Source organism: Pseudomonas sp. LBUM1649 (assembly GCF_059716155.1).
This window is the reverse complement of record NZ_CP166807.1, coordinates 6,247,935-6,472,362: the sequence shown is the minus strand read 5'-3', so window position 1 is coordinate 6,472,362 and position 224,428 is coordinate 6,247,935. Positions and strand designations below refer to the sequence as shown.

Sequence of the window (224,428 nt, the reverse complement as noted above, 5' to 3'; positions counted from 1 at the left end):
GTCAGGCTGAGGGAGTTGGTGATGCGCAGGTCGAGCATGGTCAGCGCCCAGATCAGGCCAGTATCGCGCTTGCTGCGAGCGGCCGAGTCGGCGCCCTGGGTTTTTTCGATCCAGCGGGTCAGCACCGGGCCCACGTCGTTGACGTCGCTCTGCTTGGTCGAGCTTGTGCAGACCACCAGCGCATTCATTTCCTGGTTGTCGGTGTAGCGTTCGAACAGGTAGGCGACCTTGCCGCGCAAGATCAGCTGGGAAACGGAGTTGTCCTTGGCGGTGGATTGCGGGTCGTTGGAATCGGCGATCTCGTGCAGTTTCTGGCGCCCGCGATAACCGGGGAAATCCAGCAGGTCGACCTGATTGACGATGTCATCCACCGGCGCTTCGATCAGGCGGAAGGTCATTTCGGCGGTCAGTGCCGCCAATTGCGCCACCGCAATCGCCTGACTATTTTGCAGGCGATCGCCAACCAGCGGTCGAACATCGATCGGCAAGTCCAGGGGGCTGCCGAAACGTTCGAGGATGTCGACGTTCATGATGCTATCGCGCTGGCTGTAGGTGTCGTTTTCGAAACTCACCAAGGCCTTCAACGGTGCGAACACGGTCTCGGGCAGGCCCAGCTTGTGCAGCGCTCCGGCCAGTTGCTGGTACACGCGGGTCAACTCGCTTTGCTCACCCCAGAGGATCGAAAACAGCTCGGCCCGTTCCTGGAAATTCAGACGTGGCACCGTTTGCAACGCTTTGGGCCAGTACAGGTGCTCAAGCTTCTTCACCGAGTTGCGGAAGTTGTCGCGCAGGTAATCCCACAGCGACACCAGGTCGTCGGCATTGACCCCCGTTTGCAGAGGCCCGGTTTCGCGGCCTTCGAACGGTTTGAGCACGCGCTGGATGCGCTCTTCGTCGATCTCGTAGGAAATCCGCTCAAGGTCGAAATCCTTGAACCAGGCGTTGGCGAGAATCTTCGCCAGCTCGATTTCCTTGAACAGCGTGAGTTCTACCGGGAAGTCATTGTCCTGACTTTCCGTCGCCCGACGGCTGAAGCGCGTCACCAGGCCGGTGGCCTCCTTGCCGCCACCCACCGGGTTGATGTGCTTGATGAAGTCCAGGCGCTGGTCACCGAATTCGGTCTCCAGTTTGCCGTTCTGACCGGCGGCGAGGGCCGAAATCAGGTAGGACTTGCCGGCCTGGGACAAGCCGAAAAAGCCAATGGTCATCGGCGTGCAGGCCACGCGACCGAGGCTTTGAGCCAGGTTGCGGGCGCGGTGCAGGCGGATGTTCAAGTTGTCGGCTTCGCTGTCCAGGCGCGGTGCATTGCCGCGCGTCTGGTCTATCCAGTCCAGCGCCTGACCGGCGCCTTCATAAACAGCGGCCCAACTGGCAGAGAGCTGAGTTTGATCGGGGGTCAGGTCATTCATTTGCGTTTCACACTTCCACTGTCGAGCCAGTACTTGGTCTCGCTCAGGCCGGCGTCGAGCATGGTGTTGAGTTCCAGCTCGAGGTCGCTGCGCGGGTTGAAGTTGACGTTGTTACTGTTGGATTCGATGTCGCGAACCGAGAGGCGGTCGCTGACCAGATCCTGCTTGCGGGTGTATTTGTCCGCCGGTTTGACCTCGAACCGCACCTTGAGCAGCGGCGCGCTGCCGTTTTCACCGATTGCCCGGGAAAACTTCTCCCGACCCGCCTTGGTGAACCGCAAGGTGTAAAGCGGCGAGGCGGCCCAACGATCGGCGGCCAACTGACGGAAACCGAGGCGCAGATCGCCGCGCATTTCCAGCTGCGGCGTGTCGGCGGCGTCGCCAAAGCCAATTTCCGGCAGCTTGATTTTGTAGTCTTCGGACTGGATGTCGCGGTACAGCACGTCGGCATCCTTGATCACGTTGTTCAGGTCGATGACGCCGATGTGCTTGACCGTCGAATACGGCTTGAGTGCCGAAGCACGGAAGTAGAAGTTCGGCACGCTGTGGTTGGCGCACAACAGGCAGAGCATGGCGCCGACTGAGGCGGTACTTTTCGGGTCGTCGATCCGGCCGTTCTTGTGGAACGGATACCAGCCACCGGTGCGGTAGTTCTGCAGCGCCAGAATGCGTCCCGGTGGCAGCGGCAACACCTTGCGAATGAACGCCTGGATGCCGGGCAGGCGCGAAGGGCGGCCGGTCAGCAGCAAGACATCACACGGGTAATGCGCGACCACCTCACACAGCGCACCAAGGATTTTGGTGATGTTGATCTGGTCGTTGAGGAACGCGGCGTGGAGCCTTTGCAGGTCGAAGCTGATCGGCGCGGCATACAGGTCGAAACCACTCTGACTGCCGACATCGCGGCGCACGGCGGCGTTGACGTAGTCGAGTACGGTCTTGCTGATCGCGTTGTCACCGAGCAATTGGCGGTAGCTTTGTGGGGTGACTTCTTGCGGCACTTGCGGATCGTAATGCTCGTACGCCTTGAGCAGCGCCAGACCCAGCGGGGCGAACACCTGTAGGTTCAGCTGCTGGCGCAGGATCATGTCCTGGGCGCTGACCGATTCATCGCCACACAACCGTGACATCAGTGAATCCGGGGCTTTTACGCCGGCGTTCTGCAAGGCCTTTTCGAAACTCGGCAGGATGAAGTCCTGAATCACGTCCAGCAGGATGTCGTCGCCGGCCACTTTGAAACCATCGCGAAAACGCTGCTCCGGCACGATGTGCACGTTGCTGCCGCTGCCGGTATTACCTGCACGGTCGAGGCGATAGTCGGTGATCACCAGGTCGGTGGTGCCGCCGCCGATGTCGATGGTCGCGAGGGTGATGCGTTGGCGGTCGGTCTTGTCTGGTCGGGCGATGGTGTCAAAAAACTCTTCCGGGTGACCGGCAAAGTTCTCATTGACCTCGGTGTACAGGTACACCAATTGACCGCAGGACGCTTCGTCCCATTCCACACGGATACTCGGGATCGGCGTGCGCGGACTGACGGCCTGATCCTGATGTGGATCTTCCTCGCCGGCATGCCAGCCGAGGCTTTTCCACACCAGGCCGATGGCTTGCAGCATGCGTTCGTTGAGGATGCTGCGTTCGGCCTGGGGCATGCCCGGCGGTACGGTCAGGGTGATGCTGTTGAGCTGGCGCGGCACGCGGGTGTGTCCCTGACGCGAGCGTTGGGCCGGACTGTTGATTTGTGACAGCGCTTGGGCCAGCACTTCGGCGAGCATGAAGGTCATCAGCGAACTGCGCGAATAACGCGGCATGAACACCGGCAGACGATCGTCTTCTTCGAGGCTGTACAGCGCCTCGCCGGTTTCGTTGATCAGGTGCGAGAACGGTGCGGCGGTGGCGTATGGCTCGTTGTCGGTCTTGATGTACGAGCAATTGAAGCGCCAGCCGTGGCCATAAGCGTTTTCGTCCCACAGATAGCGTTTCGGGCTGGACAGGCCCGTGGAGCCTTCGGTACCGCGACGACGGCTGGCCAGACGGCTGGCTTCATTGCCGACACGGGCAATCGTCGCCCATTGGAACGCATCGTGGCGCCCGCTCTTGACCGAACAGTGGTCCTTGCCGAAGTACGCTTGAGCGAATTCCACGCGGCTTTCGAATGGCAGGTTGTAGGTGTGTTCGGGGGTGATCAGGTCGCGCAGTTCCAGCACGTAGTTCTGCTTCAACCCGGAGCCGGCCTGCCCGTGGTTTTCGATCAGGATGCCGCAGGTGCGCGAGTTGCCGACGTCCAGCACCAGGTCCACCGGAATCGGTTTGACCAGGCCATTGCTGTCGTTGGCGACCACTTTCAGCTCGGGGATTTCAACCTTCGCCCCGGTCTTCGACTGCTGGGCGGCTGACGGCTTGCTCAACAGGCTGAGCAAGTTGAGGTAGTGCGCCAGGTGATAGTTGGCGCGGATATCGGTGTCCAGCTCAGCGCGCGAACGGTGGGCATTGCCCTCGTTGAACACTTCCAGCAGCCACTCGTTGACCCACGGCTGCGCCAGGAACCAACGAGTTTCGCTGGCCTTGGTCGCCAGTTTGAAAGACACGCCGGAACTGATGTCTTCTTCGTTTGGCGCCAGGTAAGCCGTGCCGTCACGCTTGGGCATCACACGGCTGTCGAACGCCATCGTCAGGCGGTGTGTATTGCCGTCGATGTCGGGAGTCGCCAGTTTCACCAGACGCATGCGCGACCAGTTGGTCGGGCCTTCGTCGAAGCGATGCGGCGGCATGAAGCGGAAAAACGGGGTCGGCAGCCAGATACCGTCGAGCAAATCGAGACTGCTTTTCATATCGACGCTGAACGCAGGTTTGGCTTTTTCGACTTTTTCCGGTTCAGGCTCATAGAAAAAGAAGTCTTTCTCTTCGTTGTACGCCAGGCGGCATATCAGCCCGCTGATCATCGGTGCGAACTCGCCCGCCGGTTCCTTGCGGGGATCCAGGCGCAGGGCGAAATCCATGAACTGGATGCCGGTGTCGCTGACCAGCGTGACGGTGTCTTCGAATTGAGTGACTTCAGGCAACATGTCGGGTTATTCCGTTTTTATTCGGCCACTTGCCGCATGGACATGGGGAATTGTTCTTTTCCGTAACCGCCGGTGCAGTCCGCGACCGTGGTCGCCCCTGGGCGGCAGCTGACCTTGGGCATGTCGTAAGTGCTGCCATCGCCGCAAACGGCCTGGCCCTGGCTGTCGATGGCCAGGCTGCCACCCTTCATGGTAGCGCTTACCGGCCCGCTGCATTTCGAGCCGTCGGCCTGGTGTACGGTGACTTGGCCCTTACCGTCCTTGAGCTGGTACTCCAGACGCAGCGGCTTGCCGGTCCGGCGGTCCTGTATCCCGGCGCCTGCGTTGTACTGACCATCGAGAAACTTGGCGGCACCGTCGGCGGCGTCTGGCGGGATGCTCAGGGGAGGGCCGGGTTTTTCGGCGGCGGATTTTTCTGCCTCGGGCGAAGTGATATCCGGCGGCGCGGTTTTGTTTTCGGGTGGCGCGGTTGGGGATTCGGCTGCCGGGTCTTTGGCTGGGTCTTTGGTCAAGTCGGCGGGTGCTGTGTCAGCCTCATTACCCTCGATGGCCGGCGCTTCCACACCCTGTGTTCCGGTCACGGCGGTGCCGGTTCCAGTGGTGGAGCCTATAACGGTGCCTGTCACCGGAACGCTATTCAACGTCGTGACATTGCCAGGCAGTTGCGGCTCTTCCAGCTGTTTTTCCACCGGCACGATGCCCTTGGGCAGCAGGTCTACCGCCACCAACGGAATCGGGACGCAACCGCGCAGGCCGAGCAATAGCCACAAAAGCAGCAGCAGGAGCGGCAGCAGCAACAGCCACCATCGCCGCCACCACGGACGAGCCACCACCGGCACGACGGGCGCAACAACAGGTGCTTCGACCACGGGTGTCAGCGGCGGAGCCTGATAGAGGCAATGTAGGGGATCGCGATTGAGGTCGGTACCGGCGTGCTCGAAACCCCAAAAGGTCAGCACCGGTTTGCCTTGCACCAGGTACACGAAGTTTTCGTCAGGGATATGAATGACGCGCTTGAGCAACTTGCCGAACACGGCTTTGTCGCCTTGCTGCAGTTCGCCGGATTCAGTGCCCAGGAAACGCTGGCTCAATTCTTCGAGCGCGGTCTTCAGGGCTTCAAGTTGGCGGCGGGCAGGGGCGCGTTCTTCCTCGGTCGCGCTGCTCCACGGGATCACATCGCCGTCGAGGGCGCTGTACCAATCGATCTGGTTGCCGAGTTCATCGCTTTGAGGGATGGCCAGATGATCTACCAAATCGGGATTCTTGCGACGAATGGCTTCGCGCAATTGCAGGGCTGCCCGGTAGACCGGTTGACCTGTTTCGCCGAGGGCAGTGAATGACCCGCTCTTACCGCTGCGTAATAGTGCCCCGCGCATTCAAACTCCATACGATCCGTTGCGCAAAAATGACAGACAAATGTGTCTGTACTTGCTCCTGCATTTGGCGGGCGACCATGATGCCATAATGATGTCGCCGTCAATCTGCCGGAGGTTTAAACCTCATGAGACTAACGTAAGCGTGCGGAGGTTGCATAAGGTCAATTTTAATTGGTTTTGGGAGGCTCGGGCGTGGGCTTTTTAAGCTTGCTGAATCGTTTCATCAGCGCTATAAAAAATGCACAACTCCAAGAAAGGCTTTCCCCATGTCCCCGCTCAAACTCCTCGTTGTCCTTGGCGCGCTGTCCGCCTCCCACGCCATGGCTTGGGATTACGTCCTGCTCGACAGCGACAAAGCCGCGCAAAACTGGCAGATCACCAGCCAGCAACTCGGTGTGAAAACCGACCAACCCTTCTCCGTGACACTCCGTACCTTGCACGGCGGTCGGCAAGAGGGCGTCAGCATCGTCGACATCGATAACGGCACGATGAAACTCTCGGTGGTGCCGACTCGCGGGATGAACGTGCTGCAGGCGTCGGTCGGTAATGTGCGCATGGGCTGGGATTCGCCGGTCAAGGACGTGGTCAATCCGTCCTTCATCGAACTCAATGGCCGCGGTGGTCTGGGCTGGCTGGAAGGTTTCAATGAGCTGGTCACCCGCTGCGGCTACGAATGGGTCGGCCACCCCGGCGTCGACAACGGCGAACTGCTGACCCTGCACGGTCGGGCCGCCAACATTCCTGCGAACAAAGTCACCCTGCACATCGATGAAAAACCACCGTACGCCATCACCTTGCGCGGCGAACTGAAAGAGCAGGCGTTCAAGAAAGTCGACTTCTCCGTGGCGACCGAACTGGTCACCGAACCCGGCAGCGTAACGTTCGCTCTCAACGACACCCTGACCAACAACGGTGACTATCCGAAGGAATACCAGGCGCTGTATCACAGCAACTTCAGCACGCCGTTCCTGGAACAGGGTGCCCGCTTCGCCGCGCCGGTGAAACAGGTCTCCCCGTTCAACGACAAAGCCAAAGGCGATCTGTCGGACTGGCAAACCTACCGCGCACCGACCAAGGACTACGACGAGACGGTTTACAACGTGGTGCCGTATGCCGATGCCAAGGGCGATACGTTAACCGTGTTGCATAACAAGGCCGGCAGCCTGGGGGTTTCGGTCGGCTTCAACACTCAGACACTGCCCGTGTTCTCCCTGTGGAAAAACACCGATACTCAAGGCCAGGGATATGTCACGGGGCTGGAGCCGGGAACAAGTTTTTCCTACAACCGCCGTTATCAGCGGCCACTGAACCTGGTACCGACAATTGGGCCGAAGGAACACAAGCAGTTCCGCATCAGCTACAGCTTGTTAGCGGATAAGGCGGCTGTGGATAAGGCCTTGAAACAGGTGAGCGAGATTCAGGGTGGGCGGGAGACTGAGGTGCGGCAGACGCCGTTGGTTGATCTGACCAAGGGGTGACGCCGGCTAGAGCGTTGTCGGCCGATATTGCAGCGCCTCGGCCAAATGTTCGCGTCTGATTCCGTCGGCTAGTTCAAGGTCCGCCAGCGTGCGCGCGACCTTGAGCAGTCGATGGGCTGAACGCAGGGAGAGATTGAGCCGTTCACAAGCGGTTTCCAGCCAGTTTTCATCGATTGTGGATAACTTGCAGTGCTTACGCAGCCCCGGTAGATCGAGAAAAGCGTTGGCACAGCCCTGACGCTTCTGTTGGCGTTCGCGTGCCTCGGCCACTATCAATGCAGCGCTGGCACTGTCCTCTCCCGGTTTCACAGGTGGATTCAGCGCCGTGGCCTCCCGTGCCACGGTCAGGTGCAAGTCGATCCGATCCAGCAGCGGGCCCGACAACTTGTTGCGGTAACGTTGCACCATGTCAGGTGTGCAGGAGCAGCGCCCAGTGGGTTCGCCAAGATATCCACAGGGGCACGGGTTCATCGCCGCCACCAACTGGAACCGCGCTGGAAACCGCACGCGATCCTTCGCCCGGGAGATCACGATGTGTCCGGACTCCAGTGGCTCCCTCAGGACTTCCAGCACTCTGCGTTCGAATTCCGGAAGTTCATCAAGGAACAAAACGCCGTGGTGGGCGAGGGTGATTTCGCCTGGCTGTGGTTTCGAGCCGCCACCCACTAGTGCAGGGCCTGAGGCAGAATGGTGGGGCTGGCGAAACGGCCGATGTGGCCAATGGCTAAGCGGTACGCAACTGGTGACCGATTGAATCGCCGCTACCTCCAGTGCTTCACTTTCAGACAGCGGCGGCAGCAGCCCCGGCAGGCGACTGGCCAACAGCGTTTTTCCGGTTCCCGGCGGCCCGCTGAACAACAGGTTGTGTAACAATACACCCGAATGAATCCCATATTGATGCCTCCATTGCATCCGGCAGTCATCAAAATCATTGGTGCGGTCACTTTTTATGTCTGTAGAGGCCGAAACGGAGACCAACAGCACCTCCACCTACCACCAGCTGGAAAAAAGACTATATTTCAGTCGACCTGTTCTTGATTCTGAAAAAAGGTAGTTAGATTGATTTTGCCAAGACGATGAATCTGCATATAAGGGGGTGATATGCATCGCGTAAAATTGCAAATAACGATCCTGAAGTTCGGATTCATCGCTATAGCAGGAGGGCTGGCATCAGAAAACGTACTTGCAGATTATGATTGCGTTAAGCTAGATCCGCGCGTAAAGCTGTCCGAACAAACTGAAGTTGAAGTTAGTGGTAATGCTGAAACAGTTTATAAAATTGCAAAAGCGGGTGGTAAAGTAGCCGTAGAAGCAAAAAGCGCTGCTCAAAATATCCAAGAGAGCGTCCCTATGTCTGAAGCGGGGAACGCACAAAATAGGCTGCTCTACCTTCTCTGTGAAATGATGTCAAAAGATGATATACCTACCGATAAAAAAATTGAACTTTACAAATATGTGACTGATAAGATCGCTCCAGGGGCCACCTATCCATCAACCAGTGAAAATTCTAAATCAACAGTTGATACACCTAAGAAACCTGAAAGTTCTTTGACTAATCCTACTCCTCAAAAGCCATCGGTGCCTAAAGCCAATGAATCAACAGTTAAAAAGGTGATATCTGATCCAAATCTTAAAATCGATATTTATAATGGCGCCGAATCAAAAAATTCGACGAGCAAGGTTCCACCTAATTCGTTGGATAGTGGTACAGGTGGTAAGTCGATAATTGGTGGTGGCAAAGAGAGAGCACAAATTCTAACCTTTAATGATGATTGTAAACAAGAATTGGGGTTTCAGTATGCGAAATATAAGCAGACAGAAGTAGGCGCTAAATATCCTTATTATTTTATCTATGTTAGGAACAACAAGGATTTTCAATGCGACGAGTGTGTTGAGAAGTTGGCTAAGTTTATTGAGTCAAAAACTGATATCCCGGTAATAGCAGGTGGTGGCACCTATGGAAATCCCGGTTGTATTGGTTATAGAGAAAGCATGGGTGCCAACTTGAAGGGCGCACAATGCCTGCAAGCGTTGTTGGGCGAGAATTACAAGGTGGATAAAGCTAACTGTTCAATGGATGGGCTCCCGTACCCGGTGAAGCTAAGGAAGTGATGTTGTTTTTTTATAATATAACTGGCTTTTTTCTAGGGGCGACTGTAGTGATTTCTACTCAGTTCATATTTTTTGAATGGGAAGCAGTGCCGGACTAAAAATTTAACTGAACAGCGGCGAGCTCGAGGATTCAGACATTTTGAGTCAATCCGGTGCTTCATGTTCGAACAGGTTGTGGCAGAATACACCCACGCAATCGAGATCGAGCCAGGCATGCAATACGAAACCCGCAAAGCATATAGCTATATAAGATTCTCAACGCCTGATCAGGCCAAGGGTGATAGCTATCGTAGGCAGACAGAGGCGGCGAAACGGTACTGCGAACTAAACGGCTTGCGGTGGGCGAATACAAGCGAGTACCTGTTTTTCGACAAGGGCCGCTCCGCCTTCAAAGGCAAGCATCTTGATGATAATGGTGAGTTAGCGCGGTTTTTGTCCTATATCGAAGACGGGACAATACTTCCTGGCTCGGTGTTGATTGTTGAGAGTTTGGACAGATTAAGTCGTGAGCGAATTACGGAAGCACTGCCGAGATTTCTCGATATTCTAAAAAAAGGTGTTGATATTTACACCTCAATAGATGGAAAACTTTATACGCAAGATGTTCAGGATAATGACTTGCTATTCAGCATAATCCATATGAGTAGGGCGCATAGCGAATCAAGCGTTAAGGGGGAGCGAGTAAGCAAGGCATGGAAACAGAAGCAAACTGAGGCTAGGGAGAGTAAAAAACCACTTGGCAAAGCGTGTCCGTATTGGCTCACCTTTGACGGAAACGCCTATGGCCCTATTGTAGAAAGGGTTGAAGTTGTTCGGCGAATTTTCAAGCTCACTGTAGATGGGTATGGTCATCGTGCTATTGCAAAAATACTGAACGAGGAGAAAGTCCCTGTGTTCGGCTCTGACAAGCGAAATAGGAATGGACTGTGGGCTAGCAGTTCCACAGGGAAGCTTCTCGCAAACCGAGCGCTATTAGGAGAGTATCAGCCTACAGGTTTAGTAAATGGTGTTAGGAAAACTATCGGTGAGCCGGTCATTAATTTTTACCCGGTGATAATTACGGATGACGAGTTCTATCAAGCGCTGGCGGCAAGAAATACACGGAAAGTTTCCAAGGCGACCAAATCAACGCGAAACTTCAATGTATGGCAAGGGATTGCGAAATGCAGTCACTGTGGTGAATCGATGCACTTGGTCAACAAGGGCATCCCTCCCAAGGGTGGTAAGTATCTGAGGTGTTATGGCGCTGCAAAGGGGGCATGTAAGAGTAAGCTTGTTCCACTTGGCCCCTCGGAGCGCATCTACATAGAGATTCTCGCTAAGGTTGATAGCCTTAGCTTGGTGCAAGACTCTCAATCGAAAATATCTAAAGAGATATCTGTTTTAGAAGTCAGGTTGGAAAATGTTAAAGGACGGTTGGCTGAAATTGAGCGTCAGTTGACAACCTTGGACTTTGATATTCCACAAATAGTGGTTCTTTCTATAGCAAAGCTTGAGAAAGAAGCAAAAGAACTGACCGCCAAGCGTGCCGAGCTAAAGCAACACGCCCAGCGCGAAAAAATAATAAATAAGAAGGAGTTTTTTTCTAAGTTGGATATGGTGACGTACGAAGCCAGGGCGAGGGCTAACTATCTGCTCAAAGCGCTCGATGTCACGGTTTCGGTAAGTAGAGAGGATGACTATACATCGTATTGTGTGGCTTCCGGTGACCGTATAAAATTTTTTGTAGCCCAAATTGGAGACGCCGTTGAATTCATTCCGCTTGGAGAGGATTCGCTGAAAATTATTTATGATCAAGGCGATGGCGCGGGACACAGCGCGATCCGTGAAACGATGAAAGCGAGTTTGCCCGCAGTTGGTCAAGCGCTAGCAAGGGATCCTGTGTTGGTTGAACTTCTTAATTCGATTAAGGCTGGTGAAGTTTCGAATCTTGAACAGTGTCAAGATTCTGCTAAAGCTAGCCGCCTACGGCGAAAAAGCGACCCCCAGTAGAGCAGCCTCCGACCTGATCAACGAGCAAGCGAAGCGCGCAGGCACGAAGTGCATTGGCGCGAAGAAGCGAAGACCCCGGAGGTGCTTGTCTGTCGTGCACGGATTCGAGCGGGGTCGCAGCGACTGGAGGGCCGAGTTCATGCCTTCTTAAAGTTGTTTTGTGCCCTCTCAGACCTCCAGAGTGCTCAAACTGTCAGCGATTCTAATGGACTTTGTGAGCTGTTGATTGTGATCCTCTCTCACGCACGTGAGCCCCCACAAACTTGTTTGTGTAGTGGGTTACACAAAGTGTCGCTTAGCTCTTGCTTCGCTCTTTGCTCCGTCAGTAAGCTACAAATAAGAATAACAAGACGGGGAAACCGCTATGCAAAGAACTCTTTTCTTGACCGATGACCAAAAAATGATGTGGGCCGAAGCTGGGACTGCATTTCCGGGCGAACAACTTAATGAGGTAGTGCAGAGGGCTTTGATTGATCTTCCAATAGATAAGGCGCAAAACGATATTTATGAGCTTCGCCGATTTGACGCGCCGCATGCTTTCGATGCTCTTTTGAAATTGCAAAATACCGGCGCGGCACGGCGGCATATCGAAGTAACCAATGATGAACTTCGTGAAGTATTGCGCATCGAAGTAACGCTGTTCGATCTGATCATGCAAGCAGTTGCAATGCTCTTGGACGTTTTTTTGCGTGTCCTCGGCGGTGCTTTGAAGAGTACCTCGACTCGGTCAACTGAGCCGCCGACGGTGGCACCCAGTCCGCAAAAATACGTGCCTAGCTGGAAAAGTCAGTTGCGTATCGAGCACGACGATTACGAGTATACCCCTTGAATTTTGCGATCATCCGCACCAAGAAATTGAAGTCGATGGGTGCTGTGGTGCGGTCTGGAAAGCACACTTTTCGCGAGCAGCTAACGCCCAACGCCGACCCTGCGATGACTCCCAAAAACAAGGTCGTCGGGGCAGCAAGTGCTGAAGATCTAAAAGCACGGTTGCAGCTCCGACTGCCGAAAAAAATGAAGGCCGGGTCAGTGCTATGTATCGAGTACATGATTACCGCCTCCCCTGCGGCTTTTCAGCGTCACGGGGGCAAGTTAGACGACACCGGAAACGGCTATTTCAGTGACGCTCTAAAGTGGCTCCAGCAGCGTCACGGAAGGGAAAACGTGATCTGCGCGGCGGTGCACTTGGACGAAACGACTCCTCACTTAGTGGCGTACGTTGTACCGTTGACCGCCGACCATCGTTTGTCGTGCCGCGATTTCCTGGGTGGCAGGGCAAAGTTAAAGCAGCTGCAGACCGATTTTCATGCCGCATGCGGAAAAAAACAGGGGCTGGAAAGGGGAGTCGAAGGCAGCACGGCGAAGCACCAGGAAATCAAAAAATTCTATGCAGCCCTGAGCGCGGCTGGAGTGGCTCCTAAGCTCGAGGCTAAGGATTACGCTGCTGCTGCTGTTGGCATCAAAACAGCTGCCTGGAGACGAGCTCGAGCGATTGCTGAAGCAAATGCTAAGGGAGTCGCAGCAATGCCGGCCATGAAAAAAGCGTTGGAGCGACGTGGCAAATTTATCGCAACGAAAACGGCAGAGCTGGACGAGCGCATGCAGATCATCAAGCATCGCCAGCTGCTTCTGAGAGAAGCTGAGCAGGAGCTTGTCAAACGCTCCGAAACCCTCTCAGAGCGTGAACGACAAATTAGACTTCATGAGAGCAAAGTCGAGACATTGGAGGCCGAACGCGATGCTTTGGAGCGCCGATTGGAGATGCTCGAAGAGAAAGCCGAGAACAGAAGCCCTCGATCTCGGAAGCTTCATCATGGTATGGATCTGACCCTTTAAACTCCTAACGTCGAAGTTCTGCGAAGCAGAGAATGCTCCCCGGCAGGGGGGTATCTTCACTGCCAGGAATCAACCGTCGTTAATTTCCGCCCCGTATTTTTCATACACCGCAGCGGCTTCTTTAAGCTGACGAATTGATTCCCGCAACGCATGATTCCGTTGCACAGTTGCAACGCTGATGGGTTGAGGCAACTTCAACAGTTTTTCGATCTTAAGCATAAGGTCGTAAAGCGGAATCTCTTTCGTTTCGTGTTTCACAGTAGGGGTTCCTGTTGAACTTCTTTCGTTTTCAAAGATTGTGGGTCTGGTCGAGTCTCATCCTGACCAACCTGCTCTTGGTAACGCTCATAGAAAAACGCCTTGCCACCAATATCATTGGAGATGGGGCTTTTGCGGTTGCCTAAGGGGGGCGCCATCGTAGCTGTGCTGGCGGATATGCTAGACAAGGAGTAGAAAATTCCATTGATTGGATCTGCTCCTGTGGTGAATAGTGGCCGTTTTTATTCAGGCTTAATGAATATAAAGGTCGACCATTACCCTTCTTTTTACTTGATACCTTAATAGTAACTGCCGCCGAACATCTCAAGATGAAAGCGTAGCGACTGAGCTCGTAGCATCGCTCATCTTTATGATGCTTAAGATGTGATAGCCGAGAGGTTGGCTCGCGGAAGCGGTTCAGGCAGGATTCACGGATAAACTTCACATCTCTTGACGAGTGATCAAGTAGATCGACCATACCCTGTAAGCTACGAACCCCTTCATCTGCCTTGGGAACCAATGTGGCGGCTAGCTGCTTGAGGTTGGCAGGAGCACTGGGATCACTGGCAACCTTCCTCAATGCCCTGACTTTCGTAGAGATACCTTCTGCACCAATTAGCTGATACTGACGCACGCCTGCTGCTTTGAGCGCATAAGAAACGCGCTTGGCGGTTTTCGTATCTGTAGTGCTGACGTTTCCAGTCGACCTTGGGAATAGGTACTTCAAGACATAGCCGATAGGGCTGGTTTCGTTTCCAGGCTCTACCTGGGTTTTCAGAATTTTATTTGAATATGTCTTGTAATAGTCTTCGGGTCGACCATCTCCGGAGAGCAATTGCTCTAGCTTGCTTTGAAGATCTATAAGCATCTTGTCAGAGCAATAGAAGAGAATGTGCCAGTGCGGACATCCATCTTGGTGAACCTCTGCTACGCGTAAGCCAAAATAGTCGGAATTGGCATGGTATTTTTTACCAAGGAATTTGAATAATTTCCGATACAGCCGGTTTAGAAAGTCATTTCCTTCTCTAAGGGATGAGCCATCGTATGATTTTGAGCTTGGGTGAAAGCGTGGCGGGCATGTGAGTGTAATCATTATCCAGATATATTCGCGACTCACCGCGAGTCGTTCCATGGCCTTGACGGATAGATAAAGTTGATTGAGTCGTGACCTTTCAGAATTCGCATAAATATCGGATTTAGTCACTCCGGAGGATGGAGTGGCGAGGCTGCTCTGCATTTTTGCGTGGATGTTGGCACGTCGATCTTCGAAAAGTTGAACTGTCTGGTCTGAGCAATATGGCATCAAGCCATGTTTTGCATCACCCAATAGCTTGCCTCGCATCGCATGATGCTCTCTGTGCTCATCCGCTAAATGATTGATTTGCGCGCGCCAATATACCTCGCTACGTAATCTCATCATTATGCCATCAAGACTGTGTCGTGATGACTGTTTGATGGCAATACCGTACTCATGCCGAGAGTGGCAGTATTCTGCTATCAACTCCGGAGATAATGCCTTCTGTTTTACAAAGTGGTACTTCGCAATATTATGAGCAACGTCACAAAGCTGCTCATTTCCAAGCGAAATAAGAGTGTTTAGCGGAGGAGGAAAATATCGAAATCCCTGACGCACGACGCAGCCTTAACAAAAAAGGGCGTCCTACCGGGATTAGTGGTGTGTAGCATTCGCCAACCATGGCGAACTTCATAACTATCTCAATCCGCCGAGATAACTTCAAATCAATAAAAGCTAAGAGTAATTCACACCTTGATAGATATTATCTATCGATTAAATGCCTTTGATATTAAATTGATATGAAAAATCATTTACATATCAATTTGATATGAGGGGCTAATTTTGGTGTCAACAAACGACCGTTAAATGATGCTGAATATTTGAAACTTTAATGGTATCAACAAAATAGCTTTTATTTTTTATGATACCATTGTATAGTGATGCTACGTTTTGTGATCCCTTTATTTGAGGTAAGTTCATGCCCCGCACCTTTCTGTACGCTCGTGTCAGCACTGAGGGCCAGACAACTCAAAATCAGCTAGAGGAGGTCAAAGCCAGCGGTTATGACATTCCCCCGCAGAGGGTGATAGAGGAGATTATCTCTGGCAGCGTCTCTGCAAATGAGCGCCCAGGATTTCGAAAGCTTCTCGAGAAGCTAGAGCAAGGTGATGTGCTTGTGGTCTCCAAGCTCGATAGACTTGGCCGAAACGCTATGGATGTTCGATCTACTGTCGAGTCTCTAGAGCGCTCAGGCATCAAGGTCTGTTGTCTCGCGCTGGGGGGAGCTGACTTAACTTCTCCTGCGGGAAAAATGACAATGCAGGTCATCAATGCTGTTGCGGAATTTGAGCGCGATCTATTGATCGAGCGCACGCACGCGGGGCTTCGACGGGCGCAATTGGAAGGTAAAAAATTAGGTCGTCCAGCTGCAAAGGGGACGACAATTGCCGTCCACCAGTTAAAAGCTAGAGATATGACTCAAGCTCAGGTCGCCAAGGAGTTAAAAATCGGAATTGCGACTGTTAAGCGGCACTGGAATAAGAGCTAGAGGGGTGCCTCTATTGGTAAAAATCAATTAGAGTTTGCAACTGTTACCAGCTTGGTTTTTGCCGCACCGGCTTTGCTTTGAAATTTTGGGTCTAGATAGGAGGCTTCATTCAATACTCCGGCCAGCTTCTCCATGAGCTTAAGCTCGGTGAAACCGTAGTTATCGATCTCTCCATTAATAGCCGCTTCTAGTCTTCTTACGGAAACGAGCCTGGCATGAGGTACATGAATTTTTCTGTTTATGATGACAGTGCCAGTTACATGCTTTGGCTGATTCTCGCTGAAAATACGAGTTTTTTTGGTGTTGATGCGATGCCCATGTCGCCTAACTATGGAGCTGACTTCTCGTTCTAGGGATGGGGGGATGATGTCTCCCGAGAAAGTTAGATCGTCCACGTAGCATGTAAAAGTGAGCCCATACTTTTGGGCCAAAGTGCTTAAGCCGTCAAACATTGGGCGGGAGGTATGCAGCGCCAGTAATGGGCTGAGTGGACTACCTGTTGGGAGGCAATCACGAAAGGTAGTTAAATTTGTGAGTATTCCAGCGACGTCACCGACACATTTCAACTGTTTGGAAAAAAACGAGTTGACGTGGTGAGATTTGACCGATCCGTAGAAGTTGCTCAGATCGAAGGTCGCAATTACGCGAGCCTTTTCATGTGCCAGCGCATTTGAGCGATAAGATCGCTTCTTGACTCCCGCGTGGGCGTAATCTGGATATTCCATTCGCTGTAAAAGTTTCAGAATGCGCTCATGTACCCCTCTCAATTTTTTAGCAGGGGTCTGGACAAGCCTTTTTTTGGTAATTTTTTGGGAGAACGGATTCACATCTTCCAGTAAAGTGAACTCACGGTAGTTTTCTTCACTTTCTAGTAGCTCTGTTAAGCTTGCGATTTTTTCGTTCAGGACTTCACATAGTTTTTTCGGTGAAGTTAGTTTGTACAGTGCGCACTGTGTTATTGGGTAAAGATTAAAAGATTTTCGCTTTTTTACCGAAATTCTTGGACGTCTCATTTCGTGTCTGATTCCATTCAAGTATTGAGACTATTTTTTTTGCGACATGTATCCGTATTTTATCGCTAGGCTTCGGTTCATCGAGGTTTTCAGAAAAGAACATTATCGATGAAAGCGGTATTTCGAATTGCTCACTATATTTAGACAAAATTTCCATAGTGGGCTGTTTCTTTCCAGACTCAATCTCAGATAAATACGAGTTTGAGATACCCAAACGGCTAGCAAGATCCGATTGAGAAACGTCGTAGAAGGTTCGAATGAGTTTTAGGGCTTTGTTGATCATGATGGGTACCTCTAGAAACGTGTGACAACAGCGGGGTAGATCTATTCAGTATCGATTCCGAGGAAGCTAAGGATTTTTGGCCCGTATTTATCAATCAGGGAGAACAGATTCACGAGGAACCGTACAACCCGAAAGCAAGCCCCAAATACCTTTACAACGCTCCACTTCTTCTTCTTTTCTGGACAAACCAGACATTGCTCTGCGGTTTTTTCTTCACTCTTGTGCATTTTTTGATGCTCCTATCTAAGTTATGACACGCTTATGCGTGCCTCTCGAGCATAACTAGATAGCGAAAAGTGAAACGGGTTGAGCAATGCTTTTCCCCCTCCGAGACACCGGCTTCGTCGCTCTCGACGAAGCCGCTTATGTCGTGAAGGTGAGGATACATACACACGTCGCGGGACGTACGCAGCACCCCTTTCCGACCAAGGGTTAGAGACCGAGGCCTCCACGGTGCCGAAGCACCAACAGCAACGAGATATAGTCACCGTCCGCGAAGTAAATATGCGAAATTTCTTCGCCCCTGTCAAATCTTTTTCGCTGTGAGCGAAAAGTATTCGCCTGCTAGCGTTGTCTTTAATCCAAAAATTCAGCCAATACAGCGGCTTACATTTCGGCGTTCCTTTCTGACCAACCTTGCTGGTGGCCTTTATTGGATTCAGAGGTGTATTGATACACAACCTAAATAGGTTGTGTGCGCCTGCAGCAGCAATCAACAGTGCACGTTTTGCCGCGAGTTGTCCCTGCACTTCATTCAAATCGGGATAGGGTTTGCTGGCGTAGAGCAAGCCATTGGAGACATAGGGCTCAATCGGCGTATGCCCATTGAAATGCGCGACAGCCTCCAGCAAATGATCCACCGCAATCACTTTCAAGCCCGACGCCAGGCACGCTTCCTCGGCATTGGCCCGCGGCACCACCAACGAACGCCCGGCCTTGCGCGCCGCCAATGCCGCCGGCAATACGCCGCGTACAGCCCGGACCGCGCCAGACAGCGCCAGCTCCCCCAGGCACTCCACATCATCGAGCGTCAACGTCGGCACCTGCACGCTGGCCGAGAGAATCCCCAGCGCGATCGCCAGATCGAAGCGCCCGCCATCCTTGGGCAAATCCGCCGGCGCCAGATTCAGCGTGATGCGCCGTGGCGGAAACTGCAGCCCCGAATTGATGATCGCACTGCGCACCCGGTCCTTGCTTTCCTTCACCGCCGCCTCGGGCAGGCCGACCATGGTCAGCGATGGCAAACCATTGGCCAGATGGACTTCAACAGTGACAGCGGGCGCATCCACGCCAATCTGGGCGCGGCTGTGGACGATGGAGAGGGACATGGTCGTTCCTTGAGGTGACGGAGGCCGCTTCCTGCGGGTTTTTGAAGGGTAGTCAGGACATGAGGATTTCGCGTGGCGGCAGATAGGATGAATTTTCGCAGGATGTTGCGAGTCATCCTGGGGCGTGCTGGCAGACAAAAAACCGCCATTCAGAGGCGGTTCTTTGGTAGGCAGGTTCAGGCTCTTTTGCCGGCAAGCAGGCCCGGAGGTTCAAGGTCTTTGCCGTGAATGGCGGCGACATCAAGGAATCGTTGTTGATTGGCTGAAATATTGCCGGCCAGCCGAAACGCTTCAGCATGATACTGAACGATGAGTAACAGCCTGGCTTTTCGCTTTTTGTGAATCATGGACACCTCCTGTGCCTGGGAGTGAGATCAATACTATTAATCGTTCAGGTAAATGACAAGTCGATTGGTCTGGTCGAAGCTGAATCCGAGGTGATGGTAGTAGGGGACGACATTTGGGTCAGGATCCTGAATCTCTATTTCATTGCACCCCAGCATTCGCGCATAGGTATCTGTAGCCAGCAGCGCCATCGGGGCGATCAAGCCACGAAGAGGATGAGATCTGTCTGGGTGGCCCTGCAAAAGAACGATTTTTATGCAAATAGTGCTTTTACGCGGAGTGGCATAACACAGACCACACAGTTTCTCTTCGTACCAGATGGCCAAATCCAGTCCCTTGGCATCTTTGCACTTCCAATCTGGCACGTTTTCCCACGGGTAGAGTGCAGCTTCCACCCACGGGTGACAGGCAGTTATCGCAGCGGGGAGTTATTGGGTCGAATCTAACGGCCTCTGTGTTGAGTTTCCTAGCCCGAGATTTACAGTCCTCTACGAAGATTTTATATGCGAGCATTCGTGCATTTGATTTGTAAGTCTGGTTTCGAAGTTCGGTACCTTTTCCTTTTCTTCTCATTGCTAGCGTCTATCGAATAACAAGGCGAAAAAGCGTAAAGAAAAGGGTGCGGACTGTTAAATCAGGCGGGAGAGCTGCTTTTTGTAGGACCGTGCCTAGATAGTTGAAGGACATCGGTGAAAGAGCGTGGCAGGTCTTGCTGGCTGAAGGTTGCTGGTTATGATCTCGTTGAATTCAGACGTAGGTAACGTGAATGAACAGGAATGGAATGCGCCCGATTCATCCTGGTGAAATTCTTAGCGAGGAGTTTTTGAAGCCGCTGGGCATTTCAACCGTAGCGTTGGCCAGCTGGCTGAACGAGCCTGAGGCTGAAGTAAGCGAGGTTGTTAGTCAGCGAAGCGGTGTTGGTGCTGGTCTGGCGAAGAAGCTATCCATCCACCTGAACACCACGCCCGAGCTCTGGCTGAATCTGCAATCGACCTATGATTTGCGTTTAGCCCAGATCGAGCGTGGTTGAACGTTAAGTATTCAAAGCAAATGCAAGACTCGTGAAGCCCGCTTCCACCACGGGGTCACCGGACGTCTTGTCTGCTCCCGCTCCGTCACCATCTGCGGCACATCCTGCAACCGAATCCACGACTGGTTGTTCCAGTGCAGCAAGCTCAACGACATTTCCGGCCAGTTGAGCAGGCTCAGTTGCGGGCGTTCGGTTGCGGCGGGGTGTTGGGCATCTCGTAGGGCGGGGACGACTTCGTGGGTAAGCCATTCACGCAGGGCTCGGTACTCGGGGCAGTAGTGGTAAACGAGGAGGGCGTAGACACCGGATTCGCTGATCAGCAGGGTGTTTTCGATGTTGCCGTGGACAAGCATTTTTGCGGCTTGGTGTTGGTCGGGATCGAGTTTTCTGCGGATTCCACGCCATCCGGCCACCCAGCCCACTAACATCCGGCCACCTGTTCCACGATCATCCGGCCGGGCAGTCGGAGCGCAGCGACGCAGGTTTGCATTGTTAGTCTGAAGTCTCTGTCGCCGTCAATTTCGTTGCGCGTCTGCGCATCGATTCGCCCTTCAGTTCGATCCGATAAGCGTTGTGCACCAGCCGGTCGAGGATCGCATCGCCCAAGGTCGGATCGCCGATCAGCGCGTGCCATTTGTCCACTGGCATCTGGCTGGTCACTAGCGTCGAGCGGTTACCGTAGCGGTCGTCCAGCAGTTCAAGCATGTCGCGCCGTTGCGCAGCGGTAAACGGCGCCAGGCCCCAGTCGTCCAGGATCAGCAAGTCAGTCTTGGCATAACCCGCCATCAGTTTCGCGAAGCGGCCGTCGCCGTGGGCCAGGCCTAGTTCTTCCATCAAGCGCGGCAAGCGCAGATAACGCACGCTGTAACCGTCGCGGCAGGCCTTATGAGCCAGCGCGCAGGCGAGCCAGGTTTTGCCTACGCCAGTTGGGCCGCCGATGATCAGGTTCAGACCATCGCGCAGCCACTGGCCGCTGCCCAGTTGCAGGATCAAGGCCTTGTCCAAGCCACGCGGACTGCGATAGTCAATGTCTTCCAGGCAGGCGTTATGGCGCAGTCGGGCCGCCTTGAGGCGAGTAGTCAGGCGGGCGTCTTCGCGCTCGGTCAGCTCGCGATCGACCATCAGACCGAGGCGTTCGTCGAAGCTGAGATCGTTGATGTCAGGCGTTGCGTGTTGTTCGCCAAGGGCCTTGATCATGCCGTGCAGGCGCAGGGTTTGCAGCTTGTCGAGTGTCGGGTTGGGCAGCATTTTGGTGCTCCTTTTTCAGGTCAGTGGTAGTAGCCAGGGCCGCGCAGGTTGATGTGTTCTTCAGGCAGTAACGGCAGGTTTTGCTGGGCCAGCGGCAGCCGTTCCAGCCCTTGGCGCAGGATCGATTCCAGGCTTTTGTAGCTGCACGCGCCCAGTGCCAGTGCTCGCTGGCAAGCGGCTTCCAGCCGCTCTTCGCCGTGCTGTTTGCTCAGGCGCAGGATCCCCAGGCAGGCGCGGAAGCCGTGCTGCGGATGGATCCGGCGTTCGAGGATGTAGGCGATGACACCAGCGGTGTTCGGCCCGGTCTGCTCAGCCCAGTGGATCAGTCGCTGCGGCGTCCATTCGGCATGTTCGCGGTGACTTTTGGGCATGTGCTCGGTTTGGGTGGTGTGGCGGCCTTTGTGCGGTGAGCGCAGATGGCTGGCTACCCGCTGGTTGGCGTGGAAGCACTCGACAGTCCTAGCGGTTAGCCGCACTTCGAGTTGGTGCTTCACCAGCTGGTATGGCACCGAGTAGTAATGACCATCGACCTCGACGTGGTAGTCGATGTGCACCCGCACCTTTTTCCATTCGGCGTAGACATACGGATGTTCTGGTAGCGGTTGCAGTGCGGGTTGGTCGATGGTCTCGAAGGCTGAGCGCCGTGAGCCGGGCAGCTTCTTGAAGGGCTTCTGATTGAGGCGATCGAGCAGCAGCGCGATGGCTGTGTTGAGTTCGCCCAAGGAGAAGAACTGGCGGTTGCGCAGCACCGCCAGGATCCAGCGCTCGACTACCTGTACGCCGACTTCAACCTTGGCTTTGTCCTTGGGTTTACGCGAGCGCGCGGGCAGCACAGCTACGCCGTAATGCTCGGCGAGATCGCGGTAACTGGGGTTGATATCCGGCTCATAGCGATGCGCCTTGGTGACGCCGCTGCGCAGATTGTCCGGTACCAGGATCTGCGATGTACCGCCGAGAAAGGCGAAGCAGCGCACGTGCGAGCCCAGCCAGTCGGGCAGTTTCTGCGACCAGGTGGCCTCGGCGAAGGTGTAGCTGGACGCGCCGAGGACGGCGACGAAGATCTGCGTTTGGCGGATCTCGCCGGTTCGCCGATCAATGACTGGCACGGTCTGGCCGGCGTAGTCGACAAACAGCTTTTCGCCGGCGCGATGTTCCTGGCGCATGACCACATCGATCTTCGCGGCCCAGAGGCGGTAGTGCTCGCAGAACCAGCTGTACTGGAAGCCTTGCGGGTGGGTGAGCCGATACTCTTGCCAAAGCAGGGCCAGGGTGACGCCGGGGCGACGTAACTCGGCATGGACATGAGCCCAGTCCGGCATCGGGCGTTGGTCGCTGGGAACATCGGGCGGAGGCGGAAAAAGGCGCCGTTGCAACTCAACGTCGCTCAAAGCACACGGCCAAATCAGCCCGCTGGCAGCAAAGCGATTGAGGTACTCACCGATGGTCGCGCGACCCACTTGCAAGCTGACAGCGATCTGGCGAGCAGACAGGCCGACCTCGAATTTGAGACGTAGCACTTCCTTAATTTTACGCATGGATAACCGCTCCACGACGACCTCTCTGCTTCGATAAAAGAGGTCGATGGTAGTGAATTAATCCTGCGTTGCTGCCTGCCTTATGAGTGGCCGGATGGCCGTGGAATGGGTGGCCGGATCATCGTGGAATCAGTGGCCGGATGTTCATGGAATAGATGGCCGGATGCCCGTGGAATCCGCAAGTTTTCGGAGTTGGCGGTCATTGAGGTAGATGCGTAGTAATCGGCCCAGGTCGCGGGCGCTGAACCAAGGTTGGTTTTCTATAAGTAGGGCGTGGAGGTGGAGTTTGTGGCGAGTGAAAACGTGGGGGACTAGATAGTTTTCGTCCATGGTACAGCTCCCGGATTCGAATGGAGGAAACTGCCTCTGATCGTCGCCAAACGAAAAAGGGTGGCAGCTATGCGCGGGTTGGCGAACCGGTGCATCCGGAAAAAACCGGCAGACCCGAAGGTCTCCCACGCAGAGCCGCCATAATTCGAGATGGAGAGAGCTCCTCCGGTTCGAATGTGGTCGCGGTGCGTCGGATGCCATCCAGGTCGCCAAACCCAGTGCTGAACATTCAGCAGAGGGTGAGCTTAGGAACCGGAGCATCGCGGCGCAATCGGACGGCGGATGAGAACTTTGTAGGACGTTGCCGGGATTGTTGCAGGCCTTAAGATCAAAAGATCGCAGCCTGCGGCAGCTCCTACAGGTGAAGCTGAAGGTCGTGCCGACCTTCAATCGCGGGCAAGTCCGCTCCCACAGGGACCGTGGTGTTATTCGGTTGGTGGGTTCAGCTTCGCTTCCATCTCCGCCACTTTCGCTTCAAGGCTTTCGAGGCGGGCGCGAGTGCGCGCCAACACAACCATCTGGCTATCGAACTCTTCCCGGCTAACCAGATCCAGCTTGCTGAACCCGCTCTGCAACAGCGCCTTGAACTGGCTTTCGATTTCGCTTTTCGGCAGTGGAGTGTCGCCGCTGAAGAGGCGGGAGGCGGTGCCTGTCAGGGCGTCGAGGAAGTCTTTGGGCGCGAGCATGGGGGAATGTCCTGGTAGCAATGGCAAGCAGTGTATCACGCAGTGTCTATAGTCAATTCCGCAGGCAAGGGATGCACGCTTTTCGCGCATGCGGACGGACGGCATTGCACCGTTGTTGTGCGTAACGCGTTGGGTGTTGTTGTGAAGTGGTCGCGATCTGTTGGCAAAGGCTTGAAATCAATGTGTTTTGTAGAGATGGCAAGCTTTCTGCTTAGATGCTGATAACCCATGCACTGATGCAGTCGCTGTGACGAATGCAGTGCGCCAGGCGAAACGCGGGGAGTGTTTCGCAAGGAGCGGTTAGCTGGCGTCGGACGGGCACGTAAGGCCGACGATGCGTTACAAAGCCAGGCACTGCGCTTAGACTTGAGACGGGTTTGTTTTCCTGGGGCAAGTCCACCAAATTCGGGAGAGAGTTTTCATGAAGCTAGTCACTGCCATCATCAAGCCGTTCAAGTTGGACGATGTGCGCGAGTCGTTGTCCGAGATCGGCGTGCAGGGCATTACCGTTACTGAAGTCAAAGGCTTTGGTCGGCAGAAGGGTCACACCGAGCTGTATCGCGGCGCGGAGTACGTGGTCGATTTCCTGCCAAAGGTGAAGATTGATGTCGCCATTGACGACAAGGATCTCGACCGGGTTATCGAGGCGATAACCAAGGCGGCCAACACCGGCAAGATTGGTGACGGCAAGATCTTCGTGGTCAATCTTGAACAGGCGATTCGCATCCGTACCGGCGAAACCGATACCGACGCAATCTAAGCCGCCACAAACCCAACGCCCCAGGAGAAAACAAAATGACTCTGCGTAAAATCGCAGGGCTAGGAGCCCTGTTGTCCTTCGTAATGCCTTGCCTGGCCATGGCGGCAGACGAAGTGGCGGCCCCAGTCCTCAACTCCGGCGACACCGCCTGGATGTTGACCTCGACAGCCCTCGTGCTGTTCATGACCATTCCCGGCCTCGCGCTGTTCTACGGCGGCATGGTCCGCTCCAAAAACATTCTTTCCGTGATGATGCAGTGCTTCGCCATTACCGGTCTGATCAGCGTCCTGTGGGTCATTTATGGCTACAGCATCGCGTTCGACACCACCGGCATGGAGCAGGGCGTCGTCAACTTCAACTCGTTCTTCGGTGGCATGGGCAAGGCCTTCCTCGCCGGTGTCACGCCATCCAGCCTGACCGGCCCGGCAGCGTTGTTCCCTGAGGCGGTGTTCATCACCTTCCAGATGACGTTCGCCATCATTACCCCGGCGCTGATCGTCGGTGCCTTCGCCGAGCGGATGAAATTCTCCGCGATGCTGATCTTCATGGGTATCTGGTTCACCCTGGTGTATGCACCAATCGCACACATGGTCTGGTCCGGCAACGGCGGCCTGATGTGGGACTGGGGTGTACTGGACTTCGCCGGCGGCACCGTGGTGCACATCAACGCCGGTGTGGCCGGTCTGATTGCCTGCCTGGTACTGGGCAAACGCAAAGGCTTCCCGACCACCCCGATGGCGCCGCACAACCTGGGTTACACCCTGATGGGCGCCGCGATGCTGTGGGTCGGGTGGTTCGGCTTCAACGCCGGTTCCGCTGCGGCGGCCAACGGCACTGCCGGCATGGCGATGCTGGTAACCCAGATCGCTACCGCCGCTGCTGCTCTGGGCTGGATGTTTGCCGAGTGGGTCACCCACGGCAAGCCAAGCGCACTGGGTATTGCTTCGGGTGTCGTGGCCGGTCTGGTTGCGATCACTCCTGCCGCTGGCACCGTGGGCCCGATGGGCGCCCTGGTGATCGGTCTGGCAGCGGGCGTGGTGTGCTTCTTCTGCGCCACTACCCTGAAACGCAAGCTCGGCTACGATGACTCCCTGGACGCCTTCGGTGTGCACGGTATCGGCGGTATTCTCGGCGCGATCCTTACCGGTGTGTTCGCTGCACCGGCCCTGGGTGGTTTCGGCACTGTCACCGATATCGGTGCACAGGTCTGGATTCAGCTCAAGGGCGTGGGTTTCACGGTGATCTACACCGCGATCGTCACCTACATCATCCTCAAGGTCCTGGACGCCGTCATGGGCCTGCGTATCACCGAGGAAGAAGAAGCGGTCGGTATCGATCTGGCGCTTCACAACGAACGCGGCTACAACTTGTAAGCACGCGCATGAAAAAACTTGCCCGGCTTGCCGGGCATTTTTTTTGTCCGAAATTTGACATGGAAGGTCGAGCTGAAAGGTTTTTTCCTACAGGTTTTACGATGTTTGCGTCGGGTGTATTTGTACGGTCGAAGGCTTACAGGAATGATGGATGATCAGGGCCTTTGTTTTTTCCCAGAGCGCGCTAGAATGCGCCCCGAACGTACGGAGAACTGTATGTGGCAACAGACTCTGATTACCCTGCGGGCAAGGCCCCGGGGCTTTCATCTGGTAACGGACGAGTTACTCGCCGGTTTGCCTGAACTCAAGGCGTGTCGGGTCGGTCTGTTGCATTTGTGGATACAGCATACCTCGGCGTCGTTGACCATCAACGAAAACGCCGATCCGGCGGTACGTCGCGACTTCGAACGATTTTTCAATCGTCTGATCCCACAAGGAACAGACGGCTTTGAGCACAACGACGAAGGCCTGGACGACCTCCCGGCGCACTTCAAGGCCAGCGTGCTTGGCTGTCAGCTCAGTTTGCCGATTTCGGCGGGCCGACTGGCGTTAGGGACCTGGCAAGGCATTTATCTGGGCGAGCACCGTGATCATGGCGGTGCCCGTAAAGTCCTCGCCACCGTGCACGGTGAAGGGGCATAACCGCTGGTCAGCAGCGGCTGTTGATTTTTTTCCGGCAGCCTTCGACAGAGGGCAAAGCTGGGCTATAACTAATCTGCTTTTCGCAAGTCATGAGGTAGAACATGAGCGACGATGATCTGGAAAACGACGACCTCGAAGTAGGCGACGACGACGAAACCGAAGAAGGGCTGGAAGCCGCGGCGGAAGACGTCGCTGAAGACGACGGCGGTGATGCCCCCGTTCCGACCGCCAAAGGCAAGGCCAAGGCAGCGGTATCGGTAGATGAACTGCCGAGTGTCGAAGCCAAGAACAAGGAGCGTGACGCCCTGGCCAAGGCCATGGAAGAGTTCCTGGCTCGTGGCGGCAGGGTGCAGGAAGTGGAGGCCAATGTGGTCGCCGATCCGCCCAAGAAGCCTGACAACAAGTACGGCAGCCGGCCTATCTGAGCCTGCTACGCGCTTGCTGAAAAAGCCCGCCGTCGCTGCGGGCTTTTTCATGGGTGATACAAAAGGATCAGGCTCGGCGCCACACCTGTAGGAGCAAAGCTTGCTCGCGATGGCGGCTGAACATTGAAAATCTATATCGACTGACACACCGCTATCGCGAGCAAGCTTTGCTCCTACAGGGTTTTGTGTCAGGCCGAAGCTGAATTCCACAACGCCAACAACGCCGGCAACTCGGTCAGGCTGCGGATCTCGGCGTCCGGGGCCTTTTCGGCTTCCCACGCTTTGCCCGCCGGGTTGAACCAGATTGCGCGCAGCCCTGCTTGCTGGGCGCCAGCGATGTCATCACCTGGATGATCGCCGATATGCACCGCCATCTCCGGGGTTGCACCACCACGCTGCAGCGCTTCATGAAACAAGCGCGCATCGGGTTTGGCGATGCCAATGTCTTCGGCGCACAACGCAAACTTGAAGTAGTCCGCCAGCCCCAGCCGGCGCACATCGGCGTTGCCGTTGGTGACCACGCCGAGGGTGTAATGGTTGGCCAGTGCCTGGAGGGTTGGTTGCACCTCCGGGAAGATTTCCAGCTGATGCCGGGCATGCAGAAAGACTTCGAAGCTCTGATCGGCCAGGTCCGACGCTTCAGCGTGGGCGTACCCGGCTTCTTCCAACGCTTGAAACAACACGCGCCGACGCAAGGCGCTGATTCGGTGTTTGAGTGCCGGCTCGATGCTCAGGATGCGTTCGCGAATGGCCCACAAATGCTCCACCGGCACCGCGCCCAAATCTGGTGCATGTTCAGTCAGCCATTCACGCAATACGGCTTCGGCGCTGACGATCACCGGGGCGGTGTCCCACAGGGTGTCATCGAGGTCGAAAGTGATCAGTTGGAGAGTCATGAATCGTCGCCTTTAATGCGTTTGGCCCGTGGATGGGCGCTGTCGTAGACGGTTGCCAGGTGCTGGAAATCCAGGTGGGTGTAGATCTGGGTGGTCTTGATGTCGGAGTGGCCGAGCAGTTCCTGGACAGCCCGCAGGTCCTGGGAGGACTCCAGCAGGTGGCTGGCGAAGGAATGTCGCAACATGTGCGGGTGCAAGTTTTGCCCCAGTTCGCGTTCGCCCGCAGCCTTGACCCGCAACTGGATCGCCCGCGGTCCCAGACGCCGGCCTTGCTGGCTGACGAACACCGCATCGTCCGCCGGATTGGCCATGGCCCGCAGTGGCAGCCACTGTTCCAGCGCCTCGCGAGCTTTTTTGCCGACTGGCAGCAGGCGGGTTTTGCTGCCCTTGCCGTGGACCTGGACCATACCGTCCGCCAAATCCAGCTGGTCGAGATTGAGCCCGGTCAGCTCCGAAAGGCGTAGCCCGGAGGAGTAGAACAGTTCAAGGATCGCCTGATCCCGGCGCGCCAGAAAGTCGTCTTCCACGCCACCTTCCAGCAGTTGCAGCGCACGGTCGGTATCGAGGGTTTTCGGCAAACGGCGTTCGCCCTTGGGCGGTGCCAGGCCATTGGCCGGGTCGTGGTCGCAGAGGCCTTCGCGGTTCAGGTAGTGATACAGCCCGCGTACTGCCGACAGCAGCCGCGCCAGGCTGCGGGACGATTGGCCTTGTGAATGCAGGCGCGCGACCAGGCTGCGCAGGCGCTGGATGTCCAGCGCGGCCCAGCTGCCGATGTTGTGTTTGACGCACCAGCCCAGCACTTTGTCGAGGTCGCGGCGATAGGCCGATAGCGTGTGCAGCGACACCTGCCGCTCACTGCGCAGGTGTTCGCAGTAAGCGTCCAGTTGCCGTTCCATTTCAGCGTACCGAGCGCAGGGAGCTGTTGAGCCGTGGCAGCACGCGGCCCATGACTTCTGCGATGTAGCTCAGGAACAGCGTGCCCACCGAGCTCTTGTAGTGCTGCGGGTCGCGGCTGGCGATGGCCAGTATGCCGTGGATGCCTTGATGGCTGATGGCAACGACGGCGGTGGAACCGATCTGCTTGCGCTGTTCTTCGCCGAACAGGAAGTCCAGCTCGTGCTCGCGCAGGCTGCCGCTGACGCTTTTGTCTTCCAGCAGCAAGCCACCGATGGCCACTTGTGCCTCGGCGTGGGTCACCCAGCGGCCCACCGGCATGGCGTTGTCGCCCAGCAGGATGAGGCTGACGAAGGGTACCTGGAAGTCCTGGCGCAGGCTGTCTTCGACGCAGATCACTACGTCTTCCAGGCTGGTGGCGTCGAGCAGGGCGAGAATCAGTCGGCGGGTCTTGTCGAACAGGCGGTCATTGTCGCGGGCCACATCCATCAAGTGCGAGAGGCGATGACGCAGTTCGATATTGCGGTCGCGCAGGATGGTCATCTGCCGCTCCACCAGCGACACGGTATCACCGCGCCGGTGAGGGATGCGCAAGGACGCAAGCAGGTCTTCGTGCTCGACGAAGAAGTCCGGATGAGCCTCCAGGTACGCGGCAACTGCCGCCGCCTCCAGGCTTTCGGACGGTGATTCGTCGGGCTGTAGGGCTGGCACCTGAGGCTTATCGGTCATGGCTGTGGCTCACTCAAAGACGCACTTGTCCTTCATAAACGCGCACTGCCGGGCCGGTCATCATGACCGGTTGGCCAGGGCCTGCCCATTCAATGGACAGACGCCCGCCAGGCAGGTCGATCAGCAGTGGCGAATCCATCCACCCCTGGCTGATCGCGGCGACTGCGGCGGCACAGGCGCCGGTACCGCAGGCCTGGGTTTCACCGGCCCCGCGTTCCCAGACGCGCAACTGCGCGCGGCCCCGGTCGATGACCTGTAGAAAACCGACATTGACCCGCGCCGGAAAGCGCGGGTGATGTTCGATTTTCGGCCCCAGTTCATGCACCGGTGCGTTGTTGATATCGCTGACCCGCACCACGGCATGGGGGTTGCCCATGGACACGGCGGCCAGTTCGACGGGCGTGCCATCGACGTCGACCTGATAGTTCAAGGCCTGCTCTTGCGCCTGGAACGGAATGTCGGCCGGCACCAGGCGTGGAGCACCCATGTTGACACTGATCTGGCCATCGCTGCGAACATCGAGTTCGATGATGCCGCTTTTGGTTTCGACACGGATCTGCCGTTTCGCGGTCAGGCGCTTGTCGAGCACAAAACGGGCGAAACAGCGTGCACCGTTGCCACACTGTTCCACTTCGGAACCATCGGAGTTGAAGATCCGATAGCGGAAGTCCACGTCCGGGTTGCTCGGGGCTTCGACGATCAGCAACTGGTCGAAACCTATGCCGGTGTGTCGATCGCCCCAAAGCTTTGCATGCTTGGGCAGAATATGCGCGTGTTGGCTGACCAGGTCGAGGACCATGAAGTCATTGCCCAGGCCGTGCATCTTGGTAAAACGCAGCAGCATGGTTTTACTCCGGCAGCAGGCTTTCGCCAGCAAACAACTCGGCTACCGTCTCACGGCGACGCACTTCAAATGCCTGATCACCGTCCACCAACACTTCGGCGGCGCGGCCGCGGGTGTTGTAGTTGGAGCTCATGACAAACCCATAGGCGCCGGCCGAATGCACGGCCAGCAGGTCACCTTCCTCCAGCGCAAGCTCACGCTCCTTGGCCAGGAAGTCGCCGGTCTCGCAGATCGGGCCGACGATGTCGTAAGCACGGGCAGCGGTATTGCGCGGGCGCACGGCAGTGACGTCCATCCAGGCCTGGTACAGCGCTGGCCGGATCAGGTCGTTCATGGCCGCGTCGACGATGGCGAAGTCTTTGTGTTCGGTGTGCTTGAGGTACTCGACCTGGGTCAGCAGCACGCCGGCATTGGCGACGATGAAGCGGCCCGGTTCGAACACCAGCGCCAGGTCACGACCGTCGAGGCGCTCACGCACGGCCATGATGTAGTCGGCGGCCAATGGCGGCTCTTCATCGCGATAACGCACGCCCAAGCCACCACCGAGGTCGATGTGGCGCAGGTAGATGCCGCAGTCGCCGAGGCGGTCGACCAGGCCCAGCAGGCGGTCGAGGGCATCGATGAACGGCGGCAGGGTGGTCAGTTGCGAGCCGATATGGCAATCGACGCCGACCACTTCCAGGTTAGGCAATTGCGCGGCCCGCACGTACACGTCTTCGGCGTCGGCGATGGCGATGCCGAACTTGTTCTCTTTGAGACCGGTGGAGATGTATGGGTGAGTGCCGGCGTCGACGTCCGGGTTGACGCGCAGCGAGATCGGCGCCCGAACACCGAGCTCGGCCGCCACCACTTGCAGGCGTTCAAGCTCGTCGGTGGATTCAACGTTGAAGCAGTGCACGCCGACTTCGAGCGCACGACGCATGTCGTCGCGGGTCTTGCCGACGCCGGAGAAAACGATCTTGTCGGCGCTGCCGCCAGCGGCCAGTACACGTTCCAGTTCGCCACGGGAAACGATGTCGAAACCGGCGCCCAGACGCGCCAGGACATTCAGTACGCCCAGGTTGGAGTTGGCCTTGACCGCAAAGCAAACCAGGTGAGGCATGCCGGCCAGTGCATCGGCATAAGCCAGGTACTGGGCTTCGATATGCGCGCGCGAGTAAACGTAGGTCGGTGTACCAAAGCGATCGGCGATAGCAGACAGGGCAACACCTTCCGCGAACAGTTCACCGTCACGGTAGTTAAAAGCGTCCATGATGTTCCCTTATTATTGGAAGACGTCGTGCTTGTGCGATTTGGACGGCTGCTTTTGCGAGGACTGAGCCTGCTCTGCCGGGTCCTGGTCCTCATCGGGCAGGTACAGCGGGCCTTTTTGACCGCAGGCCGACACAAGGCAGGCAACCGCGAGGAGCGCAGCAAGGGAAGAGATCAGGCGCTTCATGGCGAAATCCTTGAAAATGCAGTAATTGCGCCGGAGTATACCGGCCACCCGGCAGCTTGCCTATGCGACGGGGCTCCCGTCCGGCGGGCCTTGCAAGATGCCAGTCGGTATCATGCAATCCCTGTGGGAGCGAGCCTGCTCGCGAAAGCGGTTGGTCAGCCAACTATGATGCTGCATGTGCCGGCCCCTTCGCGAGCAGGCTCGCTCCCACAGGTCGTAATCCTTTGCATTCGGCAGGCAGCGCCCGTATCTTGCGGCGCTTGAGCCTGATCAGACACTTTTTGAGGTTGCCGTAATGAGTTTGTCCGAAGCCCGTTTCCACGATCTGGTCGATGCCACCCAGCAAACGCTGGAGGACATCTTTGACGACAGCGACCTGGATATCGATCTGGAGAGCTCGGCCGGTGTGCTGACCGTCAAGTTTGAAAACGGCAGCCAGTTGATCTTCAGTCGCCAGGAGCCTTTGCGCCAGCTGTGGTTGGCGGCGATATCAGGCGGCTTCCACTTCGACTACGACGAAGAAAGCGAGCGCTGGATGTGCGACAAGAGCGAAGAGCAGTTGGGCGAAATGCTTGAGCGCATCGTCATGCAACAGGCTGGTGTCGAACTCGATTTCGAAGGCCTGTAACGTCGTGACCCAGCCAGCGTCCGTCCGCCCACCCAAGCCGCTTTACAGCAACATCAGCCCGGCAGTCCCTTCGCCGTGCAGCGGCGTGTGTCGGCTGGATGAGCAGAAGGTCTGTCTCGGGTGTTTGCGCCATGTCGAAGACATCCGCGAATGGCGCTCGGCGGATGACGAACGCCGCCGGGTGATCTGCGCCCAGGCTCTGAAACGCCGACCTTTGTAGGAGCTGCCGCAGGCTGCGATCTTTTGATCGTGATTTCCAGTGGGGCGAAATGCCGAAGATCAAAAGATCGCAGCCTGCGGCAGCCCCTACGCCGCCGAGTGGCGGCTTGTATATTTTTTGAGCTGTGATAGTGTCCGGATACGCCTCAACCCATCGAGGCTTGTGAAAACCCCGCCTTTTTCTGGCGGGGTTTTGCTTTTTTCGTGCAGAAGAAAGGAGTCTGCCCTGATCATGACCGCACCTTCCATCACCCTTACCCGTCTGGACGTACAACGTCTGGAGCGTCTGATCGACAGCCTGGATGAAACGCTGCCGGGCGTTATCGCGCTGCAAACCGAACTGGATCGCGCCGATACACTGGTCGGCCACGATGAAGTGCCCGCCGATGTCGTGACCATGAATTCCCGTGTGCACTGCCGTGAAGAGAGCAGTGGCAAGGACTATCACCTGACGCTGGTGTATCCGAAGGATGCCAACGCCGATGAAGGCAAGATTTCCATTCTGGCGCCAGTCGGCAGCGCGTTGCTGGGCCTGAAAGTCGGCCAGCACATCGACTGGCCGGCACCGGGCGGCAAGACGTTGAAGCTGACCCTGCTGGCCGTCGAATCGCAGCCGGCCAATGGTGGCGATTTCAACGTTTGACCCCGCCTCAGACCTGCCCGAGCGCCTCGTTCAATGCGCGCTCCAGGTCGGCCTTGTAGCGCAAATACAGATTGCTTGACCCCTGACCATCACCGAGCAGGCCTGAAAGGTCCAGATCGGTGATGTAGCAGCGGTAGCGTTCGGTCTCGCGGCGTTGCTCGACGATTTCCCGAGCGACCACGCTGAACAGCTGGTCGCCATATTCCAGCTCGGAAAACTCTCGCTGATTGCAATACAACGTGAACTGTACCTTGCCCGGTGCGGCTTTGCCGACGATCGCCTGTACGTCATAGAAGGGTTTGTTGGCCGGGGTTTGCGGTGCCGATCGGGCATCCACCCGACGTGCCCGGCCTGTACCTGAAGGCAGCAGTTGGTAGTACAGGGTATCCAGGCTCGCAGGCTGAGCCGAATCCATCGGCAGCGCGGCGTCGCGCCGGTACTGGATCGATTGCAGGAAACGCTGCAGCGGCACCAGCAGGCTTTGCTCGTCATGCCACGGCAGGCGCTGCTGCCACAAGGCATTGAATTCATCGAGCACGTACAGGTCGGCCTGCGCCTCGTTGACTCGGTAGAACACCTGAATGCAGTCCGGTCGACCCATGGGCAGCAGCAGCGCCAGGTCCTGGTCGTCCAATGCCATCGGGTCCAGGTGCAGCGGGCTGTAGCTCGGCAGTTTTTCACCGAGGTAGTCGAGCAGTGCCGGCAGGGTGGCCAGTGCGATGTGATTGACCTGGCCGGGTATCAGCTCCAGCACGTGGTAATGCTGCTGGATCTGGATCAGGTAGCGGTGATTGAGTTTGCTCAGCAGCAGGTTCTGCGCGGTGTCGAGGATGTCTTCGACGCGCTGGGCGATGAATTGCGCGCGGTTGTGACAGAAACAACGCACTCTCAACCTGGGCTGCTGCGGCCCGCCGGGCAAGGCGTTGAGATAGTCGCGCAGGCAATCGAGCAGGGCATGGGGACCGTCGTAGCGGCTGACCAGTACCTCGTTCCAGCTGTTGAGCGTGACCTGATCCAGGGTCAGCACCAGGTTTTCCCTCACGCCTGCGTAGCTCAAGGAGTCGGTGCGCTCGGTGGTCATCAGGATGTTCAGTTCGCGGTGGTGCTTGAGCGGATCGATGCCAACATTTACCAGGATCAGCACCTCGCTGGGCACGCTGGCGCGCAGCAGGGGTTCTTCGGCGACGGTCGGTAGAGGCAGGGGAATGCTCTGCTGCAGGCTGCCAAGCAGGTTGAACAGCTCGAATTCGCTCAGGTCGCTGCTGCCCGGGTGCAAGGCCAGGCGGGTGCTGCTGTCGATCACGCCGTTGCGGTGGCACCAGGCGAGCAGCTCGAGTAAGTGGCGACTGCGTTTGATCGGGGCGAAATGTTCCCACTCGAGGACGGTCAGGCTGCCGTTGTACAAGCCCCACTGGCTTTGGTCCGGTTCTTTCTTGTTCGGCGCGTACACCAGCGTCAGGGTGTCTTCGGCCAGGTCCGGGGCGATGCCGGGGTTGATGAACTCGACCTTGTCCGCCTTGCGCTCGAAGGCCGCGTACAGGCGTCGGCCCAGCACGCTGAGGTCGCGCTTGTTAATCAGGCTGATAGTTTGTTCATGGCGGGCAAACTGGGTCAGGAAGCGATAGCTGAAATTCAGTTCGTTGACCAGGACCCGGCGTTCCGAGCTGACCTGGCGGACTTTCCACTGGCTGCGGCTGTCGAGCAGGGCCAACTGGCGCTGGTCCCATTGCCATTCGCGGGCCAGGCGCTGAAGCAACGAGCGTTGCCAGCTCTGGGTACGTCCGCTACTGCCGGTGAGTTTGCGATTGACCTTCAGGTAAAGCGCTCGGCGCACCAACTCCAGCCGCTCCAGTTCGTTGCGGGCGATGAGGTACTCGGCGATGCGCCGATAAACCACGACATACGGGTCCAGCTCATCGAGATCGAGCCGGTTGGCGAACACCGCCTGTTTGAAGCGCAGGCTCAGGCATTGGACTCTGGGGTGTTCGCTGGCGTACACCTCGGTCAGCAGGAGTTTGAGCACCGATTTGTACGGCGACTCGAGGCCCTTGAACAATTGCCAGAGCCCGGCACCAATGTATTCCCCGGGCGGAATGCAGGCCAGATGGCCCAGGTCCAGGGTTTCATCGGCGCGGATGAAACGCTTGGACGTCAGTGTGTGAGTGTACCGGTCATAGTTGGCTTCCTCATACACCGGCACCAGCCACCAGATCGGCGTGCGCCCCGCCAGCCAGATTGCTGTGCGATAAAACTCGTCCAGCAGCAGATAATGCTGGGTGGTGCCGCAGTCTTCCGAACTCAACTGGCTGTCGCGCTCGCACCGTACGAAGCGGATCGGGTCGATCAGGAAGAAGTGCGCCTCGGCGCCCTGGCTGGCCGCCCAGGCTTCGAGCAGTTGGCATTTCCTGTGCAACTCGGTGAGTTCGTTTTCGCTCAGATCCGGGCTGTGACAGACCCACACGTCCATATCACTTTGGTCAGCCTGGGCCAGGGTGCCGAGGCTTCCCATCAGGAACAGACCGTGAATCGGCCGTGGTGGATTGCTGCCGTGGCGCGGCTTATAGGAGAAGGAACGGGTCAGGCGCTGGGCTTCGGCGAGAACGCTGGCATCCGGCTCGAAATTCGACAGCCCGGCCGGCGTACTGCCCGAAACGTAACCCGGCAGCAGCGGATGATTGACGTGGAAGAACAGCGGCAGAAGGCTCAATACCCCTTGCTGGCGCGTCGACAGCCCTTCCATGGCACGCGCCATGCGCCCCTCGTTGAGCTTGAGGAAGCGTGCGCGCAGCTGGCTGAGCACCTTGCGGTCAATTCCCTCGTCCAGATCGGGGCGGATTTCATGGGTGCGGGTCATGTCAGCTCAAACCGGCTCGCAGGGCTCGGACGTGGAGGCTCTCGGGATGAGGGGCAGTTTAGCGCCTCGGCCCCGGGACTTTTAAGCTGATTTTGTATTTCTGGCGTCAGATTTCTATCGCAGGGCGACGTCAGGAAGCTGGATGTGCCCGCGGAAATCCCGTGGCGGGGGTTTCCGTGGGCAATGCGATGGAGTTCAGGCTGTTTCCTGGACGCTCAGAATAGTCAGAACGGTTTGAACATTTTGCGCGGCATCACGACCCAGGCTGGTCAGATAACCGCCATCGGGCTGGTCGATCAGTTCTTTTTCATGCAGGCGTTTGGCAGCGGCAATGTGTTTCGGGGCAGCAGTCTGATGAATTTTCAAACCTTCCTGGGAACTGTCCAGGTTGAAGAGTGCGAGGACTTCCAGTTCGGCAACCAACTCAGGGGTAAGCGACATAAGGACTCCAGACTTTCTAGGAATTGGGCGACAGCGCCCCTAAGGTGATCTCACTCGCGCGGCATGTCCAGTGTTCGTGGCAGGGTTATTTCTTTTCCGGCGGCAACTCGGGCAGAGCCCGCAGCGCGGCTTCGTACCATTCGGTATTGAACGCGCGGTCTTCGTCGAGCATCGTGTCGATTTCTATGGCCAGGACGTGGGCCATCAGGTTGAGGATGTCCTCGCGCTCGTAACCCACCAGCGTCAGCTTGTTGAACGTCGCTTTGGCGGCCGGCGGATTGTCGTTCTCGATCTGGTTCTCGATGGCTTGGATCAGCGTGGTTTCGGCGAATTCTTCTTCGTCGTTATCGATATCGATTGGCTCGCTCATGGCAGGCTCCTCAAGGAAAGGTCGCCAGTTTACCCGCATTCAGCAGCGTGATGCTGCTGGCAAGAAAGCCTGGAGCGTTCTATAAACAGGCACTGCCCACCCCCGCACGGCCTGGAGGCTATGTGATGCTCAAGCTTTATGGATTTTCCGTCAGCAACTACTACAACATGGTCAAGTTGGCGCTGCTGGAGAAAGGACTGCCATTCGAAGAAGTGCCGTTTTACGCGGGCACCAGCCCTGAAGCGCTGGCCATCAGCCCGCGCGGAAAAGTCCCGGTGCTGCAGACAGAGCAGGGTTTCATCAATGAAACCAGTGTGATTCTCGAGTACGTCGAACACAGCCAGAAAGGCACGCCCTTGCTGCCGAGCGATCCGTTCGGGCGGGCGCAGGTGCTGGCGCTGGCCAAGGAGATCGAGCTGTACATCGAACTGCCTGGACGAGCCTGCTACCCCGAGGCATTTTTCGGCATGACCGTGCCGGACGCGATCAAGGAAAAAACCAAAACCGAACTATTGCAGGGTATTGCGGCGCTAGGCCGGCACGGAAAATTCAGCCCCTACGTGGCGGGCGAAAACCTGAGCGTGGCGGATCTGTATTTCCTGTACAGCGTGCCGCTGGCGTGCGGTGTGGCGAAGAAGCTGTTTGATATCGATCTGTTGGCTGAGCTGCCGGCAGCCAAGGCGCTGCTGGAACGTCTGGAAGACAATCCGAACGTGCAGCGGATTGCGGCGGACAAGGAGGCGGCGATGCCAGCGTTCATGGCGATGGTCGCGTCCAAGAAGTAGATTCGTAGTGTTCTGAAGTCAGTCATCGCGAGCAGGCTCGCTCCCACAGGAATCATGCAAACCTGTGGGAGCGAGCTGCTCGCGAAGCTTTTAGCTTTTAGCGGCTGGCGAGCAATTCCTGACCGCGAGCCACGGCTGCCTTGACCTGCGCCGGCGCAGTGCCGCCGATATGGTTACGCGCATTCACCGAACCTTCCAGCGTCAGCACTGCAAACACGTCCTGATCGATCTGGTCGCTGAACTTGCGCAGTTCTTCCAGGCTCATTTCCGCCAGGTCCTTGCCGCTTTCCACGCCATATTTCACGGCATGGCCGACGATTTCATGGCAGTCGCGGAAGGGCAGGCCGCGGCGCACCAGGTAGTCGGCCAGGTCGGTGGCGGTGGAGAAGCCGCGCAGGGCTGCTTCGCGCATCATCGCGTGCTTGGGCTTGATCGCCGGGATCATGTCGGCAAAGGCACGTAGCGAGTCGCGCAGGGTGTCGGCGGCGTCGAACAGCGGTTCCTTGTCTTCCTGGTTGTCCTTGTTGTAGGCCAGGGGCTGGCCTTTCATCAAGGTCAATAGGCCCATCAGCGCGCCGAACACACGTCCGGTCTTGCCGCGCACCAGTTCCGGCACATCCGGGTTTTTCTTTTGCGGCATGATCGAGCTACCGGTGCAGAAACGGTCCGGCAGATCGATGAACTGGAACTGCGCGCTGGTCCACAGCACCAGCTCTTCGGAGAAGCGCGACAAGTGCATCATCGCGATGCTGGCGGCCGAGCAGAACTCGATGGCGAAGTCGCGATCGGACACGTTGTCCAGCGAGTTGCCGCCCACGGCATCGAAGCCCAGCAACTGGGCGGTGTATTCGCGGTCGATCGGGTAGGTGGTGCCGGCCAGCGCGGCACTGCCCAGTGGCATGCGGTTGGTGCGCTTGCGGCAGTCGACCAGGCGCTCGTAGTCGCGGCTGAGCATTTCGAACCAGGCCAGCATGTGGTGCCCGAAGGTCACCGGCTGCGCCGTCTGCAGGTGGGTGAAGCCGGGCATGATGCTGCCCGCTTCGCGCTCGGCCTGCTCCAGCAAGCCTTTTTGCAGGCGGGTGATTTCGCCCAGGATAAGGTCGATTTCGTCACGCAACCACAGGCGGATGTCGGTCGCAACCTGGTCGTTACGGCTACGGCCGGTGTGCAGCTTTTTACCGGTCACGCCAATGCGGTCGGTGAGGCGCGCCTCGATGTTCATGTGCACGTCTTCGAGGTCGACGCGCCAATCGAACTGGCCGGCCTCGATTTCACCCTGGATGGTCTTCAGGCCATCGGTGATGCTGTCGCGTTCGGCATCGGTCAGCACGCCGACCTTGGCCAACATGGTGGCGTGGGCGATCGAGCCCATGATGTCGTGGCGATACAGGCGCTGGTCGAAGGTGACGGAGGCGGTGAAGCGGGCGACGAAGGCGTCGACGGGTTCACTGAAGCGGCCGCCCCAGGACTGATTGGTCTTGTCAGTGCTCATGAATTCGCTCGTATCGGCTGAAGAAAGATGGCGTTGAAAGCTGCCGCGGATAATAACAGGGTTGCCAATCCTGTCGCTGACACTGGTCGACTGGTTTTCTCGTGTGGGAGCGAGCCTGCTCGCGATGGACGTTAACGATAACGCGTGCTTTCTGATTAAACCCGTCGCTCTCAAGTTCATCGCGAGCAGGCTCGCTCCTACAGTTTTCACTATTAGTACAACGATATTTTTCATTTGAGCAATATCGTTCCGGCAACCGTCTACAGTTGGACTGTAGGATCAGCGCACTTCTCGGTGCGCAAGAGGACTATAAGAAGAGGGGTGTTCATATTGCGTATCAGCAAACCCTGTGGCGATGTGTCGCCAAAGCGGGCCTGGGCCGCTAATCGCCCGGCAGATGAAAATTTAGCTGCCCGACCAGCGGCACTTTTTGACGCTCGCGCTAGTCTTAGCGTGGATCGCGGTGACGGACGTCACTTCACCTGTCTACGCTATCCTTGTGCGAGACTCACGCAGGAATCCAGCGCAATATGAATGTCCTGATCGTTGATGACGACCCCTTAGCCCGCGAGCGCCTGAGCCGAATGGTTGGCGAGCTCGAGGGATACAGTGTCCTGGAGCCTAGCGCCACGAACGGCGATGAAGCGTTGGCACTGATCGACAGCCACAAGCCGGATATCGTGCTGCTTGATATCCGCATGCCAGGCCTCGATGGCCTGCAAGTGGCCGCGCGATTGTGCGAACGTGAAACCCCGCCTGCCGTAGTGTTTTGCACAGGGCCCGATGAATTTGCCGTGGAAGCCTTACAGGCCAGCGCCGTAGGCTATCTGGTGAAACCTGTGCGAACTGAACAATTACATGACTCGTTGAAAAAAGCCGAACGGCCCAATCGTGGCCAACTCGCCGCCCTGACTCGTCCCGCCGCCGAAAGTGGCAGTGGCCCGCGCAGCCATATCAGTGCCCGTACCCGCAAGGGGATCGAGCTGATCCCCCTGGATCAGGTGGTCTATTTTATCGCCGACCACAAGTACGTGACCTTGCGTCACGAAAGCGGAGAGGTGCTGCTGGATGAGCCGCTCAAAGCCCTTGAAGATGAATTCGGTGACCGTTTCGTGCGCATCCACCGCAACGCACTGGTCGCTCGCGAGCGCATCGAACGTTTGCAACGAACACCGCTGGGTCATTTTCAGCTGTTCCTCAAGGGCCTGAATGGCGATGCATTGATCGTCAGTCGGCGCCACGTGGCCGGCGTGCGGAAAATGATGCAACAGCTTTGATTCGATGGTCACAGGCGGAATTCACACCCGATTGCCGGATAACCGGGGCCAGGGAGGCCGAGTAGTTTCTGATACAAGTCAAAGTGGATTTGGCTGAGCTGTTATTATCCGCCGTATCTATTCAGTACGGATTGATCCATGTCCTCTCGCCAGATCCGCATCGCCACCCGCAAAAGCGCTCTTGCCCTGTGGCAGGCCGAATACGTCAAAGCCCGTCTGGAACAGGCCCATCCGGGTCTGCTCGTGACCTTGGTGCCCATGGTCAGTCGCGGCGACAAGCTGCTCGACTCACCACTGTCGAAAATCGGCGGCAAGGGCCTGTTCGTCAAGGAACTGGAAACCGCGCTGCTGGAAAACGAAGCCGACATCGCCGTGCACTCCATGAAAGACGTACCGATGGACTTCCCTGAAGGCCTCGGTCTGTTCTGTATCTGCGAGCGCGAAGACCCACGCGATGCATTCGTGTCCAACGCCTACGCCAGCCTCGATGCATTGCCTGCGGGCAGCATCGTCGGCACGTCGAGCCTGCGCCGCCAGGCCCAGTTGCTGAGCCGTCGTCCGGACCTGGAAATCCGCTTCCTGCGCGGCAACGTCAACACCCGTCTGGCCAAGCTCGACGCCGGCGAGTACGACGCCATCATCCTTGCGTCCGCAGGCTTGATCCGGCTCGGCTTTGAAGATCGCATCACCTCGGCGATCAGCGTCGACGACAGTCTGCCGGCCGGCGGCCAGGGTGCGGTGGGAATCGAATGTCGCACCGCAGACAGCGAAATTCATGCACTGCTCGCGCCGCTGCATCACCAGGACACCGCGACCCGCGTGAGCGCCGAACGCGCCCTCAATAAACACCTCAATGGCGGCTGCCAGGTGCCGATCGCCTGCTATGCCGTGCTTGAGGGCGAGCAGGTCTGGTTGCGTGGCCTGGTGGGTGATCCGAGTGGCGGTCTGCTGCTCAGTGCCCAGGCGCGTGCGCCACGTGGCGATGCCGAAGCCCTGGGTGTGCGGGTGGCCGAAGACCTCTTGAGCCAGGGCGCCGCGGATATCCTCAAAGCGGTGTATGGCGAGGCAGGTCACGAGTGACAGGCTGGCGCCTGCTGCTGACGCGTCCGGCGGATGAGTCGGCGGCGCTGGGCAGTCTATTGGCCGAGCAGGGGATTTTCAGCAGCAGCTTGCCACTTTTGGACATAGTGCCGATCCCGGTCTCTGAGACAATGTGTGAAGCGTTCCGCGATCTGGATCGCTTCTGCGCGGTGATCGTGGTCAGCAAGCCGGCGGCGCGCGTCGGTGTCGAACTGCTCGACCGGTTTGGCCCGCAAGCACCGAGCGTGAAGTGGTTCAGTGTCGGCGCGGCGACGGCGCAGATCCTTGAGGGTCGCGGGTTGGACGTCAGCTTTCCTGCGCAAGGCGATGACAGCGAGGCCTTGCTTGAACTTGCAACGTTGAGCGAGGCTGTCGCCCGGCCTGATCCGCGGGTGCTGATCCTGCGCGGGGAGGGTGGGCGTGAACTGCTGGCTGAGCGTTTGCGTGAGCGAGGTGCTAGTGTCGAGTATCTGGAGTTGTACCGCCGCGAGCTGCCGCAATACCCGTCGGCAGCCCTGGGGCAGCGGATCGAGGCGGAACGCCTGAACGCGCTGGTGGTCAGCAGTGGACAGGGTTTTGAGCACCTGCATCAATTGGCTGGCGATGCCTGGCCGCAGTTGGCGCGGTTGCCGTTGTTTGTACCAAGCCCCAGGGTCGCCGAGCTGGCACGTGCCGCCGGGGCCCTGACAGTTGTGGATTGTCGTGGCGCCAGTGCCGCGGCTTTGCTGACGGCGTTACGGGAGCATCCCGTGCCCGTTCTCTAAATGCAAAGGATGGATACGTGAGCGAAACAGCCTTGCCTAAAGATGACTCGCGGCCAGTGCTCGATGCACCGGTTGATGCACCTTCTGATGAACTGCGACCACCACCTGCTGAACAGCAGCGCCGAGGCACTGGGCTGGCAATCGTCGCACTGCTGTTGGGCGCCGCCGGTGTCGCAGTGGGTGGTTGGGGAGTCTGGCAGGTGCGTCACTTGCAAGCCAATACCCAGCAGCAACTGAGCCAGATGCAGGCATTGAACGATCAGGCACAGAGCCTGAAGCTGAACGAGCAGCGCCTGAGCGCACGCCTGGAGCAAATGCCGAATGCCGATGTACTGGAAGAGCGCAGCCGCCTGGTGATTCAGTTGCAGGGCGACCAGCAACGCTTGAATCAACGCCTGGAAACCGTCCTCGGCGCCAGCCGCAAGGACTGGCGTCTGGCCGAGGCCGAGCACTTGCTGCGTCTGGCCAGCCTGCGCCTTTCGGCGTTGCAGGACATCAGCAGCGCCCAGGCCCTGGTGCAGGGCGCCGATGAAATTCTCCGTGAACAGAATGACCCCGGCTCCTTCGCCGCTCGCGAGCAAGTGGCCAAGACCCTGGTGGCCTTGCGCAGCACCGAGCAGCCGGATCGCACCGGTTTGTTCCTGCGGCTGGGGGCGTTGCGCGACCAGGTGATCAGCCTCACTGAGCTCGCGCCCGAGTACAAGGACCGCGGCGAATCCCTGCTGGGGCTGACCGCCGATGGCGACGGCGCCAGTCGTTGGGCGCAATGGTGGGATCAGATTTCGCGCTACATCCGAATCGATTTCAACGCCGACAAAAATGTCCGCCCTTTGCTCGCTGGGCAGAGCCTGAGCCAGGTTCGTCTCGCCCTGAGCCTGTCGCTGGAGCAGGCGCAATGGGCTGCGCTCAACGGTCAGGCAGCGGTGTATTCGCAGGCATTGGCAGAGGCGCGGGATGTGCTCAAGGGCAACTTCAACCCGGATAATCCTCAGAGCAAAGTGATGCTCGAACAGGTGGCGGAACTGAGCAAGCAGCCGGTCTCCGTGGTCACCCCGGACCTGACCGGAACCCTGAGTGCGGTCCAGGGTTATTTGGAACGGCGTAACGTCAACGCCGAGGACTCGATCAAGCCGCTGGCCAAACCTGCGGCGAATGCCGCGCAGGAGGCCACCCCATGAAGCGCCTCTATGTGATCGTGTTCCTGGCCATTGCTGCTGCGGCTGCGCTGGGCTTGGCCATCGCCGAGCACGCAGGTTACGTCCTGATCGCCTACAAGAGCTTTCGCTACGAATCGAGCCTGTGGGCAACGCTGGCCTTGATTGCCGTTCTCTGGCTGGTCTTCTGGGGCATCAAGGCGTTGGTCGAACTGGTGACGACCTCCGGTGGCGTGGTCAATCCGTGGTCACGGCGCAATCGCAGTCGCCGGGTCCAGGTGGCGATCGAACACGGGCAACTGGATCTGGCCGAAGGTCGCTGGGCCAGCGCGCAGCGTCATTTGCATCGGGCCGCAGAAGCCGAGCGTCAGCCGCTGCTTTACTACCTCGGTGCTGCCCGCGCCGCGAACGAACAAGGTCGTTATGAAGAAAGTGACAACCTGCTGGAGCGTGCTCTGGAGCGTCAGCCCCAGGCCGAGTTGGCGATTGCCTTGAACCACGCCCAATTACAGACCGATCGCGGTGATACCGAGGGCGCCCTGGCGACTCTGCAGGCGATGCACGAGCGCCACCCTCATAACGCCCAGACCCTGCGTCAGTTGCAGCGCCTGCATCAGCAGCGAGGCGACTGGTCGGCAGTGATTCGCTTGCTGCCTGAGCTGCGCAAGGACAAAGTCCTGCCGGCGGCTGAACTGGCCGAACTGGAGCGCCGGGCCTGGGGTGAGAACCTGTCCCTGGCAGCGCATCAGGAAGAGGAAGGGACCCTCGGTTTGCAAGCGCTCGATCGCGCCTGGCAACAGCTGACGTCGGCCCAGCGCCAGGAGCCGCAATTGGTGCTCGCCTATGCCGAGCAACTGCGGCAACTGGGTGCCCAGGTCCAGGCCGAAGAGGTCTTGCGCACGGCCTTGAAACGAAACTACGACAGCCATCTGGCGCGCCTCTATGGATTGGTACGGGGCAGTGACCCGGCTCGCCAACTGCACCTCGCCGAGGGCTGGCTGAAAGATCATCCGACCGATCCAGGCCTTTTGCTGACGCTGGGTCGCCTGTGTCTGCAAAGCAGCCTGTGGGGCAAGGCCCGGGATTATCTGGAAAGCAGCCTGCGAGTACAGCGCAACCCGGAAGCATGCGCCGAACTGGCACGCCTGCTGGCACAGATGGGAGACACCGAGCGCAGCAATCAGCTGTTCCAGGAAGGTCTGGGCTTGCTCGATGAACGCTTGCTGGCGGCACCGCTGCCGGTGTTGGCTCACGGTTGATCGCTGAGTGAAGGATCGCTCGAATGGGCGATCCGCTGCTCCAGAACCTGTCGGAATTTTCCCTTCGCAATCCTGCTTCAGCAAAGTCCTACAGACCACTACATCTGATCCTCAGATGTCTGTCGGGAATTCCCTACGTATTTGCTGAAATGTCTGCATCTGCCCGCCTTGAAAGGGTTGCGCGCTTTCCACTACCGTAGCTGTCGGACTCTTATTGTTACGGAAACGCCATGTCGTTGGCCTGCCCACGCTCCCTGTTTTTTACTGTGTTCATCGCAGGCGCCCTGGCCCTGGGCGTTTCCTATTACCTGGAATATGCGGTCGGCCTCAAGCCATGTGGCTTGTGTCTGTTGCAACGGGCTTGCCTGGCGCTGTTGACCGGTTTGTGCCTGATGGCTTCAGTGCACGGTCCTGGTCGCCTGGGGTCCTTTGTGTATTGGCTGCTCGGGCTGCTCTGCAGTCTGTTGGGGACCTTCACGGCCTGGCGTCAGGTCTTGCTGCAAACCGATCCGGTGTATCAATTTTCCGCCTGCTCACCTGACCTGGCCGAGGTATTCACCAGCGCCCCGTGGCTAAGCGTCGTGCAGATGATGTTCCAGGGTGCCGTCGACTGTCCGCGGATCGCCTGGACGTTGTTCGATTTAAGTATTCCGGAATGGAGTCTGCTGTTCTTCGTTGCGGTGATGATTCCGGGTATTTATCAGCTGATACGCCTGGTCTTGAGCGCCAGTCGACGACCGCTCGGCGGCAAGTCGTCGCACCGGGTCCTTGCCAAAGATTAAACACTTGTATGAACTTTATCGTCTGCGTACCTTGAAGCCACCGTCGTGCGGGCATAATCTGGCCCGCACGTGTCATTGGATTTATGTTGCTCGATGACGCTCTGCCTGGCCGAATCTTGATTCTCAAGTGTGCGACAGGTGTAGAGCAGCATGACCCACAAGGGAAGAGAGACCGCCATGCTCGAAAGTTGTCAGAATGCTCAGGAACGTTGGGGTGGAGTTCATCTGCTGATTGACCGCTGGTTGCAGGAGCGTAAAGAGCTGATCGATGCCTACGACAAGCTCGGCTCAGAACCTGAGGCACTGTCCGAGAACCGCAAAACCTTGCAAGAGTTCTGCGGCGTGCTGGTCGATTACGTATCCGCTGGCCACTTCGAGATCTACGAACAGTTGACGGGGGAGGCCAAGGCCTTCAACGACAAGCGTGGCCTGGAGCTCGCCGAGACGATCTACCCGCGCATCGACGTCATCACCGAGAAGCTGCTCGCGTTCAATGACCTGTGTGATGCCGGTCAATGTGTCGCCGAAAAATTCAAGGAACTGGGTGGCCTGCTGCATGAGCGCTTCGAACTGGAAGACTGCCTGATCGAAGTGCTGCATACCGCTCACAAGGAAGAGGCTCCGGTTCAGGCCTGAGCCGAGGTCTTGCAAGGCCTGTAAAAACGGTGCGCGATGCGCACCGTTTTCGTTTCTGCTGTTCAGCCGGCAGCGCCGCGTAACTCGACTTCGAATACCAGGGGCGTGTAAGGCGCGATCAAGTCACCGGCACCGTCGGCGCCATAGGCTTGCGCCGATGGAATCACCAGGCGCCATTTCGCACCGACCGGCATGTCTTGCAGGGCGCTGCGCCAGCCGCTGATCACACTGTCGAGACTGAACCATTGCGGCTGGCTGTTCTGGTCGAACACCGTACCGTCAGGAAGGCGACCGACATACAGTACTTGCACCTTGCCGTTCGGCCCGGCCTTGGCTCCTGTCCCTGGTGCCAGCTCTGTCAGCAGGATGCCATCGGTCAATTCACGAACCCCAGGCCTGGCTTTTTCTTCGCTGAGAAAACGCTGCTCTTTTTCCAGGGCCATTTCGCTTTCTGGCGCAGGCGATTGCATGGCAGTCCGGGCTTCGTGTTCGGCCAAAATCTGTTCGATCTGCTCGTCCTTCAACGCCAGTGGTTTGCCTTGATAAGCCTGCTGCAATCCGTCGACCAGTGCCTGAATCTGCAAATCGGGAACTTCCTGGCGCAAGCGTTCGCCGAGACTTGCGCCCAGGCTGTAAGCGAGATCGTGAGCGTCTTTTTCCTGGTTTTTTTCAGCGGCGTTGGCCACGGAAAAAATCACGCATAACGATAAAAAAAGGTAGCGCGACATGGGCACTCTCCGACCTGAGTTGCCGGCGATTATGCCAGTGCGAATGCATTCAACGGTGAACTGCTTTTGCGCCAGCGCAGAACATTTTCAATTCGTTGCAACGCAGCGCTTTGGATACTGTCAAGATGCCCTAGCGGCGGTAGCAGCAGAGGTCTAGTATGAGCCGCACTCACGTCAGCCAGGAGGTAAACCATGTCGGCCACCAAGAAGCCTGTAAGCACTCCGTTGCACCTACTCCAACAACTCTCGGGCAGCTTGCTCGAGCATCTGGAAAACGCTTGTTCCGAAGCTTTGGCTGATGCCGAAAAACTGCTCGCCAAACTGGAAAAGCAGCGCGGAAAAGCGCAAGAGAAATTGCACAAATCCCGTACCAAATTGCAGGACGCAGCGGCGGCCGGAAAGGCCAAGGCGCAAACCAAGGCCAAGGATGCGGTGAAAGAGCTCGAGGACCTGCTTGATGCACTCAAGGATCGTCAATCGGAAACTCGCGGCTACATTCTGCAACTCAAGCGCGATGCCCAGGAAAGCCTGAAACTGGCCCAGGGCGTTGGTCGTGTACAAGAGGCTGTCGGCAAGGCATTGTCCCTGCGTTCGGCCAAGCCTGCTGCGGCTCCTGCTAAGAAAGCCGCTGCCAAACCGGTTGCCGCAAAAGCACCGGCCAAGCCTGCCGCCCAACCTGCCACCAAGGCACCGGTGAAAGCCGCAGCGAAACCTGCTGCAAAACCTGCAGCGAAAAAACCTGTCGCGGCCAGTGCTGCAAAACCGGCTGCCAGAACGGCAGCTGCCAAACCTGCTGCCAAACCTGCTGCCAAGACAACCGCCGCCAAAACAGCTGCCGCGAAACCGGCTGCCAGAACTGCAGCTGCCAAACCTGCCGTAACGAAAACCGCAGCCGCCAAACCAGCGGCTAGAACTGCCGCTGCAAAACCTGCTGCCAAGCCGGCCGCAAAACCTGTCGCGGCGAAAACCGCTGCCAAGCCAGCTGCAAAACCAGCTGCAAAACCAGCGGCAAAAGCAGCAGCCAAACCTGCCGCAAAACCGACGGCTAAAACGGCTGCAGCCAAACCTGCCGCCAAACCAGCCGTGAAAAAACCGGCCGCTGTTGCAAAGCCGACTCCGGCTCCTACTGCCAAGCCAGCGACGCCAGCACCATCTGCTTCGGCTGCGCCTGCGCCGACAGCAACGACCTCGACAGCCTCCACTGCGCCAACGCCAGTGGCACCGTCGAGCACCAGCACCACCCCAACCAGCGCTTCTTAAGTGCCGGTTACCGCGACGCGCAGCTGATGCAGCGCGTCGCGGTGCAGGTGGGCGGCGCCTGCCGTCACACCTTCCAGCCAGATCGCCAGATCGGTCGCGTCACCTTGCGGCCAATCCTGAGCCGATCGCTCCAGCCGCAATAACAGATTTCGCTCGGCCTCCAATTCAAGTGTCTTGACCTGTTCGCGTAGCGAGTGCAGCTCGGCATCTTGTGTGGCGGGAACTTTCCATTGCACGCGCAGTGCCCGCAACGGTTGCACGACATCGGCGTCCCAGGCTTGCGCCACACCGCGAAGTTGCTGCAGGCGTTGTTCATTGCAGGCGATTCCCCGCTGTCCCAGCCATGCCGCGCACAGCAGCAGACAAACACTGACGCCGGTCGACTGCAATTGCAGGCACGCCCGTTCAACGCCCGGACGGGCATAAAGGGTCAGGGAAAAGCTCCACAGGTCAGAGGACATAGTGCTACTCGCGCTAGTTGCGAGCGAAGCTGGTAGACTCCGCCGCCATTATGATTCGACTTCAGAACCTGACTTTACAGCGTGGCCCGCAACGTCTGCTAGAAGACGCCGAGCTGACCCTGCACGCCGGCCACAAAGCCGGCCTCATCGGTGCCAACGGCGCCGGCAAATCGAGCCTGTTCGCTTTGCTCAGGGGCGAACTGCACCCTGACTCGGGCGATTGCTTCTTGCCGGCCGACTGGCGTATCGCCCACATGCGTCAGGAGGTCGACACGCTCGAACGCCTGGCGGTCGACTACGTGCTCGATGGCGACTTGCGCCTGCGGCAGGTGCAACGTGACCTGGCGGCAGCCGAAGCGGCCCATGACGGTGCCGCACAGGCCCGCCTGCACGCGGAACTCGACAGCGCCGACGGTTACACCGCCGATGCCCGCGCGCGCAAGCTGCTGGCAGGCCTGGGCTTCACCAACGAGCAGATGGATCGCCAGGTCGGCGATTTTTCCGGTGGCTGGCGGATGCGTCTGAACCTGGCGCAGGCCTTGATGTGTCCTTCGGACCTGCTGTTGCTCGACGAACCGACCAACCACCTGGACCTCGACGCCATCATCTGGCTTGAAGAGTGGCTCAAAAGCTATCCAGGCACCTTGATGCTGATTTCCCACGACCGGGACTTCCTCGATGCCGTGGTCGATCACGTGGCTCACGTCGATCAGCGCAAGATCACCCTCTATCGCGGTGGCTACAGCGCCTTCGAGCGTGCCCGTGCCGAACGCCTGGCCCAGCAACAGCAGGCCTACGAGAAGCAGCAGGCGCAACGTGCGCACATGGAAAGCTACATCGCTCGCTTCAAGGCCCAGGCGACCAAGGCTCGCCAGGCCCAGAGCCGGATCAAGGCGCTGGAGCGGATGGAAGAGCTGACTGCGGCGCACGTCGATTCGCCGTTCGACTTCGTCTTCCGCGAATCGCAGAAGATTTCCAGCCCGCTGATCGACCTGTCCGATGCCCGCCTGGGCTACGGCGATAAAACCGTGCTGGAGAAGGTCAAGCTGCAACTGACCCCCGGCGCGCGGATCGGCTTGCTCGGCCCGAACGGCGCCGGTAAATCGACCCTGATCAAAAACCTTGCAGGTGAGCTCTCGCCGCTGGCCGGCCGCCTGACCCGAGGCGAGAACACCGTCGTCGGTTACTTCGCCCAGCATCAGCTTGATTCTCTGGATGCCAAGGCCAGCCCGTTGCTGCACTTGCAGCGCCTGGCACCGACCGAGCGCGAACAGGCCCTGCGCGACTTCCTCGGCGGTTTCGACTTCCGCGGTGCGCGGATCGACGAGCCGGTGCTGAATTTCTCCGGTGGCGAAAAGGCGCGCCTGGCGCTGGCGTTGATTGCCTGGGACCGGCCGAACCTGTTGCTGCTCGACGAACCGACCAACCACCTGGACCTGGAAATGCGCCTGGCGCTGACCATGGCCTTGCAGGAATTCAGTGGTGCGGTACTGGTGGTCTCCCATGATCGCCATTTGCTCAAAAGCACCACCGACAATTTCTATCTGGTGGCGGACGGCAAGGTCGAAGAATTCGACGGCGACCTCGAAGACTACACACGCTGGCTGGTGGAGTACCGCCAGCGCAATGCGCCAGTCAGCAACACCCCGGTCAATCCGGACAAGACCGACAAGAAAGCCCAGCGTCAGGCTGCCGCCGCGTTGCGTCAGCAACTGGCGCCGCACAAGCGTGAGGCTGACAAGCTCGAAGCCGAGTTGGGCAAGCTGCACGAGAAACTGGCGAAGATCGATGCCAGCCTTGGCGACAGCGACATCTACGAACCGTTGCGCAAGAATGAATTGCGCGACCTGCTGGCCGAGCAGGCCAGGCTGAAGGTGCGTGAAGCGGAGCTGGAAGAGGCCTGGATGGAAGCCCTGGAACTGCTGGAAAGCATGCAGGCGGAGCTGGAGGCGCTGTCCTGATGGAGGCCTTCAAGCTGCCGCTGCCGGCAATGTGGATCGAGCCGATCTGGCTCGGTGTGCAAATCCTGCTGATCCTGCTGGCGGGTTACATCGCCCAGCGTTTCGTTGCCAAGTGCCTGACCCGTCTCGGTGAGCGTTACCCCTTCCCGCCACAATTGCTAATGCCGCTGCGTGGCGGTCTGCGCTGGCTGATCATGGGCAGTGCGCTGATCTTCGTGCTGGAGCGCCTCGGGGTTTCGGCCACGGTGCTCTGGACAGCGCTGTCGGGTTTCGTCGCGGTGGCGGCGGTGGCGTTTTTCGCCATGTGGAGTGTGCTCTCCAATCTGTTGTGCGCGATCCTGATCTTCACCGTTGGCCCGTTTCGCTTGGGCGATGTGGTCGAACTGGTGGACACCACCGACAAGCCCGGCGTCAAAGGCCGGGTGATAGCGATCAATCTGCTGTACACCACGCTGATAGAGGCTGAAGAACTCGGCACTGGTAGCGCTATGGTGCAAGTGCCCAATAGCTTGTTCTTCCAGCGCTCGGTTCGGCGTTGGCGTGGGCCTGATTTGTTTCCTTTGAGCGGGTTTGAGAAATAAGCCAGCTTGCGACTGCGATCTTTTGCTTTTGGCGTACGCAAAAAATCGATGGTCATCAGCCCAAAGCCGCATTAGCTTAGACGTCTGTCACAAGTCTGAGTCGAGGTGTGCAATGGAGCTTCAAACATGGCTGGCGTTCTTTGCCGCCTGCTGGGTGATCAGTTTGTCTCCCGGTGCCGGCGCCATTGCGTCGATGTCCAGCGGTCTGCAGTACGGTTTCTGGCGCGGTTACTGGAACGCCCTGGGCCTGCAGTTGGGCCTTGCGGTGCAGATTGCGATTGTTGGCGCCGGTGTCGGCGCGATTCTCACTGCGTCGGCCACCGCTTTCTATGCGATTAAATGGTTCGGCGTGGCCTACCTGGTTTATCTCGCCATCAAACAATGGCGTGCACTGCCCAGTGACATGAGCGATGACGCGGCGGTCCGGCAGATTGGCAAGCCGATGGCCCTGGTGTTCCGAGGCTTTCTGGTGAACATCAGCAACCCCAAGGCCTTGGTGTTCATGCTCGCGGTGTTGCCGCAGTTCATTGATCCGCACGCGCCACTGCTGATCCAGTACCTGATCATCGGTGTCACCATGATCTGCGTGGATCTGATCGTCATGGCCGGGTACACCGGGCTGGCTTCCAAGGTGCTGCGTCTGTTGCGCACACCGAAACAGCAAAAACGCATGAACCGAACCTTTGCCGGACTGTTCATTGGCGCGGCGGCGTTCATGGCCACCCTGCGTAAAGCCGCGGTTTAAACCATCAGTTACAAAAAAGGCGACCTCTTCAGGTCGCCTTTTTCGTTTAAGCCCTGTCGCGCAACCTACGACAAAGCTTGAGTGAAAGTGATTGAGAGTGAACAATATGTTACTTCGTGTTTCCAATTGAGATTCATTCATGATTGCCCCGTCCCGATTCCTGGCCTGGCTGATAGCGCCGGTGCTTGCCCTGTGCAGTTTTAATCTGCTGGCCGACACCGTGGAAGGCGCACCGCAAGCGCTGCACTTACTCGACTACATCGGCGCGGATTACCCGCAAGCGGTGCAGGCAGGCAAGGTCGTCAACGAATCCGAATACCGTGAACAACTGGAGTTCGTCCAGGCGTTGCAAGGCTTGATTGCCGGCATGCCGGCCAAAACGGAAAAGGCCGGGCTGGAGCAGGGCATCAGTCAGCTGCGCGAGGCGATCAGCGCGCGTCAGGACGGTGCGGACGTCGCCCGTCAGGCTCGGCAACTCGGCGCGAAACTGGCCGTGGCCTATGAAGTCAGCCAAGCCCCGATCATTACCCCGGACCCGACTCGCGGCGCGCCACTGTACGCCCAGCATTGTTCGGTGTGTCACGGCGATACAGGCGCTGGCGATGGTCCGGCGGGTGTGGGTCTGACCCCGCCGCCGGCCAATTTGCGTGATAACGCGCGCCAGGATCACCTGAGCCTCTACTCGATCTACAACACGGTGGGCTTGGGGGTCGAAGGCACCGATATGCCGGCTTTCGGCGATCAGTTGGATGATCGTCAGCGTTGGGACCTGGCCACTTACATCGCCAGCTTCAGTGCCGATGCGGCGACCGCCAGCGGCGACAAGACCTATGACATTGCCGATCTGGCCCGCCAGACCCCGGCCGAAGTGCAGGCCACCGATGGTCCGCAGGCCGCCGCGACTTTCCGCGCGCAACGGGCTCAGCCGCCGCAGGCCAAGCGTGGCCCGGCGCAGTTGCTCGACTACACCGCCACCACCCTGGACAAGAGCGTCGCGGCCTACCGAGCAGGCGATCACGATCAGGCCTACGATCTGTCGGTAGCGGCGTACCTGGAAGGCTTCGAGCTGGTCGAAAGCTCCCTGGACAACGTCGATGCCAACGTGCGCAAAGACACTGAAAAATCGCTGATGGCTTACCGTCAGTCGTTGCAGGACGGCCTGCCGGTGGAGCAGGTGGAACAGCGTCTGGAGGCGGCCAAGGCCAAGCTGAAGGCGTCTGCCGGATTGTTGGGCGGCGACGGTTTGAGTGGGTCCCTGAGCTACATTTCCGGTTTGCTGATTCTGCTGCGCGAAGGCCTGGAAGCCATCCTGGTGCTGGCGGCGATTCTCGCCTTCCTGCGTAACACCGGCCAACAGTCGGCGGTACGCAGTGTCAACGTCGGTTGGGGCCTGGCGCTGTTGGCCGGTCTGGGGACCTGGGCGCTGGCGGCTTATGTGATTGATGTCAGCGGCTCGCAGCGCGAACTGCTGGAAGGTGCAACGGCGCTGTTCGCCAGCGTCATGGTGTTGTGGCTCGGTGTGTGGATGCACGACCGCCGTCATGCCGCGGCCTGGCAGGATTACATCAAGAGCAGCCTGGTGGGCGGTGGGGGGCGTTTCGGTTTTGCGATCCTGGCGTTCTTCTCGGTGTATCGCGAGCTGTTCGAAGTGATCCTGTTCTACGAAACCCTGTGGTTGCAGGCAGGTCCGGCTGGTCATGACGCAGTGCTGGCCGGTGGTGCGACGGCGTTGGTGTTGTTGGTCGGTCTGGCCTGGGTGATCCTGCGCGGTTCGGCGAAACTGCCGCTGGCGCTGTTCTTCAGCATCAACGCCGGTCTGCTCTGTGCCTTGTCGGTGGTGTTCGCCGGGCATGGCGTGAAGGCGTTGCAGGAAGCCGGGATCTTCGGCACGCGGCCTGTGCCGTTCTTTGAATTCGATTGGTTGGGCATTCATGCGGATGCGTATTCGCTGACGGCCCAGGCTGTGGCGATCGTTGCGATCATTGTGTTGTATGGTCGCAGTTGGGTGGCCGAGAAGCGGCGGGTGCAGGTTTCCTGATGTAGGAGCTGCCGAAGGCTGCGATCTTTTGCTTTTAAGAGGTGAAAAACATGCGCGTATGGATCGATGCCGACGCCTGCCCTCGGGCGGCCAAGGATCTGGTGGTCAAGTTCGCCCTCAAGCGCCGGTTTGAAGTGGTGCTGGTGGCGGGGCAGCCGCAGATCAAGCCGGGCCTGGCCCTGGTGAAGTTGATCGTCGTGCCCAGCGGTCCGGATGCGGCGGATGATTACCTGGTGGAGCACGCGATTCCCGGTGAGCTGGTGATCTGCAGCGATGTGCCGCTGGCCGACCGGTTGGTGAAAAAAGGCGTTGCCGCGCTGGACCCGCGAGGCAAGGAATTCGATGCGCAGAACATGGGCGATCGCCTGGCCGTACGCAACCTGTTCACCGACTTGCGCGAGCAAGGGCAGATGAGTGGCGGGCCGGCACCGTTTGGTGAGCGGGAAAAGCAGGCGTTTGCCAATGCGCTGGATCGGATTCTGACGCGGTTGTCTTGTTCACAATAATCGTTCCCACGCGGAGCGTGGGAACGATCATGTGTCAGGCGTCGTTTTCGTGGGTCAGTTCGAGCACGCGGTCGACCAGTTTATTGATGCCCGAAGCCGCTTCGCTGATTGATTGCGCCAGCATGTAAGCCGGAGTCGTCACCAGTTTGCGCGCCTTGTCTTCGACGATGTCACTGACCGCGCAATCCTTGTGGGTAGCGCCCATCTTGTCCAAGGCCGCTGCCGTGTCGGCATCGTTGCCGATGGTGCACGTCACGCCCGGCCCATAGATTTTCGCTGCCAAGGCGGGCGAGATGCAGATCAGGCCGACCGGTTTGCCGGCCTCGGCAAAGGCTTCGGTCAAGGCCAGGACGTCCGGTTGAACAGTGCAGCCGGTACCTTCGATGGCGAAGTTGGAAAGGTTCTTGGCCGAGCCGAAGCCACCGGGAACGATCAGCGCGTCGAACTCCTCGGCGTTCGCCTCACGGATATCCTTGACCTCGCCACGGGCGATTCGCGCCGATTCCACCAACACATTGCGCGACTCGGGCATTTCTTCGCCGGTCAGGTGATTGATCACGTGCAGCTGCGCGATATTCGGTGCAAAACACTGCACCTGCGCGCCACGCTGGTCCAGGCGCAGCAGGGTAATCACGCTTTCGTAAATTTCGGCGCCGTCGTATACGCCACAACCGGAAAGGATCACTGCAACTTTTTTGCTCATGGGCTTTTCTCCAGATTCATGACGTTAAATGTCCACTAATTTGTCACTCGTTGCCATAGGGATAATTCGAGGCTACACATAGGATCTGTCCTCAAGATTCCGATCAGGGCGCGTCATGGACTTCATTCTGTATGCGGTGCCGTTTTTCTTTGTGCTGATCGCCGTCGAGCTGCTGGCCGACCGTTGGCGCGGGGTCAGCAACTATCGGCTGGCGGACGCGATCAACAGCATCAGTACCGGTGTGCTGTCGACCACCACGGGCCTGCTGACCAAAGGCGTGGGGCTGGTGACGTATGCGTTTGCCCTCAAGTATCTGGCGCTGTTCGAGCTCTCGGCCGACAGCGTCTGGGTGTGGATTTTTGCCTTCGTCCTTTATGACTTCTGCTACTACTGGCTGCACCGCATGGGCCACGAGCGCAACATTCTCTGGGCCGCGCATTCGGTGCATCACCAGAGCGAGGACTACAACCTCTCCACCGCGCTGCGCCAAACCAGTACCGGGTTCCTGCTGAGCTGGATCTTCTACCTGCCCATGGCCGTCGTCGGTGTGCCGTTGCTGGTGTTCGTCAGCGTCGCGGCGCTGAACCTGCTGTACCAGTTCTGGGTGCATACCCGGCACATTCCCAAGCTCGGCTGGTTCGAGTGGTTTTTCGTCACGCCATCCAATCATCGGGCTCACCATGCCCAGAACGCTCTCTACATGGATCGCAACTACGGCGGCGTGTTCATTATTTGGGACCGTCTATTCGGCTCGTTCCAGGAAGAGGACGACAACGAACCAGTGATTTTCGGCGTGACCACGCCGCTGGCGAGCTGGAACCCGGTGTGGGCCAACGTGCAGTTCTACGCGCAGTTGTGGGCGGATGCGCGGCGTGCCGAAAGCACTTGGGACAAGCTGCGGATCTGGTTCATGCGCACCGGCTGGCGGCCGGCGGATGTGGCAGCCAGGTATCCGATGAACAAACCGGACCTGAGCCAGTTCCGCAAATTCGAAGTGCCGCTTGATGGGCGTCAGCAGCTCTACGTCCTGATGCAGTTCTGTGTCTACATCGCACTGGGCAGCTATTTGATGAACCTTGCGCCCAATCTGTCGACGGCCGCGTTGGTGTTGGGCTGGGGGGCTGTGGCGCTTGGCCTGTTCGTCTTGGGCGTGGCCCTGGAGAATCGCCCGTGGGCGCTGAAGCTGGAGTTGCTGCGGCTGGCATCGAATGTGCCGCTGGTATGGCTGGCACCGCTGGTGGGGCTGTGGCCGGCCAGCGCGGTGGGCTGGGTCGGCCTGCTCAGTTACAGTATGATCAGCGGTATCGGGCTTTACTGCTGCAGAAACCGCTTTACTCGACTGGCGTCTTAGGGCCGCCGGACTTGTGCTGTTGGGCCTTCAGGGCTTGTTCGTCGGCATAGATCTGTTTGGCCAGGCGCGCATTCTTGAACCGCCGGCGCAGCCACAGGCCCAGTCCGAGGACGAGCAGGGCGCCGAGCACCCACAGTTCGTACTTCTTGATGCTGCCGAGCATCCCTTCCAGTACCGCGCCAAAGTGATAGGCCGCCGCCGCCAGTGCGGTGGCCCAGATCGCAGCGCCAATCCCGTTGAGCAACAGATAACGGCCGGGTGGATAGCCCGACAAGCCGATCGCCACCGGCATCACGGTGCGCAGGCCGTAGACGAAGCGGAAGCTCAGGACCCAGATATCCGGATGCTTGCGGATGTGCTCCAGCGCCCGGTCACCCATCAACTGCCAGCGCGGTTTGCGTGCCAGCAACTTACGCCCGTGCTTGCGTCCCAGGAAGTACCACAGCTGATCGCCGGCATAGCTGCCGAAGAACGCCACGACCACCACCAGGTTGATGTCCATGTATCCACGGAACGCGAGGAAGCCCGCGAGCACCAGGATGGTTTCGCCTTCGAAGAACGTGCCAAGAAACAGGGCAAAGTAGCCGAAGTCATGCAGAAATTGTTGGAGCATTGTCTGGGTGCTGGCGAAATGAACGCGCAGCCTAACCCTTCGCACACATTCAGGAAAGTGTCCAAATGTGTCTCGACGTGAACATTTCCTACAAGGACAATGGAATGCGGCTACCTGTCACAGGGTGCACACAACTGTAATACGTTCGTCATAATGGCCGCTTATAACTGTCACGCTCGCATGCCTGCGGGCTCAGGAGTCAGCCGTGAGCTTTACCCCCGCCAACCGTTTGTTTCCCGCAACCCGCCTGCGCCGCAACCGTCGTGACGATTTCTCGCGTCGACTGGTCCGTGAAAACGTGCTGACCGTCGATGACCTGATCCTGCCGGTGTTCGTGCTGGACGGTGAAAACCGTCGCGAAGCGGTGGCCTCGATGCCGGGCGTCGAACGCTTGACCATCGACCTGTTGCTGGAAGAAGCCGCCAAGTGGGTCGAGCTGGGGATTCCGGCGCTGGCGCTGTTCCCGGTGACCCCGCCAGAACTCAAATCGCTGGACGCCGCCGAAGCCTGGAACCCGGAAGGCATCGCCCAACGCGCCACCCGTGCACTGCGTGCGCAGTTCCCTGAGCTGGGCGTGATCACCGACGTCGCGCTGGACCCGTTCACCACCCACGGCCAGGACGGCATTCTCGACGAAGAAGGCTATGTGCAGAACGACATCACCGTCGACGCACTGGTCAGGCAAGCCCTGTCCCATGCTGAATCTGGTGCCCAGGTAGTTGCACCGTCGGATATGATGGACGGTCGCATTCAGGCGATTCGCGAGGCCCTCGAAGTGGCCGGTCACGTCAACGTGCGGATCATGGCCTACTCGGCGAAGTACGCCAGTGCCTATTACGGCCCGTTCCGCGATGCGGTCGGTTCGGCACTGAACCTGGGCAAGGCCAACAAGGCCTCCTATCAGATGGACCCGGCAAACAGCAACGAAGCGCTGCACGAAGTGGCGGCTGACTTGTCAGAAGGCGCAGACATGGTCATGGTCAAGCCAGGCATGCCATATCTGGACATCCTCTGCCGGGTCAAAGAAGAATTCAAAGTGCCGACCTTTGTTTATCAGGTCAGTGGCGAATACGCCATGCACATGGCGGCGATCCAGAATGGCTGGTTGAGCGAAGGGGTTATCCTCGAATCCCTGACCGCTTTTAAACGCGCAGGCGCTGATGGCATCCTGACGTATTTTGCCGTTCGTGCTGCTCAATTGTTACGAGAGCAAAAATAGCCCTCCCAGGAACATTCGATGAATACCGAAGTACTCACTGAAGTTGCCGTAAAAGACGCTCAACCTGTGGTGGAGCAAGTCGACGAGATCCCGCCGGAGCTGGAGCCAGCTCCGCCCGCGGCGGTCGTCGAGACGGCTGTGGCAGCGCCAGCGATTGCCGTTCCCGGCCTGGATGACAGCAGCCTGTACATCCACCGTGAGCTGTCGCAACTGCAGTTCAATATCCGCGTGCTGGAACAGGCACTGGACGAGTCCTACCCGCTGCTGGAGCGGCTGAAGTTTCTGCTGATCTTCTCCAGCAACCTGGACGAATTCTTCGAGATCCGCGTCGCCGGCCTCAAGAAGCAGATCACCTTCGCCCGTGAACAGGCGGGTGCCGATGGCCTGCAACCGCACCAGGCCCTGGCTCGCATCAGTGAATTGGTTCACGGTCACGTTGATCGACAGTACGCGATCCTCAACGACATTCTGCTGCCGGAACTGGAAAAGCATCAGGTGCGCTTCATCCGTCGCCGCAACTGGACGACCAAGCTCAAGACCTGGGTCCGCCGCTATTTCCGCGACGAAATCGCCCCGATCATCACCCCGATCGGCCTCGACCCGACGCACCCGTTCCCATTGCTGGTCAACAAGAGCCTGAACTTCATCGTCGAGCTCGAAGGCATCGATGCCTTCGGTCGCGACTCCGGTCTGGCGATCATCCCCGCACCGCGCCTGCTGCCGCGCATCATCAAGGTGCCGGAAGAAGTCGGCGGCGCTGGCGACAACTATGTGTTCCTGTCGTCGATGATCCACGCCCACGCCGATGACTTGTTCCAGGGCATGAAGGTAAAGGGCTGCTACCAATTCCGCCTGACCCGAAACGCCGACCTGGCGCTGGACTCCGAAGACGTCGAAGACCTGGCGCGGGCCCTGCGCGGCGAGTTGTTCTCCCGTCGTTATGGCGACGCGGTGCGACTGGAGGTCGCCGATACCTGCCCGAAACAGCTGTCCGATTACTTGCTCAAGCAGTTCAACCTGAGCGAGACCGAGCTGTATCAGGTCAACGGCCCGGTGAACCTGACGCGTCTGTTCAGCATCACCGGCCTGGACAGCCAGCGCGAGCTGCAGTACCTGCCGTTTACCCCGCAGATCCCGAAACTGCTGCAAAACAGCGAGAACATTTTCAGCGTGATCAGCAAGCAGGACATCCTGTTGCTGCACCCGTTCGAGTCGTTCACCCCGGTGGTCGACCTGCTGCGTCAGGCTGCCAAAGACCCGCACGTGCTGGCGGTGCGTCAGACCCTGTATCGCTCCGGCGCCAACTCGGAAATCGTCGATGCGTTGGTGGACGCGGCGCGTAACGGCAAGGAAGTCACCGCGGTGATCGAATTGCGCGCGCGCTTCGATGAGGAATCCAACCTGCAACTGGCCAGCCGTCTGCAAGCGGCCGGTGCGGTGGTGATCTACGGTGTGGTCGGTTTCAAGACCCACGCCAAGATGATGCTGATCCTGCGCCGCGAAGCGGGCGAGATCGTGCGTTACGCACACTTGGGTACGGGTAACTATCACGCCGGCAACGCTCGCCTGTACACTGACTACAGCCTGCTGACCTCCGACGACGCCCTGTGCGAAGACGTCGGCAAACTGTTCAGCCAATTGATCGGCATGGGCAAGACGCTGCGCATGAAGAAGCTGCTGCATGCGCCGTTCACCCTGAAAAAGGGCATGCTCGACATGATTGCCCGCGAAACCCAGTTCGCCCTCGAGGGCAAGCCGGCGCACATCATCGCCAAGTTCAACTCGCTGACCGATCCGAAGATCATCCGCGCCCTGTACAAAGCCAGTCAGTCGGGCGTGCGCATTGATCTGGTGGTGCGTGGCATGTGCTGCCTGCGGCCGGGCATCGCCGGGGTTTCGCACAATATCCATGTGCGTTCGATCATCGGGCGCTTCCTGGAGCACACCCGGGTCTTCTACTTCCTCAATGGCGGCGATGAACAGATGTTCCTGTCCAGTGCCGACTGGATGGAGCGCAACCTCGACAAGCGCGTCGAGACTTGCTTCCCGGTGGAAGGCAAGAAGCTGATCATGCGGGTCAAGAAAGAGCTGGAGCTGTACCTCAGCGATAACACCCACAGCTGGAGTCTGCAGTCGGACGGCCGTTACATCCGCAATACGCCGACCGGCAACCAGAACCCGCGCAGTGCCCAGGCTACCTTGCTGGAGCGGTTGGGTAGCCCGATTCTGGCGGTCAGGTAACACCGGCATGAGGTAAAAAAATGGCGATCCCTGCGGATCGCCATTTTTTTATTTGGCTATACACCTGTGGCGAGGGGATTTTGTGGTGAGGGGATTTATGTGGTGAGGGGATTTATCCCCGTTGGGTCGCGAAGCGGCCCCCGTTCAGACGCATCGAGTTGACCGGATTCACGACTGCTTCGCAGCCGAGCGGGGATAAATCCCCTCGCCACAAAAGCCCCCCAGCAGCCGGGACGGGGCTAGCGCACGGTCAGTACGGTATCCACGCGGGTCAGCCATTGCGCTTCAATCTCGAAGTCGGCCTGGGTCAGCTGGTTTTCGTCCAGCCAGTGCTCCGGGAACACCACTTCCAGGCTGTTGCCCAAGGCGTTCAGTTCTACCTGGGGCATTTGCTGGGTGCCGCGAATGTGATGGAACAGGATCGCGAAGCGCAACAATACGCACAGACGAATCAGCTTGATGCCGTCATCGCCGAAATCGGCAAATTTGTCCTTGGGGATGTTGCGACGGTGACCGCGGACCAGCAGCGCGAGCATCAGCTGGTCCTCGCGGGAGAAGCCGGCCAGGTCTGAGTGTTCGATCAGGTAGGCGCCGTGCTTGTGGTACTGATAGTGGGCAATGTCCAGGCCCACTTCATGCACCTTGGCCGCCCAGCCGAGCAGTTCGCGCCAGACGCCGTCTTCCAGGTCCCAGTCCTTGGCCACCTGATCGAAGGCATGCAGGGCCTTGCGTTCGACTCGCGCCGCCTGTTCCAGATCGACGTGATAACGCTCCATCAGCGAGGTCAGGGTGCGTTCACGCACGTCTTCGTGATGATGGCGTCCCAGCAGGTCATAGAGCACGCCTTCGCGCAGCGCGCCTTCACAGTGGTCCATGCGTTGCAATTCAAGGGAATCGAAGATGGCTTCGAGGATGGCCAGGCCTGCCGGGAAAATCGCCCGACGGTCCGGCTTGATGCCTTCGAAGTCGATTTTGTCGACGTCGCCCAGCTTGATCAGCTTGCGCTTGAGCCAGGCCAGGCCCTGGGCGTTGACCTCGCCGCTGCCGTGGCCACCCGCCTTCAGCGCCAGGCCGATGGCGCGGATGGTGCCCGAGGAGCCGATGGCTTCATCCCAGGTCAGGCGATGCAGGGCGTGTTCGATGCTCATGATCTCCAGCCGTGCTGCCGTATACGCCTGGGCGTAGCGAGCCGGGGTGATCTTGCCGTCCTTGAAATAACGCTGGGTGTAGCTGACGCAACCCATCTGCAGGCTTTCGCGCAACAATGGCTCGAATCTCTGCCCGATGATGAATTCGGTACTGCCGCCGCCGATGTCGGCCACCAGGCGTTTGCCCGGGGTGTCGGCGAGGGTGTGGGACACGCCGAGATAGATCAGTCGCGCTTCTTCACGGCCGGAGATGACTTCCACCGGGTGACCGAGGATTTCTTCGGCGCGGTGGATGAATTCGTTGCGGTTACGGGCTTCACGCAGGGCGTTGGTGCCGACGATCCGCACGGCGCCTGTGGGCATACCGTTGATCAGTTGGGCGAAACGCTTGAGGCAATCGAGCCCGCGTTGCATGGATTCTTCGCTGAGGTGGCGTTCGTCGTCGATACCGGCGGCCAGCTGAACCTTCTCCCCGAGACGTTCGAGAATACGGATTTCGCCGTTCTGGGCCTTGGCCACGACCATGTGAAAGCTGTTGGAGCCCAGGTCGATTGCGGCGATCAGGGACAGATTCTTGGCTTGGGATTGCGGCATGGTCAGGGGTCTCGGTCGATAACCTCGACATCGTGCCACGATCACAGGCTGGCGCCAACGCGTAGGAGCTGCCGAAGGCTGCGATCTTTTATCACGGGGGCAGATTTGCGGCGCTGGCTCTGGCCCCATCGCGGGCAAGCCTTGCTCCTACGGATTTGTATCGTACGCGCATAGTGCGTACACCCTTGACCTGTAGGAGCAAGGCTTGCCCGCGATGGCGGCCTCAAAAACACTAAAGAAACATCACCCGGCCGCCTCCACGGTGCCAATGAAGTTCGCCAGCTCCGCCGTCTGCGGATTGGCAAACAACACCCTCGGATCGCCCACCTCATGCACCAGGCCCTGATGCATGAACACCAACTTATCCCCAACCTCCCGGGCAAAACGCATTTCATGGGTAACCATGATCAGCGTCATGCCTTCCTTGGCCAGTTGCCGAACCACGCTCAGCACTTCGTTGACCAGCTCCGGGTCGAGCGCCGAGGTGATTTCGTCGCACAGCAGCACCTTGGGCGACATCGCCAGCGCGCGGGCAATGGCGACTCGCTGTTGCTGCCCGCCCGACAGTCGATCGGGGAAGGCATCGAACTTCTCCCCAAGCCCGACCCGCTCCAGCATCTGCCTCGCCAGGTCGGCGGCTTTGGTTTTCGGTACCTTTTGCACCACTTGTGGCGCGAGCATCACGTTCTCGCCAACCGTCAGGTGCGGGAATAGGTTGAACTGCTGGAACACCATCCCGACTTTCTGCCGCAGGCTGCGCAGGTCGGCACGGGCGGCGTCGAGGTATTCGCCGTCGACTTCGATGACGCCATCGTTGATCGATTCCAGGCCGTTGAGGGTGCGCAGCAAGGTCGACTTGCCCGAACCACTGCGACCGATGATCGCCACCACCTGGCCTTGCTCGACACTCAGGTCGATGCCTTTGAGCACATGGTGGTCGCCATAGTATTTATGCAGGGCGGAAATTCTAAGCAGGGGCATGCAGTCTCCTTTCCAGGTAGCGCGCACTGAGGGACAAGGGGTAGCAGAGCAGGAAGTAGCCGAGGGCGACGAGGCCGTAGACCATGAAGGGCTCGAAGGTGGCGTTGGCCAACATGCCGCCGGTCTTGGTCAGTTCGGTGAAACCGATGATCGAGGTCACGGCAGTGCCCTTGACCACTTGCACCGAAAAACCCACGGTCGGCGCCACGGCGATGCGCAACGCTTGTGGGAGGATCACGTAGCGCAGTTGCTCCAGAGGGTTCAGCGCCAGGCTCGACGAGGCTTCCCACTGGCCGTGGGGGATCGACTCGACACAGCCACGCCAGATCTCCGCCAGATAGGCGCTGGTGAACAACGTCAAAGCGATTGCCGCCGCGGCCCATGGCGAAATATCCACCCCGGCCAGCGCCACGCCGAAGAACACCAGGAACAGCTGCATCAACAGCGGCGTGCCTTGGAACAGTTCGATATACGTTCGGGCAAAGCTGCGCGGCAGGGGTTTGTTCGAGAGGCGCATCAGCATGATCAGCAAGCCGATCAGCCCGCCGCCAACGAACGCCACCAGCGACAACGCCAGTGTCCATTGCAGGCCCGTGAGCAGGTTGCGCACGATGTCCCAGAAGGTGAAATCGCTCATCGGCTGCTCCTTGCAATGAACCGGTGGCCGATCCAGTTCAGCAACTGACGGATCAACACGGCCATGCACAGATAGAGCAGCGTGGTCAGGGCATAGGTTTCAAAGGCGCGGAAGTTGCGCGACTGGATGAAGTTGGCGGCGAAGCTCAGCTCTTCGGTGGCGATCTGCGAACAGACCGCCGAGCCGAGCATGACGATGATGATCTGGCTGCTCAGGGCCGGCCATACCTTGCCCAGCGCTGGCAGGAGCACCACGTGGCGGAAGGCTTCGAAGCGCGTCATCGCCAGTGCCGCCGCGGCCTCCAGCTGGCCTCGCGGGATCGCCTGGACGCCGGCACGGATGATCTCGGTCGAGTAGGCTCCCAGATTGATCACCATCGCCAGCACCGCTGCCTGCCATTCGGAAATCTGTACGCCCAGTGACGGCAGGCCGAAGAAGATGAAAAACAACTGCACCAGAAACGGCGTATTGCGGATCAACTCGACGTAGACCGCGAAAATCCCGGCGAAGGGGCGGATGTTCCACGCCCGCACCAGCGCCCCGACGATGCCCAGGCCCACCCCCAGCACCGCCCCGATGGCCGTCAGCTCAAGGGTGAACAGCGCACCGCGCAGCAGCAGATCGGTGTTGTGTACCACCGGCAAGAAATCGAACTGATAAGCCATAGCGAGTCTCCTGCGCGCCGGATCAGAGGTCGGCCGGCAGCGGTTCTTTCAACCAGACCAAGGCGTTTTCCTCCAGCGCGCCGTCGCTCTTGGCGGTGACGAGGATCTGGTTGACCTTGTCCAGCAGCGCTGGCTCGTTCTTGTTAACGCCCACGTAGACCGGCGAATCCTTGAGCTTCACTTTCAGTGCCGGTACACGTTTCGGGCTTTTCTCGCTGATGGCGACCATCACCACGTTGCCGCTGGCGATCAGGTCCACTTGCCCGGCCAGATACGCGGCGATGGTCGAGTTGTTGTCTTCGAAACGCTTGATGGTCACGCCTTCGGGGGCGACCTTGGTCAGTTCGATGTCTTCGATGGCGCCACGGGTGACGCTGATGGTTTTGCCCTTGAGGTCGTCCAGGCCTTTGATGTCGGCGTCTGGAGGACCGAATACCGCGAGGTAGAAGGGTGCGTAGGCGCGGGAGAAATCGATGACTTTTTCGCGCTCCGGGTTTTTACCGAGGCTGGAGATCACCAGGTCCACCTTACCGGTGGTCAGGAACGGGATGCGGTTGGTGCTGTTGACCGGGGTCAGTTCGAGTTTGACCTTGAGCTGGTCCGCCAGCAGTTTGGCGGTGTCGATGTCCAGGCCGCGCGGTTTCATGTCCGGGCCGACCGAGCCGAAGGGCGGGAAGTCCTGCGGTACGGCGACTTTGAGGACACCGCGCTGGACCACATCTTCCAGAGCGTCGGCGTGGGCGTGTGCCTGGCTCAGCACGAGGCTGGCGAACAAGGCTGCGAGGAGGGCGCTGTAACGCTGGGTCATGGCAAGTCTCCGGATCTTCGAGAAGTGATTTCTGCGGATCGACAGAGCACGGGCCATGCCAACATGGCGGTTCGGGGGCGCCAGGTAGCGGTTTTGCTGGTGTCGCACGGTCTTACTGGTCTGAACAGTCGGGTGACGGTGCGCACCTCGATGGCGCAGTCGTGAAAGTTACCGAACCCCCATGGGGCACGACTTGCCGGGCGCGGCGAATAGCTTTACAACTAATCGCACATTGGCCTGGTTCAACTGGAAAACCATGAATTCGATTTCTCGCGCCGTACCTGAAGTGGCACTGCAAGCCATCCGCAAGCTGATCACCGAACAGTGTTTCGGGCCGGGGGAGGCCTTGCCTTCGCAACGGTACCTGGCGCTGCAATTGGGGATCAGTCGGGCGTCGCTGCGAGAGGCGTTGTCGTCGCTCAGTGCCTTGGGTGAAATCAGCATCCAGCCGGGCAAGGGCGTGTTCGTGCTGTCGCAGGTGGATTTGCCGCAAGGCGAGAAGGCGCCGGGGTGGCCGTTCGCGGCGCAGGCCTCGCCGCTGGACATCTTCCAGTTGCGTTATGCGCTGGAGGGATTCGCCGCCGGGTTGGCCGCCGTGACCTTGAGTACCGATGAGCTGGATGTCCTGGAAGACAATGTCGCCGCCATGCGCAACGTATTGAAGGCCGGCGACTTCGATTTGGCCGCGCGACTGGACTTCGAATTCCATCGGCGCATTCTGATGGCCAGTGGCAATCAGGCGATGCTGAGCATCCTGACGGCCAGCGCCGACATTTTCATGGAGAGCCAGAAGCTACCGTTCATCCGGGCTGAGCGGGCCATGGAAACCTGGCAGGAGCACCGCAAAATCCTTCGCGCGCTGGCTCGCCGGGCCTCGGGGGCTGCGCAAAAGGCTATGCACGAACACGTGCGCAACGCGGCGCTGCGCACTGGAATTGCGTTCGTCGCTCCCGCAAAGGCGTGACCTGGGCTATACCCAAACTCATGTAACACCATAGCGAGACTCAATCATCTGCACCTTCCTGAACGAAGGAAGGGCGGCTATGATGGGCCACGTTTTTTTGCTTACAACCCTGGAGAATTCCATGAGCAGCGATCTTATCAAACACGTTAGCGACGCTAGCTTCGAGGCCGACGTACTCAAGGCTGAAGGCGCTGTACTGGTCGACTACTGGGCTGAGTGGTGCGGCCCTTGCAAAATGATCGCTCCTGTCCTGGACGAAATTGCCGAGACCTACAAAGGCAAGCTGACCGTTGCCAAACTGAACATCGACGAAAACCAGGAAACCCCCGCCAAGCACGGCGTGCGTGGTATCCCGACGCTGATGCTGTTCAAGAACGGTAACGTTGAAGCGACCAAGGTCGGCGCACTGTCGAAGTCGCAACTGGCGGCTTTCCTCGACGCCAACATCTAAGCGTCGTTGCAGCGTGTCAGAAAAAGGCCCCGCAAATAGCGGGGCTTTTTTCGTTGTGGAGGGCTAGACGCTCCGAAACTCAGGTGGTACATTCGGCCCCGCACTGGTTTCTCCATTGCCCCCTGCTAGCCGTCGCCGACGCTCTCCTTTCGAATAAGTACGCGATCCTGTCGCCTTCTCTGCGGCGCGGCCTCATTAAGCCAAAAGCTTAATTTCCCCCCTCCATAAATGATTACGTCATTCCTATATGAATCTGACTGAACTCAAGCAAAAGCCGATTACCGAACTGCTCGAATTGGCCGAACAGATGGGCATAGAAAATATGGCCCGTTCGCGCAAGCAGGACGTGATTTTCTCCCTGCTCAAAAAGCACGCTAAAAGCGGCGAGGAAATCTCCGGTGATGGCGTGCTGGAGATTCTCCAGGACGGCTTCGGCTTCCTCCGCTCTGCTGACGCTTCCTATCTCGCCGGCCCAGACGATATCTACGTCTCGCCGAGCCAGATCCGTCGCTTCAACTTGCGCACCGGTGACACCATCGTTGGCAAGATCCGCCCTCCAAAGGAAGGCGAGCGTTATTTCGCGCTGCTCAAGGTCGACACGATCAACTTCGACCGTCCGGAAAACGCGAAAAACAAGATTCTCTTCGAGAACCTGACCCCGCTGTTCCCGACCGTGCGCATGAAGATGGAAGCCGGTAACGGTTCCACCGAAGACTTGACCGGTCGAGTCATCGACCTGTGCGCCCCGATCGGTAAAGGCCAGCGCGGTCTGATCGTTGCACCGCCGAAAGCCGGTAAAACGATCATGCTGCAGAACATCGCGGCGAATATCGCTCGTAACAATCCTGAAGTTCATCTGATCGTGCTGCTGATCGACGAACGTCCGGAAGAAGTAACCGAAATGCAGCGAACCGTGCGCGGCGAAGTGGTTGCCTCGACGTTCGACGAGCCGCCAACCCGCCACGTGCAGGTTGCCGAAATGGTGATCGAGAAGGCCAAGCGCCTGGTCGAGCACAAGAAGGACGTGGTGATCCTGCTCGACTCCATCACCCGTCTGGCCCGTGCCTACAACACCGTGATCCCGAGCTCCGGCAAGGTACTGACCGGTGGTGTCGATGCCCACGCCCTGGAGAAACCGAAACGTTTCTTCGGCGCCGCGCGCAACATCGAAGAAGGCGGCTCGCTGACCATCATCGCCACCGCGCTGGTTGAAACCGGCTCGAAGATGGACGAAGTGATCTACGAGGAATTCAAAGGCACCGGCAACATGGAACTGCCTCTGGATCGTCGCATCGCCGAGAAGCGTGTGTTCCCGGCCATCAACATCAACCGCTCCGGTACTCGCCGCGAAGAGTTGCTGACGGCTGACGACGAGTTGCAGCGCATGTGGATCCTGCGCAAGCTGCTGCACCCGATGGACGAAATCGCTGCCATCGAGTTCCTGGTCGACAAGTTGAAAACGACCAAGACCAACGATGAGTTCTTCCTGTCGATGAAACGCAAGTAAGTCGAACGGGCCAAGAAGCCGGGGAAACCCGGCTTTTTGCTATCTGATTTTTGCTCAAGCGGCAGTTCGTGGTTCTGAATAGAGGGGTTCGGCGCTAAACTGCCCACCCCGAACGCCACGGCCAACACGAGGCTCACGCATGCAGTATCGCGACTTGCGCGACTTTATCAGCGGCCTGGAAAAGCGCGGTGAACTCAAGCGCATCCAGGTTCCGGTGTCCCCAGTGCTCGAAATGACCGAGGTCTGCGACCGCACCTTGCGCGCCAAGGGCCCGGCCCTGCTATTCGAAAAGCCCACCGGTTTTGACATTCCCGTGCTCGGCAACCTGTTCGGCACCCCTGAGCGCGTGGCGTTGGGCATGGGCGCCGAAGCGGTCAGCGAGCTGCGTGAAATCGGCAAGTTGCTGGCGTTCCTCAAGGAGCCCGAGCCGCCAAAGGGGCTGAAAGACGCCTGGTCCAAGCTGCCGATCTTCCGCAAGATCATCTCGATGGCACCCAAGGTCGTCAAAGATGCGATCTGCCAGGAAGTGGTCATCGAAGGCGACGACGTCGATCTGTCGACGTTGCCCGTGCAGACCTGCTGGCCAGGCGACGTCGCGCCGCTGATCACCTGGGGCCTGACCGTCACCAAGGGTCCAAACAAGGACCGGCAGAACCTCGGTATCTATCGTCAGCAAGTGATTGGCCGCAACAAGGTCATCATGCGCTGGCTGAGCCACCGTGGCGGCGCGCTGGACTACCGTGAATGGTGCGAGAAACATCCTGGCCAGCCGTTCCCGGTAGCCGTGGCGCTGGGTGCTGACCCGGCGACCATCCTCGGTGCCGTGACCCCGGTTCCAGACAGCCTTTCCGAGTACGCCTTTGCCGGCCTGCTGCGCGGTAACCGGACCGAATTGGTCAAGTGCCGTGGCAACGACCTGCAAGTGCCGGCGACCGCCGAAATCATCCTCGAAGGCGTGATTCATCCGGGCGAGATGGCCGATGAAGGGCCGTACGGCGACCACACCGGTTACTACAACGAAGTCGACAGCTTCCCGGTGTTCACGGTCGAGCGGATTACCCATCGGATCAAGCCGATCTACCACAGCACCTACACTGGCCGTCCACCGGATGAGCCGGCGATCCTGGGTGTGGCGCTGAACGAAGTGTTCGTGCCAATCCTGCAGAAGCAGTTCCCGGAGATCACCGACTTCTACCTGCCGCCCGAAGGCTGTTCGTACCGCATGGCCGTCGTGACCATGAAGAAGTCGTACCCGGGGCATGCCAAGCGGGTAATGCTCGGTGTCTGGTCGTTTTTACGACAGTTCATGTACACCAAGTTCGTTATCGTCACCGACGACGATATCAACGCACGGGACTGGAACGACGTAATCTGGGCCATTACCACGCGCATGGACCCCAAGCGCGACACGGTGATGATCGAGAACACGCCGATCGACTACCTGGACTTCGCCTCGCCGGTTTCCGGCCTGGGTTCGAAGATGGGGCTCGATGCCACGCATAAATGGCCGGGTGAAACCACGCGCGAGTGGGGCCGTGTAATCGTCAAGGACGACGCCGTGACCCAGCGGATCGATGCCATCTGGAATCAGTTAGGAATAGATTGATGCGTGTAACCTTGCAGCCCTCCGGAGCAGTGCTGGATATCTTGCCCGGCGAGCGGATTCTCGATGGCGCACGCCGTCTGGGCTATGAATGCCCGCAAAGCTGTCGCAACGGTAACTGCCATGTGTGCGCGGCACTGCTGGTGGAAGGGCGCGTCGAGCAGGCAGGTCTCGTGCGCGACCATGGCGAGTTCTACACTTGCATAGCAGAGCCGCTGGAAGACTGCATCGTGCTGTGGGATGGCGTGCTCGCGCTGGGAGAATTGCCGGTGCGCAGTCTGTCGTGTCAGGTCACCAGTTGCACCGAGGTCGGTGGCGATACCTGGCGGGTGCGGCTGCGGGCGCCCGCTGGCAAGCCACTGCGTTATCACGCGGGCCAGTATCTGATGATCCATCGCGACAATGGCGAGAAGTCATCCTTCTCCCTGGCCTCGGCACCCTCTGGCGGGCGTGATCTGGAAATCCACGTGCTGGCGCGCGAAGCCAGTGCGCTCAATCTGATCGAGCAGCTGCAGCGCAACACCCTGGTGCGTGTCGACATGCCGTTCGGTGATGCCCACCTGGCCGAGTTGCCGGACGGTCCGCTGGTGCTGATTGCCGCAGGCACTGGAATGGGCCAGATCCATGGCCTGATCGAACATTGCCGTGCGCAAGGCTTCAAGCATCCCGTGCATCTGTATTGGGGTGTGCGTCGTCCTGAAGATTTTTATGAAGTCGAGCATTGGGATGAGTGGCTGAAACTGGCCAATCTGTTCCTGCATAAAGTCGTCAGCGATCAATGCGGCTGGCAGGGACGTTGCGGCATGTTGCATGAAGCGGTCTGCGAAGATTTTTCCGATCTCAAGGCCCTGCATGTCTATGCCAGTGGATCGCCGGCCATGGTCTACGGCACCCTGGATGCGTTGGTCGAGGCGGGGATGGACGCCCACCAGATGCGCGCCGACGTGTTTGCATACGCGCCCAGATCCTGATGCTGCCCCCCCCACACACACTGTAGGAGCGAGCATGCTCGCGATGGTCGTTAACGATTACGCGGGAAGTCAGGCTGCCCGCGGCGTTCTTGCGTTCATCGCGAGCATGCTCGCTCCTACAATGTGGAGGCATATAACCCCCTATATAGCCTATCGGTATTTATAAAATCATATAAATGTCGGTAGGTTATATCTCATTCAAGTAATTAATTAAGAGTTGCGCCAAGGCGCTTCAATTACTTGAAAACATATGTGCCTTATTGTTGCAACGGTGCGTTCTATTAAGTAATTCATCACCCGCGGGGAGCTGAACGCTATTCGCCATGAGCGCCATTGAATCTTCGTTTTTGAACCTGACTTACCCGCCGCAGCTCGATCTGGGGCCGCAACTCACGCACGAACAATTGCTCAGCTCGATGCAGTCCACCATGGCGCGCCACAAGGGTGGACCAGTGTGGCTGTTCGCGTATGGGTCGTTGATCTGGCGCCCTGAGTGCACAGCGGTCGAGCGCGTTCGCGGGCGAGTGCATGGCTACCATCGCGGTTTGTACCTGTGGTCCCACGAGCACCGTGGCACGCCGGAAATGCCCGGGCTGGTTTTCGGTCTGGATCGCGGCGGCTCATGCAGCGGCTTCGCCTATCGCTTGCCGGAAGAACAACTGGACGCTTCGTTGTACGCGCTATGGAAGCGTGAGATGCCTTTCCCATCCTATCGCCCGCACTGGCTCAACTGCCGACTTGAAGACGGCAGTCAGGTTCAGGCTTTGGGATTTGTCCTGGAGCGGCATTTGCCCAGTTACGCCGGCAACTTGCCGGATCATGTACTGAGCCACGTGTTCGAAAACGCTTGCGGGCGTTACGGCACCACTCGCGATTATGTCGAGCAGACCGCCCACGCCCTGCGTAGCCACGCCATGCCAGACCGGAATCTGGAGGCGCGGCTCAAGCGCTGTAAATCAAAGGACGATCAAGCGAGTGCTTCGCGGCTCTGACTGGCGACTTGCTTGTGCCATAGGGTGGGCGCAAGGAAGGCCATTGCCAGCAGGCAGGCACCGATCAGCAAGACGAAGCCGCCATCCCAGCCGAAATGGTCCACGGTGTAGCCCATCGCTGCACTGGCCGCGACCGATCCCCCCAAATACCCAAACAGACCAGTGAAGCCCGCAGCCGTACCGGCGGCTTTCTTCGGTGCCAACTCCAGTGCCTGCAGGCCGATCAACATGACCGGGCCGTAGATCAGGAAGCCGATGGAGACCAGCGCAATCATGTCGACCGTCGGGTTGCCGGCCGGGTTGAGCCAGTACACCAGCGTCGCCACAGTCACCAATGCCATGAACACCATGCCGGTCAGGCCACGGTTGCCACGGAAGATCTTGTCCGACATCCAGCCGCACAGCAGCGTGCCCGGAATGCCGGCCCACTCATAGAAGAAGTACGCCCAGGAGGTCTTGTCCACGGTGAAACCCTTGGCCTCCTTGAGGTAGGTCGGTGCCCAGTCCAGCACGCCGTAGCGCAGCAGGTAGACAAAGACGTTGGCCAGGGCGATGTACCAGAGCATTTTGTTGCGCAGCACGTACTTGACGAAGATTTCCTTGGCGCTGAATTCTTCTTCGTGGCTGGCGTCGTACCCTTCCGGGTAGTCGTTCTTGTACTTCTCGATCGGCGGCAGGCCAACCGATTGCGGGGTGTCGCGCATGGTGATGAAGGCAAACACCGCCACGGCCATGGCCACCGCCGCCGGTACATAAAACGCGGCATGCCAGTCGTTGAACAGGCCCATGCCCAGCAGGAACAACGGGCCGATCAAGCCGCCGCCCACGTTGTGCGCCACGTTCCACAGCGACACCACACCACCGCGTTCCTTCTGCGACCACCAGTGCACCATCGTCCGCCCGCTCGGCGGCCAGCCCATGCCCTGCGCCCAGCCGTTGATGAACAGCAGGACGAACATGATGGTCACGCTGGACGTTGCCCAATGTGCAAAACCGAAAGTGAACATCACCGCCGCCGAGACCATCAGGCCGAACGGCAGGAAGTAGCGCGGGTTGGAACGGTCGGAAACGATGCCCATCAGAAACTTGGACAAGCCATAAGCAATGGCAATCGCCGACAACGCCACGCCTAGTTCTCCACGGGTGTAGCCCTCTTCGATCAGATAAGGCATGGCCAGGGAGAAGTTCTTGCGCAGTAGGTAATAGCCGGCATAGCCGATAAAAATACCGGCGAAGATCTGCCAGCGCAGGCGTCGGTAGGTGCTGTCTATTTTTTCTTCAGGCAGCGGAGCCTGATGTGTGGCAGGACGAAAGAAAGCAAACATTCAAAAGCTCCAAATTTCTTGTTTTGACTGCGGATGCGAATGTTACAGTTTCGTTACCGAAAATAGCATCGGATCTCATCGGCTAAACAGCGGAAATGTTGGAATTCGAGCGTTCCTTTATGAACATGTCGCCTACACATAAATGAAGGGCGCTGTAGGAAGCGTTACCGCTCGCCTCTTTTATGCGCCTGATCTGTAGGAGTAGGGCAGGTCTTTGGGAAAGGTCCTGCGCTTTTACCGGAAGTCATGACCTTCAGCGCAAAGCCTTCGATCTTTACCCTTTGTCTAGCTGCCAGGTCTGGCAATGCAGGGGGCGAAGGGGAGGTGTTATGCGCTGGGTTATGGGTGTGGTGCTGCTGTTGGTGTTGTCTGTTCAAAGCAGAGCGGGTGACGTGTTTCTGATACCGGAGCACAACCCCAAGCCGATTTATCCGTCGGCACTGCTACGGGCCGGGATAACCGGTGATGTCCGGGTTCGTTTCACGGCCTATGCCGATGGTTCGGTCGGCAAGGTGAGCATTTTGCAAAGCGACCATCCTGATCTGGCCGAAGCAAGCAGGGTTGCAGTCGAACAATGGCGATTCAAACCGTGGGCAGTGGATAGCGATACATTCACCGAACGGGAAGTGGTTGCGCCAATGACATTCCGGTTAGATCTGGATTCGCCAATCCACACCAACCAGTGGCTAAAAACGTTGAGGTGTCGTGACCTCAATGAGGCTCTGGTGGATGTGCCGGAGCCTGCTTGGGTTGATTCAGCAGTGTTTGGTTATACCAGGGCTTATCTTTCGAACGTGTTCCACATCACTCAGTTGCCGAACGAAAAACGTCTTGCGTGGATCGCCAACATGAATAAGCGCGTGCCTATTATTGTCAGGGAGTGCCGTACCAGCCCTGCCCGCAAATACACGAGTTTGCTACCCGTGGAAATTCGCAAGTTACTTTAGTTTTCGGCCAGAAAAAGAGCGATCTGAACCGCGTTCAGACCGCTTTTTCAGCTCAGCGAACCTGCATCACCACCTTCCCGACCGCCTTGCGCTGGCCAAGATCGTTGATGGCCTGCGCAGCATTGCTCAACGGGTAAACCTGCGACACCAGCGGCTTCAACTTGCCTTCGGCAAACCAGCCAAACAACTGCTGGAAGTTTGCAGCGTTGTCCTGCGGCTGACGCTGGGCAAACGAGCCCCAGAACACGCCGAGCACTGCCGCGCCCTTGAGCAGTGCAAGGTTGACCGGCAGTTCGGGGATGCGTCCGCTGGCAAAGCCGACCACCAGCAGGCGGCCGTTCCAGGCGATGGCGCGGATGGCCTGGTCGAACAGGTCGCCACCCACCGGGTCGTAGATCACGTCGGCGCCCTGGCCATCGGTCAGGCGTTTGATTTCGTCCTTGAGGCTGGTTTCGCTGTAGTTGATCAGTTCATCGGCGCCCGCAGCCTTGGCCACGGCGAGTTTTTCCGCGCTGCTGGCCGCGGCGATCACCCGGGCGCCCATGGCCTTGCCGATTTCCACTGCCGCCAGGCCGACACCGCCGGAGGCGCCCAGTACCAGCAGGGTTTCGCCGGGTTGCAGGTTGCCGCGCTGCTTGAGGGCGTGCATCGAGGTGCCATAGGTCATGCTGAAGGCGGCGGCGGTGTTGAAGTCCATGGAGGGCGGGATCGGCAACACGTTGTAACCCGGCACCGCGACCTGTTCGGCAAAACTGCCCCAACCGGTCAGGGCCATCACCCGGTCGCCGACTTTCAGGTGGCCGACCTTTTCGCCCACTGCGCTGACTACGCCGGCGGCTTCACCGCCCGGGGAAAAAGGGAAGGGCGGTTTGAACTGGTACTTGCCCTCGATGATCAGCGTGTCGGGGAAATTCACCCCGGCGGCGTGTACCTCCAACAGGATTTCATTCTTCTTCGCGACAGGACTGGCGACGTCTTCCAGCACCAGCGATTCGGCAGGGCCGAAGGCTTTGCACAGCACGGCTTTCATCAGGGCTATTCCTTTGGGAGTGATGGCCGATAAGTGTAGGTGTGTGAGTCGACGGGTCAACGAGCATGCCCGGCCCTGATAGTCAGCCATAAGCTTGTACTGGCGTGGCGGGTGGTTATGCTAGGCCGCAAACCGGATAAGGAGCGAATTGTGAAAGCGTGGATCATGTTGTTGCTGGCCCTGTCTCTGCCTGTGGCAGCGGTGGCCGAAGAAGCCAAGGAAGAGGTGGCACCGAAGGTCAATTACGTCACTTTGAGCCCGCCGTTCGTGGGTAACTACGGGCTGGATGGCACGCCGAAGCTCAGGGTCTACAAGGCCGATGTGGCATTGCGGGTATCCGGTGACGAGGCCACTAAAGCGGTGAAGGCCAACGAGCCGTTGATTCGCAATCAACTGGTGGCGTTGTTTGCCCAGCAGTCCACCGAGACGATGAACAATGTCGAGGCCAAGGAAAAGTTGCGTCAGGAAGCCCTTAAGCAAACCCGGCAGATCATGAATGATGAAACCGGCAAGCCGGTGGTTGAGGATCTGTTGTTCAATAACCTCATCATCCAGTAATGCTGGATCCTGTAGGAGCAAAGCTTGCTCGCGATAGCGTCCTCAAGATCGCCATCGCGAGCAAGCTTTGCTCCTACAAGAACCTCTTCAAGATCACCATCGCCGGCAAGCCGTGCTCCTACAAGAGCGCCCGCACCGCCGCCCATTGCTCTGCCGTAACCGGCATCACCGACAGTCTCGAACCCTTTTGCACCAGCGGCATCTCCGCCAGCGCCGTCTGCTGCTTCAGATAATCCAGCTTCAACACTCTGGCAAATGTCTCGACGTGCGCAACATCGATAGCGCTCCAAGCGTTCTTCTCGGGAGTGGCTTTCGGATCGTAGTAATGGCTTTCCGGCTCAAGCGCCGTCGGGTCCGGGTATGCCGCTTCGACAATCTTGCCTATCCCGGCAATCCCCGGTTCCGGGCAGCTCGAATGATAGAAAAAGAACTCGTCCCCCACCGCCATGGCGCGCAAAAAATTACGCGCCTGATAGTTGCGAACCCCGTCCCAGCGCGCTTTGCCAAGCTGCTCCAGGCCTTTGATCGAGAGTTCGTCGGGCTCGGATTTCATCAGCCAATAGGCCATGGTTTTGGCTCCTTGCGAAGTGGGTGGAGAGGTTGTCGGGCAATTTTATGACAAACCGACAGTCGGTTGACGCCAGCATTTGCGTGCCGGTTCACGTTGTCGCAAAATGCCGGCCTTTCAAGCTTGACGCTGCTGCACGGCCTACAAAAGGAAACCGCTGCTGTCATCGTGTTGATATGCCTTTGGGGGGCAATCGATGAAACGCAAACCGGATTTACTATGGATTTTGGTTATTTTGTTCGGCCTCGGCGTCGTGACCACTGGCTATGCCCAAAGCCTGTGGGTCAACAAGACCGATGCACCGGTCGAAATCTCGCCATTGCAGCAACAATCGACAGCCTTCAAGCGCTGATCCGGCCTTTTCGACGCCGCTGATCCCGGTGGCGTCTAGCCCGAGTAATACCAGGCCTTGTCCGTCACCGTTCCTTGCAACGGCACATCCCAGCTCGCCTGAGCCAGTCGCTCGACCTTCTGACATTCATGGGCCAGCCCCAGCAACGTCGGCTTGCGCCAGCCATTGCGACGCGCCAGGTAGGCCAGGCTTCGATCATAGAAGCCGCCGCCCATGCCCAGGCGTCCGCCGACATCGTCAAACCCCACCAATGGCAGCAGCACCAGATCCAGCGCCCAGACTTTGCGTTGTCGGGCGAGATTGTGCCTGGGTTCGAGAATACGGAAGCGATTGAGCTTGAGCTTTTCGCCGGGGCGAATCCGCTGGAACACCATTTTGGTTCGCGGCCAGGCACTGAGCACCGGTAGATAGGTGGCCTTGCCCCGACGTTGAGCCGCACGCAGCAACAGGCGCGGATCGATTTCACCGTCGGTAGGCAGATAAAGAGAGATGTGTTTTGCGCGGCGGAACAGCGGTTGCTGGGCCAATTGCTTGTACAGCCCGCGAGCCGCCTGGCGCTGCTGACTGGGTGTCAGTGCGCGGCGGGCCTTGCGCAGCATGCGTCGAAGTTGCGGTCGAGGGAGCAGCGCAGGTTCGGTCATGGATTTTGGCTTCGGCAATACGGTTACGTAAAGCGCCTTTGTAAAAAAGCAGAGCTGTAAAAAAGCAGATCTGTAAAAAAGCCGATGCCGGTATTAAAACCGGCATCGGACTGGAATCAGGCTCCCCGGATGTACCGCTGTCGACTTAGCCCTTGAACCCGAAAGTTCAAGGTGGAAGACGCAGTAGGCTTTAAGGCTTTCCGTCTAGCGGACATGCACACCAGCCCAACGTGCGACCTCCAGGGTATAGCAAATCGGCTCAGGGACATCGCCAACTGGCAAGCACCCCAGGGAGTGATGAGAGTATACCGCAAGCGGTGACGCGATTCAGCCTTTGGTGACATCCGGATCAGTGGCGAGCACCAGATCGACACGATCGAGCAGGTCGCGCACTTGTTCGCGGGTCGAACCGCTGGCCTGGATGTCCGGTCGCTCTTCCTTGTGCAGCAGGTCGTGCGTGATGTTCAGCGCGGCCATCACGGCGATGCGATCGGCGCCGATGACTTTTCCGCTGCTGCGAATTTCGCGCATCTTGCCGTCCAGGTAGCGAGCGGCGCTCACCAGGTTGCTGCGCTCTTCCTGGGGGCAGATGATCGAATATTCTTTGTCGAGGATCTGCACGGTGACGCTATTGCTTGAACTCATGAGTCTTGCTCCAGGGCCTTGAGACGCGAAATCATCGATTCGACCTTACGCCGGGCGATTTCATTTTTTTCAATGAGGTGCGCGCGTTCCTCGCGCCAGGTCTTTTCCTGAGCCAGTAAGAGTCCGTTTTGGCTCTTAAGTTGCTCGACTCGGGTAATCAGCAGTTCGAGTCTGGCCATCAGCTCTTGCAGGTCGGTGTCTTCCATTGTGTCCACTGAAAATGTCTGATGGATGCTAGCGGGCGGACCACTGTAGGAGCGAGCCTGCTCGCGATGTACCAGAGAACGCCGCGGGGCGTCAGAAACCCAACGTTATCGTTGACGACCATCGCGAGCAAGCTCGCTCCTACAGGGGTAGTCGATGTAGGATACAAGGCCTTCATTCTAGACATAGCGCCGTCTGGCGCCTAGCTGCCCATGACCATTCAGAATTCCCCGTACCAAGGCTTCGCCACCCTGCTGACCTCCAGCGGTCATAACGTCTCGCCTGCCGAACTGCACGGCCTGCTGCTCGGCCGCAGCTGCGCCGGCGCCGGCTTTGATGTCGAGGGCTGGCTGATCGACGCCGCCGAACTGCTCGAAAGCGAGCCGAAGGACAACGTACGCGCTGCCTTGATCGGCCTGCAAGAGATGGTCAAGGGCGAGCTCACCGGCGACGACGTAACCGTCGTTCTGTTGCTGCCAACCGACGATGCCCCACTTGCCGATCGTGCCGCGGCGCTGGGCCAGTGGTGCCAGGGTTTCCTCAGTGGTTTCGGCTTGAACTGCCGCGACAGTAGCATGCTGAGCGCCGAGGCCACCGAAGTGTTGCAGGATCTGGCGGCCATTTCCCAGGTGCAAGACGCTCTGGAAGAGTCCGACGACGGCGAAAGCGACTATATGGAAGTCATGGAGTACGTACGCATCGCGCCGTTGCTGCTGTTCTCCGAAACCAAGAAAGACGTGGCGCCTGCCGCCAAACCGTCGCTGCACTGATCAATGCCAGGGAACGCCATCTGCCCATGATTCATATCCCGAAATCGGAATACAGCCGTCGCCGCAAGGCCCTGATGGCGCAGATGGAACCCAACAGCATCGCCATTCTGCCCGCCGCCGCGGTGGCCATCCGCAACCGCGATGTCGAGCACGTCTACCGTCAGGACAGCGACTTCCAGTACCTCAGCGGTTTTCCCGAGCCTCAGGCCGTGTTGGTCCTGATACCGGGGCGCCTGCATGGTGAATACATCCTGTTCTGCCGTGAACGCAACGCCGAGCGCGAGTTGTGGGACGGCCTGCGCGCCGGGCAAGAGGGCGCGATTCGCGACTTCGGTGCCGACGACGCCTTCCCGATCACCGATATCGACGACATCCTGCCCGGCCTTATAGAAGGCCGTGACCGCGTCTACTCGGCCATGGGCAGCAACCCGGAATTCGACCGGCACCTGATGGACTGGATCAACGTGATTCGCTCCAAGGCCAACCTTGGGGCCCAGCCGCCGAACGAATACGTTGCCCTGGATCATCTGCTTCACGACATGCGCCTGTATAAATCGGCGGCAGAAGTGAAGGTGATGCGCGAAGCCGCACGGATTTCCGCCCAGGCGCACGTGCGCGCGATGCAGGCCAGCCGTGTCGGGTTGCATGAGTTCAGCCTGGAAGCCGAGCTCGATTACGAATTTCGCAAGGGCGGGGCGAAGATGCCGGCCTACGGCTCGATCGTCGCTGCGGGGCGCAACAGCTGCATCCTGCACTACCAGCAGAATGACGCGCTACTCAAGGACGGCGACCTGGTGCTGATCGACGCCGGTTGCGAAATCGACTGCTATGCCAGCGACATCACTCGCACCTGGCCGGTCAACGGCAAATTCTCTGCAGAACAGAAGGCAATTTACGAATTGGTGCTGGCTGCCCAGGAAGCCGCGTTTGCCGAGATTGCCCCGAACAAACATTGGAATCAGGCCCACGAGGCTACGGTTCGGGTGATTACCACCGGCTTGGTCGAGCTTGGGCTATTGCAGGGCGACGTCGACGAACTGATCGCCAGCGAAGCCTACAAGGCGTTTTACATGCACCGCGCCGGCCATTGGCTGGGCCTGGATGTGCATGACGTCGGCGAGTACAAGGTCGGCGGCGAATGGCGCGTGCTGGAGGTGGGCATGGCGCTGACCGTGGAGCCAGGGATCTACATTGCTCCGGACAACCAGAGCGTGGCGAAGAAATGGCGCGGCATTGGCGTGCGCATCGAGGACGACGTCGTGGTCACTAAAAACGGTTGTGAAATCCTGACTAAAGGCGTACCGAAAACCGTCGCCGAGATCGAGGCCCTGATGGCGCAAGCACGGACACAAGCGGCATGAGTCGAGTCAATCTGGCGATTATCGGTGGCGGCCTGGTCGGCGCCAGTCTGGCGTTGGCCTTGCAGGCCGGTGCCCGTGCCCGTGGCTGGAAGATCGTACTGATCGAACCCTTTGCCCCCGGTGACACCTGGCAACCCAGTTATGACGCGCGTTCCACGGCGTTGTCCTTCGGTGCGCGGCAGATTTATCAGCGCTTGGGCGTCTGGCAGGAAATTTCCCGCCGCGCTGAGCCGATCAAGCAGATTCACGTCTCTGACCGTGGGCGTTTTTCCACGGCGCGACTGTCGGCGATGGAAGAGGGCGTTCCGGCGCTGGGTTATGTGGTGGAAAACGCCTGGCTCGGCCATTGCCTGTGGCAAGGTCTGGACAAGGACGTGATCAACTGGCGTTGCCCGGCGGAAGTCACGCGCATGGAGCCGCTCACCGACGGCTACCGCCTGACCCTGAATGACGAAATTACGCTCGATTGCGATCTGGCGGTGCTCGCTGACGGCGGGCGTTCCGGCCTGCGCGAGCAACTGGGCATCGGCATCAAAAAGCGCCCGTACAACCAGAGCGCGCTGATCGCCAACATCACGCCGAGCGAAGCCCATGACGGCATGGCTTTCGAACGCTTCACCGACGACGGCCCGATGGCGTTCCTGCCGTTGCCGGACAACCGTTGTGCGCTGGTCTGGACACGTCTGGGCATGGATGCGCAACGACTGGCCGCCCTTGATGAGCGCAGTTTCCTGAGCGAGCTGCAGGGGGTGTTCGGTTATCGCCTCGGCACGTTGAAGCAAGTCGGTGTGCGGCACTTGTACCCGCTGGCGTTGGTGGAGGCCGAAGAGCAGGTGCGCTCGCACCTTGTGGTTCTCGGCAATGCTGCCCACAGCCTGCACCCGATTGCCGGCCAGGGGTTCAACCTGTCCCTGCGCGATGCCCAGGCGCTGGCCGATGCGCTGCTCGCCAGCGAACACCTGCCGGGGCACTTCGGCACCTTGCAGGATTACCGCGAGCACCAGCGACTGGACCAGAAACTCACCGTGGGCTTCTCCGACCAGGTCACGCGCCTGTTCGGCAGTACTCAGCCCCTGGTGTCATTGGGGCGCAATCTGGGCCTGCTCGGTCTTGACCTGCTGCCGCCGGCTAAACGCTGGTTCGCCCGGCAAGCCATGGGCCTGGGTACCCGTCCTGATGTTTAAGTGGCTGACACGCAGGTTTGGCAAGGCCCAATTGATGTGCCGGTTCATGAACTTCTATCCGCCGTACCTTGGCGCCGGGGTTCGGGTGCGGCACATCAGCGATGACTTTCGTGACGTCCAGGTGTCCATGGGCTCGCAATTGCAGGTCGATATTCATGACGGCGCCGGCAACCTGGTGGCGCGTGCCGGAAAAACCCTTTACGTGCGGCTCAAGCCGCAAGCGAGACAGGCTTAAAGCATGGAAATGCGCGCAGATCTGCTGATTGTCGGGGCCGGAATGGTCGGCAGCGCCCTGGCGCTGGCGTTGCAGGGCAGCGGGCTGGAAGTCCTGTTGCTGGACGGCAGCCCAATGAGCGTCAAACCGTTTGACGCGCAGGCGCCGTTCGAGCCGCGGGTGAGTGCCTTGTCCACCGCTAGCCAGCGAATTCTTGAACGGCTGGGCGTGTGGGACGGTATTGCCAACCGGCGCAGCAGTCCCTACAGCGACATGCACGTCTGGGACGGCAGCGGCACCGGGCAAATCCACTTCTCGGCGACCACCGTGCACGCCGATGTGCTGGGCCACATCGTTGAAAATCGCGTGGTTCAGGACGCCTTGCTCGACCGCTTGCACGACTGCGATCTGGGAATGCTGGCCAACGCACGGCTGGAACAGATGCGCCGCTCCGGTGACGACTGGCTGCTGACCCTCGCCGATGGCCGCACCCTGCGCGCACCGCTGGTGATCGCGGCGGATGGCGCCAACTCGGCAGTGCGGCGCCTGACCGGTGTCGCCACGCGGGAGTGGGATTATATGCACCACGCCATCGTCACCAGTGTGCGCAGCTCCAAACCTCATCAAGCGACCGCCTGGCAGCGGTTCACCGACAATGGCCCGCTGGCGTTCTTGCCGCTGGAGCGCGACGGTCAGCAGGATTGGTGTTCGATCGTCTGGTCGACCACTCCGAGCGAAGCCGAGCACTTGATGACACTGGATGACGAGGGTTTCTGTCGGGCGCTGGAGCGGGCCTTCGAAGGTCGACTTGGCACGGTGCTCAGTGCGGACCCGCGTCTGCGCGTGCCGCTGCGTCAGCGCCATGCCAAGCGTTACGTGGCCGAGGGCCTGGCATTGATCGGCGACGCAGCGCACACCATCCACCCGTTGGCCGGGCAGGGCGTGAATCTCGGTTTCCTCGATGCTGCGGTGTTGGCCGAAGTACTATTGCAAGCGGCGACCCGTGGCGAGCGCCTGGCGGATGTGAAGGTGCTGAGTCGTTATGAACGTCGGCGCATGCCGCATAACCTGGCGCTGATGGCGGCGATGGAAGGGTTTGAACGGCTGTTCCAGGCGGACCCATTGCCGGTGCGCTGGTTGCGTAATGCCGGGTTGAACATGGTCGACCGGATGCCCGAGGCTAAGGCGCTGTTTGTGCGTGAGGCGCTGGGGTTGATCGGGGATTTGCCGGCGCTGGCCAAGGCCTGACATTTTCGCTGCGGCTGATGGCCTCTTCGCGAGCAGGCTCGCTCCCACAATGGAATGCATTACAACTGTGGGAGCGAGCCTGCTCGCGAAGGCGTCGGCACATTCACTATCAATTCCCGCCTGTGCAACATCTGGTAACTCCTCCAAGAACTGTTCGATTGAGAAGGCAAATGTGAGTCCTTATCATTTGGCTTCATTTTTTCAATCGAGAGACCGCTCCCATGTTGGCACCGAAGCGTCTACTGACTGCACTGGCCCTGACTCTGCTCGGCAGCACCGCCGCCCAGGCCGATGACGAGGTGGTGGTCTACTCCTCGCGCATCGATGAACTGATCAAGCCAGTGTTCGATGCCTACACCGCGAAAACCGGCGTCAAGGTGAAGTTCATCACCGACAAGGAAGCGCCGCTGATGCAGCGGATCAAGGCCGAGGGCGAGAACACTCCCGCCGACCTGCTGCTGACCGTCGATGCCGGGAACCTCTGGCAAGCCGAGCAGATGGGCCTCCTCCAGCCCTTCACCTCGAAAACCATCGATGCCAACATTCCACTGCAATACCGTGCGGCCTCCCATGCCTGGACCGGCCTGAGCTTGCGAGCGCGGACCATCGCCTATTCCACCGACCGGGTTAAACCGGGCGAACTGACCACCTACGAAGCGCTGGCCGACAAGAATTGGGAAGGTCGCCTGTGCCTGCGCACGGCGAAGAAAGTCTACAACCAGTCCCTGACCGCCACCATGATCGAAGTGCACGGCGCCGAGAAAACCGAGAAGATCCTCAAGGGCTGGGTCAACAACCTGTCCACTGACGTGTTCTCCGACGACGTGGCGGTGCTCGAGGCCATCAATGCGGGCCAGTGCGACGTCGGCATCGTCAACACCTACTACTACGGCCGCCTGCACAAGCAGAAGCCGGATCTGCCGGTGAAACTGTTCTGGCCGAATCAGGCTGATCGCGGCGTGCACGTCAACCTGTCGGGCATCGGCCTGGTCAAGCACGCGCCGCACCCGGAAGCAGCCAAGGCCCTGGTGGAGTGGATGACCACGCCTGAGGCGCAGAAGATCTTCGCCGACGTGAACCAGGAATTCCCGGCCAACCCGACCGTGCAGCCATCGGCCGAAGTCGCCGCATGGGGCAAGTTCATTGCCGACACTTTGCCGGTGGAAGTCGCCGGCAAGCGCCAGGCCGAAGCGATTCGTATGATGGATCGAGCTGGCTGGAACTGAGTCGCCCGATATACTGCGCCCCGCCTGTGCGGGGCGTTTTGTTTTTGCGCAGGCACCTCTGACCCTGTAGGAGCGAGCCTGCTCGCGATGAACGTCACGACACCGCTGACCGTCAGGCACCCCGCGTTATCGTTGACGTTTTTCGCGAGCAGGCTCGCTCCTACAAGGGTTTCTGTTATCTCCTCATCTGCTTGAGAGCTTTACTTTGGCCCACCCCGCCCAACGCCGCTGGTATCCCCTGGTCTTCGCCATCGCTGCGCTGGTCCTGCTACCCCTCAGCGTCCTGCTGCTGTCCTGGCAAGCCATCGACCAGCAGATCTGGTCCCACCTCTGGGACACGCAGATGCCGCGCCTGCTGGGCAACACCCTGACCCTGCTGCTCGGTGTCGGAGTTGGCGTGACGGTCCTGGGGGTGAGCCTGGCCTGGCTCACCAGCCTCTGCGAATTCCCCGGTCGGCGTTGGCTGGACTGGGCACTGATGCTGCCCTTTGCGATTCCGGCCTATGTGCTGGCGTTCGTCTTCGTCGGGCTGCTGGATTTTGCCGGTCCCGTGCAGACCCTGCTGCGGGAATGGTTCGGCAGCGGCCTGCGTTTGCCGCGCGTGCGCTCAACGGGCGGGGTGATCCTGGTACTGGTGCTGGTCTTCTATCCTTACGTTTATCTGCTGGCCCGCACCGCGTTCCTGGCTCAGGGCAAGGGCCTGATGGAAGCGGCGCGGGTGCTCGGTCAATCCCCATTGCAGGCGTTCTGGCGCGTGGCAATGCCCATGGCGCGCCCTGCCATCGGTGCTGGCGTAGCCTTGGCGCTGATGGAAACCCTGGCGGATTTTGGCGCCGTGTCGGTGTTCAACTTCGACACCTTCACCACCGCCATCTACAAGACCTGGTACGGGTTTTTCAGCCTCTCCACCGCCGCGCAACTGGCCAGCCTGTTGCTGCTGGTGGTGATGCTCGTACTGTATGGCGAGCGCCGTGCTCGCGGCGCCAACCGGGCGAGCAATGAACGGCCACGGGTCAAGGCGTTGTATCACCTGCGCGGCCTCAAGGCGCTGTTGGCGACGGGGTGGTGCGCTCTGGTGTTCGCCTGCGCCTTTGTCATTCCAATGCTGCAGCTGGTGGTGTGGTTCTGGCAGCGCGGGCGGCTGGATCTGGATGAGCGTTACACCGGCCTGATCATCCACACGTTGTACCTGGGGACGATGGCGGCGTTGATCACCGTCAGTGTCGCCCTGGTATTGGCGTTTGCCCGGCGGCTGGCGCCGACCCAGGGGATCCGCGCCGGGGTCAGCCTGGCCAATCTTGGCTACGCCTTGCCCGGTTCGGTGTTGGCGGTGTCGATCATGCTGGCGTTCAGTTACCTGGATCGCGTGCTGGTGATCCCGCTCTCCGGCTGGCTCGGTGGGGCTGGCAAGCCGTTGTTGCTGGGTAGCCTGTTGGCGTTGCTGCTGGCCTATCTGGTGCGTTTCATCGCCGTGGCTTACGGTCCGCTGGAAAGCAGTCTGGCGCGAATACGGCCATCTTTGCCTGAAGCGGCACGTAGCCTGGGCGTCAGTGGGCCGCGACTGTTTTTCAAAGTGTATCTGCCATTACTGCTCCCCGGTTCGTTGAGCGCGGCGTTGCTGGTGTTCGTCGATGTGCTCAAGGAAATGCCTGCGACCCTTCTGATGCGCCCGTTTGGCTGGGACACACTGGCGGTGCGGATCTTCGAAATGACCAGTGAAGGCGAGTGGGCGAGGGCATCGCTGCCAGCCTTGACCCTGGTTTTGGTCGGGCTGCTACCGGTCATCGGATTGATACGACGTTCGGCGCATCGAAACAGCTAGGTGCCAGTCCTACACCTTGCGGCTACAATGCGCGGCATTCGGTGCGGTCCGTCTGACAGACAAGGTAGTGAAAACGGCTGGAAGCCTTTTATTTCAAGGTTCCCGCACAACGTATCACTGGCCCGCACCTTCGCCACGCCCGGAAGGAGAAACCCATGGGACAGCGTACGCCTCTGTATGACCTTCATCTCGCCCTCGGCGCGAAGATGGTCGATTTTGGCGGTTGGGATATGCCTCTGCATTATGGATCCCAGGTCGAGGAGCACCATCAGGTGCGCCGCGATTGCGGTGTTTTTGATGTATCCCACATGACCGTGATCGATGTCGACGGCCCCCAGGCCAAGGCATGGCTCCAGCATTTGCTGGCCAACGACGTCGAACGCCTGCACAAACCCGGTACCGCGTTGTACAGCACCATGCTCAATGAGCGCGGCGGTATCGTCGACGACATGATCGTCTATCGCCTCGAAAGCGCTTACCGCCTGGTGGTCAACGCCTCTACCCGCGATCAGGACCTGGCGTGGATGCAGGCGCATCTCGACGGTTTCGACGTGCAGCTCAACGAGCGTTCCGATCTGGCAATGCTGGCAATTCAGGGCCCCCATGCCCGGCACAAGATTGCCGAACTGGTGAGTCAGGCGCGCGGCACATTGATCCAGAAGCTCAAGCCTTTCGAAGGCCGGCCCGACGGTGACTGGTTCATCGCACGCACCGGTTACACCGGCGAAGACGGTCTGGAAATCATTCTGCCGGCCGACCAGGCTCCGGGGTTCTTCAACGATCTGGTGGGGGCGGGCATTTCTCCCATTGGCCTGGGCGCGCGTGACACCCTGCGGGTCGAGGCGGGCATGAACCTGTACGGTCAGGACATTCACCAGGACGTTTCCCCGCTGGTCTCCAATATGGCCTGGAGCATCGCCTGGGAGCCGGCCACTCGCGAGTTCATCGGCCGCAAGGCGCTGGAAGCCGAGCGCAGCGGCGGCGTACAACACAAACTGGTCGGTCTGGTCCTTGAGGAACGCGGGGTTTTGCGCGCTCATCAAGTGGTCCGCATCGCCAATGTTGGCGAAGGGGAGATCACCAGTGGTAGTTTCTCTCCTACGCTAAGCAAGTCGATTGCACTGGCGCGCGTGCCAATGGCCACTGCCGACCGCGCAGAAGTGGAAATCCGTGGCAAATGGTACCCGGTACGAGTGGTCAAGCCGACCTTCGTACGCCATGGCAAAACCTTGATCTAACCTTTTCCGGCGGGCGTTGACCGCCGATAATTTTCCTGAGGACACAGAACATGAGCGATATCCCTGCCGACCTGCGTTTTGCCGAAAGTCACGAATGGGCTCGCCTGGAAGCCGATGGCACCGTCACCGTGGGCATCAGCGATCACGCGCAGGAAGCGCTGGGTGATGTGGTGTTCGTTGAGCTGACCGAAGTCGGAAAAACCTTTGCTGCCGGTGATCAATCCGGGGTGGTGGAATCGGTCAAGGCCGCTTCCGACATCTACGCCCCGATTGGCGGTGAAGTGATTGCGATCAACGAAGACCTGAGTGCTTCTCCAGAGATGCTCAACTCCGACCCGTACGGCGCGTGGATCTTCAAAATCAAGCCAAGTAACACGGCTGACCTGGACAAGCTGCTCGATGCAGCGGCTTACAAGGCCGCCATCGGCGAATAAGCCTTCAGCGTTACCCCAAAGCCCCGACCTGTCGGGGCTTTTTTATACCTGGCGAATTTCCCCTGTAGGAGCGAGCACGCTCGCGATGGTCGTCAACGATAACGCTGGAAGCCTGACACCCCGCGGTGTTCTGGAGTTCATCGCGAGCCTGCTCGCTCCTACAGGGGTTCGCGTCTGGCATCGGCTGCTATGCTGGTTTGACCGAGTTGCATCGACGCTGAGCGCCAGTCAAGAGAGAGCCCGTCATGTCCCAGTTGCCGTCCTTGAGCCAGTTACGCGACCCCAATGCCTTTCTTCGCCGCCACCTTGGGCCTGATGCCGCCGAGCAACAGGCGATGCTCGACAGCCTCGGCCTCGGTAGCCGGGTCGAATTGATCGAGCAGACGGTACCGCCGGGAATCCGCCTGAACCGACCACTCGACCTGCCGCCGGCCCTCGACGAAGAAGCCGCGCTGGCCAAGCTGCGGGGCTACGCCGAGCAAAACCAGGTCTGGACCAGCCTGATCGGCATGGGCTATCACGGCACGCTGACGCCGGCCGTCATACTGCGCAACGTTCTGGAAAATCCTGGCTGGTACACCGCGTATACACCCTATCAACCGGAAATCGCCCAGGGCCGGCTTGAAGCGTTGCTGAATTTCCAGCAATTGACCATCGACCTCACGGGCCTTGAACTGGCCAACGCCTCGCTGCTGGATGAAGCCACTGCGGCGGCGGAAGCCATGGCCCTGGCCAAGCGGGTCGCCAAGTCGAAAAGCAATCTGTTTTTTGTCGACGAAAACTGCCATCCGCAGACCATTTCCGTGGTGCAAACCCGCGCAGAAGGCTTCGGGTTCGAACTGATCGTCGACGCTGTGGATAACTTGAAACAGCACCAGGTATTTGGTGCGTTGCTGCAATATCCCGACACCCACGGCGAGATCCGTGACCTGCGTCCGCTGATTGATCATCTGCATGCCCAGCAGGCGCTGGCGTGTGTTGCCACCGATCTGCTGAGCCTGCTGTTGCTCACCCCGCCGGGAGAGCTGGGCGCCGACGTGGTGTTCGGCTCATCCCAGCGTTTCGGCGTGCCCATGGGCTACGGCGGCCCTCACGCGGCGTTTTTTGCCAGCCGTGACGAGTACAAGCGGGCGATTCCGGGGCGGATCATCGGCGTGTCAAAAGACGCCCGCAGCAACGTTGCCCTGCGCATGGCGCTGCAAACCCGCGAGCAGCATATCCGTCGTGAAAAGGCCAACTCGAACATCTGCACCGCTCAAGTGCTGCTGGCCAATATCGCCAGTTTCTACGCGGTTTATCACGGCCCGGAGGGGCTGAAACGAATTGCCCAGCGCGTCCATCGGCTGACATGCATCCTTGCCGCTGGCCTTGAACGCAAGGGCATTACCCGCCTCAACCAACACTTCTTCGACACCCTGACCCTGGAAGTCGGTGGCACCCAGACCGCGATCATCGAAAGCGCCCAGGCCGCGCAGATCAACTTGCGGATTCTGGGGCGTGGGCAATTGGCTCTGAGCCTCGACGAAACCTGTGACGAAACCACGGTGGCGAAACTGTTCGACCTGTTCCTGGGGGCCGATCATGGGCTCAACGTCGACGAACTGGACGCTGAAACCCTGGTTGGCGGCATTCCCGACACACTGGCACGAACCTCGCCCTATCTGCGCCACCCAGTGTTCAACGCCCACCACAGCGAAACCGAGATGCTGCGCTACCTCAAGCAACTGGAAAACAAGGATCTGGCGCTCAATCAATCGATGATCCCGCTGGGCTCGTGCACCATGAAGCTCAACGCCACCAGCGAAATGATCCCGATTACCTGGCCGCAGTTCGCCAACCTGCATCCGTTTGCGCCCAGAGAACAGGCCGTCGGTTACTCATTGATGATCGAAGAGCTGGAGCGCTGGCTCTGCGCGATTACCGGTTTCGATGCGATCTGCATGCAGCCCAACTCCGGGGCGCAAGGCGAGTACGCCGGGCTGCTGGCGATCCGCAAATACCACGAGAGCCGCCAACAGGGCGGGCGGGATATCTGCCTGATTCCTTCGTCCGCCCATGGCACCAACCCGGCCTCGGCGCAAATGGCCGGGATGCGCGTGGTGATTGTCGAGTGTGACGAGGCCGGCAACGTCGATCTGGATGACCTGAAAGTAAAGGCCGCCCAGGCCGGGGATAAACTGGCCTGCCTGATGGCGACTTATCCGTCGACTCACGGCGTGTACGAGGAAGGCATCAGCGAAATCTGCGAAGTTATCCACAGCCAAGGCGGCCAGGTGTACATGGACGGTGCCAACCTCAATGCCCAGGTGGGATTGGCGCGCCCGGCGGACATCGGCGCTGATGTTTCACACATGAACCTGCACAAAACCTTCTGCATTCCCCATGGCGGCGGTGGGCCGGGCATGGGGCCGATTGGCGTGCGCGCCCACCTGGCACCGTTCGTGGCCAACCATCCGGTAGTGCCTATCGATGGACCGCAGCCACAGAATGGCGCGGTCAGTGCGGCGCCTTGGGGCAGTGCAAGCATTCTGCCGATCAGCTGGATGTACATCGCCATGATGGGGCCGCAACTGGCCGACGCCAGTGAAGTGGCGATCCTCGCCGCGAATTACCTGGCGCGGCACCTGTCCGGTGCGTTTCCAGTCCTCTACACCGGCCGCAACGAGCGGGTGGCTCACGAATGCATTCTCGACCTGCGGCCATTGAAGGCGCTGACCGGCATCAGCGAGGAGGACGTGGCCAAGCGTCTGATGGACTATGGCTTCCATGCACCGACCATGTCGTTCCCGGTACCGGGGACATTGATGGTCGAGCCCACCGAAAGTGAATCGAAGGCGGAGCTGGACCGCTTTATCGGCGCGATGCTGAGCATCCGCGCGGAGATTACCGAGGTGCAGAACGGTAACTGGCCAGCCGAGGACAACCCATTGAAGCGTGCACCGCATACCTTGGCCGATGTTACGGGGATCTGGGAGCGTCCCTACACCATCGAGCAGGCGATTACGCCCGATGCGCACACCAAGGCGCACAAGTATTGGCCGGCGGTGAACCGGGTGGACAATGTCTACGGCGACCGGAATCTGTTTTGTGCGTGTGTGCCGCTGGATGAATACCGCTGAACAACACACGGCCCCTGTAGGAGCAAGGCTTGCCCGCGATGGCGATCTCGATGGCGCCATCGCGGGCAAGCCTTGCTCCTACAGGGGCCGTGTTGGTCATAAAAAATGCCGCTCATATGAGCGGCATTTTCTGTATGGCAATTGAGCTTATTCCGAAGCAACGGCGTTCTTCGCCAGGATCGCATTCGCCAGTTCCATATCCGTGGCCTGCAGCCCCGGGTTGTCGGCGCGCACTTTCTGCATCGCCGCTTCCAGGTACGGGCCGCGAATGCCGCCGTCACTGGCGACAAAGCTGCCGGCATCGTCCTGGGCAGCGACGATCATCTTTTGATCCTTGAAGGTCAGGTAGGTCGACCCGGTGGTTGCACCGGAGGTAAGGACGTTACGCCAAAAGCTATCAGCCATCGCCGAGCCGACAGGCAGGGACAACAAGGCGATGGTAGCGACAGCAACTTTGAAACGCATGATGGGTGACTCCACTGATTAACTGCGACGTTGGATTGTCGGCCCCCAATCGAGTTCCATAACGGCCCACCTACTTCTGCTCGCTCTGCGGCGTTACCCGCAACACCTCCTCGATCGTCGTCAAACCCGCCGCCACTTTTTGTGCACCCGACAGTCGCAGGCTGCGCATGCCTTCCTTGAACGCCTGACGCCGCACCGCCAGCAAGTCGGTGTCGGGATTGATCAGCGCCTTCAGGCCGTCGGTCAACTGCATAATTTCGTACACCCCGGCACGACCGTGGTAGCCGGTATCGCGGCATTCCAGGCAGCCAATGGCGCGCTGGGCGTTGCCAGGCAGCGGTGCCTGCCAGGGCCGGGTCAGGGTTTGCCAGTCTTCTTCGCTCAGGGTTTGCGGGGCCTTGCAGTGTGGGCACAAGGTACGCACCAGACGTTGGGCCATCACGCCGAGTACGGTGGCCTTGATCAGGTAATGCGGCACGCCGAGCTCCAGCAGGCGACTGATGGCGCTGGGCGCATCGTTGGTGTGCAGCGTCGACAACACCAGGTGCCCGGTGAGGGCAGCCTGGATTGCCATCTCGGCGGTTTCCAGATCGCGGATCTCGCCGATCATGATGATATCCGGATCTTGCCGCATCAGCGCCCGGACACCGGCGGCGAAGGTCAGGTCGATGTTGTGCTGGACCTGCATCTGGTTGAACGCCGGCTCGACCATTTCGATCGGGTCTTCGATGGTGCAGAGGTTGACCTGCGGCGTCGCCAGTTTTTTCAACGTGGTGTAGAGCGTAGTGGTCTTGCCCGACCCGGTGGGTCCGGTGACCAGGATGATGCCATTGGGCTGGCGGGTCATGTCCTGCCAGCGCCGCAGGTCGTCGGCGGAAAAACCCAGCTGATCGAAATCCTTGAGCAGCACCTCCGGGTCAAAGATCCGCATGACCATTTTTTCGCCGAAGGCCGTGGGCAAGGTCGAGAGCCGCAACTCGACTTCGCCGCCCTCCGGGGTCTTGGTTTTCACCCGGCCGTCCTGGGGTTTGCGTTTCTCTGCGACGTTCATTCGCCCGAGGCTTTTCAGGCGACTGACGATGGCCATGGTCACCTGTGGCGGGAATTGGTAGACGTTGTGCAGCACGCCGTCGATGCGAAAGCGCACCGTGCCCTGTTCGCGCCGGGGCTCGATGTGGATATCGCTGGCGCGCTGCTGGAAGGCGTACTGGAACAGCCAGTCGACGATATTGACGATGTGCGCGTCGTTGGCGTCGGGCTCCTGATCGCTGGCGCCGAGGTTGAGCAACTGTTCGAAGTTGCCCTGGGTACTGACCTGCTGATCGGCGTTGTTCGCGCCGGTGACCGATTTGGCCAGGCGAAAGAACTCCACGCTGAAACGCTGGATGTCCACCGGGTTGGCCACCACGCGCTTGATCGGCAGCTTCAGCACGTGGGTCAGGTCTGCTTCCCAGCAGGTGACATAAGGCTGGGCGCTGGCGACTGTCACTGCGTCGCGATCGACCGACACCGCGAGGATCTTGTGGCGCTGGGCGAAGGCGTAGGACATCAGCGGAGTCACGGCCGCGACGTTGATTTTCAGCGGATCGATGCGCAGGTAAGGCTGGCCGGCCTGCTGGGACAGCCACAGGGTCAGGCTTTCAAGGTCGAGGTGCTTGCCGGGACGGCTGAGGTCGTCCAGGTGTTGGCTGGCGATGAACTCCAGCGGGTGCATCTGGCCATTGGCGGCGTGACGGCGTCGGGCGTTGAGCGCCTGTTCGGCCGAGTCCTGGCTGACAAAGCCCTGGGCGACCAGTTCACGCAGCACATCATTGAGATCCAGCCAGCGGTCCTGAAAGGCGATTTGAACGGACATGCGGGCTCCTTTTGAACAACAGTGCGCAAAGGATAGTCGTGACCCTGCAGGCCGTTGGGCCACTACCCGACGAAGCCGTATCGGGGTTTTTCAGCAGGCCGCACCAGTTTGCCGGTCTGAAATTCTGCGGTAATTGTGCGAGCCCCATCGCCAGCAGGCTGGCTCCCACAGGGAATTTGTGGCGTACACAAAACCAATGTGGGAGCCAGCCTGCTGGCGATGGCGGTTTTACAGGCGCAGAAGCATCTTCCAGGCACGATTCTGATAAACCGCGATCGCCTGTTGCTTACGCGCATCCAGGGTTTCGTCGGTGATCGGCTCGTTGGCCAGTTGCGCCAGCTTGTTCAGCTCGCCGTAGAGGCGATCCATTTCCGGGATCTCCAGCACGTTGCGTGCGTGGTGCAGCCAGACCTGGATGCGTTCGATGCGCGGCAGTTGCTCGGCCAGGTCTTCCGGCTGTTGCTGGTAACGCTGCAATTGCAGCGAGGTGGCTTCCTCGCCCAGCAGGCGTGGCAGCCAGCTGCCCAATTGCGCGGCGCCCTGGCGATTGCCGCGGGTGTTGCGCTCGGCGGTCCAGGTGCGGGCCAGCAACCAACGCGAGGTGTTCAGGGAGAACAGGCCCCAACGCGGGTCTTCGAGTTCTTCGAGGAACTGCTCCGGCGCGGCTTTGCGAACGTCTTCATCGTCCAGGCCGGCCTGTACCAGAGGGCGCCAGTCTTCCAGCAAGGCGTCGAGCGCGACACGCAAATCGTGGGTCGACTGACGCGGCGCGGCTTGGCCGAGGCTGCTGATCAGCGCGCGCATTTCAGCCAGGTTCTCGACCCAGTCCTGCAACAGGCGCCAGTGACCATTGAAGCGATACTGTTCGGCCAGGCGCTGGCTGCTGCCCAGCAAGTGCCAGCTAAGCGCGGCGAATGCGTCGTCCAAAGGCGTTTCGGCGCTGATCTGCGGTGCCGGCAGGCTCAACGAGTAACTGTGGGCGTCGTACAGGCGATAGCCACGTTCGGCCTTGCTGATATCGCAGGGCATCAGCGCCAGCTTCTCGGCCAGTTCGGCGGCCAGTTCCAGCAACGCGGCGGGTTCGCCTTCGCGCAATTCCAGTTCCAGTTCGCAGATTTCTTCTTTCTGCTTGCCGACCACCACGTGGCCCAGGTCCAGTGCCGCTTCGATGACCACTTTGGTCTTGCCACGGCCCCAGGCGATTTCCGCGCGCTCGCGGACGAAATCGGTGGTGAAGATGGCTTTCAGGGTTTTTTTGTCCAGTTCAGCCAGTTCTTCGGGCCAGCATTCGCCGTCCAGTTTTTTCAGATCGAGCTTGGCTTTGGGCAGGTTCCAGTCGTACTCATTACGTACAGACAGGCCAGCGACGCTTTGGCCGCGGGTCTTGAGGGTCTGAATAACTTCTTCGCCGTCCTTGCGCAGGCGCAGGGCGACTTTGGCCCGGGCCAGGTCACGCTCCGGGGTGTCGAAGTATTGATTCATCAACTCACGGCGTTCCCAGCCACTTTTGTTGCGTTTTTTCAGTAACGGGTGCTCGCGCAGGGCGGCGAGGGTTTCGCGGCTGACGCGGAGCTTGATTTCGGTTTCTTTCTGCATGGCCGGAAAATCCAGGATCGGGAGCGCAGCCGGGGGAATAGGTGGCTGCCAAGGTCGTGCAGTGTACAGGACTCAACCTGCCTGCGCCGTGCGACGGTTTATTCCTGTCACCGGATAGCTCTATGATGGACTTCAATCCGGGAGTTGGAGTCAGCGATGCCTTTGCCGTCCATGAAAGATCAGTTCGCTGCGCTGATCGCTGCGCCATCCGTCAGTTGCACCCAGCCAAGCCTCGATCAATCCAATCGTCCGGTGATCGACCTGCTGGCCGCCTGGCTCGGTGACCTGGGCTTTGCCTGCGACATCCAGCAGGTCAGCCCCGGCAAATTCAACTTGCTGGCCAGTTTTGGCAGTGGCCCCGGCGGGCTCGTGCTGGCCGGTCACAGTGATACGGTGCCGTTCGATGGAGCGTTGTGGCAGACCGACCCCCTGAAGCTGACTGAGGTCGACGGCCGCTGGATCGGCCTGGGCAGTTGCGACATGAAGGGCTTTTTCGCCCTGGCCATCGAAGCCGTCAGGCCGCTGCTCGACCAACCGTTCAAGCAGCCGCTGCTGATCCTTGCCACCTGCGATGAAGAAAGTTCGATGTCCGGCGCCCGGGCGCTCGCCCAGGCAGGAAGGCCGCTGGGGCGTGCGGCAGTGATCGGCGAGCCGACCGGGCTCAAGCCGATCCGCATGCACAAAGGCATCATGATGGAGCGCATCGATATCCTCGGGCAGAGCGGCCACTCCTCGGACCCGCGCCTGGGTCACAGTGCGCTCGAAGCCATGCACGATGCCATCGGTGAACTGCGCGGCCTGCGCTTGTTGTGGCAGCGCGAATTCCGTAATCCGCAGTTCAGCGTGCCGATGCCGACAATGAACTTCGGCTGCATCCATGGTGGCGACAATCCCAATCGCATCTGCGGCCAGTGTTCGCTGGAATTCGATCTGCGGCCGTTGCCGGGTATGGATCCCAAGATCCTGCGTGCCGAGATTTTGCAGAAGCTCAAGCCGATTGCCGAGCGGCATCAGGTCAAGATCGATTACGCACCCCTGTTCCCCGAAGTGCCACCTTTCGAGCAGGCTGAGGATGCAGAATTGGTGCGCATTGCCGAAAAGCTCACCGGCCATGGCGCCGAAGCAGTGGCATTCGGCACCGAAGCGCCTTATCTTCAGCGACTTGGCTGCGAAACACTGGTGCTCGGCCCAGGCGATATCGCCTGCGCCCACCAACCGGGGGAATTCCTCGAAATGTCACGTTTGCAGCCTACGGTGCATCTATTACGTCAGTTGATTGAACATTACTGCCTGACACCGGCCCAAACATCGGTACCAACCGGTTGAACGCAAAGTTTAAATTGCCAGTGTCCCAACCCGTAATCATGAGGAGAGCGCGCGTGTCGCCAAGCCTGTTCCGACGATAACCATCAGCCCGCTGTGCGTTTTCTGTTCCGCCCTTTTTTCGGCTGCTATTTATTACAGGCCCAGGTTCATGCCCGAATACGTCAATTGGCTTCGTCACGCTTCGCCCTACATCAACGCCCACCGCGATTGCACCTTTGTCGTCATGCTGCCCGGCGATGGCGTTGAACATCCGAACTTCGGCAACATCGTCCACGACCTGGTGTTGTTGCACAGCCTGGGCGTGCGGTTGGTTTTGGTCCATGGTTCCCGCCCGCAAATTGAAGCGCGCCTCGCTGCTCGCGGCCTGACCCCGCACTACCATCACGGGATGCGCATCACCGATGCCGCGACCCTGGAGTGCGTGATCGATGCGGTCGGCCAACTGCGCATCGCCATCGAAGCGCGGCTGTCCATGGACATGGCGTCGTCGCCGATGCAGGGCTCGCGCCTGCGGGTGGCCAGCGGCAACCTGGTGACCGCGCGGCCGATCGGTGTGCTTGAAGGTGTCGACTATCACCACACCGGCGAAGTGCGTCGGGTTGACCGCAAAGGCATCAATCGCTTGCTGGACGAGCGCTCCATCGTGCTCTTGTCGCCACTGGGCTACTCGCCGACCGGTGAAATTTTCAACCTCGCTTGTGAAGATGTCGCCACGCGCGCGGCCATCGACCTGGGCGCAGACAAACTGCTGCTGTTTGGCGCCGACCTTGGCTTGATCGATGAACACGGCCGGTTGGTACGCGAACTGCGTCCGCAACAGGTGCCGGCGCATCTGCAACGACTGGGCAGCAACTACCAGGCCGAGCTGCTGGATGCCGCCGCTGAAGCCTGCCGTGGCGGCGTGGCCCGCAGCCATATCGTCAGCTACGCCGAAGACGGTGCGCTGTTGACCGAGCTCTTCACCCGTGACGGTGGCGGCACGCTGGTGGCCCAGGAACAATTTGAGGTGGTGCGCGAAGCGGCCATCGAAGACGTCGGCGGCTTGCTGGACTTGATCAGCCCGCTGGAAGAGCAGGGGATTCTGGTACGCCGCTCCCGCGAAGTGCTTGAGCGTGAGATCGAGCAGTTCAGCGTGGTTGAGCGTGAGGGCATGATCATCGCCTGTGCGGCGCTGTATCAGATCGCCGATTCCGATGCTGGCGAGCTGGCGTGCCTGGCGGTGAACCCGGAGTACCGCCATGGCGGTCGTGGTGATGAGCTGCTCGAACGCATTGAAACCCGCGCACGGGCCCAGGGGCTGAAAACCTTGTTCGTCCTCACCACGCGCACGGCTCACTGGTTCCGCGAGCGCGGCTTCGTGCCGAGCAGCGTCGATCGCCTGCCATCGGCACGGGCGTCGCTGTACAACTATCAGCGTAATTCGAAAATCTTCGAAAAAGCCCTGTAAAGCGAGGGCTCTTGTGGATCGTTCCCACGCTCCGCGTGGGAATGCCTCAACGGACGCTCCGCGTTCGGCTCTTGATGGGACGCAGAGCGTCCCGGGCTGCATTCCCACGCGGAGCGTGGGAACGATCATCAAGGGCGGGGTGCGTTATTCCTGCACGAACTTCGCGCTGACATACGGCGAATAATCCGGCAGCACCGTTTCAACCTTTCCTTGTTCCTTCAAGAACTTCGCCGTCTCGCCAATCGCCAGCGCCGTACCGCCGGCCAGCAGTGCGCTGGTCTGTTGTGCCTTGGCATCTGGGAACGCGGACCCGGCCAGCAGTTCCGGCACGTCGGCGGCGTTGGCACCGGTCAGTTTGGCGATTTTTTGCACCGGTACCGAGTCTGCGGTCCAGCTGTCCTTATGCGCCGCATAGTCGGCAAATGAGTCGAGGGTGACCTTGGCGAACCGGGCGATGACCTGTGGGTTTTTCTCGGCGTAATCCTTGCGCGCTACCCAGACTTCGAAGGTCGGTGCACCCCATTGGCCGACTTGCGCGGCATCGGTCAAGGTCTTGCCGGTCTTGCGAATTTCCCCCAGGGCTGGTGACCAGACGAACGCGCCGTCGATGTCTCCACGCTTCCATGCGGCGGCAATTTCCGGCGGTTGCAGGTTCACCACTTTGACTTTCGACGGGTCCAGGCCCCAGTGCTTCAGCGCGCCCAACAGGCTGTAGTGGGATGTGGAAACGAACGGCGTGGCGATGGTCTTGCCGATCAGATCTTGCGGTTTATCGATACCACTGCCGTTGCGCACCACCAAGGCTTCGGCGGCATTGATCTGCGCGGAAACGAGGAACGCGACAATCGGCAGATTGCGCGAGGCCGCGGCGGCCAGTGGGCTGGAACCGAGGTTACCGATCTGCACATCACCGGAGGCGATTGCGGTGACCACTTCCGGGCCACTGTTGAAGCGCCGCCAGTCGATTTTCTCGCCAATGGTTTTTTCGTAAAGGCCGTCGGCCTGGGGGACTTTGCTCGGATCGATACCGGTCTGGTAGCCAACCGTGAGGTTCGCTGCATGGGCGGAAAAAGAAACCATCAACGATACACAAACTGTAACAAATGGTCGGGATAGTGCGCGCTTGGTCGTCATGGCATCGGCCTTTTCGATAGGTTTTGTGTCGGAATTGCTACCAAACCTAATCGATCTAAAAACAGCCTAATAAATACCATTTAGGAATTAGCTTATTAGTCGGCCGCTCTATCCCGAGGGAGGTGAGGCGGTGAGCTAAATTCCTAAACGGTATGAGAAAAGAATCCACTCATTCTTTTCAGGTTTATGACGAACTCATGACCCTGCATGGACCAAAAAAATCGGGGATTAGACTATGGTCGTAGACACACAAAGTTACGATTGACTTGTGGGTCACGCTCTGGCGCTAATCGCGCATCTTAGGATCCGGGGCATCGATTCCGGGCCAGGAATACAAGAATTAGAGACGAGAGGAGTTTAACAATGAACAAGTCCACCTTGGCCCTGGCCGTGGCCGTAGGGGTTTTGGCGCAGCAGGCAGGCGCCGCGGGTTTCATCGAAGACAGCAAGGCTTCCGTAAGTTCGCGCACCTATTATTTCGACTCGGATAAGCGTGAAGGCGCCGCAACGCCTGCCAACAGGCAGCGCGAAGCTGCTGAGGGTCTGAAGTTCGATTACCAGTCGGGCTTCACCCAAGGCGTTGTCGGCTTCGGTATCGACGCCCAGGCGCTGGTCGGGATCCATCTGGACGGTGGCAAGGGCCATCACCCGGACAACAACTCCTTCTCCCCTAGCGATTCCGATGGTTCTGCAGAGAGTTCATGGAGCCGTGTGGCGGGCAACGTCAAGGCACGCTTCTCGAAGACAGAGGCTCACTACGGTGGTGCTTTGCAGCCCAACATGCCGATCCTGATCGCGAACGACAGTCGCGTACTGCCACAAACCTTTGAAGGTGGCACTATCACCTCGAAGGAAATCGCCAACGTGACCTTCAACGTAGGTCAGCTGGAGCACGCGACGGGTCGCGCGTCCAGCAACAGCACTGGCCTGTCTGTGGCTGGCGCTACTCAGGACAGCAATCAGTTCCGTTATGCCGGTGCTGACTGGAAAGTCACCAAGGACCTGTTGCTGCAGTACTACTACGCGAACCTGGAAGACTTCTACAAGCAGAACTTCCTCGGCCTGGTGCACGTTTACCCGATCGCTCCCAACCAGTCGTTCAAGACCGACATTCGCTATTTCGACAGCAGCTCTGACGGCAAGAACGGACAGGCCGGCTACCGGTTCAACAACAACAACGGCTTCGCCAAGACCCCGGGCGAGGTCGATAACAAGACCTGGAGCGCCACATTCACCTATACCCTGGGTGGCAGTGCATTCCTGCTCGGGCATCAGCGTGTCAACGATGACGGCGGCTTCGTCTTCCTGAACCAGGGCAACGTTGTCGATGGCAACGGTCGCAACGAAGGTGCTGGCGGCGCCAGCTTCTACTCGTTCACCGATGCCACTGTGGGCAGCTTCATCCGTGCCGGTGAAAACACCACGTACGGTCAGTACTCTTATGACTTCGCTTCGCTGGGCGTGCCAGGTTTGAAAGCTTCGGCTGCTTACCTGTATGGCCGGGACATCAAGGCCACCAATGGCGTGGGTGATGACCTGAACGAGCGCGAGACCGACCTGCGTGTGGATTACGTGATTCAAACCGGTCCGCTCAAAGGGTTCGGTACGACGGTGCGTCACGGTATGTATCGTGGTAATACCAGTACGCTTGATGAAGACCAGACCCGTCTGATCTTCAACTACACCTACGCCTTCAAGTAAGCCGTAGCAAAAAGCCTCGTCAACGGACGAGGCTTTTTTTCGTGTCCATTTTTATATTCCATAAACAATGTTTGTGATGATTTTTTATTCTTTTTAGCTTTTTTCTTAAGCGCTTAAAGTAAGGCCATCCGACACGCACCGTAAGCCTCGGATAGAGCTTTAAATCCCTCGAACACCCAAAAATTCCAGGAATCGGTTTGTCGCCGATACCTCGGGTCTGCGCTGTCGGGGCATATTCCTAAATGCGATTAAAATGGATTTTGCAATTCTTTTTAGGATTATGAAGGAGTATTCTGCGCGACCCAAAAAAACGACCGGTCCAGACGGTCTGGCGCGAATGGCGCTTGCGGATCCAGGGCATTCGACCCAGGACCAGGAATTAGAAAACGATAGGAGCGAAACAATGAACAAGTCCACCTTGGCCCTGGCTGTGGCCGTAGGGGTTTTGGCGCAGCAGGCAAGCGCCGCCGGTTTCATCGAAGACAGCAAGGCAACGTTGGGGCTGCGCAACTTCTACATCAACACCGACTACCGTGACGGTACCGGTCCGAACAAAAACGAAGAATGGGGCCAGGGTTTCGATCTGCGCTTCACCTCCGGTTATACCCAAGGCACTGTTGGCTTCGGTGTAGATGCGATCGGCCTGTTGGGCGTTAAGCTGGATTCGGGCGGCGGCACCAACGGTGCTACCAATAACTCTTATGGCGGTACGGTTTTCCCAAGCAAGTCCAACGGCGAAGCGGTTGATAACTTCTCTAGCCTGGGTGTGACTGCCAAAGCCAAGATCTCTCAGACCGAGCTGAAATTGGGCACCCTGCAGCCAAAACTGCCAGTGATCGTGACCAACGATGGGCGTCTGCTTCCACAAACCTGGCAGGGTGGTCAACTCAGCTCGGGCGACATCAAGGACCTGACCCTGATCGGTGGCCAGATCGAGCAGGTAAAAGGTCGTAACTCGAGCAACAACGAACAGTTGTCGATCGCGGGCGCCAACAGCCGTGCCGCAACAGGTCGAGACAGCAACAAGTTCATCTACGCCGGTGGTGACTACAAACTCTCCAAGGACCTGACTGCCCAGTACTACTACGGCAACCTCGAAGAGTTCTACAAGCAACATTTTCTGGGCCTGGTGCACAACTGGGCAATCGGTCCGGGTGTGTTGAAGTCGGACTTGCGCTACTTCAACAGCTCCGATGACGGTGCCAACGGTCACGACCCACTGTACTACTCCACTGGCAACTACAACGCTCCGAGCGGTAAAGGCAAGGTCGACAACAACCTGTACAGCGGCCTGTTCCTCTATACCGTTGCCGGTCACACCTTCGGTGGCGGTTACCAGGTCAGCAACGGCAGCAGCGATTTCCCGTGGCTGAACCAGGGCGACGGTTCGTCGGCCTACATCATCACCGACTCGCAAATCCAGAAGTTCGCCCGCGCTGGCGAACGCACCTGGCAGGCACGCTACTCGTATGACTTCGCCAAGGTCGGCGTGCCTGGCCTGACGGCGGGTGTGGTGTACCTGCATGGCGACGACATCGATACCGTCAACGCTGCCGGTCGTGAAGCGGCTAACGGCGCTTCCGAGTGGGAACGCGACCTGACCGTGGGTTACGTTGTTCAGTCCGGTGCGTTGAAAAACCTCGGGGTGATGTGGAAAAACGCCACCTGGCGCACCGATCTGCCGAACACTCGCTCCCAGGACGAGAACCGCCTGATCGTCAGCTACTCGATCCCGCTGTTGTAATAGCGTGTGGGAGCGAGCCTGCTCGCGAAAGCGGTGTGTCATTCAGCAGGTTTGCGGCTGACACGACGCCTTCGCGAGCAGGCTCGCTCCCACAGGGTAACCGAGGCAAAAAAAGCCCCGCCCGGCATCACGCCGGGCGGGGCTTTTGTGTTTTCAAGGCGGGCTCACCCCCGTAAACCCGCCTTGAAAGTCCCCTCTTTTGCAGCAACTCAAGGCCTTCTCGAACCTTGCCGCCGATGTTCGGCGCGATGGGTTCGCGCGTCCAGTGAAGAGATGTTTAATATTTCTTTTTGATCTAAATAAATCGATATTTATTCTTTTTAATGAATAAGAAATACAGGCACAGTTGATCTCAACCAGCACTCATCAGGAGCAGCACCATGAGCATCAGACTGGGCGATATCGCCCCGGATTTCGAACAGGATTCCAGCGCCGGTACCATCCGGTTCCACCAGTGGCTGGGCGATAGCTGGGGTGTGCTGTTTTCCCACCCGGCCGACTTCACGCCGGTGTGCACCACCGAGCTCGGCTTCACGGCCCGGTTGAAAGATGAATTCGCCAAGCGTGGGGTCAAGGCCATCGCGCTGTCCGTCGACCCGGTGGATTCGCACCATAAGTGGATTGAAGACATCAACGAAACCCAGAACACTGTGGTCAATTTCCCGATTCTCGACGACGCCGACCGCAAGGTCTCGGACCTGTACGACCTGATCCATCCCAACGCCAACGACACCCTGACGGTGCGCTCGCTGTTCGTGATCGACCCGAACAAAAAGGTACGGTTGACCATCACCTACCCGGCGAGCACCGGCCGCAATTTCCATGAAATCCTGCGGGTGATCGACTCGTTGCAACTCACCGACAACTACAAGGTAGCCACCCCGGCCAACTGGCAGGACGGTGATGAGGTGGTGATTGTGCCGTCGCTCAAGGATGAAGATGAAATCAAACAGCGCTTTCCCAAGGGCTATCGCGCCGTTAAGCCTTACTTGCGCCTGACGCCGCAACCGAACCGGTAATCTCTACATTTGTGGTGTGGCGGACGCCGCCTTCGCGAGCAGGCTCGCTCCCACAGTGGTACGCAGCTACCTGTGGGAGCGAGCCTGCTCGCGAAAGCGGTGGATCGGGCACCGCAGAATCCAGATTGAACGAATCCATAAAGCAGGGGATTTCAGGCCGTTTCGACGGCCTTTTTTTCGCTTGGGAGAAATTGAATTGTATATCTCCAAAACGAATAACCAAATGAGTAAATATGATTTATGGATATATAAATCACCTGTTAAGGTCACTCCATCAAAGCGAGATCGCAAGCCGCGAATCGCCAATACCGTTCAAGGAATCGTCTGAATGCTGGTCGTCTCACTCGGTGGCAGTCCCAGCCAGCGCTCCCGGTCCGGGGTTTTGCTGGAGCGCTCCCAGCGTTGGTTGCAAGGGCAGGGCGTGGAGGTTGTGAGTTATCAGGTACGGGACTTCCCGGCCGAAGACTTGCTGCACGCCCGCTTCGACAGCCCGAGGGTCGTCGATCTGCTGCAACAGATTGAAAACGCCGATGGCCTGCTGATCGCCACGCCGGTCTACAAGGCTTCTTTCTCCGGTGCGTTGAAAACCGTGCTGGATCTGCTGCCCGAGCGTGCTCTGGCGCACAAAGTGGTTTTGCCAATGGCAACCGGGGGCAGCATCGCTCACATGCTGGCGGTGGACTACGCGCTCAAGCCGGTGTTGTCGGCGTTGAAAGCCCAGGAAATGCTTCACGGGATTTTCGCCGTGGACAGTCAGATCGCTTACGGCGAAGGCACTGCGCAGGCGCAGTTGGCGCCGGAGCTGGAGCAAAGATTGAACGAGTCGCTGGAGTTGTTTTTCAGCGCCATGGCACGACGGCCCAAGCCGCTCGATCCGCAGCTGTTGAATGATCGTTTGTTGAGTGCTCGCTGGAGCATTTAAGCCCTACCTCAAAATTGAAGTACTGGCCTTACTCGCCCGCCAACGGGCAAGCAGGTGCAGCCAAAAACCCTACTGCAAAAAGGAGAGCGCCATGCGCCCTGTCATTTTGCGTCGTGGTCTGGTCGCTCTGTTTGCTGCGGCTGTCACCTTCGGCGCCATTACTCAAGCTCAGGCCGAGACACTTCGAATCGGCTATCAGAAATACGGCACCCTGGTGCTGCTCAAAGCCAAAGGCACCCTGGAAAAACGCCTCGCCGCCCAAGGTGTGGACGTGCAATGGACTGAATTCCCCGGTGGCCCGCAACTGCTTGAAGGCCTGAACGTCGGCTCCATCGACTTCGGCGTCACCGGCGAAACCCCGCCAGTGTTCGCCCAGGCAGCCGGCGCTGATCTGCTCTACGTCGCCTACGAACCGCCAGCGCCGCACAGCGAGGCGATCCTGGTACCGAAGGACTCGCCGATCAAATCGGTGAAGGACCTCAAGGGCAAGAAAGTCGTCCTGAACAAAGGCTCCAACGTGCATTACCTGCTGGTCCGTGCCCTGGAAGACGCCGGCCTCAAGTACACCGATATCCAGACCGTATTCCTGCCGCCGGCCGATGCCCGCGCCGCGTTCGAGCGTGGCAGCGTCGATGCCTGGGTCATTTGGGACCCGTACCAGGCCGCCGCCGAACAGCAGCTGCAAGCGCACACCCTGCGCGATGGCCAGGGCATCGTCGATAACCACCAGTTCTACCTCGCTACCAAGCCCTATGCGCAGAAAAATCCTGAGGTGATCAAGACCTTAGTGGAAGAAGTGCGTGCGGTCGGTGAATGGTCCAAAGCCAATCCGGAAGACGTAACCAAACAGGTTTCGCCACTGCTTGGTCTGCCAGCGGAAATCACCCTGACGTCGGTGAAACGCCAGGGCTACGGCGCGCTGTTCCTGACCCCGGAAGTGGTCGCGGCCCAGCAGAAAATCGCCGACAGCTTCTACCAGCTCAAGCTGATTCCCAAGCCGCTCCGCATCAAGGACGTGATCTGGACGCCACCGGCGGCCGTTGCCAAAGCACCGTAATTCGATCCCATAAGGAGACCACTCCATGAGCCTCAATATCTTCTGGTTCCTGCCTACCCACGGCGACGGCCATTACCTTGGCACCGCCGAAGGCGCTCGCGCCGTCGACCACGGTTACCTGCAACAAGTCGCGCAAGCGGCGGATCGACTGGGCTTCGGCGGGGTGCTGATCCCTACCGGTCGTTCCTGCGAAGATTCCTGGCTGGTAGCCGCGTCGCTGATTCCAGTGACCCAGCGTTTGAAATTCCTTGTCGCTCTGCGCCCCGGGATCATTTCCCCGACGGTGGCGGCGCGTCAGGCGGCCACTCTGGATCGCTTGTCCGGCGGGCGTGCGCTGTTCAATCTGGTAACAGGCGGTGATCCGGAAGAATTGGCCGGCGATGGACTGTTCCTGACCCACGAAGAGCGCTATCAGGCCTCGGTGGAATTCACCCGCATCTGGCGTCGGGTGCTGGAAGGCGAAACTGTCGATTACGACGGTCAGCACATCAGTGTGAAAGGCGCCAAGCTGCTTTATCCACCGATCCAGCAACCACGTCCGCCGCTGTACTTCGGCGGTTCGTCGGAAGCGGCGCAGGACCTGGCGGCAGAACAGGTGGAAATGGTCCTGACCTGGGGCGAGCCACCAGCCGCCGTGGCGGAAAAAATCGAGCAGGTTCGGGCCAAAGCCGCGAAGCTCGGTCGCACCGTGCGCTTCGGTATTCGTCTGCATGTGATCGTTCGTGAAACCAACGACGAAGCCTGGCAAGCGGCGGATCGGCTGATCTCGCATCTGGACGACGAAACTATCGCTCGCGCCCAGGCATCTTTGGCGCGCTTCGACTCGGTTGGCCAGCAACGCATGGCAGCGCTACACGGCGGCAATCGCGACAATCTGGAAGTCAGCCCTAACCTGTGGGCCGGTGTCGGTCTGGTGCGTGGAGGTGCCGGTACGGCGCTGGTGGGTGACGGTCCAACAGTGGCTGCCCGCGTGAAGGAATACGCGGACCTGGGCATCGACACCTTCATCTTCTCCGGTTATCCACACCTGGAAGAGTCGTACCGCGTCGCTGAACTGTTGTTCCCGCACCTTGATATCGAACGTCCCGAGTTGCCGAAAGGCGCCGGTTACGTCAGTCCGTTTGGCGAGATGGTGGCCAACGATATTCTTCCCAAAGCCGCGTCCCAGAGCTGAGGCGCGCCATGAAGAAAATCATCCACAGCCTCGCGCCATGGGCGTTGCCGCTTTTGCTGCTGGCGGTGTGGCAGGTGTCGGTGTCGGCGGGCTGGTTGTCGACACGGATTCTGCCGGCGCCAATCGCCGTGATCGAAGCCGGTGTCAGCCTGGTGCGCAGCGGCGAGATCTGGACTCACCTGGCAATCAGCGGCTGGCGTGCCGCGCTGGGCTTCGCCATCGGCGGCAGCATCGGCCTGACCCTGGGCTTTATCACCGGCCTGTCGAAATGGGGCGAGCGCCTGCTCGACAGCTCGGTGCAGATGATCCGCAACGTGCCGCACCTGGCGCTGATTCCACTGGTGATCCTGTGGTTCGGCATCGACGAGTCGGCGAAGATTTTCCTGGTGGCGCTGGGCACCTTGTTCCCGATCTACCTCAACACTTATCACGGTATCCGCAACGTCGATCCGGCGTTGGTGGAGATGTCGCGCAGTTACGGTCTGTCCGGTTTCAGCCTGTTCCGCCAAGTGATCCTGCCGGGGGCATTGCCTTCGATTCTGGTCGGTGTGCGGTTCGCATTGGGCTTCATGTGGCTGACGCTGATTGTCGCCGAAACCATTTCCGCCAGCTCTGGCATTGGCTATCTGGCGATGAATGCCCGGGAGTTTTTGCAGACTGACGTCGTGGTGTTGGCGATTCTGCTGTACGCGGTGCTCGGCAAACTGGCCGACCTCGCGGCCCGTGGACTTGAACGCGTTTGGCTGCGCTGGCATCCGGCCTATCAGGTCGTCAAGGGAGGTGCCGCATGACTGCTCAACAACCTCCACGCCTGTTGCGCGGGATTCCGCTGGCGGTGCGCAAGTTGCAAAAAACCTTTGGTTCGCGGCAAGTGCTGCGTGAGATCGACCTGCACATTCCGGCGGGCCAGTTCGTTGCGGTCGTCGGTCGTAGCGGCTGCGGCAAAAGCACCTTGCTGCGTTTGCTCGCTGGCCTCGACCAGCCCACCGGCGGTGAACTGCTGGCGGGTTCCGCACCGCTGAGCGAGGCGCGGGAAGACACTCGCCTGATGTTCCAGGAAGCGCGTTTGCTGCCGTGGAAAAAGATCATCGACAACGTTGGCCTCGGCCTCAAGGGCAACTGGCGTCCACAGGCGCTGGAAGCTTTGGAAGCGGTCGGTCTGGCGGATCGCGCCAACGAATGGCCGGCGGCACTGTCCGGTGGGCAGAAGCAACGCGTAGCGCTGGCCCGGGCGCTGATCCATCAGCCGCGCTTGCTTTTGCTCGACGAACCGCTTGGCGCGTTGGATGCCCTGACCCGAATTGAAATGCAGCAACTGATCGAACGGCTCTGGCAACAGCACGGCTTCACCGTGTTGCTGGTGACCCACGACGTCAGTGAAGCGGTGGCGATCGCCGATCGGGTGATCCTGATCGAAGACGGCGAAGTCGGCCTCGACCTGCACGTGGAGCTGCCGCGCCCTCGGGTCCGTGGTTCCCATCGGCTGGCGGCGCTGGAAACCGAAGTCCTCAACCGTGTGCTGTCACTGCCCGGCCAGCCGCCGGAGCCGGAACCTGTTTCACCATTGCCTACGCAGTTGCGTTGGGCTCAATAACTCAAGCCTCAATCAACGACAGGAATCAACATCATGACTATCAAGGCCATCAACGTACGCAACCAGTTCAAAGGCTCCATCAAGGAAATCGTCCTCGGTGACGTGCTGTCGGAAATCGATGTGCAGACGGCTTCCGGGATCGTCACGTCGGTGATCACCACGCGTTCGGTAAAGGAGCTGGAACTGGCCGTGGGCAGTGAAGTGATCGCGTTTGTGAAATCGACCGAGGTGTCGATCGCCAAGTTGTGAGTCGTACGCGTGATCGTTCCCACGCGCAGCAAAGGAATGCCTCAACGGACGCTCCGCGTTCGGCCTTTGGGGACGCAGAGCGTCCCGGGCTGCATTCCCACGCAGAGCGTGGGAACGATCAGAGTGCGGAGCGCTTCGGGAGGTACGGCGGTAAATACAGCCCCAGATAAGCATCAAACACCCGCATCCCTTCCTCAGCCATGCGTGGCGTGATCTGCCCGTGCTGCTGCACCGAGCGCGCATAAACCCGGTCACCTAGTTCCATGGCCAGCGCAAACACATCGACATCGTTCGGCAGCTTCGGCAGCTCGAAGTGATGGTCGAACAGTTTGTGCATCAGATCGCCCAGTTCGATGTCGTGCTGGCGGTCGGCCTGGGTGACTTCGGTCAGACCGTGCTGGGCCAGGATGAGTTGGCGGGCTGCGGCGTCTTCGCTGTAGATCTCAAGCATGCGTTGCTCGACCAGCCGCGACAGGTCACGCCAGCCACTCAATGCGTCATGGTCGATGGGCGCCTGCAGGCAGGCGCGGAAGGCCGCGTGGACGTCGGCCGTCAGCGCTTCGAGCAGGGACGGGACGCTGGCGAAGAAATGGTAGACGGAGGAGGGCGGGATCTGCGCGCGTTCGGCGACGCTGTAGATCGACAGACTGGCCACGCCCTCGGCGGCCAGCAGCGTACGGGCGGCATCGAGTATCGAATCGATCCGGGCCTGGCTGCGTGCACGGGGTTTGCGGGGGGTGGCGGTGCGCGTCATTGGAGTCTCCTGCGGGGCAGGGGGCATTGTACGCAAATCCATGTAGCGACGATTACCCCTGTGGCGAGGGGATTTAGCGAAACGTCGCACCGCCCCGTTCGGCTGCGAAGCCGTCGCAAAACCGCTGTGCTCGATATTCCTGACGCACCGCGGTTGCACATTTTGGGGCCGCTTCGCGACCCAGCGGGGATAAATCCCCTCGCCACAACGTCAGTGTTCGGCCATAAAAAAACGCCGTCGGCCTTATCAGCCGACGGCGTTTTTTTTACTGCAACCACTTACACGGTATGCAGGTACCAGTTGTACTCAAGGTCGGAGATGGAGTGTTCGAACTCTTCCAGCTCACTCTCTTTACAGGCCACGAAGATATCGATGTATTTCGGATCGATGTACTTGGCCATGACTTCGCTGTCGTCCAGCTCGCGCAACGCATCGCGCAGGTTGTTCGGCAGGCTTTGCTCGTTCTGCTCGTAGCTGTTGCCTTCAACCGGAGCATTCGGTTCGATCTTGTTGACCAGGCCGTGGTGCACACCTGCCAGGACCGAAGCCATCAGCAGGTACGGGTTGGCATCGGCGCCGGCCACGCGGTGTTCGATACGCACGGCATCGGCGGCGCCGGTCGGTACGCGAATCGCTACGGTGCGGTTGTCCAGGCCCCAGCACGGAGAGTTCGGCACATAGAACTGCGCGCCGAAACGACGGTAGGAGTTGACGTTCGGGCAGAGGAAAGCCATCTGCGCCGGTAGGGTCTCGAGCACACCGCCGATCGCGTGACGCAGTGCGGCGTTCTGCTCGGGATCCTCGCTGGCAAAAATATTTTTGCCGTCTTTGTCGAGAATCGAAATGTGCACGTGCAGACCGTTGCCCGCCTGGCCTGGGTAAGGCTTGGCCATGAAGGTGGTGTCCATTTCATGGTCGTAGGCGATGTTCTTGATCAGGCGCTTGAGCAGGACTGCATAGTCGCAGGCCTTGATCGGGTCGGCCACGTGGTGCAGGTTCACTTCGAACTGCGCCGGGGCACTTTCCTTGACGATGGCGTCGGCCGGGATGCCTTGCTCTTTCGCACCTTCCAGAATGTCCTGGAGGCAGTCGACGTATTCGTCGAGGTCGTCGATCAGGTAGACCTGTGTCGAGTGTGGGCGTTTGCCGGACACCGGTGAGCGTGGCGGTTGCGGTCGACCGTTCACGTTTTCCTGGTCGATCAGGTAGAACTCCAGTTCGAACGCGGCGCAGATGGTCAGGCCCATTTCGTCGAACTTGCGCACTACATTGGCTAGCACTTCTCGCGGGTCGGCAAAGAACGGCTGGCCTTCCAGTTCGTGCATGGTCATCAACAGTTGCGCGGTCGGGCGCTTCTGCCATGGCTCGTTGCACAGGGTATCGGGGATTGGATAGCAGATTCGGTCAGCATCACCGATGTCCAGGCCCAGGCCGGTGCTTTCCACCGTAGAGCCATTGATATCCAGAGCAAATAGGGAGGCCGGCAGATTGATGCCTTTCTCGTAAACCTTGTGGAGACTGGTGCGTTCGATGCGCTTGCCGCGCACCACACCATTCATATCCGCAATCAGAAGGTCAACGTACAGAACCTCAGGATGTTCCTTAAGGAACGCGTTCGCTTCGTTAAGCTGAACGGCACGCGGGGGTACCGACATGATGCAACACCTTTGTTGTTAAAAATATCAATCATTGATCTTTTCGGATTCCAGTCAACCCGAACGGCATGCCGAAGTCAAGTGAGGCCTTTTTTGCCCTAAAAAAGCGCTCGTGTGGCTTTTTTGAGGCTCTTTGGGGCGTTTTTATACCCCTTGGCCGTTTGACCCCCGCAGGCTTGAGCCGGCCGTGTTGTATTTTTTACGGGGGTGTTGTGTAAAAAAATGAACAAGGCTAAGCTCGAATCAAACCCATAACAGCAATAATACCGGGGTGTTTCATGTCTCGCCTGCCGATAATCGGCGTCACCGCCTGCTCTTCGCAGATCGGTCTGAATGCTCATCACATCAGTGGCGACATCTGCGTCAGCGCCGTGGCCGCAGCGGCTCCGGGCCTGTCGGTGATCTTTCCGTCCCTGGCGGATCAACCGTTCCTGTCCGATATTCTGGACGGCCTCGACGGCACACCCATTACGGTTACTCCATTCAATATAGAACCGATTCACAATAGCGGCTCGGCCATCGTGCAGGGCACCGCTCGCGATTCTGCACGCCTGGTAACTGCAGAAGTACACACAAGCACGATAGCCTGGCGCAAACTTGCATTTCAACGCGACGCCGATGCGTCAACTATCGCCTGACTCCCGAGAGTCAGGAAACTCAAAGCCTAGAGGCATTTATGAGTAACAACCTCGACCAGCTCACCGATTGGTTGAAAGACCACAAGATCACAGAAGTCGAATGCATGATCGCAGACTTGACCGGGATCACCCGGGGCAAGATCTCGCCGACCAACAAATTCATCGCCGAAAAGGGCATGCGCCTGCCCGAGAGCGTTCTGCTGCAAACCGTGACCGGCGACTATGTTGAAGACGGCATCTATTACGAACTGCTCGACCCGGCCGACATCGACATGATCTGCCGCCCCGACCAGAACGCGGTGTTCCTGGTGCCATGGGCCGTCGAGCCGACCGCCCAGGTGATCCACGACACCTACGACAAGAAGGGCAATCCGATTGAGCTGTCACCGCGCAACGTGCTCAAGAAGGTCTTGAAACTCTATTCCGACAGGGGCTGGCAGCCAATCGTGGCGCCGGAAATGGAGTTCTACCTGACCAAGCGCAGTGACGACCCGGATTATCCGTTGCAGCCGCCGATCGGCCGTTCCGGACGCCCGGAAATCGGTCGCCAGTCGTTCTCCATCGAGGCGGCGAACGAGTTCGATCCGTTGTTCGAGGACGTTTATGACTGGTGCGAATTGCAGGAACTGGACCTCGACACGCTGATCCACGAGGACGGCACGGCGCAGATGGAGATCAACTTCCGCCACGGCGACGCCCTGTCCCTGGCCGACCAGATCCTGGTGTTCAAACGCACCATGCGCGAAGCCGCCCTCAAACACAACGTGGCCGCGACCTTCATGGCCAAGCCGATGACCGGTGAGCCTGGCAGCGCCATGCACCTGCACCAGAGCATCATCGACATCGAGACCGGCAAGAACATCTTCTCCAATGAAGACGGGACCATGAGCCAGCTGTTCCTCAACCACATCGGTGGGCTGCAGAAACTCATCCCGGAATTGCTGCCGCTGTTCGCCCCCAACGTCAACTCGTTCCGCCGCTTCCTGCCGGACACCTCGGCACCGGTGAACGTGGAATGGGGCGAAGAGAACCGCACCGTGGGCCTGCGGGTGCCGGATGCCGGGCCACAGAACCGGCGCGTGGAAAACCGCCTGCCGGGTGCCGATGCCAACCCGTACCTGGCCATTGCCGCGAGCCTGCTGTGCGGCTACATCGGCATGGTCGAAGGCCTGAACCCGAGCGCACCGGTGGTGGGCCGTGGTTATGAGCGCCGCAACCTGCGCCTGCCACTGACCATCGAAGACGCACTCGAGCGCATGGAACACAGCGCGACCATCGAGCGCTACCTGGGCAAGACTTTCATCACTGGCTACGTCGCGGTCAAGCGGGCCGAGCATGAAAACTTCAAGCGCGTGATCAGTTCGTGGGAACGGGAATTCCTGCTTTTTGCCGTCTGATGCGCCGGGCGCCGCCGTTGTCGGGTGGCGCTCTCACCTGGATTTTTTAGGAGATTCGTATGACCAGCAACAACCCGCAAACCCGTGAATGGCAAACCCTGAGCAACGATCATCACCTGGCCCCGTTCAGCGACTTCAAGCAGCTGAAAGAGAAAGGCCCGCGGATCATCACCAACGCCAAGGGCGTTTACCTGTGGGACAGCGAAGGCAACAAGATCCTCGACGGCATGGCCGGTCTGTGGTGCGTAGCCATCGGCTACGGTCGCGATGAACTGGCCGATGCCGCCAGCAAGCAAATGCGCGAGCTGCCGTACTACAACCTGTTCTTCCAGACCGCCCACCCGCCGGTGCTGGAGCTGGCCAAGGCCATCGCCGATGTCGCGCCAGAAGGCATGAACCACGTGTTCTTCACCGGTTCCGGCTCTGAAGGCAACGACACCATGCTGCGAATGGTTCGTCACTATTGGGCGATCAAGGGCCAGCCGAAGAAAAAAGTCATCATCAGCCGCAAGAACGGTTATCACGGTTCCACCGTAGCAGGCGCGAGCCTGGGCGGCATGACCTACATGCACGAACAAGGCGACTTGCCGATTCCGGGCATCGTCCACATCGCCCAGCCGTACTGGTTCGCCGAAGGTGGCGACATGACCCCGGAAGAGTTCGGGATCTGGGCCGCCAATCAGCTGGAAGAGAAAATCCTGGAAGTGGGCGTCGACAACGTCGGTGCGTTTATTGCCGAGCCGATCCAGGGTGCCGGTGGCGTGATCATTCCGCCAGACACCTACTGGCCGCGCATCAAGGAAATCCTCGCCAAGTACGACATCCTGTTCGTGGCTGATGAAGTGATCTGTGGTTTCGGCCGTACCGGAGAATGGTTCGGCAGCGATTTCTACGACCTCAAGCCGGACATGATGACCATCGCCAAAGGCCTGACCTCCGGCTACATCCCCATGGGTGGCCTGATCGTGCGCGATGAAGTGGTCGAAGTACTCAACGAAGGCGGCGATTTCAACCACGGCTTTACCTACTCCGGGCACCCGGTGGCGGCGGCTGTAGGCCTGGAAAACATCCGTATCCTGCGCGACGAAAAAATTGTCGAGCGCGTGAACACAGAAACGGCACCATATTTGCAAAAACGTCTGCGGGAACTGAACGATCACCCATTGGTGGGCGAAGTTCGTGGGGTCGGTCTGCTGGGGGCGATCGAACTGGTTCAGGACAAAGCCACTCGCAAGCGCTACGAAGGCAAGGGCGTCGGCATGATCTGTCGGCAGTTCTGCTTCGATAACGGGCTGATCATGCGTGCCGTGGGGGACACCATGATCATCGCGCCACCGCTGGTGATTACGCCTGCGGAAATCGATGAGTTGGTGACCAAGGCACGCAAGTGCCTGGACCTGACCCTGAGTACGTTGCAGGCCTAAGTGCTAGGCTCTGAGCGGGAGTCATGAAACTTTCGCTCAGAGCCGTCAGAAAGGTTGGCCTTTTCTTGAAAGACCGCCTCGGATCTTGCCAGACTAGCCGCGGTTCCAGTTGTCCGGGTTCGGCCGCTGAACAAAGTGGTTCAAAAAAGAAAAATTTGGAGCATTACGCATGAAGGCATTAGGAAAAAAGCTTGCTGGCAAGACACTCCTCGCCATGTCCCTGATGGGCATTATGGCGGGTGCGGTTCAGGCGGACGACAAGGTGTTGCACGTCTATAACTGGTCCGATTACATCGCTCCGGACACCATCAAAAAATTCGAAACCGAGTCGGGCATCAAAGTCGTTTACGACGTCTTCGACAGTAACGAAACCCTGGAAGCCAAGTTGCTGGCAGGCAAGTCCGGTTACGACATCGTCGTACCGTCGAACAACTTCCTGGCCAAGCAGATCAAGGCCGGCGTTTACCAGAAGCTGGACAAATCCAAGCTGCCTAACTGGAAAAACCTCAACACTGACTTGCTCAAGGCAGTGTCGGTCAGCGACCCGGGCAACGAACACGCCTTTCCGTACATGTGGGGTTCGATCGGTATCGGCTTCAACGCCGAGAAGGTCAAGGCAGCACTGGGTGCCGACGCACCGACCAATTCCTGGGACCTGCTGTTCAAACCTGAAAACGCCGCCAAGTTGAAGTCGTGCGGTATCAGTTTCCTCGATTCGCCTACCGAGATGATTCCGGTGGCGTTGCACTACCTGGGCTATCCAACCGACAGCCAGGACAAGAAACAACTGGCCGAAGCCGAAGCGCTGTTCCTGAAAATCCGTCCTTCGGTAGGCTACTTCCACTCGTCCAAGTACATCTCCGACCTGGCCAACGGCAACATCTGCGTGGCCGTGGGTTACTCGGGCGACATCTACCAGGCCAAGTCCCGCGCGGCTGAAGCCGGTGACAAAGTGAAGGTCAGCTACAACATTCCCAAAGAAGGTGCCGGCAGCTTCTATGACATGGTCGCCATCCCTAAAGATGCCGAAAACGTCGAGGGCGCCTACAAGTTCATGACCTTCCTGCAGAAGCCGGAAATCATGGCTGAAATCACCAACGCCGTACGCTTCCCGAACGGTAACGCGGCCGCCACGCCATTGGTGGAAAAAGAAATCACTGCCGACCCAGGCATTTACCCGCCAGCGGACGTGCTGGCCAAGCTGTACGCGATTGCCGATTTGCCGGCCGCGACCCAGCGGATCATGACTCGCAGCTGGACCAAGATCAAATCCGGTAAATAAGCCGGTTTGATGCAACAACCTGTTGTTGCCACCTGCGCGGTGGCGACAACAGGATTAATTAAATGACAGAAAGTTTTGCTGGAACGGTTTTTCGAGGGTAAGTTGCGCGCCGGTTTGTTGCCAGGCAGCCATGGCTGTCATGTAACGCGGGGCAACTTGAGCCCAACTCATTTTAGAGGACCTCCACTTGCCTATTTTTTCTTTGTTGCGCAATGCCATGCTGGTCGCTGCCGGGTTGACGCTTGCCGTCAATGTTCAGGCTGCCGGCACAGTGCATATTTATAATTGGTCGGATTATATCGGCGAGACCACCCTGGCCGATTTCCAGAAAGAGACCGGCATCAAGCCGGTGTATGACGTATTCGATTCCAACGAAACCCTGGAAGGCAAGTTGCTGGCCGGGCGTACCGGTTATGACGTAGTCGTGCCGTCCAACCACTTCCTCGGCAAACAGATCAAGGCTGGTGCTTTCCAGAAACTCGACAAGTCGTTGTTGCCCAACTACAAGAATCTCGACCCTGTCCTGCTCAAGCGCCTGGAGCAAAACGATCCGGGTAACCTGTACGCTGTGCCGTACCTGTGGGGCACCAACGGCATCGGTTACAACGTCGACAAGATCAAGGCAGTGCTGGGCGTCGACAAGATCGACTCCTGGGCTGCGGTATTCGAACCGGAAAACATCAAGAAGCTGCACAGCTGTGGCGTGGCGTTCCTCGACTCCGCTGATGAAATGATGCCGACGGTCCTCAACTACATGGGCCTGGATGCCAACAGCACCAACCCCGAGGACTACAAAAAGGCCGAAGCCAAGTTGCTGGCGGTACGGCCTTATGTAACTTACTTCCACTCCTCTAAATACATCGCGGACCTGGCTAACGGCGATATCTGCATCGCGATCGGTTTCTCCGGCGACATGTTCCAGGCCCGCAATCGAGCGGCCGAAGCGAAGAAAGGCGTGAACATCGCCTACTCGATTCCCAAGGAAGGCGGTGCGCTGTGGTTCGACATGCTGGCGATTCCGAAGGACTCGGCCAACGCCAAGGAGGCGCACGCGTTCATCAACTATTTGCTGAAACCTGAGGTGATCGCCCAGGTCAGCGATTACGTCGGCTACGCCAACCCTAACCCGGCGTCGGACAAACTGATGGAACAGTCCATTCGCACCGACGAAGCGGTTTATCCACCGCAGGCAGTGCTCGACAAGACCTACGTGTCCATCGAGTTACCGCCGAACATTCAACGTTTGATGACCCGCAGCTGGACCAAGGTCAAGTCGGGCAAATAGCTTCAAGGCTCAAACTATCCAAGGTTGGCTCACCTTGAGCGAACTGCACTCTTTTTTTTTGGGAGTTTCGTAAATGGCAGTTGCCTCCGGCGCCTATAAGAAAGCCCTCGAGGGCGACCAGTCACCTAAACAGGTGCTGGTCAAAATCGACCGGGTCACGAAGAAGTTCGACGAGACGATTGCCGTGGACGACGTGTCCCTGGAAATCAAGAAAGGCGAGATTTTCGCCTTGCTCGGCGGTTCGGGATCGGGCAAATCCACCCTGCTGCGCATGCTCGCCGGCTTCGAACGACCGACCGAGGGGCGGATCTTCCTCGATGGCGTAGACATCACCGACATGCCGCCGTACGAGCGGCCGATCAACATGATGTTCCAGTCCTACGCCCTGTTCCCGCACATGACCGTGGCGCAGAACATCGCCTTCGGCCTCAAGCAGGACAAACTGCCTGCCGCTGAAGTCGATGCCCGCGTGGCCGATATGCTCAAGCTGGTGCAAATGAGCCAGTACGCCAAACGCAAGCCGCATCAGTTGTCCGGTGGCCAGCGCCAACGTGTGGCCCTGGCCCGTTCGCTGGCCAAGCGGCCGAAGCTGCTGTTGCTCGACGAGCCGATGGGCGCGCTGGATAAAAAACTGCGCTCGCAAATGCAGCTGGAGCTGGTCGAGATCATCGAGCGCGTCGGCGTAACCTGCGTCATGGTGACCCACGACCAGGAAGAGGCCATGACCATGGCCGAGCGCATCGCGATCATGCACCTGGGCTGGATCGCCCAGATCGGCAGCCCGATCGACATCTACGAAACCCCGACCAGCCGCCTGGTCTGCGAATTCATCGGCAACGTCAACATCTTCGACGGTGAAGTGATCGACGACGCCGAAGGCCACGCGATCATCACCTGCAAGGACCTCGACCGGAGGATCTATGTGGGCCACGGCATCAGCACCTCGGTGCAGGACAAGTCCGTGACCTATGCGATCCGTCCGGAAAAACTGCTGGTGACCCCGACCATGCCGACCTGCGAATACAACTGGTCCAGCGGCAAGGTCCACGACATCGCCTACCTTGGCGGTCACTCGGTGTTCTACGTCGAACTGCCGAGCGGCAAAATCGTCCAGTCGTTCGTCGCCAACGCCGAGCGCCGTGGCCAGCGGCCGACCTGGGGTGACCAGGTGTACGTGTATTGGGAAGACGATAGTGGCGTGGTGCTTCGCTCATGAACATGCGCAAATTCAAACGCCGCCTCAATCGAATAATTCCCGGTGGCCGTCAGCTGGTCATCGGGGTTCCCTTCATCTGGCTGTTCCTGTTCTTCATGTTGCCGTTCTTCATTGTCCTGAAGATCAGCTTCGCCGAAGCCGACGTGGCCATTCCGCCGTACACCGAAATCTACAGCTACGCCGAACAGAAGCTGCAGGTGCTGCTCAACCTGGGCAACTACGCGATGCTGGCCGGCGACGAGTTGTACATCGCAGCGTACCTCGGCTCGTTGAAGATGGCGCTGATCAGCACCATCCTCTGCCTGCTGATCGGCTACCCGATGGCCTACGCCATTGCCAGTGCCCGCAAAGAGATGCAAACGGTGCTGGTGCTGCTGATCATGATGCCGACCTGGACCGCGATCCTGATCCGCGTCTACGCGTGGATGGGCATCCTCAGCAACAACGGCCTGCTCAACGGTTTCCTGATGACCATGGGCTGGATCGACGAGCCGCTGCAGATCCTCAACACCAACCTCGCCGTCTACATCGGCGTGGTGTATTCCTATCTGCCGTTCATGATCCTTCCGCTGTACGCCAACCTTGTGAAGCACGACAACAGTCTGCTGGAAGCCGCGTCCGACCTCGGTTCGAGCACCTTCAACAGCTTCTGGAAGATCACCATTCCGCTGTCGAAAAACGGCATCATCGCCGGCTGCATGCTGGTGTTCATCCCGGTGGTGGGTGAGTTCGTGATCCCGGAACTGCTCGGCGGTCCGGAGACCCTGATGATCGGTAAAGTGCTCTGGCAAGAGTTCTTCAACAACCGTGACTGGCCGGTGGCATCCGCCCTGGCGGTGGTGATGCTGGCGATCCTGATTGTGCCGATCATTCTGTTCAACCGCAGTCAGGCCAAGGAAATGGAGGGTAAAGAATGAAACGTTTCCGTTTCTCCAGCCTGATGCTGGTACTGGGTCTGTTGTTCATCTATCTGCCGATGCTGATCCTGGTGATCTACTCCTTCAACGCCTCGAAACTGGTGACGGTGTGGGGCGGCTGGTCGATCAAGTGGTACGTCGGCCTGATGGACAACACCCAATTGATGGGCTCGGTGGTGCGCTCGCTGGAAATCGCCTGCTACACGGCGATTGCGGCGGTGGCGCTCGGTACGCTGGCGGCATTCGTCCTGACCCGTATCACCCACTTCAAGGGTCGCACGCTGTTCGGTGGCCTGGTCACCGCGCCGTTGGTGATGCCCGAAGTGATCACCGGTCTGTCGCTGTTGCTGCTGTTCGTGGCCATGGCGCAGATGATCGGCTGGCCACAGGAACGTGGCATCGTCACCATCTGGATCGCCCACACCACGTTCTGCGCGGCGTATGTGGCGGTGGTGGTGTCGGCGCGCTTGCGTGAGCTGGACCTGTCCATCGAAGAGGCGGCCATGGACCTGGGTGCACGGCCATGGAAAGTGTTCTTCCTGATCACCATCCCGATGATCGCGCCATCCCTGGGCGCCGGCGGCATGATGTCGTTTGCCTTGTCGCTGGATGACCTGGTGTTGGCGAGCTTCGTGTCGGGCCCGGGTTCCACGACCTTGCCGATGGAAGTGTTCTCGGCGGTGCGCCTGGGCGTGAAACCCGAGATCAACGCCGTGGCCAGCCTGATTCTGCTGGCAGTGTCGCTGATGACGTTCCTGGTCTGGTTCTTCAGCCGTCGCGCCGAAGAAGCCCGCAAGCGTGCGATCCAGCAAGCCATCGATGAAAGCGCTGCCGATTCGTGGAAGCAACCGGACGTGCGTCGCGCGCAGCCGGAAGCGGCTTAACAGCTAAAGATGATGATCGTTCCCACGCTCTGCGTGGGAATGCCTCAACGGACGCTCCGCGTTCGGCTCTTGATGGGACGCAGAGCGTCCCGGGCTGCATTCCCACGCAGAGCGTGGGAACGATCATGTGGGGTCAGGCAATCCAAGGGGATTTGCGGATGACATCGACAAAATTCATCGGTTTGAACCCCGGCTCCTGATCCATCAATACATCGGTCTTCACATTGCCGAATGTGGTCTGCGGACGATGGCGCAAGCCGTCGGCACTTGCGCTCGCCGCTCAGCGCACCGAACAGAAACACCCGGCGCGAGTGGTGGTAGAGCAGGTCGGATTCGATGTCGCGGATGTATTCGGTGGTGGCTTTGGCCAAGGCGCTGTCGGGGATTTTGATGCCGGCGATGGTGGTGCTCATGGGCTTTTCCTCAAAGTGAACGCCGAGGCGGCGCCGAGGGTTAAAGTCTGTTCGCAGCCCGCAAATGGAACAATCGATCCATGGCTGCGATCCTTGCCAATGAGCGTGCATATCGCGCCAACCTCGCTAGTTGCCCTCGGATTGGCTAGGGTTGCTCAAATTGAATGGGCTTTTGTGGCGAGGGGATTTAGCGAAACGTCGCACCGCCCCGTTGGAGTGCGCAGCGCTCCCAAGATTTTTGGGGCCGCTGCGCAGCCCAACGGGGATAAATCCCCTCACCACAGGGCGCGAGACTTTTGCCCTGGAGATGATTCGTCCGACGACTCAGGTCGAAGCCGATCGGCTTTACGTTCAGGACGGCGAGCTTTTCACCTCGGCGGGGGGCGGGCAGTCACAGAATTTTGCGGCGATGATCTGAGCCAGGATTTTTGTCGCCTCACAGGACCCCATCGCGAGCAAGCTCGCTCCCACATTAGACCGTGTCTGTCTGGATAACTCGGTCACCTGTGGGAGCGAGCCTGCTCGCGATGGGGCCAGTCCAGCCAATAAAAATTTAATGAGCACTACGCGCCGGCATCAGCTTCAACGTACTGCGCGTATTGGCCGTCACCTCTTCATCATTGAGGTGCGCCTGGAAGTAAATCCCCTCGATGTACGCCTCAGCCTGATCGTCAAAGTGACTGTCGAACGGCACGCCGCTCTGGCCGACCGGGTTGACCGTCAGGCTGTGGGCCGGGTCGGCGAAGTCGATCAGGCGCCGTGTGGATGGGCCGTACGTGACCGGCCACGGTGCCGGGCCGATCTTGGCCGACAGGTTGTTCGGCACTTCATGGGTGCCGGGGGCCGCGAACGGACCGACATTGAAGAGCCGGTCCAGCGGCTTTTGCTGCCCCAGCGGGTGGCCGTGGGTCAGCGTGTGCGCCTTGCCCCATTGCCATTGCGAGAAATCGGCACCCAACGTGGCCTTGAGGTGGGCGATGCTGGCCTGCCATGCAGCTTTGACGGTATCGGCGCGGGTTTCCTTGCCGAGGGTATTGCGGTTGTCCCACCACGGTGAATCCGGCGTCGCCGCCAGGCGCGGCAGAGCGGCATCGATCACCCGGGTCGAGAGCAGCGTTTCGAAGAAGTCATTGCCCAGGTCGTCGCGCATCGCCGCGTCAGCCAGGTTGAACAGCAATTGGTTGAACAGCGTGGCACTGGTCGAGTCCAGCGGATAGTCGCCTTTCCACTGGGCCAGTTGATCCACCAACTTGAGCTCTGCAGGATCGCTGACCACTTCTCGCAGGGTCGGTAGCAGGGGTGCCAACAGACGCGTGCCGTAGGCGGTGGTGGTGCCCAGTTGCAGCTTCTGGCTGTTTTCCAGATCCCACTTGACGTTCTTGTCGCTGAGCTGGCGATTGAGCTGCTGGCCTCGATCGGCGAGGTTGTAATAACCCGGGATCTCCATCCCCGTCGACGACAGCGGCTGGAAGTTGGCCGAGACGATATAGCCCCGTGCCGGGTTCTCTTCCTGCGGGTTGGCGCTGAAAGGATAGAAGCCGTCCTTGTCGGCCTCGGCGGTGCTGCCATCGAGGATAAACCACGGGCGCACCCCGGCAGGGCGCTTGGGCAGTTGCGCCGCGGCCCACCAGCCTATGTCGCCCTTGGCATTGGCCCAGACGATGTTCAGGCCGGGAGCCTGGACCTTGGCGGCAGCGCTACGGGCCTTGGCCAGGGTGTCGGCGCGGTTGAGCTGGTAGAAGCCTTCGATAATCGGGTTCTGGCTTTCGAGAAAACCCCACCACATGGCGATCGGCGTTTTGCTGACGCTGTTGCCCAGCGCATCGTTGACGATCGGACCATGGGGTGACTGGCGCAGCGTCAGGGTGACCGGTGCCTGGCCCTTGACCGCGATCTGTTGTTCGCTGCTGACCATGTCCACCCACTTGCCGCGATACCAGACCTGATTCGGATTGTCCGGATTGACCTTTTCGGCAATCAGGTCGAGGTCGTCGTTCTGGAACATGGTGATGCTCCAGCCGAAGTCACGGTTCAGGCCCAGCGAAGCGAACGGCATCAGGGCCTGATAATGGCCATAGAGCTCGAAGCCCGGAGCCGAGAGCTGCGCTTCGTACCACACCGACGGCGCGGAAAAGCGGATGTGCGGGTCACCGGCCAGCAGCGGCTTGCCGCTTTTGGTGCGGTTGCCGGCAACCGCCCAGGCATTGCTGCCCTCGAACTGCGGCAAGCCGTTGTCGGCCAGGGCCTGTTCGCTCAGGCGGGCGAGGGCGTTGAGGTCTTTCCAGTCGGCGCTGGCGAGGGGCGACGGGGCCGCGCTGTGTCGGTTCGCCAGCACGCCCTTGGGCTGCCAGTCGAGATCGAATACGCTCAAGTAGTCGGCGCCCAATTGATCGCGCACGTAGGTCAGCAGCGGTTCGGTGCGAAACGCCGCGGCAAAACTGTAGGCCATGTAACCGGCGATGCTGATGGTGTCCTGCGCCGTGAACGGGCGCTTGGCAATGCCCAGCACATCGAATTCTACGGGTTTGGCGTGACTGTCCTGGTACTGGTTGATGCCGTCCAGGTAAGCCTGCAGGGCAAGGAAGGCGGGCGATTGCTTGTCCATGTTCGCCAGGTAGGTTTCGGCGCGTTCGCGAATGCGCAGGCTGCGCATCAGCTTGTCGGTGTCGAGCAGTTTCGGCCCGAGCACCTCGGCCAGTTCGCCACGGGCGAGGCGACGCAAAACCTCCATCTGGAACAGCCGATCCTGGGCGTGGACGTAGCCGAGGGCGCGGTACAGGTCGGTTTCGTTGTCGGCACGGATGTGCGGGATGCCACGCTCGTCATAGCGTACGGTGACCGAACCTTGCAGGTGCTGCAGTTCCACCATGCCCTGGCGTGACGGCTGCTTGCTGTAGACGTACCAGCCGGCCCCTGCGGCAAGCGCGACGATCAGCAAACCGAGCGCGGTCAGGCTACGTTTCATGGTGACTCCTTATTGTTATTGGTGACAGCAATTCCCTGGCGAGACTGTTTAACATGACAAGCCGGTTTGGCCCATCGCCCGTAGGAGGGATTCTCGTCTGCTGTCTGCGTTACGTCGTCGGGACGACAGGCCACGGGCAGTAACACCCCACCGCCAGTGTGTGCGTGGCACTCACTTCGCGGCCTTCGTTCAACGCTTGCAGGATCGGCTCGATAAAGCTGTTGCTGGAATTGCAGGTCAAACCTTCGCTGTAGGGCCCGAAGTACGCGAGTTTGCCGTTGCGATCCCAGATCGCCACGGCGGGGCTGGCGGGGATCTGTTCGGAGCCGGGCAGGACGCTGAGGGGCTTCAACGTGTTTAAGGTGCCTGGCAACTGACCGTGGCTGCCCGGCTTTTGCACGGCATAAAACTCCACGCCCTGCGGCTCATACCGTTCAACCAGTTCGCTGAGGTGTTGTTGATTGCCGACATTGCAGGGGCAGGCCGGGTCCCAGAAGTGCACGAGACGGATGGCGCCGGGGCCGGCAAGGGTGTCGGGCAGGCGCAGCGGATCACCGGAGAACATCGCCGTGTGCTCGCTGAATGCCCGCAGATAGCGCCCCTGAAACCAATCGTAGGCGGCCCACAGCACCCCGGCGCACACGAGGGCGAGCAGGCTGGCGAGCAGGGTGGCGCGATAGGGCGAGCGCATGGAGTCACTCCTTGAGGGCCGGCTAGCTTGCCATGCTTGCCGCGACAGATGAATATCGCAGGTCTACAAAGTCCGTTTCGTCCTCTGGAATGCCCATGTCAGTGACCTTCGACCCCGACCATCTGCGTGCCAGCCTGCGGCCGCTGGCGCATGGGCAGCCGTTGTCAGCGGAAGCCCAGGCTTATCAACGGTTTTATGGGCTGGATTTCTCGACGCGCAATGTACGCAGCGCCCTGGGGTGTTTTCAGGTCGATGGTTATGAGGTGGTCAGCCAGGTCTGGTGGCCAGAGCAGGTGAAGGCGACGCTGTTTGTCTTTCACGGTTTTTACGACCACACCGGTCTGTACCGGCATGTGATCGAGTGGGCGCTGGAGCAAGGCTTCGCCGTGATTGCCTGCGACTTGCCGGGCCATGGACTTTCCAGTGGCGAGCGGGCGAGCATCAAGGACTTCGCCGAGTATCAGGACACCCTGCAAGGGTTGTTTGCCGAGGCACAATCGCTCGACTTGCCACAACCCTGGCACCTGTGCGGGCAGAGTACCGGTGGCGCAATCGTGATTGATCATGTGCTCAATGCGGGGGCAGGCAGTCCGGCCCAGGGCCAGGTGATTCTGCTGGCGCCGCTGGTGCGGCCACGGGCATGGGGCTGGTCGCAACTGAGCTATTACCTGCTCAGACCTTTCGTCAAAGCCATCGCCCGACGATTTAGCGAGAACTCCAACGACCCCGAATTCTTGCCGTTCCTGCAAGCCGATCCGTTGCAGCCGCTACGACTGCCAACGGCGTGGGTGGGGGCGTTGGCGCGCTGGATCAAGCGCGTCGAAGCGGCGCCGGCAAGTACCAGGAGACCGCTGATTGTGCAGGGGCAGGCGGACATGACCGTGGATTGGCAACATAACCTCGAAGTCCTGCGGGGCAAGTTTGATCGGCCACAGGTATTGATGCTGCCTGAGGCACGGCATCATCTGGCAAATGAAACGCTGGTGTTGCGCGGGGAGTATTTCGGGTTTTTGACCAAGCGGATCAAGGGGCGGAATCTGTAGCGATTGTCAGGGCCTCATCGCCAGCAGGCTGGCTCCCACAATGGATCTGCGTGCACCGGCCCCCTGTGGGAGCTAGCCTGCTAGCGATAGCGATCTAACTATCGCCAAAAATCACTGGCTGAGATTTGAAGTACTTTGCCCCACCGCCAACCCCGCCCGAATCGCCGCCAGCGCCGCCTGGTAATAGGCCTTGCCTTCAGCCGACTCGGCAAACGTGGCGAATTCTTCCAGTTCCTCATCCGACAGGTCGCGATAGACGTACAGCAGCGTGTTGTTCAGGTCGCTGCCGATCTGGTCCATCAAGCGCTGACGCTGCCCGTTCAGCATGCTTTGGGTCTGGCCGGCGCCGAGCAGACCGGGGATCATCGAGCTGAGGCTGTCGGCTGCGACACCGGCAATCGCCAGGCTGACTTCCGCGCCGGCCTCGCGAGCAGGCAGGGCCTGGGCCAGGTGGCCGATGATCAGCAGGCGGCTGTCGCTGGCCTGCATCTTGGGCAAGCCCTTGGCGTTTTTCGCCAGTTGATCGCGGCGGGTCGCGAGCAATTCGGCGGCGACGATTTTCTTGCCCAGCGGCGATTGAAAGAACGCCAGCGCCGGTTTCGGATCGGCGAGGTTCTTGCGCAGCTGCGCTTCGGCACGCTGGTCCACGGCCTTGGGCGCGAAACGCTGATTGCTGTTGTTTACCAACGCCTGGAAAACCGCCGGTGGCAGGCTGCTTTGGTAGCGCTGTTGAGCGGCCGAGAGGGCGTCGTTGAAATGCGCGCGTTGTTCTGGCCAGCCGGCGACCTTGTACAGTTGGTCGTGGCCGTCTGCCCAGGCGGGCATAACACAGAGCATCAGCAGGGAGAAAAGCAAACGGCGCATAGGGACTCCTGTCAGCAGGCGACTATTCTCCGTGCGGCATACAGTCTTGTCGAGAATTCGTATCAACCCGCTGCGTGGCTCTGTCGGATTTTCAGGCGCAGGAATACTATGCGCGCCATGCAAATACCTTCTGATCATCCGCTGCTGTTACGAATCGTCGACGACCTGGCTGCCAATGGCTGGTCGCAGCAGAATATTTTCCTGCCTCCGGGTCTGACCCGGGAACTGGCGATTGAGTGCCGTAAACGTGCCGCCGAGGGTGAATTGGCCCCGGCCGCCGTGGGGCGTGGGTCGACATCGGAGATTCGTGAAGGCGTCCGTGGCGACCACATTCAATGGATCGAGCCGGGTGATTCGTTGGCCTGCAACAGCTATCTAGAGTTGATGAACAGCCTGCGCGAGGCGATGAACCGCGATCTGTTCCTGGGCCTTGAAGACTTCGAATGCCATTTCGCGATGTACCCCCCCGGCGCTTTCTACCTCAAGCATGTCGACCGTTTTCGTGACGACGACCGGCGCATGGTGTCGGCCGTGGTCTACCTCAATGACGCCTGGTTGCCTGAGCATGGCGGTCAGTTGCGTATGTACCTGGACGAAGGTGCGCAATACGATGTGGTACCCGTCGGTGGATGCCTGGTGGTGTTCCTGTCGGGGGAGGTTCCCCATGAAGTCCTGCCTGCGAGTCGTGAGCGCCTGTCGTTGACCGGCTGGTTCCGGCGTCGAGGCAACGAGCCGTTCTGATCATGCAAAAAATACTGGTAAGCCGCTGCCTGCTGGGTCACCGCGTACGTTATGACGGCGGGGCCAGCGGGCCTTTCGATCAGTTGCAGCGGTGGATCGACGAAGGTCGGGTCGTGCCGTTGTGCCCGGAAGTCGCCGGTGGCCTGCCGACGCCACGGGCGGCGGCGGAAATTCCCGGCGGGCAGGGCGGTGAAGTGCTTGATGGCCAGGCCTTGGTGATCACCACCGAGGGCGAGGACGTCAGCGCGCAGTTTCTGTCAGGGGCTTATCAAGCCTTGGAACTGGTGCAACAGCACGACATCCGCGTTGCCGTGCTCAAGGCCAACAGTCCCTCATGCGGCAATCTGCTGACCTATGACGGGACGTTCAGTGGGGTGAAGGTCAGTGGCGAAGGCGTGACGGCGGCGCTGCTCCGGCGCCATGGCGTTCAAGTCTTCAGTGAGCTGGAGCTGGCTGAAGCGGCTCAGGCACTGGCAGCACTCAATTAACGACCCACACAAAACCACTGTGGGAGCGAGCCTGCTCGCGAAAGCGGTGTGTCAAACAACGCTAGTGTCGACTGACACTACGCATTCGCGAGCAGGCTCGCTCCCACAGGTTTAGCTTGCGACTCAGGGTTTCGGTGCCACACCGGCATCCGCTCCAAGCCACTTCTGCTCCAGCGCCTCCAGCCGGCCATCCGCCTTGATCCGCTGCAACGCGCTTTCCAGGCTGGCGTGAAACGCCGGGTTACCCTTCTGGAACGGAATCGCCAGGCTGACGGCCTGGACGGCTTTCGGCTTTTCCTCTGTCAACGACTGCACCAGCAGTATCGAGCGCGGCTCTTCTTTCTGCGCGATCAATTGCGCTTTGGTTTGCAGGTAAGGTTCGCTGAAGTCGAAACGATCCGTGAGCGCCGGGGTCTCTGCAATGTGGTTGATGGCGATGTCGTATTTGCCACTTTCCACGCCGGTCAGCAGATCACTGGAGTCGGTAACGACAAAGTCGGCGCGCACATCCAGTTCGTTGGCCAGCAGTTGACCCAGCTCGACTTCGAAGCCCGCGAGCCTGCCATCCTCCTTGAAGCTGAATGGGGGTGTATTAGCCTCAAGGGCAATGCGCAACTCACCGCGATCGTTCACGTCGTCAATCAGTTCGGCATGAGCCAGCGGGCTCAAAAGGGGTAGCAGGCAGATCAGGCCAGGCAGAAAACGCATGGTCACTCCTTTGAAATCATTATGGCGACGCTCTGGATCAGGCTCGCTTTGCTATGGTTGTCGAGTGCCTTCGACAACGATTGACCATGAAGTTGTGATGGTCACGCGAATTTTACGGAAAAACTGGAGAAGAGAATGAAAACCTTTATGTCACGTGCTGCTTTGGCTGGCCTGCTGATGGGCGTTTCAATGTTGGCCAGTGCTGCAACGCCAGCTCCCAAGGGTGCTGAAGTGTCCATCGTTTCTCCAAAAGACGGTGCGACGGTCCCGCAGACTGTCGTGGTCAAGTTCGCTGTCGAGAACATTGCGCTGGCACCTGCGGGTGATGTCACCAAGAACACCGGTCACCACCACCTGCTGATCGATGTCGATGAACTGCCGGCAGCTGGCCAGCCGATCCCGAACGATGCCAACCACCTGCACTTCGGCAAGGCGCAGACCCAGGCTGAAGTAAAGCTGACGCCGGGCAAGCATACCTTGCAGCTGGAATTGGGCGACAGCAGCCACAGGCCGTTCGATCCACCCATCGTATCGGAGAAGATCACCGTTAATGTGAAATAAAAAAGGGAGCCCGCTTCGCTGGGGCTCCCTTTTTCACAGCACTGGACGCCAATAATGACGTGTGCAGTCTCGGTGCTCGTGTTGCCTGCACGTTTTTCGCGAGCAGAGCTCGCTCCTACAACTGCTGTTAGAACAACACTCGACTACGGATGGTGCCGTTGACGTGTTGCAGCTTCTGTTGCGCCAGGTCCGAGTACTCGGCGTCTACGTCGATTACCACGTAGCCGACTTTCTCGTTGGTCTGCAGGAATTGACCGGAAATGTTGATGCCGTTTTCGGCGAAGACCTTGTTGATCTCGCTCATCACACCCGGGATGTTCTCGTGGATGTGCAGCAGACGGTGCTTGCCAGGGTGAGCCGGCAGGGCCACTTCCGGGAAGTTCACCGACGATACCGAAGTACCGTTGTCGCTGTACTTGACCAGCTTTTCAGCCACTTCCAGGCCGATGTTGGCCTGCGCCTCGGCGGTAGAACCACCGATGTGCGGCGTCAGGATCACGTTGTCCAGGCCACGCAGCGGGCTTTCGAACTCTTCGTCGTTGGAGCGTGGCTCCACTGGGAACACGTCGATGGCCGCGCCAATCAGGTGCTTGTCCTTGATCGCGTCCGCCAGGGCGTCCAGTTCGACCACGGTGCCGCGCGCGGCGTTGATCAGGATGCCGCCCTTCTTGATGGCGCGGATTTCCTTCTCGCCGATCATCCACTGGGTGGCAGCGGTTTCCGGTACGTGCAGGGTCACGATGTCGGACATGCCCAGCAGTTCGTGCAAGTTGCCGACCTGGGTGGCGTTACCCAGTGGCAGCTTGGTCACGGTGTCATAGAAGTACACCTGCATCCCTAAGCCTTCCGCCAGGACCGACAGTTGAGTGCCGATCGAGCCGTAACCGACGATGCCCAGCTTCTTGCCGCGGATTTCGAAGGAGTTGGCCGCGCTCTTGATCCAGCCGCCACGGTGGCAGGAAGCGTTCTTCTCAGGGATACCGCGCAGCAACAGGATCGCTTCGGCCAGCACCAGCTCGGCAACGGAGCGGGTGTTGGAGTACGGCGCGTTGAACACGGCGATACCGCGTTCGCGGGCAGCACTCAGGTCGACCTGGTTGGTGCCGATGCAGAAACACCCTACAGCCACGAGCTTCTTCGCGTGATCGAAGATCTCTTCGGTCAGTTGAGTGCGCGAGCGAATGCCGATGAAGTGAGCATCAGCGATCTTTTCCTTGAGCTGGGCTTCCGGCAGAGAACCTGTGAGGTACTCGATGCTGGTGTAGCCCGCCGCCTTGAGGACGTCGACAGCCGATTGGTGGACGCCTTCGAGAAGAAGGAACTTGATCTTGCTCTTATCGAGAGAAGTCTTGCTCATCTGCGTAAACCTGTATCCCGGAGAAAATTGGCAGGAATGGTCAAGGTGCCCTGCCTTACACGTACTGTTCCTTTTTGACGGCGTCTGTTGCCGTCATGCTGCGTTGCCGCTCCTCGCCATAGCGAGCTATGACTCGTCGCGGCGCCTTGCTTGACGGCAACAGCCACTCGTCAAAAGAGGAACGTACGTGTAAGGCAGGGCACTGAATGCTGACCCGGACGGCAAGAATGCCGTCACCGCAGAACAGCCGTTGGGCACTATGCTGCGGGGTCGGTATGCTAGCATATGCACCCCGCTAAACACTCATTCCTGCGACGTGAAGCGTTCTCAGGATGACCATGAATTGTTCGAGAGTTCTGTCGATGACCAATCCTGCCCTGATTGATGAGCTGAAGACCCTGGTTGAGCCTGGCAAGGTGCTGACCGATGCCGACTCCCTGAATGCTTACGGTAAGGATTGGACCAAGCATTTCGCACCGGCCCCGACCGCCATCGTGTTCCCCAAGACCACCGAGCAGGTCCAGGCCATTGTCCTGTGGGCCAATAAACACAGGGTGGCGCTGGTGCCTTCCGGTGGCCGCACCGGCCTTTCCGCCGCTGCGGTGGCGGCCAATGGCGAAGTGGTCGTGTCCTTCGACTACATGAACCAGATCCTCGACGTGAACTTGACCGACCGCACCGCCGTTTGCCAGCCGGGCGTGGTCACCGAGCATCTGCAGAACGTGGCCGAAGAAAAGGGCCTGTACTACCCGGTGGACTTCGCTTCGGCAGGTTCGAGCCAGATTGGCGGCAATATCGGCACCAATGCCGGCGGGATCAAGGTGATTCGCTACGGCATGACCCGTAACTGGGTGGCCGGCATGAAAGTCGTCACCGGCAAGGGCGACGTGCTGGAACTGAACCGCGACCTGATCAAGAACGCCACCGGCTACGACATGCGTCAGCTGTTCATCGGTGCCGAAGGCACCCTGGGTTTCGTGGTCGAAGCGACCATGCGCCTGGATCGCGCGCCGAAAAACCTGACTGCGATGGTCCTCGGCACCGCCGATTTCGACTCGATCATGCCAGTGCTGCATGCCTTCCAGAGCAAGCTCGACCTGACCGCTTTCGAGTTCTTCTCCGACAAAGCCCTGGCCAAGGTCATGGGCCGTGGTGACGTGCCGGCGCCGTTCGAAACCGATTGCCCGTTCTACGCGCTGCTGGAATTCGAAGCGACCACCGAAGAAGTGGCCAATCACGCTCTGGAAACTTTCGAGCACTGTGTCGAGCAGGGCTGGGTCCTGGACGGCGTGATGAGCCAGAGCGAAACCCAGTTGCAGAACCTGTGGAAACTGCGCGAATACATTTCCGAAACCATTTCCCACTGGACGCCATACAAGAACGACATTTCGGTGACCGTGTCGAAAGTCCCGGCGTTCCTCAAGGAAATCGACGCGATCGTCGGCGAACATTACCCGGACTTCGAAATCGTCTGGTTTGGCCACATCGGCGACGGCAACCTGCACTTGAACATCCTCAAGCCGGATAACCTGAGCAAGGACGAGTTCTTCGCCAAGTGCGCCTCCGTCAACAAGTGGGTGTTCGAAACCGTCGAGAAGTACAACGGCTCGATTTCCGCCGAACACGGCGTGGGCATGACCAAGCGTGATTACTTGACCTACAGCCGCTCCCCGGTCGAGATCGAGTACATGAAAGCCGTCAAGGCGGTGTTCGACCCGAACGGCATCATGAACCCGGGCAAGATTTTCGCTGTTTGATTTTCTAACTTAAGTGCAGGACAGCAGGAGGCGGTAATGAGCTATCAGCACCAGTATGTCGACGGTACGCGTATTCACTTCCCGCTGGGGAAAGTGGTGTGCATCGGCCGTAACTACGCCGAACACGCCAAGGAACTGGACAACCCGGTACCGACCGAGCCGCTGCTGTTCATCAAGCCGGGCAGTTGTGTGGTGCCGCTGGAAGGCGGGTTCAGCATTCCGACCGAGCGTGGCTCGGTGCATTACGAAGCGGAAATCGCGGTACTGATTGGCAAGCCTTTGTCGACCAAACCAAGCGTTGAAGAAGTGCTGGACGCCATCTCCGGCTTCGCCCCGGCCCTGGACCTGACCCTGCGCGACAAACAGGCCGAGCTGAAATCCAAGGGTCTGCCCTGGGAAATCGCCAAGTCGTTCGACGGTGCGGCGGTGATTGCACCGTTCGTCTCCGGCAGCACCTTCGCCGACCTGACCGACATCGGCATTCGCCTGACCATCAACGGCGAAGTGCGCCAGGATGGCAACAGCAGTGCGATGCTCAACCCGATCGTACCGATGATCCAGCACATGGCCGGTTGCTTTTCGCTGCAGGCCGGTGACGTGATCCTCACCGGCACGCCAGTGGGCGTGGGGCCGTTGAATGTCGGCGACGAGATCGTCTTGGAACTTCCAGGCGCCAGCAGCTTTACCAGCAGCGTTTGCTAGTCCGAACACTGATGAACCCTGTGGGAGCGAGCTTGCTCGCGATGAGGCCATAACATTCAACATCTATGTTGGCTGTTGCTCCGCCATCGCGAGCAAGCTCGCTCCCACAGGGTGAACTGACCCCCAAAAGTTGGACCCCAAGCCTGAATTTCTGGAACGCATGCCCTGATGGCCACTCAACCGCTCTCGTCGCTTAAACCTGCCCGTCGCTCGCGCTTTGCCCTGCGTTGGTATTCCTGGCTGTTGTTGGTGGTCGCCGCCGCCTATGGCCTGGCGTTTGCCATGCATTGGGATGACCGCGGCGTGCTCTGGGTGCTGGAGCGTTTTGAAAGCCCCGCCGAGCGTCAGGGCAGCGTCTGGCTGCCGGACTACCACGCGGTGATCGACGCCAAGCCACTGCCGGGCATGGAAAAGGACGAAGCGTCGGACGTCACCTACGATGCCCAGACCAAAACCCTGTTTTCGGTGATGGGCAAAAACCCGTTCCTGGCCGAGTTATCGCTGCAAGGCGATGTGTTACGCAAAATGCCGTTGGTAGGCTGGAGCAATCCTGAAGGGGTGACAGCGCTGGGCAACGGTATGCTGGCCATTGTCGATGAGCGTGACCACCAGGTGACCCTCGTCAAGGTCGATGCCGAGACTCGCGAGCTGAACATCGCTGACTTTGCGAAGTACGACCTTGGCCCTTCCAAAGACCAGAACAAAGCCTTCGAGGCCGTCACCTGGGATGCGCGCAATCAGCAATTGCTGCTGGGCGAAGAGCGTCCGCCCGCGCTGTTCACCTGGAAGGGAGACGGCAAGACGCTCACCGGTGACAAGCAAAAGCTTGCCAGTGATGAGTTGGACATCCGCAACCTGTCAGCCCTGGCCATCGATCCGCGGACCGGCCACACCCTGGTGTTGTCTGCTGACTCCCACCTGTTGCTGGAGCTGGACGAGAAAGGCGAGCAGGTGAGCTTCATCACCTTGCTGGGTGGCTTCAACGGCCTGAAAAAGACCATCCCGAGGGCTGAAGGCGTGACCATGGACGAGGCCGGTACGATTTACGTCGTGAGTGAGCCAAACCTGTTTTACCGGTTCGAAAAACAGAAGTAATCGCCTTCACGTGTAGGCATTTTTGCCTCTGGTTGTAGGATCAGGCCAGTGGCCATTAAGCTTCAGTTCAGCCAGGCGTGATATTTCATCCGCCTGTTCTGAATCCGAGCCCGCCTGAATGCGTCGATTAGCCCGCCCCAAACCTCTGCTTTTGCTCCTTTCGGTGATTGCTCTGAGCGTATTGATCGCGTTCGGGCAGCACCTGCGCCTGTTCGAGCGCGCCTGGTTTAACCTGCACACGCTCTGGCAGCCGATGAACACCCAGTCCATCGGCCTGGACCAGTATCGGGTGGTGCTGGAGGGGCAAGTCATCGAAGGGCTGGACGACGATGTTTCAGCCTTGACCTACGACCCGGTGCGCAAAAGCCTGTTCACCGTCACCAATCAAAACTCCGAACTGATCGAGTTGTCCCTCGACGGCAAGATCTTGCGCCGAATAGCGCTGGTCGGGTTTGGTGATCCTGAAGCTGTTGAATTCATCAGCGCCGACACCTATGTCATCACGGACGAGCGCCAGCAACGGTTGATCAAGATTCATCTGGAGGATGACACCACCTTCCTCGATGCGGCGGACGCGGAACAGATGACCCTCGGTGTGCACATGAGCGGCAACAAGGGTTTCGAAGGGTTGGCCTATGATTCGGTGGGCAAGCGGCTGTTTGTGGCCAAGGAGCGCGACCCGATGCTGATCTACGAAGTGCACGGGTTTCCGCATTTCAACCCGGAAAAATCTTACGCAGTGCATGTGATCAACAATCCCAAGCGTGACGCCGGGATGTTTGTACGGGATCTGTCGAGCCTGCAATACGACGAGCGCAGCGGGCACTTGCTGGCGCTGTCCGACGAGTCGCGGCTGATTCTGGAACTGGATGTGGACGGTCGGCCGCTGAGCACCATGTCACTGGGCAAGGGACGTCAAGGTCTGCAAAAGACCGTACCGCAAGCGGAAGGGATTGCCATGGACGACGACGGTACGATGTACCTGGTGAGTGAGCCGAATCTGTTTTACGTCTTCAAGAAACCTGCACAACCCTGACAAGCACCACAAAACAACTGTGGGAGCGAGCTTGCTCGCGATGGTCGTTAACGAAAACGCGGGGTACCTGACTCCCCGCAGCGACCTCAAGTTTTTCGCGAGCAGGCTCGCTCCTACAGGTTTTTGCGTATGTTTTACTGGGCGCGCAGGGTCTTGACGCCTTCGCTGGTGCCCAGCAACAGCAGATCTGCAGGACGCGCCGCGAACAAGCCGTTGGTAACCACGCCGACGATCGCATTGATCTGCGACTCCAGTTCAACCGGGTTGGTGATCTGCAGGTTGAACACGTCGAGGATGATGTTGCCGTTGTCGGTCAGCACGCCTTCACGGTAGACCGGGTCGCCGCCGAGTTTCACCAGCTGGCGAGCCACGTGGCTGCGGGCCATCGGGATCACTTCCACTGGCAACGGGAATGCGCCGAGGACGGGCACCAGTTTGCTGGCGTCGGCGATGCAGATGAAAGTCTTGGCCACGGCCGCGACGATTTTCTCACGGGTCAGGGCCGCGCCGCCGCCCTTGATCAGGTTCAGGTGCTCGTCGCTCTCGTCGGCGCCGTCGACGTAGAACTCCAGGTCGCTGACTGTATTGAGCTCATAGACGGGGATCCCGTGGCCCTTGAGGCGTGCAGCGGTGGCTTCGGAGCTGGCGACCGCGCCATCGAACGCGCCCTTGTGCTTGGCCAGGGCATCGATGAAGCAGTTGGCGGTGGAGCCGGTGCCGACCCCGACGATGCTCTTGTCGTCGAGTTTCGGGAGGATGAAGTCGACGGCGGCCTGGGCCACTGCCTGTTTGAGTTGATCCTGGGTCATGCGGGCTCCGGAAGCGGGCAAGGTAAGAACGCAAAGGCAAGCATTATAGCTCCATGCCGGGCCAAAACCTCTTGATTCGTGTGGTCGTGCGGCCAAAAGGCGGGTTAGACTCCTTGATCCTGCCCAACCCGCTCAGTGATGCTTTCCGATGCTTGAACAGTACGTCAAAAAGATCCTCACCTCGCGCGTTTATGACGTTGCCGTAGAAACCCCATTGCAGACTGCTCGCCAGCTCTCCGAGCGGCTGGGCAACGAGATTTTGCTCAAGCGTGAAGACTTGCAGCCCGTGTTCTCGTTCAAGATTCGCGGCGCCTACAACAAGCTGACTCAACTGAGCGATGAAGAACGCGCTCGCGGCGTGGTCACAGCTTCCGCGGGCAATCATGCGCAAGGCCTGGCCCTGGCTGCCAAGGTCCTGGGCGTGAAAGCCACCATCGTCATGCCCAAGACCACTCCCGAGATCAAGGTCGAAGGCGTGCGTTCGCGCGGTGGAAAAGTGGTGCTGCACGGCGATTCGTTTCCGGAGGCCCTGGCCTACTCGCTGAAACTGGTCGACGAAAAAGGCTACGTCTACATTCACCCCTACGACGATCCCCACACCATTGCCGGGCAGGGCACGGTGGCCATGGAGATCTTGCGCCAGCACCCGGCGCCTCTGGATGCGATCTTCGTTCCGGTCGGCGGCGGCGGCCTGATCGCCGGTATCGCGGCGTACGTGAAGTACCTGCGGCCGGACATCAAGATCATCGGTGTCGAACCGGATGACTCCAATTGCCTGCAAGCCGCCATGGCAGCGGGTGAGCGCGTGGTGTTGCCCACCGTAGGCATCTTCGCCGACGGCGTCGCGGTGGCCCAGATCGGCCAGTACACCTTTGATATCTGCAAAGACTACGTCGACGAAGTCATCACCGTCAGCACCGACGAAATCTGTGCGGCGATCAAGGACATCTACGACGATACCCGTTCGATCACCGAACCTGCCGGCGCCTTGGGCGTGGCCGGGATCAAGAAGTACGTCGAGTCCCGAGGCGTAACCGGGCAGACCTTCGTGGCCATCGACTCCGGGGCCAACGTCAATTTCGACCGCCTGCGCCATGTCGCCGAGCGCGCCGAACTGGGCGAGGGCCGTGAAGCCATCATCGCCGTGACCATCCCCGAGAAGCCGGGAAGCTTCAAGGCGTTCTGCGAAGCCATCGGCAAGCGCCAGATCACCGAATTCAACTACCGCTTTAACACCGGCAGCGAAGCGCACATCTTTGTCGGGGTACAAACCCATCCGGACACCGACCCGCGCCGCGCGTTGATCGCCAGCCTGAGCGAGCAGGGCTTTCCGGTCGTCGACCTGACCGACAACGAACTGGCCAAGTTGCACATCCGGCACATGGTCGGCGGTCGCGCGGCGCATGTGGTCGACGAAGTGATCCTGCGCTTCGAATTCCCGGAGCGTCCGGGTGCGCTGTTCAACTTCCTCAACAAGCTCGGCGGGCGCTGGAACATCTCGATGTTTCACTATCGTAACCATGGGGCGGCCGATGGCCGTGTGGTCGCGGGCCTGCAAGTACCCCACGAGGAGCGTCACCTGGTGCCGGCAGCGCTGGAAGAAATCGGCTACCCGTACTGGGATGAAAGCGACAACCCGGCCTATCAGCTGTTTCTTGGCTGAGCGGCTACGCTGATGGGCAGGCCCTAAGGAAATCGAACCATGGAAACGTTAACGGCCCTGAAAGCGGCGCACATGATGGCGACGGTGGTGTTGCTACTGGGCGCATTGGCTCTGGGGATCTGGGTCTGGCGGACCCGGCGTAACGGTGATACGACGGCGGGAAGTCGAACCCTGCAGAGGCCGCGCGTATTCATCTGGCTGTTGATGGGCGTGGCGCTGCTGAGCATGCCGTTTACTGGCTGGGGGCTGGTGCATCTGGTGGGTTGGCCGTTGGGGCAGACGTGGTTGCTGGCTTCCAGTGTGCTTTACACCGTTGCGGCGTTGGCGTGGTTCTGGTTGTTGGTGCGGCTCAACAAGCGGCGCAAGGCGCCGGGTGGGGTGGGTAAGTTCACCGTTGCCCTGGCGTTGTTCAGTTTTGTCTGTTTTGTGGCAATTGCGGGGTTGATGGGGGCGAAGCCTGTGTAGGAGCGAGCATGCTCGCGATGGTCGTTAACGAAAACGCGGGGTACCTGATTCCCCGCAGCGACCTTGAGTTTTTCGCGAGCATGCTCGCTCCTACAGTAAGGCGATATCAGTCGCGCAGACTGATTACCGGCCAGCCCCGCTTCTCGGCCTCAGCCCGCAAGTTCGGATCAGGATCAACCGCCACCGGATTCGCCACCTGCTCCAATAACGGCAAGTCATTCATCGAGTCGCTGTAGAAGTAACTGTCTTCCAGCGAAAACCCGGTCTCTTCCAGCCAGCGATTCAGCCTTGTCACCTTGCCTTCACGAAAGCACGGTACATCGGTACTGCGTCCGGTATAACGGCCGTCGTGCATTTCGCATTCGGTAGCGATCAGGGTCTCGACGCCCAGGCGCGTGGCAATGGGGCCGGTCACGAAGCGGTTGGTGGCGGTAATGATCACCAGTTTGTCGCCGGCAGCGCGGTGCTTGGCCAGCAGTTCGATTGCCTTGGGCAGCACGATCGGCTCAATGCAGTCGCGCATGTAGTCGCTGTGCCATTGATCCAGCGTGGCCATCTCGGTACGACCAAGCACTTCCAGGCAGAAGTTCAGGTAGGCAGCGTTATCCAGCTTGCCCGCCAGGTAGTCCTGGTAGAACTCATCGTTGCGTGCCTTATAGGCAACGGCGTCGAGGAAACCGCGTTCACAAAGGTAATCGCCCCAGGCATGGTCGCTGTCGCCGCCCAGAAGCGTGTTGTCCAAGTCGAATAAAGCCAGCCGCATTGCAGTTACTCGCTGAAAAGTCTGTAGAAAGGCGTCCAGAATACGGACTTTTCACAAGAGTGCACATAAGGTAGGCCGGCGCGTTGCTGCCTTCACAACCTTTGTGGAACAATGCGGCGACATGCGTTTGCGAGGTTGTTGCCGTGATCGACCCCGATGGTTTCCGTCCTAATGTCGGGATCATTCTCACGAATGATGCCGGCCAGGTGCTATGGGCTCGCCGTATCAATCAAGATGCCTGGCAGTTTCCTCAAGGTGGGATCAACCCCCAGGAGACGCCGGAAGACGCCTTGTACCGCGAGCTGAACGAAGAAGTGGGCCTGGAGCGCGAAGATGTTGAAATACTCGCCTGCACCCGGGGCTGGTTGCGCTATCGTTTGCCGCAACGTCTGGTCAGGACGCACAGCCAGCCGCTGTGCATCGGCCAGAAACAGAAATGGTTTCTCCTGCGCCTGATCTCCAATGAGCAGCGGGTGCGGATGGATTTGACCGGTAAACCGGAATTCGATGGCTGGCGCTGGGTCAGTTATTGGTATCCGTTGGGCCAGGTGGTGACATTCAAGCGCGAGGTGTATAGACGCGCCCTCAAAGAGCTTGCCCCGCGCCTTTTAGCGCGCGACTGACGACGGAGTTCGACCCCGAGCCATGCTCAATACGCTGCGCAAGATCGTCCAGGAAGTTAACTCCGCCAAGGATCTCAAGGCGGCGTTGGGGATTATTGTGTTGCGCGTCAAAGAGGCCATGGGCAGCCAGGTCTGCTCGGTCTACCTGCTTGATCCCGAGACCAACCGTTTCGTGCTGATGGCCACCGAGGGCTTGAACAAGCGCTCGATCGGCAAGGTCAGCATGGCGCCCAATGAAGGTCTGGTCGGCCTGGTCGGCACGCGTGAAGAACCCCTGAACCTCGAAAACGCCGCGGATCACCCGCGGTACCGCTACTTCGCCGAAACCGGTGAAGAGCGCTACGCCTCGTTCCTCGGGGCGCCGATCATTCACCACCGCCGCGTCGTCGGCGTGTTGGTCATCCAGCAAAAAGAACCCCGCCAGTTCGATGAGGGTGAAGAAGCCTTCCTGGTAACAATGAGTGCGCAGCTCGCCGGGGTCATTGCCCACGCCGAGGCCACCGGTTCGATCCGTGGCCTGGGCCGGCAGGGCAAGGGTATCCAGGAAGCCAAGTTCGTCGGTGTACCGGGCTCGCCGGGCGCGGCGGTGGGCACGGCGGTGGTCATGCTGCCACCGGCCGACCTGGACGTGGTGCCCGACAAGTCCATCACCGACATCGAAGCGGAACTCGGGCTGTTCAAGACCGCCATCGAAGGCGTGCGCGCCGACATGCGCACGTTGTCGGCCAAGCTCGCCACGCAGTTGCGCCCGGAAGAGCGGGCGTTGTTCGATGTCTATTTGATGATGCTCGATGACGCGGCGCTGGGCAATGAAGTGACCACCGTGATCAAGACCGGCCAATGGGCCCAGGGCGCATTGCGCCAGGTGGTCACCGATCACGTCAACCGTTTTGAACTGATGGACGATGCCTACCTGCGTGAGCGCGCCTCGGACGTCAAGGACCTCGGTCGTCGCCTGCTCGCCTACTTGCAGGAAGAGCGTCAGCAAACCCTGGTCTACCCCGACAACACCATCCTGGTCAGCGAGGAACTGACGCCGGCCATGCTCGGCGAAGTGCCGGAAAACAAGCTGGTGGGCCTGGTCTCGGTACTCGGCTCGGGCAACTCCCACGTCGCGATTCTTGCCCGGGCCATGGGCATTCCGACGGTGATGGGCCTGGTCGACCTGCCGTATTCCAAGGTCGATGGCATCGGCATGATCGTCGACGGTCATCGTGGCGAGGTCTACACCAACCCCAGCGACGTGCTGCGCAAGCAGTTCGCCGAGATGGTGGAGGAAGAGAAACAACTGGCTTTGGGCCTCGATGCGCTGCGTGATCTGCCGTGTGTCACGGTCGATGGTCACCGCATGCCGCTGTGGGTCAACACCGGCCTGTTGGCGGATGTGGCGCGAGCCCAGAAACGCGGCGCCGAAGGCGTCGGCCTGTATCGCACCGAAGTGCCGTTCATGATCAACCAGCGGTTCCCGAGCGAAAAGGAACAACTGGCGATCTATCGCGAGCAACTCGCCGCGTTCCACCCGCAACCGGTGACCATGCGTAGCCTGGACATCGGCGGCGACAAGTCGCTGTCGTACTTCCCGATCAAGGAAGACAACCCGTTCCTCGGCTGGCGCGGTATTCGCGTCACCCTCGACCACCCGGAAATTTTCCTGGTGCAGACCCGCGCCATGCTCAAGGCCAGCGAAGGCTTGAACAACCTGCGGATTCTGCTGCCGATGATCTCCGGCACTCACGAACTGGAAGAAGCCCTGCACTTGATTCACCGGGCCTGGGGCGAGGTCCGTGACGAAGGTTGCGACGTGCCTATGCCGCCGGTCGGCGTGATGATCGAGATTCCGGCGGCGGTTTATCAGACCAAGGAACTGGCACGGCAAGTGGACTTCCTGTCGGTCGGCTCCAACGACCTGACCCAGTACCTGCTGGCCGTGGACCGCAACAACCCGCGGGTGGCCGATCTCTACGACTACTTGCACCCGGCAGTACTTCAGGCCCTGCAGAACGTGGTGCGTGACGCCCATGCCGAAGGCAAGCCGGTGAGTATCTGCGGCGAGATGGCCGGTGATCCGGCCGCGGCGGTGCTGCTGATGGCGATGGGCTTCGACAGTCTGTCGATGAACGCCACCAACCTGCCAAAGGTGAAGTGGATGCTGCGCCAGATCAACCTGAGCAAGGCCAAGGAACTGCTCGCCGAGCTGATGACTATCGACAACCCGCAGGTTATCCACAGCTCGCTGCAATTGGCGCTGAAGAACCTGGGGTTGGCGCGGATGATCAATCCGGCGGCGATCAAACCTCTCTGAAACGCTGATGGCCCCATCGCGGGCAAGCCTTGCTCCTACAGATTTGTATCGTTCGCGGTATCGCGTACAACCCGAATCCTGTAGGAGCAAGGCTTGCCCGCGATGGCGTCAGTGCTGACGACACAGAATTAAAGCCTGATCTCCACTTCCCCAAGATGCCCGCCATACGGCCCGAAACTCCTTTCGACCAAACGCCGCGAACCATCCGCCTGCACAATCAACGCCGTACTCGCCCGGGTTCCATAACTCTGACTGGCAATAAACACACTCGACAGTAACGTCTCGGTTGCCAGCCCCACCCCGGTATCCGGCAACTCGGCGAAGGGTGCGGTTTGCGGATCGTTCAGCAAAGCCAGCAGCGCTTGCGGTTGCGGATCATCCAACACCTCGCTCAGCGCCGCCTTGGCCTTGAGCAGTTTCGGCCACGGCGTATCCAGTCCGGCGTTCGACAGGCCGTAGACCCCCGGTGGCAGCATCACCGCTTCCGATTCCCGGGCATTGAAATGCCACAATTCGTTGGCGTTGCCGATCAGCAAGTTAAACCCGCCATATTCGGGCGAACGGGCGACAACGTCGTCTAAATAGTCATCAATTGGCATGTCTTTGGTGAGAAACCCTGCCACCAGTTCACCGCGAGACCGGCGCCCCGGCGGTCGATGCGGATCACGGATGTTGGTCAGCGCGGCAAAGCGCCCGTTGGCGCCGACACCGAGCCAGGTGCCACCGGCCTCCAGGTCTCGCCCGGCGTGCACCTGCGGTGCTTCGGGCCATTGCGCCAGCGGCAGGCTGGGGCGGGCATAGAATTCGTCGCGGTTGGCCGCCACGATCAGCGGTTGGGCATGGCCCGGTCGCCAAGCGAAAACAATCAGGCACATAAGGTGATCCTTGTGTGTTTTTTGCCCACTCTACGCAGTCATCGTGCGGGTATCCATCGCCATCCAGTGGAGCCCAAGGCCATGCATCCGTTACCATGCCGCTCCGGTTTTGGGGTTGGGTGGGGAAACAGCATGGAATTTCTGCTCTATCTGGCGCTCGGCGCTTGCGCCGGGGTGCTGGCGGGGCTGTTTGGCGTGGGTGGCGGGATCATCATCGTCCCGGTGCTGGTGTTCAGTTTCACCCTGCAAGGTTTCGATGCATCGATCCTGACCCACCTCGCCGTCGGTACGTCCCTGGCGACGATCATCTTCACTTCGGTCAACGCCGTACGCGAGCATCACCGTCACGGTGCGGTACGCTGGCCAATTTTCCTGTGGATGATCGGCGGCATTTTGATCGGTGCCGGTTTCGGGGCGCTGACCGCCGAGGCGATTTCCGGGCCGAACCTGCAGAAAATTATCGGTGTGTTCGCCCTGGTGATCGCCGCGCAGCTGGCGCTGGACGTCAAGCCCAAGGCCAGTCGAACCGTGCCGGGTAAAGTCGGTCTGACCGTGGCCGGCAGCGTCATTGGCTGGGCCTCGGCGATTTTCGGCATTGGCGGCGGTTCGCTGACCGTGCCGTTCCTGACTTGGCGCAGCGTGCCGATGCAGCAAGCGGTGGCGACATCGTCGGCCTGCGGCCTGCCGATCGCCTTGGCAAGTGCATTAAGTTTCATGATTCTGGGCTGGCACGATCCGTTGCTCCCGGCCCATAGTCTGGGTTTTATATATTTGCCGGCGCTGCTGGGCATTGCCCTGACCAGCATGGTCTTCGCCCGCTTCGGCGCGCGGCTGGCGCACAATTTGTCGCCGAAGTTGCTGAAAAGACTGTTTGCCGCTTTGCTGTTCTGCGTTGGTCTGAACTTTCTAGTCTGAAGCATCTGCTCTGACGCACGGCACAATCCTGGCTTAATCCTGAGGTGACAGCGTCACCCGGGAATTGATTTGAACTCATGAGGAGTCGCAATGCTGCCTTACCCGCAGATCGACCCGGTGGCCCTGGCCATCGGTCCGCTGAAAATCCACTGGTACGGGTTGATGTACCTGATCGGCATCGGCGGCGCCTGGCTGCTGGCGTCGCGCCGATTGAACCGCTTCGACCCGACCTGGACCAAGGAGAAGCTCTCCGACATGGTGTTCTGGATGTCGATGGGGGTGATTGTCGGTGGTCGCCTGGGCTATGTGCTGTTCTACGATCTGAGTGCTTATCTCGCCAACCCGCTGTTGATCTTTGAAGTGTGGAAGGGCGGCATGTCGTTCCACGGCGGGTTCATCGGCGTAATGTTGGCCGCGTTGTGGTTCGGTAAAAAGAACAACAAGTCGTTTTTCCAGCTGATGGACTTTGTCGCGCCGATGGTGCCGATCGGCCTGGGCGCCGGACGTATCGGCAACTTCATCAACGCCGAGTTGTGGGGCAAGGCAACCGATGTGCCGTGGGCGATGGTCTTCCCGACCGATCCGGCGCAACTGGCGCGTCATCCGTCGCAGTTGTATCAGTTCGCCTTGGAAGGCGTGGCGCTGTTCTTGATCCTGTGGCTGTTCTCGCGCAAACCGCGGCCGACCATGGCGGTATCGGGGATGTTCGCGCTGTTCTATGGCATCTTCCGTTTCATCGTCGAATTCGTCCGTGTACCGGATGCGCAACTGGGCTATCTGGCCTGGAACTGGCTGACCATGGGCCAGGTGCTGTGCATTCCGATGATCGTCGGCGGGCTGTTCCTGATCTGGCTGGCGTATCACCGCGCCCCGGCGACTCCAGCGGCGGCCGTATAAATTCGAACCCCGCAGCGATGGCTGCGGGTTCAAGGACACAGGTAACTCATGAAGCAATATCTCGAACTGGTCGCCCACGTCATCAAGAACGGCACCAAACAGGCCAACCGCACTGGCGTGAACACCATCAGCTTTCCCGGTGCGATGCTGCGTTATGACCTGCAGGAAGGTTTCCCGGCTATCACCACGCGCAAGATGGCCTTCAAATCGGCCATCGGCGAAATGTGCGGGTTTCTGCGGGGCGTGAACAATGCCGCCGAATTCCGTGCGTTAGGCTGCAAGGTCTGGGACCAGAACGCCAACGAAAACGCCCAGTGGCTGGCCAACCCGTTCCGCCAGGGTGAAGACGACCTCGGTGAGATCTACGGCGTGCAATGGCGTAAATGGCCGGCATACAAGCAGATCCCGGTCAGCAACCCGGCCGCCATCGAGCAGACCCTGAGCCAAGGTTATCGCCAGATCGCTGAAGGCGAAGAGGACGGCCAAGCCTATGTGGTGCTGTACAAGGCGATTGACCAGGTTCGCCAGTGCGTCGACACCATCATCAAGGACCCGGGCAGCCGCCGCATTTTGTTCCACGGCTGGAACGTCGCGCAGCTCGATGAAATGGCCCTGCCGCCGTGCCACTTGCTGTACCAGTTCCACCCGAATGTCGAGACCAAAGAGATTTCCTTGACCCTCTATATCCGTTCGAATGACCTGGGCCTGGGCACACCGTTCAACCTCACCGAAGGCGCCGCGCTGCTAAGCCTGATCGGTCGCCTGACCGGCTACACGCCGCGCTGGTTCACCTATTTCATCGGCGACGCCCACGTCTACGAAAATCACCTGGACATGCTCAACGAACAGCTCAAGCGCGAGCCGTTCCCGATGCCGAAACTGGTGATTAGTGATCGGGTGCCGGAGTTTGCCAAGACCGGTATTTATCAGCCGGAGTGGCTGGAGTTGATTGAACCGAGTGATTTTTCGCTTGAGGGTTATCAGCACCATGCGCCGATGACCGCGCCGATGGCGGTCTAATTCAGATCTGAAGTTGGTGGCTATTGTGGCGAGGGGATTTATCCCCGTGCGGCTGCGAAGCAGTCGTAAAACCGGTGAATGCGGTGTGTCTGGGATATTGCGATCTCAGGTTTCAGGGCTGCTTCGCAGCCCAACGGGGATAAATCCCCTCGCCACAGTTTTTGGTGTCAGCCAAAATATCAATGGCCGTGACTACGGCCCACATGTGAATGCTCCACCTCCGTCGCCACAACCCCGCCACTGACCTCCAACCGCTGCAATATCCCGCACTGATCGACATCCGGCCCTTCGCTACAACGTTGGCGCAGGTCGAGCAGTTGTGCCTGCAGGGCCAGCAGCCCTTCGATCCGCGCCTTGACGTGATGGATGTGCTCGTCAATCAGCGCGTTGACGCTTTCGCACTGATCCTGCGGACTGTCGCGAAAGGCCAGCAGGCTGCGGATTTCTTCCAGCGTCATGTCGAGGGTGCGGCAGTTGCGGATGAAGGTCAGGCGTTCGGCGTGGGCCTGGGTGTAGACGCGATAGTTGCCGTCGCTGCGGGCCGGTTCCGGCAGCAGGTTCTCACGTTCGTAGTAGCGGATGGTTTCCACGGCGCAGTCTGTCAGTTTCGCAAGCTCTCCAATCTTCATGACGGCAATCTCCAAATAGGTGCTTGACCCTATAGTGGCTACAGGGTCTTTACTTGGCAACAGGCACCTTCATGGACGCGACCCGATGAGCGATTCTCAACACACCCACACCCCCGAAGCTAAGCACGATCACAGCCACAAGCTGCAACCAGTGCAGAAGCATGCGCATGGCAACCACGGGGATTCCTGCTGTTCGGCTAAAGTGGCGGCGCCGTTGCTGATCAAGTTGAGCGAAACGCCGATCCTCGGCGCGCGCCTGAGCAGTTTCCGCATCGAGGCCATGGATTGCCCGACCGAGCAGACGCTTATCCAGAACAAACTCGGCAAACTGGCGGGTGTGCGGCAGCTGGAATTCAACCTGATCAACCGCGTGTTGGGCGTCACCCATGACCTGCCGAGCACCGCGCCGATCATCGACGCGATCAAGTCCCTCGGCATGCAGGCCGAGCCGATGGAGCAGGGCGCTGAACCACCAGCGCCGGTTCCAGAGAAAAAAACCTGGTGGCCCTTGGCGCTGTCCGGTATTGGCGCGCTGGCCGCCGAAGTGATCCACTTCACCAACGCTGCGCCGAACTGGGTTGTTGCGGTCATCGCGTTGATCTCGATCCTCAGCGGCGGCCTCAGTACCTATAAAAAAGGCTGGATCGCGCTTAAAAACTTAAACCTGAATATCAACGCGCTGATGAGCATTGCAGTGACCGGTGCGATCCTGATCGGGCAGTGGCCGGAAGCGGCGATGGTGATGTTCCTGTTTACCGTGGCAGAGCTGATCGAAGCCAAGTCGCTGGACCGGGCGCGCAACGCAATCAGCGGCCTGATGCAGATGGCGCCGGAGCAGGCCACGGTGTTGCAGGCCGATGGCAGTTGGATGGCGCAAAACGTTAAGTCCATCGAACTCGGTGCGCGGGTGCGGGTACGCCCCGGTGAGCGAATTGGTCTGGACGGTGAGGTGGTGTCGGGCAGTTCAACCATCGATCAGGCACCGATCACGGGTGAAAGCCTGCCGGTGGAGAAAACCGTTGGCGACAAGGTGTTCGCCGGCACCATCAATCAGGCCGGCTCCCTGGAATATGCCGTGACCGCTGAAGCGAACCATTCGACTCTGGCGCGGATCATTCACGCCGTCGAACAGGCTCAAGGCGCGCGGGCACCGACCCAGCGATTCGTTGACCAGTTTTCGAAAATCTATACGCCGGCCGTGTTCATCTTCGCCCTCGCGGTGGCGGTAATTCCTCCGCTGTTCATGGGCGCGTTGTGGTTCGACTGGATCTATCGCGCGCTGGTATTGCTGGTGGTCGCGTGCCCCTGTGCACTGGTGATTTCCACCCCGGTGACCATCGTCAGCGGCCTCGCGGCAGCGGCGCGCAAAGGCATCCTGGTCAAGGGCGGCGTTTATCTGGAAGGTGGTTACAAACTCGACTATCTGGCGCTGGACAAGACCGGCACGATTACCCACGGCAAGCCGGTGCAGACTGATTATCTGTCGCTTGATCCCACGGCCGATGCCTCGGCGCCGGCGATTGCCGCAGCGCTGGCCGGTCGTTCGGATCACCCGGTGTCGCTGGCCATCGCCAATGCGGTTGTAGATAAACAACACGCGCCACTGATTGTGGATAACTTCGAGGCGCTGGCCGGGCGCGGGGTGCGCGGTGACATCAACGGCCAGACCTATCACTTGGGCAACCATCGGCTGGTGGAAGAGCTGAACCTGTGCTCGCCTGAGTTGGAAGAGCAGCTGTTCGCGCTGGAAAAACAGGGTAAATCGGTAGTGCTGCTACTCGACCCATCCGGTCCATTGGCGCTGTTCGCCGTGGCCGACACGGTGAAAGAATCCAGCCGCGAAGCGATCCAGCAGCTACATGACTTGGGCATCAAAACCCTGATGCTGACCGGCGACAACGTCCACACCGCCCAGGCGATTGCCGCGCAGGTTGGCATCGATCAGGCCCAAGGGGATCTGCTGCCCACCGACAAACTGCAAGCCATCGAAGCACTTTATGCACAGGGCCATAACGTTGGCATGGTTGGCGACGGCATAAACGACGCCCCGGCGCTGGCCCGCGCCGAGATCGGTTTCGCCATGGCAGCCGCCGGCACCGATACCGCCATTGAGACCGCCGATGTCGCCCTGATGGACGACGATCTGCGCAAAATACCGGCGTTCATTCGCCTGTCGCGACAAACCTCGAGCATCCTCAAGCAGAACATCGCCCTGGCATTGGTCATCAAGGCGATCTTTCTTGGGGTAACCTTCGCCGGGCTCGCTACCATGTGGATGGCGGTGTTCGCTGACATGGGCGTAAGCCTGTTGGTGGTGTTCAATGGATTGCGCCTGTTGCGCAAATAGACGATGAGGGACGGTTGTGCTGAGTGCCGAGCTGAAGGCGTTTTACATGGTTGCCCGCCTGGGCAGCATCACCCTGGCAGCGAAAAAGCTCGGCTTGAGCCAACCCACGGTGACCACCCAGATTCGCAACCTGGAAAGTCAGTACTCGGTTGAATTGTTCTACCGTGGCGGCCGCCGCCTCAGTGTCAGCGATGAAGGCGCGCGGTTGCTGCCGATGGTCAAGGCGCTGATGCAGCAGGAAGCCGACATCGAGTTTTTCCTGCGTAACAGCGGGCAGGTCCAGGGCACCCTGCGCATCGCCGCTACGGCGCCGTATTACATTCTCGATCTGGTAAAGACTTTTCGCGAGCGTTTGCCGCAGGTGGAGGTGTCCGTGGAAATCGGCAACTCCCAGCAAGTGCTCGAAGCGCTGGAGGAATACCGGGTGGATGTCGCGGCGTCCTCGCAGTTGCTGGAGGATGCGCGGCTGATTCGGCGGGTGCTCGGCAGCGATCCGCTGGTGCTGGCGGTGCATCGCAATCATCCGCTGGCGGTTCACGATCACGTGCCGCTGGGCGCATTGGCCGGGCATACCTTGTTGATGCGCGAATCGGGTTCGACCACCCGGCGTCTGACCGAGGAATTGCTGGCCAGCGCCGGGGTGAGTTTCGGGCCTTTGTTGGAAATTGGCAGCCGTGAGTCGATCCGTGAGGCGGTATTGCGCAACATCGGCATCAGCATTATTGCCCGTCAGGAAGTGCCGCATGATCCGCAATTGCGGGTGCTGACCATCGAGAATGCGCCGCAGATTCCGGAGTACTTGTACTGCCTCAAAGAGAGAAAAAACGCCCGATTGCCGGCGGCGTTCTTGGGGTTGGCGCAGGAAATGTCTCCCGCGTAATGATCGTTCCCACGCTCCGCGTGGGAATGCATCCCGGGACGCTCTGCGTCCCAAGAGCCGAACGCGGAGCGTCCGTTGAGGCATTCCCACGCAGAGCGTGGGAACGATCGGCGGGCAACCCAAATCCTTGAATACCACTATCAGCAGTTTTTGCCTCACTGCCACATGACGGACGCATTACAACTCTAGGATGGCCCCATCTGCTAGATGAGGCCGTCCATGAACAACTCGATCGCAACTGCCCTGACCAACCCCGGCGCACCGATGAAGGTGCGCGGCGTACAGAAGCGCTTTGGCGCGTTTACCGCGCTGGACAACGTTTCCCTCGACGTGGCGGCCGGTGAACTGGTGTGCCTGTTGGGCCCGTCGGGCTGCGGCAAGACCACCTTGCTGCGGTGCATCGCCGGGCTGGAGAAGCAGGACAGCGGCGAGCTGTATCTGGGCGATCGCGACGTTTCCCACCTGGCGCCCCAGGCTCGGGACTACGGCATTCTGTTTCAATCCTACGCGTTGTTCCCCAATCTCACCGTCGAAGCGAACATTGCCTATGGCCTGGCCGGCAGTGGTCGCGACCAGGTGCGTCAGCGCGTCGCTCAGATGCTGGAACTGGTCGGCCTGACCGGCAGCGAAAAAAAGTACCCAGGCCAGTTGTCCGGTGGACAGCAGCAGCGTGTAGCGCTGGCCCGCGCCTTGGCTCCGGCACCTTCGTTGTTGCTGCTGGACGAACCGATGTCGGCCCTCGATGCCCGCGTCCGTGAGCATCTGTGCACCGAACTGCGCCAGCTGCAACGCAACCTCGGCATCACCACCCTGATGGTCACCCACAATCAGGACGAGGCCATGCTGATGGCCGACCGCATTGCCGTGATGAATAACGGCAGGGTCGAGCAGTACGCCACGCCGCAGGAAATCTACAACCGTCCGGCCACGCCGTTCGTGGCGGAGTTCGTCGGCCAGGGTAACTGGTTGCCGTTCAGCCGCAACAGCGACAGCCATGCCCAGGTCGGCGGGATGAACCTGCGCCTGGCCGACGGCAGCGCAAAAACCGCCTCGGGTCGTTTGTTCTGCCGCCCGGAAGCGATCAACGTCAATCCGCCGGTACATGAAGAAAACCTGTTCCCGGCCAAGGTTCGCGAAATCACCTTCCTCGGCAACCGCTGCCGGTTGAGCTTCGAGCTCGACCAGTTGCCTGGCCACGCACTGCTGGCCGAACTGGCACCCGAAGCCATGCCGCGCCTTGGCGCCCAGCAGATCATGGTCGCCTTGCCGCCGCGCAGCCTGCAGGTGTTTGCCTGATGAGCGCGAACATCGCGCTGCCGCTGCCGCACAAGCAGGTGCGGCAGATTTCCCGCGCCGAACTCGGCGACCGGCTGTTCGTGGTAGGCGGTAAAGTCCTCTTGTTGGTGCTGCTTGGCGTCGCGGTACTGATGCCGTTGCTGGCAATCTTCTGGCGAGGCTTCAGTTCCGAAGCCGGGCAGGGCGGAGGTTGGCTGGCCGCTCAAGAATTGATCAGCAGTGCCAATTTCCACTGGTTGCTAGGCAACAGTCTGAAAGTGTCCCTCAGCGTCGCCGCCATTGTCGTGCCACTGGCCTACCTGTTTGCCTACGCCCTGCAACGTACCCTGATTCCCGGCAAGGGCATCTGGCGGGGGATTTCGTTGTTGCCGCTGATGGCGCCTTCGATGCTGCCGGGGATTGCCCTGGTTTATCTGTTCGGCAACCAGGGCCTATTGCGCGGCTTGCTCTCGGACAATATCTACGGCTTCTGGGGCATCGTTCTGGGTGAGGTCATCTACACCTTCCCACACGCCTTGATGATTTTGCTGTCAGCGCTGTCCCTGGCGGATGCGCGCCTGTTCGATGCCGCCTCCAGCATGGGCGCCAGTCCCGCAAAAGCCTTTCGTAGCATCACCTGGCCGGCGACCCGTCAGGCGGTGTTCGCTGCGTTCTGCCTGGTGTTCACCCTGACCATCACTGACTTCGGCGTACCCGTAGTGGTCGGTGGCGACTATCAAGTGCTGGCGCTGGAAGCCTACAAGGCGGTGGTTGGCCAGCAACAGTTCGGTCGCGGCGCGTTGATCGGTATGGTGCTTTTGCTGCCGGCGCTGTTCAGCTTCGGGGTCGATGCCTGGTTGCGTCGACGTCATGGCGATTCCATGAGCGGTCGTGCGCAGGTATTCAAACCTGCGCCATCGACGCTGCGCGACGGCTGCTACCTGGCCGTGGTCCTGCTGATCTGCGCCGCATTGCTGCTGGTATTCGGCATGGCGGTGTTCTCGTCGCTGGTGAAGTTCTGGCCGTACAACCTGTCGCTGTCGCTCAACCACTACCAGTTCAACGACACCGCGGGTGGCGGCTGGCTGGCCTATGGCAACAGCGTGAAGATGGCGTTGTGCACGGCGCTGATCGGCAGCCTGTTGATCTTCACCGGCGCCTACCTGATGGAAAAAACCAGGGGCCAGCGGGGACTGAATCTGACCCTGCGCATGCTCAGCTTCGTACCGATGGCGGTGCCGGGTCTGGTGCTGGGCCTGGGTTACGTCTTCTTCTTCAACCTCACCGGCAACCCGCTGCATGTGCTCTACGGGACCATGACCCTGCTGGTGGTCTGCACCATTGCGCATTATTTGACCACCGCGCAAATGACCGCCACCACCGCGCTGCGCCAACTCGATGCCGAGTTCGAAGCCGCCGCACTGTCACTCAAGGCGCCACTGTATCGGCATTACCTGCGGGTCACCGTGCCGATTTGCCTGCCGGCGTTGCTGGACATCGTGCGCTACCTGTTCGTCTCGGCCATGACCACCGTCTCGGCAGCGATCTTCCTTTACAGCCCCGACACCATCCTCGCGGCGGTGGCAGTGCTGAACATGGACGACGCCGGCAACGTCGGCGGCGCGGCGGCGATGTCGACCCTGATTCTCTTCACCTCGGCGGGCGTCTCCCTGCTGCTGGCATGGGCCTCGCGTGGTTTGCTGCGCCGCTCGCAAGCCTGGCGGCAGACCGCGCCTGGTCACTGATACACACCCTCAACTCAACTACAGGAAAAGATCATGTTCAAGCCTATGGCCCTGGCCGCTGCTGTCCTCACCGCTTTCAGCCTGAACGCCTTTGCGGCGAAAACCGAGTTGACGGTGTACACCGCCCTCGAAGCCGAACAACTAAAGACCTACAAGCAAGCGTTCGAAAAGGCCAACCCGGACGTCGAGATCAAATGGGTGCGTGACTCCACCGGGATCATCACCGCCAAGTTGCTGGCCGAAAAAGAACGCCCGCAGGCTGACGCCGTTTGGGGCCTGGCCGCTTCGAGCCTGGCAATCCTCGACCAGCAAGGCATGCTGCAAAGCTACGCGCCGAAAGACCTCGGCAAGATCGGCGGTAACTACCGCGACGCCGCCAACCCGCCAGCCTGGGTCGGCATGGACGTGTGGGCCGCGACCATTTGTTTCAACACCGTCGAAGCCGAAAAGCAGGGCCTGACCAAACCTGTGAGCTGGCAAGACCTGACCAAGCCCGAGTACAAAGGCAAGATCGTCATGCCCAACCCGGCGTCGTCCGGCACCGGTTTCCTCGACGTCAGCGCTTGGTTGCAAACCTTTGGCGAGAAGCAGGGCTGGGCGTACATGGACGGCCTGCACCAGAACATTGGCCAGTACGTTCATTCCGGTTCCAAGCCATGCAAACTGGCGGCGGCCGGTGAGTTTCCGATCGGCATTTCCTTTGAATACCCGGCTGTCCAGCTCAAGCGCCAGGGTGCGCCTCTGGACATCATCCTGCCGAAGGAAGGCCTGGGCTGGGAGATCGAAGCCACGGCGGTGATCAAGGGCACTGCCCACGAGGAAGCCGCGAAGAAACTGGCTGACTTCTCGGCCAGTCCCGAGGCGATGGAGCTCTACAAAGAAAACTTCGCCGTTCTCGCGCAGCCGGGCATTGCCAAGCCGCAGACTGAATTGCCCGCCGACTACGAGCAGCGTTTGATCAAGAACGACTTCGCCTGGGCGTCGAAAAACCGTGACGAGATCCTGACTGAATGGCGCAAGCGCTATGACGGCAAGTCAGAGAAAGTGGCGGCCAAGTAAATCTTCGTAGACTGATAAGGCCTCATCGCGAGCAAGCGCGCTCCCACAGGTTTTGTGAACGCCACGGACCCTGTGGGAGCGAGCTTGCTCGCGATGGCGGCTTCGAATTCAGGACACCTCTTCATGACACACCACAACGACATGCTGATCGTCGGCGCCGGCATCCTGGGTTTGTCCCACGCGTATGCCGCCGCCAAACGCGGTCTCAAGGTCACGGTTTTCGAACGCAGCGCAACGCCCCTCGGCGCGTCGGTGCGTAACTTCGGCCAGGCGCTGGTCACCGGCCAACCGCCGGGACCTATGCTTGAGCTGGCCCGGGCCAGTCGCGAAATCTGGGGCGACTGGGCGCAACTGGCCGGCTTGCAACTCAAGCGCAATGGCTCGTACCTGTTCGCTCGCACCGAAGCAGAAGAACAGTTGCTGGAAGCCTTCTGCGCCGGTCGCGCCGTAGAACACGGCTATCGCGTCGACCTGCTGCGCGGCGCCCGGTTGGGTGATTTGTACAGCGGCCAATTTCGCCATCACCGCGCGGTGTTGCACGGCATGGACGACCAGCAGCTGTATTCACGCGAAGCGATTCCGGCGCTGATCGACTTCCTGCGGCGCGACCTGAACGTCGAGTTTCACTTCTCCACCCTGGTGCGCGACATCGAACCGGGCCGCCTGCACAGCACCTCCGGCTGTTTCAGTGCCGAGCAGATTATCCTCTGCTCCGGTCACGACTATCAGACGTTGCTGGCCGAGCAGATCGCCGAACTCGACCCGCAGATCTGTCGCCTGCAAATGCTCCGCGCCCGACCGCAGATCGACCTCAACCTGCAACACGCACTGCTCACCGGCTTGAGCTGCGTGCATTACGGCGCCTTCGCCGATTTGCCCGAAGCCGCAGCGGTGCAGGCCGAGATTCTGCGACACGCGCCGCACCTGCATGAAAACGGCATTCACTTGCTGATCAGCCCGACGCCCTATGGTGAATTGATCATTGGCGACTCTCACCATTACGGCAGTGATCCGTCGCCTTTCAACGCCGAGCAGGTGGACGACTGGATGATCGAACTGGCCGAGCAGACGCTGGGCTGCAAAGTGCAAGTGGTCGAACGCTGGCAGGGCGTCTATGGTTCACGGGGGCCGGGACCGTTTTCGTTCCTGCGTCCGGCAAAAGGACTCAGCGTGGCATTGATGCACACCGGCGTCGGCATGAGCGTCGGGCCGGCAATGGCCGAACGTAACGTCGCCACTGTATTGGGGGAAACCTGATGGAGAGTAACGAGCAAATGATCGCCGAGGTGTTCGGGTTGTACGAACGTTTCGGTGCCAGCGACTACATCGGTGAGCCGGTGTCGCAGATCGAGCACATGTCCCAGGCGGCGGAGCTGGCCATGGCCGAAGGCTTCGACGATGAAGTGGTGCTGGCGGCGTTCTTTCATGACATCGGGCATATCTGCGCTGAAAGTGCGGAGAACATGGGCGGCTTCGGCGTGGTCAGTCATGAGCGGCTCGGTGCCGACTACCTGCGCCGCGCAGGTTTCAGCGAGCGCATGGCGCGGCTGGTGGAATACCACGTTCAGGCAAAGCGTTACCTGACGCTCAAGGAGCCTGGATATTACGAGCGCTTGAGCGAAGCCAGCCGACGGACGCTGGAGTATCAGGGCGGCGTAATGACCGCTGAAGAGGCAGAAGCCTTTGAGCAGGATCCGTTGTGTGCCGTCAGTTTGCGGATGCGGCAGTGGGATGAGTTGGCTAAGGAAATGCGGGTGCCGGTGATGGATCTGGAGGTGTTGAAACGCAAGGCCGCGGGCGTCTTGTCCGGCTCCCTCAGAGAATAAAGAGACTTTTCCGACACGGCCCATGCACTGAGGACTGCATCGGGCAGTGTCCCTGAAAGAATAGCGTTGGGGTTCCTAATTTGTATGGAGCTCCACATGCGCTATTTACAGGTAACAGCCCAGGATCGTCTTCGTAACGGCAAGGCGGATACAGTGTTTTTGCACTTTCTGGAGCAGCCCGAAGTTGGGGCTGCGGCCATACTGAGCAATACGGCGTTCGCGCTCGACATCAACGGCGACGGCAAAGTCGACTTTAAAATGGGCGATGTGACAAACAACGGTAAGGAGAACACGGTAGACGAGCGGCTGCTGGAAAGTTTTGCCAATACCTACCTGAAACTGAACTGGTTCAATCGCGGCGCGATCTGGACGCGATACCTGAAAATTTACGCTGAAGATTTTTATGCCGATGGTACCCCGGACACGGTACGGCTACACCTTCACGAGGGTGGGCCGGCCGCGGACAAGCGCAGTCTGGTGTCCTGGCATGCGGCGTACGATCTGGACAACGACAGCAAGCTGGATTGGACCATCCACCACGATATCAATCGGAATGGGGTCATTGACAACGTGGATGATCGGTTGGTCCAGCGCTTGGCGGAGCTCTTCCTCAAGTTCCATTGGAAATGATTGCCTCAAATGCATTCATATCTGTTGCGCCAGCACCTCTATCTGCTCCTGCCGCTCCGCCTGATTCAACTTCGGATGCGGATTCAGCGATGACCACTGCGGATACGCCCGAGCCTTGTTCAGCGCCTCGGGCAGTTTGCCTTCGCGCCAGGTCTTGTCCTGAGGCATGGAGACTTGAATGCTGTCCATTGCCGCGTGGCCACGAGTATTCAATGCCTGGAGCAGCTGCCGTTGGCGCAACGCCAGCAACCTCAACACACTGTCATCGACCGTCAATTCCCGCTGACCTTTGATCTTGCCCAGCAGACGGCTGCCATAACTGCGCGCCGTTTGCAGCGCGCCGCCGACAATCGCGCCGGCCAGTGCCGCTGCGCCAAGGGTCAGGCCACCGACCAGCAGATCCACGCCGGCCCCGGCTGCCGCACCCGCGGCGATACCTCCTCCGACCCGAACGCCCAGTTGCTTGAGGGTCTGCGGATTGAACAGGTCATCGCCCCAACGGCCATCGAGCAGCGGCAGGTCACTGGCCGCCGCATCTTGCGGACGGAAGGCGTAGAGTTTGAGCAGCGCTTCGACGCAGCGCTGTTCCCGTTGGCGAATCGCTTTGCGCAATTCGCTGATCGCCTGCTGCTCCTGTTCCGCCTCGCTGACCACGCTGCGCCGATACGCCGCGCAATCGATCAATAATTCAGCAATCAGCCGCGCCGCGCTTTGCTGTCGGGCCAGGCGCTGGGCCTGTTGATCGGCGACCAGGCGCTCAAGCTGTGGGCGGGAGCTTTCGAGCAGCAGCGCAAGGCTTTCATAGAGCCGGCGCTCGCCGTCCTCCGGCGTCGCGACGCTATCGAATCGCACCAGCGCATGCAAACCCAGGCGCGCCAGTGCTTCACGCCACGCCGGCTCACGGTGGTTGGCGCTGCTGACGAAATTCAGCACCGGCAGCAGCGGTTTGCCGCAGTTGGCCAGCACTTCCAGCTCATCGCGATACTTGGCAAGGACCGGTTCCCGGGCGTCGATCACATAGAGCCCGGCGTCCGACGCCAGCAACTGGCGCAGGACCTTGGCTTCCTGTTCGAAGCGCTGCCGGGCTTCGCTGCCCTCAAGAAAGCGTGCCAGTCGTGCCGGGCCGTCCAGTCGTTCGCCGGGTCGCTCCAGGCGTTCGAGGTAGTCGAGCAGGGCGATGGCGTCTTCCAGTCCGGGCGTGTCGTAGAGATCAAGCAAAGGCTCGCCGTCCACCGACAACCGCGCGCCTTCGACATGCCGCGTGGTGCTGGGGCGGTGGGACACTTCGCCGAAACCGACATCGCGAGTCAGGGTGCGCAACAACGAGGTTTTGCCGACGTTGGTGTGGCCGACGACCGCGAGTTTCAGAGGCTGCTTCCTGGTGTCAGTCATGACCCGTCTCCAGCCAGTTCATCGGTGCGCAATCGGCGAACGGCAGTTCCAGCTGTTGCAGCGCAACGTGCCAATCACCGAGGCGTTCGGCGTCCAGCGCTTCACCGGGCGGCGCTTGCAGCAACCAGATGCGGGTGGCGCTGGCGCTGCGGGCCAGTTCGGCAATCAGCGCCAGGCTGCCGCGATCCGGCGAGCGCCGTGGATCGCAAGCGATCGCCAGGCGCGCAGGAGGAAAGCGGCTCAGTTGTTCGAGGAGTTTGTGTCGCGATTCGCGGCTGTCGAGGATGCCGGCGTTGCTGACGCTCTTCGGCAGTTGTGGCGGCCACGGGCGGTCGTCGTCCAGTTCGATGGCGACCAACAGTGCGCCATCGCTTTGCTGTTCACTGACGCCGCTTTCCGCGCGATGAAGTTGTGCCGGCGCGGCATCGCTGACGCCCAGGCGTTCACTGGTAGGCATCAGCCGTTCACGCAGTTGCGCATAACCAGGCAGGTTCAAGTCCAGGCTCAAGGCCGCCTGGCCGGTTTTCCAGCGCCACAGGCAAAACACTGCGAGCAGCAGGCGCGGTACGACGCCGTAAACCAGCAACACGCCCACCAGCCACGCCGCCCAGGCTTGGCGGGCGCTTTCGATGTTCAGTGCGGCGTCGCCACTGGCGCGGATCATCTCCTCGGTGGGCACGCTGAAGCCGAGCACGGCCGGTAGAGCACCCAGGGCCTGGGTCACGGCAATAAAGGTGTCGGCGCTGAGGATCGTGGTTTCCCAGACGAAGCCGTAGCGCCGGGTCGCCATCAACGTCAGCAGAATCACCAGCGCACTGAGCATCGCCAACAACCACAAGCCATTGACCAACACGCCGATGGCCCAGCGATTGAGTTTCCTGCGTTGCAGTAACAGCAGCAGGGCCGGTGCCAGCTGCGCGGCCTTGGCGTCCCGGGCGAGTTTTTCGCTTAGCCACAACCACAGGCGCCCGAGGCTGGCGCCGTGTTCACCGGCAAACACCAAGCCCAGGGCCCAGCTCAGCAGCAGGATCAGATTGAGCCCGAGTAGACTGCCCAGCGCCCAGAACACATTCACCGGGTGCAGGCCGTCGCCCATTGCGGCAAAGGCCAGGCCCGCGCCGCTGACCACGGCCAGCACCGCCAATACGATCAGCGCCAGTCGCGCCCCTTGCAGCCAGTGTTTGAGTGCATCGCTCAAGCCATCGCGTTCGGCCAGCCACAGGGCGCGGCGTTGAATGCGCGTCGGCAAATCGCCGCCGGCGCTGCGGGCCAGTCGGTTGGCTTCCAGATCCTCCAGGGGACCTGCGTGTTCTTCGCGCAGGCGGATGGTTTCTGTCAGCCAGAGATTATTCAGTTCAGTCACGCGGCATCCCGTCGCTCAATTGAACTGTGAGCATAACCGCTGTGGCGCTTATCGGCGAAAGCGCGGCTCTGGTATCCTCGCCGGCATGACTAAATCACTCCCCCTCAGCCTGATCGCAGCCCTCGGTGAAAACCGCGTGATCGGCGTCGACAACAGCATGCCCTGGCACCTGCCGGCGGACTTCAAATACTTCAAGGCCACCACCCTGGGCAAGCCGATCATCATGGGGCGCAAGACCTGGGATTCCCTCGGTCGCCCGTTGCCGGGCCGCTTGAACATCGTGGTCAGCCGTCAGGCGGATCTGGTGCTCGAAGGCGCGGAGGTTTATCCGTCGCTTGAGGCAGCCGTGGTTCGAGCTGAAGAATGGGCGAAGGAGCAGGGCGTCGATGAGCTGATGTTGATCGGCGGGGCGCAGTTGTATGCGCAGGGGTTGGCCCAGGCTGATCGACTGTATCTGACCCGTGTGGCCCTGAGCCCGGAAGGGGATGCGTGGTTTCCGGAGTTTGATCTGGGCCAGTGGAAGCTGGTGTCGAACACCGAAAATCCGGCTGTGGATGACAAGCCAGCGTACAACTTCGAAGTCTGGGAAAAAGCCTAAAAGCATCGCGGGCAAGCCTTGCTCCTACAGGTTTAATGTCGGTCGCAAATATTGCATACGACCTCAAACCCTGTAGGAGCAAGGCTTGCCCGCGATAGCGATCTATCAGGCGCCGATCAAGCCTGCGCCAACGCCGAATGCTCATCCGCATCCAACAATTCTTTATCCGTCTGCTGCATCACCTGGCTGGTAATCGCACCGGCCGTCATCGAACCACTCACGTTCAACGCCGTACGCCCCATATCAATCAGCGGCTCGACCGAAATCAGCAACGCCACCAGTGACACCGGCAAGCCCATCGCCGGCAACACGATCAACGCGGCAAACGTCGCGCCCCCGCCTACGCCAGCCACGCCCGCCGAACTCAAGGTCACAATCGCCACCAGTGTCGCGATCCACAGCGGGTCCAGCGGGTTGATGCCAACGGTCGGCGCCACCATCACTGCCAACATCGCCGGATACAGGCCGGCGCAGCCGTTCTGGCCAATGGTCGCGCCGAACGAGGCGGCGAAACTGGCGATGGATTGCGGGATGCCCAGGCGGCTGGTCTGCGCTTCGATGCTCAGCGGGATCGTTGCCGCGCTCGAACGGCTGGTGAAAGCAAACGTCAGTACCGGCCAGATCTTGCGGAAGAACCGCAGCGGGTTGATCCCCGCCGCCGACACCAGCACCCCATGCACCACGAACATCAGGCCCAGGCCGATGTAGGACACCACCACGAAACTGCCGAGCTTGATGATGTCTTGCAGGTTGGAGCCAGCGACCACTTTGGTCATCAGCGCCAGCACGCCGTACGGGGTCAGCTTCATCACCAGGCGCACCAGGCGCATCACCCAGGCTTGCAGGGTGTCGATGGCGTTGATCACTTTCTGACCTTTTTCCACGTCATCCTTCAGCAGCTGCAGCGCCGCAACCCCGAGGAACGCAGCAAAGATGACCACGCTGATGATCGACGTCGGCTTGGCCCGCGCCAGGTCGGCGAACGGGTTTTGCGGAATGAACGACAGCAGCAACTGCGGCACATTCAGGTCGGCGACCTTGCCGGCGTAGTCGCTCTGGATGGTTTGCAGGCGGGCCATTTCCTGGGTGCCGGCCACCAGGCCCTCGGCGGTCAGGCCGAACAGGTTGGTCAGGCCGATGCCGATCAATGCCGCGATGGCGGTGGTGAACAGCAGCGTGCCAATGGTCAGGAAGCTGATCTTGCCCAGCGACGAGGCGTTGTGCAGACGGGCCACGGCGCTGAGGATCGAGGCGAACACCAAAGGGATCACGATCATTTGCAGCAATTGCACATAACCGTTGCCCACCAGATCGAACCAGCCGATCGAAGCTTTCAGCACCGGGTTACCGGCACCGTAGACAGTGTGCAGCGCCACACCGAACGCCACGCCCAGCACCAGTGCGAGCAGGACTTTTTTCGCCAGGCTCCATGTAGAATGGCGTGTTTGTGCGAGACCAAAAAGTAGAGCGAGGAATACCAGCAGATTGAGGATCAGCGGCAGATTCATGAGAACTCCGAAGTGACTTGTGCCAGCCACCTTCCGGGGCAGCTGTGAACCGGCAAGCCTAACAGCTTGATTTTCAATGAATTAATATCAAAAACGTATGGCAACTGTCGTTTTTGGAATAAGCGCATGTCGCTCTCGGGGATGCAGCTGGCGCGATAGGTACGCTGGCGGTCGCTGACAGACGAGGACAGTCACACTTATTTGATAGCGTCGATCTCTTTCATTCAGGGAGAAACGCCGATGAAGTTCGCACCGAAATTTCTGGTTGCCGCACTTTGCCTGGGCCTCGCCGGCCAGGTACTCGCCACGGATCTGAAGCACTGGCCGGTCGATCAGGCCAAGGCCCTGGACGCGATGATCGCGACTAACGCCAATAAGGGTAACTACGCTGTGTTCGACATGGACAACACCAGTTACCGCTACGACCTCGAAGAGTCGTTGTTGCCATTCATGGAAAACAAAGGCCTGATCACCCGCGACAAACTTGACCCCTCCCTGAAACTGATGCCGTTCAAGGACACCGCCGACCATAAGGAAAGCCTGTTCAGCTACTACTACCGCCTCTGCGAACTCGACGACATGGTCTGCTACCCATGGGTCGCCCAGGTGTTCTCCGGATTCACGCTTCAGGAACTCAAAGGCTACGTCGACGAATTGATGGCTTCCGGCAAACCGGTGCCGGCGACTTATTACGAAGGCGACGTGGTCAAGAAACTCGACGTCAACCCGCCGAAAATCTTCACCGGCCAGCAAGAGCTCTACAACAAACTGATGGAGAACGGCATCGAGGTCTATGTAATGACCGCCGCCTCCGAAGAACTGGTGCGCATGGTCGCGGCCGATCCGAAGTACGGCTACAACGTCAAACCGCAGAACGTGATCGGCGTGTCGTTGCTGCTCAAGGACCAAAAGACCGGTGAACTGACCACCGCGCGCAAGCAGATCACCGCCGGCAAGTATGACGAGAAGGCCAACCTCGGCCTCGAACTGACCCCGTACCTGTGGACCCCGGCGACCTGGATGGCCGGCAAGCACGCGGCGATCCTGACCTACATCGATGAGTGGAAAAAACCGGTGCTCGTCGGCGGCGATACCCCGACCAGCGACGGTTACATGCTGTTCCACGGCGTCGACGTGGCCAAGGGCGGCATTCACCTGTGGGTCAACCGCAAGGACAAGTACATGACCCAGATCCAAGGCATGATGGCCAAGAACGCTGCGGCCCAGGCCAAGGAAGGGTTGCCGGTGACGGCGGACAAGAACTGGGTGATCGTCACACCGCAAGAGATTCAGTAAGGGTTTTGATTCACTGTAGGAGCGAGCTTGCTCGCGATGGTCGTTAACGATGACGCGTACTTTCTGATTTAACGCGGTGTCCTTGCGTTCATCGCGAGCAAGCTCGCTCCTACAGTCGTAGCCTGCACGTTCTTGCGTAAGGGACTACGACTACTTCAGAATCCGCCGACTTGTGCGCCTGTTTGGCGGGTTCTATCTTCTCCGCGTCGCTGCCCTTCAGCGATCGGGTTTGGTAGCCCGGATTTTCCAGGCGCATGACTACACCTTTGGCAGGTTTTTTGACTCTGCTTTTATGGTGGTCATGCGTAGGGCGCTTTCGAGCGCGCCGGCTCCCTGGACCGGTCTACCAACCTGCGTATGGCTGCCACCTTTCGTTTGGTAGCGAAGGTGATGGCTCCTTGTTTCCAGGAGAATCATCAATGCTGAAAATTACCCCCGATCCACCGGACACCGACAACCTGTCCGCCCAAATCAACGCCACCCCGCGCAAACCCAGTCGAACATTCTTGGTCGCCCCCGGCCTCGACACCGAAACCCTTTTAGCCCACGCCTGCGAATCCCTCGCCTCGGCCAATGTCATGGCCAGCGATTTCGCCGGACAGCTGGAAGGCTCACAACGCAGCACGATGCTGGGGATTGCCCAGGTCATCATGTTGGGCGAGCTGGCGGTGAATCAGGCTTTGGATAACCTCGACCCACAGGAATAGCGCGGGCAAAAAAATACCCCGCACCTGGCCGGGTTGATCGTTCCCACGCTCTGCGTGGGAATGCAGCCCGTGACGCTCCGCGTCACTGGACGCAGAGCGTCCCTTGAGGCATTACCACGCAGAGCGTGGGAACGATCAGATCAGAAGCAAAAAAATACCCCGCACTTGGCGGGGCATTTTTTGTTCAACGCTTAAGCCTTACAGCCCATCAAGCATCGCCTTGTTACGCACAGCACCCTTATCAGCACTGGTCGCCAGCAGGGCATACGCTTTCAACGCAGTGGTCACTTTACGTGGACGCACTTCCACCGGTTTCCAGCCCTTCTTGTCCTGCTCGACCCGGCGTGCCGCCAGTTCTTCATCGCTGACCAACAGGTTGATCGAGCGGTTCGGAATGTCGATCAGCACTTTGTCGCCATCCTGCACCAGGCCGATGGCGCCACCGGCAGCTGCTTCAGGCGAAGCGTGGCCGATGGACAGGCCCGAGGTGCCGCCGGAGAAGCGGCCGTCGGTGAGCAGGGCGCAGGCTTTGCCCAGGCCTTTGGATTTCAGGTAGGAAGTCGGGTAGAGCATTTCCTGCATGCCCGGGCCGCCTTTCGGGCCTTCGTAGCGAATGATGACGATGTCGCCTTCTTTCACTTCATCCGCGAGGATGCCACGCACGGCGCTGTCCTGGCTTTCGAAGATCTTGGCGTTGCCTTCGAACACGTGGATCGACTCATCGACGCCAGCGGTTTTCACCACGCAGCCGTCCAGCGCGATGTTGCCGTACAGCACGGCCAGGCCGCCTTCTTGCGAGTAGGCGTGCTCGACACTGCGGATGCAGCCGTTTTCACGGTCGTCGTCCAGGCTTTCCCAACGGGTCGACTGGCTGAACGCGGTTTGCGTCGGGATGCCCGCAGGACCTGCCTTGAAGAAGTGATGCACCGCTTCGTCGTCGGTCTGGGTGATATCCCACTTGGCGATGGCTTCTTCCATGCTGCGGCTGTGCACGGTCGGCAACTGCGTGTGCAGCAGGCCGCCACGGGCCAGCGAGCCGAGGATGCTGAAGATCCCGCCGGCACGGTGCACGTCTTCCATGTGGTACTTCTGGATGTTCGGCGCGACCTTGCACAGTTGCGGCACGTGACGGGACAGACGGTCGATGTCACGCAGGTCGAAATCGATCTCGGCTTCCTGGGCGGCGGCCAGCAAGTGCAGGATGGTGTTGGTGGAACCGCCCATGGCGATGTCCAGCGTCATGGCGTTTTCAAACGCCTTGAAATTGGCGATGTTGCGCGGCAGGACTGATTCGTCGTTGTCGGTGTAGTAACGCTTGCACAGCTCGACGATGGTGCGGCCGGCCTGCAGGAACAACTGCTCGCGGTCGCTGTGAGTGGCGAGGGTCGAACCGTTGCCCGGCAAGGTCAGGCCCAGGGCTTCGACCAGGCAGTTCATCGAGTTGGCGGTGAACATGCCGGAGCACGAACCGCAGGTCGGGCAGGCGCTACGCTCGTACTCGGCGACTTTCTCGTCAGAAGCGCTGGAGTCGGCGGCGATCACCATGGCGTCGACCAGGTCGAGACCGTGGCTGGCCAGTTTGGTCTTGCCGGCTTCCATCGGGCCGCCGGAAACGAAGATCACCGGGATGTTCAGGCGCAGGGACGCCATCAACATGCCAGGGGTGATCTTGTCGCAGTTGGAGATGCAGACGATGGCGTCGGCGCAGTGGGCATTGACCATGTACTCGACGGAGTCGGCGATGATCTCGCGGCTCGGCAGCGAATACAGCATGCCGTCGTGGCCCATGGCGATGCCGTCATCGACAGCGATGGTGTTGAATTCTTTTGCCACGCCGCCCGCGCGTTCGATTTCGCGGGCGACCAGTTGGCCCAGGTCCTTGAGGTGGACGTGGCCTGGTACGAACTGGGTAAAGGAGTTGGCAATGGCGATGATCGGCTTCTTGAAGTCGTCATCTTTCATCCCCGTTGCGCGCCACAATGCGCGGGCGCCGGCCATGTTGCGGCCATGGGTGGATGTTTTCGAGCGGTAATCAGGCATGAAGCACTCCGGGCGGCTAATCAGGTATCAAAAGGGAAGTGAGCTTCTATTGACGTCTGGAACACTCAGAAATGGCCGTGTGTCCGGAAGTTGCCGATAACTTTGCGGGATCGCCGCGCGCTTCAGCTTGAGCTCATAAACCCGCCGGGGATGACTGGCGATGAATGTCGCGATTCTACACGGCTGGCGGCAGGAGGGAATGCCGGTGAGCGTCGAGGTACCAGTTACGAGACGTGCGGAGGCCAACGCAATCCCCTGTAGGAGCGAGCTCGCTCGCGAAAAACCTGAGAGCGCCGCAGGGTGTCAGGCTGCCAGCGTCATCGTTGACGATCATCGCGAGCAAGCTCGCTCCTACATAAGGCAGAATCGCGCTGCATGATCAGTGCGTTCACCGCCAGACCTACCGCGCTGAGGGCCAGGAAACATGAGGCGAGGGCTGTGGTCAGGTCTGCGGACGCCAGATTGATCACCACGCTGATAACGCCGCCGCACATGAAGATCATCACGCCGCCGACCGAGGAGGACGTGCCGGCATCCTGCGGGTGGACGGTCATGGCCTTGGAGTTGGAGATTGGTCGAGCAATGGTGGTGCCGGCTGTACAAATGAGCATCGGTATCAGCACGGCTGTAGCAGTGAGCCCGAACTGGCTGGCCAGCCACAGCATGACCAGCCCCGACAGGGCGATCAGCCCCAGGCCGACGATAATCTGCGTATTGGCCTGCAGTCGCCGATGCAGCGCGCTGGCGACAATGCCGCCAATCACATAAGCCACGCCGTACAGCAACAATGCCCAGGCAAATTCGTAGGGTGAGAGTGCCAGTCGCTCCATGAAAATGATCGGCGAAATGACGATGAAGGAAAAATGGCAGGCAAAGGCCAGGCCGGAAATAAGCCAATAACCCATGAAGCGTAGATCGGAACACAGCCGCCAATAGGCACTGAAAAAGCCACAGGGCGACGCACGATTGCGCGGAGTTTCCTTGAGCAAGACGCCAGCCTTTATCCAGACGATGACCGCCAAGCCGATAAAGACATAGAAGCTGCCCTCCCATCCCAGATGTAATTGCAGCCAGGTCCCGAGCAGCGGCGATATGGAAATGAACACCCCGCCGCCGGTTGTCATCCAGATCCTGATTCGCTCCTGTTCCCGACCGACAAACAAATCCTGAATCAGCGCTTGCGACAGCACAAAGGATCCGCAACCCACTGCCTGGATGACGCGAAACACCAGAAACCAGCTGTATTCGCTGGAAAGCAGGCAGCCGGTTGCGCCGAGCGTCGAGATGGAGATCCCGGTCAGCAACAGGTTCTTGCGCCCCCACACATCCGACAGCGGTCCGACCAGCACCACCGATAGCGCCAGGCCAATGGCGAACAGGCTGACAGAAAGGGCAATGTCGGACGCTGAGGTCCGGAAGTAGTCAGAGAGCGCGGGAAAGGACGGGAGCACCACGTCGAGAGGGAAAACACCCAGTAGCGTCATGGTCATCAATAGCAGGATGAGCGACGATTTTTTCGCGGTGTGCGGGGAAGGGCTCATCAATAACGCGCTCGATCCGTGAGGGGTCGAGAGTCGACTTGATGAAAAGGGAAGTCAATGCATAAGGCGTAGGACAGTTCTGAATCTACTGTAGGGGCGAGCTTGCTCGCGAAAAACCCGAGAGCACCGCGGGGTGCCAGGCTTCCCGCGCCATCGTTGATGACCATCGCGAGCAATCGACCGTCGACCGGCTGCTCCTACAAGGACGGTGTATTAGAGCCAGATGGCATCCCATAACGGGTAGTCACCAACGTGAGCTACAAGTCCGGCGCGCAAAGGGTTGGCTATAATGTATCGGGCTGCAGCTTTCAGATCTTCTTCGCGACGCAGGGCTCGGTCGAAGTAGCCTTTTTGCCATAGCGTTTCATTGCAACCTCTCTGCTGGTTGATGGCGCGGGCACTTCTGGATTTGGCCGCTTGCATCAGCTTTGGCAGATCACCGTTATGCAATTCAACCATCCAGTGAAAGTGATCCGGCATGACTACCCATGCTATAGACGTTGCGTTGCCGGTTTCCTGAGCTCTTTTAAATTCGTTCACTACCAGGCGGCCAACGTACACATCATGGAAGATTGGTTTTCGTTCATGGGTGACTGCGGTCAGGAGATAGATGCGACCGGATTCCGAGCGGCGGCCGGTGCGTAAACGATGGGCTTGCGGGGTGTTGGACATTCCGTTGTCCTCTTCGGTGGCTGGAAGAGAAACGGTAGGTGTGAGACGGGAGGTTGTCGCTTCGGCTGTGGATCAGAATATGTCTAGCACCCTGTAGGAGCGAGCTCTGCTCGCGATGAACCTGAGAACGACGCGGGGCGCCAGGCTTCCCGCGTTATCGTTGACGTCCATCGCGAGCAGAGCTCGCTCCTACAGTGGTTTGTTGTTAGCTATTAGGCAACAACCGGCAAGTAATGCTCTTGATGTAACGCGTCTCGGCAATCGCCGGATGCACCGGATGATCTGGCCCCTGGCCGCCACGTTCCAGTATCTGGATATTGCGGTCCAGGTGGCGGGCGCTGGTCAGCAGGATGTTCTGCAGGTCGTCTTCCGGCAGGTGCATCGAGCACGATGCGCTGACCAGGATGCCGTCCTTGGTGAGCAGGCGCATGGCTTGTTCGTTCAGGCGGCGGTAGGCGCCTTCGCCGTTTTTCATGTCTTTCTTGCGTTTGATGAACGCCGGCGGGTCGGCCACGATCACGTCGAAACGCTCTTCGCTGGCTTTCAGCTCTTTCAAGGCATCGAAGACGTCGCCTTCGAGGCAGGTCATTTTCTCGGCGAAACCGTTCAGCGCGGCGTTGCGCTCGACACCGTCGAGGGCGAAGGCCGATGCGTCGACGCAGAACACTTCACTGGCGCCGAACGCGGCCGCTTGCACACCCCAGCCGCCGATGTAGCTGTACAGGTCGAGCACGCGTTTGCCCTTGGCGTATGGCGCCAGGCGTGCGCGGTTCATGCGGTGGTCGTAGAACCAGCCGGTTTTCTGGCCCTGGATGACCGGCGCTTCGAATTTCACGCCGTTCTCTTCCAGTGCGACCCACTCCGGTACCAGGCCGAAGACGGTTTCGACGTAGCGAGTGAGGCCTTCGGCATCACGGGCGGCGGAGTCGTTCTTGAACAGGATGCCGCTTGGCTTGAGCACTTGGGTCAGTGCCGCGATGACGTCGTCTTTATGGGCTTCCATGGTCGCCGAGGCGATCTGCACCACCAGAATGTCGCCGAAACGGTCGACCACCAGGCCTGGCAGCAGGTCGGAGTCGCCGTAGACCAGGCGATAGAATGGCTTGTCGAACAGGCGCTCGCGCAGCGACAGGGCGACGTTCAGGCGATGCACCAGCAGCGACTTGTCGAGTGGCAACTTGATATCGCGCGACAGCAGGCGGGCGCAGATCAGGTTGTTCGGGCTCATGGCGACGATGCCCAGCGGCTTGCCGCCGGCGGCTTCGAGGATCGCCTGGTCACCGGCCTTGAAGCCGTGCAACGGGGTGGCGGCTACATCGATTTCGTTGCTGTAGACCCACAGGTGGCCGTTTCGCAGGCGACGGTCGGCGTTGGCTTTGAGGCGCAGGCTAGGCAGGGACATGACGTCGCTCCGGAAAAAAGAGCGGGAGTATACCGTGTTGCACAATGCCACGGCGCGGTGGATGGACATGCGGTGAGTCAGGCCGGGATCAGATGAAACTTCAATCGGTGCACCGCCCAAGGTGTCGGATCCAATTTAGAAAAGTTAGAATCTGCGCCTGACCCAGAGTGTGTACTTATGTCCCAAGAGCTTACCGCCGAACAAATCCAGCAATCCCTGCAAGGCATCAGTGTGCCCGCCCAACCGCAAATCATGGTGGATCTGCAGATGGAGCAGTACATGCCCGACCCGGATCTGGACGTGATCGCGAAGCTGATTTCCCAGGACCCGGGCCTCTCTGGCTCCCTGCTGAAAATCGTCAACTCACCGTATTACGGCCTGAGCAACAAGATCGCATCGATCCAGCGCGCAGTGAATCTGCTGGGCAGCCGCTCGATCATCAATCTGATCAATGCGCAGTCGATCAAGGGCGAGATGAACGATGACACCATCGTCACCTTGAACCGGTTCTGGGACACCGCCCAGGACGTGGCGATGACCTGCCTGACCCTGGCCAAGCGCATTGGCGCCCAGGCCGGCGATGAAGCCTATGCCCTGGGCCTGTTCCACGACTGTGGCGTGCCGCTGATGCTGCAGCGGTTCCCCAACTACATGAGCGTACTGGAACAGGCCTATGCCAACGCCGGTTCCGATTGTCGGGTGGTGGACACCGAGAACCAGGCGTTCAACACCAACCACGCAGTGGTCGGGTACTACACGGCCAAGTCCTGGCGCCTGCCGGATCACGTGTCTGCCGCGATCGCCAATCATCACAATGCCCTGGCGATATTCAGCGACGAGTCGTCACGCAACAGCGCCCTGAAAAACCTGTTGGCGATCCTGAAAATGGCCGAGCACATTTGTGCGTCCTACCGGGTGCTGGGCAACCAGGCCGAAGACCACGAGTGGAACAGCATCGGGCATTTGGTGCTCGATTACGTTGGCCTCTCGGATTACGATTTCGAAACCCTCAAGCAGACGATTCGCGACCTCGGCACTCACCGCTGAGTAGCGAACCTCTTCTCACCGAGCGCCTGATTCGAGAGCACCATGCCTGAACTGCCAGAAGTCGAAACCACCCGCCGCGGGATTGCGCCGTACCTGGAAGGCCAGCGCGTCAGCCGGGTGATCGTGCGTGATCGCCGCCTGCGCTGGCCGATCCCTGAAGACCTGGATGTGCGCTTGTCCGGGCAGCGCATCGTGCTGGTGGAGCGGCGCGCCAAGTACCTGTTGATCAATGCCGAGGTCGGCACCTTGATCAGCCATTTGGGAATGTCGGGGAATTTGCGCCTGGTGGAAGCCGGCCTGCCAGCGGCCAAGCATGAGCATGTGGATATCGAACTGGAATCGGGCCTGGCCTTGCGCTACACCGACCCGCGGCGGTTCGGTGCGATGCTGTGGAGCCTAGATCCGCTGAATCATGAGCTGTTGATTCGCCTGGGGCCGGAGCCGCTGACCGACCTGTTCGACGGCGAGCGGCTGTTCCAGCAGTCTCGCGGGCGCTCGATGGCGGTCAAGCCGTTCATCATGGACAACGCGGTGGTGGTCGGCGTCGGCAATATCTATGCGACCGAAGCCCTGTTCGCCGCCGGTATCGACCCGCGTCGCGAAGCCAAGAGCATTTCCCGGGCGCGGTATCTGAAGCTGGCGATCGAGATCAAACGCATCCTGGCGGCCGCCATCGAGCGCGGCGGCACCACGCTGCGCGACTTTATCGGCGGGGACGGGCAGCCGGGCTACTTCCAGCAGGAGCTGTTCGTGTATGGCCGTGGTGCCGAGCACTGCAAGGTCTGTGGTACGCCATTGCGCGAAGTGAAACTGGGGCAGCGCGCCAGCGTCTTTTGCCCGCGCTGTCAGAGCTGAAAAGCCGACGGTCTCCTACATTGGATCTACGTCGTTCACAAATCCCCTGTGGGAGCGAGCTTGCTCGCGATGGCGGCGGAACAGGCAACGCAGGGCTTACGCCTTCCCGGTAATCTTCCGGTACTTCTCCATCAACTGCTCTTCGGTCTCTGGATGGGCTTCGTCCAGAGGGATACAGTCCACCGGGCAGACCTGCTGGCACTGCGGTTCGTCGTAGTGGCCGACGCACTGGGTGCACAGGTTCGGGTCGATCACGTAGATTTCTTCGCCCTGGGAAATGGCGGCGTTGGGGCACTCGGGTTCGCAGACGTCGCAGTTGATGCAATCGTCGGTGATGATCAGGGACATGCTAACTCCAGCCGGGGCGGCAGGCCCGGGCGCAATAAATCAATGCGCGTAATTGTGCCGCATTGGCGTCCGCATTGCACCCGGGGGCGATCAAGAGCAGGCAGGGCGCAGGCAAGATCAAGATCAAAAGATCGCAGCCTGCGGCAGCTCCTACTTTTTGAACCGAAGTGTCAGGGCATCCGCCACTATCGGGTGCACGAACTTGGTGATATCGCCGCCCAAGGCTGCGATTTCACGAACCAGCGTCGAGGAAATGAACGAATAACGCTCGGACGGGGTAAGGAACAGGCTTTCCACATCCGGGGCCAGCTGGCGGTTCATGTTGGCCAGCTGGAATTCGTATTCGAAGTCCGAGACTGCGCGCAAGCCGCGCAGGAACACGTTGGCGTTCGTCTCTTTGGCAAAATGCGCCAGCAGCGTCGAGAAGCCGACGACTTCAACGTTCGGCAGATGTTTAGTGACTTCGCGGGCCAGCTCCACACGCTGTTCCAGAGGAAACAACGGGTTTTTCTTCGGGCTGGCGGCGACGGCAATGATCACGTGATCGAACAGGCGCGAGGCGCGTTCGACCAGATCGCCATGACCCTTGGTAATAGGGTCGAAGGTACCTGGGTACAACACTCGGTTCATCGCGTCGTCCTGGCGGGAGTGCGTTGGGGACTCGGATGGTATCGCAGCCTAACCGGTCGGCCAAGTCGCCTGTTGGGTAAGAAAGCACTATTGACGATGGCAATATTCGTCATTTTGATGAGTTTTTCAAACGATCGGCCAGGGAAGTCGCCAGTTGCGCCGTCAGTCCATAGACCGACAACTGCGGGTTTGCGCCAATGCTGGTGGGGAACAGCGAGCCGTCATGGATCGACAGATTACCCAGTTGATGATGCCGGCCAAGGCTGTCGGTGACGGCGTTTTTCGGGTCCTCGCCCATGCTGCAACCGCCCATCACATGGGCGCTGCCCAGACGCGTGCGATACAACTCCAGGCTGAGCCCGTCGATCAGCGTACGTGCTTCGCCCAGGGTTTTAACGTAGCGAGCATCGGCGTGCATGGGCATCACGGCTTTTGCACCCCCGGCGAACTGGATCTCGGCCATGCTGTGGAAGGCCCGGCGCAAACCGTCCCAGACATAGGGTGAAACCTGGTAATCGAGCAGCGGTGTACCGTCACCGCGTAGTTCGACGCTGCCACCGGGACTGTCCGGGTGGAATCCGTCGCGCAGCAACGCAAGCATGGCGTGGGTGTGCGGCAGGTTGGCCATGTGTTGGGCGTTTTCCTGGCCGAAGCCGCCCAGCAGGGTGGCGGCCAGCGCCGGGTGCAGCGGCGGAACCTCCAGTTTGTAGCCCATCTTGCCGGTGGTGCCATCCTGCCATTGGAAATAATCGGAATAGATCGACTGCGGCGCGCCGTAGAACGGATTGATGACGTCGTCGAACAAACCGGCGGACATGTTCACCACATGCAGAAAGGTTCGTTTGCCCAGCCGCTGGTGCGGATCGGGCGCGTCGGAGCGCAACAGCAGCGCCGGACTGTTGATACCGCCGCCGGCCAACACGTAATGCCGCGCCTTGACCGTAATAGTGCGTCCGGTGGGCTCGACACAGCGCTCGTCCATCGCCACGCATTGCAGCCCGGTGACGTTGTCGCCGCTGATGATGAGTTTTTCGGCGCGGGCCAGATAAAGCAACTCGCCGCCGTTTTCCAGGGTGGCCGGAATGGTCGTAACCATCATCGATTGTTTGGCGTTGGTCGGGCAGCCCATGCCGCAATAGCCGATGTTCCAGCAGCCGCGCACATTGCGCGGGATGACATGCCAGCTGTAACCGAGCTTTTCGCAACCCTTGCGGATCACATCGTTGTTGGCGTTGGGCGGAACCATCCACGGGGCGACGCCCAGGCGCTGTTCCATTTTCTCGAACCAGGGCGCCATTTCAGCAGGGGAGTGGCCCTTCACGTTGTGTTCTTTGGCCCAGTGCTCCAGGGTCGGTTCCGGAGTGCGGAAGCTGGAGGTCCAGTTGATCAGCGTGGTACCGCCCACCGCCCGGCCCTGGAGGATGGTGATCGCGCCGTCCTTGCTCATGCGGCCGATGCCTTCCTGGTAGAGGCTGGCGTAGGCCTGGTCTTCGAGCAATTTGAAGTCGCTGCTGGTCTTGAGTGGGCCTTCCTCGATCAGCAGCACTTTGTAGCCGGCCGCACTGAGGATTTCGGCCGTGGTCCCGCCGCCGGCACCGCTGCCGATGATCGCCACATCCGCTTCGAGGGTCAGGTCCTGGGTCAGTTGCGAGCCGTCATGGGTCTTCCAGCCACGGGCCATGCCTTCGCGGAACGGGTCGGGTACGGGCATCTTCGGGTTCTCTTTTTATTGTTGGATGATGTGGTGAGGCGGCTGGCGCCTTCGCGAGCAGGCTCGCTCCCACAAGGGTTACGCGATCTCTGTGGGAGCGAGCCTGCTCGCGATAGCGTCGACTCGGTCTCAAACTGTCGGCGGCCCGGGATACCCGCAATGGACCCACGATTCCTTGCACCCATACCAGGCCATCATCATCAGTTGCACCAACGAACTGTGACCCATGCGCAGCAGGCTCAACGAGCTGTTTTCCCAGCGATCGAGGAAGTGCCGGATATCGCCGGCACTGGCGTTTTCCCAGCTGCCCCAGATCCCGGTCAGCGGCCCGCGGGTCACGGCCATGCCCAGCACGTCGAACAATTGCCGGGTGAGCTTGAGCATTTCCGGCGACAGGTGATCGAGGTTGTAATCGAGGCTTTTCAGGGTGCCCTCGACAGACTCGGGCATGCTTGCGGCCGTTACTGCACCGTCGAGCATTACCGGGACAAGGGCCCGCAGAAACAGCAGGTCGCCACTGCGCAGCGCCGTGAATCCACTGGCAGCCACGCTCGATGAGCAGCCGCTGAGGCTGGCCCCCAACCCGGCGGTCGCAAGAAAGGCGCTGGCGCCGAGGCTGAATTTGAGCAGGCCGCGCCGTGACAGCGCGGGGGTATCGGACAGGCTTGGGTGCATTATTGTTATTACCCGGGGGTGGCCATCGTTAGCGGATAAACAGCTTCTGGATCAGTTTCTGAATGGCTTTGCCATAGGGCGGGTAGATCAGTTTCGCCGCGTTGAACCGCTGCTTGATCAGCACACCCTTGGCCTTGCTGAAGGTCAGGAAGCCTTCGTGGCCGTGGTAATGGCCCATGCCCGAAGCACCGATGCCGCCGAACGGCATGTCATCCTGGGCCACGTGTAGCAGGGTGTCGTTGAGGCACACACCTCCGGAATGGGTCTCGTTGAGCACGCGGTTTTGCTCGCGCTTGTCGTAGCCGAAGTAGTACAGCGCCAGTGGGCGAGGTCGCTGGTTGATGTAGGCAAACGCCTGGTCCAAATGCTTGTAGGGCACGATCGGCAACAACGGGCCGAAGATTTCGTCCTGCATCACCGTCATCTCGTCGCTGACGTTGAGCAGCAGGCTATGCGCCATGCGGCGGCCCTGGCCTTGATCGAACAATGGAATCAGCAGCGCACCTTTGCTGGTGGCGTCGCTGACATAGCCGTTGAGTCGCGCCAGTTGTCGGTCATTGATGATCGCGGTGTAGTCCGGGTTGTCGGCGAGGGTCGGATAAAAACCGCGAACCGCCTGCCGATAGGCCTCCACGAAAGAGCCGACGCGATCTTCCGGCACCAGCACGTAATCCGGGGCCACGCAGGTCTGGCCGGCATTGAGGGTCTTGCCGAAAGCGATGCGTTCGGCGGCATCCTTGAGCGGTACGTCATGGGAAACAATGGCCGGGGACTTGCCGCCCAGTTCCAACGTGACCGGCGTCAGGTTTTCCGCCGCCGCACGCATGACGTGTTTGCCGATGCTGGTGGCGCCGGTGAACAGCAGGTGATCGAAGGGCAGTCGCGAAAACGCCACGCCGATATCGGCTTCGCCCAGCACCACGCAGACCAGGTCTTCGGGGAAAATTCGAGCGAACAATGCCTTGAGCAGCAAACCGGTGGCCGGGGTCGATTCGCTGAGTTTGAGCATCACCCGGTTACCCGCCGACAACGCGCCGACCAATGGCCCGATGGCCAGGTACAGCGGATAGTTCCACGGCACGATCACCCCGACCACGCCCAGTGGCTGGTAGACCACCTTCGCCGAAGCCGGTTGAAACGCGACACCGACCTTGCGCCGCGACGCTCGCATCCAGCCCTTGAGGTGGCGGCTGGCGTAATGAATGCCGTGCAGGCTGGGCATCAGTTCGGCGAGCAGGGTTTCATCGGCGCTGCGGTGGCTGAAATCCTGGCTGATCGCATCGATCAGGGCCTGACGTTCGTTGTCCAGTAAATCCCGTAATGCCTTGAGCCATTGCTGGCGCTGGGCCGCGGGTGGCATCGGGTTGGCGGCATAGGCCGCACGCTGTGCGTCGAACAGGGCCCGGAGCTCTTCCAGAGGCTGCTGGAGGTTTTGCAGGTAGGAAATGTCAGCAGTCATGGTCGGCTCCGTATTTATTGTAATGAGAATATTTTTAGAGTCTATACTCTAAAAATTCAAATACCATCCTCGGCACCGCTTTGTTTTATCCGCTCGCGGATAGGCCGTAAGATGCCCCTCAACGCACTCTGAATTAAAGCTCAAGCCATGGCCCCACGGATCAAAACCAGCGAGCGCATCGTGCAGAACAGCCTGGAGCTGTTCAACCAGCAGGGCGAGCGCAGCATCAGCACCAACCACATCGCCGCCCATATGGAGATTTCTCCGGGCAACCTGTACTACCACTTCCCCAACAAGCAGGCGATCATCGCCGTGCTGTTCAGTGAGTATGAAAGCCTGGTGGACAGTTTCCTGCGCCCGCCACAGGGGCGCGCCGCCACGGTGGAAGACAAGCGCTTCTACCTCAAGGAGCTGTTGTCAGCCATGTGGGGCTACCGGTTTTTGCACCGGGATCTGGAGCACTTGCTCGACAGTGACCCGGAACTGGCCGCGCGCTACCGGCGCTTTTCCCAGCGCTGCGTCATTCAGGGCGCCGCCATCTACGAAGGTTTTGTCGCCGCCGGCATTCTGAAGATGGATCGGGTGCAGATCGAGTCTCTGACGCTCAATGCCTGGATCATCCTCACCTCCTGGGTGCGTTTTTTGTGCACCACGCGGGAAAACTCCAGCCACCTCAGCGAGCAAGCCATCAAGCGCGGCGTATACCAGGTGCTGGTGCTGGAGGCGGGTTTCGTCACGGATCAGGCTCGTGAGGCGGTCGATGCGCTGTTTGAAGAGTTTTACGTGCCGCTGGCCCAGGCATTGGAAGAAGTATGAAATAAAGAATGCAGCAGGATCGAAAACAGCCCATCACAGGAGCCCGTTATGCCCATTGCGCAACTGATCAGCCCGCAAGCACTGGACCTGAAAAAGGACCAGCCGGGGTTGGTGATTCTTGATTGTCGTTTTGCCCTCGAAGACCTGGATTATGGCCAGCGCAGTTACGCACAAGGGCACATCGGCGGGTCGGCTTTTGCCGATCTTGAGCGTGATCTGAGTGGAAAAGTGGTCAAGGGCGTGACCGGTCGTCATCCATTGCCCGAGCCGGCGGACCTGATCGAGCGCCTGCAAGCCTGGGGCATCAACGCCGACAGCGAAGTGGTTTTGTACGACGACGGTCCGGGTGCCTTTGCTGCGCGGGCCTGGTGGCTGCTGGCCTGGCTGGGCAAGCGTGATGGTGTGTTCATCCTCGATGGCGGGCTCAAGGCCTGGCACGCGGCGGGGTTGCCCCTGAGCCTTGATCCACCTTCGGTCAGCCGCGGCACATTTACCGGGATACCGGACAACGCGTTGATTCTCAGCGCCGAGCAGTTGCACGAGCGTCTGGCACAACCCGCGCTGACTTTGCTCGATGCCCGTGCCTTGCCGCGCTTCAAGGGCGAGGTTGAACCGATCGACCCGATTGCCGGGCACATCCCTGGTGCGCAATGTGCGGCCTTCACCGACAACCTGGGCAGCGACGGGCGTTTCCTGCCAGCCGATCAGCTCAAGCAGCGTTTCGCCGCGAAGCTGGGTGATCGCTCGCCAACCGATCTGGTGGCGTACTGCGGGTCCGGCGTGACGGCTTGCCATAACTTGTTCGCCCTGTGCCTGGCGGGTTATCCGTTGGGGGCGTTGTATGCCGGGTCGTGGAGTGAGTGGATCAATGATCCTGCGCGGGGCGTTGCCACTGGCGAATAAAGATCAAAAGATCGTCCGAACGCGGCCCGAGCCTGCGCCGCGACCCATGCTGGCCAGCCACTGCGGGATGCGCCGTTCCAGGTAGTACCCCGGTTGGCGGAACGAGCCATCGACAAACCCGACATGCCCGCCCCGGGCCTGTAATTCGAATTGCGTGCAGGCCGACAACTCGTCAGCGTGCGGCAGGCTATGGGGAAAAACGAAGGGGTCATCGGCTGCCTGAATGATCAGGGTCGGCGTACAGATCTCGCCGAGGAAGTAGCGGCTCGACGCGCGGCGATAGTAATCCTGGGCATCAGCGAAACCATTGAGCGGCGCGGTCACCCGGCCATCGAAATCCCAGAATGTGCTCATGTTTTCCAGCGAGCCCAGCGCAGCGAGGGCCGCGAGGCCGTCCTCGCGCCCGTCGTGCTGAAACTGCCGTTGCTTGTTCTTGATGTAGGCCAGCATCTCGCGCATGAAATGCGCCTGATAGACCTTGGAGAAACCCTGGCCGATGCGGTCGGCGCACTGGTCCAGGCGAAACGGCACCGACACCGCCACCGCACCGAGTACGCCGCTGGCACTGCCGGTTTCGCCCAGATGCTTGAGCAGCACATTGCCGCCCAGGGAATAACCGACGGCATACAACGGCGCGAGAGGACGCTTTGCCCGCAGGTGCCTGATGGTTTCGGCCAGGTCTTCACTGGCGCCGGAATGGTAGCTGCGCGGCAACAGATTGGGTTCGCCAGAGCAGCCGCGCCAGTTCAGCGCGACACTGGCCCAGCCCTGGTCACCCAGCGCTTTTTGTATCCCGGCAACGTAAGGTGAATTCGACGAACCGGTCAGTCCGTGCAACACCAGGACCAAAGGCGCATCGACGCTGTGCGGGCCATGCCAGTCGAGGTCGAGGAAGTCGCCATCCTCGAGCCACAGGCGTTCCCGCTCACGTTGCAGGTGGGTGGTTTTACGCCACAGCGGTCCCCACAAGGTCTGCAAGTGCGGATTGCCGAGGCCGAAGGCCGGGGTGAAGCGTTCTGGCGGATGGGACACGATTTTTCTCGAAGCAGCGGCGCATGCCTCCACGGAAACACGCGCCTTGTTCAGGCCGGTCGATTAACCGGCGATCTCTGCCATACGTTGCCACAACGAATAATAGACCCGCCCGGATTTTTGCTCCCGGTGCAGGCGCCAGTTGCCCGGCAAACCGAGGGTCGACGGTGCGCTTTCGCTTTCGGTGTACACCCAGGCATCTTCGGCCAGCCACTGGCGCTCTTCGAGCAACGTGCAAACGGCGGGCAGCAGGTTCTGGTTGAACGGCGGGTCGAGGAACACCAGGTCGTAGGCAACCGCTGGCTGGGTTTCCAGATAACGCAGGGCATCGGCGGTCTGCACCTGGCCGGTGGTGCAGCGCAGCGTACCCAGATGCTCCTTGAGGCTGGACACTGCAAGGCTGCTGGCATCCAGCGCCTGGCCCATGGCTGCGCCACGGGACAAGGCTTCGAGAAACAGCGCGCCGCTGCCAGTGAATGGATCGAGCACCTTGGCGCCCGGGACGTATGGTGCGAGCCAGTTGAACAGTGTTTCACGCACCCGGTCCGGCGTCGGGCGCAGGCCCGGAGCGTCGGGGAAGCTCAGCTTGCGGCTGCGCCATTCGCCGCCGATGATGCGCAGCTGGTTCACGCCGTTATGCACGTTGTGGACAGGTTTTTTCGGACGAGTAGCCATTAATGCTCCGGAACCCCGAGCGGTTGCTCGGCAGGTTTATCAGTAGGGGCCGGTAACGGCTTTTGCGGCACGGTCGGGCCAGCGCTGACGATGACCAGTTTGTCCGTGCTCAGGTGTTTGTTCATTGCCGCCCTGACCTGCTCGACGGTCAGGTTCTGCGACTGTTGCATGAAGTCTTCCAGGTGGCTCAGCGGCAAGTTGTAGAAGCCGATCGCGCCCAACTGGCCGACGATATCGGCGTTGCTGGCGGTGGACAGCGGGAAGCTGCCGGCCAGTTCGCGCTTGGCATCGTCGAGTTCTTTTTCAGTCGGGCCCGTCTTGAGGTAGTCGGCGAGAACATCCTGCACCAGTTTCAACGTGCCTTCGCTCATCTCGGCGCGGGTCTGCAGGTTGATCATGAACGGGCCGCGTGCCTGCATCGGGCTGAAACCCGAGTACACACCATACGCCAGGCCACGTTTCTCGCGCACTTCGCTCATCAGTCGAGTGCCAAAACCGCCACCGCCGAGGATCTGGTTACCCATGGACAGCGCCGCGTAATCCGGATCGTCACGGTCGATGCCCAGTTGCGCGAGCATCAGGTTGGTCTGCTTGGACGGGAACTCGATGTGGCCGATGCTGGCCTTGGGTTCGGCCGGTTGCTCGATCTTCGGCAGGGCCGGACCTTTGGGCAGGGCGGCGCTGACCTGCGCGGCAATGGCTTCGGCTTCGGCGCGGGACAGGTCGCCGACCAGCGCGATCACCACGTTGCCCGCGGCATAAGCTTTCTGATGGAACGCGCGCAGTTGCGCGACCGTGACGGCCGGAACGGTTTGCGCCGTGCCATCGCTGGCGTGCGCGTACGGATGATCGCCGTACAAACGGTTCATCAACTCAAGGCTGGCGAGTTTGCCGGGGTTCTGTTTCTGGTATTCGAAACCGGCGAGCATCTGGTTCTTGATGCGGGTAAAGGAGTCGTCGGGGAAGGTCGGTTTGCCGACGACTTCGGCGAACAGCTTCAGCGCCGGTTCGCGCTTGTCCGCGGCGCTGAGGCTGCGCAGGGACGCAACCGCCATGTCTTTGTAGGCGCCGTTGCCGAAATCGGCCCCCAGGCCTTCAAAGCCCTGGGCGATGACGCTGACATCCTTGCCGGCCACGCCTTCGTTGAGCATGGCGTTGGTCAGCAGCGCCAGGCCTGGTGCGTCGCCGTCCTGGCTGCTGCCGGCGGCAAAGATCAGGCGCATATCGAACATCGGCAGTTCGCGGGCTTCGACGAACAACACCTTGGCGCCTTCGGCGGTGCTCCAGGTCTGCACGTCGAGTTTGCGATGGCTCGGCGCCTTGCCGTTGAGTTCGGTCAGCGATTGCAGCTTCTGGCTGGCCTTGGCCCTGTCCAGCGCTTCGCTGGCATTGGACTCGCCAGTCTTGGAAAAATAGAACGCGGCGGCCCCGATCAGGGCGACAGCGATCAGGCCGAGCAGGGCCAGGCGCGGTTTTTTACGCTCACTCATGAGTCGTCTCCTCCGGCAGTACATGGGCGACGCTGAGACGTTCGCGGGTGAAATACAGCTTGGCGGCGTTCTGGACATCTTGCGGTGTCACGCTTTGCAGGTCGGCGAGCTCGGTGTCCATCAGCTTCCAGGACAGGCCGACGGTTTCCAGCTGGCCGATGGCCGTGGCCTGGCTGGTGATCGAATCGCGCTCGTATACAAGCCCGGCGATGACCTGTGCCCGAACGCGTTCCAGTTCTTCGGTGGTCGGCGCGGTGGTTTTCAGTTGTTCAAGCAACTTCCACAAACCGGCTTCGGCCTGGGCGATGGTCTTGTTCTTCTGGCTGTTGGGTGTTGCCGACAAGGTGAACAGGCTGTCGCCACGGGTGTAGGCGTCGTAACTCGACGAGCCGCCGGACACCAGTTCTTCGCCGCGCTCCAGTTGCGTCGGGATGCGTCCGCTGTAGCCGCCGTCAAGCAGGGCCGAGATCAGCCGCAAGGCGTTGACCAGGCGCTTGTCTTCGGCGGTAGCGATGCTCGGCACGTTGAAGGCCAGCATCAGGCTGGGCAATTGGGTCTTCACGTGCAGGGTGATCTGGCGTTCGCCGGGCTCGGCCAGTTCCAGCGGAATCTTCGCCGCTGGTACCTCGCGTCTGGCGATCGGGCCGAAGTAGCGCTGGGCCAGGGTTTTGACCTCGTCCGGCGTCACGTCGCCGACCACCACCAGCGTGGCGTTGTTCGGCACGTACCAGGATTGGTACCAGTGACGCAGCTCCTCGACTTTCATCCGGTCCAGGTCCGCCATCCAGCCAATGGTCGGCGTGTGATAGCCGCTGGCCGGGTAAGCCATGGCCTTGAAGCGCTCGTAGGCCTTGGACATGGGTTTGTCGTCGGTGCGCAGGCGTCGTTCTTCCTTGATGACTTCGATCTCGCGGGCGAACTCGTCGGGCGGCAGGCGCAGGCTGGCCATGCGGTCGGCTTCCAGTTCGAAGGCCACGCCGAGGCGGTCGCGGGCCAGGACCTGGTAATACGCCGTGAAGTCGTCGCTGGTGAAGGCGTTCTCTTCGGCACCGAGGTCGCGCAGGATCAGCGACGCTTCGCCGGGGCCGACTTTCTCGCTGCCCTTGAACATCATGTGTTCCAGGGCATGGGACAGGCCGGTCTGGCCGGGCGTCTCGTAGCTGGAGCCAACCTTGTACCAGACCTGGGAAACCACCACCGGCGCGCGATGGTCTTCGCGCACGACGACCTTCAAGCCATTGTCGAGGGTGAATTCGTGGGTCGGTTGCGGGTCGGCCGCCAGGGCCGAGAGGGGCAGGCAAAGTGTGCTGAGCAGCAGGCCTGCAGCGCGGCGGGCTAGGGCATTCATTCGTTTTTAAACCTTTGGGGCTGCCCGCTTGTTCTTAGCGTCAGCGGGCGAGAGGGTGCTAGGATACTGATCCGTTTTACTGGCGGCCACGCCTATCAGGTCTTTGCGTTTGATCAGGTTGTTTGGGTTTGCGGCAATAGGCTGTGGTTTATCAACTAAACTCTGCTTTTTCGCCGATTTTTCCGCATCAGTCCTTAGTGAAATCGTTTTTGCAAGGTGCCGTTTCGCACCTCGACAAAATGTTGCGCATGAACAAGCTGGGTCAATCGCAGTCTGTTCTGCATCGAATATTCATTTGCCGGGGCGCCCGTTGGCGCGTCGCTACCGTGAGATAGCCGTCCTCCATGTTTGGTTCCAACGACGACAAGAAGATCCCAGCTGCGGCTGGCGAAAAGAAAAGCCTGTTCGGATGGCTGCGCAAAAAGCCGCAGGAACCCGTCGTCGAACAGCCACAGCCACTTCCTGAGCCAACGCCCGCGCCGGTAATGGACGCCGAACCTGCGCCGGTTGTGTTGCCGATCGCCGAGCCGGTGCTGCAACCGGTTGTCGAGACTGCTGCTGAAATCGCCGCCGAATTGCCGCTGGCCCCGGTCGCCGAGCCCTGGTTGACCTTGCCGGTGGCGGAAGAACCAGTGGCGTTGGTCGAAGATGAGCAGGCGCCGCATGTTACGCCGCCGATTCCTGCGCCTGATGCGTGGGCGCCGGAACCGGTCCAGGCTCCGGTGTCTGAGCCGGTTGTCGCGCCAGCGGTTGAGACAGTGCCAGAACCTGTTGTTGCAGCGTTCGTTCTACCGGTTGCGCCGGTTGTTGAAACGCCAGAGCCTGCACCTGCACCTGCACCTGCACCTGCACCTGCACCTGCACCTGCACCTGCACCTGCACCTGCACCTGTTATTGCTCCTGTTATTGCTCCTGTTGTCGCAGCGTCCGTCGACGTTCCAGCGGAGCCGGTACGCACCGAAGAAACCAAAGCCGGCTTCTTCGCCCGCCTCAAGCAAGGCCTGTCCAAGACCAGTGCCAGCATCGGCGAAGGCATGGCCAGCCTGTTTCTCGGCAAGAAAGCCATCGATGACGAGCTGCTCGATGACCTCGAAACCCGTCTGTTGACCGCCGATGTCGGTGTGGAGGCCACTTCGGTGATCATCCAGCGCCTGACCCAGAGGGTCGCACGCAAGGAGCTGGCCGATTCCGATGCGTTGTACAAATCCTTGCAGGGCGAGCTGGCGGCCATGCTCAAGCCTGTCGAGCAGCCGCTGAAAATCACCTCGCAGAACAAGCCGTTCGTGATCCTGGTGGTTGGCGTCAACGGCGCCGGTAAAACCACCACCATTGGCAAGCTTGCGAAGAAACTGCAACTGGAAGGCAAGAAAGTCATGCTTGCCGCCGGCGACACCTTCCGCGCTGCCGCGGTCGAGCAATTGCAGGTATGGGGCGAGCGCAACAAGATTCCGGTGATCGCCCAGCACACCGGGGCCGACTCGGCGTCGGTGATCTTCGATGCCGTGCAGGCCGCCAAGGCCCGTGGCATCGATGTGCTGATCGCCGACACCGCCGGTCGCCTGCACACCAAAGACAACCTGATGGAAGAACTGAAAAAGGTTCGCCGGGTGATCGGCAAGCTCGATGCCGACGCGCCGCACGAGGTGTTGCTGGTACTCGATGCCGGCACCGGCCAGAACGCCATCAACCAGGCCAAGCAATTCAACCAGACCGTCGAACTGACCGGCCTGGCGCTGACCAAGCTCGACGGGACCGCCAAGGGCGGGGTGATTTTCGCCCTGGCCAAGCAGTTTGGTCTGCCGATCCGCTACATCGGCGTCGGTGAAGGCATCGACGATTTGCGTACTTTTGAAGCTGAACCCTTTGTCCAGGCACTGTTTGCCGAGCGGGAGCGTTCATGATTCGTTTCGAACAGGTCGGTAAACGCTACCCGAACGGTCACGTCGGCTTGCACGAGCTGAGCTTTCGAGTCCGTCGGGGCGAGTTTTTGTTTGTCACTGGCCATTCCGGCGCCGGCAAGAGCACCTTGTTGCGGCTGTTGCTGGCCATGGAGCGTCCGACCAGCGGCAAGCTGCTGCTGGCCGGGCAAGACCTGAGCACCATCAGCAACGCACAGATTCCATTCCTGCGTCGGCAGATCGGCGTGGTGTTCCAGAACCACCAGTTGCTGTTCGATCGCACGGTGTTCAACAATATCGCGCTGCCGTTGCAGATCCTGGGTTTGTCCAAGGCCGAAATCGCCAAGCGCGTGGACTCGGCCCTGGAGCGCGTGGCGCTGTCGGACAAGACCGATCTGTATCCCGGCGACTTGTCCACCGGTCAGCAACAACGCGTCGGCATTGCCCGCGCCATCGTTCACCGCCCGGCCCTGCTGCTGGCGGACGAACCGACCGGTAACCTCGACCCGCGTCTGGCGGCGGAAATCATGGGTGTGTTCGAAGACATCAATCGCCTGGGCACCAGCGTGCTGATCGCCAGCCACGACCTGGCCCTGATCGCGCGCATGCGCCACCGAATGCTGACGCTGCAACGCGGCCGATTGATCGGCGATGGGGAGGCCGGCGAATGAGTGCTACTCGCAGTCCAAAGGTTTCCGAGCGCGTAGCCCCCAAGGCTGCCGACCCGCAACCGCAGAAGAAAAAACACGACGACGATGATGGCCCGGATTTCGCCACGCTGTTTCGCGCCTGGATTGAAAGCCATCGCGCCAGTCTGCTGGACAGCTTGCGCCGCTTGGGCAAGCAGCCCATCGGCAGTTTTTTCACCTGCATGGTGATGGCGGTTGCCTTGAGTTTGCCCATGGGCCTGTCACTTTTGCTAAGTAACGTCGAGCGACTGGGCGGTTCCTGGCAGCGTGCGGCGCAGATTTCCCTGTACCTGCAAATCGAGGCCAGCCCGGCTGATGGCGAGGCGCTACGCGAACAGATCAAGGGCATCCCTGGGGTGGCCGATGCCGAGTATGTCGGTCGGGATCAGGCGCTGGAAGAGTTCCAGCAGCAGTCTGGCCTGGGCGAAGCGCTCAAGGAACTGCCGGAGAACCCGCTGCCTGGCGTGGTGCTGGTGACGCCGACCGAAGTCGACAAGCCGGCCCTTGAAGCATTAAGACAAAAACTTTCCGAACTGCCGAAGGTACAACAGGCGCAGCTTGATCTAGTCTGGGTCGAGCGTCTGGCAGCCATCCTCAAGCTGGGCGACCGATTTGTCTTCGGTCTGACCGTGCTTCTGGTTTCTGCATTACTTTTGGTGATAGGCAATACCATTCGTCTTCATATTGAAAACCGCCGCACAGAGATAGAAGTGATTAAACTCGTGGGCGGCACCGACAGCTATGTGCGCAGACCCTTTCTCTATATGGGGGCGCTCTATGGTTTCGGTGCGGGGATTCTTTCCTGGGGTGTATTGGCGTTCGGCCTGAACTGGCTGAACGATGCGGTGGTCGGGTTGGCCGGTTTGTACGGCAGTGATTTCGCACTGGCCGGCGTACCGGTTGCCGACGGTCTGTCTCTCTTGCTTGGCGCGGTACTGTTGGGTTATATCGGTGCATGGATTGCAGTCGCACGTCATCTCAGGGAGCTGGCGCCGAAGTAGAATCTTTTTTGCGCGTGATTGACCTTGCAGTTTTTAAGGGAACTTGTCTTTCGGTTTCCGGTCAATTTTCGCAGTGCCAATGGCACGAGTATGTAAGTGGGAGGTTTTTTCGTATGACCAATTCTTTGCAGCCTGCATATGCTTTGGTCCCGGGTGCGAACCTGGAGGCCTATGTGCACACCGTCAACAGCATTCCATTGCTGACGCCGGAGCAGGAGCGTGAACTGGCCGAGAGTCTCTATTATGAGCAGGATCTTGAGGCGGCTCGGCAGATGGTGCTCGCCCACCTGCGTTTTGTCGTACATATCGCCCGTAGCTATTCCGGCTACGGTCTGGCTCAGGCTGACCTGATCCAGGAAGGTAACGTCGGCCTGATGAAGGCCGTGAAGCGCTTCAACCCGGAAATGGGCGTGCGCCTGGTGTCCTTTGCCGTGCACTGGATCAAGGCTGAGATCCACGAATTCATCCTGCGTAACTGGCGGATCGTGAAAGTCGCGACCACCAAGGCCCAGCGCAAGCTGTTCTTCAACCTGCGCAGCCAGAAAAAACGTCTGGCCTGGCTGAACAACGAGGAAGTCCACCGTGTGGCGGAAAGCCTCGGTGTCGAGCCGCGGGAAGTACGCGAGATGGAAAGTCGCCTGACCGGTCACGACATGGCCTTCGACCCGGCGGCCGAAGCCGACGACGACAGCGCCTTCCAGTCACCGGCCAACTATCTGGAAGACCACCGGTACGACCCGGCCCGTCAACTGGAAGATGCCGACTGGAGCGACAACTCCAACCACAACCTGCACGAAGCGCTGGAAGTGCTGGACGACCGCAGCCGCGACATCCTTTACCAGCGTTGGCTGGCAGAAGAAAAGTCCACGCTGCACGACCTGGCGCAGAAGTACAACGTGTCGGCCGAGCGTATCCGTCAACTTGAGAAGAGCGCGATGAACAAGCTCAAATTGTCGATCGCCGCGTAACCTGCAAGAAGGCAATAAAAAACGCCCCGATCATTGGTCGGGGCGTTTTTGTTTCTGGTGTCACACAAAGCCACTGTGGGAGCGAGCCTGCTCGCGAAAGCGGTGGGTCAGGCAACATCAATATTGAATGATGGATCGCATTCGCGAGCAGGCTCGCTCCCACAGGGGGGCGGCGGTGTTATTGAGACCAAGGCGCCCGGCGCGAATCGTTGAGGCCAACCAGGTAGCTGTCCCCGCCGAGCTGACTCATCTGCCGCCGTATCCAGCCAGCGCGCCGCGCCACGTAATTGGTCGGATGGCTCGCGCTCCACACCCGCGGGTTAGGCAGCACCGCTGCCAGCAAAGTGGCCTGTTGTCGGGACAACGATTTGGCGCCAACACCGAAGTGATGCCTGGCCGCCGCCTCTGCTCCAAACACACCGTCGTCCCACTCGACGCTGTTGAGGTACACCTCAAGAATCCTCTGCTTGGGCCAGAATACTTCGATCAGTGCGGTAAACCAGGCTTCCAGGCCTTTGCGCAGCCAGCTGCGGCCGGACCACAGGAACAGGTTCTTCGACACTTGCTGGCTCAGGGTGCTGGCACCACGGATCGTGCCGCCGAGTTCGTTGTGGGCGAGTGCTTTCTGGATCGCGCCGAAGTCAAAGCCCCAATGCTCGGGGAATTTCTGGTCTTCGCCGGCAATCACCGCGACTTTCAGGTCGTCGGAGATTTCATCCCAGGGTTTCCAGGTACGCTGCAGGTCGATGGGCTCACCATCGAGCCAGGATTCGATCTTGCGCTCGACCATCAGCGTTGTCCCGGGCGGCGGCACCACGCGAAAAATCAGCACCAGCAATACGCTGGCACCCATGAACCAGAGCACGGCCTTGGTGAAACGACGGAAATAGATACGCAGCATAGAGATGGCTTGGCCGAACCCGTTGAGCGGGCCATTATACAGACCCTGTTGATCGAGACTGACTGGAGTTCTTCATGCTGCGTGGCTTTTTGATGCTGGCCGCTTTTTTCGGCTTCACCGGTGTCGGTCTCGGGGCGTTCGCCGCGCACGGCCTGAAAAACCGCCTGAGCGCCGAATACCTGGCGATTTTCCATACCGGCGTCACCTATCAGCTGGTACACACCCTGGCGTTGTTGGGTGTGGCGCTGCTGGCCACGCAGATGCCCGGTCGCCTGGTCACCTGGGCCGGCGCATCCTTTGCCATCGGCATCCTGCTGTTCTCCGGCAGCCTGTATGTGCTGACACTGACCGGTATCAGCAAGCTTGGCATCATCACCCCGTTCGGTGGCCTGGCCTTCCTCGCAGGCTGGCTCTGCCTGGGCCTCGCCGCCTGGCGCTTGCCGCTGACCGCTTGACGCTTATTGCTGACCTTTAGGTCACGATCGGGCTAGAATGCCAGCCCCAAAAAATGATGGCGGCATTCGGCATGCGCATTCAGTTGAACGGCGAATCCTTTGAACTGCCCGACGGTGAAACCGTTGCGGCCCTGCTGACCCGTCTGGACCTGACCGGACGCCGGGTGGCGGTCGAACTCAATCTGGATATCGTCCCGCGCAGTCAGCACGCAGACACCGCGTTGAGCGACGGCGACAACGTCGAAGTGGTGCACGCCATCGGCGGCGGCTAGCCACGTGGCCCAAGGGCCGACAGAATTCTGCAAGACCCTCACCCCTACAGAGGATTCCCCATGAGCATCGTTCGTAGCGACAAGCCTTTCGTCCTGGCCGGTCGTACTTACCAGTCGCGTTTGCTGGTCGGTACCGGCAAGTACCGTGACATGGAAGAAACCCGTCTGGCCATCGAGGCCTCGGGTGCCGAGATCGTCACGTTCGCCGTGCGCCGTACCAACCTCGGCCAGAACGCGGGCGAACCGAACCTGCTGGATTTCCTCTCGCCGGATCGCTACACCTTCCTGCCGAACACCGCGGGTTGCTACGACGCCGTCGAGGCCGTGCGCACCTGCCGTCTGGCCCGTGAGCTGCTCGATGGTCACAACCTGGTGAAGCTGGAAGTGCTGGCGGATCAGAAAACCCTGTTCCCCAACGTGATCGAAACCCTCAAGGCCGCCGAGTCGCTGGTCAAGGAAGGCTTCGACGTGATGGTCTACACCAGCGACGACCCGATCATCGCCCGGCAACTGGCGGAAATCGGCTGCATCGCGGTCATGCCGCTGGCCGGTCTGATCGGTTCGGGCCTGGGGATCTGCAACCCGTACAACCTGCAGATCATCCTTGAAGAAGCCAAGATTCCCGTGCTGGTGGATGCCGGTGTCGGTACCGCTTCCGACGCCACCATCGCCATGGAGCTGGGCTGTGACGCAGTGCTGATGAACTCGGCCATCGCCCACGCCCAGCAGCCGGTCATGATGGCCGAAGCCATGAAACACGCGATCGTCGCAGGCCGCCTGGCCTACCTCGCCGGCCGTATGCCGAAAAAACTCTATGCCAGCGCCTCTTCGCCGCTGGATGGTCTGATCAAGTAAGAGCCATTGATGACTGAATCGAACGACACGCCAATCCAGACGGAAGAAGGCGACGAGCGCCAACACCGCCGCATCAAGAGTTTTGTGATGCGCGCCGGGCGCATGACTGAAGGCCAGCAACGTGGCCTGGAGCAGGGCGCGCCGCTGTTCGTGCTGCCCCTGGCCGACGCGCCGGTGGACTTCGACCAGGTGTTCGGTCGCTCGGCACCGCGTTCGCTGGAGATCGGCTTCGGCATGGGCCATTCGCTGCTGGAAATGGCCGCAGCTTCGCCGGAGCAGGATTTCATCGGCGTCGAGGTTCACCGGCCGGGTGTTGGCGCGCTGCTCAATGGCGTGTTGACCCAGGGTTTGACCAACCTGCGGGTCTACGATTGCGATGCCATCGAAGTGCTCAACCGCTGCGTGGCGGATAACAGCCTCGATCGTCTGATGCTGTTTTTCCCGGACCCGTGGCACAAGAGCCGTCACCACAAGCGTCGTATCGTTCAGGCGTCATTCGCCGAGCTGGTGCGTAGCAAGTTGAAGGTCGGCGGTATTCTGCACATGGCCACTGACTGGGAACCGTACGCCGAGTACATGCTGGAAGTGATGAACGTTGCCCCGGGTTATCGCAACCTCGCCGAAGACGGCAAGTGCGTGCCACGCCCGGCCGAGCGCCCTATCACCAAGTTCGAACGCCGTGGCGAACGTCTTGGGCATGGGGTTTGGGATCTGAAGTTCGAGAAACAGTCCTAAACCCTACGCAACTGATCGTTCCCACGCTCTGCGTGGGAATGCCTCAACGGACGCTCCGCGTTCGGCTTTAGAGGGGACGCAGAGCGTCCCGGGCTGCATTCCCACGCAGAGCGTGGGAACGATCAATGTCCAGGAAATCAGCGGCGGTCGGCTACTACGCCAATCAACACCAACACCACCAACAACACCGGCGCCAGGCTGTAGTTGTTGAACTGGCTCAGGCCCTTGACGATCCACGGCGTGGCGTAGATCAGCGCCGCACCGCTGCCGATCATGCACAGCAGGGACATCAGCGGTACGCGCAAGGCGCCGGCGATGCTGCCCAGGCGTTGCTCGACCCAGCCTTTGAAATCCGCACCGAACAACACCAGCAGGCAACCTACCAGGGCGAGGGCGATTTCCGAGAGGTTGCTGCGGCTCCAGCGAGACGCGGTGGCGAGCAGGTCGAGTACCAAATCCATTCGATTTCCTTATGTCAGAAATTTCTGCAGCAAGTCGTTGAGGAAGAGTTGTCCGCGCTCAGTAGCCGCCAGACGTGACGGTTCGACCTGCAACAGGCCGCTTTGTTCGGCTTCGCGACGGCTTTCGGCGAGGCTTTCCAGTGTCATTCCAGTGCGTTCCGGATACAGCCGCGCCTCAACACCTGCAGTCAGGCGCAGGGCGTTCATCAGGAATTCGAACGGCATCTCGTCATTGGTCAGCGCTTTCTCGCCAGCCTGAAACTGTTTGGCCGGATTCAGGTAATCCTTCGGCAGGCGGGTCTTCCAGGTGCGCACGATGCGTCCGTCCGGATGGCTCAGCTTGCCGTGGGCACCGGCACCGATGCCAATGAAGTCGCCAAAACTCCAGTAATTGAGATTGTGCCGCGCCGGGCGACCGGGCTGTGCGTAGGCCGAGACTTCGTACTGCGCGTAACCGTGTTCGGCCAACAGCGCCTGCCCGGCCTCCTGGATATCCCACAGGGTGTCGTCTTCCGGCAGCGTCGGTGGCTGGTTCCAGAATACGGTGTTCGGTTCCAGGGTCAGCTGATACCAGGACAGGTGGGTCGGCTTCAGGGCGATGGCTTGGCGCAGGTCACTCAGGGCGTCGTCCAGCGATTGATCGGGCAGGCCGTGCATCAAGTCCAGGTTGAAGTTATCGAACCCCGCTTGACGGGCCATGCCGGCGGCGCGCACGGCCTCATCGCCGTTGTGGATGCGACCCAAGGCATTGAGCTTCTCTTGCTGGAAACTCTGGATGCCAATGGACAGGCGATTGATGCCCAGTGCGCGGTAGGCGACGAACTTCTCTTGTTCGAAGGTTCCTGGGTTGGCTTCCAGGGTGATTTCGATGTCGCTGGCAAAGGCAATGCGCTGTTCCACACCTTTGAGCAAGCGACCCAACGCCTGGGCGCTGAACAGGCTCGGCGTGCCGCCACCGAAGAAGATCGAACTCAGCTCACGGCCATAGACGGCGTGCAGGTCCTGATCGAGGTCGGCCAGCAACGCCTCGACATACTCTTCTTCCGGCAGCACGGGGCTGGCGGTGTGGGAGTTGAAGTCGCAATAAGGGCATTTGCGTACGCACCACGGGATGTGGATGTACAGCGCCAGGGGCGGCAGCACTGGCAGGGCCGCCCGAGGCGATTGTGCGGCGCCGCCGAAGATCAGAGGCGACGCGGAGGATTCACCGGTCATTTCAAGCCCAGACGCTGGCGCAGCAGATTCATTGCACGGGCGCGGTGACTGATCTGGTTCTTGTCGCTGGGCTTAAGCTCGGCGCTGGAGCAATCGCGCTCCGGTACCCAGAACAGCGGGTCGTAGCCAAAGCCGTGTTCGCCGCTCGCCTGGGTCAGGATGCGCCCGTGCCACAGGCCTTCGCAGAGAATCGGCAGTGGATCGTCGGCGTGACGCACCAGCGCCAGCACGCAGACGAACTGCGCGCCACGTTCGGCTTCAGGCACGTCCTTCAACACGTCGAGCAGCTTGGCGTTGTTCGCCGCATCACCCTTGCCATCGGCATAGCGCGCCGAGTAGATGCCCGGCGCACCGCCGAGGAAATCCACCGCCAGCCCGGAATCGTCCGCCAAGGCCGGCAGGCCGGAAATGCGCGCGGCATTGCGGGCCTTGAGGATGGCGTTCTCGACGAACGACAGGCCGGTTTCTTCAGGCTCCACACTGCTGAACTCGCCGATCGAGCGCAGTTGCACCGACTCGCCGAGCATGGCCTGGAGTTCCTTGAGTTTGCCGGCGTTATGGCTGGCCAGTACGAGTTGCGAGAAGTTGATCATTCGCCGGGGAAGAGCTCTTGGTTGAAGTTGATGGTGTTGATTTTGTCACCGGTCTGCACCTTGATGGCGAAGGTGCGGGTTTCCTGCTGTTCGACCGGGAACTGGGCGATGTAGTAGATCGCGCCTTGTTCGGTGATCTGACGGAATTTCAGGTTAACGCTCTGGCTGGTCAGGTCTTTGATCGTACCGCTGACCTGGGCCATCTGCGGCTTTCCGTCCTTGAGCACCGAAATGTTGATCACGCCCTGGTTCTTGCTGCGGGTGAGCTCCGCGGCCTTGGCGATATCCGGTGTCAGGAACGTCGAGTTGAAGGTGTTGTAGTGCACCGTCACATCGCCGAATTTTTCCTGGCGATCGCCTTTGATAGCATCGGCGGCCATGGCCGTGACGCTCAGGCAGGCAGTAAGTAGAAACAGCGCTAGACGACCCATGATCATTCTCCTCGAAATAAGGTGTTCAGACCGCGACCTTGTGGTCTGCAAGCCCCGGGCTGCTGACGCGGTAAATGCCGATCTCACCTAACAGATTAGGCCATAGCTTACTGGCCCACCCGTGTCGATGCTGTTGATCCACGGCCAGCCGATCAATGACCTTGGCTTCACGTTCGCGGCACAAGGCTTCAAAGTCTGCAAAAGTGCAGAAGTGAATGTTCGGCGTGTTGTACCAGGTGTAGGGCAGGAACTCGGAAACCGGCATCCGGCCCTTGCTCGCCAGGTACCAGCGGCAGCGCCAGTGACCGAAATTGGGGAAGGTGATGATGCACTGGCGGCCGACGCGCAGCATTTCTTCGAGGATCTTGTCCGGGTAGTGCACCGCTTGCAGCGCCTGGGTCATGACCACGATGTCGAAACTGTTGCTGGCAAAGTTGCCCAGGCCCTTGTCCAGGTCCTGCTCGATGACGTTGATGCCCTTGGCCACGCACTCGGCAATGTTATCCGCGTCGTTTTCCAGGCCGTAGCCGGTGACCTGCTTGTTGTCGCGTAGCCAGGTCAGCAACTCGCCATCACCGCAGCCGAGGTCGAGCACGCGGCTACCGGCGGGGATCCATTCCTGGATGATTTCCAGATCAGCTCTCATGGCTATCTCACAACGTAATGCGGTTCATGTAATTGCCGAACGCCTGCAAGTAGCGCGGGATCGGAATCAGGAAGGCGTCGTGGCCCTGCGGCGCGTCGATCTCCAGATAGCAGACGTCCTTGCGCGCGGCCATCAGCGCGTCCACCAGTTCCCGCGAGCGGGCAGGGGAGAAGCGCCAGTCGGTAGTGAACGACATCACGCAGAACTTGGCGGTGGCGCCGGCGAAGGTTTTCGCCAGGTCATCGTCGAAGTTGGCCGCCGGGTCGAAGTAGTCCAGGGCCTTGGTCATCAGCAGGTAAGTGTTGGCATCGAAACGCCCGGAGAACTCTTCACCCTGATAACGCAGATAGCTTTCGACCTGGAACTCGACGCTGTGGAAGTCGTAGTTGAGCTTCTCGCTTTTCAGGCCACGACCGAATTTTTCGCCCATGGAATCGTCGGACAGGTAGGTGATGTGCCCGACCATCCGCGCCAGCATCAGCCCGCGCTTGGGGATCACGCTGTGTTCCTGGAACGAACCGCCGTGGAATTCGGGGTCGGTGAGGATCGCCTGGCGTGCCACTTCGTTGAAGGCGATGTTTTGCGCCGACAGCTTGGGTGCCGAGGCGATGGCCAGGCAATGGCGGATGCGCTCAGGGTAAGTGATGCTCCATTGCATCGCCTGCATGCCGCCGAGGCTGCCGCCGATCACGGCCGCAAACTGGGCGATGCCGAGGCGATCGGCCAGGCGCGCCTGGCTGTGCACCCAGTCTTCCACGGTCAATACCGGGAAGTCGGCACCGAACGGCTTGCCGGTCTCCGGGTTGATGCTGCTCGGGCCGGTAGAGCCATTGCAGCCGCCGAGGTTGTTCAGGCTGACGACGAAGAACTTGCTGGTGTCGATGGGCTTGCCGGGGCCGATGCAGCTGTCCCACCAGCCGGGTTTGCGGTCGTCGGGGCTGTGATAGCCGGCGGCATGGTGGTGGCCGGACAAGGCGTGGCAGATCAGCACGGCGTTGCTCGCCGTGGCGTTCAGGGTGCCGTAGGTTTCGTAGATCAGGTCATAGGCCGGGAGCGAACGGCCGCAGGCCAACGCCAGGGCTTCGCTGAAGTGCGCCACTTGCGGCGTCACCAGGCCAACAGAATCGGGGGGAAAGGCAGCTGGCATCGACCCTGCTCTCGTTGAAATGAGGCGTAAGTCTAAAGACCGCTGGGGTTAGCGGCAAGCAAAGGCCGGGGCTGATTTCATTCAGTCAGACCGAGGCGCGTCCATCGCGGGCAAGCCTTGCTCCTTCAGGTCCAGGGTGCATACAAATCCCGCGACCGACTCAATACTGTAGGAGCAAGGCTTGCCCGCGATGAACGATGACGCGGTTAGCCTGCTGAACGCATCAGATCAGCCCGAAAAGCTCTTTCGGCATCAGCGCGTAGTGCGCAAGGCGCGGGATCAGCCAGCTTTGCAGCAACTGCAACGCGATAAAGGCGAAGATCGGCGAGATGTCGAGGCCGCCCAGGTTCGGAATGATCCGGCGGAACGGCGCGAGTACTGGTTCAGTGATCTGCTGGACCAGTTCTGCGCCTGGGTTGTGGCTCCCCGGAGCGACCCAGGACAGAATCACGCTGATGATCATCGCCCAGAACAGAATCTTCAAAAACAGCGCGACGATGCCGATCAGCGCCCACGGTGCCAGAAACAGCACATCGACCGAGTAACCACTGAGCAGCAGGATGACCGCGAACAGCGCCATTTGCACGATCAGGGCCAGCACCAGCGAGGACATGTCCAACCCGAACATGCTCGGGATAACCCGGCGCAGTGGCTTGAGCAGTGGTTGCGTGGCCTTGACGGCGAATTGGCAGAGCGGGTTGTAGAAGTTCGCCCGCACCAATTGCAGGATGAAACGCAGCAGCACGATCAAAAGATACAGGCTGCCCAGGGTCTGGATCACAAAAATGGCAGCGTCATTGAGTCCGAGCATTGTTGATTCCTTTTTAAGTGCTGATTAGCGACCGAGTTGCTCGGCCATTTCGGCCGAGCGGTGCGCGGCGGCGCCCAGGGCTTTTTCGACCAGTGCTTCGAAGCCATTGGCCTGGAACGATTTGATCGCGGCTTCTGTCGTGCCGGCAGGCGAAGTGACGCGGCGACGCAACTCGGCGGCGTCGACGTCGCTGGACACCGCCATGTGGGCGGCGCCCAGGGCGGTTTGCAAGGTCAGTTGGGCGGCGACGTCTGCTGGGAGGCCGAGTTTGACGCCAGCGGCGGTCATGGCTTCGATCAGCAGGAAAAAGTACGCAGGGCCCGAACCGGAAACGGCGGTGACCGCATCCAGCTGCTGTTCCTCGTCCAGCCACAGGGCAACGCCAACCGCCGATAGCAGGTCTTGAGCTTGCTGGCGCTGTTCAGCGGTCACCTGGGCGGTAGCGAACAAGCCGCTCACGCCCTGACGCAACAACGCCGGGGTGTTGGGCATGCAGCGCACGATCGGCTGGGCGCCGAGCCAGTTGTTCATGCTGGCGCAGGTGATGCCGGCGGCAATCGACACCACCAGCTGATCGGGTTTCAGGCTTGGGCGAATGGCTTCACAGACGACCTTCATCGCCTGGGGTTTCACTGCGAGCACGACCACATCGGCGCCTTCAATGGCCTGGGCATTGTCGGCGAACACTTCGATGCCATGTTCGGCGCTCACGCGGGCACGGGTTTCTTCGCCCGGATCGCTGGCGCGGATATGCGCCGCTTCCAGGCCTTTGGCCCGCAGGCCGCCGATCAGGCTGGCGGCCATGTTGCCGGCACCGATAAAGGCAATACGCGTCTTGCTCATGTCAGGTCCTTATGAATGGGGTCATGGTTGACCGTAATCTCTGGCGCCAAACAGGGCCGTACCGATACGGACCCAAGTGGCGCCCTGGGCAATAGCCGACTCGAGGTCGTGGCTCATGCCCATGGAAAGTGTGTCGAGTGGCAAATTCAGGCTGGCCTGCAGGCTTTGCACGGCAGCGAAAGCAGCATCCTGGGCGGCGCGATCTTCGGTCGGCTCGGGAATGGCCATCAACCCGCGCAACTTCAGGCGCGGCAAGGCGCTGATAGCGTTGGCCAGGGCCGGCAGGTCCGCGGGGGTGCAGCCGGATTTGCTGGCTTCACCGCTGACATTGACCTGGATGCAGATGTTCAACGGTGGCAATTCGGCGGGACGTTGTTCGGACAGGCGTTGCGCGATTTTCAGGCGATCCACGGAATGCACCCAGGCGAAGTGCTCGGCGATTGCACGAGTCTTGTTCGATTGAATGGGGCCGATGAAGTGCCAGATCAAGGGCAGGTCGGTCAGTTCAAGCTGCTTGCCCAGGGCTTCCTGCAGGTAGTTTTCGCCAAAGTCGCACAGGCCCGCGGCATGGGCTTCACGCAGCGCCTGTGCGGGTTTGGTCTTGCTGACGGCCAGTAAATGGACGCTGTTTTCATCGCGGTGGGCGGCGAGGGCGGCGGCGCGGATGCGTGAACCAACCCGTTCAATGTTGTCTGCTATCGTGGACATTCAAGAGGCGCCAGCGGTCTGAGGTTGGCGGCATTCTACTGGAATTGAGGGGTGCTATGGATATCACTGAGTTGCTGGCGTTCAGCGCCAAACAAGGCGCATCCGACCTGCATTTGTCGGCAGGCCTGCCGCCAATGATTCGCGTCGATGGCGATGTGCGGCGCATCAACTTGCCCGCCTTGGACCACAAGGAGGTGCAGGCGCTGATCTACGACATCATGAATGATGCCCAGCGGGTGGCGTTCGAGAAGCACCTGGAAACCGACTTTTCCTTTGATGTGCCCGGCGTCGCGCGATTCCGGGTCAATGCCTTCAATCAGAGTCGAGGCGCCGGAGCGGTCTTTCGCACGATTCCGTCCAGGGTCCAGAGCATGGAAGAATTGGGCATGGGCGAGGTGTTTCGCAAAATGACCGACGCGCCACGCGGCCTGGTCCTGGTGACAGGCCCGACGGGGTCCGGCAAGTCCACCACCCTGGCAGCGATGATCGATTACCTGAACAGCCATCGCCATCACCACATTCTCACGATTGAAGACCCTATCGAGTTTGTCCACGAATCGCGCAAATGCCTGATCAATCAGCGTGAAGTCCACCGTGATACCCGCAGTTTCGCGACAGCCTTACGTTCGGCCCTGCGCGAAGACCCGGACGTGATCCTGGTGGGGGAGATGCGTGACCTTGAAACCATCCGCCTGGCATTGACCGCTGCCGAGACCGGCCACCTGGTGTTCGGCACGCTGCACACGACCTCGGCGGCGAAAACCATCGACCGGATCATCGATGTGTTTCCGGGGGACGAGAAGTCGATGGTGCGTTCGATGCTTTCCGAATCGTTGCTGGCGGTGGTGTCCCAGACCCTGGTCAAGAAGATGGGTGGAGGGCGGGTTGCGGCCCACGAGATCATGCTCGGAACGTCGGCGATCCGTAACCTGATCCGTGAAGACAAGGTGGCGCAGATGTACTCGTCGATTCAGGCGGGCGGTTCGCTGGGGATGCAGACGCTGGATATGGGCTTGAGGGACTTGGTGACCAAGGGCGTAGTCAGTCGCGATCAGGCGCGGGAGAAGGCACGGTCGCCGGATAATTTTTGAGGGGGTTGATCGTTCCCACGCTCTGCGTGGGAATGCCTCTATGGACGCTCCGCGTCCGCTTCGGCAGGGACGCGGAGCGTCCCGGGCTGCATTCCCACGCGGAGCGTGGGAACGATCATGTCATGTCAGCGCTGAACAACCTGCAACGCTTTCTGATCTTTCGGCATAACCCGCTTGGCCACTACGTAGTGCTTTTCCCAGTACGGTTTCTTCAAGGTGTCGATGCTCACCGACTTGCCACGGCGTGGTGCGTGGATGAAGCGGTCGTTGCCCAGGTAGATGGCAACGTGATTGACTCGACGGCTCTTGATGTTGAAGAAAATCAGGTCGCCCGGTTTCAAATCGTTGCGATCGACTTTCTCGCCGTGACCGCTGGCCATTGCGTTGGAGGTACGTGGCAGGTCAAACGTGGCGTCGTTGAACGCGTATTTCACCAGGCCGCTGCAGTCGAAGCCTTTGCTCGGGCTGCTGCCGCCCCAGCGGTACGGCGTTCCGAGGACGTTGACGGCGCGGCTCAGCACGTTGCTGCTTTCCCTGGTCGCCATCGGCGGCACCAGGCTGCTCTTGCTGACCAGCTGCGGAGCTAGTTTGACCGATTTCTTGCTTTTGCTCGAAGGAGCGGAAGCATGGGATTTTTGGGTGTAACCATTAACGCTCGGAAGACGTTGCTCACGATTGGTGGCGTGGGCGGCCAGTGGCAATAATAGGCAAATGGTTAGCCATGTCTTGAAAAATGGACGCATTAGGCAGGGCTCGTATAAGTTAGCGCGCAACTTTATAACAGCTTTTTTTGGCATTCCGAGGCCGTTGGTCGATTCCATCGGGGTCTAAGGGAACCAAATGAGCGGAAAACTGACGCAATTGTCTGACAGAAGTCAGATGCCATAAGGGTTTGGCGGAAGGGACAGTATCAGTTGCCATACGTCGGCTGCTCGTAAAAAAGTCACAAAGATTTAAAGAATATTTATCTATCGTGTGAATCGAGGTCCTCCATGAACACCTATCAACCGCCCGTCCCGCAGCAAGACACGCACAGCAAAGTGATCGGTTACCTGCTGTGGATTTTTGGATTTACCGGCGCTCACCGCTTTTATTACGGCAAGCCGGTGACCGGGACGATCTGGTTCTTCACCTTCGGTTTACTGGGGATTGGCTGGTTGATCGACCTGTTCCTGATCCCGGCCATGGACCGTGAAGCGGACCTGCGATTTACCGCAGGCCCCATCGAATACAACGTGGCGTGGATCCTGCTGACGTTCCTCGGGGTGTTCGGTGTGCACCGGATGTATCAGGGGAAGTGGATCAGCGGGTTGCTGTACCTGGTGACGGGTGGGTTGTTCTTTATGGGGGTGCTGTATGACTTCTGGACGTTGAACGATCAGGTATCCATTCGCAACGCGCAGCGGCGCTGATTATTGTGGCGAGGGGGTTTACCCCCGTTGGGCTGCGCAGCAGCCCCAAAATCAGCAACGAGTTCTTTCAGATAGATCTCATTTTCTGATTTGCGACTGCTGCGCAGCCGAACGGGGGTAAACCCCCTCGCCACAGGGTTTACGCCTGGTGACTGATCCGCCCATCCACCAGGGTGTAACGCACCACACCCGGCAGGCTGTGGCCCAGGAACGGGCAGTTCTCGCCTTTGGACAGCCAGGTCTCACCGGCTACGGTCGAGGCCGCCGGGTCGAATAGCACGATATCCGCCGCGCCACCCACCGCCAACTTCCCCGCCGGCAGACGCAACGCCTCGGCAGGGCCAGCACTGAGTCGCGCAAGCAGCGTCGGCAGGTCCAGCAAGCCGTCTTCCACCAGCGTCATCGCCAGCGGCAGCAGCAGTTCAACACTGCTGATACCTGGCTCGGTAGCCCCGAATGGCGCCAGCTTGGCGTCCCGTTCGTGAGGTTGGTGATGGCTGGAGATGGCCGAGACCACGCCTGACTTCACTGCCGCACGCAAGCCATCGCGGTCGGCGCGGGTGCGCAGCGGTGGCTGCACGTGATAGAGGCTGCTGAAATCGATCAGCGCTTCGTCGGTCAGTATCAACTGGTACAGGGCGACATCCGCGGTGACCTTCAGGCCACGCTGCTGGGCCTGGGCGATCAGGGCTACACCACGCGCGCTGGTGAGCTGGCTGAAGTGCGCACGCACGCCTGTCTGTTCGACCAGCAGCAGGTCCCTGGCCAGGGCCACGGTTTCGGCGGTTTCCGGAATGCCCGGCAGGCCGAGGAAGCTCGCGGTCGGGCCTTCATGGGCCAGGCCGCCTTCCGCCAGGTCGTGGTCCTGGGAGTTGAAAATCACCGTGAGGTCGAAGGTGGCCGCGTAATCCAGCGCCCGGCACAGGGTGCGGGTGTTGCGGAAACTCTCCAGGCCGTTGCCGAAGGCCACGCAACCGGCATCGCGCAGCGCGACCAGCTCGGCCAGCTGTTCGCCGTCCAGGCCTTTGCTCAGTGCGCCGATCGGGAAGACTTTGGTGTTGCCGGCCTCGCGGGCACGGTCGAGGATCAGCTCGGCCACGGCCGAGGTGTCCAGCACCGGTTTGGTTTTCGGTGGGCAGCACAGGCTGGTGACGCCGCCGGCAGCTGCCGCTCGGGTTTCGCTGGCGATCGAGCCTTTACGGCTGTAACCCGGCTCGCGCAGGGCGACGTTGAGGTCGACCAGCCCCGGGGCGGCGACCAGGCCTTTGGCGTCGAGGGTGTCGACGGCGACAAAGCCGGCGGGCGCGGCGCCAATAGCGACGATCTTGCAAGCTTCAATGTGGATATCGGTGACTAGATCCAGGCCAGTGGTCGGATCAATGACACGGGCGCCGAGAATGCTGAGCTTCACTGGGCGTTCTCCTGCTCGAATTGGCGCTGGGCGGTCTGTCCGCTCATGGCCATGGACAAAACGGCCATACGAATCGCGATGCCGTAGGTCACCTGGTTGAGAATCACCGAGTGCGGGCCGTCGGCCACCGCCGATTCGATTTCCACGCCACGGTTGATCGGCCCCGGGTGCATGACGATGGCATCGGGTTTGGCGCCGGCCAGGCGCGCGGTGGTCAGGCCGAACAGGCGGTAGAACTCGCCTTCGCTCGGCAGCAGGCCACCGGTCATGCGCTCACGCTGCAGACGCAGCATGATCACCACGTCGACGTCTTTCAGGCCTTCGGTCATGTCGGTGTAGACCTTCACGCCGTATTGCTCGATGCCGATCGGCAGCAGGGTCTTCGGCGCGATCACGCGGATGTCCGGGCAGCCCAGGGTTTTCAGGGCCAGCATGTTCGAGCGCGCAACCCGCGAGTGCAGGATGTCGCCGACGATGGCCACCGAAAGGTTTTCGAAGCCGCCCTTGTGCCGGCGGATGGTGAGCATGTCCAGCATGCCCTGGGTCGGGTGGGCGTGACGGCCGTCGCCGCCGTTGATGATCGCCACTTGTGGGCAAACATGTTCGGCGATGAAGTGTGCCGCGCCGGAATCTCCGTGGCGCACGACGAACATGTCGGCGGCCATGGCTTCCAGGTTGCGCAGCGTGTCGAGCAGGGTTTCGCCCTTGCTCGCCGACGACGTAGACACGTTCAGGGTGATCACGTCCGCGGACAGCCGCTGGGCCGCCAGTTCGAAGGTGGTGCGGGTGCGCGTGGAGTTTTCGAAGAATACGTTGCACACGGTCTTGCCGCGCAGCAACGGGACTTTCTTCACCGCCCGGGCGCCGACTTCGAGGAAAGAGTCGGCGGTGTCGAGGATTTCCGTCAGCAGCTCGCGGCGCAAACCGTCGAGCGAGAGGAAGTGGCGCAGCTGGCCCTGATCATTGAGCTGCAGCGGGCGCTTGGTATCTAAAGGCGTCATCGCGAGGGGGACTCTCAATAGGGCGAATTAAAGGGCGAGGTCTTGCAGTTCGAGCTTGAGTTCCGGCCCAGACAGTTTCACCCGTTCGTGGGCTGCCAGGGACAGGGTCGCGCCCAGTACGTTCGGGCGGATCGGCAGTTCCCCGGCGTCCAGGTCCAGCAGGCATACCAGCGTCACGCTGGCCGGGCGACCATAGTCGAAGAGTTCGTTCATGGCGGCGCGGATGGTCCGCCCGCTCATCAGTACGTCGTCGATCAGCACCAGGTGCTGGCCTTCGATCTCGAACGGCAGGGCCGACGGGCGCACTTGCGGGTGCAGGCCGTTCTGGCTGAAGTCGTCGCGGTAGAAGGAAACGTCGAGTGTGCCAAGAGGTTCAGCGCTGCCCAGCTCTTTGAGCAGGGCCTGGGCAACCCACACGCCACCGGTACGAATGCCGATGTAGCGCGGTTCGCTGATGCCACGGTGTTCCAGGTGTGCCTTGAGACGGATCGCCATCTGGCTGATCAGTTCGGCGGGATTGGGCAGGCTCATGGTTGCTCCTTCTTGGGCCCGAGCCGGGTCGTTGCTTGAGGTGGCTCGGGTTGTAGCTAAAAGAGACGGGTGACGGCTCTTCAGGATTAGGATTCGAACAATGCGCTGTTCTCGTCGAGCCAACCTTGCAGCAGCAGGGCGGCGGCGATGGCATCGACCGGGTTGTCGCGGTAACTGCCTTTTTGCCCGCCCCGGGCCAGGCGTTCACCCTTGGCCTCGAAGGTGGTCAGGCGTTCATCGTGGGTGTAGAAGGGCAGGTTGAAGCGACCGTTCAGGCGTCGGGCGAATTTTTCCGCGCGGGCGCACATGTCGCTGGGCGTGCCGTCCATGTTCAGCGGCAGGCCGACCACCACGGCGTCGGGTTTCCACTCTTTGATCAGCGCTTCGACCTGATCCCAGTCGGGAATACCGTTTTGTGCCTTCAAGGTACACAGCTCGCGGGCCTGGCCGGTAATGACCTGGCCAACCGCAACGCCGATCTGTTTGGTGCCGTAGTCGAATCCCAGAATCAACCGCAGGGCCATCAGGCGTGCCCCGCCTGGCTGGTGAGCAGGCTGAGATTGACGCCCAGGTGTTTGGCCGCCGCTTCAAGGCGCAGCTCGCTGCTGGTGTTGAACAGGATGTCGGCATGGTACGGGCAGGTCAGCCAGGCGTTCTGGGCCAGTTCGGCCTCCAGTTGCCCGGCTTCCCAGCCGGCATAACCCAGTGTGATCACGCTTTTCGCCGGGCCGACGCCATCGGCGATGGCGAACAGCACGTCCTGGGAGGTCGACAGGGACAGCTCGCCTTCCAGATCAACGGTCGCCTGAAAACTCTGGCCCTTGGGGTGCAGGACAAAGCCGCGATCGGTCTGCACCGGACCGCCGATGAAGATCGGCACGTGCTGGCAGAGCGCTGGCGGCTCGATGTCCGGGCGCAACTGCTCGAGGATATCGGCCAGGTTCAGATCCTGCGGACGGTTGACCACCAGCCCCATGGCACCATTGGCCGTGTGCTCGACGATGTAGGTCAAGGTGTGCGCAAAGTTCGGGTCGACCATGTGAGGCATGGCGATCAGGAATTGATGCTTGAGGTAGCTGGGGCTGACGTTTTTCATGAGCGCTAGTGTGGCGTTGGAGGGGCGAACTGACAAGCCGGGGATGCAAATCTGACACGTTTCCCTGTAGGAGCGAGCATGCTCGCGATGGTCGTCAACGATAACGCTGCGAGCCTGATACCCCGCGGTGTCCTCAGGTTTTTCGCGAGCATGCTCGCTCCTACAGGGGGTAGTGTTGGTCAGTTGCTGGAGAGGCGATCGCCGCGCGCAAATTTCCAGGTACGGATGATTTCCAGGCGATCGATGTCCGACAGGTCCCCGGTAAAGGGGGCGAACGGCGCCGCCAGCCGCACGATGCGTTGGGCCGCCTGATCCAGCAGTGGTTGCCCGGACGATTCCAGCACCAGCACCTCATACAGCGAGCCGTCGCGGTTGATCGAGACCATCAGGCGCAAGTTGCCGTAAATCTGCTTGCGCCGGGCTTCGTCGGGGTAATTGAGGTTACCGATGCGCTCGACTTTTTTACGCCATTCGTCCTTATACCAGGCGCCCTTGTCGCGCATGGTCGAAGCGGCGCTCAGGCGGTGGATGCGCGGGCGCTTGGCGTACAACTGTTGTTCGTGGGCCAGTTCGGCTTCGAGGCTGGCGATGTCGCTGGACAGCTGTTCACTGTCAAATGTCGGTGCCGCCACCGCAGGTTTGGTGACGGGCTTGGGCTCTTCGGTTTTCGCCGCGGCTTTCTTCGGCTTCGGCGCGACGGTGGTCACGGCAGCCTTGGGCGGGGCCTCCTGCTGTTCAGGCTTGGCCGCTGGCGGTGGCGTGACTTTCTGTACCTTGTTGTCCTGGAACGGCGCGATCTCGGTGGTCTTGGGAATTGCCTTTTTATCCAGGGTGCCGCTGCCTTGCTGATTTTCCTGGGCGAGGAAATCGGCCTTTTCCGGCTTCTTTTCGCTTTTGAAGGTGGCGAGGGTGATTTCCAGGGTTTTGCTGATCTGCTGGGGCTCGACCATCGTGAACCCGACACCCAGCAGTAATGCCAGGTGGATCAGCGCCGCCAGGAACAGGGTAAAACCGAGGCGATCGGCCGGGCGCACGCCGTAATGGGCGAGTTCGGGAGGCAGATCGGACGGGAGGGTCATGACAAGGAAACCAACATCGCGTTTTCACAGGCCGCGCATGATAACGCAATGTTGGTTTGGCTTTTCAACGGGCCTTGAGCTTCTGATCGATGGCGTCCATCAGCATGCCGCCAATATCGGTGCCGAAGGCGTTATCGATTTCGCGGATGCAGGTCGGGCTGGTGACGTTGATCTCGGTCAGGTGCTCGCCGATCACATCGAGGCCGACAAACAGCAGTCCTTTTTCGCGCAGGGTCGGGCCGACTTGCGCGGCGATCCAGCGATCCTTGTCGGTCAGCGGGCGGGCTTCGCCACGGCCACCGGCGGCCAGATTGCCACGGGTTTCGCCAGCGGCCGGAATCCGTGCCAGGCAGTAATCCACCGGTTCGCCGTCGATCATCAGGATGCGCTTGTCGCCATCGACGATAGCCGGCAGGTAGCCCTGGATCATGATCTGCTGTTGACCATGCAGGGTCAGGGTTTCGAGGATCACCGACAGGTTCGGGTGACCGGCGGTGTGACGGAAGATCGAGGACCCGCCCATGCCGTCCAGCGGCTTGAGAATCACATCGCCATGATGGTCGGCGAATTCGCGCAATACGTCAGGGCGACGGCTGACGATGGTCGGTGGCGTGCACTGCGGGAACAGCGTGGCGAACAGCTTTTCGTTGCAGTCGCGCAAGCTCTGCGGCTTGTTGACCACCAGCACGCCAGCGCTCTCGGCCTGTTCCAGCAAATAGGTGGAATAGACGAATTCCATGTCGAATGGCGGATCCTTGCGCATCAGGATCACGTCCAGATCGCTCAGCAGGGTGTCCTGCTCGGCTTCCAGCTCGAACCATTTTTCCGGGTTGGCGAACACTTTCAACGGACGCATCCGCGCCCGCGCCTGACCTTCGGCCTGGTACAGGTCGCGCTGCTCCATGTAGAACAGTTCCCAGCCGCGTTTCTGTGCGGCCAGCAGCATGGCCAGCGAGCTATCCTTTTTATAGGAGATGCTGGCGATAGGATCCATGACAATCCCGACACGAACGCTCATGGGGTATTCCTCTGAAGTGGGTGAGGCCTATGTGAATCCCTGTAGGAGCGAGCATGCTCGCGATGGACTCAGGACACCGCGCTCATCCTGCTGACACGCGTCATCGTTGACGACCATCGCGAGCAGGCTCGCTCCCACAAAAGATCAATCCAAAGGACCGTATAAAAGTGGCGTCAGAGTGGCGCTGAGTGTGTTTGCGGTCAAGGAAAAACCACTGCCAGGGCGGGCCGATAGATTGGATTTGGAGACTGTGCTAAAAAGGCTGCCATGTCGTGCCGGCCCTTGAGCATCAAGGGTTTCGAGTCCTCGACGACCCGCAAATGGACAAATAGATTCGTAAAGGCGACGGTAGAGCAATTATGGAACAGCAACCCAGCGCCTTGAAGGTCATGGTGATCGACGATTCGAAAACGATTCGCCGCACCGCCGAAACACTGCTCAAGAACGTGGGTTGTGAAGTCATCACGGCCATCGACGGGTTCGATGCCCTGGCCAAGATCGCCGACCACCACCCCGGCATCATCTTTGTCGACATCATGATGCCGCGCCTGGATGGCTATCAGACCTGCGCTTTAATCAAGAACAACAGTGCATTCAAGTCCACGCCAGTGATTATGCTGTCGTCCAAGGACGGGCTGTTCGACAAGGCCAAGGGGCGCATTGTCGGCTCCGACCAGTTCCTGACCAAACCTTTCAGCAAGGAAGAACTGCTGAACGCGATCCAGGCCCATGTTCCGGGCTTTGCCGCTGTTTTGCCGCAGTAAGACACCTACAGTGACGCTCGGCCATTGGGCCTTGCGCCGACAAGAATGGGGAAGACCATGGCACGTATCCTGATCGTCGATGATTCGCCGACTGAAATGTACAAACTGACCGGCATGCTGGAAAAGCACGGTCATGAAGTATTGAAAGCCGAAAACGGCGCAGACGGCGTGGCCCTGGCCCGCCAGGAAAAACCTGACGCGGTGCTGATGGATATCGTCATGCCCGGGCTCAACGGTTTCCAGGCGACCCGCCAGTTGACCAAAGACCCGGAAACCGGGCACATCCCGGTGATCATCATCACCACCAAGGATCAGGAAACCGACAAGGTCTGGGGCACGCGCCAAGGGGCCAGAGACTACCTGACCAAGCCGGTCGACGAAGACACCCTGATCAAGACCCTGAACAACGTGCTGGCCGGTTGATCACAGGGCCATGAGCGATTCACTGACCGCCTTCGAACTGCTGCTGCAGATTGACCGGCGCTGTCGCTTGCTGGCGGCGGACTTGCCTTCCCAGCCGAGCCGCCAGGACAGCTGGAGCGGCATCGGTTTTCGCTTGGGCGAATACTGGTACGTGGCGCCCATGGGCGAAGTCGGTGAAGTGTTGCACGAGCCGCGTTTTACCTTGGTGCCCGGGGTCAAGTCCTGGGTCAAGGGCGTGGCCAATCTGCGCGGGCGTTTGTTGCCGATCATGGATCTGGCGGGCTTCTTCGGCCATGAACTGTCCGCGGCGCGCCGACAACGGCGAGTGCTGGTGGTAGAGCATCAAGAGGTGTTCGCCGGGCTGATGGTCGATGAGGTCTTTGGTTTGCAGCACTTTGCGCGGGACAGTCTGGAGCCGATAGACACCTTGAGCGGCCCGATCGCACCGTTTGTTACAGGCCGGTTTCAGCGCGAGCAGAGCTGGCAGGTGTTCAGCCCGTTTGAGTTCGTGCGTTCGCAGGGCTTCATGAACATCGCGGTTTAATTGGAACAACACAGATCTAATGTGGGAGCGGGCAAGCCCAGAAGTTGGTTAACAGGCGAAGACCGATGATAAAAGCAAAAGCAGGCAAGCCAATGGAAGGGTCGCGGAGTCGGTCGCAGATCATCGCGCTGTTCATCGCACTGATCGTCTTCATCATGTTGTTGTTCGCCAACTTCGCGTACCTCAACACCCAGGCCACTTACGACAAACAGTACATCGGCCACGCCGGTGAGCTGCGCGTGCTGTCCCAGCGTATTGCCAAGAATGCCACCGAAGCTGCTGCCGGTAAGGCTGCGGCGTTCAAGTTGCTCAGCGATGCGCGCAACGATTTTGCCCGGCGCTGGAGCTATCTGAAGAAAGGCGACCCCGCTACCGGCCTGCCACCGGCACCGGCCAGCGTGCGCCCGGAAATGCGCGCCGTGCAACTGGACTGGGAACGCCTGCTGAAAAACACCGACGCCATTTTGTCCAGCGAACAGACGGTGTTGTCGCTGCATCAGGTCGCCGCGACCCTGGCCGAAACCGTCCCGCAACTGCAGGTTGAATACGAAAAAGTGGTGGAAACCCTGCTGCAACGCGGCGCCCCGGCTGCGCAGGTGGCGATGGCCCAGCGTCAATCACTGTTGGCCGAACGTATTTTAGGTGCGGTCAATACCGTGTTGTCCGGCGACGAGAACTCACAGCAGGCCGCCGATGCGTTCGGCCGTGATGCGGCGCGTTTCGGCCAGGTGCTCAACGGCATGCTCCAGGGCAATGCGGCGCTGCGGGTCAGCCAGGTCGAGGACCGTGACGCGCGCGCGCGGCTGATCGAGATTTCCGAGCTGTTCGAGTTCGTCTCCGGCTCAGTGGATGAAATCCTCGAAACCTCACCGGAGCTGTTCAAGGTCCGTGAGTCGGCCACCAATATTTTCAGTCTGTCGCAAACCCTGCTCGACGAAGCTTCCCACCTGGCCAGCGGCTTCGAAAACCTCGCCGGGGGACGTGACACCGACACCATCGGCGGCTATGTCCTGGGCCTGGCGGCGTTGATGTCGATCATCCTCATCGGCCTGGTGATGGTGCGCGAAACCAATCGCCAGCTGCGCGAAACCGCCGAAAAGAACGAGCGCAACCAGAACGCGATCATGCGTCTGCTCGACGAAATCGAAGACCTGGCCGACGGCGACCTGACCGTGACCGCCACAGTGACCGAAGACTTCACCGGGACCATTGCCGATTCGATCAACTATTCTGTGGACCAACTGCGCGATCTGGTGGCAACGATCAACCTGACGGCCGGCCAGGTCGCTGCCGCCGTGCAGGAAACCCAGGCCACCGCAATGCATCTGGCGCAGGCCTCGGAACATCAGGCCCAACAGATTTCCGAAGCCTCCACCGCGATCAACGACATGGCTCAGTCCATCGATCAGGTGTCGGCCAACGCCGCCGAATCCTCGGCGGTGGCCGAGCGTTCGGTGGAAATCGCCAACAAGGGCAACGAGGTAGTGCACAACACCATCCATGGCATGGACAACATCCGCGAACAGATCCAGGACACCGCCAAGCGGATCAAGCGCCTTGGCGAGTCTTCCCAGGAAATCGGCGATATTGTCAGCTTGATCGATGATATTGCCGACCAGACCAACATCCTCGCCCTCAACGCGGCGATCCAGGCGTCCATGGCCGGTGATGCCGGGCGTGGTTTCGCGGTGGTCGCCGACGAGGTGCAGCGCCTGGCGGAACGTTCTTCGGCCGCGACGCGGCAGATCGAGACCCTGGTGCGGGCGATCCAGGCCGACACCAACGAAGCGGTCATTTCCATGGAGCAGACCACCACCGAAGTGGTGCGCGGCGCGCGTCTGGCGCAGGATGCCGGTGTGGCCCTGGAAGAAATCGAAGGGGTATCCAAGACCCTGGCGGCGCTGATCCAGAGCATTTCCAACGCGGCGCAACAACAGACGTCGTCTGCCGGTCAGATTTCCCTGACGATGAACGTGATCCAGCAGATCACCACGCAGACCTCGTCGGGCTCTACCGCCACCGCCGAGAGCATCGGCAACCTGGCGAAAATGGCCAGCCAGTTGCGGCGTTCGGTTTCCGGTTTCACCTTGCCGGCCACCAAGGCGCAGGTCGCGGACAAAGCTTGAACCGCCCCCGGGCATGGCTATCTTGATAGAAGTGGGGATTGGAGTGGTTATGGGTGATCGGCACGACTATGTGGCCCTTGAATGGGTCAAAGGCGAAATTGCCGAAACGCTGAAGCAGGCTCATCACGCGATCGAAACCCAGCTTGATGACCCGCAGGCGACGCACGCCCTGAGCGAATGCCTGGCGTGCATCCATCAGGTTCACGGCAGCCTGCAGATGGTCGAATTCTACGGCGCGGCCTTGCTCGCCGAAGAAATGGAGCATCTGGTCACCGCCTTGCAACACAATCGCGTCAATCATCGCGACGAGGCGTTGCACCTTATGCTGCAAGCGCTGGGGCAGTTGCCGATCTACCTGGATCGCGTGCAAGGCGCCCGCCGCGATTTGCCTTTGGTGGTGTTGCCGCTGATCAACGACCTGCGCAGCGCCCGAGGCGAAAGCCTGCTGTCGGAAACCAGCCTGTTCAGCCCGCAGTTGCCAGGCCTGCCTCCCCTGGACGAAGCGTCCCTGGCGCGGCTGGAGCCGGCGGAACTGCTGAATGTGCTGCGCAAGTTGCGGCAGATGTTGCAGATGGCCCTGGTCGGTTTGCTGCGTGAACAGGAAGACGACACCCACCTGGAGTATCTGGCCAAGGTCTTTACGCGGCTGGAAGGCTTGTCCGGTTCAGCGCCCCTGAGCCCGCTGTGGCAGGTCGCTTCGGCGCTGGTCGAAGGCATGCGCGCCGGCGCCATTGCCAACAGCCCGGCCTTGCGTAGCCTGTTCAAGGAGGCCGACAAGGAGCTCAAGCGTCTGCTCGAACAGGGCATGCAGGCCATCAATCAGCCGCCGCCGCCCGAGTTGCTCAAGAGTTTGCTGTTCTACATTGCCAAGGCCGAAAATCCCACCGGGCAGATGCTGACCATGAAAGATCGCTACGCACTGGATGATGCATTGCCTGACAGCGCGATGGTCGACGAAGAACGCGCACGACTGGCCGGTCCCGACCGTGACGCCATGCGCTCGGTATTGTCGGCATTGTGCGAAGAGCTGGTGCGGGTCAAGGAGCGCCTGGACCTGTTCGTGCGCAGCGACCGGCAACACACCTCGGACCTCGACAGCCTGCTGGCGCCCTTGCGGCAAATCGCCGACACCCTGGCGGTGCTGGGCTTTGGCCAGCCACGCAAGGTCATCATCGATCAACTGGCGGTGGTGCTGAGCCTGGCCCAGGGCCAGCGCGCACCCGATGACGCGATCCTCATGGACGTGGCCGGGGCCTTGCTTTACGTCGAAGCGACACTGGCCGGCATGGTCGGCACCGTGGAGCCTGAAAGCCAGGAAGACAGTCGCCTGCCCACCACCGACCTGACGCAGATCCACCAGATCGTCATCAAGGAAGCGCGCATCTGCCTGCAGCAGGCCAAGGACATGATCGTCGACTACATCGATGCCGATTGGGACCGACAGCACCTGCAGGCACTGCCGGCTTTGCTGACCCAAGTGCGGGGTGCGCTGGCGATGATTCCGTTGAGCCGGGCGGCGGGCCTGATCGAAACCTGCAATCATTTCATCCGCGAGCACCTGCTGCTCGATCCGGATCAGCCCGGCTGGCAGGCGCTGGACAGCCTGGCTGACGTCATCACCAGCATCGAGTATTACCTTGAGCGCCTCAGCGACGACCCCGAAGCACCCGGTGAGCAGCTGCTCGACGTGGCGCAAAGAAGCCTGGCTTCACTTGGGTTTTTCCCCAGCGAACGAGAGGTACCGGTGCTGGCGGATGTCTTGAGCCCCAGCGAAGCACAGTCCCTGCAGCAACAGCAGGAGCGGGATGCCCCGGCCATCGCCCAGACCCTGGCCGATGTGCTGGCCAACCCGGTCTCGGCCCTGAACCCGCCCGCGCTCGACACCCCGGATAGCCTGCTGCCGCCGCCGTCAGGCGAGGAGCCGGTGGACGAGGAATTGCGCGAAGTGTTCCTCGAAGAATCCGATGAAGTGCTGGAGATCCTTCGCGAGTATTTGCCACTGTGGTCGGCGAATCCCGCCAACCGCTCGGCCCTGAGTGAATTGCGCCGCGCCTTCCATACCCTCAAGGGCAGTGGCCGGATGGTGCGCGCCCTGGTGCTTGGCGAACTGGCCTGGGCGCTGGAAAACCTGCTCAACCGCGTGCTGGAACAGAGCGTGGAGCCTGGCGCCAGCGTGCAACAGCTGCTCGGCGATGTGCTCGATCTGCTGCCGGAGCTGGTGGCCGAATACGCCGCCGATGCCCAGCGTCAGCGCAACGATGTCGACCAGTTGGCGGCCCGTGCCCACGCCCTGGCCAAGGGCGAGACCGCGGCAGCGGACGAGGACACCCTGGACGTCGCGGCCCTCGACCCACTGTTGCTGGAAATCTTCCGCAAGGAAGCCGAAACCCATTTGAGTAGTCTCAACCGCTTTCTCGACCAGGCCGCCGAACACCTGCCGCTGCAGGCCAGCGATGAGCTGCAGCGCGCTTTGCACACGCTCAAGGGCAGTGCGTCGATGGCGGGGGTCCTGCCGATTGCCGAGCTGGCGACGACGCTGGACCAACTGGCCCGGGAGTACAAGGCTCACCTGATCGCGCTCGACCTGGACGAAGTCGAAGTGCTGCTGGAGGCCGAAGGCTTGTTCCGTCTTGGCTTGCGCCAGCTCAAGACCGATCCGCTGGCCGAAATCCCAGGTTCCTGCGCCTTGATCGAGCGTGCCAGGGCACTGCTCGCCGAGCGCCTGCAAAGCTACTTGAGTACCCCCAACGCCGGCCTGAGGATCAAGCGCGACCCGCAGTTGATCAACAACTTCCTGGCCCAGGGCATGGACATCCTGCTGGACGCCGAAAGCCTGTTGCGGCGTTGGCAGCAGCATCCAGGCGAGCGCCAGGAACTCAGTGCATTGCTCGACGAATTGACCACCCTCGGCGAAGGTGCGCACCTGGCCGACCTGCACCCGGTGGATGAGCTCTGCGAAGCCTTGCTCGACCTCTACGGTGCGGTGGAAGAGAGCAGCCTGGCGGTCAGCGAGGCGTTTTTCCATGAGGCACAAAGTGCCCACGAAGCGCTGATCAACATGCTCGATGAGCTGGCGGCCGGCCAGGAAGTCAGCCCGCGCCCGGAACGGGTTCGGGCCTTGCACGGCTTGCTCGATCAGAGCCTGGATCCTTCGGCCATGGGCCTGATCCGCAGTGACGGCAGTCGCACCTTGAGCATCCGCGAGCTGGGCGACGCCACCGCCGAACTTGAAAACAACCTTCCCCCTGTGGGAGCGAGCCTGCTCGCGATGGACGTCAACGATGACGCGTTATCGCAGGACAAACGCGGCGCCTATGAATCCATCGCGAGCAGGCTCGCTCCCACAAGGGATCGTGAACCGGACGACGAAATCGTCTCGATCTTCCTTGAGGAAGCGGTGGACATCCTTGACAGCGCCAGCCAGGCCTTGCAGCGTTGGTTGGGCGAGCCGCAGAACCCTGCGCCGCTATCGTCCCTGCAGCGCGACTTGCACACCCTCAAGGGTGGCGCGCGGATGGCCGAGGTCGAACCGGTCGGGGACCTGGCCCATGAACTGGAAAGCCTCTATGAGGGCCTGGTGGACCGCCGTTACAGCCACAGCGAAGGGCTGGTGCAGTTGCTGCAACAGAGCCATGACCGTCTGGCGCAGTTGCTTGAGCAACTGCAAGACCATCAAGCCCTGGGCGACCCCGGGGAACTGATCGAAGCGATTCGCGCATTCAGGCAAGGTCACGCGAGCAACGCCGAGGTGATCGAAGCGACGGCCAGCAACGACTCGGCCCATCATGACAGCGAGTTGCTGGACATCTTTCTTGAAGAAGGCTTCGACATCATCGAAAGCTCCGGCGCGGCGCTGCTGCGCTGGCAGGCCGAGCCGTCGAGCCGCCAGGAAATGGAAACCCTGCTGCGCGACCTGCACACCCTCAAGGGTGGTGCGCGCATGGTGGAAATCGCTCCGATTGGCGATTTGGCCCATGAGCTGGAGTTTCTCTACGAAGGTTTATCCACCGGCGTGCTGCAACCCACGGCGGCGTTGTTCGAGCTGCTGCAGCGCAGCCATGACCGGCTGGCACAGATGCTCGACGCGGCGCGCGCCGGTGAGCCATTGCCGCCGGCCGACCGGCTGATCGACGCCATCCAGAACTTCAGTCACTCGGTGCTGCCTGAAACCCCGACGCCGCTCGCGGTGCCCGTTACGGCCAAAGCCGAGACGCCGCTGCTGCAACCTGATGCCGGGGCGGACATGGTCAAGGTCTCGGCGGAACTGCTCGACGACCTGGTCAACCTGGCCGCTGAAACTTCGATCTTTCGCGGTCGCATCGAACAGCAGGTCAACGACGCGCAGGTGGCGCTCAACGAGATGGAAACCACCATCGAGCGAATGCGCGACCAGTTGCGCAGGCTCGATACCGAAACCCAAGGCAGGATCCTCAGCCGTCAGCAAGTCGACGCCGAGCGCCTGGGTTACGAAGAGTTCGATCCGCTGGAAATGGACCGCCACTCGCAATTGCAGCAACTGTCGCGAGCCCTGTTCGAATCCGCCTCCGACTTGCTTGACCTCAAGGAAACCCTCGACCGGCGCAATCAGGACGCGGAAAACCTGTTGCAACAGCAGGGCCGCATCAACACCGAATTGCAGGAAGGCCTGATGCGCACGCGCATGGTGCCGTTCGAGCGGATGCTGCCGCGCTTGAAGCGCATTGTCCGCCAGGTGGCCAGTGAGCTGGGCAAGGACGTCGAGTTCATCGTCGGCAACGCCGAAGGCGAAATGGATCGCAATGTGCTCGAACGCATGGCGGCGCCGCTGGAGCATATGCTGCGCAATGCCGTCGACCATGGCCTTGAATCCGCCCCTGTGCGGGTTGCGGCGGGCAAACCGGCGCAAGGGCGGATCACCCTGGATCTGTTGCGCGAAGGTGGCGACATCATTTTCGATATTCGCGACGACGGTGCCGGCGTGCCACTGGAGGCGGTGCGGCGCAAGGCGATCAAGCGCGGCCTGCTCGACCCGGACAGCGTCATCAGCGACCACGACGTGCTGCAATTCATCCTGCAACCGGGGTTTTCCACGGCCGAGAAAATCACCCAGATCTCCGGGCGTGGTGTCGGCATGGACGTGGTGCACGAAGAAGTGCGGCAACTGGGCGGCACCATGAGTATCGACTCCGTGCCAGGGCAGGGCGTGCATTTTCGCATTCGCCTGCCGTTCACCGTGTCGGTCAACCGAGCCCTGATGGTGCAATGCGGGGAGGATCAATACGCAATCCCGCTGAACACCATCGATGGCATTGTCCGCGTGTTGCCCAACGAACTCGAAGGGCATTTCCGTCTTGATCCACCGACCTATGAATACGCCGGGCAGCGCTATGAATTGTGTTACCTGGGTGAGTTGCTGAAAACCAGCCCTCGTCCACGGCTGTTGGGCCAGAGCCTGCCGCTGCCGGTATTGCTGGTGCAATGCAACGAGCGTCACATTGCAGTGCAGGTCGATGCCATGGCAGGCACGCGCGAGATCGTGGTGAAGAGCCTCGGCCCGCAGTTTGCGGCGGTGCAAGGGGTGTCCGGGGCGACGATTCTGGGGGACGGCCGGGTGGTGCTGATTCTGGATTTGCTGGCGCCGGTTCGCGCCCTGCAAGCCCGTGCGCCGCAGCGTCCGGTGAGCCACGAAGTCGAGGTCGAGCCGCAGCGGCCATTGCTGGTCATGGTGGTCGACGACTCGGTCACCGTGCGCAAGGTCACCAGTCGTTTGCTCGAACGTCACGGCATGAACGTGCTGACCGCCAAGGACGGTGTCGACGCCATGCTGCTGCTGGAAGAGCACAGCCCGGACCTGATGCTGCTGGACATCGAAATGCCGCGCATGGATGGTTTCGAAGTCGCGACCCAGGTGCGCAACGATGAGCGTCTGCGGCACCTGCCGATCATCATGATCACCTCCCGCACGGGCCAGAAACACCGCGACCGAGCCATGGCCATCGGCGTCAACGACTACCTTGGCAAGCCGTACCAGGAATCGGTATTGCTCGAAAGTATCGCCCTATGGAGCAAGTCCCATGCATGAGCGTCGCCACAACCCGCGCGACAGCCAGCTCACCGGTCTGCTGCTCCCTTTGGCCGACCGCAACCTGATCCTGCCTAACGTCGCGGTGGCGGAGCTGATCGATTACCAGCCCGCGGCCTTTGACCTGGACTCGCCGCCCTGGTACCTGGGACGGGGGGCGTGGCGCGACCGGCAGATTCCGTTGCTCAGCTTCGAGTCGGCGTGCGGGCAGAAAATCGTCATTGGTTTGCGCGCCCGAATCGTCATTCTCAATGCGCTCGGTGGTCGGCCTGGGCTGAAATTCATCGCGCTACTGGTTCAGGGGATACCGCGCTCGTACAAGCTCGACAGTCAGTTGAGCTACGTGGATGTGCCGTTGTGTTCGCTGGAGAAAGCGGCGGTGCAGGTGGCGGACCAGGTGGCCAAGGTGCCGGACTTGCTGGCGCTGGAGGAGTTGTTGGTAAATGCCGGGCTCGTCTGAAGGGCGCGGGCCCCACATTTGTGGCGAGGGGATTTATCCCCGTTCGGCTGCGAAGCAGTCGTAAATCCGGAAACCCCATTCCGTTTGAACGGACGCTGGGGGCCGCTTCGCGACCCAACGGGGATAAATCCCCTCGCCACAAGGGTTCTGCGTTAGATCTTGGCCCGAGCCAACACCTCATGATGATCCAGCGCCCGCTCCACCAACAAATGCACACCATCGGCCATTCTGCTGAGCGCCAAGGCTACCGAGCGACGCGAGCCTTCCACACTGTCCGCCAGATCGGCCGCAATGGCACTGATGGACAGCAGATCTTCGGAGGCATTAGCCAGAAGCGCTTCCGTGCCGATATCGGGAGAGACGGTGAAGAGCTGGAATTTTCGGCCCCTGGCCGGTTTTTCGTGAGGGGGCGGGAAGTAATGGGAGAAGACACGGTCGGCGGCTTCCTTGAGCTTCTCGGCTTCCAAGGCAGCTTGGGAATCGGGATCGGTTTCCGGGGGATTGGGAGTTACTTTGAACATACTGAATCTCCGCTTAATGAGTTTCAGCTGCTCCATTCGATTTCCAGGCGAAGGGGTGGCAGCTGTACGCAGGCTGGAAATCCGGGGGTAAACGGAGAAAACAACCCGGCAGACCCGAAGGTCTCCCGCGCACAGCCGCCATAACGGAATGCACACATTCAAGGTGCGCAAGCATACGTTATGAAAGGCGCTTTTGCGTTGTTTACACCTCGGGTTTCCAGGCCCGGTCGCTGAATTTGCAGCGACGCACAAACGATAAAGATCAGCGCAAAAGCGCACCAGTCGGCGGGTTCCGGCATTGTTGTAGGCAGCGATGTCAGGAGTTGTAGCCTTCCACCGTTTCCGCGGACAAATGTTTAAACACAAAACACGATCGGCTGGCGAAGATGTCCAAAGGTTGAAGATTCCCAAAAAGGGACCTATCGTTCCCTTTTTGGGACTCCTTGGTTGTCACTGTGCAAAACCTTTCCCTCAGCGAAGCCTTGTTCACGACCACTCAGCAAAAAGTGCTGGGCCTGCTGTTCGGCAAACCCGACCGAAGTTTTTACGCCAACGAGATCGCGCGCTGGGCTCAAGTGGGTAAAGGCAGCCTCATGCGCGAACTGGATCGCTTGCAACGGGCGGGGGTACTGATGATGTCCCGACAGGGCAACCAGACTCACTATCAAGCCAATCCCGATTGCCCGATCTATACAGAACTCATGGGTATCACTCGCAAAACCTTCGGTATCGCACAGCCTTTGCGCGACGCACTGCAGCCCTTCGCCGATCAGCTCGATTTGGCGTTTGTCTACGGGTCGATCGCCAAGGATCAGGCCAACGCATACAGTGACATTGATCTCATGCTGATTGGTAGAGGGCTGCACTACAGTGAAGTGATGGAACGGCTCTTGCCCCTGGAAGAGCAACTGGGTCGCACCCTGAACCCGACGCTCTACACCCCCGAAGACTGGGCCGCAAAAATAAAGGCTGAAAACAGCTTCGTCGTGCGGGTAGCGCAGCAGGACAAGATCAATCTGATGGGTGAGAGCCCAATGGAGTCCAAGGATGGGCAGCAACGAGAGTCTGGCGAATCTGGTACGTAGCGGTGGGTTGAAGGTCGAGCTGCCGGAACGCAAGGAATGCGAAGGCTTGATGCGTTCGGCAACCGCTCGACTGAAAGATGCACAAACCCTTTCTCTTTCCTTCGCAAGTCGATTCGATCTGGCTTACAACGCTGCTCACGCCATTGCGCTGGCCGCACTGCGGTTGAGTGGATACCGCTCCGACAAGCGCTATCTGGTTTTCCAGTGTCTGATTCATACCGCTGATGCGAACAAGCTTGAGGTTCGACTTTTCGCCTTGTGCCATGAACGGCGAAGTCTGGCGGAATACGAAGGCTATTTGGATGAAGACGAGGCATTGCTGGCACAGTTGTTGGAAAGTACCGCGCAGCTTTTGATTCGGGTGCAGGAGCAGATGGGCGAGCTGTGATAATCCATGGCTCAACGCTTTGGAATCTTTCCTGGCCCCTACGCGGGCAGGCTTGCTCCCGCAGGTTTTGTGAATGCAGCCGCATCACTGTGTGCGAGCCTGCTCCCGAAGGCGGCCTTCAATCCACCGAAAACCTGACTGCTAAACCTTGGCTTGGGGCCAGCGCCTGCCTATCAGTTCTACTAGTAGACACCTTCAACTCAATGGCCGAAGCTCAATGCCATCAGCAAGGAGCAGCAGGAGCCCCTGCCAATGTCTTCCCAAAACAAAGAAGTACTCTGCACTTATCATTATGATGCGCTTGACTGTCTGATTGGCTTCAATTCGGCCAAACAGGACACTCTTCAGCGCTTTTATTGCAAAACCCGACTGGCCACGGAGGTTCAAGGCTCGGCGCGCTGTTCAATCGTGCAGCAGGGTGATCTGTTATTGGCACAACAGAAACGTTTGGGCGACGCACTGGAAACGGCTTTGTTGGCCACAGATCAACAGCGTTCAGTGATGCACACAGTTGGCAAGCGTCCCCTTCCGATTGTTTACTCACCCTATGGTCATCGTCGCGCAGAAAGTGGTTTAACCAGTTTGCTGGGTTTTAATGGTGAGCGGCCGGATGCAATTACAGGGCGTTATTTGTTGGGGAATGGGCATCGGGCGTTTAATCCGGTTTTGATGCGATTTGATAGCCCGGATAAACTAAGTCCGTTTGCTGCGGGTGGTATAAATGCTTATAGCTATTGTTCCGGAGACCCGGTTAATAGAAGTGATCCGACGGGAAAATCTTGGTTTAATTTGAGTACTTTGGATCTCCATTATGAATGGCTAAGAAAAAATTCAGCCAACAGGTGGCGCCAGACTATAGCGCAGAATATTTCTCGCTCGGACCCTTCGAAATCGGTTTCGTCAGCACTTGGCAACAGGATGAAAAGACCTCGGTATGCTCCAGATACACTCCGCGTGGCGAGTGCAGATAAGTTCGATCGAAATACTTTACATGAAGCTTTTGATTATGAAAAAGAAATTCTTTATGCGACTTATGATAATAGTGTTCTAATACGGCGTAAGTTCGAGTTTGATATCGGTATAAAAGGTCTAGGGGGTTTGGGGTCTCCACTTAGTGAAAAGCTGAGTCGATATCGGGAAACACCGCGGGCGATACATTTAATGCATCACGAACTGAATTTTTCGGACACATTGGTAATATTGAGATATTACCCGGATCTTCAGATACTTAGGTCTTCGCCAGAGCCTAATTTAGTGCCTTCTAAGTTTATTTCAAAAGTTAAGGAGATATCTGAAAAAATCCGATCTAAGAAACCCCGAACAGAATTTAATTAATTCATTACCCTAACCGTAACAATCCACCACTCTGCTTGATTGATGCCCCCACCCAACACTCCTAAGGTGACCCCACGACAGCGAACCCGTGGAGTGGTCATGACAACAACAATATCCCCCGACTCGCGATGGACACGGCGGCGCAGCGAAAAGCAGCGGCGCCTCGCGCAGGTGCAAGACCTGGCCGACGGTGTGGTGTTGCCCACCAACAAGATTGTGGCGGCGCTGGAGGCGTTGATCCTGCCGGGCGACCGAGTGGTGCTGGAGGGCAATAACCAGAAGCAGGCGGATTTTCTTTCGCGCTCCCTGGCCAAGGCCGATCCGGGCAAGCTGCATGACCTGCACATGATCATGCCCAGCGTCGGTCGTTCCGAGCACCTGGACCTGTTCGAGCGCGGCATTGCGCGCAAGCTCGACTTCTCCTTCGCCGGCACCCAGAGCCTGCGCATCAGCCAGCTGCTCGAGGACGGCCTGCTGGAAATCGGCGCAATCCACACCTACATCGAGCTCTATGCGCGACTGGTGGTCGACCTGATCCCCAACGTGGTGCTCAGCGCCGGCTTCATGGCCGACCGCGCCGGTAACATCTACACCGGACCCAGCACCGAAGACACACCGGCGCTGATCGAGCCGGCAGCCTTCAGCGACGGCATCGTCATTGTCCAGGTCAACCAATTGGTGGATGACGTCAGCGACTTGCCGCGGGTCGACATTCCCGCTTCCTGGGTCGACTTCGTGGTGGTGGCCGACAAGCCGTTCTACATCGAACCGCTGTTCACCCGCGACCCACGGCACATCAAGCCGGTGCATGTGCTGATGGCGATGATGGCGATTCGCGGGATCTACGAAAAACACAACGTGCAATCGCTCAACCACGGCATCGGCTTCAACACTGCCGCCATTGAACTGATCCTGCCGACCTACGGCGAATCCCTTGGGCTCAAGGGCAAGATCTGCCGCAACTGGACACTCAATCCCCATCCAACCCTGATCCCGGCGATTGAAAGTGGCTGGGTCGAAAGCGTGCATTGCTTCGGCACCGAACTGGGCATGGAGAACTACATCGCCGCTCGGCCCGACGTGTTCTTCACCGGGCGAGACGGCTCCCTGCGTTCCAACCGGATGTTCAGCCAACTGGCCGGGCAATACGCGGTGGACCTGTTCATCGGTGCCACGCTGCAAGTCGACGGCGACGGCCATTCTTCCACTGTGACCCGTGGTCGCCTGGCCGGTTTCGGTGGGGCGCCGAACATGGGTCACGACCCACGTGGTCGCCGGCACGGCACGCCAGCCTGGCTCGACATGCGCCACGCCGACGCGGCCGAGCCGATGCTCGAACGTGGCAAGAAACTTGTGGTGCAAATGGTCGAGACCTTCCAGGAAGGCGGCAAACCGACCTTCGTCGAGACCCTTGACGCGGTGGAGGTGGCGAAGAAAAGCGGCATGCCGCTGGCGCCGATCATGATCTACGGCGACGACGTCACCCACCTGCTGACCGAAGAAGGCATCGCCTATTTGTACAAGGCCCGTTCTCTCGAAGAACGCCAGGCGATGATCGCCGCCGTCGCTGGCGTGACCGCCATCGGCCTGCGCCACAACCCCAAAGACACCGCGCGCATGCGCCGCGAAGGCTTAATCGCCTTACCCGAAGACCTCGGCATCCGCCGCACCGACGCCACCCGCGAATTGCTCGCCGCCAAAAGCGTGGCCGATCTGGTGGAGTGGTCCGGTGGCCTCTACAACCCGCCTGCCAAGTTCAGGAGCTGGTAATGCACGCACTCAACCTGCAAACAAAAACCCTGAGCCTGGCCGAACGCCTGGCGGACCTGGCGGTGAGCGCGCTGATCGACGAAGCGGACCTGTCGCCGAAACCGGCGCTGGTTGACCGTCGCGGTAATGGCGCCCACACCGATTTGCACCTGGGGCTGATGCACGCCTCGGCGCTGGCCTTGTGGCCGGCGTTCAAGGAAATGGCCGAGGTCGCCATCGAGATTGGCGAGATCGGTGTGCCGCTGCGTGAGGCCATTGGGCTGATCGGTCGTGAGGGCGAGCAAGCGATGCTCGCCACCACCAGCGGCGTGAATACCCATCGCGGGGCCATCTGGGCGCTAGGCCTGCTGGTCGCCGCTGTTGCGCTGGAGCCGCAATCCACCGCCGCCGGCTCCATCGCCTTGCGCGCTGCTCGCCTGGCCTTGCTCGACGACCGTTACGCGCCGCGTCCACTGAGTCACGGCGCGCAAGTTGCTCAACGCTACGGCGCACGCGGTGCCCGTGAAGAAGCGCAACTCGGCTTCCCGGCGGTGACTCAACGCGCGCTGCCGCAACTCAAGCGCAGCCGCGCCGCCGGCCATGGCGAACAGAACGCCCGCCTCGATGCGCTACTGGCGATCATGACCAATCTGGCTGACACCTGCGTGCTGTACCGCTCCGGTGAGGAAGGCCTGAACACCATGCAGCTCGGCGCCCAGGCCGTACTCGACGCGGGTGGCAGTGCCAGCCTCGCCGGTCGCCGCCGATTGCATGAGCTGGACCAACAATTAATCGCATTGAATGCCTCGCCCGGCGGTGCTGCGGATCTGCTCGCAGCCTGCCTGTTCATCGACCGCATCGAGTCGGGCGACAGCCTCATCCAGGGAGTTTATTGATGGAAACCTTATCCTTTGAATTCCCCGCCGGGCAGCCGCCACGCGGTCGCACGCTGGTGGGTTGTGTCGGCTCGGGCGATCTGGAAGTGCTGATTGAGCCGGGTCAGCCCGGCAAGCTGAGCATCACCGTGCAGACATCGGTCAATGGCAGCGCACAACGCTGGCAGCACCTGTTCGCGCGGATGTTCGACGGTCAGACCCCGCCGGCGATGGACATCGATATCCACGATTTCGGCGCCACCCCCGGCGTGGTACGCCTGCGCCTGGAACAGGGCTTCGAGGAGATCGGCCATGACTGACAGCGCAGCGCTTCTACACAAACACAGCTTTGTCGAACTGGGGGCGCGGCAACGGGCGAAAGCCTTGCTCGATGCCGGCACCTTCCGCGAATTGCTCGATCCGTTTCAACGCATCATGTCGCCGTGGCTGTCGCGTCAAGGCGTGGTGCCACAGGCCGATGACGGCGTGGTCATCGCCAAGGGCAGCCTCGAGGGTTTGCCGGTGGTGATCGCGGCCATCGAAGGGGTATTCCAGGGCGGCAGTCTCGGTGAAGTCGGCGGGGCGAAAATTGCCGGTGCACTGGAACTGGCCGCCGAGGACAACCGCAAGGGCATCCCGACCCGCGCCGTGCTGCTGCTGGAAACCGGTGGCGTGCGGTTACAGGAAGCCAATCTCGGATTGGCGGCGATTGCCGATATTCATGCGGCGATCGTCGATTTACGCCAGTACCAACCGGTGATCGGTGTGGTGGCGGGCAGCGTCGGTTGCTTTGGCGGCATGTCGATTGCCGCCGGCTTGTGCAGCTACCTGCTGGTGACCCAGGAAGCCCGCCTGGGCCTGAACGGTCCGCAGGTGATTGAACAGGAGGCAGGGCTCGAGGAATACGACTCGCGGGATCGCCCCTTCATCTGGAGCTTGACCGGAGGCGAGCAACGTTTTGCCACGGGGCTGGTGGATCGCTACGCCGATGATGACGTGGCGCAGATTCGCCGGCAGGTCGGCGAATTGCTCAAGCAAGGTTTGCCCGCGCAGCAACGCAGTACTCAGGCCGAGCTGTTTCTGCAACGGCTGGCGCGTCTGGACGCCAAACCGCAAATCGAGCCGGCCACGGTTCGCGACCTGTATCAAGGAGAGCGCTCATGAGTTCGTATTCCCTGAGGGGCTTGAATTGGTTCAACGCCTTGAGCAGCGATGCTAGACCGGTCAAAGGGTTGCCTGCGTCGCTGAAAGTGGCTGATGGATTTTTAGGTGAACAAATCGTGAGGTTTATCGCCGTGGTGGCCGATCCCGACAACCGTTTCGTCCGCGCCCGCAATGGTGAGGTTGGGTTGCTCGAAGGCTGGGGCCTGGCCAAAGCGGTGGATGAAGTCATCACTGCCGATCAGGACAAGCCGCAAAAACGCGCCTTGATCGCCATCGTCGATGTACCGAGCCAGGCCTACGGCCGCCGCGAAGAAGCCCTCGGCATTCATCAAGCCTTGGCTGGTGCCGCCGACAGTTACGCCCGCGCCCGGCTGGCCGGTCATGCCGTTATCGGGTTGCTGGTGGGCAAGGCGATGTCCGGGGCGTTTCTCGCTCACGGTTATCAGGCCAATCGACTGATAGCCCTGCGCGACCCGGGCGTGATGGTGCATGCCATGGGCAAGGCCTCGGCGGCGCGGGTGACCTTGCGCAGTGTCGAGGAGTTGGAAACCCTGGCCGCCAGCGTGCCGCCGATGGCCTATGACATCGACAGCTATGCCAGCCTCGGACTGCTCTGGGAAACCTTGTCGGTGCAGCAGATCGAACAGCCAACCACAGAGGATCTGGCGCGGGTGACCGAGTGCCTGACTCAGGCGATTGACGATGTCGCGCACACGGGCGTTGATCTCAGCGGTCGCCTCGGAGCGGCCAATCGTGCGGCCTCAAGCAAGGTCCGCCAATTGCTGAGAGAACAGTGGTGAGCAGGTTTATGGCCCACGACCTGCTCTGGGGCATGACCCCGCAGCAGTTGCCCGTGGATGCGCCTGCCTGGGCGGTCGAGTCGATCAGCGCCGGTCAGCCAGTGGTGGTGCGTCGTGCGGTGTCGACGGCGGATCGGATTGCGGTCGGCGTGCGCGGCCATTTGCGTGAGCAGCGCTACGCGACGTCGATGGCGATTGCGGCGATAACCCGTCGTGTCAGTCCGGAACAGCTTTGTCACGTCGATAGCCTCCGTGACCTGCCCGCGCTTGAAGCCCTGGCTCAATTGCGACCCGTACTCGATGCCAGCGGTTGGGTCTGGGGTGTCAGCGGCAGTGTCGGGTTCGAGTTGGCCAGCGGCTTTGCAGCCCTCCATGAGGCCAGCGATCTGGATCTGATTTTGCGCACGCCACAACCCCTGGCGCGTGATCGGGCTCGGGAGTTGCTGGCGTTGCTCGATGCGTCGCGGTGTGTGGTGGACATGCAATTGCAGACCTCGTTTGGCGCTGTCGCCTTGCGGGAATGGGCGGGTTCTTCCACTCGGGTTCTGCTCAAGAATGCAACGGGAGCCTGTCTGGTCATCGACCCATGGAACCCACAGGAGCAGGCAGCGTGAGCAGCTTGCTGGTGTTCCCGGGTCAGGGTGCGCAGCAGCCGGGCATGTTCCAGGGTTTGCCACAGGAAACGCTGATCGAAGCCAGCGACCTGTTGGGTGAAGACGTTCGGCTGCTGGATTCTGTCGAAGCGTTGCAATCGACGAGAGCGGTGCAGCTCTGCCTGCTGATCGCCGGTGTGGCGGCTGCACGGCAGTTGGCATTGCCGGCGGATTACGTCGCGGGGCTTTCCATCGGTGCCTACCCGGCAGCGGTGGTCGCCGGTGCCTTGGGTTTCAGCGATGCGCTGCATCTGGTCAGCCTGCGCGGTGAATTGATGCAGCAAGCATATCCAAAGGGCTACGGAATGTCCGCGATCATCGGCCTGGAACTGGCGGTTGTGGAAGGCTTGCTGGCCCGGGTTCACAGCGTCGATACGCCGGTTTACCTGGCCAATATCAATGCCGATACCCAGGTGGTGATTGCCGGCAGTGACGCTGCGATGAAAGCGCTGGCCGAGCTGGCAAGAGCGCGTGGGGCAGGGATGACCAAGCGTCTGGCAGTGAGTGTGCCGTCGCACTGCCCGCTGCTGGATATACCGGCGAAAACCCTGGCCGAAGCGTTCGCCACTGTGAAGCTGCAACCGCCGAAGATCGGCTACCTGAGCGGCAGTCGCGCGCGCCCGGTGATCAAGGTCGACGCCTTGCGCGACGACCTGGCCTTCAACATGTGCCGCGTGGTGGATTGGCGCGGCACGGTACAAAGCGCGTATGAGCGCGGCGTGCGTCTACAGATCGAACTGCCGCCCGGTGCGGTGCTGACCGGTCTGGCGCGCCGGGTGTTCGAACAGGGCACCGTGATTGCTTTCGACGGTGCCCGGCTCGATACCCTGCAGGCGCTGATGCGTGAGGAGGGAAGTCGCCACCCCTAGAGCACCCTGAGGCTTCGAAAAACAAGAACAACATTCGACGATGCACTTTGAGGACGACAACGATGATTATTTACGGTGTGGCGCTGCTGGCGATCTGTACGCTGGCAGGGGTGATCATGGGTGACATGCTCGGTGTCTTGCTGGGCGTCAAATCCAACGTCGGCGGGGTCGGGATCGCGATGATCCTGTTGATCTGCGCGCGGTTGTGGATGCAAAAACGCGGTGGCATGACCAAGGATTGCGAAATGGGCGTCGGTTTCTGGGGTGCCATGTACATTCCAGTGGTGGTGGCGATGGCCGCGCAACAGAACGTGGTCACGGCATTGCACGGCGGTCCGGTGGCGGTGCTGGCGGCGATCGGTTCGGTGGTGGTCTGTGGCTGCACCATTGCCTTGATCAGCCGGACCCACAAAGGCGAACCCTTGCCCGATGAACCGGCGGACGTAACGTCTGTCGGCGCACCGGCAGGAGGTCGCTGATATGTGGGATCTCATCGAGAAAGGCCTGGAACACAACGGCCTGGTCACTGCATTCGCCTTCGTCGGCGTGATTATGTGGGTGTCGGTCATCCTCTCCAAACGCCTGACCTTCGGGCGCATCCATGGCTCGGCGATTGCCATCGTCATCGGCCTGGTCCTGGCTTGGGTCGGCGGTACCATCACCGGCGGGCAAAAAGGCCTGGCGGACCTGACACTATTCTCCGGCATCGGCCTGATGGGCGGCGCCATGCTGCGGGACTTCGCCATTGTCGCCACGGCGTTCGAAGTGCAGGCCACCGAAGCGAAAAAGGCCGGTTTGATCGGCGTGATCGCGCTGCTGTTGGGCACGGTGCTGCCGTTCATTGTCGGCGCGTGCCTGGCCTGGGTGTTCGGTTATCGCGATGCAGTGAGCATGACCACGATTGGCGCGGGTGCGGTGACCTACATCGTCGGGCCGGTGACCGGTGCGGCGATTGGCGCGACCTCGGATGTGATGGCGCTGTCGATTGCCACCGGGTTGATCAAGGCGATCCTGGTGATGGTCGGCACCCCGATGGCGGCGCGCTGGATGGGCCTGGATAACCCGCGTTCGG

215 protein-coding genes, 1 other RNA gene and 5 pseudogenes (2 of these 221 only partly in view) are annotated in these 224,428 nt (G+C 59.9%); 127 read left to right on the top strand and 94 right to left on the bottom strand.

Annotated features, from left to right (window positions below):
- The 3 genes in view from ACA058_RS30105 to ACA058_RS30095 are tightly spaced (at most 17 nt apart) and all read right to left on the bottom strand, a layout consistent with a single transcriptional unit that may run on beyond the window.
- On the bottom strand, nt 1-1,409 hold the 5' portion of the coding sequence (locus tag ACA058_RS30105; protein ID WP_497637151.1) for a putative virulence factor. It extends 1,303 nt beyond the left edge of the window; 1,409 of the gene's 2,712 nt are visible here — the first part of the coding sequence; its start codon is at nt 1,407-1,409; its stop codon lies off the left edge, out of view.
- Nucleotides 1,406-4,471: a virulence factor SrfB gene (locus tag ACA058_RS30100; protein ID WP_497637150.1), complete on the bottom strand. Its 3,066-nt coding sequence runs from the start codon at nt 4,469-4,471 to the stop codon at nt 1,406-1,408. The genes ACA058_RS30105 and ACA058_RS30100 overlap by 4 nt, the downstream gene beginning before the upstream one ends.
- 17 nt (nt 4,472-4,488) lie before the next feature.
- Nucleotides 4,489-5,847, bottom strand: a complete 1,359-nt coding sequence (locus tag ACA058_RS30095; protein ID WP_497637149.1) for an SrfA family protein — start codon at nt 5,845-5,847, stop codon at nt 4,489-4,491.
- A 266-nt stretch (nt 5,848-6,113) separates the two neighbouring features.
- Here ACA058_RS30095 and ACA058_RS30090 point away from each other — a divergent pair, with 266 nt between their 5' ends.
- Nucleotides 6,114-7,325, top strand: a complete 1,212-nt coding sequence (locus ACA058_RS30090) for an aldose 1-epimerase family protein (RefSeq protein WP_497637148.1) — start codon at nt 6,114-6,116, stop codon at nt 7,323-7,325.
- Between the two features lie 6 nt (nt 7,326-7,331).
- Here ACA058_RS30090 and ACA058_RS30085 read toward each other — a convergent pair whose 3' ends face one another.
- Entirely contained in the window at nt 7,332-8,309 is a 978-nt protein-coding gene (locus ACA058_RS30085; protein ID WP_497640026.1) for a YifB family Mg chelatase-like AAA ATPase, read from the bottom strand.
- 117 nt (nt 8,310-8,426) lie between these two features.
- Between ACA058_RS30085 and ACA058_RS30080 the strand changes: the two genes are divergently transcribed.
- The 4 genes from ACA058_RS30080 (at nt 8,427) to mobV (ending at nt 13,265) form a co-directional block, all read left to right on the top strand.
- On the top strand, nt 8,427-9,437 hold the full coding sequence (locus tag ACA058_RS30080; protein WP_497637147.1) for a hypothetical protein: 1,011 nt from the start codon (nt 8,427-8,429) through the stop codon (nt 9,435-9,437).
- A 159-nt stretch (nt 9,438-9,596) separates the two neighbouring features.
- Nucleotides 9,597-11,429, top strand: coding sequence for a recombinase family protein (locus ACA058_RS30075; RefSeq protein ID WP_497637146.1), 1,833 nt, complete (start codon nt 9,597-9,599; stop codon nt 11,427-11,429).
- A 364-nt stretch (nt 11,430-11,793) separates the two neighbouring features.
- Complete coding sequence (locus tag ACA058_RS30070; protein ID WP_497637145.1) at nt 11,794-12,258, top strand: hypothetical protein; 465 nt, start codon at nt 11,794-11,796, stop codon at nt 12,256-12,258.
- Complete coding sequence (gene mobV / locus ACA058_RS30065; protein WP_497637144.1) at nt 12,255-13,265, top strand: MobV family relaxase; 1,011 nt, start codon at nt 12,255-12,257, stop codon at nt 13,263-13,265. Before ACA058_RS30070 ends, mobV begins: the two co-directional genes overlap by 4 nt.
- A 69-nt stretch (nt 13,266-13,334) precedes the next feature.
- Here mobV and ACA058_RS30060 read toward each other — a convergent pair whose 3' ends face one another.
- Both ACA058_RS30060 and ACA058_RS30055 read right to left on the bottom strand, forming a co-directional pair.
- On the bottom strand, nt 13,335-13,523 hold the full coding sequence (locus tag ACA058_RS30060) for a hypothetical protein (protein WP_497637143.1): 189 nt from the start codon (nt 13,521-13,523) through the stop codon (nt 13,335-13,337).
- 142 nt (nt 13,524-13,665) lie between these two features.
- Nucleotides 13,666-15,156, bottom strand: a complete 1,491-nt coding sequence (locus ACA058_RS30055; protein ID WP_497637142.1) for a replication endonuclease — start codon at nt 15,154-15,156, stop codon at nt 13,666-13,668.
- A gap of 361 nt (nt 15,157-15,517) precedes the next feature.
- On the opposite strand from ACA058_RS30055, the gene ACA058_RS30050 reads away from it, so the two are divergent.
- On the top strand, nt 15,518-16,087 hold the full coding sequence (locus ACA058_RS30050) for a recombinase family protein (RefSeq protein WP_497637141.1): 570 nt from the start codon (nt 15,518-15,520) through the stop codon (nt 16,085-16,087).
- Between the two features lie 23 nt (nt 16,088-16,110).
- Here the strand turns inward: ACA058_RS30050 and ACA058_RS30045 are convergent, their stop codons facing one another.
- The 5 genes and pseudogenes from ACA058_RS30045 to ACA058_RS30025 form a co-directional block, all read right to left on the bottom strand.
- Nucleotides 16,111-17,100, bottom strand: a complete 990-nt coding sequence (locus ACA058_RS30045; protein WP_497637140.1) for a reverse transcriptase family protein — start codon at nt 17,098-17,100, stop codon at nt 16,111-16,113.
- Nucleotides 17,057-17,383, bottom strand: coding sequence for a helix-turn-helix domain-containing protein (locus tag ACA058_RS30040; protein ID WP_497637139.1), 327 nt, complete (start codon nt 17,381-17,383; stop codon nt 17,057-17,059). The genes ACA058_RS30045 and ACA058_RS30040 overlap by 44 nt, the downstream gene beginning before the upstream one ends.
- Before the next feature lie 686 nt (nt 17,384-18,069).
- Nucleotides 18,070-18,711: pseudogene (locus ACA058_RS30035) on the bottom strand (magnesium chelatase domain-containing protein); the annotation flags it as partial.
- 176 nt (nt 18,712-18,887) lie between these two features.
- The gene (locus ACA058_RS30030) at nt 18,888-19,058 is read right to left on the bottom strand and encodes a hypothetical protein (RefSeq protein ID WP_497637138.1); all 171 of its coding nucleotides are present in this window, start codon (nt 19,056-19,058) and stop codon (nt 18,888-18,890) included.
- A 36-nt stretch (nt 19,059-19,094) separates the two neighbouring features.
- Nucleotides 19,095-19,451 carry a hypothetical protein gene (locus tag ACA058_RS30025; RefSeq protein ID WP_497637137.1) on the bottom strand — a complete coding sequence of 119 codons (357 nt, stop codon included), beginning with the start codon at nt 19,449-19,451 and terminating at the stop codon, nt 19,095-19,097.
- Nucleotides 19,452-19,822: 371 nt separating this feature from the next.
- Here ACA058_RS30025 and ACA058_RS30020 point away from each other — a divergent pair, with 371 nt between their 5' ends.
- The gene (locus tag ACA058_RS30020; RefSeq protein WP_497637136.1) at nt 19,823-20,086 is read left to right on the top strand and encodes a HigA family addiction module antitoxin; all 264 of its coding nucleotides are present in this window, start codon (nt 19,823-19,825) and stop codon (nt 20,084-20,086) included.
- A gap of 11 nt (nt 20,087-20,097) precedes the next feature.
- On the opposite strand, the gene ACA058_RS30015 is transcribed toward ACA058_RS30020, so the two are convergent.
- The 5 genes and pseudogenes from ACA058_RS30015 to ACA058_RS29995 all read right to left on the bottom strand — a co-directional run bounded on the left by ACA058_RS30015 (nt 20,098) and on the right by ACA058_RS29995 (nt 23,885).
- Nucleotides 20,098-20,514, bottom strand: coding sequence for a BRO family protein (locus tag ACA058_RS30015; RefSeq protein WP_497637135.1), 417 nt, complete (start codon nt 20,512-20,514; stop codon nt 20,098-20,100).
- Between the two features lie 64 nt (nt 20,515-20,578).
- Nucleotides 20,579-21,334, bottom strand: a complete 756-nt coding sequence (gene istB, locus ACA058_RS30010) for an IS21-like element ISPsy14 family helper ATPase IstB (protein WP_024264899.1) — start codon at nt 21,332-21,334, stop codon at nt 20,579-20,581.
- Between the two features lie 20 nt (nt 21,335-21,354).
- Nucleotides 21,355-22,869 (bottom strand): IS21 family transposase, encoded by a 1,515-nt coding sequence (gene istA, locus ACA058_RS30005; RefSeq protein WP_497637134.1) that lies wholly within the window; start codon nt 22,867-22,869, stop codon nt 21,355-21,357.
- Nucleotides 22,870-23,049: 180 nt separating this feature from the next.
- Nucleotides 23,050-23,199: pseudogene (locus ACA058_RS30000) on the bottom strand (BRO-N domain-containing protein); the annotation flags it as partial.
- Nucleotides 23,200-23,624: 425 nt separating this feature from the next.
- Complete coding sequence (locus ACA058_RS29995; RefSeq protein WP_122841011.1) at nt 23,625-23,885, bottom strand: accessory factor UbiK family protein; 261 nt, start codon at nt 23,883-23,885, stop codon at nt 23,625-23,627.
- A 421-nt stretch (nt 23,886-24,306) separates the two neighbouring features.
- Here ACA058_RS29995 and glnK point away from each other — a divergent pair, with 421 nt between their 5' ends.
- From glnK to sutA, 4 genes are all read left to right on the top strand, one after another.
- Nucleotides 24,307-24,645: a P-II family nitrogen regulator gene (glnK, locus tag ACA058_RS29990; RefSeq protein ID WP_002555808.1), complete on the top strand. Its 339-nt coding sequence runs from the start codon at nt 24,307-24,309 to the stop codon at nt 24,643-24,645.
- Between the two features lie 35 nt (nt 24,646-24,680).
- Nucleotides 24,681-26,018 (top strand): ammonium transporter, encoded by a 1,338-nt coding sequence (locus tag ACA058_RS29985; RefSeq protein WP_497637133.1) that lies wholly within the window; start codon nt 24,681-24,683, stop codon nt 26,016-26,018.
- 216 nt (nt 26,019-26,234) lie between these two features.
- A complete protein-coding gene (locus ACA058_RS29980) occupies nt 26,235-26,660 on the top strand; it encodes a secondary thiamine-phosphate synthase enzyme YjbQ (RefSeq protein WP_497637132.1) in 426 nt (141 codons plus the stop codon).
- 101 nt (nt 26,661-26,761) lie between these two features.
- Nucleotides 26,762-27,085, top strand: a complete 324-nt coding sequence (gene sutA, locus ACA058_RS29975) for a dormancy-specific transcriptional regulator SutA (RefSeq protein WP_497637131.1) — start codon at nt 26,762-26,764, stop codon at nt 27,083-27,085.
- Nucleotides 27,086-27,273: 188 nt separating this feature from the next.
- Here sutA and ACA058_RS29970 read toward each other — a convergent pair whose 3' ends face one another.
- Genes ACA058_RS29970 through lptM form a run of 6 tightly spaced genes read right to left on the bottom strand, consistent with a single transcriptional unit; the run spans nt 27,274 to nt 31,886 of the window.
- Nucleotides 27,274-27,981 carry an HAD family hydrolase gene (locus ACA058_RS29970; protein WP_497637130.1) on the bottom strand — a complete coding sequence of 236 codons (708 nt, stop codon included), beginning with the start codon at nt 27,979-27,981 and terminating at the stop codon, nt 27,274-27,276.
- Nucleotides 27,978-28,877, bottom strand: coding sequence for a tyrosine recombinase XerC (xerC, locus tag ACA058_RS29965; RefSeq protein WP_497637129.1), 900 nt, complete (start codon nt 28,875-28,877; stop codon nt 27,978-27,980). Before xerC ends, ACA058_RS29970 begins: the two co-directional genes overlap by 4 nt.
- Nucleotide 28,878: 1 nt before the next feature.
- Nucleotides 28,879-29,604 carry a DUF484 family protein gene (locus ACA058_RS29960; RefSeq protein WP_497637128.1) on the bottom strand — a complete coding sequence of 242 codons (726 nt, stop codon included), beginning with the start codon at nt 29,602-29,604 and terminating at the stop codon, nt 28,879-28,881.
- A 13-nt stretch (nt 29,605-29,617) separates the two neighbouring features.
- Entirely contained in the window at nt 29,618-30,448 is an 831-nt protein-coding gene (gene dapF, locus ACA058_RS29955; protein ID WP_497637127.1) for a diaminopimelate epimerase, read from the bottom strand.
- Between the two features lie 4 nt (nt 30,449-30,452).
- Entirely contained in the window at nt 30,453-31,700 is a 1,248-nt protein-coding gene (gene lysA / locus ACA058_RS29950) for a diaminopimelate decarboxylase (protein ID WP_497637126.1), read from the bottom strand.
- Between the two features lie 12 nt (nt 31,701-31,712).
- Nucleotides 31,713-31,886, bottom strand: a complete 174-nt coding sequence (lptM, locus tag ACA058_RS29945) for an LPS translocon maturation chaperone LptM (protein ID WP_497637125.1) — start codon at nt 31,884-31,886, stop codon at nt 31,713-31,715.
- Between the two features lie 295 nt (nt 31,887-32,181).
- Between lptM and cyaY the strand changes: the two genes are divergently transcribed.
- The 3 genes from cyaY (at nt 32,182) to rnk (ending at nt 33,376) form a co-directional block, all read left to right on the top strand.
- Complete coding sequence (cyaY, locus tag ACA058_RS29940) at nt 32,182-32,514, top strand: iron donor protein CyaY (protein WP_497637124.1); 333 nt, start codon at nt 32,182-32,184, stop codon at nt 32,512-32,514.
- Between the two features lie 4 nt (nt 32,515-32,518).
- A complete protein-coding gene (locus tag ACA058_RS29935; protein ID WP_497637123.1) occupies nt 32,519-32,734 on the top strand; it encodes a DUF1289 domain-containing protein in 216 nt (71 codons plus the stop codon).
- Between the two features lie 231 nt (nt 32,735-32,965).
- Entirely contained in the window at nt 32,966-33,376 is a 411-nt protein-coding gene (rnk, locus tag ACA058_RS29930; protein WP_497637122.1) for a nucleoside diphosphate kinase regulator, read from the top strand.
- A gap of 7 nt (nt 33,377-33,383) precedes the next feature.
- On the opposite strand, the gene ACA058_RS29925 is transcribed toward rnk, so the two are convergent.
- The 3 genes from ACA058_RS29925 to ACA058_RS29915 all read right to left on the bottom strand — a co-directional run bounded on the left by ACA058_RS29925 (nt 33,384) and on the right by ACA058_RS29915 (nt 37,041).
- Nucleotides 33,384-36,230: a class I adenylate cyclase gene (locus tag ACA058_RS29925; RefSeq protein ID WP_497637121.1), complete on the bottom strand. Its 2,847-nt coding sequence runs from the start codon at nt 36,228-36,230 to the stop codon at nt 33,384-33,386.
- 195 nt (nt 36,231-36,425) lie between these two features.
- Nucleotides 36,426-36,671 carry a TIGR02647 family protein gene (locus tag ACA058_RS29920; RefSeq protein ID WP_034147682.1) on the bottom strand — a complete coding sequence of 82 codons (246 nt, stop codon included), beginning with the start codon at nt 36,669-36,671 and terminating at the stop codon, nt 36,426-36,428.
- Between the two features lie 85 nt (nt 36,672-36,756).
- The gene (locus ACA058_RS29915) at nt 36,757-37,041 is read right to left on the bottom strand and encodes a hypothetical protein (protein WP_497637120.1); all 285 of its coding nucleotides are present in this window, start codon (nt 37,039-37,041) and stop codon (nt 36,757-36,759) included.
- A gap of 125 nt (nt 37,042-37,166) precedes the next feature.
- On the opposite strand from ACA058_RS29915, the gene ACA058_RS29910 reads away from it, so the two are divergent.
- Nucleotides 37,167-37,826, top strand: a complete 660-nt coding sequence (locus ACA058_RS29910; protein WP_497637119.1) for a glutathione S-transferase family protein — start codon at nt 37,167-37,169, stop codon at nt 37,824-37,826.
- A 97-nt stretch (nt 37,827-37,923) separates the two neighbouring features.
- Here ACA058_RS29910 and argH read toward each other — a convergent pair whose 3' ends face one another.
- Nucleotides 37,924-39,318, bottom strand: a complete 1,395-nt coding sequence (argH, locus tag ACA058_RS29905; RefSeq protein WP_497637118.1) for an argininosuccinate lyase — start codon at nt 39,316-39,318, stop codon at nt 37,924-37,926.
- A gap of 530 nt (nt 39,319-39,848) precedes the next feature.
- Here argH and ACA058_RS29900 point away from each other — a divergent pair.
- From ACA058_RS29900 to rsd, 7 genes are all read left to right on the top strand, one after another.
- The gene (locus ACA058_RS29900) at nt 39,849-40,595 is read left to right on the top strand and encodes a LytR/AlgR family response regulator transcription factor (RefSeq protein ID WP_497637117.1); all 747 of its coding nucleotides are present in this window, start codon (nt 39,849-39,851) and stop codon (nt 40,593-40,595) included.
- A gap of 138 nt (nt 40,596-40,733) precedes the next feature.
- Nucleotides 40,734-41,675: a hydroxymethylbilane synthase gene (hemC, locus tag ACA058_RS29895; RefSeq protein ID WP_497637116.1), complete on the top strand. Its 942-nt coding sequence runs from the start codon at nt 40,734-40,736 to the stop codon at nt 41,673-41,675.
- On the top strand, nt 41,672-42,439 hold the full coding sequence (locus ACA058_RS29890) for a uroporphyrinogen-III synthase (RefSeq protein WP_497637115.1): 768 nt from the start codon (nt 41,672-41,674) through the stop codon (nt 42,437-42,439). Before hemC ends, ACA058_RS29890 begins: the two co-directional genes overlap by 4 nt.
- Before the next feature lie 17 nt (nt 42,440-42,456).
- Nucleotides 42,457-43,617 (top strand): uroporphyrinogen-III C-methyltransferase, encoded by a 1,161-nt coding sequence (locus ACA058_RS29885; RefSeq protein ID WP_497637114.1) that lies wholly within the window; start codon nt 42,457-42,459, stop codon nt 43,615-43,617.
- A complete protein-coding gene (locus ACA058_RS29880; protein ID WP_497637113.1) occupies nt 43,614-44,852 on the top strand; it encodes a heme biosynthesis protein HemY in 1,239 nt (412 codons plus the stop codon). Before ACA058_RS29885 ends, ACA058_RS29880 begins: the two co-directional genes overlap by 4 nt.
- A 230-nt stretch (nt 44,853-45,082) precedes the next feature.
- A complete protein-coding gene (locus ACA058_RS29875) occupies nt 45,083-45,634 on the top strand; it encodes a disulfide bond formation protein B (RefSeq protein ID WP_497637112.1) in 552 nt (183 codons plus the stop codon).
- Between the two features lie 177 nt (nt 45,635-45,811).
- The gene (gene rsd, locus ACA058_RS29870) at nt 45,812-46,270 is read left to right on the top strand and encodes a sigma D regulator (RefSeq protein WP_497637111.1); all 459 of its coding nucleotides are present in this window, start codon (nt 45,812-45,814) and stop codon (nt 46,268-46,270) included.
- A 62-nt stretch (nt 46,271-46,332) separates the two neighbouring features.
- Here rsd and ACA058_RS29865 read toward each other — a convergent pair whose 3' ends face one another.
- Complete coding sequence (locus tag ACA058_RS29865) at nt 46,333-46,998, bottom strand: FKBP-type peptidyl-prolyl cis-trans isomerase (RefSeq protein WP_497637110.1); 666 nt, start codon at nt 46,996-46,998, stop codon at nt 46,333-46,335.
- Nucleotides 46,999-47,190: 192 nt separating this feature from the next.
- Here ACA058_RS29865 and ACA058_RS29860 point away from each other — a divergent pair, with 192 nt between their 5' ends.
- Nucleotides 47,191-48,258, top strand: coding sequence for an AlgP family protein (locus ACA058_RS29860; protein ID WP_497637109.1), 1,068 nt, complete (start codon nt 47,191-47,193; stop codon nt 48,256-48,258).
- Here the strand turns inward: ACA058_RS29860 and ACA058_RS29855 are convergent.
- Complete coding sequence (locus ACA058_RS29855; RefSeq protein ID WP_497637108.1) at nt 48,255-48,719, bottom strand: TIGR02444 family protein; 465 nt, start codon at nt 48,717-48,719, stop codon at nt 48,255-48,257. The two genes, ACA058_RS29860 and ACA058_RS29855, sit on opposite strands and share 4 nt — an antisense overlap.
- 50 nt (nt 48,720-48,769) lie before the next feature.
- On the opposite strand from ACA058_RS29855, the gene ACA058_RS29850 reads away from it, so the two are divergent.
- The 5 genes from ACA058_RS29850 (at nt 48,770) to ACA058_RS29830 (ending at nt 54,550) form a co-directional block, all read left to right on the top strand.
- A complete protein-coding gene (locus ACA058_RS29850; RefSeq protein ID WP_497637107.1) occupies nt 48,770-50,680 on the top strand; it encodes an ATP-binding cassette domain-containing protein in 1,911 nt (636 codons plus the stop codon).
- Nucleotides 50,680-51,261: a mechanosensitive ion channel domain-containing protein gene (locus ACA058_RS29845; RefSeq protein ID WP_497637106.1), complete on the top strand. Its 582-nt coding sequence runs from the start codon at nt 50,680-50,682 to the stop codon at nt 51,259-51,261. The genes ACA058_RS29850 and ACA058_RS29845 overlap by 1 nt, the downstream gene beginning before the upstream one ends.
- A gap of 112 nt (nt 51,262-51,373) precedes the next feature.
- On the top strand, nt 51,374-52,006 hold the full coding sequence (gene rhtB / locus ACA058_RS29840) for a homoserine/homoserine lactone efflux protein (RefSeq protein ID WP_150724939.1): 633 nt from the start codon (nt 51,374-51,376) through the stop codon (nt 52,004-52,006).
- A gap of 139 nt (nt 52,007-52,145) precedes the next feature.
- On the top strand, nt 52,146-54,044 hold the full coding sequence (locus tag ACA058_RS29835; protein WP_497637105.1) for an FTR1 family protein: 1,899 nt from the start codon (nt 52,146-52,148) through the stop codon (nt 54,042-54,044).
- 50 nt (nt 54,045-54,094) lie between these two features.
- The gene (locus ACA058_RS29830; RefSeq protein WP_497637104.1) at nt 54,095-54,550 is read left to right on the top strand and encodes a YaiI/YqxD family protein; all 456 of its coding nucleotides are present in this window, start codon (nt 54,095-54,097) and stop codon (nt 54,548-54,550) included.
- Nucleotides 54,551-54,584: 34 nt separating this feature from the next.
- On the opposite strand, the gene elbB is transcribed toward ACA058_RS29830, so the two are convergent.
- Nucleotides 54,585-55,253, bottom strand: a complete 669-nt coding sequence (elbB, locus tag ACA058_RS29825) for an isoprenoid biosynthesis glyoxalase ElbB (RefSeq protein WP_497637103.1) — start codon at nt 55,251-55,253, stop codon at nt 54,585-54,587.
- A gap of 115 nt (nt 55,254-55,368) precedes the next feature.
- Here elbB and ACA058_RS29820 point away from each other — a divergent pair, with 115 nt between their 5' ends.
- Nucleotides 55,369-56,604 (top strand): sterol desaturase family protein, encoded by a 1,236-nt coding sequence (locus tag ACA058_RS29820; RefSeq protein WP_497637102.1) that lies wholly within the window; start codon nt 55,369-55,371, stop codon nt 56,602-56,604.
- On the opposite strand, the gene ACA058_RS29815 is transcribed toward ACA058_RS29820, so the two are convergent.
- Nucleotides 56,585-57,217, bottom strand: coding sequence for a DedA family protein (locus tag ACA058_RS29815; protein ID WP_497637101.1), 633 nt, complete (start codon nt 57,215-57,217; stop codon nt 56,585-56,587). The two genes, ACA058_RS29820 and ACA058_RS29815, sit on opposite strands and share 20 nt — an antisense overlap.
- A gap of 205 nt (nt 57,218-57,422) precedes the next feature.
- Between ACA058_RS29815 and hemB the strand changes: the two genes are divergently transcribed.
- Complete coding sequence (gene hemB / locus ACA058_RS29810; protein WP_497637100.1) at nt 57,423-58,436, top strand: porphobilinogen synthase; 1,014 nt, start codon at nt 57,423-57,425, stop codon at nt 58,434-58,436.
- An 18-nt stretch (nt 58,437-58,454) separates the two neighbouring features.
- A complete protein-coding gene (gene ppk1 / locus ACA058_RS29805) occupies nt 58,455-60,677 on the top strand; it encodes a polyphosphate kinase 1 (RefSeq protein WP_497637099.1) in 2,223 nt (740 codons plus the stop codon).
- A gap of 239 nt (nt 60,678-60,916) precedes the next feature.
- On the opposite strand, the gene ppx is transcribed toward ppk1, so the two are convergent.
- From ppx to ACA058_RS29780, 5 genes are all read right to left on the bottom strand, one after another.
- Nucleotides 60,917-62,419, bottom strand: a complete 1,503-nt coding sequence (ppx, locus tag ACA058_RS29800; protein WP_497637098.1) for an exopolyphosphatase — start codon at nt 62,417-62,419, stop codon at nt 60,917-60,919.
- Between the two features lie 243 nt (nt 62,420-62,662).
- Nucleotides 62,663-63,400, bottom strand: coding sequence for an amino acid ABC transporter ATP-binding protein (locus tag ACA058_RS29795; protein WP_497637097.1), 738 nt, complete (start codon nt 63,398-63,400; stop codon nt 62,663-62,665).
- A complete protein-coding gene (locus tag ACA058_RS29790) occupies nt 63,387-64,037 on the bottom strand; it encodes an amino acid ABC transporter permease (RefSeq protein WP_497637096.1) in 651 nt (216 codons plus the stop codon). Before ACA058_RS29790 ends, ACA058_RS29795 begins: the two co-directional genes overlap by 14 nt.
- Complete coding sequence (locus tag ACA058_RS29785) at nt 64,034-64,702, bottom strand: amino acid ABC transporter permease (protein WP_497637095.1); 669 nt, start codon at nt 64,700-64,702, stop codon at nt 64,034-64,036. The genes ACA058_RS29790 and ACA058_RS29785 overlap by 4 nt, the downstream gene beginning before the upstream one ends.
- Before the next feature lie 22 nt (nt 64,703-64,724).
- Nucleotides 64,725-65,510, bottom strand: a complete 786-nt coding sequence (locus ACA058_RS29780) for a transporter substrate-binding domain-containing protein (RefSeq protein ID WP_497637094.1) — start codon at nt 65,508-65,510, stop codon at nt 64,725-64,727.
- 256 nt (nt 65,511-65,766) lie between these two features.
- Here ACA058_RS29780 and ACA058_RS29775 point away from each other — a divergent pair, with 256 nt between their 5' ends.
- The 6 genes from ACA058_RS29775 to ACA058_RS29750 all read left to right on the top strand — a co-directional run bounded on the left by ACA058_RS29775 (nt 65,767) and on the right by ACA058_RS29750 (nt 71,998).
- Nucleotides 65,767-66,474: a FadR/GntR family transcriptional regulator gene (locus tag ACA058_RS29775; RefSeq protein WP_497637093.1), complete on the top strand. Its 708-nt coding sequence runs from the start codon at nt 65,767-65,769 to the stop codon at nt 66,472-66,474.
- 121 nt (nt 66,475-66,595) lie between these two features.
- The gene (gene trxA, locus ACA058_RS29770; protein ID WP_003206727.1) at nt 66,596-66,925 is read left to right on the top strand and encodes a thioredoxin TrxA; all 330 of its coding nucleotides are present in this window, start codon (nt 66,596-66,598) and stop codon (nt 66,923-66,925) included.
- Between the two features lie 247 nt (nt 66,926-67,172).
- Nucleotides 67,173-68,432 (top strand): transcription termination factor Rho, encoded by a 1,260-nt coding sequence (rho, locus tag ACA058_RS29765; protein WP_057712815.1) that lies wholly within the window; start codon nt 67,173-67,175, stop codon nt 68,430-68,432.
- Nucleotides 68,433-68,571: 139 nt separating this feature from the next.
- Nucleotides 68,572-70,038, top strand: a complete 1,467-nt coding sequence (gene ubiD / locus ACA058_RS29760) for a 4-hydroxy-3-polyprenylbenzoate decarboxylase (RefSeq protein WP_497637092.1) — start codon at nt 68,572-68,574, stop codon at nt 70,036-70,038.
- Nucleotides 70,038-71,006, top strand: coding sequence for a CDP-6-deoxy-delta-3,4-glucoseen reductase (locus ACA058_RS29755; RefSeq protein WP_497637091.1), 969 nt, complete (start codon nt 70,038-70,040; stop codon nt 71,004-71,006). Before ubiD ends, ACA058_RS29755 begins: the two co-directional genes overlap by 1 nt.
- A gap of 323 nt (nt 71,007-71,329) precedes the next feature.
- Nucleotides 71,330-71,998, top strand: coding sequence for a gamma-glutamylcyclotransferase (locus tag ACA058_RS29750; protein WP_497637090.1), 669 nt, complete (start codon nt 71,330-71,332; stop codon nt 71,996-71,998).
- On the opposite strand, the gene glpT is transcribed toward ACA058_RS29750, so the two are convergent.
- A complete protein-coding gene (glpT, locus tag ACA058_RS29745; RefSeq protein WP_497637089.1) occupies nt 71,974-73,323 on the bottom strand; it encodes a glycerol-3-phosphate transporter in 1,350 nt (449 codons plus the stop codon). The genes ACA058_RS29750 and glpT overlap by 25 nt on opposite strands.
- A gap of 329 nt (nt 73,324-73,652) precedes the next feature.
- Here glpT and ACA058_RS29740 point away from each other — a divergent pair, with 329 nt between their 5' ends.
- The gene (locus tag ACA058_RS29740; RefSeq protein WP_497637088.1) at nt 73,653-74,270 is read left to right on the top strand and encodes an energy transducer TonB; all 618 of its coding nucleotides are present in this window, start codon (nt 73,653-73,655) and stop codon (nt 74,268-74,270) included.
- 52 nt (nt 74,271-74,322) lie between these two features.
- Here ACA058_RS29740 and ACA058_RS29735 read toward each other — a convergent pair whose 3' ends face one another.
- Entirely contained in the window at nt 74,323-75,300 is a 978-nt protein-coding gene (locus ACA058_RS29735) for an NADPH:quinone oxidoreductase family protein (RefSeq protein WP_497637087.1), read from the bottom strand.
- A 150-nt stretch (nt 75,301-75,450) separates the two neighbouring features.
- On the opposite strand from ACA058_RS29735, the gene ACA058_RS29730 reads away from it, so the two are divergent.
- Nucleotides 75,451-75,858, top strand: coding sequence for a flagellar basal body-associated protein FliL (locus ACA058_RS29730; protein WP_497637086.1), 408 nt, complete (start codon nt 75,451-75,453; stop codon nt 75,856-75,858).
- A gap of 118 nt (nt 75,859-75,976) precedes the next feature.
- Here ACA058_RS29730 and ACA058_RS29725 read toward each other — a convergent pair whose 3' ends face one another.
- Nucleotides 75,977-76,426, bottom strand: a complete 450-nt coding sequence (locus ACA058_RS29725) for an EVE domain-containing protein (RefSeq protein ID WP_497637085.1) — start codon at nt 76,424-76,426, stop codon at nt 75,977-75,979.
- Nucleotides 76,427-76,622: 196 nt separating this feature from the next.
- On the opposite strand from ACA058_RS29725, the gene ACA058_RS29720 reads away from it, so the two are divergent.
- Nucleotides 76,623-76,778 (top strand): hypothetical protein, encoded by a 156-nt coding sequence (locus ACA058_RS29720; RefSeq protein ID WP_008055235.1) that lies wholly within the window; start codon nt 76,623-76,625, stop codon nt 76,776-76,778.
- Between the two features lie 35 nt (nt 76,779-76,813).
- Here ACA058_RS29720 and ACA058_RS29715 read toward each other — a convergent pair whose 3' ends face one another.
- From ACA058_RS29715 to ACA058_RS29700, 4 genes are all read right to left on the bottom strand, one after another.
- Entirely contained in the window at nt 76,814-77,419 is a 606-nt protein-coding gene (locus ACA058_RS29715; RefSeq protein WP_497637084.1) for a 5-formyltetrahydrofolate cyclo-ligase, read from the bottom strand.
- Nucleotides 77,420-77,537: 118 nt separating this feature from the next.
- Nucleotides 77,538-77,716: non-coding RNA, 6S RNA (ssrS, locus tag ACA058_RS29710), on the bottom strand.
- A gap of 30 nt (nt 77,717-77,746) precedes the next feature.
- The gene (locus ACA058_RS29705) at nt 77,747-78,064 is read right to left on the bottom strand and encodes a cell division protein ZapA (RefSeq protein WP_008055229.1); all 318 of its coding nucleotides are present in this window, start codon (nt 78,062-78,064) and stop codon (nt 77,747-77,749) included.
- The gene (locus ACA058_RS29700; protein WP_497637083.1) at nt 78,061-78,270 is read right to left on the bottom strand and encodes a TIGR02449 family protein; all 210 of its coding nucleotides are present in this window, start codon (nt 78,268-78,270) and stop codon (nt 78,061-78,063) included. The genes ACA058_RS29705 and ACA058_RS29700 overlap by 4 nt, the downstream gene beginning before the upstream one ends.
- Before the next feature lie 210 nt (nt 78,271-78,480).
- Here ACA058_RS29700 and ACA058_RS29695 point away from each other — a divergent pair, with 210 nt between their 5' ends.
- The 10 genes from ACA058_RS29695 to gcvP all read left to right on the top strand — a co-directional run bounded on the left by ACA058_RS29695 (nt 78,481) and on the right by gcvP (nt 90,884).
- The gene (locus ACA058_RS29695) at nt 78,481-79,038 is read left to right on the top strand and encodes a YecA/YgfB family protein (RefSeq protein WP_497637082.1); all 558 of its coding nucleotides are present in this window, start codon (nt 78,481-78,483) and stop codon (nt 79,036-79,038) included.
- A gap of 26 nt (nt 79,039-79,064) precedes the next feature.
- On the top strand, nt 79,065-80,399 hold the full coding sequence (gene pepP, locus ACA058_RS29690) for a Xaa-Pro aminopeptidase (protein WP_497637081.1): 1,335 nt from the start codon (nt 79,065-79,067) through the stop codon (nt 80,397-80,399).
- Complete coding sequence (gene ubiH / locus ACA058_RS29685; RefSeq protein ID WP_497637080.1) at nt 80,396-81,583, top strand: 2-octaprenyl-6-methoxyphenyl hydroxylase; 1,188 nt, start codon at nt 80,396-80,398, stop codon at nt 81,581-81,583. Before pepP ends, ubiH begins: the two co-directional genes overlap by 4 nt.
- Nucleotides 81,576-81,818, top strand: a complete 243-nt coding sequence (locus ACA058_RS29680) for a hypothetical protein (protein ID WP_497637079.1) — start codon at nt 81,576-81,578, stop codon at nt 81,816-81,818. Before ubiH ends, ACA058_RS29680 begins: the two co-directional genes overlap by 8 nt.
- Nucleotides 81,819-81,827: 9 nt before the next feature.
- Nucleotides 81,828-83,045 carry a 2-octaprenyl-3-methyl-6-methoxy-1,4-benzoquinol hydroxylase gene (locus tag ACA058_RS29675; protein ID WP_497640025.1) on the top strand — a complete coding sequence of 406 codons (1,218 nt, stop codon included), beginning with the start codon at nt 81,828-81,830 and terminating at the stop codon, nt 83,043-83,045.
- Nucleotides 83,046-83,266: 221 nt separating this feature from the next.
- Nucleotides 83,267-84,271 (top strand): extracellular solute-binding protein, encoded by a 1,005-nt coding sequence (locus ACA058_RS29670; protein WP_497637078.1) that lies wholly within the window; start codon nt 83,267-83,269, stop codon nt 84,269-84,271.
- Nucleotides 84,272-84,476: 205 nt separating this feature from the next.
- Nucleotides 84,477-86,093 carry an ABC transporter permease gene (locus tag ACA058_RS29665; RefSeq protein ID WP_497637077.1) on the top strand — a complete coding sequence of 539 codons (1,617 nt, stop codon included), beginning with the start codon at nt 84,477-84,479 and terminating at the stop codon, nt 86,091-86,093.
- A 155-nt stretch (nt 86,094-86,248) separates the two neighbouring features.
- Nucleotides 86,249-87,331: a glycine cleavage system aminomethyltransferase GcvT gene (gcvT, locus tag ACA058_RS29660; RefSeq protein ID WP_497637076.1), complete on the top strand. Its 1,083-nt coding sequence runs from the start codon at nt 86,249-86,251 to the stop codon at nt 87,329-87,331.
- A gap of 50 nt (nt 87,332-87,381) precedes the next feature.
- Entirely contained in the window at nt 87,382-87,765 is a 384-nt protein-coding gene (gene gcvH / locus ACA058_RS29655) for a glycine cleavage system protein GcvH (protein WP_497637075.1), read from the top strand.
- 245 nt (nt 87,766-88,010) lie between these two features.
- Entirely contained in the window at nt 88,011-90,884 is a 2,874-nt protein-coding gene (gcvP, locus tag ACA058_RS29650; RefSeq protein ID WP_497637074.1) for an aminomethyl-transferring glycine dehydrogenase, read from the top strand.
- Nucleotides 90,885-91,031: 147 nt separating this feature from the next.
- On the opposite strand, the gene ACA058_RS29645 is transcribed toward gcvP, so the two are convergent.
- The 3 genes from ACA058_RS29645 to ACA058_RS29635 all read right to left on the bottom strand — a co-directional run bounded on the left by ACA058_RS29645 (nt 91,032) and on the right by ACA058_RS29635 (nt 94,800).
- Nucleotides 91,032-91,349 carry a DUF2388 domain-containing protein gene (locus ACA058_RS29645; protein ID WP_497637073.1) on the bottom strand — a complete coding sequence of 106 codons (318 nt, stop codon included), beginning with the start codon at nt 91,347-91,349 and terminating at the stop codon, nt 91,032-91,034.
- Between the two features lie 70 nt (nt 91,350-91,419).
- Nucleotides 91,420-93,204, bottom strand: coding sequence for a type IV pilus assembly ATPase TfpB (tfpB, locus tag ACA058_RS29640; protein WP_497637072.1), 1,785 nt, complete (start codon nt 93,202-93,204; stop codon nt 91,420-91,422).
- A 228-nt stretch (nt 93,205-93,432) separates the two neighbouring features.
- Nucleotides 93,433-94,800: a CYTH domain-containing protein gene (locus ACA058_RS29635; RefSeq protein WP_020797285.1), complete on the bottom strand. Its 1,368-nt coding sequence runs from the start codon at nt 94,798-94,800 to the stop codon at nt 93,433-93,435.
- A 156-nt stretch (nt 94,801-94,956) separates the two neighbouring features.
- Between ACA058_RS29635 and argE the strand changes: the two genes are divergently transcribed.
- Together argE and argA are read left to right on the top strand one after the other, a co-directional pair.
- Nucleotides 94,957-96,126, top strand: coding sequence for an acetylornithine deacetylase (argE, locus tag ACA058_RS29630; RefSeq protein ID WP_497637071.1), 1,170 nt, complete (start codon nt 94,957-94,959; stop codon nt 96,124-96,126).
- A gap of 148 nt (nt 96,127-96,274) precedes the next feature.
- Nucleotides 96,275-97,573, top strand: a complete 1,299-nt coding sequence (gene argA / locus ACA058_RS29625; RefSeq protein ID WP_057712838.1) for an amino-acid N-acetyltransferase — start codon at nt 96,275-96,277, stop codon at nt 97,571-97,573.
- A 144-nt stretch (nt 97,574-97,717) separates the two neighbouring features.
- On the opposite strand, the gene tauA is transcribed toward argA, so the two are convergent.
- The gene (gene tauA / locus ACA058_RS29620) at nt 97,718-98,707 is read right to left on the bottom strand and encodes a taurine ABC transporter substrate-binding protein (protein ID WP_497637070.1); all 990 of its coding nucleotides are present in this window, start codon (nt 98,705-98,707) and stop codon (nt 97,718-97,720) included.
- A gap of 363 nt (nt 98,708-99,070) precedes the next feature.
- Between tauA and ACA058_RS29615 the strand changes: the two genes are divergently transcribed.
- The 9 genes from ACA058_RS29615 to ACA058_RS29575 all read left to right on the top strand — a co-directional run bounded on the left by ACA058_RS29615 (nt 99,071) and on the right by ACA058_RS29575 (nt 108,167).
- Entirely contained in the window at nt 99,071-100,408 is a 1,338-nt protein-coding gene (locus ACA058_RS29615) for an OprD family outer membrane porin (protein ID WP_497637069.1), read from the top strand.
- 403 nt (nt 100,409-100,811) lie between these two features.
- Entirely contained in the window at nt 100,812-102,152 is a 1,341-nt protein-coding gene (locus ACA058_RS29610; protein ID WP_497637068.1) for an OprD family porin, read from the top strand.
- Nucleotides 102,153-102,532: 380 nt separating this feature from the next.
- Nucleotides 102,533-103,171: a peroxiredoxin gene (locus tag ACA058_RS29605; RefSeq protein WP_272603957.1), complete on the top strand. Its 639-nt coding sequence runs from the start codon at nt 102,533-102,535 to the stop codon at nt 103,169-103,171.
- Nucleotides 103,172-103,499: 328 nt separating this feature from the next.
- Nucleotides 103,500-104,093 (top strand): NADPH-dependent FMN reductase, encoded by a 594-nt coding sequence (ssuE, locus tag ACA058_RS29600; protein ID WP_497637067.1) that lies wholly within the window; start codon nt 103,500-103,502, stop codon nt 104,091-104,093.
- A 91-nt stretch (nt 104,094-104,184) separates the two neighbouring features.
- Complete coding sequence (locus tag ACA058_RS29595) at nt 104,185-105,150, top strand: sulfonate ABC transporter substrate-binding protein (RefSeq protein WP_497637066.1); 966 nt, start codon at nt 104,185-104,187, stop codon at nt 105,148-105,150.
- Nucleotides 105,151-105,175: 25 nt separating this feature from the next.
- A complete protein-coding gene (gene ssuD / locus ACA058_RS29590) occupies nt 105,176-106,324 on the top strand; it encodes an FMNH2-dependent alkanesulfonate monooxygenase (protein ID WP_497637065.1) in 1,149 nt (382 codons plus the stop codon).
- 8 nt (nt 106,325-106,332) lie between these two features.
- Nucleotides 106,333-107,115 carry an aliphatic sulfonate ABC transporter permease SsuC gene (gene ssuC / locus ACA058_RS29585; protein WP_497637064.1) on the top strand — a complete coding sequence of 261 codons (783 nt, stop codon included), beginning with the start codon at nt 106,333-106,335 and terminating at the stop codon, nt 107,113-107,115.
- Entirely contained in the window at nt 107,112-107,918 is an 807-nt protein-coding gene (gene ssuB / locus ACA058_RS29580; RefSeq protein WP_096514328.1) for an aliphatic sulfonates ABC transporter ATP-binding protein, read from the top strand. The genes ssuC and ssuB overlap by 4 nt, the downstream gene beginning before the upstream one ends.
- 33 nt (nt 107,919-107,951) lie before the next feature.
- On the top strand, nt 107,952-108,167 hold the full coding sequence (locus ACA058_RS29575) for a TOBE domain-containing protein (RefSeq protein WP_007967989.1): 216 nt from the start codon (nt 107,952-107,954) through the stop codon (nt 108,165-108,167).
- A gap of 118 nt (nt 108,168-108,285) precedes the next feature.
- Here the strand turns inward: ACA058_RS29575 and ACA058_RS29570 are convergent, their stop codons facing one another.
- Both ACA058_RS29570 and ACA058_RS29565 read right to left on the bottom strand, forming a co-directional pair.
- Nucleotides 108,286-108,921 (bottom strand): TetR/AcrR family transcriptional regulator, encoded by a 636-nt coding sequence (locus tag ACA058_RS29570; RefSeq protein ID WP_497637063.1) that lies wholly within the window; start codon nt 108,919-108,921, stop codon nt 108,286-108,288.
- A gap of 278 nt (nt 108,922-109,199) precedes the next feature.
- Nucleotides 109,200-110,576: a glutamine synthetase family protein gene (locus tag ACA058_RS29565; protein WP_497637062.1), complete on the bottom strand. Its 1,377-nt coding sequence runs from the start codon at nt 110,574-110,576 to the stop codon at nt 109,200-109,202.
- A gap of 278 nt (nt 110,577-110,854) precedes the next feature.
- Between ACA058_RS29565 and ACA058_RS29560 the strand changes: the two are divergent.
- The 8 genes and pseudogenes from ACA058_RS29560 to ACA058_RS29525 form a co-directional block, all read left to right on the top strand.
- Nucleotides 110,855-111,127 (top strand): annotated as a pseudogene (locus tag ACA058_RS29560) (gamma-glutamyl-gamma-aminobutyrate hydrolase family protein); the annotation flags it as partial.
- 125 nt (nt 111,128-111,252) lie between these two features.
- Entirely contained in the window at nt 111,253-112,611 is a 1,359-nt protein-coding gene (locus ACA058_RS29555; RefSeq protein WP_497637061.1) for a glutamine synthetase family protein, read from the top strand.
- 59 nt (nt 112,612-112,670) lie between these two features.
- Nucleotides 112,671-114,035 (top strand): aspartate aminotransferase family protein, encoded by a 1,365-nt coding sequence (locus ACA058_RS29550; protein WP_497637060.1) that lies wholly within the window; start codon nt 112,671-112,673, stop codon nt 114,033-114,035.
- A gap of 169 nt (nt 114,036-114,204) precedes the next feature.
- On the top strand, nt 114,205-115,317 hold the full coding sequence (locus ACA058_RS29545; protein ID WP_497637059.1) for a polyamine ABC transporter substrate-binding protein: 1,113 nt from the start codon (nt 114,205-114,207) through the stop codon (nt 115,315-115,317).
- A gap of 187 nt (nt 115,318-115,504) precedes the next feature.
- The gene (locus ACA058_RS29540; RefSeq protein ID WP_497637058.1) at nt 115,505-116,602 is read left to right on the top strand and encodes a polyamine ABC transporter substrate-binding protein; all 1,098 of its coding nucleotides are present in this window, start codon (nt 115,505-115,507) and stop codon (nt 116,600-116,602) included.
- Nucleotides 116,603-116,675: 73 nt separating this feature from the next.
- A complete protein-coding gene (locus ACA058_RS29535; RefSeq protein ID WP_497637057.1) occupies nt 116,676-117,818 on the top strand; it encodes an ABC transporter ATP-binding protein in 1,143 nt (380 codons plus the stop codon).
- Nucleotides 117,815-118,735: an ABC transporter permease subunit gene (locus tag ACA058_RS29530; protein WP_497637056.1), complete on the top strand. Its 921-nt coding sequence runs from the start codon at nt 117,815-117,817 to the stop codon at nt 118,733-118,735. Before ACA058_RS29535 ends, ACA058_RS29530 begins: the two co-directional genes overlap by 4 nt.
- Nucleotides 118,732-119,619 carry an ABC transporter permease subunit gene (locus ACA058_RS29525; RefSeq protein WP_497637055.1) on the top strand — a complete coding sequence of 296 codons (888 nt, stop codon included), beginning with the start codon at nt 118,732-118,734 and terminating at the stop codon, nt 119,617-119,619. Before ACA058_RS29530 ends, ACA058_RS29525 begins: the two co-directional genes overlap by 4 nt.
- A 133-nt stretch (nt 119,620-119,752) precedes the next feature.
- On the opposite strand, the pseudogene ACA058_RS29520 reads toward ACA058_RS29525, so the two are convergent.
- The 3 genes and pseudogenes from ACA058_RS29520 to ACA058_RS29510 all read right to left on the bottom strand — a co-directional run bounded on the left by ACA058_RS29520 (nt 119,753) and on the right by ACA058_RS29510 (nt 123,688).
- A pseudogene (locus tag ACA058_RS29520) lies at nt 119,753-120,032 on the bottom strand (hypothetical protein).
- Between the two features lie 553 nt (nt 120,033-120,585).
- Nucleotides 120,586-122,997 carry a penicillin acylase family protein gene (locus ACA058_RS29515; protein WP_497637054.1) on the bottom strand — a complete coding sequence of 804 codons (2,412 nt, stop codon included), beginning with the start codon at nt 122,995-122,997 and terminating at the stop codon, nt 120,586-120,588.
- Between the two features lie 109 nt (nt 122,998-123,106).
- Nucleotides 123,107-123,688, bottom strand: coding sequence for a DUF6436 domain-containing protein (locus tag ACA058_RS29510; RefSeq protein ID WP_497637053.1), 582 nt, complete (start codon nt 123,686-123,688; stop codon nt 123,107-123,109).
- A 95-nt stretch (nt 123,689-123,783) separates the two neighbouring features.
- On the opposite strand from ACA058_RS29510, the gene bipL reads away from it, so the two are divergent.
- Nucleotides 123,784-124,731 (top strand): phospholipase BipL, encoded by a 948-nt coding sequence (bipL, locus tag ACA058_RS29505; RefSeq protein ID WP_497637052.1) that lies wholly within the window; start codon nt 123,784-123,786, stop codon nt 124,729-124,731.
- A 111-nt stretch (nt 124,732-124,842) separates the two neighbouring features.
- On the opposite strand, the gene ACA058_RS29500 is transcribed toward bipL, so the two are convergent.
- Entirely contained in the window at nt 124,843-125,595 is a 753-nt protein-coding gene (locus ACA058_RS29500) for a DUF2059 domain-containing protein (protein WP_497637051.1), read from the bottom strand.
- A 108-nt stretch (nt 125,596-125,703) separates the two neighbouring features.
- Between ACA058_RS29500 and ACA058_RS29495 the strand changes: the two genes are divergently transcribed.
- Both ACA058_RS29495 and ACA058_RS29490 read left to right on the top strand, forming a co-directional pair.
- Nucleotides 125,704-126,336, top strand: coding sequence for a 2OG-Fe(II) oxygenase (locus ACA058_RS29495; protein WP_497637050.1), 633 nt, complete (start codon nt 125,704-125,706; stop codon nt 126,334-126,336).
- A 2-nt stretch (nt 126,337-126,338) separates the two neighbouring features.
- Entirely contained in the window at nt 126,339-126,824 is a 486-nt protein-coding gene (locus ACA058_RS29490) for a 2-thiouracil desulfurase family protein (protein WP_497637049.1), read from the top strand.
- A 123-nt stretch (nt 126,825-126,947) separates the two neighbouring features.
- On the opposite strand, the gene ACA058_RS29485 is transcribed toward ACA058_RS29490, so the two are convergent.
- Nucleotides 126,948-127,532, bottom strand: coding sequence for a transporter substrate-binding domain-containing protein (locus ACA058_RS29485; RefSeq protein ID WP_497637048.1), 585 nt, complete (start codon nt 127,530-127,532; stop codon nt 126,948-126,950).
- A gap of 135 nt (nt 127,533-127,667) precedes the next feature.
- Between ACA058_RS29485 and ACA058_RS29480 the strand changes: the two genes are divergently transcribed.
- Nucleotides 127,668-128,093, top strand: coding sequence for a DUF4399 domain-containing protein (locus ACA058_RS29480; protein ID WP_497637047.1), 426 nt, complete (start codon nt 127,668-127,670; stop codon nt 128,091-128,093).
- 127 nt (nt 128,094-128,220) lie between these two features.
- On the opposite strand, the gene serA is transcribed toward ACA058_RS29480, so the two are convergent.
- The gene (gene serA / locus ACA058_RS29475; protein ID WP_020797315.1) at nt 128,221-129,450 is read right to left on the bottom strand and encodes a phosphoglycerate dehydrogenase; all 1,230 of its coding nucleotides are present in this window, start codon (nt 129,448-129,450) and stop codon (nt 128,221-128,223) included.
- Between the two features lie 362 nt (nt 129,451-129,812).
- Here serA and ACA058_RS29470 point away from each other — a divergent pair, with 362 nt between their 5' ends.
- From ACA058_RS29470 to ACA058_RS29455, 4 genes are all read left to right on the top strand, one after another.
- Complete coding sequence (locus tag ACA058_RS29470; RefSeq protein ID WP_497637046.1) at nt 129,813-131,207, top strand: D-2-hydroxyglutarate dehydrogenase; 1,395 nt, start codon at nt 129,813-129,815, stop codon at nt 131,205-131,207.
- Between the two features lie 36 nt (nt 131,208-131,243).
- Nucleotides 131,244-131,909: a fumarylacetoacetate hydrolase family protein gene (locus ACA058_RS29465; protein WP_497637045.1), complete on the top strand. Its 666-nt coding sequence runs from the start codon at nt 131,244-131,246 to the stop codon at nt 131,907-131,909.
- 168 nt (nt 131,910-132,077) lie between these two features.
- A complete protein-coding gene (locus tag ACA058_RS29460) occupies nt 132,078-133,004 on the top strand; it encodes an SdiA-regulated domain-containing protein (RefSeq protein WP_497637044.1) in 927 nt (308 codons plus the stop codon).
- Nucleotides 133,005-133,122: 118 nt separating this feature from the next.
- Nucleotides 133,123-134,040 (top strand): SdiA-regulated domain-containing protein, encoded by a 918-nt coding sequence (locus ACA058_RS29455; RefSeq protein WP_497637043.1) that lies wholly within the window; start codon nt 133,123-133,125, stop codon nt 134,038-134,040.
- A 134-nt stretch (nt 134,041-134,174) separates the two neighbouring features.
- On the opposite strand, the gene rpiA is transcribed toward ACA058_RS29455, so the two are convergent.
- Nucleotides 134,175-134,849 carry a ribose-5-phosphate isomerase RpiA gene (gene rpiA, locus ACA058_RS29450; RefSeq protein ID WP_180202254.1) on the bottom strand — a complete coding sequence of 225 codons (675 nt, stop codon included), beginning with the start codon at nt 134,847-134,849 and terminating at the stop codon, nt 134,175-134,177.
- A 148-nt stretch (nt 134,850-134,997) separates the two neighbouring features.
- On the opposite strand from rpiA, the gene ilvA reads away from it, so the two are divergent.
- Complete coding sequence (ilvA, locus tag ACA058_RS29445) at nt 134,998-136,512, top strand: threonine ammonia-lyase, biosynthetic (protein WP_497637042.1); 1,515 nt, start codon at nt 134,998-135,000, stop codon at nt 136,510-136,512.
- Nucleotides 136,513-136,551: 39 nt separating this feature from the next.
- Nucleotides 136,552-136,977, top strand: a complete 426-nt coding sequence (locus ACA058_RS29440) for a DUF2269 family protein (protein ID WP_497637041.1) — start codon at nt 136,552-136,554, stop codon at nt 136,975-136,977.
- A 106-nt stretch (nt 136,978-137,083) separates the two neighbouring features.
- On the opposite strand, the gene ACA058_RS29435 is transcribed toward ACA058_RS29440, so the two are convergent.
- Nucleotides 137,084-137,740, bottom strand: coding sequence for a histidinol-phosphatase (locus ACA058_RS29435; protein ID WP_497637040.1), 657 nt, complete (start codon nt 137,738-137,740; stop codon nt 137,084-137,086).
- A 143-nt stretch (nt 137,741-137,883) separates the two neighbouring features.
- On the opposite strand from ACA058_RS29435, the gene ACA058_RS29430 reads away from it, so the two are divergent.
- Both ACA058_RS29430 and ptsP read left to right on the top strand, forming a co-directional pair.
- Nucleotides 137,884-138,363 (top strand): RNA pyrophosphohydrolase, encoded by a 480-nt coding sequence (locus ACA058_RS29430; protein WP_007897732.1) that lies wholly within the window; start codon nt 137,884-137,886, stop codon nt 138,361-138,363.
- A gap of 22 nt (nt 138,364-138,385) precedes the next feature.
- Entirely contained in the window at nt 138,386-140,665 is a 2,280-nt protein-coding gene (gene ptsP / locus ACA058_RS29425; RefSeq protein ID WP_497637039.1) for a phosphoenolpyruvate--protein phosphotransferase, read from the top strand.
- A 128-nt stretch (nt 140,666-140,793) separates the two neighbouring features.
- Here the strand turns inward: ptsP and ACA058_RS29420 are convergent, their stop codons facing one another.
- A complete protein-coding gene (locus ACA058_RS29420; RefSeq protein WP_497637038.1) occupies nt 140,794-141,540 on the bottom strand; it encodes an NRDE family protein in 747 nt (248 codons plus the stop codon).
- A 132-nt stretch (nt 141,541-141,672) separates the two neighbouring features.
- Here ACA058_RS29420 and ACA058_RS29415 point away from each other — a divergent pair, with 132 nt between their 5' ends.
- The 3 genes from ACA058_RS29415 (at nt 141,673) to ACA058_RS29405 (ending at nt 144,372) form a co-directional block, all read left to right on the top strand.
- Nucleotides 141,673-142,455, top strand: coding sequence for a sulfite exporter TauE/SafE family protein (locus ACA058_RS29415; RefSeq protein ID WP_497637037.1), 783 nt, complete (start codon nt 141,673-141,675; stop codon nt 142,453-142,455).
- Between the two features lie 90 nt (nt 142,456-142,545).
- On the top strand, nt 142,546-143,352 hold the full coding sequence (gene lgt / locus ACA058_RS29410; protein WP_497637036.1) for a prolipoprotein diacylglyceryl transferase: 807 nt from the start codon (nt 142,546-142,548) through the stop codon (nt 143,350-143,352).
- Between the two features lie 48 nt (nt 143,353-143,400).
- Nucleotides 143,401-144,372, top strand: a complete 972-nt coding sequence (locus ACA058_RS29405) for a thymidylate synthase (protein ID WP_497637035.1) — start codon at nt 143,401-143,403, stop codon at nt 144,370-144,372.
- A 179-nt stretch (nt 144,373-144,551) separates the two neighbouring features.
- On the opposite strand, the gene cadR is transcribed toward ACA058_RS29405, so the two are convergent.
- Nucleotides 144,552-145,001: a Cd(II)/Pb(II)-responsive transcriptional regulator gene (gene cadR, locus ACA058_RS29400; RefSeq protein ID WP_497637034.1), complete on the bottom strand. Its 450-nt coding sequence runs from the start codon at nt 144,999-145,001 to the stop codon at nt 144,552-144,554.
- Nucleotides 145,002-145,086: 85 nt separating this feature from the next.
- Here cadR and ACA058_RS29395 point away from each other — a divergent pair, with 85 nt between their 5' ends.
- The 8 genes from ACA058_RS29395 to ACA058_RS29360 all read left to right on the top strand — a co-directional run bounded on the left by ACA058_RS29395 (nt 145,087) and on the right by ACA058_RS29360 (nt 154,763).
- The gene (locus tag ACA058_RS29395) at nt 145,087-147,348 is read left to right on the top strand and encodes a heavy metal translocating P-type ATPase (RefSeq protein WP_497637033.1); all 2,262 of its coding nucleotides are present in this window, start codon (nt 145,087-145,089) and stop codon (nt 147,346-147,348) included.
- A 16-nt stretch (nt 147,349-147,364) separates the two neighbouring features.
- On the top strand, nt 147,365-148,228 hold the full coding sequence (locus ACA058_RS29390) for a LysR family transcriptional regulator (RefSeq protein ID WP_497637032.1): 864 nt from the start codon (nt 147,365-147,367) through the stop codon (nt 148,226-148,228).
- 219 nt (nt 148,229-148,447) lie between these two features.
- Nucleotides 148,448-149,524 (top strand): putative 2-aminoethylphosphonate ABC transporter ATP-binding protein, encoded by a 1,077-nt coding sequence (locus ACA058_RS29385; protein ID WP_497637031.1) that lies wholly within the window; start codon nt 148,448-148,450, stop codon nt 149,522-149,524.
- Complete coding sequence (locus ACA058_RS29380) at nt 149,524-151,248, top strand: putative 2-aminoethylphosphonate ABC transporter permease subunit (RefSeq protein ID WP_497637030.1); 1,725 nt, start codon at nt 149,524-149,526, stop codon at nt 151,246-151,248. Before ACA058_RS29385 ends, ACA058_RS29380 begins: the two co-directional genes overlap by 1 nt.
- A 33-nt stretch (nt 151,249-151,281) precedes the next feature.
- Nucleotides 151,282-152,307: a putative 2-aminoethylphosphonate ABC transporter substrate-binding protein gene (locus ACA058_RS29375; protein WP_497637029.1), complete on the top strand. Its 1,026-nt coding sequence runs from the start codon at nt 151,282-151,284 to the stop codon at nt 152,305-152,307.
- Nucleotides 152,308-152,430: 123 nt separating this feature from the next.
- Nucleotides 152,431-153,564 carry a TIGR03364 family FAD-dependent oxidoreductase gene (locus tag ACA058_RS29370; protein ID WP_497637028.1) on the top strand — a complete coding sequence of 378 codons (1,134 nt, stop codon included), beginning with the start codon at nt 152,431-152,433 and terminating at the stop codon, nt 153,562-153,564.
- Nucleotides 153,564-154,133, top strand: a complete 570-nt coding sequence (locus tag ACA058_RS29365; RefSeq protein WP_497637027.1) for a phosphonate degradation HD-domain oxygenase — start codon at nt 153,564-153,566, stop codon at nt 154,131-154,133. Before ACA058_RS29370 ends, ACA058_RS29365 begins: the two co-directional genes overlap by 1 nt.
- A gap of 96 nt (nt 154,134-154,229) precedes the next feature.
- On the top strand, nt 154,230-154,763 hold the full coding sequence (locus ACA058_RS29360; RefSeq protein WP_497637026.1) for a hypothetical protein: 534 nt from the start codon (nt 154,230-154,232) through the stop codon (nt 154,761-154,763).
- A gap of 15 nt (nt 154,764-154,778) precedes the next feature.
- Here ACA058_RS29360 and ACA058_RS29355 read toward each other — a convergent pair whose 3' ends face one another.
- Entirely contained in the window at nt 154,779-156,155 is a 1,377-nt protein-coding gene (locus tag ACA058_RS29355) for a GTPase/DUF3482 domain-containing protein (protein WP_497637025.1), read from the bottom strand.
- Entirely contained in the window at nt 156,148-157,518 is a 1,371-nt protein-coding gene (locus tag ACA058_RS29350) for a DUF2868 domain-containing protein (RefSeq protein ID WP_497637024.1), read from the bottom strand. The genes ACA058_RS29355 and ACA058_RS29350 overlap by 8 nt, the downstream gene beginning before the upstream one ends.
- An 85-nt stretch (nt 157,519-157,603) precedes the next feature.
- Here ACA058_RS29350 and ACA058_RS29345 point away from each other — a divergent pair, with 85 nt between their 5' ends.
- Complete coding sequence (locus ACA058_RS29345) at nt 157,604-158,116, top strand: dihydrofolate reductase (protein WP_497637023.1); 513 nt, start codon at nt 157,604-157,606, stop codon at nt 158,114-158,116.
- A 116-nt stretch (nt 158,117-158,232) separates the two neighbouring features.
- Here the strand turns inward: ACA058_RS29345 and ACA058_RS29340 are convergent, their stop codons facing one another.
- Nucleotides 158,233-159,624: an L-cystine transporter gene (locus ACA058_RS29340; protein WP_497637022.1), complete on the bottom strand. Its 1,392-nt coding sequence runs from the start codon at nt 159,622-159,624 to the stop codon at nt 158,233-158,235.
- 240 nt (nt 159,625-159,864) lie between these two features.
- On the opposite strand from ACA058_RS29340, the gene ACA058_RS29335 reads away from it, so the two are divergent.
- Nucleotides 159,865-160,920 (top strand): HAD family hydrolase, encoded by a 1,056-nt coding sequence (locus ACA058_RS29335; RefSeq protein WP_497637021.1) that lies wholly within the window; start codon nt 159,865-159,867, stop codon nt 160,918-160,920.
- 419 nt (nt 160,921-161,339) lie between these two features.
- On the top strand, nt 161,340-161,627 hold the full coding sequence (locus tag ACA058_RS29330; protein WP_497637020.1) for a DUF6124 family protein: 288 nt from the start codon (nt 161,340-161,342) through the stop codon (nt 161,625-161,627).
- Between the two features lie 198 nt (nt 161,628-161,825).
- On the opposite strand, the gene ilvD is transcribed toward ACA058_RS29330, so the two are convergent.
- The 5 genes and pseudogenes from ilvD to ACA058_RS29305 form a co-directional block, all read right to left on the bottom strand.
- Nucleotides 161,826-163,667, bottom strand: coding sequence for a dihydroxy-acid dehydratase (gene ilvD, locus ACA058_RS29325; RefSeq protein ID WP_497637019.1), 1,842 nt, complete (start codon nt 163,665-163,667; stop codon nt 161,826-161,828).
- A gap of 244 nt (nt 163,668-163,911) precedes the next feature.
- A pseudogene (locus ACA058_RS29320) lies at nt 163,912-164,001 on the bottom strand (outer membrane lipoprotein carrier protein LolA); the annotation flags it as partial.
- Nucleotides 163,985-165,208, bottom strand: a complete 1,224-nt coding sequence (locus ACA058_RS29315) for an MFS transporter (RefSeq protein ID WP_497637018.1) — start codon at nt 165,206-165,208, stop codon at nt 163,985-163,987. The gene ACA058_RS29315 and the pseudogene ACA058_RS29320, both read right to left, overlap by 17 nt.
- A gap of 213 nt (nt 165,209-165,421) precedes the next feature.
- Complete coding sequence (locus tag ACA058_RS29310; protein WP_497637017.1) at nt 165,422-165,880, bottom strand: REP-associated tyrosine transposase; 459 nt, start codon at nt 165,878-165,880, stop codon at nt 165,422-165,424.
- A 205-nt stretch (nt 165,881-166,085) separates the two neighbouring features.
- Nucleotides 166,086-167,282, bottom strand: a complete 1,197-nt coding sequence (locus tag ACA058_RS29305) for a class I SAM-dependent rRNA methyltransferase (RefSeq protein WP_497637016.1) — start codon at nt 167,280-167,282, stop codon at nt 166,086-166,088.
- 231 nt (nt 167,283-167,513) lie between these two features.
- Between ACA058_RS29305 and ACA058_RS29300 the strand changes: the two genes are divergently transcribed.
- Both ACA058_RS29300 and mutM read left to right on the top strand, forming a co-directional pair.
- A complete protein-coding gene (locus ACA058_RS29300; protein ID WP_497640024.1) occupies nt 167,514-168,329 on the top strand; it encodes an HDOD domain-containing protein in 816 nt (271 codons plus the stop codon).
- Between the two features lie 42 nt (nt 168,330-168,371).
- The gene (gene mutM / locus ACA058_RS29295) at nt 168,372-169,184 is read left to right on the top strand and encodes a bifunctional DNA-formamidopyrimidine glycosylase/DNA-(apurinic or apyrimidinic site) lyase (protein WP_497637015.1); all 813 of its coding nucleotides are present in this window, start codon (nt 168,372-168,374) and stop codon (nt 169,182-169,184) included.
- Nucleotides 169,185-169,280: 96 nt separating this feature from the next.
- On the opposite strand, the gene ACA058_RS29290 is transcribed toward mutM, so the two are convergent.
- The 5 genes from ACA058_RS29290 to ACA058_RS29270 all read right to left on the bottom strand — a co-directional run bounded on the left by ACA058_RS29290 (nt 169,281) and on the right by ACA058_RS29270 (nt 174,007).
- On the bottom strand, nt 169,281-169,532 hold the full coding sequence (locus tag ACA058_RS29290; RefSeq protein WP_003195146.1) for a YfhL family 4Fe-4S dicluster ferredoxin: 252 nt from the start codon (nt 169,530-169,532) through the stop codon (nt 169,281-169,283).
- 150 nt (nt 169,533-169,682) lie between these two features.
- Nucleotides 169,683-170,162, bottom strand: coding sequence for a pantetheine-phosphate adenylyltransferase (gene coaD / locus ACA058_RS29285; protein WP_180202280.1), 480 nt, complete (start codon nt 170,160-170,162; stop codon nt 169,683-169,685).
- Between the two features lie 109 nt (nt 170,163-170,271).
- Nucleotides 170,272-171,873, bottom strand: a complete 1,602-nt coding sequence (locus ACA058_RS29280) for a GMC family oxidoreductase (protein ID WP_497637014.1) — start codon at nt 171,871-171,873, stop codon at nt 170,272-170,274.
- A 129-nt stretch (nt 171,874-172,002) separates the two neighbouring features.
- Nucleotides 172,003-172,548 carry a twin-arginine translocation pathway signal protein gene (locus ACA058_RS29275; RefSeq protein WP_497637013.1) on the bottom strand — a complete coding sequence of 182 codons (546 nt, stop codon included), beginning with the start codon at nt 172,546-172,548 and terminating at the stop codon, nt 172,003-172,005.
- 28 nt (nt 172,549-172,576) lie between these two features.
- Nucleotides 172,577-174,007 carry a coniferyl aldehyde dehydrogenase gene (locus tag ACA058_RS29270; protein ID WP_497637012.1) on the bottom strand — a complete coding sequence of 477 codons (1,431 nt, stop codon included), beginning with the start codon at nt 174,005-174,007 and terminating at the stop codon, nt 172,577-172,579.
- A 147-nt stretch (nt 174,008-174,154) separates the two neighbouring features.
- Here ACA058_RS29270 and ACA058_RS29265 point away from each other — a divergent pair, with 147 nt between their 5' ends.
- Both ACA058_RS29265 and ACA058_RS29260 read left to right on the top strand, forming a co-directional pair.
- Nucleotides 174,155-174,823: a TetR/AcrR family transcriptional regulator gene (locus tag ACA058_RS29265; RefSeq protein ID WP_497637011.1), complete on the top strand. Its 669-nt coding sequence runs from the start codon at nt 174,155-174,157 to the stop codon at nt 174,821-174,823.
- 48 nt (nt 174,824-174,871) lie between these two features.
- Nucleotides 174,872-175,726, top strand: a complete 855-nt coding sequence (locus ACA058_RS29260; protein ID WP_497637010.1) for a sulfurtransferase — start codon at nt 174,872-174,874, stop codon at nt 175,724-175,726.
- Nucleotides 175,727-175,729: 3 nt separating this feature from the next.
- Here the strand turns inward: ACA058_RS29260 and ACA058_RS29255 are convergent, their stop codons facing one another.
- The 4 genes from ACA058_RS29255 to ACA058_RS29240 all read right to left on the bottom strand — a co-directional run bounded on the left by ACA058_RS29255 (nt 175,730) and on the right by ACA058_RS29240 (nt 180,271).
- Nucleotides 175,730-176,758, bottom strand: coding sequence for a hydrolase (locus ACA058_RS29255; protein WP_497637009.1), 1,029 nt, complete (start codon nt 176,756-176,758; stop codon nt 175,730-175,732).
- Nucleotides 176,759-176,821: 63 nt separating this feature from the next.
- A complete protein-coding gene (gene rsmD / locus ACA058_RS29250; RefSeq protein WP_497637008.1) occupies nt 176,822-177,433 on the bottom strand; it encodes a 16S rRNA (guanine(966)-N(2))-methyltransferase RsmD in 612 nt (203 codons plus the stop codon).
- Nucleotides 177,433-178,923, bottom strand: coding sequence for a M16 family metallopeptidase (locus ACA058_RS29245; protein WP_497637007.1), 1,491 nt, complete (start codon nt 178,921-178,923; stop codon nt 177,433-177,435). The genes rsmD and ACA058_RS29245 overlap by 1 nt, the downstream gene beginning before the upstream one ends.
- On the bottom strand, nt 178,916-180,271 hold the full coding sequence (locus ACA058_RS29240; RefSeq protein WP_497637006.1) for a M16 family metallopeptidase: 1,356 nt from the start codon (nt 180,269-180,271) through the stop codon (nt 178,916-178,918). Before ACA058_RS29240 ends, ACA058_RS29245 begins: the two co-directional genes overlap by 8 nt.
- Before the next feature lie 344 nt (nt 180,272-180,615).
- Between ACA058_RS29240 and ftsY the strand changes: the two genes are divergently transcribed.
- The 4 genes from ftsY (at nt 180,616) to rpoH (ending at nt 184,827) form a co-directional block, all read left to right on the top strand.
- Nucleotides 180,616-182,172, top strand: coding sequence for a signal recognition particle-docking protein FtsY (ftsY, locus tag ACA058_RS29235; RefSeq protein ID WP_497637005.1), 1,557 nt, complete (start codon nt 180,616-180,618; stop codon nt 182,170-182,172).
- A complete protein-coding gene (gene ftsE / locus ACA058_RS29230) occupies nt 182,169-182,840 on the top strand; it encodes a cell division ATP-binding protein FtsE (RefSeq protein WP_497637004.1) in 672 nt (223 codons plus the stop codon). Before ftsY ends, ftsE begins: the two co-directional genes overlap by 4 nt.
- Complete coding sequence (gene ftsX / locus ACA058_RS29225; protein WP_497637003.1) at nt 182,837-183,859, top strand: permease-like cell division protein FtsX; 1,023 nt, start codon at nt 182,837-182,839, stop codon at nt 183,857-183,859. Before ftsE ends, ftsX begins: the two co-directional genes overlap by 4 nt.
- Nucleotides 183,860-183,972: 113 nt before the next feature.
- Entirely contained in the window at nt 183,973-184,827 is an 855-nt protein-coding gene (gene rpoH, locus ACA058_RS29220) for an RNA polymerase sigma factor RpoH (RefSeq protein WP_008065085.1), read from the top strand.
- Between the two features lie 178 nt (nt 184,828-185,005).
- Here rpoH and mtgA read toward each other — a convergent pair whose 3' ends face one another.
- Nucleotides 185,006-185,728, bottom strand: coding sequence for a monofunctional biosynthetic peptidoglycan transglycosylase (gene mtgA / locus ACA058_RS29215; RefSeq protein WP_497637002.1), 723 nt, complete (start codon nt 185,726-185,728; stop codon nt 185,006-185,008).
- A gap of 74 nt (nt 185,729-185,802) precedes the next feature.
- On the opposite strand from mtgA, the gene ACA058_RS29210 reads away from it, so the two are divergent.
- The 4 genes from ACA058_RS29210 to trmB all read left to right on the top strand — a co-directional run bounded on the left by ACA058_RS29210 (nt 185,803) and on the right by trmB (nt 188,045).
- On the top strand, nt 185,803-186,183 hold the full coding sequence (locus ACA058_RS29210) for a DUF423 domain-containing protein (RefSeq protein ID WP_497637001.1): 381 nt from the start codon (nt 185,803-185,805) through the stop codon (nt 186,181-186,183).
- A gap of 71 nt (nt 186,184-186,254) precedes the next feature.
- Nucleotides 186,255-186,455, top strand: a complete 201-nt coding sequence (thiS, locus tag ACA058_RS29205) for a sulfur carrier protein ThiS (protein WP_497637000.1) — start codon at nt 186,255-186,257, stop codon at nt 186,453-186,455.
- A 60-nt stretch (nt 186,456-186,515) separates the two neighbouring features.
- Nucleotides 186,516-187,310, top strand: coding sequence for a thiazole synthase (locus tag ACA058_RS29200; protein ID WP_497636999.1), 795 nt, complete (start codon nt 186,516-186,518; stop codon nt 187,308-187,310).
- Between the two features lie 9 nt (nt 187,311-187,319).
- Nucleotides 187,320-188,045, top strand: a complete 726-nt coding sequence (gene trmB, locus ACA058_RS29195) for a tRNA (guanosine(46)-N7)-methyltransferase TrmB (protein WP_020797367.1) — start codon at nt 187,320-187,322, stop codon at nt 188,043-188,045.
- Between the two features lie 137 nt (nt 188,046-188,182).
- On the opposite strand, the gene ACA058_RS29190 is transcribed toward trmB, so the two are convergent.
- The 9 genes from ACA058_RS29190 to ACA058_RS29150 all read right to left on the bottom strand — a co-directional run bounded on the left by ACA058_RS29190 (nt 188,183) and on the right by ACA058_RS29150 (nt 194,900).
- Entirely contained in the window at nt 188,183-188,506 is a 324-nt protein-coding gene (locus ACA058_RS29190) for a DUF3392 domain-containing protein (RefSeq protein WP_008063519.1), read from the bottom strand.
- A gap of 9 nt (nt 188,507-188,515) precedes the next feature.
- Nucleotides 188,516-189,721 (bottom strand): radical SAM family heme chaperone HemW, encoded by a 1,206-nt coding sequence (gene hemW / locus ACA058_RS29185; protein WP_497636998.1) that lies wholly within the window; start codon nt 189,719-189,721, stop codon nt 188,516-188,518.
- Nucleotides 189,718-190,314 carry an RdgB/HAM1 family non-canonical purine NTP pyrophosphatase gene (gene rdgB / locus ACA058_RS29180; protein ID WP_497636997.1) on the bottom strand — a complete coding sequence of 199 codons (597 nt, stop codon included), beginning with the start codon at nt 190,312-190,314 and terminating at the stop codon, nt 189,718-189,720. The genes hemW and rdgB overlap by 4 nt, the downstream gene beginning before the upstream one ends.
- Nucleotides 190,311-190,745, bottom strand: a complete 435-nt coding sequence (locus ACA058_RS29175) for a DUF4426 domain-containing protein (protein WP_497636996.1) — start codon at nt 190,743-190,745, stop codon at nt 190,311-190,313. Before ACA058_RS29175 ends, rdgB begins: the two co-directional genes overlap by 4 nt.
- A 25-nt stretch (nt 190,746-190,770) precedes the next feature.
- Entirely contained in the window at nt 190,771-191,391 is a 621-nt protein-coding gene (metW, locus tag ACA058_RS29170) for a methionine biosynthesis protein MetW (RefSeq protein ID WP_274075653.1), read from the bottom strand.
- A 7-nt stretch (nt 191,392-191,398) separates the two neighbouring features.
- Nucleotides 191,399-192,538 (bottom strand): homoserine O-succinyltransferase MetX, encoded by a 1,140-nt coding sequence (gene metX, locus ACA058_RS29165; RefSeq protein WP_497636995.1) that lies wholly within the window; start codon nt 192,536-192,538, stop codon nt 191,399-191,401.
- Nucleotides 192,539-192,761: 223 nt separating this feature from the next.
- A complete protein-coding gene (locus ACA058_RS29160; protein ID WP_497636994.1) occupies nt 192,762-193,349 on the bottom strand; it encodes a YggT family protein in 588 nt (195 codons plus the stop codon).
- Between the two features lie 24 nt (nt 193,350-193,373).
- On the bottom strand, nt 193,374-194,192 hold the full coding sequence (gene proC, locus ACA058_RS29155; protein ID WP_497636993.1) for a pyrroline-5-carboxylate reductase: 819 nt from the start codon (nt 194,190-194,192) through the stop codon (nt 193,374-193,376).
- A gap of 21 nt (nt 194,193-194,213) precedes the next feature.
- On the bottom strand, nt 194,214-194,900 hold the full coding sequence (locus tag ACA058_RS29150; RefSeq protein ID WP_497636992.1) for a YggS family pyridoxal phosphate-dependent enzyme: 687 nt from the start codon (nt 194,898-194,900) through the stop codon (nt 194,214-194,216).
- A 56-nt stretch (nt 194,901-194,956) separates the two neighbouring features.
- Between ACA058_RS29150 and ACA058_RS29145 the strand changes: the two genes are divergently transcribed.
- On the top strand, nt 194,957-195,991 hold the full coding sequence (locus tag ACA058_RS29145; RefSeq protein WP_497636991.1) for a type IV pilus twitching motility protein PilT: 1,035 nt from the start codon (nt 194,957-194,959) through the stop codon (nt 195,989-195,991).
- Between the two features lie 125 nt (nt 195,992-196,116).
- Here ACA058_RS29145 and ACA058_RS29140 read toward each other — a convergent pair whose 3' ends face one another.
- A complete protein-coding gene (locus ACA058_RS29140; protein ID WP_497636990.1) occupies nt 196,117-196,734 on the bottom strand; it encodes a C40 family peptidase in 618 nt (205 codons plus the stop codon).
- Between the two features lie 249 nt (nt 196,735-196,983).
- Here ACA058_RS29140 and ACA058_RS29135 point away from each other — a divergent pair, with 249 nt between their 5' ends.
- Nucleotides 196,984-197,403: an NINE protein gene (locus ACA058_RS29135; protein WP_497636989.1), complete on the top strand. Its 420-nt coding sequence runs from the start codon at nt 196,984-196,986 to the stop codon at nt 197,401-197,403.
- 139 nt (nt 197,404-197,542) lie between these two features.
- On the opposite strand, the gene ACA058_RS29130 is transcribed toward ACA058_RS29135, so the two are convergent.
- From ACA058_RS29130 to gshB, 7 genes are all read right to left on the bottom strand, one after another.
- Entirely contained in the window at nt 197,543-198,814 is a 1,272-nt protein-coding gene (locus ACA058_RS29130) for a dihydroorotase (RefSeq protein ID WP_497636988.1), read from the bottom strand.
- Nucleotides 198,811-199,815 (bottom strand): aspartate carbamoyltransferase catalytic subunit, encoded by a 1,005-nt coding sequence (locus tag ACA058_RS29125; protein WP_046818333.1) that lies wholly within the window; start codon nt 199,813-199,815, stop codon nt 198,811-198,813. Before ACA058_RS29125 ends, ACA058_RS29130 begins: the two co-directional genes overlap by 4 nt.
- Before the next feature lie 27 nt (nt 199,816-199,842).
- Nucleotides 199,843-200,346 carry a bifunctional pyr operon transcriptional regulator/uracil phosphoribosyltransferase PyrR gene (gene pyrR, locus ACA058_RS29120; protein WP_008063485.1) on the bottom strand — a complete coding sequence of 168 codons (504 nt, stop codon included), beginning with the start codon at nt 200,344-200,346 and terminating at the stop codon, nt 199,843-199,845.
- Between the two features lie 86 nt (nt 200,347-200,432).
- A complete protein-coding gene (gene ruvX / locus ACA058_RS29115; protein WP_093229138.1) occupies nt 200,433-200,870 on the bottom strand; it encodes a Holliday junction resolvase RuvX in 438 nt (145 codons plus the stop codon).
- Nucleotides 200,870-201,442 (bottom strand): YqgE/AlgH family protein, encoded by a 573-nt coding sequence (locus tag ACA058_RS29110; RefSeq protein WP_497636987.1) that lies wholly within the window; start codon nt 201,440-201,442, stop codon nt 200,870-200,872. Before ACA058_RS29110 ends, ruvX begins: the two co-directional genes overlap by 1 nt.
- A 179-nt stretch (nt 201,443-201,621) precedes the next feature.
- Nucleotides 201,622-202,521, bottom strand: coding sequence for an energy transducer TonB (locus tag ACA058_RS29105; RefSeq protein ID WP_497636986.1), 900 nt, complete (start codon nt 202,519-202,521; stop codon nt 201,622-201,624).
- A 64-nt stretch (nt 202,522-202,585) separates the two neighbouring features.
- Nucleotides 202,586-203,539 carry a glutathione synthase gene (gene gshB, locus ACA058_RS29100; protein ID WP_497636985.1) on the bottom strand — a complete coding sequence of 318 codons (954 nt, stop codon included), beginning with the start codon at nt 203,537-203,539 and terminating at the stop codon, nt 202,586-202,588.
- A gap of 359 nt (nt 203,540-203,898) precedes the next feature.
- Between gshB and pilG the strand changes: the two genes are divergently transcribed.
- The 6 genes from pilG (at nt 203,899) to ACA058_RS29070 (ending at nt 213,917) form a co-directional block, all read left to right on the top strand.
- Complete coding sequence (gene pilG, locus ACA058_RS29095) at nt 203,899-204,303, top strand: twitching motility response regulator PilG (RefSeq protein ID WP_046818327.1); 405 nt, start codon at nt 203,899-203,901, stop codon at nt 204,301-204,303.
- 57 nt (nt 204,304-204,360) lie between these two features.
- On the top strand, nt 204,361-204,726 hold the full coding sequence (gene pilH, locus ACA058_RS29090) for a twitching motility response regulator PilH (RefSeq protein ID WP_007987790.1): 366 nt from the start codon (nt 204,361-204,363) through the stop codon (nt 204,724-204,726).
- Between the two features lie 10 nt (nt 204,727-204,736).
- Nucleotides 204,737-205,270, top strand: a complete 534-nt coding sequence (locus ACA058_RS29085) for a chemotaxis protein CheW (protein ID WP_497636984.1) — start codon at nt 204,737-204,739, stop codon at nt 205,268-205,270.
- Nucleotides 205,271-205,335: 65 nt separating this feature from the next.
- Nucleotides 205,336-207,396: a methyl-accepting chemotaxis protein gene (locus ACA058_RS29080; protein ID WP_497636983.1), complete on the top strand. Its 2,061-nt coding sequence runs from the start codon at nt 205,336-205,338 to the stop codon at nt 207,394-207,396.
- A 49-nt stretch (nt 207,397-207,445) separates the two neighbouring features.
- Nucleotides 207,446-213,457 carry an Hpt domain-containing protein gene (locus ACA058_RS29075; RefSeq protein ID WP_497636982.1) on the top strand — a complete coding sequence of 2,004 codons (6,012 nt, stop codon included), beginning with the start codon at nt 207,446-207,448 and terminating at the stop codon, nt 213,455-213,457.
- Nucleotides 213,450-213,917, top strand: a complete 468-nt coding sequence (locus ACA058_RS29070; RefSeq protein WP_497636981.1) for a chemotaxis protein CheW — start codon at nt 213,450-213,452, stop codon at nt 213,915-213,917. Before ACA058_RS29075 ends, ACA058_RS29070 begins: the two co-directional genes overlap by 8 nt.
- 152 nt (nt 213,918-214,069) lie before the next feature.
- Here ACA058_RS29070 and ACA058_RS29065 read toward each other — a convergent pair whose 3' ends face one another.
- A complete protein-coding gene (locus ACA058_RS29065; protein WP_497640023.1) occupies nt 214,070-214,438 on the bottom strand; it encodes a DUF6124 family protein in 369 nt (122 codons plus the stop codon).
- Between the two features lie 455 nt (nt 214,439-214,893).
- Between ACA058_RS29065 and ACA058_RS29060 the strand changes: the two genes are divergently transcribed.
- From ACA058_RS29060 to madM, 12 genes are all read left to right on the top strand, one after another.
- Nucleotides 214,894-215,523 (top strand): nucleotidyltransferase domain-containing protein, encoded by a 630-nt coding sequence (locus ACA058_RS29060; RefSeq protein ID WP_497636980.1) that lies wholly within the window; start codon nt 214,894-214,896, stop codon nt 215,521-215,523.
- Nucleotides 215,486-215,911, top strand: a complete 426-nt coding sequence (locus ACA058_RS29055) for a hypothetical protein (protein WP_497636979.1) — start codon at nt 215,486-215,488, stop codon at nt 215,909-215,911. The genes ACA058_RS29060 and ACA058_RS29055 overlap by 38 nt, the downstream gene beginning before the upstream one ends.
- 252 nt (nt 215,912-216,163) lie before the next feature.
- Nucleotides 216,164-217,246, top strand: a complete 1,083-nt coding sequence (locus tag ACA058_RS29050) for an RHS repeat-associated core domain-containing protein (RefSeq protein ID WP_497636978.1) — start codon at nt 216,164-216,166, stop codon at nt 217,244-217,246.
- Nucleotides 217,247-217,345: 99 nt separating this feature from the next.
- Nucleotides 217,346-219,016, top strand: a complete 1,671-nt coding sequence (gene mdcA / locus ACA058_RS29045) for a malonate decarboxylase subunit alpha (protein WP_497636977.1) — start codon at nt 217,346-217,348, stop codon at nt 219,014-219,016.
- Nucleotides 219,016-219,891, top strand: coding sequence for a triphosphoribosyl-dephospho-CoA synthase (locus ACA058_RS29040; protein WP_497636976.1), 876 nt, complete (start codon nt 219,016-219,018; stop codon nt 219,889-219,891). The genes mdcA and ACA058_RS29040 overlap by 1 nt, the downstream gene beginning before the upstream one ends.
- Nucleotides 219,891-220,190, top strand: a complete 300-nt coding sequence (locus ACA058_RS29035; RefSeq protein ID WP_497636975.1) for a malonate decarboxylase subunit delta — start codon at nt 219,891-219,893, stop codon at nt 220,188-220,190. The genes ACA058_RS29040 and ACA058_RS29035 overlap by 1 nt, the downstream gene beginning before the upstream one ends.
- Nucleotides 220,183-221,034 carry a biotin-independent malonate decarboxylase subunit beta gene (locus ACA058_RS29030; RefSeq protein ID WP_497636974.1) on the top strand — a complete coding sequence of 284 codons (852 nt, stop codon included), beginning with the start codon at nt 220,183-220,185 and terminating at the stop codon, nt 221,032-221,034. Before ACA058_RS29035 ends, ACA058_RS29030 begins: the two co-directional genes overlap by 8 nt.
- Entirely contained in the window at nt 221,031-221,834 is an 804-nt protein-coding gene (mdcE, locus tag ACA058_RS29025) for a biotin-independent malonate decarboxylase subunit gamma (protein WP_497636973.1), read from the top strand. Before ACA058_RS29030 ends, mdcE begins: the two co-directional genes overlap by 4 nt.
- Nucleotides 221,828-222,448, top strand: coding sequence for a malonate decarboxylase holo-ACP synthase (locus ACA058_RS29020; protein ID WP_497636972.1), 621 nt, complete (start codon nt 221,828-221,830; stop codon nt 222,446-222,448). The genes mdcE and ACA058_RS29020 overlap by 7 nt, the downstream gene beginning before the upstream one ends.
- Complete coding sequence (gene mdcH / locus ACA058_RS29015; protein WP_497636971.1) at nt 222,445-223,356, top strand: malonate decarboxylase subunit epsilon; 912 nt, start codon at nt 222,445-222,447, stop codon at nt 223,354-223,356. The genes ACA058_RS29020 and mdcH overlap by 4 nt, the downstream gene beginning before the upstream one ends.
- Before the next feature lie 62 nt (nt 223,357-223,418).
- Nucleotides 223,419-223,835, top strand: a complete 417-nt coding sequence (gene madL, locus ACA058_RS29010) for a malonate transporter subunit MadL (protein ID WP_497636970.1) — start codon at nt 223,419-223,421, stop codon at nt 223,833-223,835.
- Between the two features lies 1 nt (nt 223,836).
- Nucleotides 223,837-224,428, top strand: partial view of a malonate transporter subunit MadM gene (gene madM / locus ACA058_RS29005; RefSeq protein ID WP_497636969.1) — the 5' portion only. It continues 173 nt past the right edge of the window; 592 of the gene's 765 nt are visible here — the first part of the coding sequence; its start codon is at nt 223,837-223,839; the stop codon falls past the right edge of the window.

What these genes read in the sequence shown, in the direction of transcription:
- ACA058_RS30100 (WP_497637150.1), bottom strand. Translation starts at nt 4,471, where the DNA reads ATGTTGCCTGAAGTCACTCAATTCGAAGACACCGTCACGCTGGTCAGC.
- ACA058_RS30095 (WP_497637149.1), bottom strand. Translation starts at nt 5,847, where the DNA reads ATGCGCGGGGCACTATTACGCAGCGGTAAGAGCGGGTCATTCACTGCC.
- ACA058_RS30090 (WP_497637148.1), top strand. Translation starts at nt 6,114, where the DNA reads ATGTCCCCGCTCAAACTCCTCGTTGTCCTTGGCGCGCTGTCCGCCTCC.
- ACA058_RS30080 (WP_497637147.1), top strand. Translation starts at nt 8,427, where the DNA reads ATGCATCGCGTAAAATTGCAAATAACGATCCTGAAGTTCGGATTCATC.
- ACA058_RS30075 (WP_497637146.1), top strand. Translation starts at nt 9,597, where the DNA reads ATGTTCGAACAGGTTGTGGCAGAATACACCCACGCAATCGAGATCGAG.
- ACA058_RS30070 (WP_497637145.1), top strand. Translation starts at nt 11,794, where the DNA reads ATGCAAAGAACTCTTTTCTTGACCGATGACCAAAAAATGATGTGGGCC.
- ACA058_RS30050 (WP_497637141.1), top strand. Translation starts at nt 15,518, where the DNA reads ATGCCCCGCACCTTTCTGTACGCTCGTGTCAGCACTGAGGGCCAGACA.
- ACA058_RS30045 (WP_497637140.1), bottom strand. Translation starts at nt 17,100, where the DNA reads ATGAGACGTCCAAGAATTTCGGTAAAAAAGCGAAAATCTTTTAATCTT.
- ACA058_RS30040 (WP_497637139.1), bottom strand. Translation starts at nt 17,383, where the DNA reads ATGATCAACAAAGCCCTAAAACTCATTCGAACCTTCTACGACGTTTCT.
- ACA058_RS30030 (WP_497637138.1), bottom strand. Translation starts at nt 19,058, where the DNA reads ATGATTCACAAAAAGCGAAAAGCCAGGCTGTTACTCATCGTTCAGTAT.
- ACA058_RS30020 (WP_497637136.1), top strand. Translation starts at nt 19,823, where the DNA reads ATGAACAGGAATGGAATGCGCCCGATTCATCCTGGTGAAATTCTTAGC.
- ACA058_RS30015 (WP_497637135.1), bottom strand. Translation starts at nt 20,514, where the DNA reads ATGTTAGTGGGCTGGGTGGCCGGATGGCGTGGAATCCGCAGAAAACTC.
- istB (WP_024264899.1), bottom strand. Translation starts at nt 21,334, where the DNA reads ATGCTGCCCAACCCGACACTCGACAAGCTGCAAACCCTGCGCCTGCAC.
- istA (WP_497637134.1), bottom strand. Translation starts at nt 22,869, where the DNA reads ATGCGTAAAATTAAGGAAGTGCTACGTCTCAAATTCGAGGTCGGCCTG.
- ACA058_RS29995 (WP_122841011.1), bottom strand. Translation starts at nt 23,885, where the DNA reads ATGCTCGCGCCCAAAGACTTCCTCGACGCCCTGACAGGCACCGCCTCC.
- glnK (WP_002555808.1), top strand. Translation starts at nt 24,307, where the DNA reads ATGAAGCTAGTCACTGCCATCATCAAGCCGTTCAAGTTGGACGATGTG.
- ACA058_RS29985 (WP_497637133.1), top strand. Translation starts at nt 24,681, where the DNA reads ATGACTCTGCGTAAAATCGCAGGGCTAGGAGCCCTGTTGTCCTTCGTA.
- ACA058_RS29980 (WP_497637132.1), top strand. Translation starts at nt 26,235, where the DNA reads ATGTGGCAACAGACTCTGATTACCCTGCGGGCAAGGCCCCGGGGCTTT.
- sutA (WP_497637131.1), top strand. Translation starts at nt 26,762, where the DNA reads ATGAGCGACGATGATCTGGAAAACGACGACCTCGAAGTAGGCGACGAC.
- ACA058_RS29970 (WP_497637130.1), bottom strand. Translation starts at nt 27,981, where the DNA reads ATGACTCTCCAACTGATCACTTTCGACCTCGATGACACCCTGTGGGAC.
- xerC (WP_497637129.1), bottom strand. Translation starts at nt 28,877, where the DNA reads ATGGAACGGCAACTGGACGCTTACTGCGAACACCTGCGCAGTGAGCGG.
- ACA058_RS29960 (WP_497637128.1), bottom strand. Translation starts at nt 29,604, where the DNA reads ATGACCGATAAGCCTCAGGTGCCAGCCCTACAGCCCGACGAATCACCG.
- dapF (WP_497637127.1), bottom strand. Translation starts at nt 30,448, where the DNA reads ATGCTGCTGCGTTTTACCAAGATGCACGGCCTGGGCAATGACTTCATG.
- lysA (WP_497637126.1), bottom strand. Translation starts at nt 31,700, where the DNA reads ATGGACGCTTTTAACTACCGTGACGGTGAACTGTTCGCGGAAGGTGTT.
- lptM (WP_497637125.1), bottom strand. Translation starts at nt 31,886, where the DNA reads ATGAAGCGCCTGATCTCTTCCCTTGCTGCGCTCCTCGCGGTTGCCTGC.
- cyaY (WP_497637124.1), top strand. Translation starts at nt 32,182, where the DNA reads ATGAGTTTGTCCGAAGCCCGTTTCCACGATCTGGTCGATGCCACCCAG.
- rnk (WP_497637122.1), top strand. Translation starts at nt 32,966, where the DNA reads ATGACCGCACCTTCCATCACCCTTACCCGTCTGGACGTACAACGTCTG.
- ACA058_RS29925 (WP_497637121.1), bottom strand. Translation starts at nt 36,230, where the DNA reads ATGACCCGCACCCATGAAATCCGCCCCGATCTGGACGAGGGAATTGAC.
- ACA058_RS29920 (WP_034147682.1), bottom strand. Translation starts at nt 36,671, where the DNA reads ATGTCGCTTACCCCTGAGTTGGTTGCCGAACTGGAAGTCCTCGCACTC.
- ACA058_RS29915 (WP_497637120.1), bottom strand. Translation starts at nt 37,041, where the DNA reads ATGAGCGAGCCAATCGATATCGATAACGACGAAGAAGAATTCGCCGAA.
- ACA058_RS29910 (WP_497637119.1), top strand. Translation starts at nt 37,167, where the DNA reads ATGCTCAAGCTTTATGGATTTTCCGTCAGCAACTACTACAACATGGTC.
- argH (WP_497637118.1), bottom strand. Translation starts at nt 39,318, where the DNA reads ATGAGCACTGACAAGACCAATCAGTCCTGGGGCGGCCGCTTCAGTGAA.
- ACA058_RS29900 (WP_497637117.1), top strand. Translation starts at nt 39,849, where the DNA reads ATGAATGTCCTGATCGTTGATGACGACCCCTTAGCCCGCGAGCGCCTG.
- hemC (WP_497637116.1), top strand. Translation starts at nt 40,734, where the DNA reads ATGTCCTCTCGCCAGATCCGCATCGCCACCCGCAAAAGCGCTCTTGCC.
- ACA058_RS29880 (WP_497637113.1), top strand. Translation starts at nt 43,614, where the DNA reads ATGAAGCGCCTCTATGTGATCGTGTTCCTGGCCATTGCTGCTGCGGCT.
- ACA058_RS29875 (WP_497637112.1), top strand. Translation starts at nt 45,083, where the DNA reads ATGTCGTTGGCCTGCCCACGCTCCCTGTTTTTTACTGTGTTCATCGCA.
- rsd (WP_497637111.1), top strand. Translation starts at nt 45,812, where the DNA reads ATGCTCGAAAGTTGTCAGAATGCTCAGGAACGTTGGGGTGGAGTTCAT.
- ACA058_RS29865 (WP_497637110.1), bottom strand. Translation starts at nt 46,998, where the DNA reads ATGTCGCGCTACCTTTTTTTATCGTTATGCGTGATTTTTTCCGTGGCC.
- ACA058_RS29860 (WP_497637109.1), top strand. Translation starts at nt 47,191, where the DNA reads ATGTCGGCCACCAAGAAGCCTGTAAGCACTCCGTTGCACCTACTCCAA.
- ACA058_RS29855 (WP_497637108.1), bottom strand. Translation starts at nt 48,719, where the DNA reads ATGTCCTCTGACCTGTGGAGCTTTTCCCTGACCCTTTATGCCCGTCCG.
- ACA058_RS29850 (WP_497637107.1), top strand. Translation starts at nt 48,770, where the DNA reads ATGATTCGACTTCAGAACCTGACTTTACAGCGTGGCCCGCAACGTCTG.
- ACA058_RS29845 (WP_497637106.1), top strand. Translation starts at nt 50,680, where the DNA reads ATGGAGGCCTTCAAGCTGCCGCTGCCGGCAATGTGGATCGAGCCGATC.
- rhtB (WP_150724939.1), top strand. Translation starts at nt 51,374, where the DNA reads ATGGAGCTTCAAACATGGCTGGCGTTCTTTGCCGCCTGCTGGGTGATC.
- ACA058_RS29835 (WP_497637105.1), top strand. Translation starts at nt 52,146, where the DNA reads ATGATTGCCCCGTCCCGATTCCTGGCCTGGCTGATAGCGCCGGTGCTT.
- ACA058_RS29830 (WP_497637104.1), top strand. Translation starts at nt 54,095, where the DNA reads ATGCGCGTATGGATCGATGCCGACGCCTGCCCTCGGGCGGCCAAGGAT.
- elbB (WP_497637103.1), bottom strand. Translation starts at nt 55,253, where the DNA reads ATGAGCAAAAAAGTTGCAGTGATCCTTTCCGGTTGTGGCGTATACGAC.
- ACA058_RS29820 (WP_497637102.1), top strand. Translation starts at nt 55,369, where the DNA reads ATGGACTTCATTCTGTATGCGGTGCCGTTTTTCTTTGTGCTGATCGCC.
- ACA058_RS29815 (WP_497637101.1), bottom strand. Translation starts at nt 57,217, where the DNA reads ATGCTCCAACAATTTCTGCATGACTTCGGCTACTTTGCCCTGTTTCTT.
- ppk1 (WP_497637099.1), top strand. Translation starts at nt 58,455, where the DNA reads ATGAATACCGAAGTACTCACTGAAGTTGCCGTAAAAGACGCTCAACCT.
- ppx (WP_497637098.1), bottom strand. Translation starts at nt 62,419, where the DNA reads ATGCCGCAATCCCAAGCCAAGAATCTGTCCCTGATCGCCGCAATCGAC.
- ACA058_RS29795 (WP_497637097.1), bottom strand. Translation starts at nt 63,400, where the DNA reads ATGCCCCTGCTTAGAATTTCCGCCCTGCATAAATACTATGGCGACCAC.
- ACA058_RS29790 (WP_497637096.1), bottom strand. Translation starts at nt 64,037, where the DNA reads ATGAGCGATTTCACCTTCTGGGACATCGTGCGCAACCTGCTCACGGGC.
- ACA058_RS29785 (WP_497637095.1), bottom strand. Translation starts at nt 64,702, where the DNA reads ATGGCTTATCAGTTCGATTTCTTGCCGGTGGTACACAACACCGATCTG.
- ACA058_RS29780 (WP_497637094.1), bottom strand. Translation starts at nt 65,510, where the DNA reads ATGACCCAGCGTTACAGCGCCCTCCTCGCAGCCTTGTTCGCCAGCCTC.
- ACA058_RS29775 (WP_497637093.1), top strand. Translation starts at nt 65,767, where the DNA reads ATGAATTCGATTTCTCGCGCCGTACCTGAAGTGGCACTGCAAGCCATC.
- trxA (WP_003206727.1), top strand. Translation starts at nt 66,596, where the DNA reads ATGAGCAGCGATCTTATCAAACACGTTAGCGACGCTAGCTTCGAGGCC.
- rho (WP_057712815.1), top strand. Translation starts at nt 67,173, where the DNA reads ATGAATCTGACTGAACTCAAGCAAAAGCCGATTACCGAACTGCTCGAA.
- ubiD (WP_497637092.1), top strand. Translation starts at nt 68,572, where the DNA reads ATGCAGTATCGCGACTTGCGCGACTTTATCAGCGGCCTGGAAAAGCGC.
- ACA058_RS29755 (WP_497637091.1), top strand. Translation starts at nt 70,038, where the DNA reads ATGCGTGTAACCTTGCAGCCCTCCGGAGCAGTGCTGGATATCTTGCCC.
- ACA058_RS29750 (WP_497637090.1), top strand. Translation starts at nt 71,330, where the DNA reads ATGAGCGCCATTGAATCTTCGTTTTTGAACCTGACTTACCCGCCGCAG.
- glpT (WP_497637089.1), bottom strand. Translation starts at nt 73,323, where the DNA reads ATGTTTGCTTTCTTTCGTCCTGCCACACATCAGGCTCCGCTGCCTGAA.
- ACA058_RS29740 (WP_497637088.1), top strand. Translation starts at nt 73,653, where the DNA reads ATGCGCTGGGTTATGGGTGTGGTGCTGCTGTTGGTGTTGTCTGTTCAA.
- ACA058_RS29735 (WP_497637087.1), bottom strand. Translation starts at nt 75,300, where the DNA reads ATGAAAGCCGTGCTGTGCAAAGCCTTCGGCCCTGCCGAATCGCTGGTG.
- ACA058_RS29725 (WP_497637085.1), bottom strand. Translation starts at nt 76,426, where the DNA reads ATGGCCTATTGGCTGATGAAATCCGAGCCCGACGAACTCTCGATCAAA.
- ACA058_RS29720 (WP_008055235.1), top strand. Translation starts at nt 76,623, where the DNA reads ATGAAACGCAAACCGGATTTACTATGGATTTTGGTTATTTTGTTCGGC.
- ACA058_RS29715 (WP_497637084.1), bottom strand. Translation starts at nt 77,419, where the DNA reads ATGACCGAACCTGCGCTGCTCCCTCGACCGCAACTTCGACGCATGCTG.
- ACA058_RS29705 (WP_008055229.1), bottom strand. Translation starts at nt 78,064, where the DNA reads ATGAGTTCAAGCAATAGCGTCACCGTGCAGATCCTCGACAAAGAATAT.
- ACA058_RS29700 (WP_497637083.1), bottom strand. Translation starts at nt 78,270, where the DNA reads ATGGAAGACACCGACCTGCAAGAGCTGATGGCCAGACTCGAACTGCTG.
- ACA058_RS29695 (WP_497637082.1), top strand. Translation starts at nt 78,481, where the DNA reads ATGACCATTCAGAATTCCCCGTACCAAGGCTTCGCCACCCTGCTGACC.
- pepP (WP_497637081.1), top strand. Translation starts at nt 79,065, where the DNA reads ATGATTCATATCCCGAAATCGGAATACAGCCGTCGCCGCAAGGCCCTG.
- ubiH (WP_497637080.1), top strand. Translation starts at nt 80,396, where the DNA reads ATGAGTCGAGTCAATCTGGCGATTATCGGTGGCGGCCTGGTCGGCGCC.
- ACA058_RS29680 (WP_497637079.1), top strand. Translation starts at nt 81,576, where the DNA reads ATGTTTAAGTGGCTGACACGCAGGTTTGGCAAGGCCCAATTGATGTGC.
- ACA058_RS29675 (WP_497640025.1), top strand. Translation starts at nt 81,828, where the DNA reads ATGCGCGCAGATCTGCTGATTGTCGGGGCCGGAATGGTCGGCAGCGCC.
- ACA058_RS29670 (WP_497637078.1), top strand. Translation starts at nt 83,267, where the DNA reads ATGTTGGCACCGAAGCGTCTACTGACTGCACTGGCCCTGACTCTGCTC.
- gcvT (WP_497637076.1), top strand. Translation starts at nt 86,249, where the DNA reads ATGGGACAGCGTACGCCTCTGTATGACCTTCATCTCGCCCTCGGCGCG.
- gcvH (WP_497637075.1), top strand. Translation starts at nt 87,382, where the DNA reads ATGAGCGATATCCCTGCCGACCTGCGTTTTGCCGAAAGTCACGAATGG.
- gcvP (WP_497637074.1), top strand. Translation starts at nt 88,011, where the DNA reads ATGTCCCAGTTGCCGTCCTTGAGCCAGTTACGCGACCCCAATGCCTTT.
- ACA058_RS29645 (WP_497637073.1), bottom strand. Translation starts at nt 91,349, where the DNA reads ATGCGTTTCAAAGTTGCTGTCGCTACCATCGCCTTGTTGTCCCTGCCT.
- tfpB (WP_497637072.1), bottom strand. Translation starts at nt 93,204, where the DNA reads ATGTCCGTTCAAATCGCCTTTCAGGACCGCTGGCTGGATCTCAATGAT.
- ACA058_RS29635 (WP_020797285.1), bottom strand. Translation starts at nt 94,800, where the DNA reads ATGCAGAAAGAAACCGAAATCAAGCTCCGCGTCAGCCGCGAAACCCTC.
- argE (WP_497637071.1), top strand. Translation starts at nt 94,957, where the DNA reads ATGCCTTTGCCGTCCATGAAAGATCAGTTCGCTGCGCTGATCGCTGCG.
- argA (WP_057712838.1), top strand. Translation starts at nt 96,275, where the DNA reads ATGCCCGAATACGTCAATTGGCTTCGTCACGCTTCGCCCTACATCAAC.
- tauA (WP_497637070.1), bottom strand. Translation starts at nt 98,707, where the DNA reads ATGACGACCAAGCGCGCACTATCCCGACCATTTGTTACAGTTTGTGTA.
- ACA058_RS29615 (WP_497637069.1), top strand. Translation starts at nt 99,071, where the DNA reads ATGAACAAGTCCACCTTGGCCCTGGCCGTGGCCGTAGGGGTTTTGGCG.
- ACA058_RS29610 (WP_497637068.1), top strand. Translation starts at nt 100,812, where the DNA reads ATGAACAAGTCCACCTTGGCCCTGGCTGTGGCCGTAGGGGTTTTGGCG.
- ACA058_RS29605 (WP_272603957.1), top strand. Translation starts at nt 102,533, where the DNA reads ATGAGCATCAGACTGGGCGATATCGCCCCGGATTTCGAACAGGATTCC.
- ssuE (WP_497637067.1), top strand. Translation starts at nt 103,500, where the DNA reads ATGCTGGTCGTCTCACTCGGTGGCAGTCCCAGCCAGCGCTCCCGGTCC.
- ACA058_RS29595 (WP_497637066.1), top strand. Translation starts at nt 104,185, where the DNA reads ATGCGCCCTGTCATTTTGCGTCGTGGTCTGGTCGCTCTGTTTGCTGCG.
- ssuD (WP_497637065.1), top strand. Translation starts at nt 105,176, where the DNA reads ATGAGCCTCAATATCTTCTGGTTCCTGCCTACCCACGGCGACGGCCAT.
- ssuC (WP_497637064.1), top strand. Translation starts at nt 106,333, where the DNA reads ATGAAGAAAATCATCCACAGCCTCGCGCCATGGGCGTTGCCGCTTTTG.
- ssuB (WP_096514328.1), top strand. Translation starts at nt 107,112, where the DNA reads ATGACTGCTCAACAACCTCCACGCCTGTTGCGCGGGATTCCGCTGGCG.
- ACA058_RS29575 (WP_007967989.1), top strand. Translation starts at nt 107,952, where the DNA reads ATGACTATCAAGGCCATCAACGTACGCAACCAGTTCAAAGGCTCCATC.
- ACA058_RS29570 (WP_497637063.1), bottom strand. Translation starts at nt 108,921, where the DNA reads ATGACGCGCACCGCCACCCCCCGCAAACCCCGTGCACGCAGCCAGGCC.
- ACA058_RS29565 (WP_497637062.1), bottom strand. Translation starts at nt 110,576, where the DNA reads ATGTCGGTACCCCCGCGTGCCGTTCAGCTTAACGAAGCGAACGCGTTC.
- ACA058_RS29555 (WP_497637061.1), top strand. Translation starts at nt 111,253, where the DNA reads ATGAGTAACAACCTCGACCAGCTCACCGATTGGTTGAAAGACCACAAG.
- ACA058_RS29550 (WP_497637060.1), top strand. Translation starts at nt 112,671, where the DNA reads ATGACCAGCAACAACCCGCAAACCCGTGAATGGCAAACCCTGAGCAAC.
- ACA058_RS29545 (WP_497637059.1), top strand. Translation starts at nt 114,205, where the DNA reads ATGAAGGCATTAGGAAAAAAGCTTGCTGGCAAGACACTCCTCGCCATG.
- ACA058_RS29535 (WP_497637057.1), top strand. Translation starts at nt 116,676, where the DNA reads ATGGCAGTTGCCTCCGGCGCCTATAAGAAAGCCCTCGAGGGCGACCAG.
- ACA058_RS29530 (WP_497637056.1), top strand. Translation starts at nt 117,815, where the DNA reads ATGAACATGCGCAAATTCAAACGCCGCCTCAATCGAATAATTCCCGGT.
- ACA058_RS29525 (WP_497637055.1), top strand. Translation starts at nt 118,732, where the DNA reads ATGAAACGTTTCCGTTTCTCCAGCCTGATGCTGGTACTGGGTCTGTTG.
- ACA058_RS29515 (WP_497637054.1), bottom strand. Translation starts at nt 122,997, where the DNA reads ATGAAACGTAGCCTGACCGCGCTCGGTTTGCTGATCGTCGCGCTTGCC.
- ACA058_RS29510 (WP_497637053.1), bottom strand. Translation starts at nt 123,688, where the DNA reads ATGCGCTCGCCCTATCGCGCCACCCTGCTCGCCAGCCTGCTCGCCCTC.
- bipL (WP_497637052.1), top strand. Translation starts at nt 123,784, where the DNA reads ATGTCAGTGACCTTCGACCCCGACCATCTGCGTGCCAGCCTGCGGCCG.
- ACA058_RS29500 (WP_497637051.1), bottom strand. Translation starts at nt 125,595, where the DNA reads ATGCGCCGTTTGCTTTTCTCCCTGCTGATGCTCTGTGTTATGCCCGCC.
- ACA058_RS29495 (WP_497637050.1), top strand. Translation starts at nt 125,704, where the DNA reads ATGCGCGCCATGCAAATACCTTCTGATCATCCGCTGCTGTTACGAATC.
- ACA058_RS29490 (WP_497637049.1), top strand. Translation starts at nt 126,339, where the DNA reads ATGCAAAAAATACTGGTAAGCCGCTGCCTGCTGGGTCACCGCGTACGT.
- ACA058_RS29485 (WP_497637048.1), bottom strand. Translation starts at nt 127,532, where the DNA reads ATGCGTTTTCTGCCTGGCCTGATCTGCCTGCTACCCCTTTTGAGCCCG.
- ACA058_RS29480 (WP_497637047.1), top strand. Translation starts at nt 127,668, where the DNA reads ATGAAAACCTTTATGTCACGTGCTGCTTTGGCTGGCCTGCTGATGGGC.
- serA (WP_020797315.1), bottom strand. Translation starts at nt 129,450, where the DNA reads ATGAGCAAGACTTCTCTCGATAAGAGCAAGATCAAGTTCCTTCTTCTC.
- ACA058_RS29470 (WP_497637046.1), top strand. Translation starts at nt 129,813, where the DNA reads ATGACCAATCCTGCCCTGATTGATGAGCTGAAGACCCTGGTTGAGCCT.
- ACA058_RS29465 (WP_497637045.1), top strand. Translation starts at nt 131,244, where the DNA reads ATGAGCTATCAGCACCAGTATGTCGACGGTACGCGTATTCACTTCCCG.
- ACA058_RS29460 (WP_497637044.1), top strand. Translation starts at nt 132,078, where the DNA reads ATGGCCACTCAACCGCTCTCGTCGCTTAAACCTGCCCGTCGCTCGCGC.
- ACA058_RS29455 (WP_497637043.1), top strand. Translation starts at nt 133,123, where the DNA reads ATGCGTCGATTAGCCCGCCCCAAACCTCTGCTTTTGCTCCTTTCGGTG.
- rpiA (WP_180202254.1), bottom strand. Translation starts at nt 134,849, where the DNA reads ATGACCCAGGATCAACTCAAACAGGCAGTGGCCCAGGCCGCCGTCGAC.
- ilvA (WP_497637042.1), top strand. Translation starts at nt 134,998, where the DNA reads ATGCTTGAACAGTACGTCAAAAAGATCCTCACCTCGCGCGTTTATGAC.
- ACA058_RS29440 (WP_497637041.1), top strand. Translation starts at nt 136,552, where the DNA reads ATGGAAACGTTAACGGCCCTGAAAGCGGCGCACATGATGGCGACGGTG.
- ACA058_RS29435 (WP_497637040.1), bottom strand. Translation starts at nt 137,740, where the DNA reads ATGCGGCTGGCTTTATTCGACTTGGACAACACGCTTCTGGGCGGCGAC.
- ptsP (WP_497637039.1), top strand. Translation starts at nt 138,386, where the DNA reads ATGCTCAATACGCTGCGCAAGATCGTCCAGGAAGTTAACTCCGCCAAG.
- ACA058_RS29420 (WP_497637038.1), bottom strand. Translation starts at nt 141,540, where the DNA reads ATGTGCCTGATTGTTTTCGCTTGGCGACCGGGCCATGCCCAACCGCTG.
- ACA058_RS29415 (WP_497637037.1), top strand. Translation starts at nt 141,673, where the DNA reads ATGGAATTTCTGCTCTATCTGGCGCTCGGCGCTTGCGCCGGGGTGCTG.
- lgt (WP_497637036.1), top strand. Translation starts at nt 142,546, where the DNA reads ATGCTGCCTTACCCGCAGATCGACCCGGTGGCCCTGGCCATCGGTCCG.
- ACA058_RS29405 (WP_497637035.1), top strand. Translation starts at nt 143,401, where the DNA reads ATGAAGCAATATCTCGAACTGGTCGCCCACGTCATCAAGAACGGCACC.
- cadR (WP_497637034.1), bottom strand. Translation starts at nt 145,001, where the DNA reads ATGAAGATTGGAGAGCTTGCGAAACTGACAGACTGCGCCGTGGAAACC.
- ACA058_RS29395 (WP_497637033.1), top strand. Translation starts at nt 145,087, where the DNA reads ATGAGCGATTCTCAACACACCCACACCCCCGAAGCTAAGCACGATCAC.
- ACA058_RS29385 (WP_497637031.1), top strand. Translation starts at nt 148,448, where the DNA reads ATGAACAACTCGATCGCAACTGCCCTGACCAACCCCGGCGCACCGATG.
- ACA058_RS29380 (WP_497637030.1), top strand. Translation starts at nt 149,524, where the DNA reads ATGAGCGCGAACATCGCGCTGCCGCTGCCGCACAAGCAGGTGCGGCAG.
- ACA058_RS29375 (WP_497637029.1), top strand. Translation starts at nt 151,282, where the DNA reads ATGTTCAAGCCTATGGCCCTGGCCGCTGCTGTCCTCACCGCTTTCAGC.
- ACA058_RS29370 (WP_497637028.1), top strand. Translation starts at nt 152,431, where the DNA reads ATGACACACCACAACGACATGCTGATCGTCGGCGCCGGCATCCTGGGT.
- ACA058_RS29365 (WP_497637027.1), top strand. Translation starts at nt 153,564, where the DNA reads ATGGAGAGTAACGAGCAAATGATCGCCGAGGTGTTCGGGTTGTACGAA.
- ACA058_RS29360 (WP_497637026.1), top strand. Translation starts at nt 154,230, where the DNA reads ATGCGCTATTTACAGGTAACAGCCCAGGATCGTCTTCGTAACGGCAAG.
- ACA058_RS29355 (WP_497637025.1), bottom strand. Translation starts at nt 156,155, where the DNA reads ATGACTGACACCAGGAAGCAGCCTCTGAAACTCGCGGTCGTCGGCCAC.
- ACA058_RS29345 (WP_497637023.1), top strand. Translation starts at nt 157,604, where the DNA reads ATGACTAAATCACTCCCCCTCAGCCTGATCGCAGCCCTCGGTGAAAAC.
- ACA058_RS29340 (WP_497637022.1), bottom strand. Translation starts at nt 159,624, where the DNA reads ATGAATCTGCCGCTGATCCTCAATCTGCTGGTATTCCTCGCTCTACTT.
- ACA058_RS29335 (WP_497637021.1), top strand. Translation starts at nt 159,865, where the DNA reads ATGAAGTTCGCACCGAAATTTCTGGTTGCCGCACTTTGCCTGGGCCTC.
- ACA058_RS29330 (WP_497637020.1), top strand. Translation starts at nt 161,340, where the DNA reads ATGCTGAAAATTACCCCCGATCCACCGGACACCGACAACCTGTCCGCC.
- ilvD (WP_497637019.1), bottom strand. Translation starts at nt 163,667, where the DNA reads ATGCCTGATTACCGCTCGAAAACATCCACCCATGGCCGCAACATGGCC.
- ACA058_RS29315 (WP_497637018.1), bottom strand. Translation starts at nt 165,208, where the DNA reads ATGAGCCCTTCCCCGCACACCGCGAAAAAATCGTCGCTCATCCTGCTA.
- ACA058_RS29310 (WP_497637017.1), bottom strand. Translation starts at nt 165,880, where the DNA reads ATGTCCAACACCCCGCAAGCCCATCGTTTACGCACCGGCCGCCGCTCG.
- ACA058_RS29305 (WP_497637016.1), bottom strand. Translation starts at nt 167,282, where the DNA reads ATGTCCCTGCCTAGCCTGCGCCTCAAAGCCAACGCCGACCGTCGCCTG.
- mutM (WP_497637015.1), top strand. Translation starts at nt 168,372, where the DNA reads ATGCCTGAACTGCCAGAAGTCGAAACCACCCGCCGCGGGATTGCGCCG.
- ACA058_RS29290 (WP_003195146.1), bottom strand. Translation starts at nt 169,532, where the DNA reads ATGTCCCTGATCATCACCGACGATTGCATCAACTGCGACGTCTGCGAA.
- coaD (WP_180202280.1), bottom strand. Translation starts at nt 170,162, where the DNA reads ATGAACCGAGTGTTGTACCCAGGTACCTTCGACCCTATTACCAAGGGT.
- ACA058_RS29280 (WP_497637014.1), bottom strand. Translation starts at nt 171,873, where the DNA reads ATGCCCGTACCCGACCCGTTCCGCGAAGGCATGGCCCGTGGCTGGAAG.
- ACA058_RS29275 (WP_497637013.1), bottom strand. Translation starts at nt 172,548, where the DNA reads ATGCACCCAAGCCTGTCCGATACCCCCGCGCTGTCACGGCGCGGCCTG.
- ACA058_RS29270 (WP_497637012.1), bottom strand. Translation starts at nt 174,007, where the DNA reads ATGACTGCTGACATTTCCTACCTGCAAAACCTCCAGCAGCCTCTGGAA.
- ACA058_RS29265 (WP_497637011.1), top strand. Translation starts at nt 174,155, where the DNA reads ATGGCCCCACGGATCAAAACCAGCGAGCGCATCGTGCAGAACAGCCTG.
- ACA058_RS29260 (WP_497637010.1), top strand. Translation starts at nt 174,872, where the DNA reads ATGCCCATTGCGCAACTGATCAGCCCGCAAGCACTGGACCTGAAAAAG.
- rsmD (WP_497637008.1), bottom strand. Translation starts at nt 177,433, where the DNA reads ATGGCTACTCGTCCGAAAAAACCTGTCCACAACGTGCATAACGGCGTG.
- ACA058_RS29245 (WP_497637007.1), bottom strand. Translation starts at nt 178,923, where the DNA reads ATGAGTGAGCGTAAAAAACCGCGCCTGGCCCTGCTCGGCCTGATCGCT.
- ACA058_RS29240 (WP_497637006.1), bottom strand. Translation starts at nt 180,271, where the DNA reads ATGAATGCCCTAGCCCGCCGCGCTGCAGGCCTGCTGCTCAGCACACTT.
- ftsY (WP_497637005.1), top strand. Translation starts at nt 180,616, where the DNA reads ATGTTTGGTTCCAACGACGACAAGAAGATCCCAGCTGCGGCTGGCGAA.
- ftsE (WP_497637004.1), top strand. Translation starts at nt 182,169, where the DNA reads ATGATTCGTTTCGAACAGGTCGGTAAACGCTACCCGAACGGTCACGTC.
- ftsX (WP_497637003.1), top strand. Translation starts at nt 182,837, where the DNA reads ATGAGTGCTACTCGCAGTCCAAAGGTTTCCGAGCGCGTAGCCCCCAAG.
- rpoH (WP_008065085.1), top strand. Translation starts at nt 183,973, where the DNA reads ATGACCAATTCTTTGCAGCCTGCATATGCTTTGGTCCCGGGTGCGAAC.
- mtgA (WP_497637002.1), bottom strand. Translation starts at nt 185,728, where the DNA reads ATGCTGCGTATCTATTTCCGTCGTTTCACCAAGGCCGTGCTCTGGTTC.
- ACA058_RS29210 (WP_497637001.1), top strand. Translation starts at nt 185,803, where the DNA reads ATGCTGCGTGGCTTTTTGATGCTGGCCGCTTTTTTCGGCTTCACCGGT.
- thiS (WP_497637000.1), top strand. Translation starts at nt 186,255, where the DNA reads ATGCGCATTCAGTTGAACGGCGAATCCTTTGAACTGCCCGACGGTGAA.
- ACA058_RS29200 (WP_497636999.1), top strand. Translation starts at nt 186,516, where the DNA reads ATGAGCATCGTTCGTAGCGACAAGCCTTTCGTCCTGGCCGGTCGTACT.
- trmB (WP_020797367.1), top strand. Translation starts at nt 187,320, where the DNA reads ATGACTGAATCGAACGACACGCCAATCCAGACGGAAGAAGGCGACGAG.
- ACA058_RS29190 (WP_008063519.1), bottom strand. Translation starts at nt 188,506, where the DNA reads ATGGATTTGGTACTCGACCTGCTCGCCACCGCGTCTCGCTGGAGCCGC.
- hemW (WP_497636998.1), bottom strand. Translation starts at nt 189,721, where the DNA reads ATGACCGGTGAATCCTCCGCGTCGCCTCTGATCTTCGGCGGCGCCGCA.
- rdgB (WP_497636997.1), bottom strand. Translation starts at nt 190,314, where the DNA reads ATGATCAACTTCTCGCAACTCGTACTGGCCAGCCATAACGCCGGCAAA.
- ACA058_RS29175 (WP_497636996.1), bottom strand. Translation starts at nt 190,745, where the DNA reads ATGGGTCGTCTAGCGCTGTTTCTACTTACTGCCTGCCTGAGCGTCACG.
- metW (WP_274075653.1), bottom strand. Translation starts at nt 191,391, where the DNA reads ATGAGAGCTGATCTGGAAATCATCCAGGAATGGATCCCCGCCGGTAGC.
- metX (WP_497636995.1), bottom strand. Translation starts at nt 192,538, where the DNA reads ATGCCAGCTGCCTTTCCCCCCGATTCTGTTGGCCTGGTGACGCCGCAA.
- ACA058_RS29160 (WP_497636994.1), bottom strand. Translation starts at nt 193,349, where the DNA reads ATGCTCGGACTCAATGACGCTGCCATTTTTGTGATCCAGACCCTGGGC.
- proC (WP_497636993.1), bottom strand. Translation starts at nt 194,192, where the DNA reads ATGAGCAAGACGCGTATTGCCTTTATCGGTGCCGGCAACATGGCCGCC.
- ACA058_RS29150 (WP_497636992.1), bottom strand. Translation starts at nt 194,900, where the DNA reads ATGTCCACGATAGCAGACAACATTGAACGGGTTGGTTCACGCATCCGC.
- ACA058_RS29145 (WP_497636991.1), top strand. Translation starts at nt 194,957, where the DNA reads ATGGATATCACTGAGTTGCTGGCGTTCAGCGCCAAACAAGGCGCATCC.
- ACA058_RS29140 (WP_497636990.1), bottom strand. Translation starts at nt 196,734, where the DNA reads ATGCGTCCATTTTTCAAGACATGGCTAACCATTTGCCTATTATTGCCA.
- ACA058_RS29135 (WP_497636989.1), top strand. Translation starts at nt 196,984, where the DNA reads ATGAACACCTATCAACCGCCCGTCCCGCAGCAAGACACGCACAGCAAA.
- ACA058_RS29125 (WP_046818333.1), bottom strand. Translation starts at nt 199,815, where the DNA reads ATGACGCCTTTAGATACCAAGCGCCCGCTGCAGCTCAATGATCAGGGC.
- pyrR (WP_008063485.1), bottom strand. Translation starts at nt 200,346, where the DNA reads ATGAGCCTGCCCAATCCCGCCGAACTGATCAGCCAGATGGCGATCCGT.
- ruvX (WP_093229138.1), bottom strand. Translation starts at nt 200,870, where the DNA reads ATGGCCCTGCGGTTGATTCTGGGATTCGACTACGGCACCAAACAGATC.
- ACA058_RS29110 (WP_497636987.1), bottom strand. Translation starts at nt 201,442, where the DNA reads ATGAAAAACGTCAGCCCCAGCTACCTCAAGCATCAATTCCTGATCGCC.
- ACA058_RS29105 (WP_497636986.1), bottom strand. Translation starts at nt 202,521, where the DNA reads ATGACCCTCCCGTCCGATCTGCCTCCCGAACTCGCCCATTACGGCGTG.
- gshB (WP_497636985.1), bottom strand. Translation starts at nt 203,539, where the DNA reads ATGAGCGTTCGTGTCGGGATTGTCATGGATCCTATCGCCAGCATCTCC.
- pilG (WP_046818327.1), top strand. Translation starts at nt 203,899, where the DNA reads ATGGAACAGCAACCCAGCGCCTTGAAGGTCATGGTGATCGACGATTCG.
- pilH (WP_007987790.1), top strand. Translation starts at nt 204,361, where the DNA reads ATGGCACGTATCCTGATCGTCGATGATTCGCCGACTGAAATGTACAAA.
- ACA058_RS29085 (WP_497636984.1), top strand. Translation starts at nt 204,737, where the DNA reads ATGAGCGATTCACTGACCGCCTTCGAACTGCTGCTGCAGATTGACCGG.
- ACA058_RS29080 (WP_497636983.1), top strand. Translation starts at nt 205,336, where the DNA reads ATGATAAAAGCAAAAGCAGGCAAGCCAATGGAAGGGTCGCGGAGTCGG.
- ACA058_RS29075 (WP_497636982.1), top strand. Translation starts at nt 207,446, where the DNA reads ATGGGTGATCGGCACGACTATGTGGCCCTTGAATGGGTCAAAGGCGAA.
- ACA058_RS29070 (WP_497636981.1), top strand. Translation starts at nt 213,450, where the DNA reads ATGCATGAGCGTCGCCACAACCCGCGCGACAGCCAGCTCACCGGTCTG.
- ACA058_RS29065 (WP_497640023.1), bottom strand. Translation starts at nt 214,438, where the DNA reads ATGTTCAAAGTAACTCCCAATCCCCCGGAAACCGATCCCGATTCCCAA.
- ACA058_RS29055 (WP_497636979.1), top strand. Translation starts at nt 215,486, where the DNA reads ATGGGCAGCAACGAGAGTCTGGCGAATCTGGTACGTAGCGGTGGGTTG.
- ACA058_RS29050 (WP_497636978.1), top strand. Translation starts at nt 216,164, where the DNA reads ATGTCTTCCCAAAACAAAGAAGTACTCTGCACTTATCATTATGATGCG.
- mdcA (WP_497636977.1), top strand. Translation starts at nt 217,346, where the DNA reads ATGACAACAACAATATCCCCCGACTCGCGATGGACACGGCGGCGCAGC.
- ACA058_RS29040 (WP_497636976.1), top strand. Translation starts at nt 219,016, where the DNA reads ATGCACGCACTCAACCTGCAAACAAAAACCCTGAGCCTGGCCGAACGC.
- ACA058_RS29035 (WP_497636975.1), top strand. Translation starts at nt 219,891, where the DNA reads ATGGAAACCTTATCCTTTGAATTCCCCGCCGGGCAGCCGCCACGCGGT.
- ACA058_RS29030 (WP_497636974.1), top strand. Translation starts at nt 220,183, where the DNA reads ATGACTGACAGCGCAGCGCTTCTACACAAACACAGCTTTGTCGAACTG.
- mdcE (WP_497636973.1), top strand. Translation starts at nt 221,031, where the DNA reads ATGAGTTCGTATTCCCTGAGGGGCTTGAATTGGTTCAACGCCTTGAGC.
- madL (WP_497636970.1), top strand. Translation starts at nt 223,419, where the DNA reads ATGATTATTTACGGTGTGGCGCTGCTGGCGATCTGTACGCTGGCAGGG.